222 protein-coding genes, 1 pseudogene and 1 riboswitch (2 of these 224 only partly in view) are annotated in these 225,055 nt (G+C 63.3%); of the genes and pseudogenes, 107 read left to right on the top strand and 116 right to left on the bottom strand.

The features are described 5' to 3' along the window. A protein-coding gene (locus OHD62_RS23005) for a cupin domain-containing protein (protein WP_263787449.1) crosses the window boundary here: on the bottom strand, positions 1 to 221 show its 5' portion. 133 nt of this gene lie to the left of the window's left edge; the window shows 221 of its 354 coding nt (coding positions 1–221); the start codon lies at positions 219 to 221; its stop codon lies beyond the left edge, outside the window. A 174-nt stretch (positions 222 to 395) separates the two neighbouring features. Between OHD62_RS23005 and OHD62_RS23000 the strand changes: the two genes are divergently transcribed. The 3 genes from OHD62_RS23000 to OHD62_RS22990 all read left to right on the top strand — a co-directional run bounded on the left by OHD62_RS23000 (position 396) and on the right by OHD62_RS22990 (position 3,395). Next, positions 396 to 617, top strand: coding sequence for an alkylphosphonate utilization protein (locus OHD62_RS23000; protein ID WP_263787447.1), 222 nt, complete (start codon positions 396 to 398; stop codon positions 615 to 617). A gap of 162 nt (positions 618 to 779) precedes the next feature. Next, positions 780 to 1,136 (top strand): SPW repeat protein, encoded by a 357-nt coding sequence (locus OHD62_RS22995; protein ID WP_008877017.1) that lies wholly within the window; start codon positions 780 to 782, stop codon positions 1,134 to 1,136. A gap of 291 nt (positions 1,137 to 1,427) precedes the next feature. Continuing rightward, positions 1,428 to 3,395, top strand: coding sequence for an acyltransferase family protein (locus tag OHD62_RS22990; RefSeq protein ID WP_263787444.1), 1,968 nt, complete (start codon positions 1,428 to 1,430; stop codon positions 3,393 to 3,395). Positions 3,396 to 3,412: 17 nt separating this feature from the next. On the opposite strand, the gene OHD62_RS22985 is transcribed toward OHD62_RS22990, so the two are convergent. Beyond that, positions 3,413 to 3,631, bottom strand: a complete 219-nt coding sequence (locus OHD62_RS22985) for a hypothetical protein (RefSeq protein WP_263787442.1) — start codon at positions 3,629 to 3,631, stop codon at positions 3,413 to 3,415. Between the two features lie 283 nt (positions 3,632 to 3,914). Here OHD62_RS22985 and OHD62_RS22980 point away from each other — a divergent pair, with 283 nt between their 5' ends. Next, complete coding sequence (locus OHD62_RS22980; RefSeq protein WP_263787440.1) at positions 3,915 to 4,532, top strand: DUF922 domain-containing Zn-dependent protease; 618 nt, start codon at positions 3,915 to 3,917, stop codon at positions 4,530 to 4,532. Between the two features lie 25 nt (positions 4,533 to 4,557). On the opposite strand, the gene epmA is transcribed toward OHD62_RS22980, so the two are convergent. Then, the gene (epmA, locus tag OHD62_RS22975) at positions 4,558 to 5,601 is read right to left on the bottom strand and encodes an EF-P lysine aminoacylase EpmA (protein ID WP_263787438.1); all 1,044 of its coding nucleotides are present in this window, start codon (positions 5,599 to 5,601) and stop codon (positions 4,558 to 4,560) included. Between the two features lie 132 nt (positions 5,602 to 5,733). On the opposite strand from epmA, the gene efp reads away from it, so the two are divergent. Beyond that, the gene (gene efp / locus OHD62_RS22970; protein WP_263787436.1) at positions 5,734 to 6,303 is read left to right on the top strand and encodes an elongation factor P; all 570 of its coding nucleotides are present in this window, start codon (positions 5,734 to 5,736) and stop codon (positions 6,301 to 6,303) included. A 4-nt stretch (positions 6,304 to 6,307) separates the two neighbouring features. Here efp and OHD62_RS22965 read toward each other — a convergent pair whose 3' ends face one another. The 3 genes from OHD62_RS22965 to OHD62_RS22955 all read right to left on the bottom strand — a co-directional run bounded on the left by OHD62_RS22965 (position 6,308) and on the right by OHD62_RS22955 (position 8,744). Beyond that, positions 6,308 to 7,294 (bottom strand): HNH endonuclease, encoded by a 987-nt coding sequence (locus OHD62_RS22965; RefSeq protein WP_263787434.1) that lies wholly within the window; start codon positions 7,292 to 7,294, stop codon positions 6,308 to 6,310. A 123-nt stretch (positions 7,295 to 7,417) separates the two neighbouring features. Further along, positions 7,418 to 8,023 carry a DUF6456 domain-containing protein gene (locus OHD62_RS22960; protein WP_263787432.1) on the bottom strand — a complete coding sequence of 202 codons (606 nt, stop codon included), beginning with the start codon at positions 8,021 to 8,023 and terminating at the stop codon, positions 7,418 to 7,420. Positions 8,024 to 8,048: 25 nt separating this feature from the next. Next, positions 8,049 to 8,744, bottom strand: coding sequence for a GcrA family cell cycle regulator (locus OHD62_RS22955; RefSeq protein WP_263787430.1), 696 nt, complete (start codon positions 8,742 to 8,744; stop codon positions 8,049 to 8,051). A 533-nt stretch (positions 8,745 to 9,277) separates the two neighbouring features. Between OHD62_RS22955 and OHD62_RS22950 the strand changes: the two genes are divergently transcribed. Further along, the gene (locus OHD62_RS22950) at positions 9,278 to 9,973 is read left to right on the top strand and encodes an XRE family transcriptional regulator (RefSeq protein ID WP_263787428.1); all 696 of its coding nucleotides are present in this window, start codon (positions 9,278 to 9,280) and stop codon (positions 9,971 to 9,973) included. Between the two features lie 46 nt (positions 9,974 to 10,019). Here the strand turns inward: OHD62_RS22950 and OHD62_RS22945 are convergent, their stop codons facing one another. Further along, entirely contained in the window at positions 10,020 to 10,322 is a 303-nt protein-coding gene (locus OHD62_RS22945; RefSeq protein ID WP_263787426.1) for a hypothetical protein, read from the bottom strand. A 195-nt stretch (positions 10,323 to 10,517) separates the two neighbouring features. Between OHD62_RS22945 and OHD62_RS22940 the strand changes: the two genes are divergently transcribed. From OHD62_RS22940 to OHD62_RS22925, 4 genes are all read left to right on the top strand, one after another. Further along, positions 10,518 to 10,880 (top strand): hypothetical protein, encoded by a 363-nt coding sequence (locus tag OHD62_RS22940; RefSeq protein WP_263787425.1) that lies wholly within the window; start codon positions 10,518 to 10,520, stop codon positions 10,878 to 10,880. 114 nt (positions 10,881 to 10,994) lie between these two features. Next, positions 10,995 to 11,543, top strand: a complete 549-nt coding sequence (locus tag OHD62_RS22935) for an NADAR family protein (protein ID WP_263787423.1) — start codon at positions 10,995 to 10,997, stop codon at positions 11,541 to 11,543. Between the two features lie 125 nt (positions 11,544 to 11,668). Further along, entirely contained in the window at positions 11,669 to 12,910 is a 1,242-nt protein-coding gene (gene dinB / locus OHD62_RS22930) for a DNA polymerase IV (protein ID WP_263787421.1), read from the top strand. Between the two features lie 122 nt (positions 12,911 to 13,032). Beyond that, positions 13,033 to 13,920 (top strand): dihydrodipicolinate synthase family protein, encoded by an 888-nt coding sequence (locus OHD62_RS22925; RefSeq protein WP_263787420.1) that lies wholly within the window; start codon positions 13,033 to 13,035, stop codon positions 13,918 to 13,920. Positions 13,921 to 13,954: 34 nt separating this feature from the next. On the opposite strand, the gene OHD62_RS22920 is transcribed toward OHD62_RS22925, so the two are convergent. Both OHD62_RS22920 and OHD62_RS22915 read right to left on the bottom strand, forming a co-directional pair. Beyond that, positions 13,955 to 14,848 (bottom strand): DUF2182 domain-containing protein, encoded by an 894-nt coding sequence (locus tag OHD62_RS22920; protein ID WP_263787418.1) that lies wholly within the window; start codon positions 14,846 to 14,848, stop codon positions 13,955 to 13,957. 8 nt (positions 14,849 to 14,856) lie between these two features. Further along, positions 14,857 to 15,489, bottom strand: a complete 633-nt coding sequence (locus OHD62_RS22915) for a DUF1326 domain-containing protein (protein WP_263787416.1) — start codon at positions 15,487 to 15,489, stop codon at positions 14,857 to 14,859. Positions 15,490 to 16,015: 526 nt separating this feature from the next. Between OHD62_RS22915 and OHD62_RS22910 the strand changes: the two genes are divergently transcribed. After that, on the top strand, positions 16,016 to 17,173 hold the full coding sequence (locus OHD62_RS22910; RefSeq protein ID WP_263787414.1) for a sulfite oxidase: 1,158 nt from the start codon (positions 16,016 to 16,018) through the stop codon (positions 17,171 to 17,173). 124 nt (positions 17,174 to 17,297) lie between these two features. Here OHD62_RS22910 and OHD62_RS22905 read toward each other — a convergent pair whose 3' ends face one another. Together OHD62_RS22905 and OHD62_RS22900 are read right to left on the bottom strand one after the other, a co-directional pair. Continuing rightward, a complete protein-coding gene (locus OHD62_RS22905; protein ID WP_263788523.1) occupies positions 17,298 to 18,197 on the bottom strand; it encodes a sigma-70 family RNA polymerase sigma factor in 900 nt (299 codons plus the stop codon). 19 nt (positions 18,198 to 18,216) lie between these two features. Further along, positions 18,217 to 18,546 (bottom strand): hypothetical protein, encoded by a 330-nt coding sequence (locus tag OHD62_RS22900; RefSeq protein ID WP_263787413.1) that lies wholly within the window; start codon positions 18,544 to 18,546, stop codon positions 18,217 to 18,219. A gap of 149 nt (positions 18,547 to 18,695) precedes the next feature. On the opposite strand from OHD62_RS22900, the gene OHD62_RS22895 reads away from it, so the two are divergent. Together OHD62_RS22895 and OHD62_RS22890 are read left to right on the top strand one after the other, a co-directional pair. Next, positions 18,696 to 19,061, top strand: coding sequence for a VOC family protein (locus OHD62_RS22895; RefSeq protein ID WP_263787411.1), 366 nt, complete (start codon positions 18,696 to 18,698; stop codon positions 19,059 to 19,061). A gap of 217 nt (positions 19,062 to 19,278) precedes the next feature. Further along, the gene (locus OHD62_RS22890; RefSeq protein WP_263787409.1) at positions 19,279 to 19,500 is read left to right on the top strand and encodes a hypothetical protein; all 222 of its coding nucleotides are present in this window, start codon (positions 19,279 to 19,281) and stop codon (positions 19,498 to 19,500) included. A gap of 100 nt (positions 19,501 to 19,600) precedes the next feature. On the opposite strand, the gene OHD62_RS22885 is transcribed toward OHD62_RS22890, so the two are convergent. The 8 genes from OHD62_RS22885 to OHD62_RS22850 all read right to left on the bottom strand — a co-directional run bounded on the left by OHD62_RS22885 (position 19,601) and on the right by OHD62_RS22850 (position 26,738). Continuing rightward, a complete protein-coding gene (locus OHD62_RS22885; protein WP_263787405.1) occupies positions 19,601 to 20,239 on the bottom strand; it encodes an NAD(P)H-dependent oxidoreductase in 639 nt (212 codons plus the stop codon). Positions 20,240 to 20,252: 13 nt separating this feature from the next. After that, positions 20,253 to 20,684, bottom strand: a complete 432-nt coding sequence (locus OHD62_RS22880) for a nuclear transport factor 2 family protein (protein ID WP_263787402.1) — start codon at positions 20,682 to 20,684, stop codon at positions 20,253 to 20,255. 11 nt (positions 20,685 to 20,695) lie between these two features. Next, positions 20,696 to 21,523 carry an energy-coupling factor transporter transmembrane component T family protein gene (locus tag OHD62_RS22875; protein WP_263787400.1) on the bottom strand — a complete coding sequence of 276 codons (828 nt, stop codon included), beginning with the start codon at positions 21,521 to 21,523 and terminating at the stop codon, positions 20,696 to 20,698. Beyond that, complete coding sequence (locus OHD62_RS22870; protein ID WP_263787398.1) at positions 21,524 to 23,329, bottom strand: ABC transporter ATP-binding protein; 1,806 nt, start codon at positions 23,327 to 23,329, stop codon at positions 21,524 to 21,526. It lies immediately after the preceding gene. Further along, entirely contained in the window at positions 23,329 to 24,105 is a 777-nt protein-coding gene (locus tag OHD62_RS22865) for an ECF transporter S component (RefSeq protein ID WP_263787396.1), read from the bottom strand. Before OHD62_RS22865 ends, OHD62_RS22870 begins: the two co-directional genes overlap by 1 nt. Before the next feature lie 141 nt (positions 24,106 to 24,246). Continuing rightward, entirely contained in the window at positions 24,247 to 25,152 is a 906-nt protein-coding gene (locus tag OHD62_RS22860; RefSeq protein ID WP_263787395.1) for a LysR family transcriptional regulator, read from the bottom strand. Positions 25,153 to 25,238: 86 nt separating this feature from the next. Continuing rightward, complete coding sequence (locus OHD62_RS22855) at positions 25,239 to 25,478, bottom strand: LysR substrate-binding domain-containing protein (protein ID WP_263787393.1); 240 nt, start codon at positions 25,476 to 25,478, stop codon at positions 25,239 to 25,241. A 27-nt stretch (positions 25,479 to 25,505) separates the two neighbouring features. Further along, positions 25,506 to 26,738 (bottom strand): NAD(P)/FAD-dependent oxidoreductase, encoded by a 1,233-nt coding sequence (locus OHD62_RS22850; protein WP_263787391.1) that lies wholly within the window; start codon positions 26,736 to 26,738, stop codon positions 25,506 to 25,508. Positions 26,739 to 26,867: 129 nt separating this feature from the next. On the opposite strand from OHD62_RS22850, the gene OHD62_RS22845 reads away from it, so the two are divergent. Together OHD62_RS22845 and OHD62_RS22840 are read left to right on the top strand one after the other, a co-directional pair. Further along, entirely contained in the window at positions 26,868 to 27,536 is a 669-nt protein-coding gene (locus tag OHD62_RS22845; protein ID WP_263787389.1) for a GntR family transcriptional regulator, read from the top strand. A gap of 27 nt (positions 27,537 to 27,563) precedes the next feature. Then, positions 27,564 to 28,343: a pseudouridine synthase gene (locus OHD62_RS22840; RefSeq protein ID WP_263787387.1), complete on the top strand. Its 780-nt coding sequence runs from the start codon at positions 27,564 to 27,566 to the stop codon at positions 28,341 to 28,343. 28 nt (positions 28,344 to 28,371) lie between these two features. Here OHD62_RS22840 and OHD62_RS22835 read toward each other — a convergent pair whose 3' ends face one another. Continuing rightward, entirely contained in the window at positions 28,372 to 29,115 is a 744-nt protein-coding gene (locus tag OHD62_RS22835; RefSeq protein WP_263787386.1) for a 2OG-Fe(II) oxygenase, read from the bottom strand. Positions 29,116 to 29,205: 90 nt separating this feature from the next. Next, positions 29,206 to 30,087, bottom strand: coding sequence for a DMT family transporter (locus tag OHD62_RS22830; protein WP_263787383.1), 882 nt, complete (start codon positions 30,085 to 30,087; stop codon positions 29,206 to 29,208). Between the two features lie 162 nt (positions 30,088 to 30,249). Between OHD62_RS22830 and OHD62_RS22825 the strand changes: the two genes are divergently transcribed. The 5 genes from OHD62_RS22825 to OHD62_RS22805 all read left to right on the top strand — a co-directional run bounded on the left by OHD62_RS22825 (position 30,250) and on the right by OHD62_RS22805 (position 35,516). Next, positions 30,250 to 31,005: a DUF4239 domain-containing protein gene (locus tag OHD62_RS22825; protein WP_263787381.1), complete on the top strand. Its 756-nt coding sequence runs from the start codon at positions 30,250 to 30,252 to the stop codon at positions 31,003 to 31,005. A 129-nt stretch (positions 31,006 to 31,134) separates the two neighbouring features. After that, positions 31,135 to 32,517, top strand: coding sequence for an NfeD family protein (locus OHD62_RS22820; RefSeq protein WP_263787379.1), 1,383 nt, complete (start codon positions 31,135 to 31,137; stop codon positions 32,515 to 32,517). A 78-nt stretch (positions 32,518 to 32,595) separates the two neighbouring features. Further along, positions 32,596 to 33,360: a slipin family protein gene (locus tag OHD62_RS22815; protein ID WP_263787377.1), complete on the top strand. Its 765-nt coding sequence runs from the start codon at positions 32,596 to 32,598 to the stop codon at positions 33,358 to 33,360. A 255-nt stretch (positions 33,361 to 33,615) separates the two neighbouring features. Next, a complete protein-coding gene (locus tag OHD62_RS22810; RefSeq protein WP_263787375.1) occupies positions 33,616 to 34,575 on the top strand; it encodes an AraC family transcriptional regulator in 960 nt (319 codons plus the stop codon). A 230-nt stretch (positions 34,576 to 34,805) separates the two neighbouring features. Next, positions 34,806 to 35,516 (top strand): outer membrane protein, encoded by a 711-nt coding sequence (locus OHD62_RS22805; RefSeq protein WP_263787374.1) that lies wholly within the window; start codon positions 34,806 to 34,808, stop codon positions 35,514 to 35,516. Between the two features lie 114 nt (positions 35,517 to 35,630). Here the strand turns inward: OHD62_RS22805 and OHD62_RS22800 are convergent, their stop codons facing one another. Genes OHD62_RS22800 through OHD62_RS22790 form a run of 3 tightly spaced genes read right to left on the bottom strand, consistent with a single transcriptional unit; the run spans position 35,631 to position 39,378 of the window. Further along, positions 35,631 to 37,922 (bottom strand): xanthine dehydrogenase family protein molybdopterin-binding subunit, encoded by a 2,292-nt coding sequence (locus OHD62_RS22800; RefSeq protein ID WP_263787372.1) that lies wholly within the window; start codon positions 37,920 to 37,922, stop codon positions 35,631 to 35,633. After that, entirely contained in the window at positions 37,919 to 38,902 is a 984-nt protein-coding gene (locus OHD62_RS22795) for an FAD binding domain-containing protein (protein ID WP_263787370.1), read from the bottom strand. Before OHD62_RS22795 ends, OHD62_RS22800 begins: the two co-directional genes overlap by 4 nt. Beyond that, positions 38,899 to 39,378, bottom strand: coding sequence for a (2Fe-2S)-binding protein (locus OHD62_RS22790; RefSeq protein WP_263787369.1), 480 nt, complete (start codon positions 39,376 to 39,378; stop codon positions 38,899 to 38,901). The genes OHD62_RS22795 and OHD62_RS22790 overlap by 4 nt, the downstream gene beginning before the upstream one ends. Before the next feature lie 325 nt (positions 39,379 to 39,703). Here OHD62_RS22790 and OHD62_RS22785 point away from each other — a divergent pair, with 325 nt between their 5' ends. Continuing rightward, on the top strand, positions 39,704 to 40,333 hold the full coding sequence (locus tag OHD62_RS22785; RefSeq protein WP_263787367.1) for a TetR/AcrR family transcriptional regulator: 630 nt from the start codon (positions 39,704 to 39,706) through the stop codon (positions 40,331 to 40,333). A gap of 55 nt (positions 40,334 to 40,388) precedes the next feature. Here OHD62_RS22785 and OHD62_RS22780 read toward each other — a convergent pair whose 3' ends face one another. Then, entirely contained in the window at positions 40,389 to 41,309 is a 921-nt protein-coding gene (locus tag OHD62_RS22780; RefSeq protein WP_263787365.1) for a LysR family transcriptional regulator, read from the bottom strand. Positions 41,310 to 41,410: 101 nt separating this feature from the next. Between OHD62_RS22780 and ampC the strand changes: the two genes are divergently transcribed. Both ampC and bla read left to right on the top strand, forming a co-directional pair. Further along, entirely contained in the window at positions 41,411 to 42,571 is a 1,161-nt protein-coding gene (ampC, locus tag OHD62_RS22775) for a class C beta-lactamase (RefSeq protein WP_263787363.1), read from the top strand. A gap of 116 nt (positions 42,572 to 42,687) precedes the next feature. After that, positions 42,688 to 43,584, top strand: coding sequence for a class A beta-lactamase (gene bla / locus OHD62_RS22770; RefSeq protein ID WP_263787360.1), 897 nt, complete (start codon positions 42,688 to 42,690; stop codon positions 43,582 to 43,584). Positions 43,585 to 43,663: 79 nt separating this feature from the next. Here the strand turns inward: bla and OHD62_RS22765 are convergent, their stop codons facing one another. Then, positions 43,664 to 43,984: a hypothetical protein gene (locus OHD62_RS22765; RefSeq protein WP_263787358.1), complete on the bottom strand. Its 321-nt coding sequence runs from the start codon at positions 43,982 to 43,984 to the stop codon at positions 43,664 to 43,666. Between OHD62_RS22765 and OHD62_RS22760 the strand changes: the two genes are divergently transcribed. Next, positions 43,984 to 45,513 carry a winged helix-turn-helix domain-containing tetratricopeptide repeat protein gene (locus OHD62_RS22760; RefSeq protein WP_263787356.1) on the top strand — a complete coding sequence of 510 codons (1,530 nt, stop codon included), beginning with the start codon at positions 43,984 to 43,986 and terminating at the stop codon, positions 45,511 to 45,513. The two genes, OHD62_RS22765 and OHD62_RS22760, sit on opposite strands and share 1 nt — an antisense overlap. Positions 45,514 to 45,559: 46 nt before the next feature. Here OHD62_RS22760 and OHD62_RS22755 read toward each other — a convergent pair whose 3' ends face one another. Next, on the bottom strand, positions 45,560 to 47,020 hold the full coding sequence (locus OHD62_RS22755) for a hypothetical protein (protein WP_263787354.1): 1,461 nt from the start codon (positions 47,018 to 47,020) through the stop codon (positions 45,560 to 45,562). Between the two features lie 412 nt (positions 47,021 to 47,432). Further along, positions 47,433 to 48,068, bottom strand: coding sequence for an ankyrin repeat domain-containing protein (locus OHD62_RS22750; protein ID WP_263787352.1), 636 nt, complete (start codon positions 48,066 to 48,068; stop codon positions 47,433 to 47,435). Between the two features lie 224 nt (positions 48,069 to 48,292). Between OHD62_RS22750 and OHD62_RS22745 the strand changes: the two genes are divergently transcribed. Continuing rightward, positions 48,293 to 49,147, top strand: coding sequence for an aldo/keto reductase (locus OHD62_RS22745; RefSeq protein WP_263787350.1), 855 nt, complete (start codon positions 48,293 to 48,295; stop codon positions 49,145 to 49,147). Between the two features lie 101 nt (positions 49,148 to 49,248). On the opposite strand, the gene OHD62_RS22740 is transcribed toward OHD62_RS22745, so the two are convergent. Then, a complete protein-coding gene (locus OHD62_RS22740; RefSeq protein WP_263787348.1) occupies positions 49,249 to 49,542 on the bottom strand; it encodes a hypothetical protein in 294 nt (97 codons plus the stop codon). Between the two features lie 107 nt (positions 49,543 to 49,649). Continuing rightward, complete coding sequence (locus tag OHD62_RS22735; protein ID WP_263787346.1) at positions 49,650 to 50,393, bottom strand: DUF899 domain-containing protein; 744 nt, start codon at positions 50,391 to 50,393, stop codon at positions 49,650 to 49,652. A 113-nt stretch (positions 50,394 to 50,506) separates the two neighbouring features. Between OHD62_RS22735 and OHD62_RS22730 the strand changes: the two genes are divergently transcribed. Continuing rightward, positions 50,507 to 51,727: a helix-turn-helix domain-containing protein gene (locus tag OHD62_RS22730; RefSeq protein WP_263787344.1), complete on the top strand. Its 1,221-nt coding sequence runs from the start codon at positions 50,507 to 50,509 to the stop codon at positions 51,725 to 51,727. Positions 51,728 to 51,764: 37 nt separating this feature from the next. Beyond that, on the top strand, positions 51,765 to 52,397 hold the full coding sequence (locus OHD62_RS22725) for a glutamine cyclotransferase (protein WP_263787342.1): 633 nt from the start codon (positions 51,765 to 51,767) through the stop codon (positions 52,395 to 52,397). Between the two features lie 43 nt (positions 52,398 to 52,440). On the opposite strand, the gene OHD62_RS22720 is transcribed toward OHD62_RS22725, so the two are convergent. From OHD62_RS22720 to OHD62_RS22710, 3 genes are all read right to left on the bottom strand, one after another. Continuing rightward, positions 52,441 to 52,746 carry a hypothetical protein gene (locus OHD62_RS22720; protein WP_107650992.1) on the bottom strand — a complete coding sequence of 102 codons (306 nt, stop codon included), beginning with the start codon at positions 52,744 to 52,746 and terminating at the stop codon, positions 52,441 to 52,443. Positions 52,747 to 52,879: 133 nt separating this feature from the next. Then, entirely contained in the window at positions 52,880 to 53,689 is an 810-nt protein-coding gene (locus OHD62_RS22715; RefSeq protein WP_263787337.1) for a class I SAM-dependent methyltransferase, read from the bottom strand. A 180-nt stretch (positions 53,690 to 53,869) separates the two neighbouring features. Beyond that, complete coding sequence (locus tag OHD62_RS22710) at positions 53,870 to 54,058, bottom strand: hypothetical protein (protein ID WP_263787336.1); 189 nt, start codon at positions 54,056 to 54,058, stop codon at positions 53,870 to 53,872. Positions 54,059 to 54,386: 328 nt separating this feature from the next. Here OHD62_RS22710 and OHD62_RS22705 point away from each other — a divergent pair, with 328 nt between their 5' ends. The 5 genes from OHD62_RS22705 to OHD62_RS22685 all read left to right on the top strand — a co-directional run bounded on the left by OHD62_RS22705 (position 54,387) and on the right by OHD62_RS22685 (position 59,682). Further along, positions 54,387 to 55,517: an ROK family transcriptional regulator gene (locus tag OHD62_RS22705; protein ID WP_263787333.1), complete on the top strand. Its 1,131-nt coding sequence runs from the start codon at positions 54,387 to 54,389 to the stop codon at positions 55,515 to 55,517. Positions 55,518 to 55,573: 56 nt separating this feature from the next. Beyond that, the gene (locus OHD62_RS22700) at positions 55,574 to 56,320 is read left to right on the top strand and encodes an ABC transporter permease (RefSeq protein WP_263788521.1); all 747 of its coding nucleotides are present in this window, start codon (positions 55,574 to 55,576) and stop codon (positions 56,318 to 56,320) included. Next, positions 56,317 to 57,096 (top strand): ABC transporter ATP-binding protein, encoded by a 780-nt coding sequence (locus OHD62_RS22695; RefSeq protein ID WP_263787331.1) that lies wholly within the window; start codon positions 56,317 to 56,319, stop codon positions 57,094 to 57,096. The genes OHD62_RS22700 and OHD62_RS22695 overlap by 4 nt, the downstream gene beginning before the upstream one ends. Before the next feature lie 35 nt (positions 57,097 to 57,131). Beyond that, positions 57,132 to 58,100 (top strand): aliphatic sulfonate ABC transporter substrate-binding protein, encoded by a 969-nt coding sequence (locus OHD62_RS22690; protein WP_412177419.1) that lies wholly within the window; start codon positions 57,132 to 57,134, stop codon positions 58,098 to 58,100. 85 nt (positions 58,101 to 58,185) lie between these two features. Beyond that, positions 58,186 to 59,682, top strand: coding sequence for a sulfatase (locus OHD62_RS22685; RefSeq protein WP_263788518.1), 1,497 nt, complete (start codon positions 58,186 to 58,188; stop codon positions 59,680 to 59,682). A 229-nt stretch (positions 59,683 to 59,911) separates the two neighbouring features. Here OHD62_RS22685 and OHD62_RS22680 read toward each other — a convergent pair whose 3' ends face one another. The 4 genes from OHD62_RS22680 to OHD62_RS22665 are packed head-to-tail and all read right to left on the bottom strand — an operon-like array spanning position 59,912 to position 65,058. Further along, a complete protein-coding gene (locus OHD62_RS22680) occupies positions 59,912 to 61,711 on the bottom strand; it encodes an ABC transporter ATP-binding protein (RefSeq protein ID WP_412177412.1) in 1,800 nt (599 codons plus the stop codon). Beyond that, positions 61,711 to 62,754, bottom strand: coding sequence for a glycosyltransferase family 2 protein (locus OHD62_RS22675; protein ID WP_263787326.1), 1,044 nt, complete (start codon positions 62,752 to 62,754; stop codon positions 61,711 to 61,713). The genes OHD62_RS22680 and OHD62_RS22675 overlap by 1 nt, the downstream gene beginning before the upstream one ends. A gap of 1 nt (position 62,755) precedes the next feature. Beyond that, positions 62,756 to 63,859, bottom strand: a complete 1,104-nt coding sequence (locus tag OHD62_RS22670) for a glycosyltransferase family 2 protein (RefSeq protein ID WP_263787324.1) — start codon at positions 63,857 to 63,859, stop codon at positions 62,756 to 62,758. Positions 63,860 to 63,861: 2 nt separating this feature from the next. Continuing rightward, positions 63,862 to 65,058: an acyltransferase family protein gene (locus tag OHD62_RS22665; RefSeq protein WP_263787322.1), complete on the bottom strand. Its 1,197-nt coding sequence runs from the start codon at positions 65,056 to 65,058 to the stop codon at positions 63,862 to 63,864. 564 nt (positions 65,059 to 65,622) lie between these two features. On the opposite strand from OHD62_RS22665, the gene OHD62_RS22660 reads away from it, so the two are divergent. Beyond that, on the top strand, positions 65,623 to 65,925 hold the full coding sequence (locus OHD62_RS22660) for a DUF1330 domain-containing protein (protein WP_263787321.1): 303 nt from the start codon (positions 65,623 to 65,625) through the stop codon (positions 65,923 to 65,925). A 72-nt stretch (positions 65,926 to 65,997) separates the two neighbouring features. Here OHD62_RS22660 and OHD62_RS22655 read toward each other — a convergent pair whose 3' ends face one another. Beyond that, positions 65,998 to 67,200 carry an MFS transporter gene (locus OHD62_RS22655; protein WP_263787320.1) on the bottom strand — a complete coding sequence of 401 codons (1,203 nt, stop codon included), beginning with the start codon at positions 67,198 to 67,200 and terminating at the stop codon, positions 65,998 to 66,000. A 213-nt stretch (positions 67,201 to 67,413) separates the two neighbouring features. On the opposite strand from OHD62_RS22655, the gene OHD62_RS22650 reads away from it, so the two are divergent. Continuing rightward, positions 67,414 to 67,833, top strand: a complete 420-nt coding sequence (locus OHD62_RS22650; RefSeq protein WP_263787318.1) for a VOC family protein — start codon at positions 67,414 to 67,416, stop codon at positions 67,831 to 67,833. A gap of 47 nt (positions 67,834 to 67,880) precedes the next feature. On the opposite strand, the gene OHD62_RS22645 is transcribed toward OHD62_RS22650, so the two are convergent. After that, positions 67,881 to 68,789 carry a LysR family transcriptional regulator gene (locus OHD62_RS22645; RefSeq protein ID WP_263787317.1) on the bottom strand — a complete coding sequence of 303 codons (909 nt, stop codon included), beginning with the start codon at positions 68,787 to 68,789 and terminating at the stop codon, positions 67,881 to 67,883. Between the two features lie 97 nt (positions 68,790 to 68,886). Here OHD62_RS22645 and OHD62_RS22640 point away from each other — a divergent pair, with 97 nt between their 5' ends. Together OHD62_RS22640 and OHD62_RS22635 are read left to right on the top strand one after the other, a co-directional pair. Beyond that, on the top strand, positions 68,887 to 69,636 hold the full coding sequence (locus OHD62_RS22640; protein ID WP_263787315.1) for an SDR family NAD(P)-dependent oxidoreductase: 750 nt from the start codon (positions 68,887 to 68,889) through the stop codon (positions 69,634 to 69,636). 202 nt (positions 69,637 to 69,838) lie between these two features. Then, positions 69,839 to 70,177 carry a YybH family protein gene (locus OHD62_RS22635; protein WP_412177411.1) on the top strand — a complete coding sequence of 113 codons (339 nt, stop codon included), beginning with the start codon at positions 69,839 to 69,841 and terminating at the stop codon, positions 70,175 to 70,177. A gap of 104 nt (positions 70,178 to 70,281) precedes the next feature. Here the strand turns inward: OHD62_RS22635 and OHD62_RS22630 are convergent, their stop codons facing one another. Beyond that, complete coding sequence (locus OHD62_RS22630) at positions 70,282 to 70,743, bottom strand: Lrp/AsnC family transcriptional regulator (protein ID WP_095489198.1); 462 nt, start codon at positions 70,741 to 70,743, stop codon at positions 70,282 to 70,284. A gap of 158 nt (positions 70,744 to 70,901) precedes the next feature. On the opposite strand from OHD62_RS22630, the gene OHD62_RS22625 reads away from it, so the two are divergent. Next, positions 70,902 to 71,909 carry an ornithine cyclodeaminase family protein gene (locus OHD62_RS22625; RefSeq protein ID WP_263787284.1) on the top strand — a complete coding sequence of 336 codons (1,008 nt, stop codon included), beginning with the start codon at positions 70,902 to 70,904 and terminating at the stop codon, positions 71,907 to 71,909. Positions 71,910 to 71,972: 63 nt separating this feature from the next. Here OHD62_RS22625 and OHD62_RS22620 read toward each other — a convergent pair whose 3' ends face one another. After that, complete coding sequence (locus OHD62_RS22620; RefSeq protein ID WP_263787283.1) at positions 71,973 to 72,905, bottom strand: dimethylarginine dimethylaminohydrolase family protein; 933 nt, start codon at positions 72,903 to 72,905, stop codon at positions 71,973 to 71,975. Beyond that, a complete protein-coding gene (locus OHD62_RS22615) occupies positions 72,892 to 74,502 on the bottom strand; it encodes an amidohydrolase (RefSeq protein ID WP_263787281.1) in 1,611 nt (536 codons plus the stop codon). Before OHD62_RS22615 ends, OHD62_RS22620 begins: the two co-directional genes overlap by 14 nt. A gap of 94 nt (positions 74,503 to 74,596) precedes the next feature. On the opposite strand from OHD62_RS22615, the gene OHD62_RS22610 reads away from it, so the two are divergent. From OHD62_RS22610 to OHD62_RS22585, 6 genes are all read left to right on the top strand, one after another. After that, positions 74,597 to 75,493, top strand: coding sequence for a LysR substrate-binding domain-containing protein (locus OHD62_RS22610; protein WP_263787279.1), 897 nt, complete (start codon positions 74,597 to 74,599; stop codon positions 75,491 to 75,493). A 286-nt stretch (positions 75,494 to 75,779) separates the two neighbouring features. After that, the gene (locus OHD62_RS22605) at positions 75,780 to 76,874 is read left to right on the top strand and encodes an ABC transporter ATP-binding protein (RefSeq protein WP_263787277.1); all 1,095 of its coding nucleotides are present in this window, start codon (positions 75,780 to 75,782) and stop codon (positions 76,872 to 76,874) included. Between the two features lie 79 nt (positions 76,875 to 76,953). Continuing rightward, a complete protein-coding gene (locus tag OHD62_RS22600) occupies positions 76,954 to 78,066 on the top strand; it encodes an ABC transporter substrate-binding protein (protein ID WP_263787275.1) in 1,113 nt (370 codons plus the stop codon). Between the two features lie 24 nt (positions 78,067 to 78,090). After that, a complete protein-coding gene (locus tag OHD62_RS22595; protein WP_263787273.1) occupies positions 78,091 to 78,924 on the top strand; it encodes an ABC transporter permease in 834 nt (277 codons plus the stop codon). Further along, positions 78,924 to 79,727 carry an ABC transporter permease gene (locus OHD62_RS22590; RefSeq protein ID WP_263787271.1) on the top strand — a complete coding sequence of 268 codons (804 nt, stop codon included), beginning with the start codon at positions 78,924 to 78,926 and terminating at the stop codon, positions 79,725 to 79,727. The genes OHD62_RS22595 and OHD62_RS22590 overlap by 1 nt, the downstream gene beginning before the upstream one ends. Before the next feature lie 78 nt (positions 79,728 to 79,805). After that, positions 79,806 to 80,078 carry a DUF982 domain-containing protein gene (locus OHD62_RS22585; protein WP_263787269.1) on the top strand — a complete coding sequence of 91 codons (273 nt, stop codon included), beginning with the start codon at positions 79,806 to 79,808 and terminating at the stop codon, positions 80,076 to 80,078. Between the two features lie 66 nt (positions 80,079 to 80,144). Here the strand turns inward: OHD62_RS22585 and OHD62_RS22580 are convergent, their stop codons facing one another. From OHD62_RS22580 to OHD62_RS22545, 8 genes are all read right to left on the bottom strand, one after another. Then, positions 80,145 to 80,933: a 2-keto-4-pentenoate hydratase gene (locus OHD62_RS22580; RefSeq protein ID WP_263787267.1), complete on the bottom strand. Its 789-nt coding sequence runs from the start codon at positions 80,931 to 80,933 to the stop codon at positions 80,145 to 80,147. 161 nt (positions 80,934 to 81,094) lie between these two features. Beyond that, a complete protein-coding gene (locus OHD62_RS22575) occupies positions 81,095 to 81,994 on the bottom strand; it encodes an alpha/beta fold hydrolase (protein ID WP_263787265.1) in 900 nt (299 codons plus the stop codon). Continuing rightward, entirely contained in the window at positions 81,994 to 82,353 is a 360-nt protein-coding gene (locus OHD62_RS22570; protein ID WP_263787262.1) for an antibiotic biosynthesis monooxygenase family protein, read from the bottom strand. The genes OHD62_RS22575 and OHD62_RS22570 overlap by 1 nt, the downstream gene beginning before the upstream one ends. 103 nt (positions 82,354 to 82,456) lie before the next feature. Continuing rightward, entirely contained in the window at positions 82,457 to 82,813 is a 357-nt protein-coding gene (locus tag OHD62_RS22565) for a hypothetical protein (protein ID WP_263787260.1), read from the bottom strand. 68 nt (positions 82,814 to 82,881) lie between these two features. Next, positions 82,882 to 83,043 (bottom strand): hypothetical protein, encoded by a 162-nt coding sequence (locus OHD62_RS22560; protein ID WP_006336973.1) that lies wholly within the window; start codon positions 83,041 to 83,043, stop codon positions 82,882 to 82,884. A 52-nt stretch (positions 83,044 to 83,095) separates the two neighbouring features. Beyond that, positions 83,096 to 83,593: a ferritin-like domain-containing protein gene (locus tag OHD62_RS22555; protein ID WP_263787255.1), complete on the bottom strand. Its 498-nt coding sequence runs from the start codon at positions 83,591 to 83,593 to the stop codon at positions 83,096 to 83,098. A gap of 81 nt (positions 83,594 to 83,674) precedes the next feature. Beyond that, on the bottom strand, positions 83,675 to 84,733 hold the full coding sequence (locus OHD62_RS22550) for a glycosyltransferase (protein WP_263787252.1): 1,059 nt from the start codon (positions 84,731 to 84,733) through the stop codon (positions 83,675 to 83,677). Positions 84,734 to 85,218: 485 nt separating this feature from the next. Next, on the bottom strand, positions 85,219 to 86,550 hold the full coding sequence (locus OHD62_RS22545; protein ID WP_263787249.1) for a dicarboxylate/amino acid:cation symporter: 1,332 nt from the start codon (positions 86,548 to 86,550) through the stop codon (positions 85,219 to 85,221). Between the two features lie 241 nt (positions 86,551 to 86,791). Here OHD62_RS22545 and OHD62_RS22540 point away from each other — a divergent pair, with 241 nt between their 5' ends. The 4 genes from OHD62_RS22540 (at position 86,792) to OHD62_RS22525 (ending at position 91,710) form a co-directional block, all read left to right on the top strand. Beyond that, positions 86,792 to 88,651 carry a sensor histidine kinase gene (locus OHD62_RS22540; RefSeq protein ID WP_263788514.1) on the top strand — a complete coding sequence of 620 codons (1,860 nt, stop codon included), beginning with the start codon at positions 86,792 to 86,794 and terminating at the stop codon, positions 88,649 to 88,651. A 6-nt stretch (positions 88,652 to 88,657) separates the two neighbouring features. Continuing rightward, positions 88,658 to 90,013 (top strand): sigma-54-dependent transcriptional regulator, encoded by a 1,356-nt coding sequence (locus OHD62_RS22535; protein WP_263787247.1) that lies wholly within the window; start codon positions 88,658 to 88,660, stop codon positions 90,011 to 90,013. A gap of 131 nt (positions 90,014 to 90,144) precedes the next feature. Then, entirely contained in the window at positions 90,145 to 90,807 is a 663-nt protein-coding gene (locus OHD62_RS22530; RefSeq protein ID WP_263787246.1) for a phytochelatin synthase family protein, read from the top strand. 177 nt (positions 90,808 to 90,984) lie between these two features. Continuing rightward, positions 90,985 to 91,710, top strand: a complete 726-nt coding sequence (locus OHD62_RS22525; RefSeq protein ID WP_263787244.1) for a 3-keto-5-aminohexanoate cleavage protein — start codon at positions 90,985 to 90,987, stop codon at positions 91,708 to 91,710. Between the two features lie 56 nt (positions 91,711 to 91,766). Here the strand turns inward: OHD62_RS22525 and OHD62_RS22520 are convergent, their stop codons facing one another. Further along, complete coding sequence (locus OHD62_RS22520; protein WP_263787242.1) at positions 91,767 to 92,597, bottom strand: NAD(P)H-dependent oxidoreductase; 831 nt, start codon at positions 92,595 to 92,597, stop codon at positions 91,767 to 91,769. Between the two features lie 96 nt (positions 92,598 to 92,693). On the opposite strand from OHD62_RS22520, the gene OHD62_RS22515 reads away from it, so the two are divergent. Further along, positions 92,694 to 93,626 carry a LysR family transcriptional regulator gene (locus OHD62_RS22515; protein WP_263787240.1) on the top strand — a complete coding sequence of 311 codons (933 nt, stop codon included), beginning with the start codon at positions 92,694 to 92,696 and terminating at the stop codon, positions 93,624 to 93,626. A gap of 52 nt (positions 93,627 to 93,678) precedes the next feature. On the opposite strand, the gene OHD62_RS22510 is transcribed toward OHD62_RS22515, so the two are convergent. From OHD62_RS22510 to OHD62_RS22495, 4 genes are all read right to left on the bottom strand, one after another. After that, a complete protein-coding gene (locus OHD62_RS22510; protein WP_263787238.1) occupies positions 93,679 to 94,059 on the bottom strand; it encodes a cupin in 381 nt (126 codons plus the stop codon). Positions 94,060 to 94,066: 7 nt separating this feature from the next. Then, complete coding sequence (locus OHD62_RS22505) at positions 94,067 to 95,554, bottom strand: 4-hydroxyphenylacetate 3-hydroxylase family protein (RefSeq protein ID WP_263787236.1); 1,488 nt, start codon at positions 95,552 to 95,554, stop codon at positions 94,067 to 94,069. A gap of 65 nt (positions 95,555 to 95,619) precedes the next feature. After that, complete coding sequence (locus OHD62_RS22500) at positions 95,620 to 96,156, bottom strand: flavin reductase family protein (protein ID WP_263787235.1); 537 nt, start codon at positions 96,154 to 96,156, stop codon at positions 95,620 to 95,622. An 80-nt stretch (positions 96,157 to 96,236) separates the two neighbouring features. After that, positions 96,237 to 96,959, bottom strand: a complete 723-nt coding sequence (locus tag OHD62_RS22495) for a GntR family transcriptional regulator (protein ID WP_263787233.1) — start codon at positions 96,957 to 96,959, stop codon at positions 96,237 to 96,239. 251 nt (positions 96,960 to 97,210) lie between these two features. On the opposite strand from OHD62_RS22495, the gene OHD62_RS22490 reads away from it, so the two are divergent. From OHD62_RS22490 to OHD62_RS22465, 6 genes are all read left to right on the top strand, one after another. Continuing rightward, positions 97,211 to 97,720 (top strand): Lrp/AsnC family transcriptional regulator, encoded by a 510-nt coding sequence (locus OHD62_RS22490; protein WP_263787231.1) that lies wholly within the window; start codon positions 97,211 to 97,213, stop codon positions 97,718 to 97,720. Then, complete coding sequence (locus tag OHD62_RS22485) at positions 97,717 to 98,880, top strand: saccharopine dehydrogenase family protein (RefSeq protein WP_263787229.1); 1,164 nt, start codon at positions 97,717 to 97,719, stop codon at positions 98,878 to 98,880. The genes OHD62_RS22490 and OHD62_RS22485 overlap by 4 nt, the downstream gene beginning before the upstream one ends. 113 nt (positions 98,881 to 98,993) lie before the next feature. Beyond that, entirely contained in the window at positions 98,994 to 99,782 is a 789-nt protein-coding gene (locus OHD62_RS22480; protein ID WP_263787226.1) for an ABC transporter substrate-binding protein, read from the top strand. A gap of 92 nt (positions 99,783 to 99,874) precedes the next feature. After that, a complete protein-coding gene (locus tag OHD62_RS22475; RefSeq protein ID WP_263787225.1) occupies positions 99,875 to 100,552 on the top strand; it encodes an amino acid ABC transporter permease in 678 nt (225 codons plus the stop codon). After that, a complete protein-coding gene (locus OHD62_RS22470; RefSeq protein WP_263787223.1) occupies positions 100,549 to 101,223 on the top strand; it encodes an amino acid ABC transporter permease in 675 nt (224 codons plus the stop codon). Before OHD62_RS22475 ends, OHD62_RS22470 begins: the two co-directional genes overlap by 4 nt. A gap of 26 nt (positions 101,224 to 101,249) precedes the next feature. After that, positions 101,250 to 101,993, top strand: coding sequence for an amino acid ABC transporter ATP-binding protein (locus OHD62_RS22465; protein WP_318528654.1), 744 nt, complete (start codon positions 101,250 to 101,252; stop codon positions 101,991 to 101,993). 111 nt (positions 101,994 to 102,104) lie between these two features. Here OHD62_RS22465 and OHD62_RS22460 read toward each other — a convergent pair whose 3' ends face one another. Both OHD62_RS22460 and OHD62_RS22455 read right to left on the bottom strand, forming a co-directional pair. Further along, complete coding sequence (locus tag OHD62_RS22460; RefSeq protein WP_263787221.1) at positions 102,105 to 102,617, bottom strand: OmpA family protein; 513 nt, start codon at positions 102,615 to 102,617, stop codon at positions 102,105 to 102,107. A 10-nt stretch (positions 102,618 to 102,627) separates the two neighbouring features. Next, positions 102,628 to 103,287 (bottom strand): L,D-transpeptidase, encoded by a 660-nt coding sequence (locus tag OHD62_RS22455; protein WP_263787219.1) that lies wholly within the window; start codon positions 103,285 to 103,287, stop codon positions 102,628 to 102,630. Positions 103,288 to 103,537: 250 nt separating this feature from the next. Between OHD62_RS22455 and OHD62_RS22450 the strand changes: the two genes are divergently transcribed. After that, complete coding sequence (locus tag OHD62_RS22450; RefSeq protein WP_263787218.1) at positions 103,538 to 104,122, top strand: GNAT family N-acetyltransferase; 585 nt, start codon at positions 103,538 to 103,540, stop codon at positions 104,120 to 104,122. A 288-nt stretch (positions 104,123 to 104,410) separates the two neighbouring features. Here OHD62_RS22450 and OHD62_RS22445 read toward each other — a convergent pair whose 3' ends face one another. The 3 genes from OHD62_RS22445 to OHD62_RS22435 form a co-directional block, all read right to left on the bottom strand. Continuing rightward, positions 104,411 to 105,598, bottom strand: a complete 1,188-nt coding sequence (locus tag OHD62_RS22445; protein WP_263787216.1) for a magnesium transporter — start codon at positions 105,596 to 105,598, stop codon at positions 104,411 to 104,413. A 513-nt stretch (positions 105,599 to 106,111) separates the two neighbouring features. Continuing rightward, positions 106,112 to 108,244, bottom strand: a complete 2,133-nt coding sequence (locus tag OHD62_RS22440) for an adenylate/guanylate cyclase domain-containing protein (protein WP_263787214.1) — start codon at positions 108,242 to 108,244, stop codon at positions 106,112 to 106,114. A gap of 307 nt (positions 108,245 to 108,551) precedes the next feature. Continuing rightward, on the bottom strand, positions 108,552 to 110,327 hold the full coding sequence (locus OHD62_RS22435) for an SLC13 family permease (protein WP_263787211.1): 1,776 nt from the start codon (positions 110,325 to 110,327) through the stop codon (positions 108,552 to 108,554). A 118-nt stretch (positions 110,328 to 110,445) separates the two neighbouring features. Here OHD62_RS22435 and OHD62_RS22430 point away from each other — a divergent pair. Then, positions 110,446 to 110,562: pseudogene (locus OHD62_RS22430) on the top strand (polar amino acid ABC transporter ATP-binding protein); the annotation flags it as partial. A 63-nt stretch (positions 110,563 to 110,625) separates the two neighbouring features. Here OHD62_RS22430 and OHD62_RS22425 read toward each other — a convergent pair. The 12 genes from OHD62_RS22425 to OHD62_RS22370 all read right to left on the bottom strand — a co-directional run bounded on the left by OHD62_RS22425 (position 110,626) and on the right by OHD62_RS22370 (position 124,906). Then, positions 110,626 to 111,699, bottom strand: coding sequence for a serine hydrolase domain-containing protein (locus OHD62_RS22425; protein WP_263787210.1), 1,074 nt, complete (start codon positions 111,697 to 111,699; stop codon positions 110,626 to 110,628). Positions 111,700 to 111,910: 211 nt separating this feature from the next. Continuing rightward, positions 111,911 to 112,957: a glutathione synthetase gene (locus tag OHD62_RS22420; protein WP_263787208.1), complete on the bottom strand. Its 1,047-nt coding sequence runs from the start codon at positions 112,955 to 112,957 to the stop codon at positions 111,911 to 111,913. A gap of 14 nt (positions 112,958 to 112,971) precedes the next feature. Beyond that, positions 112,972 to 114,837 carry a flavohemoglobin expression-modulating QEGLA motif protein gene (locus OHD62_RS22415; RefSeq protein WP_263787206.1) on the bottom strand — a complete coding sequence of 622 codons (1,866 nt, stop codon included), beginning with the start codon at positions 114,835 to 114,837 and terminating at the stop codon, positions 112,972 to 112,974. Further along, complete coding sequence (locus OHD62_RS22410) at positions 114,834 to 115,646, bottom strand: N-formylglutamate amidohydrolase (protein ID WP_263787204.1); 813 nt, start codon at positions 115,644 to 115,646, stop codon at positions 114,834 to 114,836. The genes OHD62_RS22415 and OHD62_RS22410 overlap by 4 nt, the downstream gene beginning before the upstream one ends. 109 nt (positions 115,647 to 115,755) lie before the next feature. Beyond that, positions 115,756 to 116,157, bottom strand: coding sequence for a GFA family protein (locus OHD62_RS22405; protein WP_263787203.1), 402 nt, complete (start codon positions 116,155 to 116,157; stop codon positions 115,756 to 115,758). A gap of 23 nt (positions 116,158 to 116,180) precedes the next feature. Then, positions 116,181 to 117,239 carry a Gfo/Idh/MocA family protein gene (locus OHD62_RS22400; RefSeq protein WP_263787201.1) on the bottom strand — a complete coding sequence of 353 codons (1,059 nt, stop codon included), beginning with the start codon at positions 117,237 to 117,239 and terminating at the stop codon, positions 116,181 to 116,183. Positions 117,240 to 117,315: 76 nt separating this feature from the next. After that, positions 117,316 to 118,101, bottom strand: a complete 786-nt coding sequence (locus OHD62_RS22395; protein WP_263787200.1) for a ThuA domain-containing protein — start codon at positions 118,099 to 118,101, stop codon at positions 117,316 to 117,318. Positions 118,102 to 118,278: 177 nt separating this feature from the next. Continuing rightward, positions 118,279 to 119,856, bottom strand: coding sequence for a tlde1 domain-containing protein (locus OHD62_RS22390; RefSeq protein WP_263787197.1), 1,578 nt, complete (start codon positions 119,854 to 119,856; stop codon positions 118,279 to 118,281). Between the two features lie 419 nt (positions 119,857 to 120,275). After that, complete coding sequence (locus OHD62_RS22385) at positions 120,276 to 121,715, bottom strand: FAD-binding oxidoreductase (protein WP_263787196.1); 1,440 nt, start codon at positions 121,713 to 121,715, stop codon at positions 120,276 to 120,278. A gap of 165 nt (positions 121,716 to 121,880) precedes the next feature. Continuing rightward, positions 121,881 to 123,104 carry an NAD(P)/FAD-dependent oxidoreductase gene (locus OHD62_RS22380; protein ID WP_263787195.1) on the bottom strand — a complete coding sequence of 408 codons (1,224 nt, stop codon included), beginning with the start codon at positions 123,102 to 123,104 and terminating at the stop codon, positions 121,881 to 121,883. 24 nt (positions 123,105 to 123,128) lie between these two features. Continuing rightward, positions 123,129 to 123,842: a methyltransferase domain-containing protein gene (locus tag OHD62_RS22375; RefSeq protein WP_263787193.1), complete on the bottom strand. Its 714-nt coding sequence runs from the start codon at positions 123,840 to 123,842 to the stop codon at positions 123,129 to 123,131. Next, positions 123,839 to 124,906: a type III polyketide synthase gene (locus OHD62_RS22370; RefSeq protein WP_263787190.1), complete on the bottom strand. Its 1,068-nt coding sequence runs from the start codon at positions 124,904 to 124,906 to the stop codon at positions 123,839 to 123,841. Before OHD62_RS22370 ends, OHD62_RS22375 begins: the two co-directional genes overlap by 4 nt. A gap of 269 nt (positions 124,907 to 125,175) precedes the next feature. Between OHD62_RS22370 and OHD62_RS22365 the strand changes: the two genes are divergently transcribed. Next, positions 125,176 to 126,678, top strand: coding sequence for a multicopper oxidase family protein (locus OHD62_RS22365; RefSeq protein WP_263787188.1), 1,503 nt, complete (start codon positions 125,176 to 125,178; stop codon positions 126,676 to 126,678). 44 nt (positions 126,679 to 126,722) lie between these two features. Continuing rightward, on the top strand, positions 126,723 to 127,388 hold the full coding sequence (locus tag OHD62_RS22360; protein ID WP_263787186.1) for a DUF1007 family protein: 666 nt from the start codon (positions 126,723 to 126,725) through the stop codon (positions 127,386 to 127,388). Positions 127,389 to 127,395: 7 nt separating this feature from the next. Here the strand turns inward: OHD62_RS22360 and OHD62_RS22355 are convergent, their stop codons facing one another. Further along, a complete protein-coding gene (locus OHD62_RS22355; protein ID WP_263787184.1) occupies positions 127,396 to 127,833 on the bottom strand; it encodes a YqaA family protein in 438 nt (145 codons plus the stop codon). A gap of 244 nt (positions 127,834 to 128,077) precedes the next feature. On the opposite strand from OHD62_RS22355, the gene cueR reads away from it, so the two are divergent. Both cueR and OHD62_RS22345 read left to right on the top strand, forming a co-directional pair. After that, positions 128,078 to 128,476, top strand: coding sequence for a Cu(I)-responsive transcriptional regulator (gene cueR / locus OHD62_RS22350; RefSeq protein ID WP_263787183.1), 399 nt, complete (start codon positions 128,078 to 128,080; stop codon positions 128,474 to 128,476). Beyond that, positions 128,473 to 129,021, top strand: coding sequence for a cytochrome c (locus OHD62_RS22345; RefSeq protein WP_263787181.1), 549 nt, complete (start codon positions 128,473 to 128,475; stop codon positions 129,019 to 129,021). Before cueR ends, OHD62_RS22345 begins: the two co-directional genes overlap by 4 nt. A gap of 40 nt (positions 129,022 to 129,061) precedes the next feature. Here the strand turns inward: OHD62_RS22345 and OHD62_RS22340 are convergent, their stop codons facing one another. Further along, complete coding sequence (locus OHD62_RS22340; protein ID WP_263787180.1) at positions 129,062 to 129,916, bottom strand: helix-turn-helix domain-containing protein; 855 nt, start codon at positions 129,914 to 129,916, stop codon at positions 129,062 to 129,064. 178 nt (positions 129,917 to 130,094) lie between these two features. Between OHD62_RS22340 and OHD62_RS22335 the strand changes: the two genes are divergently transcribed. The 12 genes from OHD62_RS22335 to OHD62_RS22280 all read left to right on the top strand — a co-directional run bounded on the left by OHD62_RS22335 (position 130,095) and on the right by OHD62_RS22280 (position 144,479). After that, entirely contained in the window at positions 130,095 to 130,859 is a 765-nt protein-coding gene (locus OHD62_RS22335) for a phytanoyl-CoA dioxygenase family protein (protein WP_263787178.1), read from the top strand. Positions 130,860 to 131,098: 239 nt separating this feature from the next. Continuing rightward, positions 131,099 to 132,121 carry an ABC transporter permease gene (locus OHD62_RS22330; protein ID WP_263787176.1) on the top strand — a complete coding sequence of 341 codons (1,023 nt, stop codon included), beginning with the start codon at positions 131,099 to 131,101 and terminating at the stop codon, positions 132,119 to 132,121. A 52-nt stretch (positions 132,122 to 132,173) separates the two neighbouring features. Continuing rightward, positions 132,174 to 133,142 carry a sugar ABC transporter substrate-binding protein gene (locus tag OHD62_RS22325; protein ID WP_263787174.1) on the top strand — a complete coding sequence of 323 codons (969 nt, stop codon included), beginning with the start codon at positions 132,174 to 132,176 and terminating at the stop codon, positions 133,140 to 133,142. A gap of 61 nt (positions 133,143 to 133,203) precedes the next feature. Further along, positions 133,204 to 134,721, top strand: coding sequence for a sugar ABC transporter ATP-binding protein (locus tag OHD62_RS22320; RefSeq protein ID WP_263787172.1), 1,518 nt, complete (start codon positions 133,204 to 133,206; stop codon positions 134,719 to 134,721). Between the two features lie 22 nt (positions 134,722 to 134,743). Beyond that, positions 134,744 to 135,709 carry a ribokinase gene (locus OHD62_RS22315; protein WP_263787170.1) on the top strand — a complete coding sequence of 322 codons (966 nt, stop codon included), beginning with the start codon at positions 134,744 to 134,746 and terminating at the stop codon, positions 135,707 to 135,709. Beyond that, positions 135,706 to 136,167 (top strand): D-ribose pyranase, encoded by a 462-nt coding sequence (gene rbsD, locus OHD62_RS22310; protein ID WP_263787168.1) that lies wholly within the window; start codon positions 135,706 to 135,708, stop codon positions 136,165 to 136,167. Before OHD62_RS22315 ends, rbsD begins: the two co-directional genes overlap by 4 nt. A 1-nt stretch (position 136,168) precedes the next feature. Then, the gene (locus tag OHD62_RS22305; protein ID WP_263787167.1) at positions 136,169 to 136,999 is read left to right on the top strand and encodes a 3-methyl-2-oxobutanoate hydroxymethyltransferase; all 831 of its coding nucleotides are present in this window, start codon (positions 136,169 to 136,171) and stop codon (positions 136,997 to 136,999) included. A gap of 296 nt (positions 137,000 to 137,295) precedes the next feature. Continuing rightward, positions 137,296 to 138,180: a helix-turn-helix domain-containing protein gene (locus OHD62_RS22300; RefSeq protein WP_263787164.1), complete on the top strand. Its 885-nt coding sequence runs from the start codon at positions 137,296 to 137,298 to the stop codon at positions 138,178 to 138,180. A gap of 137 nt (positions 138,181 to 138,317) precedes the next feature. Beyond that, positions 138,318 to 140,498 carry a TonB-dependent siderophore receptor gene (locus tag OHD62_RS22295; protein ID WP_263787162.1) on the top strand — a complete coding sequence of 727 codons (2,181 nt, stop codon included), beginning with the start codon at positions 138,318 to 138,320 and terminating at the stop codon, positions 140,496 to 140,498. Positions 140,499 to 140,514: 16 nt separating this feature from the next. Next, entirely contained in the window at positions 140,515 to 141,396 is an 882-nt protein-coding gene (locus tag OHD62_RS22290; RefSeq protein WP_263787160.1) for an iron-siderophore ABC transporter substrate-binding protein, read from the top strand. Then, on the top strand, positions 141,389 to 143,395 hold the full coding sequence (fhuB, locus tag OHD62_RS22285; protein WP_263787158.1) for a Fe(3+)-hydroxamate ABC transporter permease FhuB: 2,007 nt from the start codon (positions 141,389 to 141,391) through the stop codon (positions 143,393 to 143,395). The genes OHD62_RS22290 and fhuB overlap by 8 nt, the downstream gene beginning before the upstream one ends. After that, positions 143,388 to 144,479, top strand: coding sequence for a siderophore-interacting protein (locus tag OHD62_RS22280; RefSeq protein WP_263787155.1), 1,092 nt, complete (start codon positions 143,388 to 143,390; stop codon positions 144,477 to 144,479). The genes fhuB and OHD62_RS22280 overlap by 8 nt, the downstream gene beginning before the upstream one ends. Positions 144,480 to 144,497: 18 nt before the next feature. Here OHD62_RS22280 and OHD62_RS22275 read toward each other — a convergent pair whose 3' ends face one another. From OHD62_RS22275 to OHD62_RS22235, 9 genes are all read right to left on the bottom strand, one after another. Beyond that, positions 144,498 to 145,106: a Ykof family thiamine-binding protein gene (locus OHD62_RS22275; RefSeq protein ID WP_263787153.1), complete on the bottom strand. Its 609-nt coding sequence runs from the start codon at positions 145,104 to 145,106 to the stop codon at positions 144,498 to 144,500. Further along, a riboswitch (TPP riboswitch) is annotated at positions 145,097 to 145,208 on the bottom strand. Its footprint overlaps the gene before it by 10 nt. Before the next feature lie 78 nt (positions 145,209 to 145,286). Continuing rightward, positions 145,287 to 146,207 (bottom strand): DMT family transporter, encoded by a 921-nt coding sequence (locus OHD62_RS22270; RefSeq protein WP_263787151.1) that lies wholly within the window; start codon positions 146,205 to 146,207, stop codon positions 145,287 to 145,289. Positions 146,208 to 146,285: 78 nt separating this feature from the next. Further along, the gene (locus OHD62_RS22265) at positions 146,286 to 148,085 is read right to left on the bottom strand and encodes a hydantoinase B/oxoprolinase family protein (RefSeq protein WP_263787149.1); all 1,800 of its coding nucleotides are present in this window, start codon (positions 148,083 to 148,085) and stop codon (positions 146,286 to 146,288) included. A 25-nt stretch (positions 148,086 to 148,110) separates the two neighbouring features. Next, positions 148,111 to 150,171 (bottom strand): hydantoinase/oxoprolinase family protein, encoded by a 2,061-nt coding sequence (locus OHD62_RS22260; protein ID WP_263787148.1) that lies wholly within the window; start codon positions 150,169 to 150,171, stop codon positions 148,111 to 148,113. Positions 150,172 to 150,195: 24 nt separating this feature from the next. Further along, entirely contained in the window at positions 150,196 to 151,191 is a 996-nt protein-coding gene (locus tag OHD62_RS22255) for an ABC transporter permease (protein WP_263787145.1), read from the bottom strand. Further along, a complete protein-coding gene (locus OHD62_RS22250) occupies positions 151,188 to 152,201 on the bottom strand; it encodes an ABC transporter permease (RefSeq protein WP_263787143.1) in 1,014 nt (337 codons plus the stop codon). Before OHD62_RS22250 ends, OHD62_RS22255 begins: the two co-directional genes overlap by 4 nt. Before the next feature lie 17 nt (positions 152,202 to 152,218). Continuing rightward, positions 152,219 to 153,706: a sugar ABC transporter ATP-binding protein gene (locus OHD62_RS22245; protein WP_263787140.1), complete on the bottom strand. Its 1,488-nt coding sequence runs from the start codon at positions 153,704 to 153,706 to the stop codon at positions 152,219 to 152,221. Between the two features lie 203 nt (positions 153,707 to 153,909). Beyond that, entirely contained in the window at positions 153,910 to 154,968 is a 1,059-nt protein-coding gene (gene torT / locus OHD62_RS22240; RefSeq protein ID WP_263787138.1) for a TMAO reductase system periplasmic protein TorT, read from the bottom strand. 215 nt (positions 154,969 to 155,183) lie between these two features. Then, positions 155,184 to 156,560 (bottom strand): aspartate aminotransferase family protein, encoded by a 1,377-nt coding sequence (locus OHD62_RS22235; RefSeq protein ID WP_263787136.1) that lies wholly within the window; start codon positions 156,558 to 156,560, stop codon positions 155,184 to 155,186. 160 nt (positions 156,561 to 156,720) lie between these two features. Here OHD62_RS22235 and OHD62_RS22230 point away from each other — a divergent pair, with 160 nt between their 5' ends. From OHD62_RS22230 to OHD62_RS22220, 3 genes are read left to right on the top strand one after another with little or no spacing between them, the layout of a single operon-like run. Next, the gene (locus OHD62_RS22230; RefSeq protein ID WP_263787134.1) at positions 156,721 to 157,407 is read left to right on the top strand and encodes a GntR family transcriptional regulator; all 687 of its coding nucleotides are present in this window, start codon (positions 156,721 to 156,723) and stop codon (positions 157,405 to 157,407) included. A gap of 2 nt (positions 157,408 to 157,409) precedes the next feature. Next, positions 157,410 to 158,567 (top strand): NAD(P)/FAD-dependent oxidoreductase, encoded by a 1,158-nt coding sequence (locus OHD62_RS22225; RefSeq protein ID WP_263787132.1) that lies wholly within the window; start codon positions 157,410 to 157,412, stop codon positions 158,565 to 158,567. 14 nt (positions 158,568 to 158,581) lie between these two features. After that, on the top strand, positions 158,582 to 158,965 hold the full coding sequence (locus OHD62_RS22220; RefSeq protein WP_263787130.1) for an ester cyclase: 384 nt from the start codon (positions 158,582 to 158,584) through the stop codon (positions 158,963 to 158,965). On the opposite strand, the gene OHD62_RS22215 is transcribed toward OHD62_RS22220, so the two are convergent. The 3 genes from OHD62_RS22215 to OHD62_RS22205 are packed head-to-tail and all read right to left on the bottom strand — an operon-like array spanning position 158,946 to position 162,045. Then, complete coding sequence (locus OHD62_RS22215; protein WP_263787128.1) at positions 158,946 to 159,713, bottom strand: SDR family NAD(P)-dependent oxidoreductase; 768 nt, start codon at positions 159,711 to 159,713, stop codon at positions 158,946 to 158,948. The genes OHD62_RS22220 and OHD62_RS22215 overlap by 20 nt on opposite strands. Continuing rightward, entirely contained in the window at positions 159,710 to 160,624 is a 915-nt protein-coding gene (locus OHD62_RS22210; protein WP_263787126.1) for an aminotransferase class IV, read from the bottom strand. The genes OHD62_RS22215 and OHD62_RS22210 overlap by 4 nt, the downstream gene beginning before the upstream one ends. A 53-nt stretch (positions 160,625 to 160,677) precedes the next feature. Next, entirely contained in the window at positions 160,678 to 162,045 is a 1,368-nt protein-coding gene (locus tag OHD62_RS22205; protein WP_263787124.1) for an aminotransferase, read from the bottom strand. A gap of 101 nt (positions 162,046 to 162,146) precedes the next feature. Here OHD62_RS22205 and OHD62_RS22200 point away from each other — a divergent pair, with 101 nt between their 5' ends. The 4 genes from OHD62_RS22200 to OHD62_RS22185 all read left to right on the top strand — a co-directional run bounded on the left by OHD62_RS22200 (position 162,147) and on the right by OHD62_RS22185 (position 165,299). Then, a complete protein-coding gene (locus OHD62_RS22200; RefSeq protein ID WP_263787122.1) occupies positions 162,147 to 163,034 on the top strand; it encodes a transketolase in 888 nt (295 codons plus the stop codon). Next, on the top strand, positions 163,031 to 164,008 hold the full coding sequence (locus OHD62_RS22195; RefSeq protein WP_263787120.1) for a transketolase family protein: 978 nt from the start codon (positions 163,031 to 163,033) through the stop codon (positions 164,006 to 164,008). Before OHD62_RS22200 ends, OHD62_RS22195 begins: the two co-directional genes overlap by 4 nt. A gap of 90 nt (positions 164,009 to 164,098) precedes the next feature. Beyond that, on the top strand, positions 164,099 to 164,776 hold the full coding sequence (locus tag OHD62_RS22190; protein ID WP_263787117.1) for a GntR family transcriptional regulator: 678 nt from the start codon (positions 164,099 to 164,101) through the stop codon (positions 164,774 to 164,776). Between the two features lie 163 nt (positions 164,777 to 164,939). After that, positions 164,940 to 165,299 (top strand): YybH family protein, encoded by a 360-nt coding sequence (locus OHD62_RS22185; RefSeq protein ID WP_263787115.1) that lies wholly within the window; start codon positions 164,940 to 164,942, stop codon positions 165,297 to 165,299. Between the two features lie 111 nt (positions 165,300 to 165,410). Here the strand turns inward: OHD62_RS22185 and OHD62_RS22180 are convergent, their stop codons facing one another. Further along, complete coding sequence (locus OHD62_RS22180) at positions 165,411 to 165,767, bottom strand: CBS domain-containing protein (protein WP_412177410.1); 357 nt, start codon at positions 165,765 to 165,767, stop codon at positions 165,411 to 165,413. Positions 165,768 to 166,025: 258 nt separating this feature from the next. Between OHD62_RS22180 and OHD62_RS22175 the strand changes: the two genes are divergently transcribed. The 3 genes from OHD62_RS22175 to OHD62_RS22165 all read left to right on the top strand — a co-directional run bounded on the left by OHD62_RS22175 (position 166,026) and on the right by OHD62_RS22165 (position 168,038). After that, entirely contained in the window at positions 166,026 to 166,430 is a 405-nt protein-coding gene (locus tag OHD62_RS22175) for a hypothetical protein (protein WP_263787113.1), read from the top strand. Positions 166,431 to 166,503: 73 nt separating this feature from the next. Further along, the gene (locus tag OHD62_RS22170) at positions 166,504 to 167,694 is read left to right on the top strand and encodes an NADH-quinone oxidoreductase subunit D (RefSeq protein ID WP_263787111.1); all 1,191 of its coding nucleotides are present in this window, start codon (positions 166,504 to 166,506) and stop codon (positions 167,692 to 167,694) included. A 59-nt stretch (positions 167,695 to 167,753) separates the two neighbouring features. Then, entirely contained in the window at positions 167,754 to 168,038 is a 285-nt protein-coding gene (locus tag OHD62_RS22165; RefSeq protein WP_263787110.1) for an acylphosphatase, read from the top strand. Between the two features lie 111 nt (positions 168,039 to 168,149). Here OHD62_RS22165 and OHD62_RS22160 read toward each other — a convergent pair whose 3' ends face one another. After that, complete coding sequence (locus tag OHD62_RS22160) at positions 168,150 to 168,584, bottom strand: hypothetical protein (protein ID WP_263787108.1); 435 nt, start codon at positions 168,582 to 168,584, stop codon at positions 168,150 to 168,152. Between the two features lie 301 nt (positions 168,585 to 168,885). On the opposite strand from OHD62_RS22160, the gene OHD62_RS22155 reads away from it, so the two are divergent. Then, positions 168,886 to 169,071: a hypothetical protein gene (locus OHD62_RS22155; protein ID WP_263787106.1), complete on the top strand. Its 186-nt coding sequence runs from the start codon at positions 168,886 to 168,888 to the stop codon at positions 169,069 to 169,071. Between the two features lie 21 nt (positions 169,072 to 169,092). On the opposite strand, the gene OHD62_RS22150 is transcribed toward OHD62_RS22155, so the two are convergent. Then, positions 169,093 to 170,301 carry an alpha/beta hydrolase gene (locus OHD62_RS22150; protein WP_263787104.1) on the bottom strand — a complete coding sequence of 403 codons (1,209 nt, stop codon included), beginning with the start codon at positions 170,299 to 170,301 and terminating at the stop codon, positions 169,093 to 169,095. A 151-nt stretch (positions 170,302 to 170,452) separates the two neighbouring features. Between OHD62_RS22150 and OHD62_RS22145 the strand changes: the two genes are divergently transcribed. Continuing rightward, complete coding sequence (locus OHD62_RS22145; protein WP_263787102.1) at positions 170,453 to 171,925, top strand: selenium-binding family protein; 1,473 nt, start codon at positions 170,453 to 170,455, stop codon at positions 171,923 to 171,925. Positions 171,926 to 171,953: 28 nt separating this feature from the next. Continuing rightward, positions 171,954 to 172,643: an SCO family protein gene (locus OHD62_RS22140; RefSeq protein ID WP_263787101.1), complete on the top strand. Its 690-nt coding sequence runs from the start codon at positions 171,954 to 171,956 to the stop codon at positions 172,641 to 172,643. Positions 172,644 to 172,652: 9 nt separating this feature from the next. On the opposite strand, the gene OHD62_RS22135 is transcribed toward OHD62_RS22140, so the two are convergent. Next, the gene (locus tag OHD62_RS22135; RefSeq protein ID WP_263787099.1) at positions 172,653 to 173,666 is read right to left on the bottom strand and encodes a LacI family DNA-binding transcriptional regulator; all 1,014 of its coding nucleotides are present in this window, start codon (positions 173,664 to 173,666) and stop codon (positions 172,653 to 172,655) included. A 158-nt stretch (positions 173,667 to 173,824) separates the two neighbouring features. Here OHD62_RS22135 and OHD62_RS22130 point away from each other — a divergent pair, with 158 nt between their 5' ends. The 4 genes from OHD62_RS22130 to OHD62_RS22115 are packed head-to-tail and all read left to right on the top strand — an operon-like array spanning position 173,825 to position 178,189. After that, the gene (locus OHD62_RS22130) at positions 173,825 to 174,766 is read left to right on the top strand and encodes a sugar ABC transporter substrate-binding protein (RefSeq protein ID WP_263787097.1); all 942 of its coding nucleotides are present in this window, start codon (positions 173,825 to 173,827) and stop codon (positions 174,764 to 174,766) included. 53 nt (positions 174,767 to 174,819) lie between these two features. Beyond that, positions 174,820 to 176,349: a sugar ABC transporter ATP-binding protein gene (locus tag OHD62_RS22125; protein WP_263787095.1), complete on the top strand. Its 1,530-nt coding sequence runs from the start codon at positions 174,820 to 174,822 to the stop codon at positions 176,347 to 176,349. After that, a complete protein-coding gene (locus OHD62_RS22120) occupies positions 176,346 to 177,341 on the top strand; it encodes an ABC transporter permease (RefSeq protein ID WP_008877171.1) in 996 nt (331 codons plus the stop codon). The genes OHD62_RS22125 and OHD62_RS22120 overlap by 4 nt, the downstream gene beginning before the upstream one ends. Positions 177,342 to 177,352: 11 nt before the next feature. Continuing rightward, on the top strand, positions 177,353 to 178,189 hold the full coding sequence (locus OHD62_RS22115; RefSeq protein WP_263787092.1) for an N-acyl homoserine lactonase family protein: 837 nt from the start codon (positions 177,353 to 177,355) through the stop codon (positions 178,187 to 178,189). Here OHD62_RS22115 and OHD62_RS22110 read toward each other — a convergent pair whose 3' ends face one another. The 7 genes from OHD62_RS22110 to OHD62_RS22080 all read right to left on the bottom strand — a co-directional run bounded on the left by OHD62_RS22110 (position 178,190) and on the right by OHD62_RS22080 (position 185,767). Then, complete coding sequence (locus OHD62_RS22110; protein ID WP_263787090.1) at positions 178,190 to 179,386, bottom strand: alpha-hydroxy acid oxidase; 1,197 nt, start codon at positions 179,384 to 179,386, stop codon at positions 178,190 to 178,192. Between the two features lie 8 nt (positions 179,387 to 179,394). Continuing rightward, on the bottom strand, positions 179,395 to 180,831 hold the full coding sequence (locus OHD62_RS22105) for an FAD-binding oxidoreductase (RefSeq protein ID WP_263787089.1): 1,437 nt from the start codon (positions 180,829 to 180,831) through the stop codon (positions 179,395 to 179,397). A gap of 81 nt (positions 180,832 to 180,912) precedes the next feature. Then, complete coding sequence (locus OHD62_RS22100; RefSeq protein ID WP_263787086.1) at positions 180,913 to 181,977, bottom strand: polyamine ABC transporter substrate-binding protein; 1,065 nt, start codon at positions 181,975 to 181,977, stop codon at positions 180,913 to 180,915. A gap of 54 nt (positions 181,978 to 182,031) precedes the next feature. After that, positions 182,032 to 183,159, bottom strand: a complete 1,128-nt coding sequence (locus OHD62_RS22095; protein ID WP_263787084.1) for an ABC transporter ATP-binding protein — start codon at positions 183,157 to 183,159, stop codon at positions 182,032 to 182,034. Between the two features lie 62 nt (positions 183,160 to 183,221). Further along, positions 183,222 to 184,019 (bottom strand): ABC transporter permease, encoded by a 798-nt coding sequence (locus OHD62_RS22090; RefSeq protein ID WP_263787082.1) that lies wholly within the window; start codon positions 184,017 to 184,019, stop codon positions 183,222 to 183,224. After that, entirely contained in the window at positions 184,019 to 184,873 is an 855-nt protein-coding gene (locus tag OHD62_RS22085) for an ABC transporter permease (protein WP_263787080.1), read from the bottom strand. Before OHD62_RS22085 ends, OHD62_RS22090 begins: the two co-directional genes overlap by 1 nt. 288 nt (positions 184,874 to 185,161) lie before the next feature. Continuing rightward, the gene (locus OHD62_RS22080; RefSeq protein WP_263787078.1) at positions 185,162 to 185,767 is read right to left on the bottom strand and encodes a helix-turn-helix domain-containing protein; all 606 of its coding nucleotides are present in this window, start codon (positions 185,765 to 185,767) and stop codon (positions 185,162 to 185,164) included. Positions 185,768 to 186,012: 245 nt separating this feature from the next. On the opposite strand from OHD62_RS22080, the gene OHD62_RS22075 reads away from it, so the two are divergent. Then, positions 186,013 to 186,966 (top strand): dihydrodipicolinate synthase family protein, encoded by a 954-nt coding sequence (locus OHD62_RS22075; RefSeq protein WP_263787077.1) that lies wholly within the window; start codon positions 186,013 to 186,015, stop codon positions 186,964 to 186,966. Positions 186,967 to 186,975: 9 nt separating this feature from the next. Beyond that, positions 186,976 to 188,259 (top strand): NAD(P)/FAD-dependent oxidoreductase, encoded by a 1,284-nt coding sequence (locus OHD62_RS22070; protein WP_263787075.1) that lies wholly within the window; start codon positions 186,976 to 186,978, stop codon positions 188,257 to 188,259. Positions 188,260 to 188,322: 63 nt separating this feature from the next. Here the strand turns inward: OHD62_RS22070 and OHD62_RS22065 are convergent, their stop codons facing one another. The 4 genes from OHD62_RS22065 to OHD62_RS22050 form a co-directional block, all read right to left on the bottom strand. Next, positions 188,323 to 189,963, bottom strand: a complete 1,641-nt coding sequence (locus tag OHD62_RS22065) for an ABC transporter ATP-binding protein (RefSeq protein WP_263787073.1) — start codon at positions 189,961 to 189,963, stop codon at positions 188,323 to 188,325. Beyond that, the gene (locus OHD62_RS22060; protein WP_263787071.1) at positions 189,953 to 190,831 is read right to left on the bottom strand and encodes an ABC transporter permease; all 879 of its coding nucleotides are present in this window, start codon (positions 190,829 to 190,831) and stop codon (positions 189,953 to 189,955) included. The genes OHD62_RS22065 and OHD62_RS22060 overlap by 11 nt, the downstream gene beginning before the upstream one ends. Before the next feature lie 8 nt (positions 190,832 to 190,839). After that, positions 190,840 to 191,805 (bottom strand): ABC transporter permease, encoded by a 966-nt coding sequence (locus tag OHD62_RS22055; RefSeq protein WP_263787070.1) that lies wholly within the window; start codon positions 191,803 to 191,805, stop codon positions 190,840 to 190,842. 196 nt (positions 191,806 to 192,001) lie between these two features. Further along, positions 192,002 to 193,612 (bottom strand): ABC transporter substrate-binding protein, encoded by a 1,611-nt coding sequence (locus OHD62_RS22050; protein ID WP_263787068.1) that lies wholly within the window; start codon positions 193,610 to 193,612, stop codon positions 192,002 to 192,004. 229 nt (positions 193,613 to 193,841) lie between these two features. Between OHD62_RS22050 and OHD62_RS22045 the strand changes: the two genes are divergently transcribed. Further along, positions 193,842 to 195,281 (top strand): amidase, encoded by a 1,440-nt coding sequence (locus OHD62_RS22045; RefSeq protein WP_263787066.1) that lies wholly within the window; start codon positions 193,842 to 193,844, stop codon positions 195,279 to 195,281. A 28-nt stretch (positions 195,282 to 195,309) separates the two neighbouring features. Continuing rightward, positions 195,310 to 196,347 (top strand): histone deacetylase family protein, encoded by a 1,038-nt coding sequence (locus tag OHD62_RS22040; protein WP_263787064.1) that lies wholly within the window; start codon positions 195,310 to 195,312, stop codon positions 196,345 to 196,347. Between the two features lie 145 nt (positions 196,348 to 196,492). Here OHD62_RS22040 and OHD62_RS22035 read toward each other — a convergent pair whose 3' ends face one another. From OHD62_RS22035 to OHD62_RS22010, 6 genes are all read right to left on the bottom strand, one after another. Continuing rightward, positions 196,493 to 197,146: a TetR family transcriptional regulator C-terminal domain-containing protein gene (locus OHD62_RS22035; RefSeq protein WP_263787062.1), complete on the bottom strand. Its 654-nt coding sequence runs from the start codon at positions 197,144 to 197,146 to the stop codon at positions 196,493 to 196,495. A 137-nt stretch (positions 197,147 to 197,283) separates the two neighbouring features. Continuing rightward, entirely contained in the window at positions 197,284 to 198,138 is an 855-nt protein-coding gene (locus tag OHD62_RS22030; protein ID WP_263787060.1) for an amidohydrolase family protein, read from the bottom strand. Between the two features lie 9 nt (positions 198,139 to 198,147). Further along, a complete protein-coding gene (locus OHD62_RS22025; protein ID WP_263787058.1) occupies positions 198,148 to 199,743 on the bottom strand; it encodes a phytoene desaturase family protein in 1,596 nt (531 codons plus the stop codon). Beyond that, positions 199,740 to 201,392 carry a class I adenylate-forming enzyme family protein gene (locus OHD62_RS22020; protein WP_263787055.1) on the bottom strand — a complete coding sequence of 551 codons (1,653 nt, stop codon included), beginning with the start codon at positions 201,390 to 201,392 and terminating at the stop codon, positions 199,740 to 199,742. Before OHD62_RS22020 ends, OHD62_RS22025 begins: the two co-directional genes overlap by 4 nt. A 32-nt stretch (positions 201,393 to 201,424) precedes the next feature. Then, complete coding sequence (locus OHD62_RS22015; RefSeq protein ID WP_263787053.1) at positions 201,425 to 202,918, bottom strand: aldehyde dehydrogenase; 1,494 nt, start codon at positions 202,916 to 202,918, stop codon at positions 201,425 to 201,427. Between the two features lie 61 nt (positions 202,919 to 202,979). Continuing rightward, entirely contained in the window at positions 202,980 to 204,371 is a 1,392-nt protein-coding gene (locus OHD62_RS22010) for an aminotransferase (RefSeq protein WP_263787051.1), read from the bottom strand. 326 nt (positions 204,372 to 204,697) lie between these two features. On the opposite strand from OHD62_RS22010, the gene OHD62_RS22005 reads away from it, so the two are divergent. The 7 genes from OHD62_RS22005 to OHD62_RS21975 all read left to right on the top strand — a co-directional run bounded on the left by OHD62_RS22005 (position 204,698) and on the right by OHD62_RS21975 (position 211,798). Next, positions 204,698 to 205,771, top strand: a complete 1,074-nt coding sequence (locus tag OHD62_RS22005) for an ABC transporter substrate-binding protein (RefSeq protein WP_263787049.1) — start codon at positions 204,698 to 204,700, stop codon at positions 205,769 to 205,771. Between the two features lie 90 nt (positions 205,772 to 205,861). After that, entirely contained in the window at positions 205,862 to 207,346 is a 1,485-nt protein-coding gene (locus OHD62_RS22000) for a sugar ABC transporter ATP-binding protein (RefSeq protein ID WP_263787046.1), read from the top strand. After that, a complete protein-coding gene (locus OHD62_RS21995; protein WP_263787044.1) occupies positions 207,336 to 208,280 on the top strand; it encodes an ABC transporter permease in 945 nt (314 codons plus the stop codon). Before OHD62_RS22000 ends, OHD62_RS21995 begins: the two co-directional genes overlap by 11 nt. Further along, positions 208,277 to 209,236 carry an ABC transporter permease gene (locus tag OHD62_RS21990; protein ID WP_263787043.1) on the top strand — a complete coding sequence of 320 codons (960 nt, stop codon included), beginning with the start codon at positions 208,277 to 208,279 and terminating at the stop codon, positions 209,234 to 209,236. The genes OHD62_RS21995 and OHD62_RS21990 overlap by 4 nt, the downstream gene beginning before the upstream one ends. Beyond that, positions 209,233 to 210,207, top strand: coding sequence for a phosphotriesterase (locus OHD62_RS21985; RefSeq protein ID WP_263787041.1), 975 nt, complete (start codon positions 209,233 to 209,235; stop codon positions 210,205 to 210,207). Before OHD62_RS21990 ends, OHD62_RS21985 begins: the two co-directional genes overlap by 4 nt. 8 nt (positions 210,208 to 210,215) lie before the next feature. Next, positions 210,216 to 210,998: a creatininase family protein gene (locus OHD62_RS21980; protein WP_263787040.1), complete on the top strand. Its 783-nt coding sequence runs from the start codon at positions 210,216 to 210,218 to the stop codon at positions 210,996 to 210,998. Beyond that, the gene (locus OHD62_RS21975) at positions 210,995 to 211,798 is read left to right on the top strand and encodes a GntR family transcriptional regulator (protein WP_263787039.1); all 804 of its coding nucleotides are present in this window, start codon (positions 210,995 to 210,997) and stop codon (positions 211,796 to 211,798) included. The genes OHD62_RS21980 and OHD62_RS21975 overlap by 4 nt, the downstream gene beginning before the upstream one ends. A 71-nt stretch (positions 211,799 to 211,869) precedes the next feature. Here the strand turns inward: OHD62_RS21975 and OHD62_RS21970 are convergent, their stop codons facing one another. Further along, complete coding sequence (locus OHD62_RS21970) at positions 211,870 to 213,387, bottom strand: FGGY-family carbohydrate kinase (RefSeq protein ID WP_263787038.1); 1,518 nt, start codon at positions 213,385 to 213,387, stop codon at positions 211,870 to 211,872. Between the two features lie 130 nt (positions 213,388 to 213,517). Beyond that, the gene (locus OHD62_RS21965) at positions 213,518 to 214,291 is read right to left on the bottom strand and encodes a glucose 1-dehydrogenase (protein ID WP_263787037.1); all 774 of its coding nucleotides are present in this window, start codon (positions 214,289 to 214,291) and stop codon (positions 213,518 to 213,520) included. 360 nt (positions 214,292 to 214,651) lie between these two features. Between OHD62_RS21965 and OHD62_RS21960 the strand changes: the two genes are divergently transcribed. From OHD62_RS21960 to OHD62_RS21950, 3 genes are all read left to right on the top strand, one after another. Continuing rightward, positions 214,652 to 214,816, top strand: coding sequence for a DUF3309 family protein (locus tag OHD62_RS21960; protein ID WP_023768317.1), 165 nt, complete (start codon positions 214,652 to 214,654; stop codon positions 214,814 to 214,816). A 71-nt stretch (positions 214,817 to 214,887) separates the two neighbouring features. Beyond that, positions 214,888 to 216,102, top strand: a complete 1,215-nt coding sequence (locus OHD62_RS21955) for an NAD(P)/FAD-dependent oxidoreductase (RefSeq protein ID WP_263787030.1) — start codon at positions 214,888 to 214,890, stop codon at positions 216,100 to 216,102. Between the two features lie 53 nt (positions 216,103 to 216,155). Further along, positions 216,156 to 216,347, top strand: coding sequence for a hypothetical protein (locus OHD62_RS21950; protein ID WP_263787027.1), 192 nt, complete (start codon positions 216,156 to 216,158; stop codon positions 216,345 to 216,347). Between the two features lie 20 nt (positions 216,348 to 216,367). Here the strand turns inward: OHD62_RS21950 and OHD62_RS21945 are convergent, their stop codons facing one another. Continuing rightward, a complete protein-coding gene (locus OHD62_RS21945) occupies positions 216,368 to 216,691 on the bottom strand; it encodes a hypothetical protein (RefSeq protein WP_263787025.1) in 324 nt (107 codons plus the stop codon). Positions 216,692 to 216,958: 267 nt separating this feature from the next. Between OHD62_RS21945 and OHD62_RS21940 the strand changes: the two genes are divergently transcribed. After that, complete coding sequence (locus OHD62_RS21940; protein ID WP_263787024.1) at positions 216,959 to 217,195, top strand: hypothetical protein; 237 nt, start codon at positions 216,959 to 216,961, stop codon at positions 217,193 to 217,195. 40 nt (positions 217,196 to 217,235) lie between these two features. Here the strand turns inward: OHD62_RS21940 and OHD62_RS21935 are convergent, their stop codons facing one another. Continuing rightward, positions 217,236 to 217,844 (bottom strand): cysteine hydrolase family protein, encoded by a 609-nt coding sequence (locus OHD62_RS21935; RefSeq protein ID WP_263787022.1) that lies wholly within the window; start codon positions 217,842 to 217,844, stop codon positions 217,236 to 217,238. A 256-nt stretch (positions 217,845 to 218,100) separates the two neighbouring features. On the opposite strand from OHD62_RS21935, the gene OHD62_RS21930 reads away from it, so the two are divergent. The 3 genes from OHD62_RS21930 (at position 218,101) to OHD62_RS21920 (ending at position 220,915) form a co-directional block, all read left to right on the top strand. Next, positions 218,101 to 218,511 (top strand): HD domain-containing protein, encoded by a 411-nt coding sequence (locus OHD62_RS21930; protein ID WP_263787021.1) that lies wholly within the window; start codon positions 218,101 to 218,103, stop codon positions 218,509 to 218,511. A gap of 170 nt (positions 218,512 to 218,681) precedes the next feature. After that, positions 218,682 to 220,394, top strand: a complete 1,713-nt coding sequence (locus OHD62_RS21925) for an HAD family hydrolase (protein ID WP_263787020.1) — start codon at positions 218,682 to 218,684, stop codon at positions 220,392 to 220,394. A 56-nt stretch (positions 220,395 to 220,450) separates the two neighbouring features. Continuing rightward, a complete protein-coding gene (locus tag OHD62_RS21920; protein ID WP_263787018.1) occupies positions 220,451 to 220,915 on the top strand; it encodes an NUDIX domain-containing protein in 465 nt (154 codons plus the stop codon). 39 nt (positions 220,916 to 220,954) lie between these two features. Here the strand turns inward: OHD62_RS21920 and OHD62_RS21915 are convergent, their stop codons facing one another. The 5 genes in view from OHD62_RS21915 to OHD62_RS21895 are tightly spaced (at most 59 nt apart) and all read right to left on the bottom strand, a layout consistent with a single transcriptional unit that may run on beyond the window. Further along, positions 220,955 to 221,887: a LysR substrate-binding domain-containing protein gene (locus OHD62_RS21915; RefSeq protein WP_263787017.1), complete on the bottom strand. Its 933-nt coding sequence runs from the start codon at positions 221,885 to 221,887 to the stop codon at positions 220,955 to 220,957. A gap of 59 nt (positions 221,888 to 221,946) precedes the next feature. Then, the gene (locus OHD62_RS21910) at positions 221,947 to 222,861 is read right to left on the bottom strand and encodes an SMP-30/gluconolactonase/LRE family protein (protein ID WP_263787016.1); all 915 of its coding nucleotides are present in this window, start codon (positions 222,859 to 222,861) and stop codon (positions 221,947 to 221,949) included. A 21-nt stretch (positions 222,862 to 222,882) separates the two neighbouring features. Next, positions 222,883 to 224,382: an aldehyde dehydrogenase gene (locus OHD62_RS21905; RefSeq protein ID WP_412177409.1), complete on the bottom strand. Its 1,500-nt coding sequence runs from the start codon at positions 224,380 to 224,382 to the stop codon at positions 222,883 to 222,885. Then, a complete protein-coding gene (gene pcaC / locus OHD62_RS21900) occupies positions 224,379 to 224,756 on the bottom strand; it encodes a 4-carboxymuconolactone decarboxylase (RefSeq protein ID WP_263787014.1) in 378 nt (125 codons plus the stop codon). The genes OHD62_RS21905 and pcaC overlap by 4 nt, the downstream gene beginning before the upstream one ends. Positions 224,757 to 224,787: 31 nt before the next feature. Next, positions 224,788 to 225,055, bottom strand: the 3' portion of a protein-coding gene (locus OHD62_RS21895; protein ID WP_263787013.1) for a hypothetical protein. It continues 140 nt past the right edge of the window; the window shows 268 of its 408 coding nt (coding positions 141–408); its start codon lies beyond the right edge, outside the window; it ends in the stop codon at positions 224,788 to 224,790.

Below are 225,055 nucleotides of genomic sequence, written 5' to 3'. Positions count from 1 at the left end.
ATACGGCCCGAGATCATGTGCACGAATTCGTAATCGGTATAGGTCGCGTGATAGGTGCCGGGGGTGGCCTGCCAGGTTCCCGACATGACCTTGCCGTCTTTGGTGGTGTGCTGGACGGCGGTCTTCATGGTCGGGTTGCCGTCGACCACGACCCAGCCCGCGAGGTCGCCGGCCTCGGCGTTTTCAACGGCGCCGAATTTGAGGATGGTCTGGTCTGTCATGATCGGGCTCCATTTGAACTGCGCCGGCATTGGCTGCCGGTCAATAGCCGATGCCCCGGACATCGGCAACGCGAATGCCCTGCCTTCGCACTGGCGGCGGTCCGCTTGACCTTGCGCCATCCGCGGGATAGGGCCGACCCCGGCACCACCCACCGGCCCGATGAGAGACCCGACATGACAGACGTGATCGTAAGAGACAGCAACGGCACTCCGTTGAACGAGGGCGATTCCGTGACCCTGATCAAGGATTTGAAGGTCAAGGGCACATCGGAGACGATCAAGCGCGGCACGCTGGTGAAGAACATCCGTCTCAACGGCAATCCTGACGAGATCGAGTGCAATACCAAGCAGGTGAAAGGCCTGGTGCTGAAAACCGAGTTCCTGAAAAAGGCGTGATCGCGTAAGTTTTTGGCCCATGAATCGCTTGGGCCTTGCGCCTTTGTCGACGCCGGGGGGCGCCTTCTTGAAGGCCGGTTGAAGCGTAATTACATCAATAGTTAAGCGTGCATTTGCACGCGAATATCGTGCTTTGGTCAAGCTTCATCTGTGGAGGTTGTCATGGCAAACCTGATGGAAGGAAAGAAGGCCCAGGATTGGATCAATCTGGTCCTTGCGATCTGCCTCTTCATCTCACCCTGGATCATCGGCTTCGTCACGGAAGCCAATCCTGCGTGGAACGCCTGGATTTCCGGCATTGTGCTCGGTGCCCTGGCGCTCGCCGCGCTCTCGGCATTCGCCGAGTGGGAAGAGTGGCTGAACCTTGTTGTAGGGCTCTGGCTGATCGTCTCGCCCTGGTTGCTCGGCTTTGCCGCGAGCGTCAACGCAATGGGGACCCATGTGGTCCTCGGCGTGCTGGTTGTCGCCGCTTCGGCCTGGGCAGTCTGGGACTACCGTCACCCGCACGCGCACGCGTGATGGTGCGAACCGAGGGGGAGCCCGGCGCGTGAGTGCCAGGCTCCTCTAAAAGGCTGGATGGACATACAAGCCCGCAAGTCGGGCTAGGTGGTGCTTGGCGCGCAAAAAACGGCCAGCAGCGGCACAAACCGGGCAGCAGCGCCGACCTCTGGCGCCACTTGCCGCTACCGCTTACCCGCGAATCTTCCCCTTATGTTGCACTGCGTTAGATTTGTTGCATTGCAATATCGACACATCGCGTCGAGGTTTCGCGTCGGGTGGGGGTGTCAACGACCAACACGGGGGTTCGTCGTGTCAGCATCGTTCCGGCCTGATATCGAAGGGCTGCGGGCGCTCGCGGTGTCGGGCGTCATCGCGTTCCATTTCGGCCTGTCGGACCTGCCGGGCGGCTTCACTGGCGTCGACATCTTCTTCGTCATCTCCGGCTATCTGATCACCGGCCAGTTGCTGCGGGAAATCGACGACACCGGCAGGCTGGACCTGTGGCGCTTCTACGCCCGGCGCGCCAGGCGCCTGCTGCCGGCCTCGCTGTTCGTCATCCTGGCCACGCTTGTCGCCGGCTATTTCATCCTGGCGCCGGAGGAACAGTCGCTCTATTCGAAAGGCGCCATGTTCGCGTCGGCCTATGCGATCAATTTCTGGCTGATCCGCTGGTCGTTCGACTATTTCGCCCCGGATGCGGCGAACAACCCCTTCATCCACTTCTGGTCACTCTCGGTCGAGGAGCAGTTCTATCTCGCATGGCCGGCGCTGCTGCTGCTTGCCGCCTGGCTGCGCCCGGGCAGGCGCGCGGCGATCCTGGTGATCGGCCTCGCCGGCGTGGTGTCGTTCGCCGTCTGCGCCTGGCTGACGGAAATATCGCAGCCCTGGGCCTTCTATTTCTCGCCGCTCAGGGCCTGGGAGTTCGCTGCCGGCGGCCTGGCGACGATGGCGCCGGCAGGATTCTGGCGGCAGCGCCCGCAACTTGGCGCGGCATGCGCATGGCTCGGCTTGGCGCTGATCGCCGGCGCCTATCTGACCTTCAGCGAGGACGCTCCCTTCCCCGGCGTGATGGCGCTGGTGCCGGTGGCCGGCGCCGTGCTGTTGCTCCTGACCGGCTCGGGCAATATGCAAAAAGGGCCGAGCGCCCTGCTGTCGCTGCCGCCTCTGCAATGGCTGGGAAAGCTTTCCTATTCGCTCTATCTCTGGCACTGGCCGGTCATTGTCTATGCCGCGATGATGGTTCCCGAGTTGTCGCTTGCCGATCGGCTCGGCTGCCTGGTGCTGACGCTGGCGCTGTCGATCTTCACCTATAATTTCATCGAGAACCCGATCCGTCGCAATGGCTGGCTAATGGCCAATGCGGCGCGGGCGCTGGTGCCGGCCGTCCTCCTGACCGGCACCGGCGTCGCAGCCGCTTACGCCAATGCGCGCCTCGCCGTGCACGATATCGACCCCGAACAGCGCATCATCGCCGAGAGCGCCGCACTGCCCTCCACCGCGCGCGCCGGGGGCTGCATTATCGACTTCGAGGATGTCACGCCAAAACACTGCGTGTTCGGCTCGAAAAACGCTGAAGGCTCGATCGCGCTGTTCGGCGATTCGCATGCCGACCATTGGTCGACGCCGCTGATCGAGGCGGCGCAAAAGCACAACTACCGGGTCCTCACCTGGCTCAAATCCTCCTGCCGGGCCTCTCAATTGACGATCTGGGTCACCAAGCTGAAGCGCGACTACACCGAGTGCGACCAATGGCGCGCGCAGTCGATCAAGGAGATCATCGCCGCGCGGCCGAGCCTGGTGGTGATTTCGGAGATCGCGCTGGCGAGCTCGCGCAAGATGTCGCCCAACGCCAAAGTGTCCGACAGCCAGGATGCGGAATGGCGCGCCGGCCTGCGCGCGACGATCGAGGCGTTCAGCCGGGCCGGGCTGAAGGTCGCCTTCATCCGCGACGTGCCCTTCAACGACGAGCAGGTCGACACCTGCGTGGCCCGCGCGCTGTGGCGGGGACAGACACCATCGCTGTGCGACCAGACGCGGGCCTACGCCGCCAACGATGCCGCCGCCGCGGTGGAGCGCGACATCGTCCGCTCGATACCGAACGCCACCTATGTCGACATGACCGACCAGTTCTGCGACGCCGAGACCTGTCATGTCTTCATCGGCGGCCAGCTGGCTTACCGCGACCGCCACCACATGGCGACACCCTTTGCGCAGACGCTGGAGCGGCCGGTCGAGCGCGCGCTGTTCTCCAACATGGTGACAGCTACCGTAAAGTGACGCAGGCGCCCGCTCCGCTACGGCAGCTCTTCCTCGTCCGGCGTCTCGAGCAACTCGATCAGTGCCGCCACCCTTGCCGACGGCAGTTGACGGCCTTCGTTCACCAGCGCCTCGTCGGCGCCGATCCAGGCGAAGGCCTCGCGCAATTCCTCGATCGTCGCGCCGGTCGAGACGATGTCGGCGATGACGGTCTCGTCGACTGGCCCCAGCACCGAAATGATGTCGTCGCGTGTCATGCTCACCTCCATTGGGAGAGTGCCGGGAGCCGGCATCCCGCAAGCTGGCAACACAGGGGAATCTGGGGCCTGACAGCGCGGCCGGCAATAAGCGGAGCGAAATTGCCGGGCGACGCCGGCCGAGCGGCCAGCCAGAGCCGTGGCGGGCTCGCGGGCACGATTATGGCGGCCAGGCTGAAACGGGCCGAAAGCCCGCCATTTTCCTGTGCCTCCCCTCAAGTAGCTTCACCCAGGTGACGATCCCTGCTACGGGCGGCTTCCCGCTCCAGGCTTGGAAATGCGCATGAAGCTTCTGAAATATTTGCTTGCGGCCTCGCTGCTGGCGCCGCCGGTCTCCCAGGCACAGACTGCGGAACAGTCGAAACCTGAATGGAAGCTGATCGAGAAGATCGAGACCTACGCCATTTCGGGGCAGACCGGGCCGGAGCTCTATGCCTCGATCGGCGAGCGGGGGCCGATGATCGGCAAGAGCAAGCACCGCGTCATCGCGCATACCAATTTCAAGCTGACCTGGGTCAGGGATTATCAGCCGCGCGGCGATGCCTGCGTGCTGGCTTCGGCACGGCCGAAGCTCATCATCACCTACACCTTGCCGAAACCCTCCAAACCGCTGCCGGCCACGGTCCAGAAGAGCTGGGAAATTTTCGCCGCCGGCATCGCCGCCCACGAAAAGGTGCATGGCGACGCAATCGCCGACATGGTGCGCCAAATCGAAGCCGTCAGCGTCGGCCTGACAGTGCCTGGCGACCCCGGCTGCAAGAAGATCAGGACCGAGCTGACCAACCGGCTCTCCGAACTCTCTCAGGCCCAGCGGCAGGCAAGCCGCGAGTTCGACCGCGTCGAATTTGGCAAGGCCGGCAACATGCAGCGGCTGATCGTCGGTTTGCTGATGGGACGGTAGGGAGGATGGCGCGAGGCCCCTCTTACTAACCCGCCACCGGCGTCCACATCACATCCTCGACCCTGCCCGCCCCTGTCGCCAGCATCACCAGCCGGTCGAAGCCGAGCGCCGAACCGCTCGCTTGCGGCATGATGGCCAACGCCGCGAGAAAATCCTCGTCGATCGGATAGCGCTCGCCATAGATGCGCTGCTTCTCGTCCATCTCGATCTGGAAACGCCGGCGCTGTTCGGCCGCGTCGGTCAGTTCGCCGAAGGCGTTGGCCAGTTCGACGCCGCAGCAATAGAGCTCGAAGCGCTCGGCAACCCTGGCATCATCAGCGCTCGGCCGGGCAAGGGCTGCCTCTGAGATCGGATAGCCGTAGAGGATGGTGGTCCGCCCCTGCCCCAGCATCGGCTCGACCTTCTCCACCATCACCCGGCTGAACAGATCCGCCCAATTGTCGTCGGGCGCGGTGCGCAAGCCGGCCTCGACCAGCGCCGCATGCAGCGCTTCGCGATCCGTATTCCCGTCCGCCCCCACCGTCGCCAGCAGGTCGATGCCGGCATGACGCGAAAAAGCATCAGCGACGCTCAACCGTTCCGGCGCGGCGAACGGGTCGGCCTCGCGGCCGCGAAAGACAAAACGCCTGGCGCCCGCCTGCTCCGCCGCCAGCGCGACGAGCCCGGCGCAATCCTGCATCAGGCTCTCATAGGCTTCATCGGCCCGGTACCATTCGAGCATGGTGAAGGACGGATGGTGCAAGGGGCCGCGCTCGCGGTTGCGGTAGACGGCGCCGAGGCTGAACAGCCGCTTCTCGCCGGCGGCCAGCAGCTTCTTGCAGGCGAATTCCGGCGAGGTGTGGAGATAGAGCGGCTGGCGAGTGCCATCCGGCCCGATCGCCTCGGTGGCGAAGGCCGACAGATGTGCCTCATTGCCGGGCGAGATTTGCAGGGCCGCAGCCTCGACCTCGACGAAATCGCGCCGCGCAAACCAGTCGCGAAAGGCGGCAGCGATCCGGTTGCGCAGGATCAGCCGCGGCCGGCGGTCGGCATGGACATCGGGCGTCCACCAGGGCGAGGCGCCGGTCATGCGGACCAGAATTGCACAGAAGGCTGGCGGTTCAAGCCAAGATGCGCTAGGGCGACGGCTCGCGCGGCCGATTTGCGCCGATCAACCATTTCAGGCCGACAAGGCCAACGAACCAATGCAGGATTGAAAATCGTGGTGAAGGTCATCGCCAGTTCCCTACGCAAAGGCAACGTCGTCGACAAGGACGGCAAACTCTATGTGATCCTCTTTGCCGAGAACATCCACCCCGGCAAGGGCACGCCGGTGACCCAGCTCGACATGCGCCGCATCGCCGACGGCGTGAAGGTTTCGGAGCGCTACCGCACCACCGAACAGGTCGAGCGCGCCTATGTCGAGGAGCGCGAGCACACCTTCCTCTACAGCGACGCCGAAGGCTTCCATTTCATGAACCCGGAAACCTACGACCAAGTGGCGGTGCCCGAAAGCGTGGTCGGCGACATGGCGCCCTATCTGCTCGAAGGCATGGCAGTGCAGATCTCGCAATTCAACGGCATCGCGATATCGCTGGTGCTGCCGCAACGCGCCACTTTCGAGGTGGTCGAGACTGAGCCGGTGACCAAGGGCCAGACGGCATCCTCCTCCTACAAGCCGGCCACGCTCTCCAACGGCGTGCGCACCGCAGTGCCCCCGCACATCTCAGCCGGCACCCGCGTGGTGGTGATGACGGCGGATGGGGCGTATGTGGAGCGGGCGAAGGATTGAGCTCCTAAGCCACAAACACATCCGCTCTGTGGTGGGCAAGGTAGCCTTGCTGCGCCGAGTTGAAGGCGCCCGTACGCCAGACGGCGGGGGCTTCGGAAAAGCCGAAACTCTGTATCACCAGCTGATCGAATCCGAGACGCTGCAAATCCGCTTTGTCGACGCGGGAGGATATCCGCACCTCGCCGCTACCTTCAAAACTGATGAACCCGCGGTCAAACAGGTGATCTGCGTCTGGCGTCAGCAGCAAGCCGTTCATGCCGTCGAGGCGCTCCTGTGCAGAAGCGCAGAGGCGCCAAGGTTTAATATGGCTTGCGATCAACAACGAGGGGTTAGTTACCCCGGTGAGACGGCATGAGCGCTCGACAGCTTCGACATTGGCACGAAATTTCCCCTGACCACGACGAGCTTGAATGACGCTCTTTCTTTCAGTGTCTTCAAGCTGAAGATCTTCTCGGATACGGCGCTCGACCGCGTCCTCCAACTTTTCGTTGACTGCTTCGAAGGTGAGGCTGTTGGTGCCGCCATGCATCAGACTTTCGCGATTGAAGGCTGCACCAGCAACAATAGTGTGAAACACATCCGGCGAGACGCTGGCAAGATAGACCTTCTGATAGCCAGATCCGGAGTTTGGGTCGATCGGTGAGTAACGGGCCGGTAGAAGTGGGCCCAACTCACCAATCAGAGCTTTGGGACTAACCGACGGTTCAAGCGGCGTCCAATAGACTGGTAGAAGCCATCCTTCCTGGTTCCAGTAGATGTTTTGGAATTCGGCTGGCTTCGGCGCGGTAAATGCGAACGCTGTCACCCGCCCCACATAGCGAATGGCCTGGCCGAAGAAAGACAGCACGAGGTCGCCAGGCGTTGCCCGGCGCATGTTGTTGTAGAACTCGCTTCGTTTCCCATTTTTTTCAGTCTTGGGCGACCAAAGGTATTGCCCCTCGATCTCTTGGCGAGCGGTCTGATTGTGATTGACCCACCAGAACTGCGACATCTTTTCTAAGCACTGAATTAATTGCCAGAGAGCTGAACAGGTTCTATTCGAGCGACGCGAGGTCTTCAAGGTTCAGCGTAAGACTTGGAAAGGATACCTTGAGGTATTTTCAGCCAACACCCCTCACCCCACCCGCCGCCCCAGCATCATCCCGTAATGCACCGCCAGCAAATCCAGCCCCACTTTGAGCAGCTTGGTCACCACATCGCGCCCCTCACCGGTTTGCTCGGCCACGCTCTTTACCGTTTCGCCCATGCAGCAGACCTTCTGCACCACGCCCGCCAATTCCCAATGCGCCAGCGCCCTGGTGGCGTTGGCGTGGGCGCGGCCGGCTGAGAGGATGCGGTCGGCGACGCCGCCGTCCCTGCGGCCGCCATCGACGCGCTCGGTCCAGGTCATCGGCCTGACGCCGTCCTGCTGCGAGACGCGGAAATCCTCGCGGTAGCGCAGGCCCGCCTCGCGCTGCTGGTGCGACAGCGAGGTGATGCCGGTGAGCGGATCGACATTGCGCACCCGCACGATGCCGCCGGTCGAGGTGTAGCCGTCATTGGACACCTCGTAGACGCGCCGCGCCTCGGCCGTGCCGGTGGCCAGCCGCTTGCGGCCGAACCTGTCGTCCTGCAGCGCGAAATCATGGCCGATCTCCTTGCGGATGCGCACCTGCTCGGCCTCGGCCCTGGGCAGCTTCGGTGGCTTGGCTTTGGCTTTCTGGGCGGTCTTCTTGCTCATGGGGTTCGTCCTCCTGGGTGTGGGGTCAAGCCTTGGCGGCCGCATCCGCCAGTGCCGTGCGGCGGTGGTCGTAAAAGCGCGCCGCGTGATGGGCGCAGTAGCTCTTCAGCGGCGGGGTAAGCAGACCGCAGCACAGCATGTCCGGCCCCGGCCGGGCTCCAGGCGCGTCGTTTTCCGGGTCTTCCTCCAGCGCCGGATCCAGCGGCGCGCGGCAGCGGTCGAACAGGCAATCGATGAAGCGCATGGCCGCGACATGCGGCTGACGCCCAGCAACGACGGGACGCGGCGTCGGTGCCTTAGGGCGCACCGGCGCCGGGACGCCGAAATCCAGCCCGACCTGCCGCGGCAGCAGCCAGACCGGCGGAGCCAGTCGCACAGACTTGACGGGATTTGCCGACTTCAAGGGCTTGGCCACTACAGCCCTGACCTGCCCAGGCAGCTTTGCTTGCCCCGGCAGTTCCGCTTGCCCCGATGATCCGGCCTGCCTTGCGCACGGCCTGGCCGCAGCTTTCCTCGGCCGCCCGCCGGACCTGCCACCACCGGGATTGGCAAAGCCGATGGCGCTCAAACCGGCATTGCGGTGGACGATGCCGATGACGGCATTGCGTGAAACCCCACTGCCGCGCAGCGCGCTCAGCCGGTCGGAGATCTTCGAGGCCGACAGCCCGTCCTTCAGCCAGCCGGCGATCGCTTCCAGTTCGGTCTCGGTATAGAAGGCCATTGTCTTGATCCGTTGATTGCGCGCGGCCGCGCCGAAAGACGCCCGGGAAGGCCAGTTTCAGGGGTTCGGTCCGAGCGCCGTTGGGCGCAGGTTCAGAGGCCGATCATCGTTCTGCCGGCGGCGCGGTGCTGGCTTGGCCCGCGATGAGGCCAAGCTTCGCCTCGGCCGCATCGCGGCTGGCGCCGGACCCCGCCCTGCCCGTCCGCCGGTCCAGGACGATGACGGTGCCGTCCTCGGTGCGGATGCACGATTTGCTTCCCGCATCGCGGATCGGCGAACCGGCCCGCCCGTCACGGAAATGCGTGGCCGGAGGCGCGAAGCCTCCGGCCGTTCCAGACGCCGGGGGAGACGACGCCGGATCCGAGGCATCAGCCTCGGGCTTCGCCCCGGCCGGGGAGGAGGACAGCCGGGACGGATGGGAAATCGAAAAAGGGCGATGCGGCTTGTGCATGACCAGATATAAGCATAACTCAAAAACTTATGCAAGCCATTCTTGCATGGACGAAACCGATTCTTATGTTTCAGATGGCGCCATGACGAAAACTCCATTGTCGATCAAGGTCGGGGCGGCGATCCGCAAGGCGCGCAAGCAGCGTGGCCTGGTGATGCGCCACATTGCCGAGCACAACGACACCGATGTCGCCGCCGTCGGCAATTGGGAAACCGGCCGCAACCTGCCCAAGACCGAGAACCTGTTGAAGACTGCCGCCTTCCTGCGCGTCGACCCGGTGGCGCTGGGCAAGGGCGAGGTGGTCTTCCTCGACGATGCCGACAATGTCGCCGACGCCGAGATCGTCACCGATCCCGCCCCCTTGCCCACCGGCCCGATGGACATCAAGATTTTCGGCGCCGCCGTCGGCGGCGACGACGGGGACTTCACCTTCAACGGCGAGACGGCCGGCTATGTCCAGCGCCCGCCGGGCATAAAGCATCTGCAAAATGTGTTTGCGCTGCATGTGCTCAGCGATTCGATGGTGCCGCGCTACGAGCCGGGCGACATGATCTATTGCGGCGGCCGCGACGCCGTGCCTGGCGATCATGTGGTGATCGAAACACTGCCCGAGGAGGGCGAACGCAATGGCAAGGCCTTCGTCAAGAAGCTGGTCAAGCGCACCGCTGGCGAGCTGGTCGTCGAGCAGTACAATCCGCCGAAGACGCTGACCTTCAACCGCTACGCGATCAAAAACGTCTTCCGTGTCATCCCGCTCAAGGAACTGCTGGGGTACTGAAGCGGTGGCGCCACCCCCCTTGCGGGGGAGATGGCAGATCTGACCATCAAGCCCGCCTGGATCTCTTCAGCGGCGCCTCGCGTTCGGCTCGCCTCTGCGCGTCGATGCGCCGCCGCTCATGTTCTTCGATGAATGCAGCCTGGATCGCAACCGCCCTGCCCGGCAGGCCGTCGGCCCGGCAGGACTTGCAGACCAGACGCTCCGAAAGCGTCACCAGCGGCGTCTGCCCACTCACCCCGTGACGTCTGAGCTCTGCCGGTTTCCACCATCTGTTGCGGCCGCAGTCGATACATTCGACCGCAATCGAAACGACATCGGCGATCGTCGCCTCCTTGCCCGGCAATGTCATCGTTATCAGCCCCTTTGTTCCTGTTTTGTTCACATCATTATTGGTTTTTCCGTAGGAGTCGAGTCGGTTCAGCTCAAGTCAGAACAAAAGTTTCACTTGTGCATATTTTTGAGTTATGCTTATATTTGTGAAAGCCACCGTCGCCACCCACGCCGATGGGCGGCAGGCGCGGCCGTCGGCATTGAGGAAGTGACGATGGACTCCACCCAATTCGCCCGCGACTGCGGCTATAGCGGCGACAGCCCGGCCATGCTGACCGCGTTGGCGGCCATCCGCCTGGATGGCATAGCCAGGGCCCGGCAAGGCCATGACCAGCGCAAGGCGGTGGTCGACCGGCTGAAGCAGAGCGAGGCACTGTTCCTGGCAGCGATCGGCCCGGCGCTGTCGGCGCAGGAGGCGATCGAGGATGCCGCCCGCTTCATCGCCTGCTATCGCAACATGCCGCGCTGGCGCCAGGAAAGGCGCCTGCCAGATCTCGCCCGCGCCAAACAGCAGCGTCTGCTGGCGCGCTTCTTCCGCCGCTACGGCCACCGCCTCTGGGCACGGGAAGCTGCCTGAGCCGATGCTCCCCTCATCCGTGCGGCTCGCGTTCAGCATCGGCTGGTCCGCTTGGCCGACCTCCTTTGAATCGAGCATTGACAAGCCAGTCTTTCGCTCCGATCCATCCGCATCATGATTTACGATCGAGCCTGGCTTGAAGAAGCCTTTCGCGCAAAGTCCCGGCAGAAGTTCCTGTTCTTCTGGGGCCACCAGCCGTCCAGGGACGGCCGCATCACCGCGTCCTGTTTCAGCCAGTGGTGGCATGCGCCGTTCACCGTCGACGGCCTGAGCTATCCGACCGCGGAACATTGGATGATGGCGCAGAAGGCACGCCTGTTCGGTGATGATCAGACGGCAACGCAAATTCTCAAGGCGGCGAGCCCCAAGCAGGCAAAGCAACTGGGCCGGCAGGTGAGCGGCTTCGATGGATTGAAATGGGACGCCAAAAAGTATCGCATCGTGATGGAAGGGAGTTTCCAGAAGTTCCGGCAAAATGCGGCGCTGCGCGACTATCTGCTGTCGACCCGTGACTTGGTTCTGGTCGAGGCCAGCCCCGTCGATCGGGTCTGGGGTATCGGCCTTGCAGCGGATGACGAGAAAGCGGCGAACCCTCTGCTGTGGCGCGGCGAGAACCTGCTTGGGTTTGCGCTGATGCAGGCCCGGGATAGGCTGCGCAGCTGAAAAGACTAAGCGACGCGCATGTAGCGTCTGCGCTGCTTGACAATCTGCCCATTTGTTCCCTTTATGTTCTCTTCAGAACCACCTCAACAATGCGGCGTTCCAACCGCCGCGGGCGAACGGCTCGGATGGAAGCCAACATCCTCCACGCGGATCTCGACGCCTTCTATGCCTCGGTCGAGCAATTGCTCGACCCATCGCTCCGCGGCAGGCCCATCGCCGTCGGTGGCGGCGTGGTGCTGGCCGCGTCCTACGAGGCCAAGGCTTTCGGCGTGCGTGGCGGCATGCCGGGGCGGCGCGCACGCGAACTCTGCCCGGGCTTGATCTTTGTCGGTGGCAATTTCAGGGAATACCAGCGGCTGGGCGACGCGGCTATTCAAGTGCTTGGCGATTTCACGCCGGTGGTCGAGCGCATTTCCATCGACGAGGCCTTTGCCGACGTTGCCGGCTGCACCCATCTGTTCGGCCCGCCGGCCGAAATCGCCGCTTCTATCCGCCGCCGCGTCAAGGCCGAGCTCGGCCTGCCGATCTCGGTCGGCGTGGCGCGCACCAAGCACCTGGCCAAGATCGCCTCGCAAGTGGCCAAGCCCGACGGGCTGGTGGTGGTCGATCCGCGCCATGAGCTTGAGTTCCTGCACGATCTTCCGGTCGAGCTGATGTGGGGCGTCGGCCCGGTCACCAGGCAGCGGCTGGCCGGCATCGGCGTCAACACCATCGGCGAGCTGGCGAAGACGCCGGGATGGTCGCTGGAGCGCCTGCTCGGCCCGGCGGCCGGCGAAAAGCTCAATGCGCTGGCGTGGAACCGCGATCCGCGCAAGCTCGAGACGCAGCGCCGCGCGCGCTCGGCCGGCGCGCAATCGGCGCTTGGCAGGAAACCCGCCGCTGAAAATGTGTTCGTGCCTGCGCTATTGCATCTGGCCGACAGGGTCGCCACCCGGCTGCGGGCGAAATCGCGGCCCGGCCGCACGGTGACCGTGCGCGTGCGCTTCGCCGACCTCAGCTCGGTGACGCGTTCGATCACGCTCGACCAGCCGATTTCGGCAACCGCCATGCTGGCCGAGATCGCCGAGGCGCTGGTGCGCAAGGTGCTTGTCGACCATCCGCACGAGACGACCATCTCGCTGCTGGCGATCGCCGTCTCGCATCTGGAGCAGCAGTCCGCCTTGCAACTGGAACTGCCGCTTGGCCTCGACGACGACCGCCGCCGCCCCGGTACCCGCAAGGGCGCGGCGCGCTGGACCGCCGACCGCGCCATCGACAAGATCCGCGACCGTTTCGGCTGGGAGGCGGTCGGCTATGCCTCGGTGGCGCTCGGGCCGCGGCGCTCGGTTCCCGACGCGTTTCGCGAACTGGCGGAAAAGGAACTGTGAGCCGGCGGCCGATCCCTGTTTCGCCAGCCACGCCCGGTTGACGAACCGCATCCGCCTGTGAATGATCCGCCGCGCCCGGGCCAGGCTGCTTTGCCAGACCTGGCTCGAACCAGGGATCAGTCATGACAAGCAAGCTGCGCGGCGTCATCGCCGCCATTCCAACCCCGTTCACCAGGACCCTCGAACCCGATATCGACCGTTTCGTCAGCCTGGCCGGCAGGCTGCTGGACGAAGGCTGCGACGCGCTCAATATGTGCGGCACCACCGGCGAGGCAACCTCGATGAGCCTTGCCCAGCGCAAGGCCCTGATGTCGGCCGCCGCAAAAGCCTTGCCGCGCGACCGGCTGATGGTCGGCACGGGCGCTGCGTCCGTGGCCGATGCGATCGAACTCACCCGCCACGCCGGCGAACTCGGCCTCGCCGGCGCTTTGCTGCTGCCGCCCTTCTATTACAAGAACGTTGGCGATGACGGGGTGATCGCCTATTTCGGCGCCGTCGCGCAGATGACCGCGGCGCAGGCGACGCCGCTCTACCTCTATCATTTCCCCGCTCTATCAGGCGTTCCCTTCCACCCAGCGCTGGTGGCGGCGTTGCGCGAGCGGATCGGACCGCGCCTCAGCGGCCTCAAGGATTCATCGGGAGACCTCGCCTATTCGCGCACGGTCGCGGCCGCGGACTTCGATGTTTTTCCAAGCGATGAGGGATCGCTGATGGAGGCCAGAAGCGGCACCTTCGCCGGCTGCATCTCGGCCACCGCCAATCTTTCGAGCAGGCTTTGCGCCGCCGCCTGGCGCGACGGCGATGCCGGCGCGCTCGCCACCGCCTCCGCCATTCGCAAGCGCGTGGCCTCGGGCCCGCTGATCCCCGGCATCAAGGCCATGGTTGCCGAAATGATGGCCGACCCAGCCTATGCCTCGCCATTGCCGCCGCTGACGGCACTGCCTGCCGCAGAGAGCGAAAAACTCAAGCACGATCTCAAGGGCATTCTCGGCCGCGATATCGGCTTCTGAGGTGCGGGGATCCGACTGGCTCTCAGCGATCAGGTCAGACCAGAAGTGTTGCGGTGCCCCAGGCGATCAGGGCGATGCCGGCCGCGCGACCGACCCACTGGCCGGCAGGAAACACCTTTTCAACCAGCACCAGAATGGCGAGCGCGGCAACCCACACCAGATTCATGATGCCGCCCACGAACAGCAACGCCATCAGCATCCAGCAGCATCCGACGCAGAAGGCTCCGTGCAGTGCGCCCAAACGCAGCGCGCCAAGTGCGCGGGGACGCCAGTGGCGGGATAGGAACGCCCACGGCGCCCGGCAATGCGACAGGCAGGCGTTCTTGAGCGGCGAAAGCTGGTAGAGGCCCGCGGCGATCAGGACGATGGCGGAAAGCCAGCGGCTTTGCGAACTCATCATCGTCGCGGAAACAAATCCCTGGCGCTCGAGCAGCCAATGCAGAGCGGCTGCCGCGACGGAGAATCCCAGCCAGACCAGGAGGTAGCCTGCCATGAATACGCCGGTAGGCGCGAGCCTGTCCTGGAGCTGACCCTGTGCGAGCGCATGGCGATGCACGCGCGCATAGAGCAGGATGGTCGGCGCAGCACTTGGGGACATCATGGCGACCATCATGACCCACCACATGGCGATGATCAGCGCCCAGGTCGCGGCCCCCCAGAGCCGCGGTTCCGTCGCCATGGACATTGCGCCCATATCCATACCCGGCATGTCCATGCCGCTCATGTCCATGCCGGGCATAGCGGAGGTCATGTCGGCGGTCTGCTGGTGGGGGAACAGCGCGAGCCGCGTCATCTCCCACGCATTCATGCCGAGCCCTGCTCCGGCGACGATATAGAGCCAGGCCAGCAGGCACAGCGCCACCACTCCCGCAATCGTGAGGGCGCGGTCGCGTCTGAGCAGGCGTTCCAGTGGCGAGGCGCCGTCCATGCGGCACGTCAGGTCCGCACCACCCCATGATTGTTGAGATGCAGCCGCGCAAACTGGCCGTAGCTGTCCGTCATCTTCACCTGAACCGGCCCGCTGGTTGTGCTCGAACCACTGCCGATCTCGGCGACCGCATATTCGAAGCCGTTCGGCAACACGATCTGAGCACGCGAGTCCGCGCCCGTCACCTTGTTGCGGATCGGTTCGCCAACCGTTTCGATATAGTCCTTGACAAAGATGCGGCCCTTGCGGCCGTCGATATCGAGGTCGAGATCGATCTTCGTGAAAACCGGCGCATTCATTTTTGTCACGGTTGAGGCGTAGACGGCGAACATCGTCGCGAACGGATCGGTGTCCTGGCCGGTCATGATGCGCAGCAGCGCTTCGCGCTGCTGGTCGGTTGCATTCTCATCGACGAAAGCGATGGCTTCGCCATTGCCTTCGTGGATCGCGCCAGGCCATTTGAAGATCGCAGCGATCCGCAGCCCATCGAGAGCGGTGTCGCCATGATGGCCTTCATCGATCTGGATGCCCGCCACCGCATGGCAATGGCCCTTGTCGGGCAGCGCATTGAATTGACAGTTGCAGCCATATTCGCAGGTGCAATTGACGAGTTCCCGTCCCCTGATCTCCCAAGATGTCATGACGACCTCCCTGATCCCGGAATATTAGAACATCATCATACACCAGCGCCTGCCGCGCCGCCACCCGTCATGCCGTGACGCGGCAGCTCAACGCTTTCTCGCCGAAATTTGGGGGAACGTCCGCCTTGGAGATGGCGAAGCCGATGTCGGAATGGTGGAAACGAAGTCGGAACGGGCCCGTCCGACCGCACTAGCGAACGTCCGGAAATGACCCAGAAGCGGGCGTTCGGCAGCGATCCGGGCAGCAACGATTTTGGCAGGACCGGAAAACGGTCTGGAATGCTGCAATCATCACCATGTCCCGCCCAAGTTGTGGACACTTCCGTCCCAAAGGCGCACTCTTGGCATGCGAAACGCGAGCCAGAGTTTCGTCCAATGCTTCACATTGCTTGACTTGCGTCGGTGATTGTCTGACCTATCCGGATACTTCCGGGTGGGCAGACCTCACATTGTGTCGCCTATCCGTGATCAGGCTACGACCCAAGGCACGTTGCAGCCCGTTCCGGATCAACTGGGAGGTAACAACATGCCTGATTTTCAGCGCAGAGAACTTCTTGTTCAAGGAAGCGCGGCTCTTGCCGCGATTGCTGCTCTCTATACCTCGCGTCGGGCTTACGCTTTTCCAAAGCAGGCGGGTGAGGAAGTTATTCCGTGGCTGGATCAGCCGACCGAAAATCCCAATCCGGAAGGTATCAAGACCCAGCTTGTCTGGGAGGATCTGGATAGCTGGATAACGCCAAACGACAAGTTTTTCAGCATCTCGCATTTCAACCGACCAACGATCGACGAGAAGACATGGTCCATGGAAATCGGAGGCCTGGTCAAGAAGCCCCTGAAGTTGACGCTCGCCGACATCCGGGCACGACCGCGGCAGGAGGTCGTTTTCACGGTGGAATGCTCGGGCAACCACGGGTTTCCCTTTTTCACCGGCGGCATCGGCAATGCTCGCTGGGCGGGGACGCCGCTCGCCCCGATCCTCGAGGAAGCCGGCGTTCTGGAGAAGGGCATCGAGGTCGTCTTTTTCGGTACTGACACAGGCGAGGTCGCAATACGCGACGTCAAGATGCAGCAGAACTTCGCGCGGAGCATGTCGCTCGCCGACGCGATGAACCCCGACAATCTCCTCTGCTATGAAATGAACGGAGCCGCCTTGCCGGCGCCCAATGGCTTCCCGTTACGGCTGATTGCTCCAGGCTGGTACGGGATCGCCAACGTCAAGTGGCTGGAGCGCATCGAGGTTCGCGATACGCGGTTCATGAGCCTTCTGATGGCCCGTGACTATGTCACCATCCGGGAGGAAGACCACAACGGCGAGACCGTATGGACCGAGACTTCAGTCGGGCGAGCGCTGATAAAGTCCGCGCCTGCAAAGGTCACTCGGAAAGGTTCGGACTATCGCATCATTGGGGCAGCCTGGGGGGCACCGATCGACCGGGTCGAAGTGCAACGCGATAAAGGGCCCTGGGTACGAGCGACCATTGATCACAGTGAGGAGGCCGAACACGCCTGGAAGATCTGGTCCCTCGATTGGCCAAATGCCGGCGCTGGAGAACACACGGTGACCTCGCGCGCGGTCAGCACCACAGGGCAAATTCAACCGGCAATGGACGATCCTTTGATTGCCGGGAAACACACATACTGGGAAAGCAATGGCCAGGTGACGCGCCGCGTGCGTATCGACTAGAGCATTTTGCAGCCAAATGGCATCATTTGGCGTCCGCATAAATGCGGCAAAACAGATAGTTGGAGCGAGTTCCGGTTCCAGGAGAACCGGAACCGCTCTAAGAACTTGCTGCCATTCCAGCCCCTCAGCCGTCCATGGCGCTGATCTGCGCGTCAGGCAGGCACCAGGGCGCGTAGCGGAAGTCGCGGATCTGGACGATCTGCTCGTCCCGCCATTCGACCAGCATGAAGCCGCGCACGGCACCGTCCGGTTCCCCCGGGTTGCGAATGAGGATCGCCGGCCTGCCGTCGACGAAGCCCAGCGACAGAGCCCAGTCGCTCACGCGGTCGTAATTGCCGAAATAGGTGGAAACCTGCGCCTTGCCGCGCATGCGGGTGCGGTTGACGACTTCGAGCTGGATATCCTCGGCGATCAGCGCCCTGACCGCGTCGAAGTCGCGCGCATTGAACAGGTCGACATAGCGGCGCAGGCGTCGCTCGTCATCGGCATCGAGCCTGGGTGTTGCGACCTGTTCCGGTGTTGCTGCCAGCAGGCGCAGTTGCGCCCGTCCGCGATGCAGCGCCGCCTTGGTCGCGGCCAGCGTAGCACCTGTCACCTCGCCGGTCTCGTGCAGCGAAAGGCCAAGCACGTCGACCAGGATCACGGCGCTGCGCTGCGCCAGCGAAAGCCGCATGAAGCTGCGCAGGCCGGTGGCGGCGGCAAGCCTTGCGTCGGCGCCGCCGGAGGGATCTTCGATTGTGGTCATGTCGACCTCGGTGATGCGCGACCGCTCCCGCTGGCGCCGGCGCAGATGGTCCTGCGCGGCATTGTGGGCGATGCGAAACAGCCATTGCTCGGGCCGCTCGACCGCAGCACTGCCATCGACCGCCTGCAGCGCCTTGAGCAGCGTCTCCTGCACGATGTCCTCGCCGTCGATCACCGAGCCGGCCATGCGGGCGCAATAGCGGTGCAGCTTCGGGCGCAGGCCGGAGAGCATCGCCTCCAGCGCCGGGCGGTCGAATTTCCCAGTGTTCATGGCATCCATTGGGCTCATGGCATCCATTCTATCCGGCTTTCCCGTCCTCGAGGACATGGTAGTTGCCGATGATCCTGACGGGCGATCGCTGGACCGGGGTCGAGCGCCGCGCCGCGTGGTTCTGCGTGAACGCCTCGAAGGCGGCAAGCCCGGTCAACCCGGACGCATCATTGCCCGCGCCGACGACATGCCCCTCGCCGACAATATGGATGAACTCGCCATCATCGAGTTCGAGCACGAGATAGCGCACGCCCTGCGGTGCTGTCTCGTCCAGCGCCTCGAACACTTTTGCCACCAGCGCGCGGTTCGCTTCCAGTTCGCTGTCCTTCACGCTGTAGCGGATGAATTTGTAGCCCATGGTTCGTCTCCTGAAATGGCGGACCTGAGCAGAAGACGACCGGAGTTGCCGAAAAGATTCTCGGGCACGGACGAATCTTTTTGGCCACCCGCATCGTCTTTTACCCGTGAGCGGCCCCGCGGCAGCCACCAGAGAGAGGAGATCCCACCATGCATATCCAGTTTGCCGAACTGCCGGTGTTCGACCAGGACCGCGCCAAGGCGTTTTACACCAGGCATCTCGCCTGCCAGGTCGCGGCCGACCAGCCAATGGGCGATAGTGGCTGGCGCTGGATCGAGTTGGCGTTTCCCGGCGCGGTGACGAACCTGCATTTGGTGAGGCGCGCCGACGACACGCCGGGCGCCGAGCCGGTGCTGGTGCTGGTCGACGAAAATGTCGAAGCGACGATCGCGGCTTTGAAATCCGGAGGCGTCGAGATCATCACCGAACCGCAGGAGGCGCCATGGGATCCAGGCCGCACAGTGGCCGAGTTTCGCGACAGCGAGGGCAACCGCATGGTGGTCGCCAGCCGCTAGGCGGGCATGGCCCGGCGCGGTCAGCGGCGACCACGAACCACTGTTTGGCCATCGTCCGCCCCCCTCGTATTATTTCGTGACCGTGTCGGACCGGAACCTTTCCCTTCAACCGCGCGTTCGGGCCGCTGTATTCGCAATGCCTTATATTTAGGCAGAAATGGGCTGACCCGAATACTGGCGGGCGGGCGAATGGGCAGGGGAGGAGGAGCATATCACTATGTCGAACCGTGAAATTGGAACGTCCCACACGCTGAACCTGCGCGTCGCCAATCTCAAAGCCAAAATGCGAAGCGCTGATATCACCGAACACGAGATGAAGACTTTTCAGAAGGTGGCGGCCATCATGGGAGGAGGTGAAGATTCGCTGCGGCTTAATGCCGACGACCTGATTGCCGCGTCTTTCGTCGTCGAGACGCTTAAAGATCCCACGCCGAATTGACTTCTTTCGCGCTTGTCCTGCCGATCAGCCGACTGCATGTCGGTGCCGCGATCGGGACATGCCATGCGCTAACAGACTGAAAAGCGCACCCGAAATCTCTTCAGACGCGATGCGCCTTCTGCACCGCGTCTGAAGGCACGGAAGCTGCATGCCCAAGACTGGCGACGGCTTTCCTGACACGCTGCAGATGCGCCTGGCGCTCTGCCGCCGAGACGGTGTCCATCCGGTAGAGCGCCAGGAATTTGGTCGAGCACAGCGGATGGCAGACGGAGCGGAAGCCGCGCAGCAGGGTTCGCCGGCCGGGCTGCCCCATAATCCAGCTCATCAGCGGCGTCGCGCCGCATGTGGTCATCACCATCACCCGGCGTATGTGGCGCAGCTTGGGCCGTGGGCCGCGCTGCGCCGTTGGCATCTCGAAGGCGAAGCCCGGCACCAGCACCCGCTCCAGCCAGCCCTTGAGCATGGCCGGCAGCCCGTACCACCAGGTCGGGTAGATGAAGATGACCGTCTCCGCCCACAGCAATTCCTGCGCCCGGTCGATGACAGGTTCGAGGTTCCCTGCCTTGTCGCCATAGCCACGCCACTCGTCGGCGTGCATAACCGGATCGAAGCCGGTCGCATAGAGGTCAAGGAGGTGAACCGCATGGCCCCGTTCGGCAAGCGTCTCCAGCACGGTGTCGCGCACGGCGCCGTTGAAGCTGTCGCTACAGGGATGGCAATAGACGACGAGGACTTTCATGCTGCGCCGACTTTCATGCTGAGCTCTGGGGCCTGTGGTGATCTTCCACGGCGCTCGCCGTGTCGAAATATTCGCGCCACGACAGGATGCGCCCGTCGCTGTCGAGATCGATGAGTATAGCGTCCTCGGTTGCGCTGCGGGCGCCGTCACGCCGCCGCGTCACCTCCCACAGCCATTCCAGTGCGATCCGCCTGCCATCGGCCGAGGCAAAGGCGGTGGTGACGGTGACGCTGAGATCGCCATAGTCGCGATGAAAATCGGCGATGGTGCCCGCCAGCCTATGATACGGAACCCGGTTGCCCGGCGCCGTCAGCACCCCGTCAGGATGCCAGTCGGCGGCTGCGGCGGAGAAGTCGCCGGATTTCCATGCATCCGCCTGCCGCTCGAGCATGGCAAGCGTGGCGGCATCGCAATCGATCCTGGCGTCGGGGGCCGTAATAGTCACCGCCACTATGCTCACAGCACCGAACCTCCAAATCCGAACAACAGCCGGCCGGCCAGCGCTGCGGCAAACACGGCGAAGCAGGCGCCGATCGCCAGGATTTCACCGGCCGACAGTTTTTCGCGCGACGGGTGCAGGCTGGTGCGGTCGGCCGAGCCGCTGAACGCCTTCGCCTGCAGCGCGATTTCCATGAGCTGCGCCTTGGTCAGCGAGATCATGATCAGCGGCACCAGCATGCGGCCGAGCGCGATCAGCTTGCGCAGCATGCCGATGCCGTCGATGTCGATGCCACGCAGGCGCTGCGCCTCCTTGATCCCTTCCAATTCCTGGAACAGCAGCGGCACGAAACGGAACGTCGTCGAAAACAGGAAGGCGATGCGGTAGGGCACGCCGATCCGCACCAGCCCGAGCACGATGTCGTTGGGCTGGCTGGTCATGAACACCAGCTGAAACGCCAGCATCGGGATCAGCACGCGGCAGCACACCACCAGACCGAACAGCAGGCCTTCGACATAGAAGATGTTCAGCGAGCCGAAGAGCGGCACGCCGGGCGGCACGGTGAAGACCGGCGTCTTGCCGAATGGGCTCCACAGGCCCTGGATCGCGATGATCAGCACCAGCGCCGGCAACACGATCAGAGTGAGCTTGCGAATGGTGACGGTGGTGACACCGGCGGAAAACATCAGCCCGACGATGACGGCGAGGAACGCCGCCTGCAGCACGATGCTGTTCCAGACGAAGATCAGCGAGCTTGCCAAGAGAAGCAGCGCGAACTTCACCCGCATGTCGGCCCGGGCGAAAATGGTCTCGGCCGGCAGCAGCTGGATGGCGTAGCTGACCATCTAGGCGACCTCCAGCCGGGCGCCAAGCATCGCCGCCAGATCGTCCGGCCCAAGCGGGCGGGCGACGCCAAGGGCCGGCACATGCCCGGCAAAGCGCACCGTCTGCGGCGGCACGAGGCCGGCAACGGCCATCGCTGAATTGTCGTAGAAAACGTCCCGCAGCGCGCCGTCGCCGACGATCCTGCCGCCATCCATGACGACAAGGCGGTCGACGTAGCCCGGCAGCAGGTAGAGATGATGGGTGATGAGCACCACCGTCTTGCCCATCCGGTTCAGCGCCTGCAGCATGTCGAGTATGGCCAGCGATCCGCGCCAGTCCTGGCCGGTTGTCGGTTCGTCGAAGATCAGGATTTGCGGTTCGAGCGCCAGCACGGCGGCGATGACGACGCGCAGCCGGTCGCCGCGGCTGAGCGACATCGGATGCTGGTCGGCGGCCCCGGCAAGATCCATCGCCGCGAGCGAGCGGCGGACGGCTGCATCGATATCGGCTTTCGGCCGCTTCATCATCGACAGCGCGAAGCCGACTTCCTTGGCGACCGTGTCGCAGAAGACCTGGGCATGCGCGTTCTGCGAGACATAGCCGATGCGCTGCGCGAGTTCGCTGACCTTGAGCGTCGAGACATCTTCGCCGGCAACGCGCACTGTACCCGAGGTCGGCGAAAGCAGATGCAGGAAATGCCGCACCAGTGTGGATTTGCCGCTGCCGTTGCGGCCGACAATGCCAAGGAATTCGCCGTTGGCGACCGTCAAATCGACGCCGCGCAGCGCCTGCGTGCCGTCGGGATAGATGTGGGTCAGCCCCTCGACCGCCAGCGCGACATCGGCCTTGGCGACATCGCGCTGCGCGTCCACCGGGGCGGCAGCGGACAGAGAGATGGTCAATGGCTTTGCCTTGATGGCCGCTTCGGCGGCGGCGAGCGTCACCGGCAACGTAGCAGTCGGTTTGCGGCCCGACGCGTTGGAGCCTGGCGCGTCACGGACGAGCACTTCGAAGCTACGCACGATGTCGGGCGGCCGCACGCGATGCTCAGCCAGCATCTCAGTCGCGGCAAACACCGTCTCGGGCGGCCCCTCGGCCGCCACCTTGCCGTCGGAGATGAGCAGGACGCGGTTGGCGATTTCGGCGAGCTCCTCGCTGGCGTGGCTGGCTATGACGACGGTCAGGCCGTTCTCGCGGTTCAATTTCAGCAGGATGGCAAAGACTTCCGCCGACGCGACGGGATCGAGCTGCGAGGTCGGTTCGTCGAGCACGATGATGTCGGAGGACAGCGCCAGCGCCGCGGCAATCGACAGCCGCTGCTTCTGGCCGCCCGACAAATTGGCCGGGTGCCTGGTTTCCTGTCCGGCGAGGCCGACCGCTTTCAGCGCCTCGCTGACGCGCCTCGCGATTTCCGGCGTCGGCACTTTGAGGTTCTCCAGCGCGAAGGCCACCTCGCCCTCCACCGTGGTCGCGGTGATCTGCGTTTCGGGATCCTCGAACACCATGCCGACGAATTGCGCCAGCCGGCTGGTCGGCGTCTCGATGGCGTCGAGGCCAGCAATATGGACGCTACCAAAGAATTCGCCGCCGAAGAATTGCGGCACGATGCCGTTCAGCGCCAGGCAGAATGTCGTCTTGCCGGCGCCGGTCGGGCCGATCACGCCGACGATCTCGCCGCGGCCGATTGTCAGACTGACCTTGTCCAGCGCCGGGCGATCGGCGCCGGGATAGCGGTAGCTGACATTGTCGAAGCGGATGAGCGGTGCTTCATCCCGGAGGATGGGCGGATGCCCATCCTCACCCGGCACCGTATTGGCCTGCCGCATCAGTAACCCGCCAGCTTCGCCTTTGCGATGGGAGACCGGCGGATGGCGGCGATGAGCGCGAAGGCGACCAGAGCACCGACGGCGGTGAAGACGACGCGCTCGGCGAAGATGATGAAGACCAGCGGCGGCCATACTTCGGCCGGCCACGGATTGGTGGCGAAGGACGGCACCCAGTTGAGCTGGATGCCCGCCGTCGAGCCGAAGAAGAACACGACGAAATAGGCGCCATAGAGCGACAGGCTTGCCGCGCCATTACGGATCTGGTCGATCGCCCAGTTCCTGATCTGCGGAATGGCAATGAGGATCAGCGCCACATCGACCGTGAAGACATTGCTCAGCCACAGCCAGAAGCCGATGCCGAAGGACAGCGACTGGTAGAGGTAGATCAAATTCGCCGCCAGCGTGATGATCCAGGGCACATACCAGAGCGAGCGCTTTGGATACATGACCATGCCGACGGCAAAGGCGCTCATGGCGCCCATCAGCGGGCTCCAGGGTCCAAGATTGGTATAGGGCGCGATGACATTGCCGATAACGATGCCGACGACCGAAGCAATCGGCCCGGCAATCGGGCCAAGCAGCAGGCCGAGCAGCGGATGGATAACGTCGTGCAGCGGCCACCCTCCCCCCATGCCGCCAACCACGATCGAGGCCGGGATGAAGGCAAGCACGGCGACAAGTGCCGCCAGAATGGCGGTGTAGGATACGGGCGCGCCTCCGATCGAGACGCCCCCTGTCGTTACCAGACTGCGAGGTTGCGGAGCATCGGCTGTCATTGTTGTTCCCCTTGTTTGAGCAGCGTTTTCGCTGGCTAAGTTCCCAAGGGGAATGTGACCGAAAATGCGCATGCCTCAAAGCATCAAAGAACGCGCACCCCGATGCCAAAAAGGCAACGGGCTCATGCGTTGGCCTTGCGTTCACGAATTGCTCTGGCTGGCGATCAGGCTGCTCAACCGTTCGAGCAGATGGCTGGGCAGCGGCGCCAGCCGGCCGCGGGCGCGGTGAACGACGCTGAGCCGCTGGGTGAAGCGGGAAAGCTCGGCGATCGGGATGAAGGAGACCGCTCCCGACAGATGGCTGTGCAGCACATCGATCCGGTTGAGGATGGCGACCCCCTGGTCGAGCAGCGCGAAATGCTTGAGCAGCTCGAAACTGTTGGATTCCAGCACCGGCTCCAGCGACAGCCCGGCGGTGGCGCAGGCGTGGTCGAAATGGTCGCGCAGCATCACGCCCGGCGGCGGCATGATCAGCGGAAACCGCCGGAGGTCGCCGAGGCGCAACACGGCCTTCGAGGCAAGCTCATGGTCGGGCAGGACGACGGCGCCGCAAGGGCTCAGCATCGAGGCCGCCACTGTCAGATTGGGTGTTTCGGGAAGATCGAAGGCAAAACCCAGATCGATCTCGCCGGCGGCGACCTGCACCGCTATGTCGTCGGCCGCCAGCACGCAGACGGAAAACCGCGTGAAGGGCCGTTCGCGGCGATATTCGGCCAGTGCATAGGACAGCATATCGTTGGAGAGCCCGCCCACGGTGGCGATCGAGGCGCTGGCGAAACGGCCATCCTTCAGCGTCTCGATCCGTTCGATCGCTTTCCGGTGATGCTTCAGCGTCTCCCTGGCGTGGGTAATCAGCACCTCGCCGGCCGCGGTCGGCCGCATCTGGCCGGGCAGACGTTCGAAAAGCGGCGTCCCCAGTTGCTGCTCCAGCGCGATGATCTGCCGGTTGATCGCCGACGCCGCGACATTGAGCGTCACCGCCGCCTTGCGGATCGAGCCGCAGCGGGCCACCTCATCGAGATAGCGAAGCAAACGAGAGTGTATCAAGCGATCTCCCGGCTGGTGTAGCGCTTGCGGTGCATCAAGACGGAACACCACCGGTCGCGTCAAGGCCTGCTCGCTGAGGCTGATGCTCAGTCCTCCCTCGCCCGCCGCAGGAAATCGACGAAGGCGCGCAGGCTGGCCGGCATGTGGCGCTTTCTGGGGTAGCAGAGATGCCAGCCCGGGAAGCTGCCGCACCAGTCTTCCAGCAGCGGCACCAGCCTGCCCGCCTCGATCAGCGGCCGCAGCAGCGCTTCGGCCCAGAAGGCTGGAACCATACGCCGGCAGACGTCGAAATCCTGTTTCTTCTCAAAGGGATGCGGGCCAGACATGAATCTGTTTGAGAGGCGAGCCGCCGCTCATTTCCCCCAGCCAGGAAAACGGTCCGGGCGCAGCCATTGCTGCGCCGGGTTGCCGTCGCCGGAAAGCACGGCTTCCACCAGCCAGCGCGCCGTGGCCGGTGCCGCGTGCATGCCGATCGAGCCCATGCCGCCATGTACGAACAGACCCTCGACGGCGGTCCTGCCAGCGACCGGAAGACCGTCCGAAAGCATCGGCCGGTTGCCGGGATAGACGTTGCCGACCCGCGGCGAACCGAGCCCGGGCAGCATGCGTAGCGTGCGGCCGGCGATCCGGCTCGCCATCTCCGTGTTGCGGACGAGATCGCGGAAGGCCGGCTGCACCGAAGCGCCGAGCCGCGCATCGCCGCCGCGCATCGGATTGAGGCAGATGGCCTCCACGGCCGGCTGGTCGTCGCGCTGTGCGGCGACATCGGCAAGGCCTTCGAGGCTCATCCGCCGTCCCAGCTCCTCCTGATCCGGCCAGGTCAGCTCCTCGATGATCCATGGCAGCTCGAAGTCGAGCTTGCCGAGCTGGATCAGCCAGCCGCGGCCGGCGGTGAATGGCAGGCCTGGCAGCGGCCCGTCGCCGACGGTTCGCCTGAGCAGGTCGCTCATCCACAGCCCGTTGGCGATGAAGACGAGATCGGCTGATATGATCCCCTGATCCGTCAGCACACCCTGCACCTTGCCGCCCTTCGAGAAGATCTGGGCGACGCGAAGCCCGGTCCGGATCGTTGCACCCGCCTCGCGGGCGGCGTGCGCGAAGGCATGCGTCGCGCCCATCGGCTCCAGCGTCCAGGCGCGGCCGACACGGTAGCCGCCGGCCACCTTGAAGCCGATGCGCGGATGGTCGCGCGCGAGCTCCGCGCCGGTGATCTTTTCCATGGTAATGCTGGCGGCCCGGTAGCGATCGGCGACAGCGCCGGCCGCCGCGAAACTGGCCTCGTCCTCCGAGATCAGAAGATGGCCGATCCTGCCGAATTCGAAAGGCACCGGCCCCTCGGCCAACTCCGCGTAGATCGCCGCGCAGGCATCGAGCATTTCGACGACTTCGCTTTGCGGGCCGCTAAGCAAGGTGCCGGTGTTGCGCCCCGACGATTCGGCGGCGATCATCGTCTGTTCGAGAATGACTGTTTTGATGCCCCTCGAAGCCAGTTCATAAGCCAGCGTGCAGCCCGCGATGCCGCCGCCGATAACGATCGCATCGACCGGTCTGGAGCCCAATTTTTTGCCACCCGATGTAAGCGCCATGGCGTTCCCTCGTGCATGCAACATGCAAGGCTATCGTATACTCGTATACGAGAATCCACATATCCGCACAAGCGGCTTTCTGCTAGGCAAGACCGCGTGACACAGGTTGACATGATATGGAGGCATCGATTGCGTGGTCTCGGCGAAGGCTTGGTGCAGAAACCGCTGACGGTGGCGGAACAGGTGGCGAATGTGCTGCGCGAATCGATCGCCGATGGCAGCCTGGCGGCGGGCACGCCACTGCGCCAGGACGACCTTGCCGAGCGTTTCGGCTTCAGCCGCATGCCTGTCCGCGACGCGCTTCGGCAGCTCGAAGCCGAAGGCATCGTTTCGATCCACCCGACCAAAGGCGCGCATGTCGCCAGGATGGACGCGACCGAAATCAGGGAGATCTTCGCCGTCCGCGAATTGCTGGAAAGCGAAGCGCTCCGGCTCTCTGTCCCGAACCTCACCCAGGAGAAACTCGACGAGGCTGGCCATGTGCTCAACCAGATCGACGCCGAGCCGAATGTCGGCCGCTGGGGCACGCTGAACCGCATCTTCCATCTGGCTCTCTACAGTGCCTGCGGCAATGCCCGGCTGCTCGGCCTGATCGAAGCCCACCACAATGCGGCCGACCGCTACGTCCGCATTCTCCTGTCGAACCTCAACTATCGCAGCCAATCGCAGGAGGAACACCGCGACCTGTTGACGACTTGCCGCCACCGTGATGCCGCGGCGGCCGTCCGCGTCTTGCGCAAGCATCTCGGCGAAGGCATGGAAACGCTCGCCCAGGCCGGGTCGGCGAGAAAGCCCTGATCTTTGCCGGAACGATCCCGCAAACCCATGACGCCGCGAGCGAACACCAGTCGGCAACGCCCTGCCCCCGAAACCAGGCTACCCGGAGCAAAGCCTCCGGGAGTGAGCCTTTGCCGCGCATTGTCGAAGCTTGGCCTGTGCTCGCGCAAACAGGCGGAGATTCTGGTCGCCGAAGGGCGCGTCCGCGTCGCGGGCAAGGTCGTGCGCAACGGCTCGATGCGCGTCGATCCCGGCCGCGACCGCATCGAGGTCGACGACAAGCGCGTCGTCGCCGAGCGCAAGGTCTATCTGATGCTCAACAAGCCGCGCGGCCTGGTCACCACCCGCGACGACCCGCAGGATCGCGGCACGGTCTACGACTGTCTCGTCGGGCTCGACCTGCCTTTCGTCTCGCCGGTCGGCCGCCTCGACAAGGCCAGCGAAGGCCTGCTGCTGATGACCAACGACACACGCTTTGCCCAGCGCCTGCTCGACCCTGCCTCGCACGTCGCCAAGGTCTATCACGTGCAGGTCGCCGCCCTGCCCGACGAGGCGCTGCTGACGCGGCTTCGCACCGGCATAACGGTCGAAGGCGAGCTGTTGACGGCGCGGTCGATCGATGTCCTGCGCAGCGGCACCAGCACCGCCTGGCTGGAAATCACCCTCGACGAGGGCCGCAACCGCCATATTCGCCGCATGCTGGACGCTTGTGATATCGAGGTGCTGCGCCTGGTGCGGGTGGCGATCGGCTCATTGCAGCTCGGCGACCTTGCCAAAGGCAAGGCACGCCATCTCACCGCAGAAGAACGGGCGCTGCTTCAGGCCTAGGCAGGCCATAGAGATTCGACAGCAGGCCCTACTTCGCGTCGTGGAAGATGATGCCTACGGTGTGGCGCATGCCGGAGCGAAGCCGGCTGACGCCGTGCCTGAGATTGACCCGATAGTTGCCCTTGCTGCCTTGCACCGGGCGGTTGTGGACCGCGAAGGCGACGGCATCGCCTTGCCTGAGCGGCACCACCTCGGCGCGGCTCTGCATGCGCGGCCGCTGTTCGGTCAGCACGAACTCGCCGCCGGTGAAATCCTTTCCCGGCTCCGAAAGCAGGATCGCCACCTGCAGCGGAAAGGCGAGATCGCCATAGAGATCCTGGTGCAGGCAGTTGAAGTCGCCGGGAACGTATTGCAGCAGCAGCGGCGTCGGCCGCGTCTGGCCCTGCTCGTGGCATTGTTTGAGGAACGCCGCGTGTTCGGCCGGGTAGCGCTGGGCGATGCCCATACGCTCGTTCCAGTCATTGGCGACGGCGGCAAGGCGCGGATAGAGCGCGCTGCGCAGGCCGCCGATCAGATCGGGCAGGGGATAGCGGAAATAGCGATACTCGCCCTTGCCAAAGCCATGCCGCGCCATGTGGACATGGCTGCGGAAATGCCCCTCCTGCGGGTAAAGGCCAGCGATCTCCCGGCACTCCTGCGGTGTCAGCAGCTTTTCCATCACCGCGCAACCATAGCCGCTCAGTTCGCCGGCCAGCATTTCCCAATCATGTCCGGCGACCCGCGCTTGCGCCGATTGAACCGCTGCTTTCGAACCGATCGAATGGATAGTCATGGCTTTGCCTCCAATGGCCTCTTCTTCCATCAAAGATGGGTGAAATGCCGCGTGCGAACCACCCGTTACCTGCGAAGGCAACAAGACTGTTCAGACGTCCTCGGGCGCCGGCCTGACCACTCCGCCACCGGAGAGAGCGAGATAAAGGATCGCCCCAAGCATGATCGTCGCCCCGAGCACGCCGATGGATGAAATCCGCTCGCCCAGGAAAAGTGCCGCCCCCAGCGCGCCGAACACGCTTTCGGCGCTGACGATCACGGCCGCGTGGCTGGCCGAGGTGAAGCGCTGGGCGACGGTCTGGATGCCGAAGCAGACGGCGGTCGAGAATACGCCCAGCACGAGCAATTGCGGCCAGGCATCGAACGCGCTTGCAGGCGACAAATTGCCGTGGAGGAGACCGAGCGGCAGGCTCACCACAGCGGCGCCAAGGAACTGCGCCGCCAAGGCGGTGAACGGGCGTCCATAGGCCTGCGCGTGGCGGCCGAGTTCGACCATCCAGAGCGCGTAGCATGCAGCCGACAGTATGACCGCCACGTCGCCGCTGCTGAAGCTGGCGATGCCACCTGACAGGAGCAGCGCGCCAAACAGCGTCAGCCCGGCGGCGAGCCCGACGGAAGCCGTCAGCCGCTCACCGATGATCAGCCACGCCGCGAATGGCGTCATCACCATCGCCGTGCTGACCAGGAAGCTGGCATTGGTGACCGACGTGCCGAGATAGCCGATCTGCTGCAACACGATCGCAATGGCAAACAGCGCGCTGACCCTTGCCAGGCTCGCGCGATAGCGGCCACCCACCGGTTGTCGAGGTTCGGTGGCGATCAGCGGCAGCACCAGAAGCCCGCCGATCATGCAGCGCATGCCGACCGCGCTCAACGGGTCGAGATGATCCAGGATGGTCTTCTGCGGAACATTGCCGAAGCCCCACAGCGCCGCGGCGATAAGGAGAAGAAGATTGGCGTGCAGCTTCGACATCGTCTTCCCCTCGCGTCTGACGCAAGGGAAGGTGACGGAAGGCAGCTTACGGATAGCCTACGTACGACCAGAAGCGATCAGCGCCGCTTGAGTGCGAGGGTCATCCGAGGTGGGCTCGCTGCCGCTGTTGGCAATTCATGTTTCTCGTGCACAATGCCGGCCATGCACGAGGCTCTTGTGGGAGTGGCTGTCTTCGTCTGCCTGGCCGGGGCTTCGCTGGTGAGCCTGGCGATCTGTGACAAATTGCCCTCCCACCATCGCCGGGACGATACCAACGACGTCGTCCGGCTGACCGCCAACCTGTTCGTGGTGATGACCTCGCTGGTGCTTGGCCTGATGATCAATTCGGCCAAGAACACCTTCGAATCCATCGACCACAATGTACACGCCTATGCGACCGAGCTGATCCTTCTGGACAGGGTGCTCAAGCAGTATGGGCCTGAGACGGAGCCGGTCCGCCAGCCGCTCATCGCCTATGTGCAACGGGTTGTCGACGCCTCCTCGCCCAGCCAGCCAACGCCGATCGTCGCCAATCGGCTGTCCGAGCTTCTCTTGACCGAAATCGGCAACAGGTTGAGCGCCATCGTCCCTCCGGATGCCGCGCACGTGTCCTTGCTGCAGGATATCCGCGAGCGGCTGGAGAAAGTGCTGGAGATGCGCTGGGTGCTGGTCGAACAATCGGAGGGGCAGATACCCAGGCCGCTGATCATCATGCTGGTGGCATGGCTGATGCTGATCTTCGGCAGCTTCGGCTTCAGGGCACCGCGCAACGCCATCGTGATAGGCTCCTTCGTGCTGGCGGCAGCCCTCATTGCCTGTGCGCTGTACCTGATCCTGGACATGGACGTGCCTTTTTCAGGACCGATCCAGATCTCGCCAGCGCCACTGCAACGAGCGCTGGCGGAGATGAAGCAATGAATGGGGTCGGCTCCAGTTTCAGCATTTGACAGATTGGAGGCACAGCGCCGCCCTCGCAGCTTCACTCGCCGCGACGCATCATGGATTTCGGCAAAAACGAGCCCATATCTTGTATATGGAGCTTTGAGCGTGAAACTCGCGCGTGTGGCCCTGCTTGCCGCGGCTTTTGTGGCCGCCGTGGTCGTCTGTCCCTCTTGCGCAACCGGAGAGGCGAGCGGCCGGGAGAGGGTTGCGTTGCGCGTCGAGATAGACGGCGCCATCGGTCCGGCGAGCGCCCGGCAGTTCAAGGAAGCGCTGGCGGTTGCCGCGGAGCGAAGCGCCGAGGTCCTCATCCTGCAGATCGACACGCCCGGCGGGCTGGTCACCAGCATGCGCGAGATGATCGCCGACATCCTCGCCTCGCCGGTTCCCGTCATCGGCTATGTCGCGCCAGCCGGCGGGCATGCGGCGAGCGCCGGAACCTACATCCTCTACGCGACCCATGTGGCGGCGATGGCGCCCGGCACCAATCTAGGTGCTGCGACGCCCGTCGAGCTTGGCGGGCCGCTGCCATCCTTTCCCAGCGGCGACAAAAACGATGGCACGGGCCCAGAAGCGCGCAAGGACCTGAAGAACGCCACCGGACCGCCGGGCGATGCGATGACGGCCAAGGTGACGAATGACGCGGTTGCCTTGATCCGCAGTCTGGCTGAACTGCGCGGGCGCAATGCCGATTGGGGTGAAAAGGCCGTGCGCGAGGCAGCCAGCCTGTCGGCCAACGCAGCGCTGCGGGAGCATGTCGTCGACTTCGTCGCCCGCGACACGACCGAGCTGCTACAACTGGCCGACGGCCGGACGGTCGAGGTGGCCGGCGGCAAGAAAGCGTTGGCGACGAAAGGACTGCCGGTTGAAACGCTGGAGCCTGGCTGGCTCATCCAGCTTCTCGCCGTCATCACCGATCCGAACATCGCCGTCATCCTGATGCTGATTGGCGTCTATGGTCTCGTCTTCGAGTTCACGAGCCCGGGCGCGGTCGCGCCCGGCGTGATCGGCACGATCTGCCTGCTGCTCGGGCTCTATGCGCTCAATCTCTTGCCGATCAACTATGCCGGCCTTGCCTTGATGCTGCTTGGCATCACCTTCCTCGTCGTCGAGATCTTCAACCCCACCGTGGTCCTTGGGCTGGGCGGCGTGTCTGCCTTTCTGCTGGGCGCAGCCATGCTGCTCAGGATCGAGGGGCCCGGTTTCGAGATCTCGTGGGTCGTCATCGGCGCCGCCGCCGCCCTGACGCTTGGCCTGGCGCTGCTGACCGGGAGCTATCTCTGGGCGGCGCGCAAGAGGCCATCGCCGGTCGGCGCGCAGGCCATGCACGGACTGCCGGCCGAAATCCTCGACTGGGAGGGCCGCGAGGGACATGTGCTTGCCCGGGGCGAGCGCTGGCGGGCGAAGGCTGACGAAACCATGGCACCGGGCGACAGTGTCGAGGTGGCTAATGTCAGGGATCTCGTGCTGATGGTCCGGCGCCGGAGGTGAGTCTTTGTATTGAGGATGTCGTTTTCCCAAAACCGCTGCACACTTTTGGGCGACATGCTCTGATGATGGAGCAAGGCAATGATCATCGGTTATGTGGCCTATCTGGCGCTCGCCCTCGTCGTGCTTGCGTTCCTGTCAGCGGCCATTCGCATATTGAGGGAATATCAGCGCGGCGTGGTCTTCACACTGGGCCGCTTCACCGGGGTAAAGGGACCTGGCCTCATCATCCTCATCCCCTTCGTGCAGCAGATGGTGAAGGTCGATCTGCGAGTGGTGGTCCAGGACGTGCCGCCACAGGACGTGATCTCGCGCGACAACGTCTCGGTGAAGGTGAATGCGGTGCTGTATTTTCGGATCGTCGACCCCGAGCGAGCGGTCATCCAGGTCGAGGACTTCATGGCCGCGACCAACCAGCTGGCCCAGACCACGCTGCGCTCGGTGCTCGGCAAGCATGAGCTCGATGAAATGCTGGCCGAACGTGACCGGCTCAACAGCGATATCCAGGAGATCCTCGACCAGCGGACCGATGCCTGGGGTATCAAGGTCTCCGATGTCGAGATCAAGCATGTCGATCTCAACGAGAGCATGATCCGCGCTATCGCCAAGCAGGCCGAGGCCGAACGGCTGCGGCGTGCGAAGGTAATCAATGCCGACGGCGAACAGCAGGCGGCGGCAAAACTAGTCGAGGCCGGCAAGATGCTGTCCCAGGAACCGCAGGCCATGCAGCTGCGCTATTTCGAGGCTCTGCATGACATCGCCGGCGAGCGCTCGTCGACGGTGGTGTTTCCGGTGCCGATGGATCTGCTCGGTCATTTCATCAAGCAAGCCGGCGAGCAGAAGTGAGCGGAAATGAGAGCGTAATCTCGCCCACAAGGGACCCTCAAGGGGAGAGATTGGCAGCGCTGCCGGCGCAGCCCCGGACATCTCTCAGTATTTTGGGAATTCCGCCAGCCAAACCGATGAAGTTCAAAGGAATTCTTGTTCAAAACCGCAATGAAATTGTCGTATAGGGCATAAGTATTGCCACAGGACGCGAGCCGGTCCAATAGGTGCACTTCCAGGTGAAGACGCGCATGCAGAAAAGGCCCGGTTGCTCCTTTGAAAAAGAACGTCTTCTCCTCGCTCGACCTGCCGCCGCATCTCGACCACCACGCACGGTTCGCGCTCTGGCAGGACATCCACGTCGCGGAGATATGGTCGGTCGAATATGCCATTTCCGGCAACCTGCCGTTCGAAGCCACCATCGAAGCCACGGCCGTCGGGCCGCTGGTGCTCGGGCAGATGGCCGGGACGATCAGGCATGCCAGTCGCAAGGCGGGCAATATCGCCGCCGACGGCCGTGATGGTTATCTTCTGCTGGTCAACAATGGCGACACGATACTCAGCGGCGCCCAGGTCGGCCGCGATTATCATGTCGGCAAAGGCGAAGCAGCACTGGTCTCGGCTTCCGAAGCGCTGCAAATGACCGGCGGCGACAAGAATGTCTGGGCCAATGTGGTGGTTCCCCGCGCCGTGCTGGAGAACGCCTTCGCCCATGTCGACGACCGGCTGGCGCTGTCCATCGGCGCCGACAACGAGGCCCTCGATATGCTCAAGCGCTATTGCAGCTTTCTGGAACGTGGCCCGGCGCTGGTCTCGCCCGATCTCGTCGCCCACGCCACCGAAACGGTCGTCGATCTGATCGGCCTGGCGACAGGCGCGAAGGGCGAGGCCGCCGAACTGGCAGGCCTGCGCGGCCTGCGCGCCGCAAGGCTCCAGGCCATCCTGCAAAAGATGCGGGACAATTTCGCCGATCCCGCCATTTCGGCGCAGGGTGTTGCCCGGCAGTTGCGGCTCTCCGTGCGGTACGTGCACGATCTCCTGCAGGAAACCGGGATGAGCTTTGCCGAACGCATCCTCGAACTGCGCTTGCAGAGGGCACATCGCATGCTCTCCGACAGGCGCAACGACCGGATGCGGATCAGCGAAATCGCCCTGCTCAGCGGCTTCTCGGACGTGTCCTACTTCAATCGCTGTTTCCGCCGGCGCTTCGGCTCGACGCCGAGCGGCGCCAGGTAGCTCGCCGAGCGAGACGCCGAACGCGCTTCGCCGTGGCGCACGACGATCAGCTGACGCTGCCAGGCCACGTCGACCAAGAAAAATGCCGCGGCGCGTTCCAGGACAATTCGGGTGCGGCTCAGCCCAAGACGCGGCCGGCGGACAATGCAACACCGGACTCTCGACCTGGATCTCCGCGGAGCATTTCCGCGGCGGGGAACGCAACACCTTCTTGGGGCAGCAAACAGACAATGAAAACGATTCTTCTCGCTACAGCCTTGATTCTCGCGCCTGTCAGCATGGCGTCCGCGGCGGACATCAATGAAACTCTGCCCGTTGCCGCCACCTACACCTGGTCCGGCCTTTACGCTGGCGTCCACGTCGGTTACGCAGCCGGAAAATCCAATCTTTTCATCGCCGGCGGCGGCATCGGTGGGGCCACCGACCTTGACAGTCCCATCGATCCGGACGGTTTCATGGGTGGCATCCATATCGGCTTCAATCACGAAATGGCAAACCGCTTCGTGCTCGGCGCCGAGGCTGACATCACCTACAACAAGGTGGATGGACTGACTGGCCTCGACGGCGGCGGCGGTGGCATCACCACTTTGGTCAGGAGCGAACTCGAGTGGTCGGGGTCGGCGCGGCTGCGGGCCGGCTATGCTTTCGATCGGACTTTGCCCTACATCACTGCCGGCGTCGCCGCAGCCAAATATGAAGTGACGGCGGTCAGCGCTGGTGGCCCGGCCGGTGAAATACCCCTCCACAGCGACACCCATATCGGCTGGACGGTTGGAGCCGGCGTCGAGCACGCCTTCACCGACAAGTGGCTCGCTCGGGTCGAATATCGCTACTCCGATTTCGGCAGCCAGGATCTCTCGATAGCAGCTCTTTCCCCCACGGCGACGAGCGTCGATCTCCAGACGCACGACATCCGGGTCGGCCTCAGCTACAAGTTCTGACCTTCCGAACGCTGGAGATCGGCGGAAGCCGATGAGGGCACAATCTCCCCCTTGTGGGGAGATTGGCAGCTTCGCCGTCGGCTTCTCCACTTCGACAGGTTCCGCCGACGCAGTCTAAATCAGCTTCTCCAGCGTGATCGGCAGATCCCTGATCCGCTTGCCGGTGGCGTGGAACACCGCGTTGGCGATCGCCGGCGCGACGCCGACGATGGCGAGTTCCCCCACGCCCTTGCCGCCCAGCACCGAGGAATGCGGGTCGGGAATGCCCACCGAGATCACCTCGATGTCGGGAATGTCGGCATTGGTCGGCACTAGGTAGTCGGCGAGGTTGTTGTTGACGATGCGGCCATGGCGGCGGTCGACGATGCCTTCCTCCAGCAGCGCCTGGCCGATGCCCATGATGATGCCGCCCTTCCACTGGCTTTCGGCAAGCTTGGGATTGTAGAGCCGCCCCGAATCCAGCGCCGACACCACACGCGACACCCTGACCGTGCCGAAATCCTCGTCGACGCGCACCTCGATGAAATGCGCGCACCAGCTATACCTGGAATAATCGCCCTCGGTGTGCGGCAGCGCCATGGCGATGGTGGTGTAGTTCTTGTAGCGCTCCTCGGCCGTCGAATTGGCCGGCATGGTGTCGCCCTTGGCCTCGATCCGGTCGCGCCCGACGCTGGCGAGCAGCTCGGCGATCGAGACCTCCGGGCCTTCGCCGCGCGGCGAGGTGATGCGACCATTGGTGACGACCAGCGTGTTGGCCTGCAGCGCATGGAACGGCGAGCGCGGATCCGAGATCGCCAGCCCGACCAGCTCGTCGAGCGCGGCACTCGCCGCCTTGTGCACGGCGCCCGTCATCACCCCGGCCAGCCGCGAGCCACCGGTGACGCCGGCGCGGGCAAAGCGGGAGTCGCCGAGCTTGACCACGACATTGTCCGCCGGCACGCCCAGCGTTTCGGCGGCGGTCTGCGCCAGGATCGTGTAGGTGCCCTGCCCCATGTCGATCGACGAGCTTTCGACCTCGACCGAGCCATCGGCGAGAATGCGCACCATGGCTTCGCCATAGGCGCGCCGCACCGGATAGGTGCCGGCGGCGACGCCCCAGCCTATCAGCTGGTTGCCGTCGCGCATCGAGCGTGGCTTGGGGCTCCGCTTCGACCATCCGAAGCGTTCGGCGCCGGCAGCGTAGGCCTCGCGCAACTGCCTTGTCGACCACGCCTTCTTCGCGTGCGGGTCCTGCTCGGCATAGTTCCGGAGCCGGATCTCCAGCGGATCGACGCCGACCTCATAGGCCAGTTCGTCGATGGCGCTCTCAATGCCGAAGGCGCTCGGATTCTCGCCCGGTGCGCGCATGGCGCCTGGCACTACCGAATTCACTCGCACGACATTCTGCCGCGAGGAAAAATTCGGCGTCGCGTACATGATCGAGGTGGTTGAGCCCAATGGCTCGACCCACATGCCGTCGATGGATGTTTCATTGACGCCGCGATGCACGATCGACTGGATTATTCCATCGGCGTCGGCGCCGATCGTCACCGTCTGCCGCGTCGCGGCGCGCCCGCCATAACCGGTGAAGGTCTGCGGCCGCGTCATCACCAGTCTCACTGGCCGGTCGAGCATCCTTGCGGCAATCGCCGCCACCGCGCCATGGCCGAGCGCCAGTGCCTTGGAGCCGAAGCCGCCGCCAATATAGGGCGAGACCAGCCGCACATTCTCGAACGGCACGCCGAACCATTCGGCATAGGTGCGCGCCATGCCGTCGAGCCATTGGCTCGGCTCCCACACCGTCAGTTGGTCGCCCTGCCAGCGCGCGATCAGCCCATGCGGCTCCATCGGCGCCTGGTATTCGCGCGGTGTGTTGTAGGCGGCGCAGATCCTGACCGGGGCCGCGGCGAACGCCGCCTCGGCATCACCCCATGCCTTGGTCATCGCGTCGATAGGGATGCCGTCGCCGGCGTTGCCGTCGCTGAGGTCGACGATGGCCGGCACCTCGTCATAGCTGACCTGGGCGAGTGCGGCGGCCGCGACAGCCTGCTCGAAGGTTTCGGCCACCACCGCCGCGACATGCTGGCCGCTGAAGGTGATCTCGCGCGCCAGCGGGCAATAGGGCGCGTCCGGCGGCGGCGTGCCCAACCAGTCCGAGGCGGTTTTCAGCGGCGGGATGTTGTCCGGCGTCAGCACCGTGAGAACGCCAGGTGCGGCTTCCGCAGCTTCCGTGTCGATCGAGCGCACCTTGCCGGCGGCAATCGTGCTTTCGATCAGCACGGCGTAAGCGAGGCCGTCGAGTTGCTGCTCGACCGCATATTTGGCGGCACCGGTGATCTTGGCCGGGCCGTCGACGCGCGACAGCCGGCTGCCGACAGCTTCCGTGCCGTCGGAAGCATCACCATGTCTTGTTATGTGAACGGTCATGCCGTTTCTCCCATTTTGAGGATGGCGCGGGCGACGACGCGCGGCGCCAGTTCAATCTTGTAATGGTTGGCACCATGGTCGACAGCGCCCTCCATGGCGAGCAGGCTGGCGCGCCTGACTACGTCAGCCTCCAGCACCTTGCCCTTCAGCGCCGCTTCCACGGCACGCGCCCGCCATGGTTTGGTGGCGACGCCGCCGAGCGCTACGCGCAAGTCGCGGATCGTCCTTCCGTCCGCCTCGAACTCGATGCCGACGGCGGCACTTGCGGCGGCAAATTCGTAGGATTGCCGGTCGCGAACTTTGAGATAGGTCGAGCGCCGGGCAGCAGGTGTGCCAGGAATGCTGATCGCGGTGATCACCTCGCCCTGTTGGATCGCATGTTCCTTGTCGGGCGTGGTGCCCGGCAGCAGGAAGAAGTCTTCGACCTGAACCTGGCGATCGCCGAGATGAACGATCGCGTCGAAGGCTACCAGCGCAACGGCGAGATCGCCGGGATAGGTGGCGATGCAGGCTTCGCTGGTGCCGAGCACGGCATGGCCGCGCGTGACGCCGCCGATCGCCGAACAACCGCTGCCGGGTGTGCGCTTGTTGCAGGCAGGGAAGTTTTCCCTATCGCGAAAATAGGGGCAGCGCGTGCGCTGCATCAGATTGCCGCCAATGGTCGCCATGTTGCGGATCTGCGCCGAGGCAGCTTGCCACAGCGCCTCCGAGACGGCTGGAAACCGGCTCTTGATGTCGGCATGGTCGGCGATGCTGCTCATCTTCGCCAGCGCGCCGATCGTGGCGCCACGATCGTCGACCGTGATCGCGTCGAGCCCCTTGAGATGGGTGATGTCGACCAGCGTATCGGGCTCGGCGACGCCGCATTTGGCGAGGTCGATGAGCGTGGTGCCGCCGGCAAGCAGCATCGCGCCCGGCAGCGCCGAGGCCTGGCGTGCCGCGTCGACCGAACCGGCGCGCAGATAGGAAAAGTCCCTCATGACGCGACCTCCGTGGCTGCCTGGCGCACGGCGGCGACGATGTGTGGATAGGCGCCGCAGCGGCACAGATTCCCGGCCATATATTCGCGGATCTCGTCATCCGAGCCGGCATGGCCCTCACGGATGCAGGCGACCGCCGACATGATCTGTCCCGGCGTGCAATAGCCGCACTGGAAGGCATCCTGTTCGAGGAAGGCTGCCTGCACCGCGTGCAGCGTGCCATCTGCCTCGGCCAGCCCTTCGATGGTGGTCACCGCCCTGCCCTCGACCTGGGCGGCAAGCGTGAGGCAGGCCAGCACGCGCTGGCCGTCGACATGCACAGTGCAGGCGCCGCATTGGCCCTGGTCGCAGCCCTTCTTGGTTCCGGTCAGGCCGAGATGGTCGCGCAAGGCATCAAGCAGCGTGACGCGCGGCTCGATCTCCAGTTCGTGTTGATGTCCGTTTATGGTGAGATGGATTGTGGTCTGGTTTGTCATGGGGCGTCTGGCTCCAGTTGCTTGACGCTGCGGGGGAATGATCTGGTGCCTGGTCGGGAGGCGGCAAGGTCACCAGATGGCTAGGTGTGAAGGGGCTGCGCGGGAGATGGCGTCCTTGGCAACTGGCGAAAGCGGCGGAGCGCATAGTCTCCCCCCTCGAGGGGGAGACTATGCGCTCCGCCGTCTTGCAAGCTTTGAGCACGTGACATACCGGGCTCCCTGATTATATGATAAGGGTGCTCCACTAAAACGGAGGCGCCTCCGTTTATTACGTGGGGGCTGACCCGCATGGGTTCAAGCCCCATATTCGAGAGTGGAGAAAAAATTGGCTTCGCAGCCGCCCGTTACCGTTGAAGACAAACTCGACGCCGCAGCGACAAAAAAGCTGCGCGCCGATGCGCAGCGTAATCGTGACACGCTGGTGGAGGCCGCGGCAAAGGCCTTTGCCACGCATGGCGTCGATGCCTCGCTGGAGGAGATAGCTCGCCAGGCCGGCGTCGGCATCGGCACGCTCTACCGGCATTTTCCGACACGCGAACATCTGGTCGAGGTGGTCTACCGGCGCGAAGTGGAAGGCCTGTGCGCTGCCGCCGACGAACTCGCTTTGCATCATCCGCCCGACGTCGCGCTGGAACAATGGATGCAGCGCTTCGTCGACTACATCGCCACCAAGCGTGGCCTGGCGACGAGCCTGCGCATCCTGTTCACGACCAACTCCACCCTGTTCTCCGACGTTTCGGGCAGGGTGACACTTGCCTTGCGCCGGCTGGTCGAGGCCGCGATCGCCGACGGCTCGATCCGCGGCGACGTCGACGCCTCCGACGTCCTGCACGCGCTCGGCGGCATCTATTCGGCGCCCGACACCAAGGACTGGCGCGACCGCTCGCGCCGGTTGGTCAAGCTGCTGATGGATGGTTTGAGGTTCGGAGCCGGGAAATCTGCGAAGGATAGGTGAACGCGCCCGCCCCGCTCATTGCGGCCGGATGCTCTGGCCACGGCGAAACTTCGCTTCAGGATTGAGAAAGCGAAGGCGCATCGGCATGCAGCCTATCGAGGGGCTCCGGCTCCTGCGCGGCAATCCAGTCGGCGAACGCCAGCATCGCGGCTGTCGGCGTCTTCGACTTGAGTTTGGTCAGCCAATAGCTGCCGAGCGAAATGGCAGCCGGGAACGGGCGTCGTATGGAACCATTGCGCAATTGCCGTGAGAACATCAGCGCTGGAGCGAGGGCGACACCTACCCCTTGTTCTGCAGCCTCCATCATGGCGAGCGATGAATCGAATACGATCGCACCTGCAATGTTCGGCGGAACGTCCGTGCCGGCGGCCCCGAACCAGCGGCTCCATTCGTCCATGCGATAGCTGCGCAAGAGCGTAAGCTCGCTCAGATCCTGTGGCGTATGCAGCGTCGCCGCCAGTTCGGGCGTGCATAACGGCGTCAGCGGTGCTTGGAAAAGCTCTGTCGCATCAAGGCCATGCCAGGCGCCGTTGCCAAAACGGATGGAGAAATCCAAACCTTCGGCCGCCATATCGACGCGATTGTTGTTGGTGGAAAGCCTGAGCTCGACGAATGGATGGGCACGCCGGAAATCCTCCAGCCGAGGCAGCAGCCAGCCGACCGCGAAGGTCCCGACGGCTCCAACGACGAGCGGCTCGCGCACCTTCGCCGATCCAACGCGGCCGAGCGTTCTTGCCAGGCGATCGAAGGCATCGCTGACGATCGGCAGCAAGGCTTCGCCCTCCGCCGTTATCTTGAGGCCGCGCGGAAGTCTGCGGAACAGCTGAATGCCCAACCTCTGTTCAAGCGATCGGACCTGCTGGCTCACCGCAGCCTGCGTCACCGCGAGTTCGATCCCGGCTCGTGTGAAGCTGAGATGCCGGGCCGAGGCCTCAAACGCCCGCAGCGCATTCAGTGGCAGATAAGGTCGAACCATCGATGCCCAAGATAATCTAATAGCTGATCCGATTTATCATTGTTTGCCCTCGGTTCGAAGGGGTCATAAACCACGACCGTCCAAACCGAAGGAACCGCCCAATGCCCAGCCGACTGTATACAAGGATTGCGTCCAACCTCGTCGCCACTGTGCTGATGGGGCTGTCCGGCGCCCATGGCGCGGACCAGGCCGACAGGGTGCGGCAGGCTGTCGACGAGGCGATGAAGCCGGTGATCGCGCAATACGGCATTCCGGGGTTGGCCGTCGCCGTGACGATGAACGGCGAGCGCTATTTCATCGATTACGGCGTAGCCTCGAAGGATTCCAGGGCCGCCGTCACGCGCGACACGCTGTTTGAACTGGGTTCGGTCAGCAAAACCTTCACGGCGACCCTGACCGCCTATGCCGAGGTCGAGGGCAAGCTGTCGCTCGGCGACAGCGTCAGCAAGCACATGCCCGAGCTGAAAGGCAGCGCGCTGGACGATGTGCGACTGCTGGACCTCGGCACGCATACGGCCGGCGGATTCCCGCTCCAACTGCCCGATGCGGTGAAGAACCAGAAGCAGCTCATTGCCTACTATCGCCAATGGAGACCGCAATTTGCTCCCGGCATGTATCGCACCTATGCCAATCCCAGTGTGGGCCTGCTCGGCATGGTCACCGCCAAGGCCATGGGTGCGAGCTTCCGGACGTTGATGGAAAAGCGGTTGTTCCCGGAGCTCGGCTTGCAGCGGACATACATCGATGTGCCAAAGGCGGAGATGAAGTCTTACGCATGGGGCTACAATCGCGCCGACAAGCCTGCCCGGGTCACCCCTGCCCTGCTCGCGACCGAGGCTTATGGGGTCAAGTCGAACACGGTCGACATGATCCGCTTCCTTGAAGTGAACATGGGCATCGGCAAGGTGCCGGATAATGTCGCGCGTGCGATCGATGCCACGCACACCGGGTACTTCCGCTCTGGTGAGCTCATCCAGGATCTGATCTGGGAGCAATACCCCTATCCGGTCGAGCTGGCGAAGATTGTCGCCGGCAACTCGTCGAAAATGCTGGCCTCCATCCCGGCGGCCGCGATCGATCCGCCTATGGCTCCACGAGGAGATGTGATCCTCAACAAGACCGGGTCCACCAACGGCTTCGGCACCTATGTCGCCTACGTCCCGGCAAAAAAGATCGGCATCGTGATGCTCGCCAACAAGAACTATCCGAACGATGCGCGGGTCAAGGCTGCCTACCTCGTGCTGTCACGGCTTGCTGAATAGGCTGGCTATCTGATCGCAGCGACGCTGCGTCCCCCGAACCCCTCAACACAAACGCAAATTTTCACGGGCGAGCCCGCCCCGTGGCCGCGCATCTATGCCCAAAAATGGAGAACCAAATGACCCTCTCGATCACTCGGCGTGCAACGCTTTTCGGTGCATTCGCACTCTTGCCGATCGCCCGGCTTCAGGCGACGGAGCGGCCTGGCGAGAACAGCATTCTTGCCGCGGCCAAGGCGGTCGCGGCGCTCGAAGCCAAGAATGGCGGGCGCCTTGGCGTGATGGTTCTCGACACCGAGACCGACACCAGGCTCGAGTACCGGGCGGACGAACTGTTTCCGATCACCAGCACCTTCAAATTCCTGGCCGCGGCCGGGGTGCTCAAGCAGGTCGATGACGACAAGGCGAAGCTCGACGACAGGATCGCCTATACCGAGGCCGATATCGAACCCGGATACTCTCCGATCACCAAGCAGCACCTTCAGGACGGCATGAAGCTGGAGGATGTCTGCGCCGCAGCGGTGGCGTGGAGCGACAACACCGCCGGGAACCTCTTGCTCAGGGTGCTTGGCGGCCCGGGCGGCCTCACCCGGTTCGCACGCTCGCTCGGTGACGACGTCACTCGGCTTGATCGTACGGAGCCCACTTTGAACACGTCCATCCCTGGTGACAAACGCGACACAACCAGCCCAAGGGCGATGCTTGGGCTGGCCAGGCGCATTCTGCTGGGCGACGTGCTGTCTCCGGCATCGCGCAAGCGCATCGAGGCCTGGCTGATCGAGGACAAGGTCGGGGCGGCTCGAATTCGCGCCGGTCTGCCTGCCAATTGGGGCATCGGCGATAAGACCGGCAGCGGCGACAACGGGTCGACGAACACAGTTGCGATCCTGTGGCCACCGGCAGGCGCCCCCATTCTTGCCGCCGTCTATTACACCGGGTCTACCGCTCCTCGCGCAGAACGCGAGGCGGTACATGCAGATGTGGCACGCATCATCGTCGAGACGTTTGCGCGATGACTTGACCGCGAAGCGGCGCCGGCCGTGGGGCGGCGCCGTCATTTTGGGTGCGGACCGAGCCGCAAGATTCAGCAGAATTTCAGAAATCTTCCGGTACGCGCTCGATCTCCGGCTTCATTGTTCTCAAGAACGAACGGAGGTCGAACATGTCACCGAATGAGAACACGCGCCAAGCCGCTCGGCAGGAACTCCTGGAATTTGCGTCCACCGTCATGGCTGCGTCGCCTTGTGCACCCATGCCTGGAACAATGTTCGAAATGCTGGAGATCATCGCCATGGAGAGGCGCATGACTTCCAGCCAAAGTAAAGGCGAACCAAATTCTCCTGATCCCTTGACGTTCGCGCCGATTGAGACCCCAATCAGGCAGCGTTTGGTCGAGCTGGTCAGATCGGCATTCAATGTCGCAAGAAAACCCAGGGAACGTACTACTGGCACTTGGCAGTTGCGAGCTTGATCTTGCCCGCGGGTTGCTGCTGCGCGACGGGAAACCGGTTGCACTGCGCTCCAAGGCGTTTGATCTGTTGACCTATCTCAGCAGAAATGTCGGGCGTGTCGCGACCAAGTCGGAACTGATGTCAGCGGTGTGGCCCGATGTCTTCGTGACCGAAGACTCACTGACGCAGGCTGTGAGGGAGTTGCGAAAGGCGCTGCAGGACGAAAGCCAAACCATTATCCGTACGGTTGCCAAACGGGGCTACGTCCTTTCTTGTCTCGAGGCGCCAAAGCAAGAGCACGCTGGACAGCCGAGCGTTGCGGTGCTGCGTTTCACCAATGAAGGTGCGCCGGAGGACACCCCTCTGGTGGACGGCTTTGCCGAAGACATCGTCAACGCGTTGGCGCGCTTCGGAACGGTCGTCGTGCTGGCGCGCAATTCCGGATTTGCATTCGTCTCGGATGCGGCTTCCGATTGGCGTGCCGTTGGCGACAGCCTTGGCGCAACCTATCTGGTTCGCGGCAGGGCGACAACTCGCGCAGACGGCATGCGGGTTACCCTCAGTCTCATTGCCGCCTCGACGGGTGGAGTCCTGTGGAGCGATACCTTTTCTGCGTCTGGCGGTCAGATCTTCGACATACAGGAAGAAATCGCCCGCCGTGTGGTGAACCGGCTGGTCGCTCGGCTCGACGACGCAGGTGTCAAGCAGGCATCCCCAAAACCTCCTGACAGCTTGGCTGCATACGAGCTTCTGCTGCGCGGACTGGCCCGTCTGCGCGGTTATGGTGATGATGACAACCAGGCTGCGCGCGGTCTTTTCCAGGCGGCGGTCGAAAAGGATCCGACCTATGCACTGGCGCATTCTTACATCGCGCTCGCCGATCTCATTATCGGTGGCTATGCCGAGGCATCCCCGGAAGCGCTTGGTTCGGTGATCGACCGCGCGGAGTGTGCGGTGACCCTGGCGCCGGAAGAGCCACGCTGCCATCGGGTACTCGCCCAGGCTTTAATCTATTCCCGTCGGTTCGATGCGGCTGAATATCACCTTCAACGCGCGCTCGACCTCAATCCATATGACGCCGATACGATTACGCAAATGGGGTTCTTGCTGACGATGAGAGGCAGGCCTCTTGAAGCGCTCGTGGCGCTTGACAATGCGATACGGATCAACCCGATCCATCCAGACTGGTACCACTATGATCGCGCCATCGCGCTATACTCGGCTGGAGATTACAAGGCTGCGCTTGTCAGCATGTCCAAGGTCCCCTCGAAGACCCCCTGGCGACTGACAAGGCTGGCGGGGTGCCACGCGCAACTCGGCGACCTGGAGGAAGCTCAGCGCATCATGGCAGAGGTCAAGCGGATAGCGCCTGACTATTCGCCACTGGAGTTTGCGCAAACCGGGATCGCCTTCGAACATGCGAGCGATGTTGAACACCTCGTTGCCGGCGTCGCCAAAGCACTTGCAGCCTATGAGGCCGGAACCCATGAGTAGACCGACGCCACTGGTTCCTGGCGCCGGCTCGTGACGGCCGCGCCTTTTATGATGCCGCGCGCAGGCTTGGACGGACGCGCCGCCTGCTGGTGGCGCGCGCCTTCTCCGCCACCACGCCGGCGATCTCGACCACGGTGTCTTCGCGCGACCTGGCGTTTGTCACCTTGTGGAGCCGCTCATAGGGCAACAGCTCCTTGACCCGGGCATTGAGCGCTGCCACTTCGGCGCGCAGATCCTCACACTCCTGTCTCTGGACATCGTGCTGGATCTGTTCGGATGCCTGCTGCAGGGAAAGCTGTGAAAGGTTCGCGCTCACCGTCGAAAGGTTCATCTTGTCGTGCTCATTCTCCTTGATGAGCGCGGACAATTTCTGCTCCGCGATCTGCTTTTCGGCAACAGCATCGCTCCATTGGGCCTTGAGCCTGGCGATCTCGCTGGCGGCTTCGCTATTCTCGTGCGAGGCAAGCTCCAATCGCGATTGCAGGCCCTGAATTTCAGACCGCAGGCCGCTCATCTCGGCCAGGCTGCGTTGCAGCTCGGCTTCCTTGTCGCCTTCCCTGATACGCGCCGCTTCGGTCATTTCCGAGAGCTTGGCTTGCGCGCTATCGAGCGATTTCTGCAGCCGCATCTCCTCTTTTTCGCTTTTGCCGAGCGCAGCCAGCAGGTCGGCAAGCCGCGCCGCGTCATTGGCGTGGATCGTCGACAGTTCATCCAGCCTGTGACGCGCCTCGGCTTCCCGCTTCAGCGCCTTGTCGAGGTCGATCGAAAGGCTGACATGCTTTTCCCGCAGCATCTCGTTCTCGCGCGAGCGCCTGTCGACCTCGACCGTCTTGGCCGAAATCGTTTTGACGAGGTCGCCGAACTCCGCCTCGCGTTTCGCGCTCGCATTGCCTGCCACGACCAGTTCAAGCCTTGCCGCGGCCAGCGCACCGCGAAGCGCCTCCTTGTCCTCGATCAGGCTTGTTTCACGCTGCTGCAGGGCTTCGATGGCGCTGTCGCGCTCACGCTGTTTTTTGGTCGCATCGTGAAGCTGGTCCGACAGCGCTCTTTGCTGCGTGGTCAGGCTGGCATTTGCCAGTTCCAATTCATTGGCGCGGAGAATGTCTCCGTGAAGAAGCTTCAAATATTCGCCTGTCAGGTGATGCGAGGTCGCGATCTCCGACAGCTTCGCATTGATCTCCCCCATATAGTCCTGCGCATCGTGGAAGAGCTCATCGACGGCATTCAATGCAGCCAGTCGGGTTTGGGTGTGGGAAGTCAGCCGCCGCGCGGTTTCGCCCGAATTGTCCTCAGGCGGCGCATTGTCCTCAGACTGCGGATTGTACTCAAGCAGCGCGTTGTCATTCCTTGCCGCGAGATTTTCGTCCGAGATACCGACCTCGCCCTCCGGCGGCCATTCATCGTCCAGGTTGATACATTCATCGAACGCATTCGCCAGATCGGATTCGAGCTGCTCGAACGCTCCATCCACAACCTCGGCACGCTTTATCAGAGCTTTGAACTTCATAACCGGACTCCCTCTCGTACAACGCCACCAGGAAGGGAGCTTTCAAGGCTTGATCCTCGCCTCCCCTACAGGCCGGATACAAACTCATCCTCTCTCCCGATGTGAGCGCATGAGGCCGCATGAGGCCAAGTCCACGCTAGGCACAGGCTTGGCTAATGTCCTCGTCCGTTCGAATGACACAAACCGCGATGCGGCCGTCATCCTCGCAGATGAAGGTGGAAATGAAAAACGTAAATACTCGGCGCACTTACAGTGAAGCCGGCTAAGCATTGCGCCTCCATTACAACTTAATCGCGTAGGGCCGCTTGGCTTCTAGCTGAGAGAGGTCGACATTCTCGTCACGGTTGGAGGCTCGGCCTGCCGGAGCGGGCAAGCGGCAATCATCGGGCCAGGTCTTTCTGCGGCGAGGCGGCTACTTGCCCTCGAAGAAAGTATGGATCGCGGCTTCCAGCTTTTCGATAAGGTGACGGTTACGGCTGCTGCCAGCCCAGATCAGGGCGTTCAACCTCATCTCCTTGTTGAGAAAGTTCACTTTCCCGGAACTCAGCAGATATTCCGCGATCTCGTAATGCCGCCCCTTGATAGCCTCGATGAGCGCGTTGTTTCGTCCTGTCTTGTCCGTCAGGTTTACGTCGGCACCATTCTCCAGAAGTAACTTGACGACATCCAGATGCCCGTTCTTTGCTGCTTCAATCAGCGCCGTTCTGCCGTAGTAGTCAGCCCGTGCATCGAGCTCTATCTCAGGATGTTTGACGAGGGCCGAAACACAGTCGTGGTGGCCCCTGGCCGAAGCCAGGCTCAAAGGCGTGCTCTTCCATTTGTTCCTAGAATTCACATCGATTGCCGGGTGTTCGATCAACGCTTCGACCGCCGCGATGCGGGCATTGAGGGCTGCAAGATGAAGGGCCGACCAGCCGCCTTCGTCTATTTCGTTGATATCGGCGCCGGCCGCCAGTTCCGATCGGACGGCCTGCGCATCGCCTTTTTCCGCAGCGACCAGCAGGTCAGACCAACCACTTGCCTCTTCGGTTTCCACGCTATTGGTCAATGCAGCCGCCTCCAGGATATTCCCGCAGACTACCATACAATCCGCGACTGCAGGGAGAACCCCCAAAATCCATTGTGGCTTGAAGCGATGACAGCTCGAAGGGGGCCTCGAGATCGGGCGCCTCATGTCCGTTTCGTCACATTCTCCTGATATCGACTGGCTTTGGCGGTCGCCGGGACTAGATAAGACGTGCGCCGGGCGGAATTATGCAGAAGGATTTGAACATGCCTGAACAATCTACCCTGAACAGACCCGAACAGATTGCCTTGAACGACGGCTCCGTCATTCCCCAGATTGGCCTTGGCGTGTGGCAGGTCGATCCGGCCATCACGGCGCAAGTCGTGGGCTGGGGCATCGAGGCCGGCTACAGGTTGATCGACACCGCCGAGGGCTACCAGAACGAGGAAGGGGTCGGACGGGCAATCCGCGCGGCCAGCGTTCCGAGACGCGAGCTGTTCATCACCTCGAAGCTGCGCAATGGCGCGCATCAGCGTGACGCCGCCCTGCGGGCTTTCGACGAGACGATGAGCAAGCTCGGGATCGACCAGATCGACCTGTTCCTGATCCACTGGCCTGTGCCCAGTCAGGGCAAATATGTCGAGGCATGGAAGACGCTGATCGAACTCAGGCAGGCAGGCCGCATCAAGTCGATCGGCGTCTCGAATTTCAACCAGGACCATTTGGAGCGGATCATCGGCGAGACCGGCGTCACGCCCACGGTCAACCAGATCGAACTGCATCCCCGGTTTCAGCAGCGCGACATCAGGGACTTTCATGCCCGGCACGATATCCGCATCGAAAGCTGGAGCCCGCTGGGCAGCGGCCGGCTGCTGAGCGACCCGACCCTTGCAGGCATCGCCAGGAAGCACGGCAAGTCGGTGGCCCAGATCATCATCCGCTGGCACCTCCAGGAGGGGCTGATCGTCATTCCGAAGTCGATCCGTCAGGAGCGCATCGCCGACAACTTCGATGTCTTCGATTTCGAGCTGGGACCGAACGACCTCGAGGCCATCCGGGGCATGGATTCGCCCGACGGCCGCACCGGACCGAACCCCGCCACGGCCGCTTTCCTGTTCTGAAAGACCTGCTCGAAGAGCCGACAGCGAAGCTGCCGATCTCCCGCAAGTGAGGAGACTGGTGGCCTCGCCTGCAGCGCCAAGGCGAGAGCTGGAACAGGCTCCTATTGGGCCTGCCGGCCGGAAATCACCCTCAGCCAGGGCGCCAGATGAAAGGCGCTCATCAACAGGTACATCGCCGGCATTCCGGTTAGAGGCAGGCCGGTGAGCGGCGAAGCATTGGCGCCCATGCACAGCATCGCTGCATCGCCGCTGACAATGGTGAGCAGCGCCATCAGGGCGAAGGTCGGTGCCGCGGCAAGGCACAGCCAGTCGGCAATGCCGGGGGCCGCCGCGCCGGCCGCGTTTGCGTTTTCGCTGGGAAGCGCGCTGCCGGCCTCTGTATGAATCAAGCTCATCATCCGTCTCCTGCAATTGCGGCTGCGCAACTGGGCGCGAGCCAACGGGAGCGGGGCTCCGGCGCCGCTGGTGAACGGCGCCGGGCGCTCCCGCCAAATCCACCGCCCTAGTCGTCCTTGTCTCGGAACGCTGCCTCGCCGGCATCGGACACCTCGGCCCATTTCTTGTCGGGCGCGGCGTCGTAATTGTCGTGCCAGTTCCACCATTTGTAGGTCGGGGTCTGGGGATAGCCTTCGGGCGAGTCCTCCCACACCTCCTGGCGGCCGAGCGGCGTCGCGTCGAGATAGCTCCAGACCGTGCCCATCGCCTCGTCGCCGCGGCTGTTGATGAGATAGGTGCGGAAGATGCGGTCGCCGTCGCGGATGAACACATTGTGGCCGTGCCACTCATCGACACCGAAGTCGGCGTCAAAACTGTCGGTGATGGTGTACCAGGGCATATCCCAGCCCATCCGCTTCTTCAGCCGCGCAATGTCGGCCTGCGGCGCACGCGAGGCGTAGACGAGCGTGGTGTCGCGGGCGTTCAGATGGGCGAGATTGCCGACCTGATCGGCCCCCAGCGAACAGCCTCGGCAAGCGTGATCGGGCCAGCCATAGACCCCCGGCTCGAAGAAGGCGCGGTAGACGATCAGCTGACGGCGGCCCTCGAACAGGTCGAGCAGGCTCGCTTTCCCGTCAGGCCCCTCGAACGTATACGCCTTCTCCACCGCCATCCACGGCATGCGCCGCCGCTCGGCGGCAAGCGCGTCCTTGGCGCGGAGCGTGGCCTTTTCCTTCACCAGCAGCTCTTCGCGCGCGGCCTCCCACGCTTGCTGCGAAACAACAGGTGGTGTCTTCATTGCGATGGTCATTGGTCTTCTCCTTTGCCAGTCTGTCGTCGCGCCGTGGCGACGTGTTGTTGCTGGTGAGGTAGGGTAAGGCCGTGACGTGGAAAGGTGGGAGTTACAAGTGTGACGGGATTTGAATGGACTCCCTGATCACGGCCGCGGCACTGGCTTTGGCGGCGGGTGATCCGCTTGGCGCGCTCGACCGCGTCGCCTTGCGCGAGGACGCGCCGGCACTCGCCCTGCGCGGTATCGCCATGGCCCAGCTCGGCGACCTCGATCGCGCCAAGGTGCTGTTGCGGCGGGCCGTCCGCGCCTTCGGCCCGAAGGAAGCGGTGGCGCGCGCCAGATGCATCGTCGCCGAGGCCGAGATCGCGCTGGTCTCGCGTGACCTCGGCTGGCCGGCCAAGGCGCTCGACACGGCACGGGCAACGCTGGAAAAGCATGGCGACCGGCTGAACGCCGCGCATGCCGGACACCTCGAAGTGCGGCGCCTGCTGCTGATCGGCCGGCTCGACGAGGCCGAGCATGTGCTGGCCGGGCTCGATCCGGCGCCACTTCCGCCGGCCTCAAGAGCCGCGCACGAACTGGCTGTCGCCGGCATCGCAATGCGGCGCCTCAAGACGAGAAAAGCGCGCACTGCGCTGGAGTGGGCACGCCACGCCGCCCGCCAGGCCGGCATCCCGGGCCTTATGGCGGAGGTCGACAGCGCATTCCTGGCGCTGGACACGCCGGCGGCCCGGCTGATCGCACAGGGTGAGGAACGTCCGCTGCTGCTCGAAGAAGTCGAGGCATTGCAGGCGTCGCCGGCGCTGATCGTCGATAGCTTCCGTTATGTCGCGCGCAAGCAGGAAACCACGGTCTCGCTGGCAACGCGCCCGGTGCTGTTTGCGCTGGCGCGCGCATTGGCCGAGGCCTGGCCTGGGGATGTGTCGAGAGCGACGCTTATCGCGCGGGCCTTTGGCGGCAGGCACGCCGATGAATCGCATCGCGCGCGGCTGCGGGTCGAGATCGGCAGGCTGCGCGCGGAACTGCGGATGCTGGCCGATATTGGCGCGACAAGCCGAGGTTTTGCGATGACGCCGCGCCATGCCGGCGAAGTGGTGGTGCTGGCGCGGCCGATCGAAGAGCGGCACGCGGCGGTGCTTGCCTTCCTTGCCGACGGCGAATCCTGGGCGAGCTCGGCGCTGGCGCTGGCGCTTGGCGCGGGACAGCGCAGCGTGCAGCGGGCGCTTGAGCAACTCGCCGAGGCCGGCAAGGTTCAGTCGTTCGGGCACGGGCGGGCGCGCCGCTGGATGACGCCGCCAGTGGCCGGATTCACGACCACCTTGTTACTCCCGGCGCCGCTGCCGAATGGTTAAACAAGGCATCACCGATTATCTTGGCGAGGACAAAGACATGAAACATTCAGCGGCCGAAATCCTGCGCGAATACGGGCCCTTTCCGGGGGTGGAGAGAGTGCATGGAGTGAGCTTTGACGGAAACAATGTCTGGTTTGCCTCGGGCGACAAGCTGATCGCCTTCGATCCCGCGAGTGGCGAGACGCTGCGCTCGATCGATGTCGCAGCACACGCCGGCACCGCCTATGACGGACGGCACCTGTTCCAGCTCGCCAAGGACCGGATCCAGAAGATCGACCCGGACACCGGTCAGGTGCTGGCCACCATACCGGCGCCTGGCGGCGGCGGCGATTCCGGGCTGACCTGGGCCGAAGGCACGCTCTGGGTGGGGCAGAACCGCGACCGCAAGATCCACCAGATCGACCCCGAGACAGGGGCGATCCTTCGCACCATCGAATCCAACCGCTTCGTCACCGGGGTGACATGGGTTGACGGCGAGCTGTGGCATGGCACATGGGAGGGCGACCACAGCGATGTGCGGCGGGTCGACCCGCAGACCGGCGAGGTTCTTCAGCGGCTGGACATGCCGGCCGGCACTGGCGTGTCCGGGCTCGAATCCGATGGCGGCGACTGTTTCTTCTGCGGCAGCGGACCCGGCGGCATGGTGAGAGCGGTACGCCGGCCCAAATGAGCCGCGGCGGCTCGCGCCTATAGCGTGAGCTTGCCCGTTCGCCTCAAATCCCGGAGCCATCGAGCAGTGGCACGTCCTCGCCTTCCCAGGGTGAAGGCATCGACCCCCTGCTCAGATTGGCTGACGGCAGCGGCATCCAGCATTTCAGCTCCGGCTCGGCATATTCGACCACGCGTCCGGGCGAGGAGTCGGAGGCGCGCCAGCCCTCGGCGCCGAACTGGTCGGCGCGCGACCAGTAGGCCAGGTCGACTTCCGCCGGCCCCTGCTCGGACGGCCTGACCGTGACCAGGATCCGGCTGCCATCCCTTGGCGCGCTCGCCATGTGACGCCAACGATCGGGCTCGTCCATTGCATTCTCCTGCATCCTGCGCGTCCATCAAGGTGGAGTGTCGCTTTGCGCCCCGGAGCGGTCAACCCGAACTTTGCAAGGAAGCGCGGATATCGTCGCCGGCCTGCATGCCCAGCGCGACGAGGTCTCGCGGTCAGAGGGCAACCCTGGCCCTGACCGCCCAGGCCCTCGTTTTCATGGGAATGGACCCGTCCTCGCCGCGCGGCAGGCTGTCGCGGAGGCTCTCCATCAATCTCCGGCGCGCTTGCGGTGCAAGGCTCATGCAGTAGCCGGGTGCTGGTCCCGCGCCCAGGGTGAAGGGGTGCCAATAGTCCTCGAAATCCCTGAACACGGCCGGCACCTCGATCTTGGTGCAGTCGACGGAAACGAGGCCGGCCTTGCCTGCGAGATCGGTCAGCCCGTCGGGCGTGCAGAATGGAAAGCGCCGATCCTCGGTGAGGTCGGCGGCAGCGGGGTCAAGGGCCTTCGCTGCGGTCCAGAAGGCGCGCATGAATTCCACGCCACCGCCGGGATAATCCCATACATAGAAGCCAACCGTCGCTCCGCTGCGGGCGACCCGCCGCATTTCGGCGAGCGCCTTCTCCTTGCCCGGGATGAAGTTGAGGACCAGTGCCGACACGACCATGTCCTGGCTGCCCGATTCCACGGACAGGGCCTGCGCGTCGCCTGCGAGAAATGCGACACGTTCATCCGCCACGTTTTTACGCGCCTTGGCGAGAAAGCCCTCCGACGGATCCAGCGACACCAGGCTCCTGGGGTTGCAACGCGCCAGAATGGCTGCCGAAAGCGCCCCGGTCCCGCAACCCACCTCCAGCCAGTCCAGACCTTCCGCCGGATCGAGCCAATCGAGGAACAGGGGAGCGATCTGACGGCTCCACCGCCCCATATAGAGGTCGTAGCTGTCCCCCGCCTGCCAGGCGTCGTGACGCGCTGCCTCAACCATCGCCATCTCCTCCCCAGACAATCCCAAACATTGAATCCGGCAAGGATACGCCCGCCCGCCTCCCTGGACCAGAGGACCAGGAAGTGGGAGCCAAATGGCGTTCGATATCAGGGACTGCGACGAACTGAAACGTATGACTGATCGGCTGACTTCGCGCCGCCGCAGCGGGACGATCGCGGGCTATCGCAACCTTGCCGATCTGGGAAACTCGACCACGTCGGCGACCGGCCGCATATACTGAGCCGCGACAATTGCCTCGATCAGAAGATCCAAAGCAGTACGAACCTCGCTGCTCGTCTCGTCGTCGCCGCGCAGGTAGTGACAGGCTCGTTCAAGATGAAGGTGCGCGGCGGCAAAGTCGCTTTTCATGGCTTCTCCTTATTGCCCACCGTCTGGCAAGGATGGCCGAGTCGCTTTACCCGAAAGCAAATATCCACAGCCGGACTTGAATCAAATTGTCGGTTATCCCGATCTTCACCGGCTCGCGGCGACCATCATTGTAGCGGGCCATGTGTCGAGTTCCGCCTCAGGCAACAGACCCGCTCCGGAGAACTGGGGCGGGTTTTTGCTTGAATGGCCCGGACCCTGACATGGCTCGCCGGACGGAAGCCCGCCTTTGCGCCAGCATCCGCCACCCCAGGCAGCACTTGACAGCGCTATTTAATTTATAAAGATTAGAAAGTAATAGGGAGGAAAAATGGGTATCCATCATGGAGCGATCCTGCGCATCCTGAGGGATGACGGTCCGCAGTCGAGGGCGGAGCTGGCGCGTCGCACGGCGCTGTCGCCGACGGCGCTCACCCATCTGACGGCGCAGCTTCTCAAGGACGGCATCGTCACCGAGCTCGCCCAGATAGCTGCGGGCGGCGCGCCAATAGGACGGCCCGCGGTAGACCTGGCGCTGGTGCCGGATGCCCACCATGTGGTCGGCGTGCACATTGGCGCTGGCACCATCCACGCCGCGATCACCGACCTGAAGGCATCGGCGAAAAGGCTTTCATCCTTTCACTTCGATACGGCCACAATCGAGCCGGCGACCGTAATCTCCAAAGTCGCCAGGATGGTCGACGACCTCATCAGGAAGACAGGTGCGGACCGATCGAAGATCCTCGGCATGGGCCTGGGTGTTCCCGGGCCTGTCGATGTCAAGCGGCGCCGCAATCTCCTGTCGATCAACTACGATTGGAAGAACGTGGCGTTCGCCGATGAACTGGAAGCGGCATTGCGGATGCCGGTTGTCGTCGAGCACAATGTCAGCGCGATGGCGCTGGCGGAATCGCGCTACGGCATCGGCCGCGAAGCATCCGCCCTGCTCTACATCTACTTGCGCACTGGCCTTGGCGCCGGCCTCGTGGTCGACGGCAGGCCGTTTCGGCCAGGCGGGTACGGCGCGGTGGAACTCGGCCATATCCAGGTGGTCGAGCATGGCGCACGCTGCGCCTGCGGCAGCACCGGTTGCCTGGAGACCTTCCTGTCCGAACGCGCGCTGTCGCGCGCGGCCGGCATCGAGACCCCTCATCCGAAGCGGCTGCTGGCCGCCGTGGAAAAGCATCCGGAGGCGTGGAACGCGGCCGTTCGTCATCTGACGACGGCAATCGCCAGCGCCGCCAATCTGCTCAACCCGGATCTGATTGTCTTTGGCGGCCATCTCGCCGAAGCGCCAGAGAGCTTTATCGACAGTATCCGCGCAGGCGTGCCGCCGCGCGTCTTGCCGCCCATGCGCGACATGCTGCGCTTCGAGCGCTCGAGCATGGGGCCGGGCGCCGGCGCCATCGGCGGCGCCGCGGTCGCGCTCGACCATCTGTTCTATTCCGGAGCGCCGCGATGAGCGCCGTCTCGGTAAAGCCGCGCACCGCATCGTCGGGCAAGGCCGACCGGCGGACGATGGATTTCGCCAGCCTCGGGCTGAACGTTGCCGGCGTGGTGGCCGGCGTGGCGATCTGGTGGTCGCTCACCGGCAGCGGCGTCGTCGGCCTGCCGAGGCCGCCCGAAGTCCTGTCGCGCTTCATCGAATTGCTCGGCAACGGCCAGCTCCTGCGTGACACGGCGGCCAGCCTTGCGCGTGTGCTGACCGGCTTCCTGCTCGGTGTGCTGCTTGCCATCCCGGTTGGCTTCGCCATGGGCTGGTACAAAGTCGCACGCGCTTTGGTCGAGCCTTATCTGCAATTCTTCCGCATGATCCCACCGCTGGCCATCATTCCCCTCGCCATCGTCACCATGGGCATCGAGGAGACGCCGAAGATCTTCGTCATCTTCCTGGCCTCCTTCCTGGCCAGTGTCGTCGCCACCTATCAGGGTGTGATTAGCGTCGACCGCACCATGATCAACGCCGCGCGGGTGCTCGGCGCGAAGGACTTCACCATCTTCCGGCGCGTCGTCGTGCCGGCCTCGACGCCCTTCATCCTGGTGGGCGTGCGCATCGGGCTGGGATCGGCCTGGGCCACCGTGGTCGCCGCCGAACTGATCGCCGCCCAGTCCGGCCTCGGCTACCGCATGCAACAGGCGCAGCTCTACTACGACCTGCCGACGATCTTCGTCAGCCTGTTCGCAATAGGCATTCTCGGCCTCACCATGGACCGCATGCTGCAGGCGGTGGAGCGGCGCCTGACCATCTGGCAGGAGCGGATATGACGCCGAAGATCGTTTTCGACAATGTCACACGCCGCTTCGATCTCAAGGACGGCTCGTTCCTCGCGCTCGACCGTTTCTCGCTCGATGTCGCCGACGGCGAGTTCGTCACCGTGGTCGGCCCTTCGGGCTGCGGCAAGTCCACCGCGCTCAACATCGCCGCAGGCCTGCTCAAGGCAAGCGGCGGCGAGGTTACCGTCGACGGCAAGCCGGTCGAAGGCCCAGGCCCGGAACGCGGCATGATCTTCCAGCAATACGCGCTGTTTCCGTGGCTCAGCGTGCGCGACAATGTCGAGTTCGGCCTCCGCGTCAAGGGCGAGCCGCCGGCGCGGCGGCGCGAGATCGCCGAGCGCTTCATCGATCTGGTCGGCCTCGGCCAATTCGCCGACGCCCTTCCCAAGACCTTGTCGGGCGGCATGAAGCAGCGCTGCGCGATAGCCCGCGCCTATGCCGTCGACCCCGTCATCCTTTTGATGGACGAGCCGTTCGGCGCGCTCGATGCGTTGACCCGCGTCCAACTCCAGGACCAGTTGCTCGAAACTTGGAGCCGCGAGCGTCGCACGGTGATGTTCATCACCCACGATGTCGACGAAGCCGTCTATCTGGCGAACAGGGTCGTCGTCATGGCGGCCGGACCAGGGCGGCTGCAGGAGATCATCGAGGTCGACCTGCCCTATCCGCGCACCGAGGAAATCAGGCTGTCCCCCGAATTCACGGCCATCCGCAACCGCGTCTGGCATGCCGTCTACCACCAGCAGCCCGCGCAGTCGCACGGGTAACGACAAGGTTAGCAACAGGGAGAGAAGACATGACATTGAACAGACGTGACTTCGTCGTTTTGTCCGCCTCGGCCGCCGTCCTGACGGCAGGCGCCGTCCCGGCCGGCGCGGCTGGGGATCCGGCCCGCATCGGCTACAATGGCGATTTCTGGGGCGCCAGCGTGGCCAGCATCGCCAACGCCAAGGAGCTCTGGGCAAAGCACGGCGTCGAGGCCGATACCAAGGTCTTCACCAACGGTCCGATCCAGGTCCAGGCGCTTGGCGCCAACAGCCTCGAATTCGGCTATCTCGGACCGGGCGCGCTGTGGCTGCCTGCCACCGGCAAGGCCAAGATCATCGCCGTCAACGACGTCGGCTTTTCCGACCGGGTCATCGCCCAGGCGGGCATCGCTTCCATCGCTGACCTCAAGGGCAAGAAAGTTGCAGTTCCAGCCGGCACTTCGGGCGACATGCTGCTGCGCCTTGCGCTGCGCAAGGCCGGAATGACGGTGGACGACATCGAAGTGGTGCCGATGGATCCGAGCACCGTGGTCGCTGCCTTTTCATCCAAGCAGGTCGACGCTGCCGGCATCTGGTACCCGTTTGTCGGCATCATCCGCAAGACCGTGCCCGATCTCGTCGAAATCGCCAAGAATGACGATTTCTATCCGGCCACGACCTTCCCCAGCGTGTTCATTGCCCGCAACGACCTGGTCGAGAGCAATCCTGATCTGGTCAAGAAGGTGATCGGCGTCATCAAGGAGGCGCAGGACTATCGCGCCGCGCATCTTGACGAGGCGGTCGACATAACCGCCAAGCAGCTTGGCATCCCGGCCGAGCAGCTCAAGACCGAAGCCGGCTATGGCAAGCTGATGACGTCGACCGAGCTTACCAAGCTGACCAGTGACGGCACCGTCGCCGGCTGGTTCAGTACCATGAACGAGCTGTTCAAGACCTTCGGCAAGTTCGACACCGCACTCGATCCCAAGGATTACTACATGGCCGACCTCTATCTGGCGGCCTGAGCCCACCCGACCGCCCCGGTATTCGGCCGGGGTGGCACGTCTCCAAGTTCATTCCCCAAAAGAGTACCCAATGACCGCCTCCCCCATGAACGTCCTTTACATCGACATCGACAGCCTGAGGCGCGACCATCTCGGCTGCTACGGCTACCACCGCAACACCTCGCCAATCATCGACAGCCTGGCCAGGGACGGCATCCGCTTTGAAAATGTCTATGTGTCGGACGTTCCGTGCCATCCCTCGCGCACGGCGCTGTGGAGCGGCCGCCACGGCATGAGGACCGGCGTTGTCGGCCATGGCGGCACCGCCTGCGAGCCGTTTCGCGAAGGACCGGAGCGGGCCTGGGCCGGAACCTTTTACGAGGAAGGCTGGATGCGCGCGCTGCGCGACCTCGGTTACCACACCACCACCATCTCCAGCTTCGGCGAGCGGCACGGCTGCTGGCACTGGTATGCCGGCTTCAATGAGATCATCAATCCGGGCAAGGCCGGCATGGAGAACGCCGACGAGGTGTCGGCGCTGGCGCTGGACTGGCTGAAGCGCAACGGCTCCGCAAAGAAGTGGTTCCTGCACGTCAACGTCTGGGATCCGCACACGCCCTACCGCGCGCCTGACGCGTTCGGCGACCCCTTCGCCGGCGACCCGATGCCAGACTGGATGACTGAGGCGGTATTCGAGAAATCCCACGCCGGCTACGGCCCGCACAGCCCGCAGGAGCCGTCCGGATTCGATGTCGCCGCCAGCGGATCGAAATGGCGCCGCATGCCGGCGCCGATTGCCGACATGGCCGACGTCAAGGCCTGGTTCGACGGCTATGACACCGGCATCCTCTATGCCGACCATCACCTTGGCCTGATCGTCGAGGAATTGAAGCGGCAGGACCTGTTCGACAAGACGATCATCGTCATCGGCGCCGACCACGGCGAGAACCTCGGCGAACTCAACATCTGGGGCGACCACCAGACCGCCGACGAATTCACCTGCAACGTACCGCTCGTCATCCGCTGGCCCGGCGCCGAGAATCTTCGCGGCGTCAACAATGGCCTGCACTATCATTTCGACTGGGCGGCGACGCTGATCGACCGTCTCGGCGGCACGGTGCCAGCGCTGTGGGACGGTCGCTCCTTCGCCGCGGCGCTTGCCGACGGCCAGGATGGCGGACGCGAATTCCTGGTGCTCAGTCAGGGGGCCTGGGCCGTGCAGCGCGGCGTGCGCTTTCGCCTGGATGGCGCCGACTGGCTGATGCTGCGCACCTATCACGACGGCTACAAGGATTTCGGCCCGGTCACCCTCTTCAACCTGAGCGAGGATCCGCACGAGCAGAACGACCTGTCCGCATCGCGTCCCGATATTGTCGCCCATGCGAACCATTTTCTGGAGGACTGGCGCACGGAGATGGCCATCAAGAGCGATACCGATGTCGATCCGCTGGTGACGGTCATGCGCGAAGGTGGACCGTTCCATTGCCGCGGTGAGCTTCCTGGATACCTGAAGCGGTTGCGGGCAACCGGTCGCGAAGCGGCGGCGGCAGCGCTTGAGCAGCGTCACCCCGCGCCTTTGCCGCGCCGCAAATCCTCGAACTGATGCATGTCGCGCAAAAAGTGCGCAGTGGTTCTGCGACAACGACATGCATAAAAAAACAAGAGCCTAAAGCGCGGCGCGTGAATTCGTTCAACGCCACGCGCTTCAGGGGAATTCGTCCGTCTTCGCATGGGGCATGGCGTTGCGGGCGATGGCGATGATGCGCGATCCGAAAATGCTCGCGCGCCAGCACCGCATGGGGCGGCATAAGCCGTCATGGCTGGCGAGGTCCTTATCGGTCGACCGGCTCGTGCTGGTAAAGCTCGTCCATGCTCAGCGTCGCCAGCGCGGCGAAAGGTGCCTGCTTCTTCACTCGGCCGCCGCCGAGGATCACCACGTCGTCGCAGAACGAGATGGTGCTGTGATGATGACTGATGACGATGGTCGTGCGGCGGCCGGCCCTCGACTTCAGCGTCTCGACGATTGCCGCTTCCGACAGTCCGTCCACCGCATTGGTGGCTTCGTCCAGGATGAGGATAGCGGGATCGCGCACCAGTGCTCTCGCCAGCGCGATCCGCTGCCGCTGGCCCGCTGACAGATTGACGCCCCTGTAGCCAACCACCGTCTCGTAGCCTTGCGGCAGATGTTCTATGAATTCATGCGCTTCGGCCAGTCTTGCGGCACGCTCGGCGTCGGCGGCCGAGGCCGTCTCCTGCCCATAGACTATGTTTTCAAAAATGCTGCCATCCACCAGCTCCAGCTCCTGACTGGCAAGCGCGATGTGTCTTCGCCACTGGCTGGGATCGATCTGGTTCAACGGCGACCCATCCACGAGAATTTTGCCGGCGTCTGGCTCCACAAATCGGCACAGGAGATTGACGATCGTCGTCTTGCCGGCACCCGAGCGACCGATCAGCGCCGTCGAGCGGCCGCTGCGAATGTTGAACGTCGCCGCGTGCAGCACCGCCGTGCGCTGGTCCGCGCCAGAATGGGTGCCGGAATAGGTGAACGTCACATCGTCGAAGCTGATCCCCTGACGCAGGCCGTGGAACGGTTCGCTCCCTTGCGGAGGCACGGGCTTGTCGGACGGATCCAGCATCCACTGAACCTCTTCAAGCGATCCACTCAAGCCCTGCAACTGGCTCCAGGACATCTGCAAAGCCCGCATATGCGGCTGCAGCCTGTAGAGCAGGATGACAAACGCAACGATCAGCGGGAAGCTCACACCAACGAACCAGGCGCCGATCACCACCGCCAGAAACAGCATCGCGTGCAGCACCTCGGTCATCGGCGGCAACGCGCCCTGGCGGGTGAGCAGGACGAAGGCAGCGCGGCGGACCGCGTCCGATGCCTGGTCGAACACCGCTTTCTCGCGCGCCTCCTGTCCGAAAATGCGGATCAGACGCCCGGCATGCACGAGATGGAGCATTTGCGAGGCGAGATCGCTGTTGCGGGAGGCGACGCTGCGGCTGGGCGCTTTCAGATTGGCCGACAGCATGGCGTGCGCAATCTGGACCAGCGCCAGTCCCAGCGTGACCAGCAGTGTCATCTGCCACGAAAGCAGCAGCAGAAAAACAAGCAGGATGATTGCCGCCGATGCGCTGACGATCGCCGCCAGCATGATCTGGATCGCATCCGATGCCCGCCAGGATTCGTTGGAGATGATGTTGAGCAGCCGGCCAGGACTCTGCTGCAGGAAGAAGGGGTAACCGACCCGCAGCAGCCGTTCCGAAAGCGCGCTGCGGATCGCATGACTGGCCTTGCCGTAGATGAAGGTCGTCAGCAGCGTGTTGGCGAAGGCGAAGACGTTCTTCAGCACGATCGAGCCGAGGATGGCGACCGAAATGACGATCAGCCGGTCGCGCTCGCTCAGATCGGATCCGACGTGCTGGAAGACGGCGGAGAAGCCGGCCATTCCGGCTTGATCCCCCTGCCCCATGATGATGCCCAGCAAGGGGATGATCAGGCCTATGCCGAACCCCTCGAGAGCCGCGCTGACAAGACCAAGCACGACCACGGCGGGAAGCAGGCGCAACTGCTTGCTTCCAAGCGCGCGGCGCAGCATCGGCAGGCTTGGCGGCATCAATCGCATTATGGCGTATTCACCCTCGCCTCGGCATTTGCTTGTTGATCCTGCCGCACTTGCGGCGCCTCCGGCCATCGCGCCGCCAAAAGCACCGCGAATTTGGCCGCGCCGAGCATGTTCATGAAGACGATCGGCCAGTGCGACAGCTTGAGTTCGTGGTCGAACCAGGGACCATTGGCCAACTCCCGGAAAGCCGCCCGCGCGGCCCAGTAGAAATGGCGAAGCAGCCAGGGCGCCGCGCGGACATGTTTCAGGCAAAGCCCGCCATTGCCCAGGCTGTAGTCCCGGTGGAGCTTTTCGATGGCTTTGCGATCGCGCCGGCCGTGATGATGGAAAATTGTCATGTCGGGCACATATTCGACCGGGATACCGAGCAGGACCGCTCGTACAAGGTAGTCCGTATCCTCAGCGGAGCGCAGCGGGCCGCCCGCGCCGAACCGTTCGTCGAAATACCCGATACGAGCCGCAACATCGCGATGCATGGTCATGTTGCAGCCCAGGACAAAGCCGCCGGGATGGACATCGGGGGTCAGTCGCTCGCGGACCAGCGACCGCTTGATCGTGAACGGCAGATCCCTGGCATCGCCGATCTCGACGCGACCGCCGCGTATGACCCGCTCCCCGGTCGCATAGTGTCGCTGCAGATCGCGCAGATAGTCCCTATGCACCGCGCAATCGTCATCGACGAACACCAGCACACGGCCGCGCGCTCGCTTCAGTCCGGCGTTACGGGCAGCCGCCAATCCGCGTCGCGGCTCGCAAACAGCCGTGAATGGGATGTCCGACATGTCGGCGATGCTGGCCAGTCGTTCCGCCGTGCGGTCGGTCGAGCCGTTGTCGACAACCACCAGTTCTGCCACGAAGGCAGGATGGGCGCGGCACGCAGCTTGGATCGACTTGATACAAGGCTCGAGTACGGCGACGCGGTCGCGTGTACAGACGATGAAGCTGACCTCTGGGGCCGGTCCGTGCGACCGGGGATCGGCCGAAATGGGCGCAAGCATCGTCGAGCGATTGTGCGGCAGAAGTTGCGGGGATTTGATAGTCATTCTAGGTCAACCCAAGGGAAGGCAGAACCGCGGCGGCCGGCACCGACTGCAAATATCGTGACAAGGCGTCCACCTGCCTGGTGGCCGACATCGAGACGAGACTGAACCACGGCGCGTAGGCGCCGGCACGCAATCCGTAGCGCTCGCGGCGCCGAATGAGGTCCCATTTTGCGGTCCGCGTCAGGAATTCGTGCGTCAACAGCGGTTGCATCTCGTCGCCTATGAGTTGGTAAAGGAAATAGAACAGGTTCAATGTGCCGGCCTCGAAGCTTGGCCGCGTTTGCGCCGGCAGTCGGGAAATCCTCTCTTCCAGCGCCAGAAGCCATTCGGCGGCCCGGCGCACCGTGTCCATAGTGACGGCCTGGCCGATGTCGCGGAGGGCTTGCGTGCTTTGCGCCAGACCTTCCCGTTCGAGATTCTCCGCCACGATCTTCAAATGCGTCCTGCGCATTTCCTGCTTGTGCCGGTTGGTCACACTGTCGCGGTGGATGCGATAGGCGATCAGGTTTTCGGGGATCATCGCCGCCGGGTACTGGTCGGCAAGCCGCCTGAAGAGATCGAAATCTTCGGCATGCCTGTAGTTTTCGTCATAATATAGAATGCTTTCATCTATAATATTCCTATTATAGACCACAGTAGGATGCATGAATATCGTAAAGAACATTGATAATATACGCAGCAGATTATCCTTGAATACCGGGTCGGGCAGGCCCCTGATGATGCGGCTGCCAAGCAGGAAATCGACGCCCGCGCCACACAAAGCGAGGTCGCGCTGCTGCATGAAGACGTCCACCTGGCGCAACAGGCGCCAGGGATAGGCGACATCGTCGGCGTCCATCCGCGCAACCAATTCGCCCCGCGCCACAGCCAACCCTTCATTCAGGGTTGCGATGAGGCCGCGGTTTTCTCGTGAGATGATGGAGATGCGATTGTCAGATTTGCGGTAATTCTGCAGGATCTGCAGCGAATTGTCCGTCGAGCCGTCATCGATCGCGATGATCTCCAGGCGATCGTAGTCCTGCCGCAGGATACTGCTGAGCGAGGCCGCCAGATAGGGTCCGGCATTGTAGATCGGCAGCAGAACGGACACCAGGGGAGCAACCATGGTCAGCTCCGATCCGTGCGTTGGAGATCGCGTGCCAGGGACGGTTTGCGGCCGTCAAGCGATCCATGGGGATACGCTCCTGCAGTCCTCCCGAGCCAGCCGCCGTCGATGGTGCCGACGCCGGCCCGAATGGCGGCGCCGGTGCCCGGAGCGACATAGGGAAAATGGCGCTTGAGACTGTTGAGCGGCCTTTCAAAAAGCAGCCACGAGACTGAAGCGACAATGAGGGTCGCCGTTCCTGCCACCAAAAACCGCCCCGGCCCTTGCTCCGAGACGTTGACGGGAATCCAGGGCTGGGACTTGACGGCAAGCGACAAGACGATGGGATGGTAGAGATAAATGCCATAGCTGACGCGGCCAAGGGCCAGCAGCGGCGGTAGATCGAGAAGCCTCCCGCGGTAACCGCCGAGACTCGGCGAACAGCTGGCGACGACCACCACAAGCGGCGCGAGCGGGAGGACCTCCAACAGCAGCCAGCGGCCCCATTCCTGCACGGAATCTGCCGGCGTCGGGACAAACCACTGCAAAACAAAAAACGCGGCCGCAAACGCCGGCCAGCCAAGTCGCAGCCACTGCGGCAATTGAGCGGTTCCGGTTCGGTGGACGGCAAGCAACGCCCCCACCGCCAGCGCGTCCATCGATGCTGGCGGCAGCAGGTCGCGCGCGAGGCTGGGAGCGCCGGTGATCGGCCAATAGAAGCGATAGGACAGCGACAACAGGATGACGCCGATGCAGATCGCCCCGAGGCGACGGCGTGGCGCCAGCAGGACAATCAACGGCCAGACGATATAGAACTGCTCCTCGATGCTCAGGCTCCAAAGGTGGGCAAGCACCCAGGGCGTCCATTCATTGCGCAGTGCGAACCAGAAATTCGACAGATAAAGCGCGTGCCAGGCCAGCGATCCTCTGGACTGCTCCAGATCAACCAGCCAGACGAAACCCAGCACGGCGAAATAGGGAGGGAATATCCGCAGCGCCCGCCTGACATAGAAGGACTTCAGGGCGGGCACGGCTTCGAATTCAGCGGCCGCGCGAGCCTCCAGAAGAAGGCGCGTGATCAAAAATCCGCTCAGCACGAAGAACAGTCGCACGCCGATGTGGCCCCAGAAGGAAGACCCTCCCGCCGCGAAGAAATGGGAATACATGACCATCGTCACGGCGATGGCCCGCAGCGCGTCCAGTTGCGTGTCGCGTCTCATCAGCCGCGCCCGCCGGTGGGATATCTCCGATGAAATCGCCAATTGGAGGCTTGCGCGGAGCGATCAAACAGCTCTCCGCCGCCCCCTTCCAGGGTGCCCGCCAAATGGCGGGCCAAATTGCAGACTGCGTCAACACAACGCTTCACCACACCTCCAGGCGACCAGACCTCCAGGCGAGAGGAAAGCCCTCTTCCTGTATGTCATGCCCCCAAGGCGAGAATAGGAGAACAATGGTGCACCGCAACACAAAATGTTAACGCTGTTGAAACAGTCGCGTGAGGTGCAGTCTGCGAAAGGCGCAAAAACGGCCAAATTTGCGCGGTTTTTGACAGTTTGCGTCCAGGCTCGCTTGTCCGCCATTGACCGAACTTGCTGCGGTGCAGCACGCCAGTCGACGGTCAGGATGGAAGCCTGGGGATCGGAGTACAGGTCTGGTAGTATTGTTGGCGGCCGCCAGCGGCCAGGAAGGAACGCTTCTCCGACCGCGGTGGCCCGGTGCCGATCCTACAACGTGGAAGAGGATTTCAGGACGGTGCACAGCTTGCCAAGAGGGAGGAGACACCGATGGCAGCGTATCTTATCGCCGATGTCGATATCACCGACGCGGCCGTATTCGAACAATACAGGCGCGAGGTCCCGGCCACCGAGGAGCGCCATGGCGGCCGCTATCTCGCGCGTGGCGGCACAACCAGGGTGTTTGAAGGCGACTGGGAGCCGCACCGCCTCGTCATTCTCGAATTTCCCGACATGGCGTCGCTCGCCGCCTGGTACGACTCGCCGGAATATGAGCGCCTCAAGGCAATCCGCTTTCGCAGCGCCAAGACGCGTATCCTGGCTGTCGAAGGGATTGCTCCGCCGCCGATGTAGGCCCTGTCGTTCGTGGCGATGAACGCCGCGCGGCCGCTTGCCATCCAAGCGGCCGCATTTTTCCGCTCACTCCTACACCGGTTGCAACTGCCGGCGCGGCAGCGGCGGGAAGGCGATCGCTATCCCCACCGCACCAAGCCCGACAAGGGCCGAGCCGATGAACAGCCAAGAATAGCTGGCGTAGGCGTCGAACACCATGCCGCCGGCGAGCGGCCCGAAGGCCATGCCGATACTGGACAGCATGGTTGCAGCGCCAAACACCGTGCCGAGAATGCGCTGGCCGAAATACTCGCGTGCCAGCACGGCATAGAGCGGCATCACGCCGCCATAGGTGGCGCCGAAGATGACGGCGAGCGTGTAGAATTGCCCAAGCTGGCTGACCGCGAGATAGGCCGCGATCACCACGGCCTGAATCGCCAGCCCCGCGATCAGCACCGGCTTGACGCCCAGCCGGTCGGCAAGCACGCCGTACAACAGCCTGCCGCCCAGGCCGGCAAGGCCCTCGACGCTGTAGATCGAGACCGCCGCCATCGGCGCTATGCCGCACAGCATGGCATAGCTCACCATGTGGAAGATCGGCCCTGAATGCGCCGCGCAGCAGGCAAAGAAGGTCAGTGCCAGAATGATGAATTGCGGCGACAGCAGCGCCTGGCGCACCGACATGCCGGCGCCCTCGGCGACCGGCCCCGAGGCGTCGGTATCAGCCGCAGGCACGGGCGGCTGGCGCACCAGAAGGACCGCCGGCAAAAGCAGCACCCACGCCATCACGCCGATGTCGAACATGGCGGTGCGCCAATCATAGACCGTGATCAGCCATTGCGCGAAGGGCGAGATCGTCATCGGCGCGACGCCCATGCCCGCCGAGACCAACGAAACCGCAAGGCTGCGGTTGGTGTCGAACCAGGCAGTGGTCAGCGCGATCATCGGCGTGAAGAAGGCGCTGGCTGCGAGGCCGACAAGCACGCCATAGGTCGCCTGGAAGACAAGCAGCGAGTTGGTGCGGCTCGCCACCACCAGCGCCAGCCCGAGCAGCACAGCACCGATCATCACCACGATGCGGGCGCCGAAGCGGTCGTAGATGGCGCCCCAGGCGAAACCGCCGAGACCCATCACCAGGAAATTCAGCGTCATCGCGCTCGATATGCCGGCGCGCGACCAGCCTGTGTCGAGCGCCATCGGTTCGAGGAAGATCGCCAGCGAAAACATCGCGCCGAGCGCGACACAGGTCATCACAGCACCTGCCGCGACGATGACCCAACGATAGGAAAGGCTCATGCTTTTTCTCCCGAGATCGTTTGGACACGGCGTGACCTCTTTCGAGCTTCGTCACACCGCTTGCGTCCGAAGGACGATGTCGCTGCGTGAAATCCGACAATCCGGTTGCATTTTTTATCCAGTCAGGAAATCGCGCCACTCAATTGCTCCCTTGCATTGACGGTGCATCGTCCGAAGCTAGATTCCAACCTTTGCGACCAGGAGGCATCAGGCATGGAACTTCATCGCGGCCGTCTCATCGACCATCTCCAGCTGGTGGTCAGGGATCTCAAGGCCAGCCGTCGCTTCTACGAGGCGGTTCTCAAGGTGCTCGATATTCCGATCGGCGGCAGTGCCGAGGATTATTTCTGGGCCGACGAACTGTTCGTCTCGAGCCCCGACAGCCGGGCGGCCGTGGGCAAGCTGACCGGGCGTCATCACCTCGCCTTCCAGGCGCGGGACCGCGCCATGGTCGATGCCTTCTACAGGGCCGGCCTCGATGCCGGTGGCACGGACAATGGCGCGCCGGGCGAGCGGCCCTACCACCCCGGCTATTATGCCGCCTTCCTGCTCGATCCCGACGGTAACAACATCGAGGCCGTCTATCACGGGGCGGCCGAGCGCAGCGCTGCTTCGGTGAAGATTACGTTCTGATGACCCGGTGACGAGGGCAAGCCTTGCTTGCGATGGCATCGGATCGACTACGGACGCCTGCCCTCTCGCGTCAGCGCCGCCATCTGGCTCGCCAGGAAGTCGACGAACAGCCGTGCGCGGACCGGTAGTTGTCGCCCGAACGCATGGACGACGTGCACCGGCATGGTCGGCATCGCCACCTCGGGCAGGATGCGGACCAGCCGGCTGGCGTCGAGATCGTCCTGCACCGCAAACTGCATCAGATGCGCGATACCGGCCCCGGCAAGCGCCGCTTGCCGGATGGCGCCGCCGTCATCGGTATCGAGCCGCCCGTTCGGCACGATCACCCTGCCGTCGGCCAAGGTGACGGGATAAGGTCGGCCGGCCATCTGGTAGCGGACGAAGTCGTGGCTCTGCAACGCCTCGACCGATTCCGGCTGGCCGCGCTGTTCGACATAAGCCGGCGAGGCCACCAGCACGATCGGCAGGTTTGCGATCTTGCGCGCGACGAGTCCGGTGTCCGACAGCGCTCCCATGCGCACCGCGACGTCATAGCCTTCGCGGATCAGGTCGGCGTGGCGGTCGGTGACGCTGAGCTCGAGCTTCACCTCGCTGTGCCGAGCCAAGAAAGCTTGCGCCCATGAGGCGATCAGGCTCCGCCCGAGTTCGACGGATGCCGTGACGCGCAGCAGGCCGCGCGCCGTATCCGCCATCTGGACGATGTCCTCGGCATCATCGAGCGCTCTCAGCAAAGGCGCGACCCGCTCGTAATAGGCGAGACCTTCGCTGGTCAGTCCCAGCCGGCGCGTCGAGCGCTGGATCAGCCTGACGCCCAGCCGCCGCTCGAGGCGCGCCACGCTCTTCGACACCGCCGACGGGCTGGAGCCGACCAGCCGGCTGGCGGCATGGAACGAGCCGGCATCGACCGTGCGCACGAAAGCGACGAGACCGGCCGTCTTTTCGAGGATGGTGGTCATTTAAGAATTCCAGGCACGAAAGAACTGATCGAAGCGACCCTAATACGCTATCCGATCGTCATTAAATACCGCTCATCATCGACAAAGGAGAGATTTGATGAGCAAGCTGAACGGCAAGGTCGCCATCGTCACCGGCGCCTCCAAGGGCATCGGTGCGGGCATCGCCAAGGGTCTTGCGGCGGCCGGTGCCGCCGTGGTCGTCAACTATGCCTCGTCGCAGGAGGGCGCCGACCGCGTCGTCGCCGAGATCGAGGACGCAGGCGGCCGAGCCGTCGCCGTCCACGGTGATGTGTCGCAAGCGGCCGATGTGCGCCGCCTGTTCGAGGCGGCCAAATCCTCGTTCGGCGGGGTCGACATCCTGGTCAACAATGCCGGTGTCTTCGCGTTCGAGCCGCTGGAAGCAGTGACCGAGGCCGAGTTCCACCGCGAGTTCGACACCAATGTGCTGGGCACCATCCTGGCCATCCGGGAAGCGGTGAACCATTTCGGCACCAGAGGCGGCAGCGTCATCAACATCAGCTCGGTCGCCAGCCTCAACCCGCAGCCGAACTCGCTGATTTATGCCGCCACCAAGGGCGCGGTGGATTCGATCACGCTGTCCATGTCGAGAGAACTGGGCGCCCGCAACATCCGCGTCAACGCCATTGCCCCAGGTGGCGTCGACACCGAAGGCCTGCAACGTATCGGCATCGTCGGCAGCGTGTTCGAGAAGCAGGTTATCGCTATGACCCCGCTCGGCCGCTTCGGCCAGCCCGACGATATCGCCCGCATCGCGGTGTTCCTCGCCTCCGACGACGCGTCCTGGCTGACCGGTGAGCGCATCACCGCCTCGGGCGGTTGGAGATAACTGTAGAGGATGCGGGCCGGACCGGCCGCTTCACCCCCCGCAGCGCGACGTCGATAAAACACCGCAATCGGTGACGAGAGCGATCAGTGCCCTATCTTGCGGCGAGGGACGAGCGCCGTGCGGTACCGACGACAGCGAGAAGCCAGGGAGGTCAGGGATGACGGACGACGAAAAAGCAATCCGAAAACTGGTCGAGACGTGGATGGATGCGAGCAAGCGTGGAGACACCGCAACCGTCCTCAACTTGATGACGGACGACGCGATCTTCATGGTTCCCGGCCGGGAGCCCTTCGACAAGGAGATCTTCGCGGCGGCCGCGCGGGAGATGGCCGGCGTTCGCATCGACGGCACGAACGAGATCGTCGAACTGCAGCTTCTCGGCAACTGGGCCTTCATGCGCGGTCGCATCGATATGACCGCGACGCCGCCGAACGGAAAGCCGGTGCGTCAATCGGGATATACGCTGACGCTCCTGCGCAAGGGGGCGGATGGCGAGTGGCGGCTCGCGCGCGACGCAAACCTTTTGACCCCGCAGGGCTAGACCGGTCTCCGGCATCCCTGCACCGGAAGGCGCGCCAGAGGGAACGGTACATGGCGAAGATGCGATGCCGGTTGCCCTGAACAGCGTTCCCCTCCTCCACTTGGTCACACCGGCAAGAGGGCGTTCGGCTTGACATCGGCGATGGAGGCGAAAGTGTGTGTTTCGCGCACGCCGGGCAGTGGCAGGATCACCCGCTGCAGGAAATCCTGGAACACCGCCATATCGGCGATCCGCGCCTTGACCAGATAATCGAAACCGCCAACCACCATATGGCACTCCAGAACCTCCGGAGCTTTCGCCACGGCTTCGGCGAAGCGGTCAAAGACATGCGGCGCCGTGTGGTCAAGCCGGACCTCGATGAACACCAGCGTTCCCCGGCCGACCTTGCGCGGATCGAGCACGGCCCTGACCGCGGTGATGAACCCGTCGCGGAACAGGCGCTTCACCCGCTGGCTGGTCCCGGTCGGCGACAGCCCGACACGGCCGGCCAGATCGAGCGTCGTGCGACGCCCGTCCTCCTGCAGCAGTCGGAGCAGGCTGCGGTCTATCTGGTCGAGATCGCCCATTTCACAATCCACGCTATATCCGAGATTTTTGTGCTGATTTCACGCAGAGATACCAAAATCAACGTATTTCATCACATTAAACCTCACAATAGCCTGCGCTTCCCTCACCCGCTCAAAGCAACATGGTGAGCCGATTTCGACGAACACAGGAGTGCAGGATGACCAGGGAAGCGTTCAGCCCAGCCGGCAAGAGTGCGGCGGAAATCAGCAAGGGAGCGACCGAGATCCTGTTGCTGAGCGAAGCCGACGTGATGGCGTGCATCGACCTCAGCCAGCTTCTCGATGTTCTGGAAGACGGCTTCAAGGCGCTGTCACAAGGCAAGGTCGTCAATCCACCCCGACCGCAACTCGACATCCCCGGCGCCGGCTACAGCCTCGCCATGCCGGCCTGGATGGAGGGCATGAACCTGACCGTCAAGATCGTCAATGTCTTCGAAGGCAACCTGGCAATCGGCCTGCCCAGCCACCTCGCCACCATCAGCCTGTTTGATCCGCTGTCCGGCCTGCCGGTCTGCATCATGGACGGCACCTTCATAACCGCGGTGCGAACCTCTGGCTCCGCAGTGCTGTCGGTGCGCGCGCTTGCCCGCCGGGATGCCAGGATCGCGACAGTGGTCGGCGCCGGCGTGCAGGCCAATCAGCATCTGCATCTGCTGCCGCTGGTGCGCGACTTTGCCGAAATCCGTATCGCCTCGAAGAGCTTCGACGATGCAGCCGCACTTGCCCGGCTGCATCCGTCGGTGGTGGCGGTCGCCGACCTCGAAGCGGCAGTGCGCGGTTCCGACGTGGTGTGCCTGGCGACCCATTCCTATGAGCCTGTGATCGACGCAGGCTGGGTCCAGCCGGGCACGCATGTGTCGTCGGTCGGGGTGGCGCCGCCCGACGGTGAAATGCCGATCGACCTCATCGGCAAATCCAGTCTTTTTGTCGAGACCAGGGATGCATTCAAGCCGACCCCGGTCGGTTCTTGCGAGCTTGCTGGCTTCGACCCGGATTTCGGCACCGAGCTTGGCGCCATGCTGCTCGACCGCGCACCGGGCCGCGTTTCGGATCAACAGATCACCACCTACAAGGCGATGGGCATTGCGATGGAAGACATGGTCGCCGCCGACCTCGCCTATCGTTGCGCCCGGCGTCTGCGCAAGGGAAAGCTCATCGTGCTTTAGGCGCGTGCCGCGAGCCACGCGGGATCGACGTTGCTGACAATGGCGCTTCGCGGAAGCGGCCCCTCAGGCCGGTTCGCGCTTCAGCGCCTGCGCCATGCAATGGATGCCGCCGCCGGTCTTGGAGATCTCGCTCATGTCGACCGCCGCCACCTCGAAACCTCGCGCCTTGAGCTGGCCGATCAGTGTCTGGCTCGAGGTCGGCGCGATCACCCGGTCCTTGCCGAGCGACATGAAGTTACAGCCGAGCGCCATCGTGTCCTGGAACGGCACGTCGATGATCTCGTGACCCTTGCCCTTCAGCCAGTCGACGATGCCCGGCTCGGTGCAGGCGAGGCAGACGGCCGTCAGCTTTTCGGCGATCGGCACCACCATCAGGTCAATATGGACGTAATATTCGTCGATGAAGGCGATGCGGGTTTCCCAGCCCTCCTTGTCGAACCAGGCCTGCACCTGGCGGGCGCCCTCCTCCTGCGTGCGGGCGCCGCCGCAGCCGATCAGCACCACGCCGTCCTCGATGACGTTGAAGTCGCCGCCCTCGAACGTGCCCGCCGTGACCATATCGTAGATCGGGATGCCGAGTTTTTCGTAGGTGCGGATCGCCGCGTAGTTCTCGCCGCGCCGCCACCAATTGGCCATGGCGGTGATGAACGCGCCGTAAGGCGTCATGACGCTGGAATCGCGGGAATAGACCTGCATCGGCAGTTCCGGCGTCGGCTCATGCCAGTGGATGTTGACGCCGAAATGTTCGTAGGCGGCGACCAGGTCCTTGTGCTGCGCCTGCGCGATCTGGACGTTGCAGGGCGCCTCGCGCAGATGTTTTCGCGACAGCGAGCTGGTCGAGAGATGACGCAGGAAATTGGGCGAGCCGAGCAGCACGTCGGTAAGCACATCGGTCTCGTTGGCGAAGCCCCAGTTAGTCAACGGCTTGGTGCCGCCAGCCGGGTTGCGGCGCTGCAGCGAAAACGGTTCGGCGACAATGCGGTCATGAACGGTCATGGGTTTCTCCTCGTGAGGCAGCATGTGATTGGTTGCTTGGGATCCACCAGTCGCGTCCGCGCGGGGTGGTGACATATTCCGGCCAGCGAAATCCGATTGGCGGCTCGTAGTCGCAGAGCGGCGCGATCCAGTTCGACCCGCCGACGCCGCCGCCGGTGCGGCTGACGAATTCATCCATCGCCGCCTCGCGGGCGGCTTCATCTTCCAGAAGGCGCAATGCCGCGAGCGCGACGGTCTTCGCCGCGCAAGTGACCATCGGATCGATGGTCTCGGGAATGCCGCCCAGCGCGTTCATCGCCCAGGACGGATAGACGTGGCCGTTCTCCGAGCGCAGCGCCGGGCGGGCGACATAAAACCTTGCCGTCGGCGTATGCCACGACATGTCGGTGTAGTCGTCGGACGTCGAATTCACCTGCGACGGCGCCAGGTCGCGGCGCAGGATCGCTTCTGCCTCCCTAGGCTCGATCAGCCGCTCCAGTTCTTCGATAAAAGGCTCCTCGCTGGCCAACCCGCCGGCATTGATCTGGATTTCGCGGGCAATGGTCTTCGCGGTCTCGTCCCAGTGCGGCGGACCGACCGCCGACAGCGCCCCGTAGGCGATCGTTGCCATGGCATGGTTGGCAAGCCCCGGCCGCGACTTCGACACCCAGTGCCGCTCGTGGCGGCAGCCGCTCATCCTGGCGGCCGCCTCGGCGTTGCGGTCGAGCACGGCGGTCACCTGTTCGGCCATGGCCAGCGTCGGCACGCGGATCATGTACTGGATCTCGGCGAGCCCCGCCGGCAGATTGTCGGCCGTCGCCTGCCCAGTCGTCAGGATCGCTTCGCTGATCGACCAGCCGCCCTGATGCGGCAGCATGGAATCGCGCAGCGCTTTCGACGCCATATACATCGTGAACAGCGCGTCGTTGGCGCCAGGCGCCCGCACTGCCGAATGCGCTTGCGGGATCGGTGCGCCATCGCTTGCGCGAACCCAGTTTTCGGGTTCGTCGCAGATGAAGCGATAGATCATCGCATAGGCCGCGCCGCAATGCGTGTCCCAGCGCGCCGTATTGCAGAGCGGCAGCATGTAGAAAGGGTGGAAGGAGATCATGCCGGCAAGGCCATTATAATAGCCCTTCGCCGCATGGATCGGCTTCGATCCCCGCACCTTTTCGGCCGGCTCGCCGGTGAAACGCAGCGTGCCTGATATGTCGTGGCGCTGCATCGCGGCCTTCACCGCCAGCAGGCCGCCAAGACTGGCGATGCCGAGGCCCGAATGCGGGTCGGTGTGGCCGCCGGCCTCGCCGCCGAGGCCGGGCCGCGGCCGTTTCACGGTCGTCGCATCCTGGCAATTGCCCGGCACCGCGTCATATTCGGCGTACATGCCGATGGTCGGGCCGGCTCCATTGGTCCAGTGGGCGCAGAAAGCGGTCGGCATGCCGCCCGAGCCTTCCTCGACGGAGAAGCCCTCATATTTCAGCCGCTCGACATACCAGGCGGCGGACTGGTATTCGCGCCAGGCGGTCTCGCCGAAGTCGAAGATGATCCGCGTCCATGCCGACAGCAGCGGCTGGATGTCGTCCAGACAGGCAAGCGCGGTCGCCTGAGCAGGGGTCATCGGTTTCTCCATCCGTCAAAGAAAGCAGTGAAGCGCCTCGCAAGAAAGTGATATGTTTTTCCGGCTCATGCAAATTCGGTTCACCTGAGGCCTCTTGCGAATACCTTCCACCCAGGCGCTGCGCGCTCTCGACAGCTTTGCTCGCCACGGCAGTGTCTGGCGCGCCGCCGATGAACTGCACCTCACCCGCAGTGCCGTCAGCCACCAGCTTCGCCTGCTCGAACGCGACCTCGGCTTCGATCTCCTGCAGCGCATCGGCAAGGGTGTGGCGCTGACGCCGCGCGGCCAGCGCTACGCAGACGATGTCCGCAAGGCGCTGACCGTGCTTGGCGACGCGGTGACCCAGAACAGCGGCGCCGGCGTCGGCGGTTCCTTCGCAATCTCCTGCCCGCCAGGCTTCGCCTCGATGTTCCTGTGCACCCATATCGGTGAGTTCCAGCAGATGTATCCGGATGTGGCGCTCTCCATCCTGACGCCCCGACGCCTGGACGACGTCAGCAATCCCGACGCCGACGCCTTCATCGCCTTCGGCGTCGGCAACTGGCCGAACCGGGCGGTGGAACTGCTTTGCGAAGTCTTCTTCACGCCGCTCTGCAGTCCGACGCTGCTCAACAAGGTCGGCGGATTTTCCAAGCCAGCCGACGTACTGCGCGCCAATCTGCTCCATCTCGGCGACACCGAGGACTGGGCGCGCTGGCTGGCGCTCTCCAAGGTCGAAAATCCCGATACCGAAGGCGGCATCTTCTTTTCCGACATGAACCTGGTCTTTTCGGCGGCGATCGCCGGCCAGGGCATCGCCATGGGCGACGAGTTGACCGGCCGCCGGGCGCTGAGCGAGGGCCGGTTGGTCAAGCCCTTCGAAGCGTCGGTCCCCTCGCCACGGTCCTATTTCCTGGTCTTCGAGCATGCCAAGGCCAGCCATCCGGTGCTGAATGCCTTCAGCGATTGGCTAAGGGCGAAGCTCTCGGAGAACAGGCTGGCGACGTATTGAGGGGCGCTGATCTCCCCCCTCGAGGGGGAGATGGCCGCAAAGCGGCCAGAGGGGGTCGGTCCGACTGGGCTCGGCCAATCTGGCTTTTCCTTAAAGAAAGAGAACGTCGCCGCTTCACGCGCAACGACCCCCTCTGTCGCCTTTGGCGACATCTCCCCCTCGAGGGGGGAGATCAGCAGCGCTACCCCATAGATGAATCAAATTTGCCGATCAGGCGAAAACTATTCGGTTGCGGTGAATGCGCGCCGTGCCTACGATTTGCACCAACCGTGAGGAACAAGGCAGGATGCAGCAACCCGGCCGGGCCGCAGAAATCAAGGCAATCGGGATCGGCAAGAGCTTCGGCTCGTTCCGAGCGCTGGACAATCTGACGCTCGATATTGGCCGCGGCGAATTCCTGACCCTGCTTGGGCCGTCCGGCTCGGGCAAGACCACCTTCCTGATGATCCTTGCCGGTTTCGTGCAGCCGAGCGACGGCCGCCTGTTCAGCGACGGCGTCGACATCACCGAGCGGCCGGCCGAGCAGCGCGCCGCCGGCATGGTGTTCCAGGGCTATGCGCTGTTCCCGCATATGTCGGTCGAGGCCAACATCGCTTTCCCGCTCAAGGTACGCAAGAAATCGGCCACCGAGATCAAGCGCCGCGTTGGCGAGATGATCGAGCGCGTCGGGCTGAAAGGCCATGAAAAAAAGCTGCCATCGCAGCTTTCCGGCGGCCAGCAGCAGCGCGTGGCGCTGGCGCGCGCTTTGGTGTTCGAGCCGGGCGTGCTGTTGCTCGACGAGCCGTTCTCGGCGCTCGACAAGGGCCTGCGCGGCCAGATGCAGGCCGAGATGAAGCGCCTCCACCAGGAGACTGGCACCACCTTCGTCTTCGTCACCCATGATCAGAGCGAAGCGCTGGCGCTGTCGTCGCGCGTCGCCATCTTCAACCACGGCAAATTGCTGCAGGTCGGTGCGCCTGACGAGGTCTATGACCGGCCGGACAACCGCTTCGTCGCCGAATTCCTCGGCGAGATCAACATGCTGCCGCTGAAGGGCGTGCGTCCGGCCGACAATGGCTCGACGGGCCTCTGCGAAGACCGAGCGGTCAACATGCACTGCAAGGCCGAGAAGGTCCGTGGCGACGCCATCCTGGCGATCCGGCCCGAATACATGTCGATCGCGCGCGAGGCGGCAGCGGGCGAGAACGGCATCGCCGCAACGGCTGTAGCCTCGACCTATCTTGGTGCTGCGACGCGGCTCGATCTCACGACTCGCCAGGGCGCCAAGGTGACGGTCTCGGTGCCGAACGAGGTAGCGGCCTCCGCACTCAGCAAGGGCAACTCCGTCTGGCTGACCTGGCCGGCCGAAAAAGGTTTCCTCCTTCCGCACGGAGGACAATGACGATTTGCGAATCTTCAAGTGATGAACCAGGGATTCGCGCTAACTACCGGAAACACCAACGACAAAAAGGGGAACTGACATGAACGACACCAAGAAACACTCCATCGAGGCCCTGTCCGCCAGGGCGGCGCGCGGCGAGATCTCGCGCCGGCAGTTCACGCAGCTTGCAGCATTTGTGCTGGCCGGCACGCCAATGCTGCTGCGCTCGACCGGCGCGTTCGCACAAGCGAAGGAACTGGTGCTGGTCAACTGGGGCGGCGACGCCATCACTGCCTATGACGCCGCCTATGGCCAGCCCTTCACCAAGGACACCGGCATCACCGTCAAGATGGACGGCTCCGGTCCGACCGAGGGCGCGATCGCGGCGCAGTTCAAGAGCGGCGCGCCGACCTGGGACCTCGTCGACGTCGATCCGTTCTCGGCCATCACGCTCGGCGCCCAAGGCGCGCTGGAGCCGATCGACTACGCGGTCGTCGACAAGAAGAAGATGCGCGAGGGCTTCGGTTGGGAATACGCCGCCTCGACCTATTTCTTCTCCTATGTCATCGCCTACGACTCGGAGAAATACGGCAGCAATGCACCGACCGGCATGGCCGATTTCTTCGACGTGGCAAAATTCCCCGGCAAGCGATCGCTCTACAAATGGGGCGTGTCGAGCTGGGAGGCAGCACTTCTGGCCGACGGCGTCGCGCCGGCCTCGCTCTATCCGCTCGACCTCAAGCGCGCGCACGACAAGATCGCCGCCTTCAAGGAAAATGTCGTGGCCTATTGGGGCGGCGGCGCCGAGAGCCAGAGCGTGCTGCTCAATGGCGAGGCCTCGATGGCGATTGTGTGGTCCACCCGCGCGTCGCTGATCGAACAGGATTCCGGCGGCAAGATCAAGTTCATCTGGGACCAGGGCCTGATCTCGCCTGGAGCGCTCGCCGTGCTCAAGAATAATCCCGGCGGCAAGGACGCCGCGATGAAGTTCATCGCCAGCGCCCAGGATCCGGAAAAGCAGCTCATCATGTTCGACAAGCTCGGCCAGGGTCCGGCCAATCCGGCGGCGGATGCGCTGATCCCCGCCGACAAGAAGCGCATCAATCCCGTCGATCCCGAAAACATGAAGAAGCAGATCGCGCTCGACATGGAGTGGTACGCCAAGAACTACGGCCCGGCGCTCGACGAGTACACGAAGATCATCTCCGCCTGATCAGGGCGGGATAATCGGACCAAGATGAGAGCATATTTCTCCGACAGGATGGGCGCGGCGCTTTTGATGGCGCCGCTGCTCCTGTTTCTCGTCCTTGCCTATGCCTGGCCATTCCTCGGCGTCGTCAAATGGAGTTTTACCCTGCCGACGCCAGGGCTCGGGCAATACAACGCGCTGCTCACCGACGATCTGGTACAGTCGGTGTTCATTCGCACATTGCGCATCGCCGCCATCGTCACCGTCGTTTCGGTCGCCGCCGCCTATGCCATCACCGTGGTGTGGGTGCGCGGCACGCCGGTGCAGCGCGTGATCGCCGAATTCTGCATTCTCGTCCCGTTCTGGATCTCGGTGCTGACGCGCGCCTTCGGCTGGGTGGCGCTTCTGTCCAATCGCGGCCTGATCAACACCTGGCTGCAATCGATCGGCTTCATCTCGGAACCGCTGACGCTGGTGCGCAACGAATTCGGCGTCATCGTCGGCATGACGCATTTCCTCATTCCCTTCGCCGTCTTCCCGCTGGCGTCCTCCATGCGCAGCCTCGACGACCGCGTGCTGCTCGCGGCGCGCGGACTAGGCTCCAGCCGCATGCGCACCTTCTGGTCGGTGTTCGTGCCGATGACACGCTCCGGCATCATCGGCTCGGCGCTGATCGTCTTCGTCTTTTCGCTGGGCTTCTTCGTCACGCCGGCGATCCTCGGTGGCGGCCGCAGCGTGATGGTCGCCGAGCTGATTTACCTCCGCATCTTCCAGAGCCCGGACTGGGGCCTGGGTGCGGCGATCAGCGTGGTACTGGTGCTGTTCGTCGGCGCGCTGATGGCGCTGCTGTTCCGCTATGTCAGGCCGAGGCAGCTGGTCTGATGCCCACCTATCGCCCCGGTCCCGTCTCACTGATCCTTGCCGCCCTGGTGGCGCTGTTCCTGCTGTTGCCGCTGCTGGCGGTCATCCCCGTATCGCTGACACCGAGCCGCATGCTGGCTATGCCTTCCGGCGAATTGTCGCTACGCCACTATCGGGCGCTGATCGAGGATCCACGCTGGATCAACTCGATCCTGCTCTCGATCCGGATCGGCATCGTCAGCAGCGCCTTTTCCACTGTGCTGGCACTCTGCTTCAGTCTCGGCGTCTGGATGTTCCAGCCGCGCTTCACCGCGGCCCTGGTCGGTTTCGTGCTGTTGCCGATGGTGGTGCCGCCGGTGGTGTCGGCGATCACGCTCTACTTCCTGCTGACCTCGATCTCGGGTTTCAGCGCGTTCTTCGGCTATGACACCTGGCTCGGCGTCGCCATGGCGCATGCGGTGATGACGGTGCCCTTCGCCACGGTGCTGATCCTGGTCTCGCTCAGCCAGCTCGACCGGCGCATCGACCTTGCCGCGCGCGGTCTCGGGGCCACGGTATGGGAGCGCGCCACGCGCATCATCATGCCCAACATCAAGTTCGGCATCGTCACCGCCGCGTTGTTGTCCTTCGTGCTCTCCTGGGAAGAGATCGGTGTCACTCTGTTCATCACCTCGGTCAACGCCATCACCCTGCCCCGGCTGATGTGGATGGGCCTGCGCGACAATATCGACCCGGCGATCGCAGCGCTGTCGGTGATCCTGATCATCATCACCGTGCTGGTGCTGGCGGTGCGCAGCGTCGTGGTCAGGCTGCGCCAGGAATAGCGGGCGGCGTCTCCATCACCGGGTTCACGCCGTGATGATCGGCGACAAGGAAACCTTGAGCCATCGGATGCGTTTAGAGTGTTCGACAGCAGCAGGGGCTACGCCATGAACCAAGGATGGTTTTCCAGGCCGGTGCCAGTTTCGATCGGCATTGCCGGCGCGACCCGAAACATCTTGAGCGCACAGCAAGCGGTGGAGTTACTGTCGGGCGATTGGCGGGATGCGGGCAGTCTGCAACACAGCTCAGCGCTGCGCGCCTGCCGCCGGGCCATGAGCGGCGACGTTCCGGCCGAAGCCGCAAGGGAAGCCTTTGTCGGCGCCGCGCGGGAGGCGCATATTCTGGTCGAGTGAACGCGGACAGAACCGATCGTTGGCGGTCCATATGCGCAGCGCCGCGGTCAGGCTGCGCGGGGCACCCTAGACAAAGCTGACCGAGACGCGCCCAAACCTGCCTAAATCGCCGGTGATTTCGTCACCGGCCTCGACGCTTATCGGCGTCACGCAGGTGCCGGTCATCACCACCTCTCCCGGCTGGAGTGCAATGCCCAGGCCCGACAATTCATTGACGAGCCATGCAAGCGCAATACGAGGGTCGCCCAACACAGCTGCCCCCGTCCCGTTATGCTGTGGCTTTCCAGAAACGAAAGCGACCACCGGGTGCTTCGCGAGATCCACGTCGCGCCAATCGTCTTCTACAGCCTGGCCGATGACGAACAGATTGGCGCAGGCGTTGTCCGCGATGAGCTGCGGTGCGCCGACTGCACAGAAATCGTCATAACGTGAGTCCGGTATTTCGATCGCCGGGTGCAAGCTCGCAACGGCATCCATCACTTCAGCGATTTCATAGGGTGCTGAACGAGCCCGCAGTTGGCGGCCGAAACGAAAAGCGAACTCGATCTCGGCCACGCGCATATTGCTGGTCGCCAGGGAAATGGCCCCGCCGACCTCAACCTCTTTTTCGGCCAGCAGACGCCCGGCCATCGGGCCGTCGACGTTGATGTGCCTTTGTCCGGCCAGACTGGTTGCGGCAATCTTCCAGCCGAAAAGCGGAGCCGCCGAACGAGCCATCACATGCGACTGGATCGCGTAACCTTCGATTCGCGTTTGTGGCCGCAACGCCTCGGGGATGGCGTCCAGACGGGTGCCCTTGTCCCAATGGCCAACCAACAGCTGCGACGCGGCCCTGGCCTTTTTTGGATCGAGCATCGTTAGCTCCGGAATGAGGGAATCCGCCCACTACCCGTGGCTTCGTGGATCAGGAGCCGGCAAGGAGCATTCCACTATGTGGAGCCGTCCACACAGCGGGCAAGATAGGTGACCGGGAATCGAGAGTCCATATTGCGCGAACGGGTCCGGCGGCACTGTGATCAACCGGGGACGTCATGCGAAAACCGCGACAGGGCCATCGCTGTCTCGCCAGGGTTTTCCTCCGGGAAAAAGTGCCCGCCTTTGACCGCGCTGCCCTCGACGCGGTCGGCCCATTGCCGCCAGATCGCCAGCGGCCCACCTTCATCCGCATACCAGTTTTCCAGTCCGCCTTCGCTGCTCCACAGCGCAAGCAGCGGGCAAGCGATGCGCCGGCTCTCTGCCTGGTCCAGCGCGTCATGGTCGCGGTCGATGCCAGCGGCGGCGCGATACTCCTCGCAGATGGCGTGGATATGGTCGGGGTCGCGCAGCGCATCGATATAGGCCGCCCTGATTTCAGCCGGGAAGGCGTCGGCAGCCGAACCCCATTGCGCGATGGCGTTGTCGACAATCACATCGGGCGCGGCCGCCAGCAGGCGTTCCGGCAACGGCTCCGGCTGCGCAAGCAGGCTCCACGGCCAGAAGCTGATCGCCAGCCTGGCATCGGCGCGGTCCCAGGCGGCGGCAGTGGGGATGACATCGAGGACGGCGATCTTCGACACCTGACCGGGATGGTCGAGCGCCAGCCGATAGGCGACACGGCCGCCGCGATCATGGCCGGCAATCATGAAGCGCTCGAAGCCGAGCACGCGCATGACTTCAACCATGTCGCCAGCCATGGTCCGTTTCGAATAGGGAGCATGATCGGCTGAGGATGCCGGACAACCGCTTTGCCCATAGCCTCGGAGATCGGCGGCAACCACGGTAAAGCGCGGCGCCAGCGCCGTGGCGATATCCCGCCACATCAGATGGGTTTCGGGAAAACCATGGAGAAGCAGCAGCGGTGGACCGGTTCCACCGACCCTGACGAAGATCGATGTGCCCGCCACCTGTAGGGTCTTCGCCTCAAAGCCCGAAAACATCACGCGTCTCTGCTATCGCCTGCGTCCCGCGGACCCAGCGCGCCGTGGCTGGAGCGGATGCTGAGCACTTGCACACCTGCCGGCAGTTCGATCAGGAACTCCTTGTCCCGATCCAGATGGTGGATGCTTTTCGGGTCACCGCCAGTGAACGCGGCCATCGCCTCGACGCTCTCCCAATAGGAGATCGTCATGAATTCCGAATAAGTGGGCGTGTCCTCGCGAAATGTCTGCACTCCAAGCGCCTTGTCGATCAGCGGCTTGATACCGGCTTCAAAATTGTAGATCTCGTAGGCGTCGGCATTCTCGGGCAAGGTTCTGCCGCGCCAGATGCGGGCGATGGTCGGTTTTATCGGTGCCATCACCGATAAACATCTGACAGCAAGTTTCTGTTCCGTCGGCCAACCACCACCGCGATAGCCCCGTACCGATCGCCGGCGAGGACTTGAACGGTCTGGAAAGCAGCTAGCCGGTTTTCAGAAAATAATCCTGCTGTCGCAACCGCAATTCAGCCAGCAACATCGCTTCGTCGGCCGTGCCGTTCTGGAAGAGATTGAACAGCGTGCCGGCAATCAGCTCGGCTTCGGCCGAATTGGTGGCATGGCAACCGTCGGCGCAGACTTCGCCGAACACGCGTTGAAGCATGGCAAGGTCGTCCGGATACAAGATCGAATTGCTGAGATAAAGACTGATCATACCGAGCCTCCCTATGGGCAAGAGTACGATCTTCACTCTCAAGCGCCGGCTGCCTACCAGTTGACCGGCGATGGTCTCACAGTACGCCATCATACGGGCTTGGCAATTCACTTTGACATAGGTCATCGTGAATCACCGGACAGTCAAGCTGGCGGCCTGAGCCTGGCAGTTGTCATGTCCGGACGTGTCGAGGGTCAGCCCTCGTCCTTGGTCTTTCGGGCTTCCTGCTCGCCCTTGGCTTTGCCGTGCTCCTTGGCAAGGTCCTTGGCCTGCTGCGGCGAAACATCCGTTTGCTCGGCAATGCGCAAGGCTTCCTTGTCGGAAATGCGATGGTCTTTGGACGGGGTGTTGGTCATCGTAAACCTCCAAAAAGAAAGGCCCACCGAACAACGGTGGGCCTTTATTGTATCAGGCTGCTTCTGCTTGCTGATTGACGGCTGTGGTGGCGATCCCGGTCAGGGCCTCGTCGGTTGCCTTTTCTTCCTTCAGCGTCGCTTCAAGAAGCGCAACCGCATCCTTCAGGCCAAGCTCGCCGGCCCATGTCCGCATCGTTCCGTAGCGCGAAATCTCATAGTGTTCGACCGACTGCGCTGCAGCCAGGAGCCCGGCATCAAGCGCCGGTGAGCCCTTGTATTCTTCCATGATTTCAGCGCCCTCATCGGTGATGCCGACGATTGCCGGGCAGGTCTTGCCCTGCGGCTTCTTGTCGATGATTGCGAACACCTGCTCGAGGCGGGCGACATGGCCTTCGGTTTCGCTGCGATGCTTCTCGAAAGCCGCCTTCAGATCCGCACTCTGGGCTGCCTTTGCCATCTTGGGCAGGGTTGTGAGGATTTTCTTCTCGGCAAAATAGATGTCCTTCAGCGTGTCGTGAAACAGATCCTCTAGCATTTTTTGTTTGGCCATTGTTGTTCTCCTGTGGGTTTTCCCTCGCACACACAATGGGCAGTTGGTTGAATTGTTCCGCTCTGTGATTCCGAATCCAAACTACCCCATCGCGTGGCGGATGGTCTTGGACAGGCGGGTCAGGAATGCCGGCCTCGACGAGGCGTCGAGCTTCCACGACAGCACAGCCATGGCCATTTTCCGCGGCAGCAAGCCGACCGACAGGAACCAGGCGGCAAGCACCGCACGCCGACGCAGAGACGCCGTCATTTCCAGGCTGGCGACGGCGCCGGCCGCTCCGAGCGCCAATCGGGAATCGCCGGCCACCGGGTGCCGGCTCTGGTCCGCGCAGAGCGATGCCAGCCGCTCCTCAAGGTGCACCGGATCGTGGCGGACCGTATCCGACGGCACGATGGTCACGCCGATCTCGGACGCTTGCCCCGACAGTGCCTCCATGCGGCGAAAGTCGTGACTTACCCGCCAGCGCGCGCGCTCGGCGAGCTTCTCGCCGAAGACCGAATGATTGGCGCCGTGGATCCGATAGGCGCCGACGCATTCGTCGATGGATTGGACGTGCCCGTAAAGCGGCGCCAGCGTTGCAAGATAGCCATCGGCGCCCTGGCGGAATTCCGGCTCCGGTATAGGCATGATCGATTCCAGGGTGGCGCGGTCAAAGGCCAGCCCGCTGGTCACCGTCGTTTGGTAGCGGCCCTTGTGCAGGAGTTTCGGCATCACGTCGCCACTGTCGAAAGGCAGTTCGGGCAGTGGAAAGACGTCCTTGATGCGTTGCCGTTCATCGACGATATGCAGCCTGGATTGCACCTGGGCGGTTGCCGCATCCCAGATGTCCACGATCGTCGAGACGGCGGTCGGATAGAGATAGTCGTCGGCATCGAGGAAGAGGACGATCTTGCCCGAGCTTGCGGCAAAGCCGGTGTTGAAGGCCGCGGCATGCCCGCCATTCTTCTCCCGCGGGCAGGCGAGGATCCTGTCGCCATAGGATTTCATGATTGTCGTGGAATTATCCTGTGAGGCGTCGTCGACAACGATGACTTCGACATCCGCGTGGTCCTGCTCCAGGGCGCTGTCGATGCTGCGCTCGAGGAAACGCGCGTAATTGTAGTTCGGGATGATGATGGATACCGGAATGATAGGCTGCATCGCATTTGACCTCGCATCTTGCTTTGGTTTCGGCAAACCCGCGCGCGGGCCTGCTTCCTCTTCAAGCGCGTCCCACGAATTCCTGAGGGAAAGCCTTCGCCTTCCGTCAGGACGGGTCACGTCTCTTGCTTTGCGACTTCATGCTGAGGCCGCCGTCGCCTTCGAAGACTGCCGCCGGTCATGGTTGGCGGCAGCAAGGGCTCCGACGGTTCGGCTGGGATGACACGACAACCGAGCCTGACGGAAAAGCGTCGGTCGCGATCAGGCCGGGACCGAAGCAGACAGGCACCTTGAAGGCATGGCGAATACTGGCCCCCAAATACGGCCGGAGCAAGCCCTTCGCCGAAAACAGGCTCACAAGCCTGTTACGTTTCATGCTGCAGCGACCGACGAAGGCATCGCGGCGGCCTGTGGTGGAGATTGGCGCTCTCTCCCGGAGCCGGCGGCGAGCCGGCCCCGAGCCTATGATCATAGAGCCTGAACGCTCAGGCGGGCTGCAGCCCGGGCAGCGACAGGTCAACTTCCTCGGGCAGGTCGCCGGCCATGGCGGCGGCGAACTTGGTTTGGTCGAGTTCCCCTTCCCAGCGCGCCACGACCACGGTCGCCACCGCATTGCCGACGAAGTTGGTCAGTGCCCGGCACTCCGACATGAAGCGGTCGACACCGAGGATCAGCGCCATGCCGGCAACCGGCACCGTGGGCACCACCGACAGCGTCGCGGCCAGCGTGATGAAGCCGGCGCCGGTGATGCCGGCGGCACCCTTGGAGCTCAGCATGGCAACGGCGAGCAATAGGATCTGGTCGCCGAAGGTGAGCGGCGTGTCGGTCGCTTGCGCGATGAACAGGGCGGCCAGCGTCATGTAGATGTTGGTGCCGTCGAGGTTGAAGGAATAACCGGTCGGGATGACCAGCCCGACCACCGAGCGGTTGCAGCCGGCGCGCTCCATCTTGGCCATCAGGCCGGGCAGTGCCGCTTCCGAGGACGAGGTGCCGAGCACCAGCAGCAGTTCTTCCTTGATGTAGCGGATCAGCGCCAGGATCGAGAAGCCGTTGTAGCGGGCGACGGCGCCAAGCACCACCAGCACGAAAAACAGTGCGGTCAGGTAGAACGTGCCGATCAGCAGGGCCAGGTTGGCGATCGAGCCGATGCCATATTTGCCGATGGTGAAGGCCATGGCGCCGAAAGCGCCGATGGGTGCGGCCTTCATCAGGATGGCGACGAGGCGGAAGATCGGCGTGGTCAGCGCCTGCAGGAAATCGACGACCGGACGGCCGCGATCGCCGACCATGGCCAAGGCAACACCGAACAGCACCGAAAAGAACAGCACCTGCAGGATGTCGCCCTTCGCGAAAGCGCCGGTGATGGTGTCGGGGATGATGTTCATCAGGAAGCCGACGATGGTCGTGTCATGCGCCTTCTCGGCAAAGGTCGCCACCTTGGTGGGATCGAGCGTGGCCGGATTGATATGCATGCCGGCGCCCGGCTGGACGACGTTCGAGACGACAAGACCGACGACCAGCGCCAGCGTCGAGAACACCAGGAAGTAGATCATGGCCTTGCCGGCGACGCGGCCGACCTTGTGCAGGTCGGAAACGCCGGCAATGCCGGTCGCCACCGTCAGGAAGATGACCGGTGCGATCACCATCTTGACCAGCTTGATGAAGGCGTCGCCGAGCGGCTTCAGCGCCTCACCGGTTTCGGGATAGAAGTGACCAAGCAGCACGCCGGCGGCGATCGCCGCCAGCACCTGCACGTAAAGATGCCGGTAGAAGGGAAGTTTGCCGCGCGGCTCGGCGGCAGCGAATGCTGTCTGCATAACGTCCTCCATGGCGCCCCGATCGAAAAGCTCGACTCCCCGGGGCAATTGCATTTGACCTCCAGCAGCCTCGCGACTGCTGAATTGGTGTTTGCAACTGCCGTGCCAAGTGTGCGGAAGAGAGCCTGTCATTTGATTTTGTTGAATATTCCAGACTTCAAGGGTTCGCTTCGCACATAGAAAGTGCGGCTATCCGCATAGTTCGAATTGCACTTTGTGCGAAATCATGCACAGATGAATGATGCTGCAACGTCCCGCCGCTGCCTTGTCTTCGACGCCCGGAGAACTCCGCAGGCGGGCGCGCCGTGCCTGGCTGCTGTTTGCGGCCATCGCCATTGCGATCGCCGGAGCAGCGTTGTACGGCGCCGGCCTTTACGGTCGCACCGCCGAGATCGGCACATTGTCGGTGCAGGGGCGCACCGACGCCAATCTGAAGGTCGCGCTGCTGCGCGCCGTGCTGGAAAGTCCGCGCGCGCTCCCCCTGCTTTTGTCCGAAGACCAGCAGGTGCGTGATGCGCTGTCGCAGAAAAACGCCGCTGCCAGCGATGTCCTGAACCGCAAGCTCGAAGGGCTGGTCTCCGGCACCAAGGCCGCGGTGCTCTATGTCATCGGCACCGACGGTTTCGCGATCGCCTCCAGCAACTGGCGCGAGCCGACCAGCTTCGTCGGCAACGACTACCGTTTCCGTGATTATTTCTCAGGCGCGATGCAGGCCGGAACCGCCGAATATTTCGCACTGGGCAATGTCAGCAAGCGCCCGGGCCTCTACATCTCGCGCCGCGTCGGCGATACCGCCACACCGCTCGGCGTTGTCGTGGTCAAGGCGGAGTTCGACCAACTCGAGGCCGACTGGCACGAGGCGAACCGCCCGGCCTATGTCAGCGACGAGCATGGCGTCGTGCTGATCACCAGCGTGCCGTCCTGGCGCTTCATGACGACGGCGCCGCTTGCCGGCGCCACACTTGCCGCCATCCGTGACAGCCAGCAATTCGGCGACGCGCCGCTGGTGCCGTTGCCGATCACGCGCCCCGAGGCGCTCCGCCCTGACGTGTCGATCGTTCATGCCGTGACGCCCGGCGGCAGCGATGCGGAGTATCTGCGTCTCTCTACGCCGGTCCCTTCGACCCCCTGGCGGCTGGACTATCTCGTCCCGGCCGAAGCGCCGGTCGCGGCCGCGATCCGCGAAATGCGGCTTCTGGCGCTGGGTGTCGTCATTCCGCTGCTTGGTCTCGCCGCCTATCTCCTGTGGCGCCGGCAGTCGGCGCAAATGCGCATCGCCGCCGAGCAGGCGGCACGCGTTGAGCTCGAACGCCGCGTCATCGAACGGACAGAGGATCTGAGCCAGGCCCGCGATCGGCTGCAGGCCGAGATTACTGACCACCGCGGCACCGAAGCAAAACTCCAGGTGGTGCAGCAGGAGCTGGTCCAGGCCAACCGTCTCGCCATCCTCGGTCAGGTCGCCGCCGGCGTCGCCCATGAGATCAACCAGCCGGTTGCCACCATACGTGCCTATGCCGACAATGCCCGCACCTTCCTCGACCGCAAGCAGACGGCGCCCGCCGAGGAAAACCTCGGCGCCATCGCCGCACTGACCGAACGCATCGGCACCATCACCGAGGAATTGAAGGCTTTTGCCCGCAAGGGCCGCACCGCTGCCGAACCGGTCGAACTCAGCGCCGTTATCGAGGGCGCCGTCATGCTCCTGAAGAGCCGCTTTGCCGGCCGGCTCGACGCATTGGCCATCGACCTGCCGCCGCCGAGCCTTAGGGTTATGGGCAACCGGGTCCGGCTCGAACAAGTGCTGATCAATCTCTTCCAGAACGCGCTGGAAGCGCTGGACGGCCGCGACGACGCTCATGTGCAGGTTTCGGTCGAGGAGACGGCGGATGGCGTGAGCATCAGTGTGTCCGACAACGGACCCGGCATCCCGCCGGCGATCCTTAAATCGCTGTTCACGCCGTTCAACACCTCCAAGGAAAAAGGCCTTGGCCTCGGCCTCGTCATCTCCAAGGACATCGTCGCCGACTATGGCGGCCGCATCGAGGTTTCGAGCGGCGACAGCGGCACACGCTTCGCCATCCATCTCTTGAAAGCAGCGTAAGACAGCATGACGGACCACGACGCCGCACCGGTCATCCTGATCGATGACGACAGCGATCTTCTGAAGGCCACCGCGCAGACGCTGGAGCTGGCCGGTTTTTCGGTCTCGGCCTTTCCTGTCGCGGCCGAGGCGCTGGCCAGGCTCGACGCCGGTTTCGCCGGCGTCGTGGTGTCCGACATCCGCATGCCTGAGATCGACGGCCTGCAGTTGTTCGATCGCGTGCTGCGGCTGGATGCCGACATTCCCGTCATCCTTGTCACCGGGCACGGCGACATCGCGGTTGCCGTCAAGGCGATCAAGGACGGCGCCTACGACTTCATCACCAAACCCTTTGCCGCCGACCGGCTGGTGCAGAGCGTGCGGCGGGCGGCGGAAAAGCGCCGTCTGGTGATGGAGAACCGGGCCTTGCGCGAGGCGGCCGGAGAGGCGCAGGACGGCCTGCCCTTGATCGGCCAGACGCCGGCCATGGAGCGGCTGCGCCGCATGCTGCGGCAGATCGCCGACACCGATGTCGACGTTCTGGTGACCGGCGAGACCGGTTCCGGCAAGGAAGTGGTGGCGAGCCTGCTGCATCGCTGGAGCCGCCGCGCCAGGGGCAATTTCGTCGCGCTGAATTGCGGCACACTGCCGGAAACCGTCATCGAGAGCGAATTGTTCGGCCATGAGGCGGGCGCCTTCACCGGCGCGCAGAAGAAGCGCATCGGCCGCATCGAGCATGCCAGCGGCGGCACGCTGTTCCTCGACGAGATCGAAAGCATGCCGGTCTCGACGCAGGTGCAGATGCTGCGCGTGCTGGAAATGCGCGAGGTAACGCCGCTCGGCACCAACGAAGTGCGGCCGGTGGATCTGCGCGTCGTTGCCGCCGCCAAGGTCGATCTTAGCGATCCGCGCCAGCGCGGCGCTTTCCGCGAGGATCTCTATTACAGGCTGAACGTGGTGACGATTTCGATCCCGCCGCTGCGCGAACGCCGCGACGACGTCGCCTTGCTGTTCTTCTACTTCGCCGAGCGCGCCGCCGCCCGTTTCCGGCGCCCGGTGCCTTCTGTTCCCGCCTCGGTGCATCGCCATCTCAGGGAGCATGACTGGCCGGGCAATGTGCGCGAGCTCGCGCATTTTGCCGAGCGTTTCGTGCTTGGGCTGGAAGAAGCAACGCAGGCGCAATCCCCTGCCCCGGCCCAGCCGGATGCCGCCATGAAGCTGCCGGAGCGGCTGGAGCGCTACGAGGCCGACATCATCCGCGAGACGCTCGGCCGCAATGAAGGCGACGTTCGGCGCACGATTGAAGCGCTGGGTATCCCGCGCAAGACCTTCTACGACAAGCTCCAGCGCCATGGCATCGTGCGCAGCGAATTTTCCAGATAGCAATACCGATCGCTTGGCGCCGCTTTGAGGTCCGGGCTGTAGTGCTTGCCCCTCGGGCTTGTTGCAGCCGATTGACGTTACGACCGCGTTTCTGCAATGTCCTTCCGCTGCACTGCTTCGAGGTTCAGCCCATGAAGCGCGGTCTTGCTTTCGGTGCGATTGCCGGCGTTGCCCTGCTTTGCGGCGCTGCATTCCTGCTTGCCGGTCAGTCGGCCGTCTCGCCGGAGGCAATCCAGTCATCCGTGACCCGTACTCCTGAATTGATAAACACCGCCTGGAAGCTGCCTGTGGCCGCCACCTTCAATGCCGACATCCAATGGCAATCGAACGGGTCACGGTGCGGTCCGGCAAGCGTCGCCAATACATTCCGCTCGATCGGCGAAGAGGAAACAACCGAAGCGGAAGTCCTCGAGGGGACGGGAAAGTGCTGGACCGGCTTTTGCATCATCGGCCTGACGCTCGACGAGGTTGCCGAAGTCGCCCGAACGAAGACCGGGCGGAAAGTCTCCGTGCTGCGGAACCTGACCGCCGGGGAATTCCGCGAGCATATGAAACGCGCCAACGATCCCGGTCGCCGCTACATCATCAACTTTACCCGTAAGAAGATCTTCGGCGCCGGCGTCGGCCATTTTTCGCCGATCGGCGGATATCTGGAGGCCGAGGACATGGTTTTCGTTCTCGATGTCAATGAACGCTACAAGCCATGGCTGATCGAGCGCGAACGCCTGTTCTCTGCCATGGACACAATCGATAGCGATGGCGACCAAAAGCGCGGCTTGCTGCTGATCGAATGAAACGGGCCTGATGCGGGACGCGCCATCGCTTGCGCACGGACTGAACCATTCGGCCGGGACAGGTCAGGGCCAAACAAGGGAAAAGCGGCCCATCTGTCAGGATGATAGCGCGTGCCGATTCCGGTTTTCGCGACCCTGCGCTAGACTGTGGCAACCGCAACTAGGCTGCCCAACCCCATGATCGTCCAGACCTGCATCAATGGCGCGCGCAGCGCCGATTTCCATCCGCAACTGCCGCTCGATCCCGAAGCCATGGCGCGCGACGGCGTGGCCTGCGTGGCCGCTGGTGCGGCCGAGCTTCATGTCCATGCGCGCGGGACGGACGGCCGCGAAAGCCTGGCGCCAGCGGCGATGGACCCGACTATGCTCGCGCTCCGCCGCGCTTGCCCGGGAACGCTGATCGGCGTCTCCACCGGCGCCTGGATCGAGAACGACGATGAGCGCACGCTTACGACCATCGCCGGCTGGCGTGAATTGCCGGACTACGCCTCGGTCAATCTCAGCGAGGCGGCGGCGCCGCTCGTTATGGAGAGCCTGCGCCAGCGCGGCGTCGGCGTCGAGGCCGGGCTCGCGTCGATCGCCGACGCCGAGCGTCTGGTCAGCCTCGACCATGGCGGGCGTGTGCTGCGCATTCTGATCGAGATTTCGGAGCAGACGCTGGACGAGGCCTTTGCCGTGTCGGACGGCATCGAAGCGGTGCTGGAACGCACCGGGATACGACGGGCCATCCTGCTGCATGGCGCCGATGCCACGGTCTGGCCGTTCGTGCATAGAGCCGCCGAGCGCAACTGGTCGACGCGTGTCGGGCTGGAGGACGGCAAGGCGCTGCCGGACGGAACGGTAGCGTCCGGCAATGCCGCGCTGACGGCGGCGGCGGCGGCGATATTTCGGGCCGGTCGCTGATTCACCCCATGGGTTTTAGGCGCCTTGCCTGACCATGATCTTTTCGGGATCCGGTGTCAGGCCACATCCCGCAAAGTCGAACGCGGCGTCGCCGATTTGGCGCCGGCGCGATCCTCGTGAAGCGCGAAGCCTGCGGCGCCGGGGTCGCCCAGTTCGGGGCGGAGCTGCATGCTCGGGATGTGGTAATCCCCGCCATTCTGCTGCCGATAGGGAATCGGCCGGATCGTCTCGAGCGTGCGCATCCTTTCGCGCAGGCGCTCCGCGACAGGCTCGAAATCGGCCTCCCCGAAACGGTCCACTCTGTAGACCACGAACGGCGGGAGCACGTCGTAGCCCGGATAATAGAGGATCCCGTGATTGATCGGGAACAGCAGGTCGTCGATCGGGCCGTTGACGCCGCGGGCGGAATAATGCTCTTCCCAGCCGCCGGTGGTCACGATCAGCATCGCGCGCTTGCCAGCGAGCGTTCCCTCACCAAAGCGGTCCCCCCACCGCTGGTCGCTGTGCTCGCCGACGCCATAGGCGAAGCCGTAGGCGTACACCCGATCGACCCAGCCCTTGAGGATCGCCGGCATGGCGTACCACCAGAGCGGGAACTGGAGGATCAGGGTGTCGGCCCACAACAGCTTGTCGATCTCCGCTTTGACGTCTTCGGTCAGAGTGCTGGTCGCAAAAGCTTTTTTGGATGCCCCAGCCGGCAGGAAGCGTGCTTCGGGCGGCCACGACGGAAAGTCGGCACGGTCCACCTCAGATTTCCAGCCATCGGCATAGAGGTCGGACACCCGCACCTCATGGCCCTGGGCCTCGAGTTCCCTGATGGCGACGTCACGCAGTGCGCCGTTGAGCGAACGCGGCTCGGGATGAGCAAAAACAAGCAGGACTTTCATGGGTCAACTCCGAAGAAGAAGAACGATAGACGCTAAAGGTAGCCAGCCCTAGGATGATCCGCTACATGTAGGCAATGCATAAGATTATGCCGAATAATGGATAGATCTGACGTCACGCTCGACCGCATGCGCACCTTCGTTCGCGTCGCCGAGCGCGGCAGCTTGTCGGCGGTGGCGCGCGAATTCGGCGTTGGGCAGTCGACGGTCACACGGCATTTGCGGGAGCTCGAGGAGGCCATCGGTGTGCCCTTGCTCAGCAGGACCACCCGGCGTGTCACAATGACTGATGAGGGCAGTCGTTACTATGCCGACAGTGTCCAGATCCTGCGCCTCGTTGAGCAGGCCGGCGATGAAGCGCGGGGCACGCGTGGTGCGTCGGCCGGCACGATCCGGATATCCTGCACGGCGGCACTCGGAGTCTTGCACGTCAGCCGGCTGATCTTCGCCTTTCAGGACCGATATCCCGACATCGGGGTTGATCTCAGCCTCACGGACGAGCGCATCGACCTTGTGCGGGAGGGTATCGACATCGCGCTTCGCCTCGGTCCGCTCACCGACAGTTCTATGAAACTGCGGGCACTCGGCCAGTCCCGGCGTCTGCTGGTGGCGGCGCCGGCCTATCTGGCGGCGCGGGGCAGACCAGCTATCCCCCAGGATCTGCCTGACCACGAAGGCATCCGGATGTCGAACATCGCGGGAAGCGACACGCTCGCCCTGCAGGGGCCGGGCGGCGAACGCCACGCAGTGCCTTTTGGCGGCCGATTTCGTGTCGACCATGGACTTGCCGCGCGCGAGGCCCTTGTCGCCGGACGTGGTATCGCACCTGCCCATCACTGGCTTGTAGACGATCTTCTCGCCGCCGGCCGGCTGGAAGTGATCCTGCCAGACTACGCCCCGCCTCCCATACCGCTGAGTATGCTGATTGTCCCGGAGCGCGCGGGCGTTGCCCGGGTCCGGCTGCTGGTCGATTTTCTCGCCGAGCGGATTGGCGGAATTCCGGGTATCGAGAAGCCGCGGCTGGAGCGATAGCCGAACACCCCTCGCCGGCGCCTTCTCGTTGCTAGCGCGACCGCGCCGGCTACTAGGTCTCGTAGTAGTGCAACTCGAGCAACAGACATCCGGTCTGCGACCTGAACGGACCATGGTAGACGCCGGGTGGTCGGCAGGCGTAGGTGTTTGGGGCAAAACTCAGCGGCGGTTCTTCAGACGTGGCGGCGCCGACAATGAGATTGCCCGATATCAGATAAACCTCTTCCCAGTAATCGTGCACGAACGGCACCGTGGTGTAGGCGCCCGGCCGGAACCGCAGCAGCCGCGTGCGGTTTCCCGTTTTGCCGGCCTCGTCGAGCCGGCCGGCAAGAATCTTCTGCTCGATGCCAGGCGGATAGCCGGGCGGCACATGCCAGCCCTCGCCGGCCATGTCGACGGCGTGGAATTCCTTGTGCTCCTTGGCGATCGGCATGAAAACCTCACGCGGCAACCGGAGCATCGCGGTCCATCTCGTCCTCCAGCGAATAGCTGTCCAGCATGTGGTCGACGAGTTGCGTACAGCGGTCCCAGTCGAAAGTGCGGAAGCTGTGCCCCTTGGTGACGAAAGTGGCGCCGGCATAGAACATCTCGTACTGTGTGTGGCGGGAGGCGAATTCCGAGCCGACCGCATCCCATGCCAGCTTGAAGAATTTTACGCGACCCTCCGATGAGGCGACTGGCGACTGTTGCGTCTTTTCGATCAGGTCGCGCAGTTCCGGGTTGGCGAAATCCTGGACGCCGGACGGCAGCATGATCAGCCCACCGCCGGCGAGTTCGCGCAGTGACAAGATAACCTGCGCGTAAAGCTGTTGCGTCAGCACCTGCGCGGAATACAGCGTGTGACCATCGGGTACGAAATAGGCGCCATGCATGCGGCCCTTCACCTCCATCGCGAGCACCAGCGCGTCGACCATGGTGTTCTGCGCGGCGAGCGCGCCTAGCGCCTCACGCACCTGCGGAAAGCCGATGACGCCGTTGGTCTCGGCGATGCGTCGGGCGATGCCGACGAGAAAACGCATCTTCACCATCAGGCGGATCTGCGCCTGGTAATTCTGAAAGACATGCGCCGGCGTGGCATGAAACTGCCGCTGGCACATGGTGATGTCCTGGTTGACGAAGACGCGGTCCCAGGGAACTTTCACGTCATCGAAGTAAAGCACCGCGTCGTTCTCGTCGAAGCGGCTGGCGAGCGGATTGTCGAAGACGCTGGTTGTACTTTCCTCGTAGGATTTGCGAGACAGGATCTTGAGTCCCTTGGCGTTCATCGGCACCGCGAAGGAGACCGCATAAGGCTCGTCGCCCTCGCGCAGCGGCTGGATGCAGGTGACGAAAACCTCGTTTGCCATGATGCCGCCGGTGGCCAGCATCTTGGCTCCGCGGATCGTCAGACCTCCGGCGTCCTGGTCAACCACGCCGGCGGTGAGGAAGCGGTCCTGCTGCTCGCCCGCCGACTTCGAGCGGTCGGCCTGCGGATTGATGATGACGTAGGTGAGGTAGAGTTCGTTATCCCGGGCGTAGCGGTAGTAATCGGCAAGTGCTGCGGCGCGGGCTTTGTCATAGGTCTCGAACACCTCGATACCCATGAACATGCCGGAAATGCATGAGGCGACATGGTCCGGGGCGCGGCCGAGAAAGCCATAGTGAAGCTCTGTCCAGGCTTCCAATGCCTTGCGCCGCTCGACGAGGTCGGCATGGCTGCGCGGCAACTGCCAGATGCGGTTGGCGCGCTGCCCGCCGCTTTCAGGCACCTCGAAGGTCATTAGCTCACGGTTGTCGGGCCGCGCCTGGAAATCGTAGAGCGCGCCGACCGATCGGATCGTCTGGCGGAAGGCGGAATGCACCGTGACGTCGCCGGCCGTCTGGCCGTTGATATAGACCTGCCTGCCGTCCCTCAGCGTCTCGATATGCTGTGCACCGGTCTTGATCATCTTCCCCTCCTGGATCAGTAGTGCCAAGAAATCAGTAGTGCCAAGAAATCAGTAGTGCCAAGAAATTAGTAGTGAATGTCGAGTGGCCAGAGTGGCGCCGTGAACTCCGTTGGCTGCAGCGCCGCATATCGCCCTTTGTTGAAAACCAGCGGCTGCCGGTCGGCGAAGGACCGGAAATGCTTCACCCTGGCAATGAACAGAACATGATCGCCGGCTTCGTGCCTGGTCCACGGCTCACAGTCGAACAGCGCCGCCGCGCCGGGCAGCACCGGGGCACCCGACCGGCTAGGCTCGAACCGCACACCCTCCCATTTGTTGGAGAGCGGTCGTGCGAAACGATTGGAGATATCCTTCTGGTTTTCGGAAAGAACATTGACCGCGTAGCTGGCGGCGTTCTCCCATAGCGACAGGCTCGCTGAACGACGGTCGATGCTGAACAGGACAAGCGGCGGGTCGAGAGACAGCGAGTTGAACGAACTCATCGTCATGCCGAGCTGCTCGCCATCGGCCAGACAGGTGACGACGCAGACGCCGGTCGGAAACTGTCCCAGCGCCTGCCGGAACGCACGCACGTCGAAAGCCGTTTCCCGCTCCATGATCATGCCCCACCCTTCGGCACCGATCTGTTAAGTCATCAAATCTCACCCAAGTCCGTTGCCGTGCCTGTTCGCCCAAGCCATTTTTATAACCTTTGGGCGCCTGGCTGCACGCGGTTGCCGAAGCCGCCGGCCCAACCCGCCGCTATTGGCCGCAAGGCGACTAGCGTCCGCGCAAGATGCTCAGCGACTGCGGCGGCCGCCTGTTCAGGCTGTCCGCGGCGTATCCCCTCGACGATCGCGGCATGTTCGGCGATCACACTGTCGGCGCGACCGCCAGAGATCGTGATGGCATGCACGCCCATCCGTAACTGTCGGTCTCGCAAGCTCTCGTAGAAGCTGGCGAGCATCGGATTGCCTGCTGCGCGCACGATGGTGCCATGAAATTCCCGGTCGCATTCGATGAATGCGACCGAGTCGTCATGCAAGTCCACCTGCATGGCCACCAGTCGGTCGAGTTCCGTCGCAAGCACCTCTCCGAAACCAGCTGCTTGCCGCGCACACCACTCCTCCACCAAGCCGCGAGCCTGCATAACCGCTTCAATTTCAGCCTCGGTTATAGGAGGGACATAGGCACCCTTCTTCGGCACGATCTGCAGGAGGCCGTCGGCTTCGAGCCGTAAAAGTGCTTCGCGCACTGGCGTCCGCGACGTGCCCGTCTCGCGGCAAACCTCCGCCTCGGTAAGGAACGTGCCTTCATGCCTGGGCAATGTAAGCACATGCTGCTTCAGCCAGCGGTAGACGATGTCCTGCGCAGCATCGGTGCGATGGCTTGCAGCAAAGGTCCTAGCATCGTGCCGTTGGCTCATAAACAAGATGCATACATCTTGTTTATGAGAAATTCAAGCAGTCCTTTTGATTTGCGACGTCGCAACACGCGTCGGCGGCTTCGAGAGATCCTATGAGGTGCCCGACCTTGCCTCTCTCATAGGCGACGAGGAGGCGGTCGCCGTCCTTCGAGATAACGTGGCTCTTGCGATTTCAAAAAATCGTCCGTAGAATGTTTTCATATCAGAAAGAAAAATCCATCAATTTTTTCTATTTATGAAAGCTTTGGCCTTTGCGGGAACATCTCGATCAGACCGACCGGCGACTGGTCAAACTGCTGTCGCAGGACGCGCAGCCCGGCATAAACCGCCTCGCCGAGACGATGGCGATCTCCGTGCCGACGGTGCGTACGCGGCTGCGCAACCTGCTCGACCGCAACCTGATCAAGATCGTCGGGCTGCTCAACCTGACCGAGCGCCCCGAGCTGATCTCGGCAATCGTCGGCATCAACGCGCAGGGGCGCGGCCGTGCCAGGGAACTGGCGCGACGCATTTCCGAACTGCCCTTCGTCAACTCTGCCGCCGTGGTCACCGGGCGCTTCGACATCATCGTCGATGTGACCGTGGCCGGCGATGTCGCCGACCTCTACCGCGTCACCAGCGAGCTGATCCCCGGCGCCGGCGAGCCGGGTGAAGTCGTGCGCAGCGAGACCTTCGTCGTCATGGCCTCCTGCAACAAATGGGTCAGCCTGCCGGAAGGCTGCTGGTCGGAAGAAACGCCGGCACGCAAGGAGCCGGCATGAAGATCGCGGTTCTCGGCGGCCTCGGCCTGCAAGGCCGGGCGGCAATCGCCGATCTCGTCGCCAGCGACGGCGTCGAGGAAGTCGTCTGCGTCGATACCGCGCCGGATGGGGCGGCCCGGCTTGGCGGCCTGACCGACCTCGCCCATGTACGTTTCGTCGTGCCCGAGGGCGCGATCGGCCCGGCACTGGCCAATGTGCTGGCCGATGTCGACGCCGTCATCGACCTGCTGCCGCAGCCGCTGATGCGCGAGGCGGTGTCAGCCGCGATCGCGACGCGCACGCCGCTGGTCACCACCAATTACGGCAAGGCGATCGCCGACCTCGCTCCTGCCGCCGAACAGGCCGGCGTTTCGATCATGACCGAATGCGGACTCGACCCCGGCATCGACCTTGTCCTCTACACTCATGCGGCCCGGCAGTTCGACACCATCACCGCCATCGATTCCTATTGCGGCGGCATCCCCGAGCCGAAGGCGATGGCCAAGCCGCTGTGCTACAAGGTGAGCTGGAACTTCGACATGGTTCTGGTCAGCCAGAACCGCGACAGCGTGCTCATCGAAGACGGCAAGCGGGTCGAGGTGTCGGCCAGCCGTCAACACGACAACCGCTTCATCCATGAGATCGAGGTCGCGGGGCTCGGTCAGCTCGAAGCCTTCCCCAATGGCGACGCGCCGCACTATGTCGAGATGCTGGCCGCCGCCAGAGGGCTGCAGCGCTCGGGCCGCTATTCGCTGCGCTGGCCGGGTTGGTCGGCCTTCTGGGCGCCGCTGAAGGAGCTCGGCTTCCTCTCCGAGGACAAGGTGCCCGGCCTAGGTGCGAGCCCGCGCGAATTTCTCGGCCGCCTGCTCGGCCCGCAACTGCAATATGGCGCCGACGAGAAGGACCTGTGCGTCATGCGCAATGTCTTTGCCGGCACACAGGGTGGCCGCCCCAAGACGGTGACCTCGGACCTGATCATCGAACGCGACCTCGCCTCCGGCCTGTTCGGCATGAGCCTTGGCGTCGGCTATCCCGCCAGCATCGTGGCGCAGATGCTGGCGCGCGGCGAAATCGCCACGCCCGGCCTGCTCAACCCGCTGCTGCATGTGCCCGACGGCCGCTTCCTCGACGAACTGGTCAGCCGCGGTATACGGGTATCCGAAACGGTCGGCTGGGACTGAGGAGACAGATTTTCGAACGGTGTCGCCGCCGGCAACGGCGCCGCCGCTCAAAAAGCACCCCCAAAGGGTGAAACAACAAAGTGGAACAACAACGACAACAGGAGGAATGCCCAATGAAGATTGCCAAGCTTTTCATCGCAGGACTTGCGCTTGCCGGCCCCACCACTGCTGCCAGCGCCGGAACGCTCGACGACATCACCAAGCGCGGCGAATTGCGCGTCGCCGTGCAGACGCAGGGACCGCCCTTCTCGCTGGTTGGTGCGGCCGGCGAACGCACCGGCAGTTCTGTCGAACTCGCCGAACTGATGGCCAAGGAAATGGGCGTCAAGATCACCTTCCTCGATTTCGACTGGGATGGGCTGATCCCGGCGCTTTTGTCGGGCAAGGCCGATCTGCTGGTTGCCGACATGACGCCGACGCTGGCGCGTGGCATGAAGGTCGCCTTCACCAAACCTTATATGTATACGGGCAGCACCGTCTTCACCAAGGCCGACAGCAAGTTCAAGACCACCGAGGACTGCAAGGCCAAGGGCACCAAGATTGCCGTGCTGCTCGGCGCGACCGGCGAGAAGGAGGCCAAGACCGCCTTCCCCGACGCCGACATCAAGAGCTACAAGGGCGGCGGTCCGCTGCTGCTCGACGCCGTCAACAACGGCCAGGCCGATTGCGGCGTCAATGACGTCTCGGCGGTGAAGGGACAGTCGACCGCCTATCCGGCCGGCAGCTTCACCATCATGCCGGAGCTGCTGTCGAAGGAGCCGCTGGCCTTCGCCACCCGCTATGACGAGCCGGACCTGCTGGTCTGGATGAACCTGTTCCTCGACCAGGTCAGCATCGACGGCCGCCTGCAGAAGAACCTCGACTACTGGGTCAATTCCGACGCCTGGAAGAAAGACCACTAAGCAGAGACAAATCCGGACAGTTTCGCGCGCGCCTCGGTGCGCCACAAAGCTGTCCGGAATTCGCCTCGTCCGTCTCGGGATTCCACCCAGCGATGCTTGAAAATTTCAGCTTCCGCACCATCGTCGAATATCTGCCTTTGTTCGGGCAGGGCCTCGTCACGACCGTGTGGCTGTCCCTCATCTCCTTTGCCGGCGCACTCGCCGTCGGCATCCTGCTCGCCGCCATGAACCTGCAACGTGGCTGGCTGTTTCGCGTCCCGGCCAAGGCCTATATCGACGCGGTGCGCGCCACGCCGTTGCTGGCGCAGCTCTATTTCCTCTATTTTGGCCTGCCTCGCCTCGGCTTCGTGCTGCCCGAGCTGGTCGTCGGCATCCTCGCTCTGTCGCTGAACAGCGGCGCCTATGTCGCCGAGATCATCCGCGCCGGCATCCTGTCGATCCCGCGCGGCCAGGTTGAAGCCGGCGTCGCCTCGGGGATGACCTATGTCCAGCGCATGCGACTGGTCATCCTGCCGCAGGCGTTCAAGGTGACGATCCCGCCGCTGCTCGGCCAGGCCATCGTGCTGGTCAAGGATTCCGCCCTTTTGTCGCTGATCTCGGTCGCCGAGCTGACGCGCGCCGGCCAGTTGCTCGCCTCCGACCGCTTCATGCCGGCGGAAGGTTTTATCACCATCGCCGCCTTCTATCTCCTGCTCTACTACTGCCTGAAGGGCCTGGCGGCGCTGTCCGGCCGCTGGCTCGGCTTACAGCCGGCAAGGAGCAGCACATGATCTGGCAGCAGTTGCAGAGCCTCGCCGGCAGCTATCCCCTGGCGCTACGCGGCCTCGGCATGACCGTGGCGCTGTCGCTGATCAGCCTGGTGCTGGGCACGCTGCTCGGCTTTGGCCTCGGCATATTGCGAACCGGCGGCAACCGGCTGATCAGCGCGGCGATCGGCGCCTGGGTCGACCTGATCCGCGGCACGCCGTTCCTGGTGCAGATCTTCCTGATCTTCTTCATCCTGCCGGAACTCGGCATCGAGCTCGATGCCTTCACCGCCGGCATCATCGCGCTGACCAATCTGGCCGCCTGCTTCATCTGCGAGATCGTCGCCGCCGGCATCCGCTCGGTGCCGACCGGCCAGGTCGAGGCAGCGCTGGCGTCCGGCCTGTCGCGCTGGCAGCGCATGCGCCAGGTGGTGCTGCCGCAGGCGATGCGCATCGTGCTGCCGCCGCTGGTCGGGCAATATGTGCTGCTGATCAAGGATTCCTCCGTAGTCTCGGCCATCGGGCTGACCGACCTCACCCGCGTCGGCTGGCTGGTGGTGCAGCGCGTGCCGAACGGGCTGCTGGTCTTCTTCCTCGTCGGCCTCGGCTATTTCATCGTCTGCTATCCGCTGATCATGCTGGCCCGCCGGCTGGAGCAGCGCATCGGTGCGGCCCATGGCGAGGTGCAGTTGTGACGTCGAACCCGAAGGGTCAGGCAAATATGACCAAAACCGGCATGATCGATTTTCGCGGTGTCAACAAATGGTTCGGCGCACTCAACGTGCTGAAGGACATCACGCTGAGCGTCGAGCCGCGCGAAGTGGTTGTCGTGTGCGGCCCGAGCGGCTCGGGCAAGAGCACGCTGATCCGCTGCATCAACGGCCTTGAGGCGATCAAGGACGGCGATCTCATCGTCGACGGCCAGCGGCTCGGCGACCCCGCCACCAACATGACCCGGCTGCGCACCGAGATCGGCTTCGTCTTCCAGTCGTTCAACCTCTATCCGCACAAGACAGCCCTCGAGAACGTGACGCTCGCTCCCATCCATGTGCGCAGGATCCCGCGCGCCGAGGCCGAAAAGGACGGGCGCGAACTGCTCGCCAAGGTCGGCCTTGGCGACAAGGTCGACGCCTATCCCGGGCAACTGTCCGGCGGCCAGCAGCAGCGCGTGGCGATCGCGCGCTGCCTCGGCATGCGCCCCAAGATCATGCTGTTCGACGAGCCGACCTCGGCGCTCGACCCCGAGATGATCTCGGAAGTGCTCGACGTCATGGTCGCGGTTGCCGAGGAAGGCATGACCATGATGGTGGTGACCCACGAAATGGGCTTCGCCCGCAAGGTGGCGCAGCGCGTGGTGTTCATGGACGCCGGCGCCATCGTCGAGAGCGGCACGCCGGAGGAGTTTTTCTCACATCCGAAAACCGACCGCAGCCGGGCTTTTCTGAGCAAGATCCTGCGGCATTAGGGTTGAGAGGCCGAGATGGGCGGAAAGAGGTCCCCGACGATCAGACTGCAAGCGCAGCGGGCAGCGCGCACCGACGCAGGATGACTTCTCCGGGAACCGATTGCAGCCCCCCTAAGACTCGTCCCTCTCATCGCGCAAATTAGACACAACGCGGCGGTTCTGCGACCTGCAGGCGGCGTCGGGGCAGTCGCGGACGAGCCTGTCCTTGCCGTAGCCCTTGGCCCACATGCGGTTGCGGTCTATGCCGCCGGCGGCGAGGTAGTCCATCACCGCGTCGGCGCGCTGCTGCGACAGCGCCGTTTCGCTTGCGCCGGGATCGTCGGCGAAACCCTGCAGCTTGAGCAGCCAGCGCGGATGCTTTGCTAACCAGGCGATCTGGGTGTCGAGGGTGGCCTTGGCGACAGAATCGAGCGCGGCCGAACCTTTCGTGAAATAGGTGCGGCGGCCGACATTGAGGATAAAATCCTCCTCGCTGCCCGGCTGCACGTTCTGGAAGCCGGCAATCTCGGCGTTGGTGATGTCGGGCGTGGAAGGGGCCAGCGTGTTACTGGTCGAGCAGGATGCGGCCAGCACCAGCAGGCTGGCGGCGAGCAGCCGGCGCGTGTTTTCAATCATGCGGTTCATGATGCGCCAATCATTCGACAGTGGTGGAAGCGGGCGCCTGGTCGGCGATGTGCGGCAGGACCTCCACCGCGGTGCCGATCGGGCACCGCTGGTAGAGGTCGATGATGTCTTCCGGGAACATGCGGATGCAGCCGCTGGAAGCGTCGGTGCCGATACTCCATGGCTCCAGCGTGCCATGCAGGCGGTAGCCGATGTCGGCGCCGTCGCGGTACAGATAGAGCGCGCGCGGCCCGAGCGGATTGTTGGACGCGCCGCCTGCGATCATGGGCGGTAGGTCCGGCCTGCGCTTACGCATTTCGGGGGGCGGGACCCATTGCGGCCACAGCGCGCGGCGGTCGATCGTCGCGCGGCCGTACCATTTGAAGCCGTCCTTGCCTACGCCGACGCCGTAGCGGATAGCGGTCTTGTTTTCCATGATGAGGTAGAGGAAGTGGTGGCGGGTATCGACCACGACGGTGCCGACCGGCTCGCTGCTGAAATACTTGACGATCTGGCGATGCCATCTCTTGTCGATCTTGGCGAAGTTGGTCTTGCGATAGACAAAATTGTTGTCGCTGGCGGTACCGGCGAAAAAGGATTTTGCCGTCGCGGCTTGAATAATATTGCCGGTTGCACCGACGGCGACCAGCGCCAGGCCACCGATCACGACACCCCTGCGTGATAAAACCATCGGCAATCCCCCATGCCTTAAGCCTGGCGAACCATAATTGAGAATTATTTCGCCTCAAAGTGGAAAATGCTGCAGTTAGCCGCATCCGGACCGGCAGCTAACTAGACCGACTGTGCGGTAGCTGCCGTTCCGCTCCTAGCCGGATATCAGGCCAGCGGGACCGCGATCGCTCACGAGGCTTAGACAGATTGCGAGATCGCGCTACTTAATGCGTCAGACCTCGTCGGACTGTCTGCGTCAGGAGGATAGCGTGAAGTCAGAGACAGTAAGAGTTGCGTCCGCTGCCGATGAAAATCCGGTGGTCGATACGGTCGTGCTGGCGTTTGCGGCGGACCCTATGGCGCGATGGACTTGGCCTCATTCGCACCAGTTCCTTGCGGCCCTGCCGCGGATGGTTCGTGCGCTCGGAGGCGCGGCATTCTCTTGCGGAAGCGCCTTTTGCACCGCGGACTACGCTGGTGCGGCGCTGTGGCTGCCGCCTGGGGTGCACCCTGACGAGAAAGAGCTTGGTGCGCTCATCCAGAGCACAGTTGCGCCCTCTCTGGCCGGCGAAACCGCGGCTGTATTTGAGAAAATGGCCACCTACCATCCGACCGAACCGCATTGGTTCCTGCCCCTGATCGGTGTCGACCCCGCGCACCAAGGCGAAGGTCACGGCAAAGCCCTGATGGCGTACGCACTCGCACGGTGCGATCGCGATCACGCGCCTGCTTATCTGGAATCCTCGAATCCGCGCAACATTCCGTTTTACCGCCGGCACGGCTTCGAACCGCTCGGCGCCATCCAGGTCGGTTCGTCGCCGACAGTCGTCCCGATGCTGCGAGGACCGCGTTGAGTCGTGGAAGGTCCGCGGAAGCGGATCTATCTCGGCGCGATCGATCGTTATTCGCACGGCATCCGCTACGGGCATACGCCCGGTACGTCTGGGCAATTGGCGTGTGATAGGCGGTGGTCCACCGTGCCGGTTGGTCTTCCGTCGCGTTGCGCAAGGGGGCCGAGAGCTGCCGGAAGGTGCTTCTCACGATGCGTGCGCGATGCGACCTGGCTCTCGTAATTTCGCTGAACGCGACGAGGTCAGCTTATTGCCTCCAATTCCCTGGGACGCGTCGCTGGACGCGCCTCGCTACAGCACGAGTATGGTGGCGAGCCCCAGCATCAGGCCCATGCCTACAATATCGGTCAAGGTGGTGAGGAAGATCGCCGAAGCGACCGCCGGGTCAGCGCCGACCCGGCGCAGGCCCAACGGGATCAGCACGCCGGAGATTCCGGACATGAGGCACGATCCGGACATGGCAAGCAGGATCACAAGTGCCAGCATGGGCGCTTGGGCCGCCGACTCCGGTTGCCTCGAGGCGTAGAACCACATCGCCGCAGCCGCAAGAAGGCCGACGAGCAAGCCGTTGGCGATCCCGAGCGCGCCCTCTCTCATCACCAAGTGCAGCTTCGGTCGTTTGTCCACATCCCCCAGGGCAAGGCCACGCAGGGTCATCGCCAATGCTTGGCAGCCGGTGTTTCCGCTCTGCCCGGCCAAGACCGGGAGGAACGCCGCCAGGGCAACGATCTTCTCGATCGTCCCTGTGAACGAACTGACGACGAATGCGGCCATGAAGGCCGTCAGGAGGTTCAACTGCAGCCACGGATGACGCTTCAAGAAGGCTGAAAACAGCGGCGTAAAAGAGCGCTCCTCCTTCTGGACACCTACCATCTGGCCAGACTGGGCGGAAATCTCGATGATTTGCTGCTCGAACAAGCGCCAACCGCGAACCTGCCCAAGCAGCCGGTTCTCCGCGTCCACCACCGGGTAGACAGGGTAGTGACGCCGTACCGCTGCCTCGCATGCGTTGCTCAAAGAGAGACCGACATTAAGAGCGAACGGCCTGGGCAGCATGATCTGATCGACAATTGCGTCCGGTTCGCTCAGCATTAGATCGCGCAGGACCACCAGGCCAACCAGTTTATTGCCCTCGTCCGTGACATAGAGATAAGTGAGCTCGGTCGGCACCTGGGCGCGTCTGACAGCTTCAACCGCGGCAGCAACTGTCGTCCCGACAGGAACGCTGGCGGCAATCGGGTCCATCAGCTCGATGAGCGACTCGGGCATCGCGACATCCTCGCCACCGCCATGAGACCCGATGGGCCGCATATGCAGTGGCAAATGCTCGGCCACCTTACGGGCGTGCCCGTCCGGCAACAGCTTTAGTGTGTCGCGGATGAACTCGGGAGACTCTCTGGCGAGCAATTCAGCTGCGTCATCAGGTGCTCGGGCACGCAGCGTGCGCACCAACTTCTGAACGCCGGTCTCTTCTTTCATTTGCTATAGCCCCCAATTGAAGGTCACATAGTATGTAAAGTATCGGATCGCACCAGTGTGGAAATACCCCAGCTTCTTCCGGCCCCAGCAGTCCGCCTTGTGGTTCTCGAAGTTATTGCGGCCTAATATGAGTTGATGCACGTCGACTGACGCCAGCGTCGACCCAGCAGACGCCATCTCGCCTGGGGTTATCCGGACCGGCCCGGAATTCCTTGCTGAGCGATCAATGGCCGTCCTGGGAAATGCATGTGGGCAACATCCTTGCAGCCGGCTTCAATTCAATCTCTGCCAATGGCGGGTTGGAGAGTCCGACATCGTGCGCATCGAGAGCTACGGCGCGGTCACTGTGATGTCTGCTTTTTGGAAGCGGCTGCTAATATCTCAATGACCGAGATGAGGCGCGAAGCGGACATTCGGGTCCGCTCCCCTCAGGGCGCGCCAGTCGCGCCCGCGGCGAAAGCCATTGACGGCGAACAGGCGGAGGGCAAGTCGGCATCGGAGCTGCCTCCGCGACTAAAATCTCAATACCCAGGCTTCCACTTTTCCCTTGCCTTTGACTTCGATAGCGCCGCGCGGCTCGAAGACGAATTGGTTCTTGAGCTGTTCGTAGACGGGGCGCGTCACCTGAACAGAGTCGGGAACTCCGCCAGACTCCATGCGGCTCGCCAGGTTCACTGTGTCCCCCCATAAATCATAGATGTACTTACTCTTCCCAATGACGCCGGCGACCACTGGCCCGCTGTTGACGCCAACCCTGAGCTTCATCGAGACGTTGTGTTCCATCGCGTGCTCGCGGGTAATGTGGACCATGCGGATGGCCATGCGGACCATGCGCTCGGCGTGGTTGGCCACCGGCACGGGTAGGCCGCACACCGCCATATAGGCGTCGCCCACCGTCTTGATCTTCTCTATGCCGAGATCATTGGCGGCAACGTCGAAGCGCGTGAAGAGTCCGTTGAGAAGCATCACGACATCGTGCGGCGGCATTTCCGATGTCAGTGCCGTGAACCCGACCAGGTCTGCGAAGGCGACCGTGACCTCGGCGAAGCCGTCGGCGATCCTCTCCTCGCCAGCGCGCAGCCGATTGGCGATCGGTGCCGGCAGGACGTTGAGCAGCAGCTGCTCGTTCTCGCGGTTCTTGTTCTCGATCACGACATTCTTTTGGTGCAGATTCTCAACCATGCCATTGAAGGCCGAGCAGAGCTCGCCAATCTCGTCGCGCGTGCGGACCGGCACGCTGGTTGCATAGTCGCCAGCAGAGAAGCGTTTCACCCCGGCAGTGAGCTCGCGGAGTGGTCCGAGCAGCGCGCGCGAAAGCCAGGCGGCGGTTGCGGCGACCACGAGCATCGCCAGTCCTCCGACGAGCAACAAATCCCGGCGGAGTTCGGCGATCGGTGCGAAGGCCTCGGCGCTGTCGATCTTGGCGACGAGAGCCCACTTGACATCGGAAATCGCGAGCGGTCCCCATGAAGCGAGCGTCGGGACGCCACGGTATCCGATGATCTCGCCCGTGCCCTCGACACCGGCGAGCGCGGCACGGGAGGCCTTGGTGTCGATGCGCTGATGCAGCACTGGTGTCCCGTAACGCTGAATGGCGGCGATCTCTTCGTCCGAAGCGCCGACGGATTTGAGGTCGGCGAAGAAGTTATCCCGGTTCTCGTAGAACGCACGCGGGCCGGAGCGCGCCAGATAATCGGGTCCGACGAGGTAGGCCTCACCCGTGTCGCCGAACCCTTCCTGCCGCCAGCGGCGATTGCCGGTGACAACGTTGTCGATCTCATCATTCGACAGTTGCGCGACCAGCGCGCCGATGACGACGCCTTGGGCAATCACCGGTGCTGCCATGAAGGCGATCGGTGCGCCGCCTGATGGCGCATAAGAGGCGAAATCTACGAGGCAGATGGCTGACGGGTCTGCGATCTGCGAGCAGCGGGCGACGGCGGCCGCGACGTTGGTGCGACGGTACGGACCCAACTGAAGGGACGTGGTGAAATCCACCTCCTTCTCGACCGTATAGATCAGGCGACCTGATTTGGGATCGGCAATCATGAGATCGAAAAACCCAACCGTGGTAGCCGCAGCGCGCATCAATGGATGATATATGGCATGCAGCCTGGTGTATTCGCTTCCGTCGCCGGCGTCGTCGAGAAGCTTGCGCCGCTCCGCCGGGTTGGGATTTTCCACAATGTAGTGATACTGCAGATAGTAGGGGGCACCACCGACCGGCAGGTAGTCCGACAGGGCTGGTTCCCTGCCCAAGGTGCGTGTCATTTTGGGGATGAAGTTCTCAGCGTACCAATCGCCGACCTTCCGCTGCAGGTCAGGCGGCGCGCCTGCCCGGTCGAGTTGGTCGACCGCGATCCGGAACTCGCGTGTCGCATCGACCACCATCTTGGAAGTAGCAAGCAGGCTCAGCTCCTCCTGGATCGTGCGGAAGTAGGTTTCGACCTGGCGCGTCTTGGTCTGACGGGCGGCCGTGAGTTGGTCGAAGACTGCTTTTTCGAGGGCGTCGCGGGCACGGAAGTAACCGAGCACCCCGGTCACCAAGACCGCGGTCGCGCCAAGAAGGACGAGGGTTGTAAACAGCTTTGCGGCCAAGCCCCAGCCCGCGGGGCTGGATGAGCCGGTCACATCTGGAGAAGACATGAGATCTTACTTTGCTTTTGCATCAGGTCTTCGGAAACAGGAGCGTCGGCGTCACGTCGGACGGCAAGCCAAGATTGTGTTTCATCTGTTACCCTCTTCCTCGCATATGCATACCAAATTTACTGCGAGACGTGTGCGGGAATGCGTTGTCGATTTGCTGCCCGTGGGACCGCACGGCAAAAGCGTTGCCCTTGGCTGGAATGCGGCGAAAGGCTGCGTAATTGCCGTTGCGCGTCACATGCCGACGCTCAGCGCCAGACAATAAGCGCCCTGTTTGGGCCGAAAGCGGACTTGCTGCATTAGTGTGCTACCGCAATGGCCAGACCAGCATCAGCATCGGAACGGCGACCAGGATGACCAGGATCGACAGCGGCAGGCCGAGCCGCGGATAGTCGCTGAAACGGTAGCCGCCGGGGCCCATGACCAGCGTGTTGCACTGATGGCCGATCGGGGTGAGGAAATCGCAGCCGGCACCGATCGCCACCGCCATCAGGAAGGCTTCAGGCCGATAGCCCAGCGTTGCGGCGAAGCTGGCGGCGATCGGCGCGACGACCAGAACCGTCGCTGCGTTGTTGAGGAACGGCGTCACGGCCATGGCGACGACCACGATCAGCGCAAGTGCTCCGGCCGGCGGCAACGCGGCGCCGATATCGGCGAGCCATATGGCGATGACGTCGGTCGCACCGCTGCGGCGCAGCGAATCCGAGACCGGGATCAGCGTGGCGAGCATGACCAGGATCGGCCCGTCGATGGCGCTGTAGATATCGCGTGGCGGAATGACGCGGAACAGCACCATGGCGACGGCGGCGGTGAAGAAGGCGATCGGCACCGGCAGCAGGTTGCCGGCAGTGGAGCCCATCGCCGCCGCCAGGATGAGGATCGGGACGACGCCGTGCCGCACGCTGCCGAGCAGGATCGAGCGCTCAGCGAGCGGCAGCATTCCGAGTTCGCGCAGAATTTCCGGCAAACGCAGCGGATTGCCTTGCAGCACGACCACGTCGCCCATCCGCAGCGTCACTGCGCCAAGGCGTTCGCTGATGCGCTCGCCTTTGCGGCTAACGGCCAGCAGATTGACGTTGAAACGGTCGTAGAGCGCCAGCTGTTGCGCGGACCAGCCGATGAGCGGGGAATGTTCGCCCACGACGGCTTCGATGGCGGTGGACGTTTCGTTGCCGCCTCCCCCGGCCGCCTCGCGGCTGCCGGTGACGCTGAGCTTCGCCTGGGCGACGACGCGGTCGAGCGCCTCCGGCAGGCCTTCGACCAGCATGATGTCGCCCTCACGCAGGACTGCGTCGGGCAGCGGCATGATACGCTGAGCGCGAGCGCGCAGGATCGACGTTACCACCACTTCTCCTCCGGCATATTTCAGGAGGTCGGCCACGCTCTTGCCGTTGACCACCGAGTCTGCAACGACGCGCGCCTCGGTGACATAGCTGTGGCTGTCGAGCGCCTCGTGGATGGAACTGGACTCGCGGGTTCGCACCGGCACCAGCCAATAGAACAGCGCCAGGAAGACGATACCGGCCGCCGCCAGTGCCGCACCGACCGGCGTGAAATCGAACATGGTGAAGGCGGTGCCCGTGATTTCCTGGCGGATGCGCGAGACGACGATGTTGGGCGAAGTGCCGATCTGCGTCATCAGCCCGCCGAGCAGCGAGCCGAACGCCATCGGCATCAGGAACACCGAGGGCGAGGTGTTGGACTTGCGGGCGAACTGGAAGGCGATCGGGATCATGATCGCCAGCGCGCCGATATTCTTGACGAAGGCCGAGAGTATGGTGACGACGGCGACCAGCAAGACGAGCTGGGCCCGGATACCGGTCACGTTTGGTGCGTAGCGCTGGAGGGCGAATTCCATGATGCCGGAGCGCGCGACGCCAGCGCTGACCAGCAGCGCGCTGCCGACGATGATGACGATGTCGTCGCTGAAGCCGGAAAACGCCTCATCATATGGGACGACCCCGGTGGCGAGCGCCGCGATCAGCGCGGCGCATGCAACGAGATCATAGCGGAAGCGGCCCCAGACGAACGCCGCCATCATGAGCGCGATGATGGCAAAGGCGAGAACCTGATTGATCAGCATCGACCGGATGCTCCCTCGCTGCGGCTCAGCCTGTCAACACCTCCTGAAGCGCTTGGTTGCAAGTGTAAAGCGCAAGGACGAATGACTTGCGCCGCCCCGCGCTACTTCAGTCAGTGACCCGGTGTTGTTCATGGATGCCGGCGCCATCGTCGAGAGCGGCACGCCCGACGAGTTCTTCTTGCACCCCAAGACCGACCGCAGCCGCGCTTTTCTGAGCAAGATCCTGTGGCATTAGGGTTCAGACTCATCAGTTGGCTACCGCCGGTGGCCGAGATGGGGTGGAAAACGGTCCCGACGGTCAGGCTGCAAGCGCAGCCGGCAGCGCGTACCGGCGCAGGATGACTTCTCCGGGAACCGATTGGAGAACAGGGTTGTCGTAAAGCCCGGCCATGACCACGACGACCAGATCCAGTTCCGGCACGATGAACAACCTTTGACCCCCGTACCCTACGCCGGAGATCCATCTGATCTCGCGCCGACGGACGAGGGACCGACCGAGCCACCATTGGAAACCATAGAAGAATAGGCCTTCGCCGTTCACATGCGGACTGGTCGACTCGTCGACCCATGCCTCGGAAACAATCCGCCTGCCGTTCCACATCCCGCGCCCCAAGATCGCTTGGCCGATCTTGGCAAGGTCGCGGGGCCGCATGCGGAGCCCCGAGACCGCGTTTGGCGTGCCGTCCGCATAGCGAACCCATTCGACATCCTGGATCCCGAGGGGATCGAACAACATCTCTGCCGCGAGCACGTCGACCGGTCGTCCCGATGTCTTTTGCAGGATTGTGGCGAGGAGAGCAGTTAGGCCGCCATTGTAGACGTACGCTACGCCGGGCGGCCGCGCAATCGGTTGCTCGAGCACATAGCGGCACTGGTCGGGCGCATCGATCATCCGTCGTTCGCTGTTGGCCGGGTCGCTGTAGGGAAGATATTCGTTCCACGCCAAGCCCGCCGACATCGTGAGAAGGTGACGGAGATTGATCCGGCCCTTTTCCGGGGTCCGGAGATCGATGTGTTCGGGAAAGTAAGAGAAGACGGACTCGTCCAGGTCTTTAATCCAGCCGCGATCGACGGCCATGCCGAAGAGCAGCGATGTGGTACTCTTCGTGATCGAGCGCAGGTCGTGCCTGAGTTTGGAGTGATATGAAACGCGACCGAGAGGTGTTGCCCAGGCATTGTCTTCGCCGGTGAAGTAGTGCTCGTAGACAAGCTTGCCATGGTGGACAATTAACGCTGCGTGAACGTTGGCATCAGTCCAGCTTTCGAACTGCGGCGCGAGACCGCCAAGCAGGATCGCATCCATGTCTTCATCTTCAGGGCGAGAAACCACCCAGCCATCGTTCTGATCTTGTGGGTGAGTCAGTTCTTCCAAAGCCAACCTGCCAATTGGATGTTTCGTAGATGTGTCAGGTTGCTTTGTTCCGGCAACGTCTGCAAGGGCCGAACTCGGTCGTTCAGAGTGATTAGGTTTGACCCCTAAAACGCCAGCCAGACCCGGCCGGCGTCTTCAGCCGACCGTCGCTGGAGGCTGAGTGCGAACCTCACCCCATTTGCTGGTCCGCTAGCCGACTTGCCTGCGTCCCTCAGAGTGTCGCCAGCCGCGAATTTGTCAGGGTCTTTCCATAGGCTAGCCGCAGCCTCCGCTTCTCCTCCAGCGCAATGATGACGGGTGCGGCAAAATCCGTCTTGTACATCGCGGCGAGCCGTGTCAGCCCGCCTGGCGTGAACACGTTGATCTCCAGAAGTTTGTCCCCGACGATGTCGAGCCCAACCAGAAACATGCCGTCGCTGATCAATTTGGGGCGCACCATCTCGGCAATGCCTAACATCGTGCTCGTTACCTTGACCCTGCGGGCTGTTCCAGCGGCATGGATATTGGACCGGACGTCGCCCTTGGCTGGAACGCGGCGAAAGGCTGCGTAATTGCCGTCGCGCACCAGCGGCAGGCCGTTCATCAGGAACAGACGTACGTCACCAGCCTTGGCCTCCGGAATGTAGACCTGCGCGATGAGATAGCCGGCGCCGCTGGCCGCTTCGAAAATCTGGTTGAGGTTGGAATCGGTGGGCGTCGCAATATGGAAGACATTCTTGCCACCCGACCCCTGCAGCGGTTTGACAATGCAGCCCTTCGAGTTTTTGTCGATGAAGGCGCGGATCTCGGTGATGCTGCGCGATATCAGGGTCGCCGGCCTGACCGCCTCGGGAAAAGACTGAAGATAGAGCTTGCTCTGCGCCTGCCCCAGGCCGTCCGGATCGTTGACGACTATCGTGCCGCGTTCCGCCGCGAGCCGCCCGAACATAACGCCTGCATTGGCGGCCCATGGTCGATCGGTGGCGTCCAGCGACGGGTCGTTGCGCAGAAAGACAATGTCGATATCGCTGATCGCGAAGGTCTTTTTCTGCTTCGCGGCGTCCTTCAGGGCGGCATGCAGCCTGTCGGACGTCTTATAGGGAGCGTCCGGCAGAACCGCGACGCTAACAGCCAGACTGTCGTCCGGCCGCAATATAAAGTCGCCGGGTTCAACATAGACAACGGAATGGCCGCGCTGGACTGCAGCCAGCGCCAACGCTGTCGTCGTGTAGGCAGGCGTCTCGCTCTCAATGGAATTGACAAAGAACGCAATGCGCATCGAGGAGACTCCGCTCAGGTTTCAACCATATCGATCGGATCGATTCCCGCCATCGCTTTCTTGAGGCGCGAACGCGCCGCGTCGGAAGAGAGGAATGCAGGCTCAAGGCGCGGCGCCCGCAGCAAGCCGCGCGCGTTGAGTTCCTGGATCGCTCCAAAATGCGCGGCGGAGATCTTGCCGATCCAGAACGGCGTGAGGCTGCCGCCGTGCTTCAGGTGATCGAGGACCTGCACAATGCCACGCAGATAGATGGCGTCTTTTGCCAGGCCCCCGCCTCGATAGACACGCAGTACGACATTGAAAGTGCTCCGCTCGTCGAGGCCGAAATCCCTGTGGAGAATGCGGAAGGTTTCCTCGAATGTTGCGCCGTTGAGCATCGCCTGACAGGCGACAACCCTGGCCGCGATCAGCCTCAGCCGCGCCGCGGTCATGCCGCCGACCAGATATTCCGCCAGCACGGCCAGTCCCTCCTGCATGCCCTCATAGCCGGCCAGCCCGCTGCGGAAAATGGCGAGCCCCTGCGCATCGCCGTTGAAGTAGGTCAGCAGATGCACACCGATCTCGTGGCTAAGCAGCGCGGTAAGACGCTCCGGTGGAAGGTTGGTATCGCGCGAAACCAGCAGCCGGTTTCGCGAGACGAGGAGGCCGGCCGGCAGGTCGCCGCGGATCTCCACGGAAGCATCGAATTCGGGATAGGCTGCCCGGTAGCCGGCGATCATGTCGCGTGCGGCAGCGGCGACAGCGTCGGCGCCCAGGCCCTCCTGCCGGGACGTCGCAACGCTGGGCGCCTTTTCGAGAATGGCGCGTGCGCGCGCCGCCAGCCCCGGCTCGACGCTGCCATAGAGTGCTCTTCCGAGTTCGGCGAAGCGCGGCGTTTCGCGTGCCGCGAGCATCGACAGTTGGAGATCGAGTTCCTGCTGCTTTTCGGAGAGCAGCTTGGTCAGCAGCGGATCTTCCAGATGATCGAGCGAGACCGAATAGAGCTTCCGTTTCTGGGCGGCGGCCTCGAACTCGAGCGGCCTGTAGAGCAATGTGGGCACCCTCTCGAAGGCGCCGGCCTGGAATTCCAGCCAGGCTGGTTCGGCATTGATCGGTGTGACGGCAAGCAGAAAATCGAATGTCGACGCGACGTTGTCGATCGCCCGATCGGCGCGCACGACCGCGTCGATATAGGCGCGCCGCCCCAGCGAACGATGGGTTGCCGGCTGTTCCAGCCTTGATGCCTTCAGGAAGGCGCTGACGGCCTGAAGCGCCGAATCGACCATGTTGGCGACGACAAGGTCGTGGAGATCAGGGTAGACGCGCTTGGTGCCAGGCACCCGGTAGATCGGTGCGAAGCGCACCGTCAGGCACGCCTCGTCACCGAGATCATCCCAGAGCCGTGCTTCGGCGCGTGTCGTTGGATTGAGTTCGTCCACGCGAGGCGTGCGGTACTTTGCTTCACGTGCGGACGCAGCCGTAGTGAAGCGCTTGAGCGCCGCCTTCTCCGCCGCCGTGTCGCCGCAGGCCAACGCAATCTCGAAAGGTGGCAGGAACGGAACATCCTCCGTCAGGAACCGGTCTTCGGCCAACTCGCCGATGTCCAGCATGAGGAAGGCACCGCAGTGATCGCGCATTCTTCGCGCCACCAGCCGCGCGACCTCGCCGGCAAGGCCGATGTCGGCCGCGATCAGATAGGAGGCGTTGGCGGAGACGGCGTGGAATGCCGCATCCTGATGCGAGCCAACATGGACACACAGAAACGGCAGCGGCCGATCCATATGCAAACGGTTGCCATTGCCGAAGTCGCGGCGGATTGGCTTGCCGTCCCGCAAAAGCGCGTCCAGGTCCGCTTCGATTTGCGCCAACGGAGGCGCGGGCTCGGCGAGCTTGGGCTTCATCGCATGGCCCGCAGCGCCGACTCCAGGACGGGCACCGTAGAGGCCAGCATGGCGCGCAGCCGCTCGATTGTTCCCCAGTCGGGCTCACCGCTCCATTCGTCCATGAAGATCTTCTTGAACTCTACCGCGATGGCGCAGCCGTTTTCCAAGAAATTGGCATGGACGAAACGGGTCTGTTCGCCCTTGCCCTGGAAAGACACATTCTCGCGCACGTCGATCGGTTCGCCGTTGAGACGCTGGCCGCGGAGCGTCTCGATGAAAGCGTCGACGACCGGTGCCCAGCGCGCGCGGTCCATGGAAGACGTACCAATGTTGATGTCGGGCGCGACGTCGCGAGACGTAGGCATGGCCTCCGGCCCGTCGCGCCGGTGATTATAGCTGTGGACGTCGACGAGAACGAACCTGCCATGGCGCCCCTCGATACCGGCAAGGACACGGTTCAGCTCACTGTAGAAGGCGTCGTGAAAGGCGAGAGACTCCTTGACGATGTCCTCGGCCGGCTGCTCTCGCCAGACTTTCAGACCCCAGGACTGGTCCGGCGACCGGTAGACCGCGGCGTCGCGCGCGCGGTTCAGGTCGACCTGGAAGCGCGATCGATGAACGATGATCTGGGTGGGAAAATCGGCAATGAAACGCTCGGTGAACGGGTCCTCTTCTCGACGCCGGTCGGGTTCGGAAAGGCACATAAGCGATCGACAAGCCCTGCCAACGTCGGTGCCGCTGTGAATGGCTGTACCGACTATCGGAGACTCTCCGAGCTTGATCGTCCAGCCTGCCCCGCCCGGATCGTTGTCGGAAGTCTTGTTCATGCTTCATCCAAATGCGGGGAGAGTGCGGACGGTTCCGCCTGGGGTCGAATTCGGTCGTTCCGCATGATTGGGTTTTGACCCTAACATCGGTCGGGTCTGCCCAGCGTTTTCAGCCGAACGTCGCCAGCGGCTCGGCGTTGACCTCAACCCACTGGTAGCGCCGGCTGTCGTGATAGAAGGATTGGAAGGGCTGCGGGAACGAAGGATCGGCGAAGGCGCCTACCGGGATGGCGATCAGGCCGGGCTGGACGTCAATCCGGTAATGGACGTTGGTCCCGCAATCCGGGCAGAAGCTGTAGGTGACGCGGCCACCTGCTTCGCCGATGCGGGTGAACTGCGCCGCTCGTCCCTCGATCGACACCTTGTCCTCGGGAAACCGCGCGTTGAAGCTGAACGCACTGCCGGTACGCCGCTTGCAGGCCAGGCAATGGCATACCGAAACCCGTACCGGCTCACCCGAACAGGTGGCTGAAAGCTGACCGCAGGAACATTCGGCGCGGCGCGTGACCATGGCTGGCTCCTCCTCGAAAGATATCACTGCGTGTCGGCATGTGCCCTCAGCTCGGCCCTCTTCTCGTCGGACACGACGGCAAGGTCGAGCACCTTCTGCAGCTCGGCTGCATGCCGGAACGACGGCTCGGCTTGAACACCGCTCAGCACCGCATCGACAAAGCGCTGGTAGTTGGTCGGCACCGAGCCGGGATCGAGGGGCTGCCATTTGGCGTTCTCAATGTCCTCGCCCATGCACGCTTTCAGCTCCGAGCCGTTCAAATTGTGCACGACTTCGATACCGCCCTTGTCGCCATATATGCGCAGCCGCAATTCATTGAGATGGCCGGTCGCCCAGCGGCTGGCGTGCACCATGCCGAACGCGCCGTTGGAGAAATCCAGCGCCATGGCGAAGCTGTCATTGGCGTCGAGGTCGTATTCGCCGATCCGGTTGCCGGGCGCCTTGTCGAAGGTTCTCAGCCGGCAGAACACATGGTCGATGTCGAGCGCCGCGCCATAGCTGGCGAAATCGAGGATGTGGATGCCGACGTCGCCCAGCACGCCATTGGAGCCGTGGCCGCGCGACAGGCGCCACAGCCATTTCGGGTCCGTGCGCCAGTCGCCCCAGAACTTGGACACCAGCCAGCTCTGCAGATAGGACGCCTCGACATGCCGGACCTCGCCGATCTCGCCGGCCAGCACCATGGCGCGCGCCTTCTGCAGCGCCGCCACATTGCGATAGGTCAGGTTGACCATGTTGATGATGCCGGCCCGCTCGGCGGCATCGGCCATCTCGCTGGCCTTCTCAAAGTTTTCGGCCAGCGGCTTTTCGCACAGCACCGGCTTGCCCACCGCGACCAGCATCATCGTGGTCGGATGGTGAATGCGATCCGGCGTCACGTTTGCCGCGGCATCGAACTCACCCCATGCCAGCGCATCCTCCAGCGAGGTGAACCGGTTGGGAATGCCGTGGCTGTCAGAAAATTCATCGACACGTTTGCGGTCGACATCGACGGCGCCGACCAGTTCGACGCCATCGATCTTGCCGAACTGCCGGGCGTGCTCCTGCGCCATCCAGCCGGTGCCGAGTATCAAAAGGCGCATGATTCTTATCCTTAGAATGGAGCTTTATCTTCTTGTTTGATCATGGATTTTCCGAACCAGGATTCGGGATCATGGTCTAGCGATAGCCGCGTTCACCCGCGGCATGAAGTTTTCCGCCGCGCTCGACGATCGGCTCCAGCGCCTTTTCCACCGGCACGTTCGGCGCCTCGAGGACGGCAGGATTTGCCCCTTGCGGGTTATGCGCCCATTTCACCGCGTTGCGCAGCACCTTCTGCACGGTGGCGTCGTGATAAGTCGGGTAGGTCTCATGCCCCGGCCTGAAATAGAAGATGTTGCCGGCCCCTCGGCGATAAGTCAGCCCCGACCGGAACACTTCGCCGCCCTGGAACCAGGAGATGAAGACCGTCTCCAGCGGCTCCGGCACGGCGAACTGCTCGCCATACATTTCTTCGTTTTCGAGCTCGAAATACTCGCCGATCCCGGCAGTGATCGGATGATTGGGGCTGGTCACCCAGAGCCGCTCGCGCTCGCCTGCCTCGCGCCATTTCAGCGTGCACGGCGTGCCCATCAGCCTCTTGAAGATTTTCGAGAAATGGCCGGAATGGAGGATGATCAACCCCATGCCTTCCCAGACACGGCGCGCCACGCGCTCGACGATTTCGTCGGCGACCGCGCCATGGTCCTTGTGCCCCCACCACACGAGTACGTCGGTTTCAGCCAGGCGGTCGGCCGGCAAGCCATGCTCAGGCTGCTCGAGCGTCGCGGTCGAGGCGGAAATGCCCTTATCGGTGTTCAGCGCGTTGGCGATCGTCGCGTGCATGCCCTCGGGGTAAATGCCCGCGACCACCTCATTGGTCCGCTCATGGATATTCTCGCCCCAGACGACAGCGCGTATTGTCATGACATCCTCTTGGTGAACCGGAGCCGACCCGCCCCGGCCAGTCATAGTCTGCCCGGCCGGGAATGAAAACGGTTTCGGTGGCGGCTGCTGACAATCGGGTGGCTGTGGCGGCTTTCATTCTCGCCGCTGCGGGTCTACGCGCCGAGCTCCTTCGACGCGATCCGCGTCAGCGGCTGGTTAGCCGCGCACGACGAGGCGCTTGATCTTGCCTTTCTTGTAGGCGGCTAGGAAGCGCGCATAGTCCTTGAAGGCCACGCAGCCATGGGATTCCGCACGGCCGCCGCGCAGCAGATAGCTGTGGGCGAGCAGACCGTCGCGGCCATATTTGTTGTTGCCGCTGGTGGGGGTGAGACGTATCGCCTCGACGCCGTGGAAGCGCGATTCGCGCAGCTTCAAGTCATAGGTGCCGGGCGGTGTCGGGCCGACATTTTTGCGGTTGGCGTAGCGCGGCTGATCGGCCATCGAGCCAATTCCCGAATGTGCCTCGAGTCGCGAACCGTCCGGCATATAGACGGTTTTCGCCGAGATATCGTAGACGGCGACGCCGCTGCCCAGGGATGGCCTGGTGAAAAGGTTCCTGAAGGCTCCGCCAACGCCGCGCTCAGGATTGTCCGGCTTGGCAAAGGCCAGCATGTCGCCGGCCTGAGCTTTCGATCGCTTGGCCGGCTTGCCCTGGCCGCTTTGCGTGCCCTGGCCGCTTTGCGTGCCCTGGCCGCTTTGCGTGCCCTGGCCGTTTTGCGTGCCCTGGCTGGCTCGCGTGCTCCGGCTGGTTGGGCTGACTTGCATACCCTGGCTGCCTTCCACGCCTGGCGGCGCGGCGAGTGACGAATTCCGTGGCGACAAGGCTCTTGGAGATTGTGGCGTTTCGACTTGCGGCGCATCGGCCGTCCTGCTCGCCTTGGCTTTGGGTGCCTGGGCAGCCTTGGAAGGCTTGGCCGGCTGGGTGCTCGGTGCCTTGGGCGCCTCGACCTCCGGCGCCTCGTCCGACTGCTCGATTTTCGCCTGCGGACGCAAGCTTGGCACCGGAATGCTGTCGGGCATCTCGTCCTGTGGCGGCAGCGAGGCCACCTGCACTTCACCCTGCTGCGGCTCTTGCGCGGCTGCAGTATCATTTGCCATTGCCGCCGGCGGCAGCACATCGATCATCTGTTCCGGCAATACGTTCGCCAACGCCAGCGCCAGGCGTGAGGATCGTTCTATCTCCGCGACCTCAGGCCCGAATCGCTCAGATGCGGGACCACGCGGGTCCGGCACGCGCGCGGCGCCTGCAAAGCGAGCCCCCATCGGCAGGCTGGCAAGCGCCGATGGTGCGCCAGGAACGTGAGAAGAGGCATTGGCAAAGGCAGCGGCAAGCTTTTGCGGCGACAACGCGGCTTTCGCCACCACGCTGTCGAAGCGGTCGCGGACAGGAGCGACCTCGTTCGACCGCGCCAAAGGCTCGATGCGCGCCGCCTTGCCATCATGCGAGAAGCTGCCGGCGGCGTGCATGCAGCCGGCGTCGCATCGATTGAGCAGCGACCCCTGCCGGCTGGTGGAGAGCGGCGGCGCCCATGAATTGGCCCATGAATTTGCGAGCGTGCGGCGCGGATCGGCAAACGCAATGGTGCGCGGCGCCAGCAGGCTTTGCGGCAGGCTGTTGGAAGCGGCGGTGAGCGATGTACCCACCGAGTAGAGGCCGGCCATGGTCGCCACCGACCACAAAACGACCGCCGCGCCGACGGCTGGAACCGCGACCCAACGCAGGCTGGGCCTCATCGAAGTCAATCCAGAAGGATTGTCACCCCGGGTTTTCAAAAACACAAACGCCATACAACACTCTCAATCGGCTTGCCGGCTTGCGCCCTCGCATCCGTTACGATCACAGTTCGCCTGATGCCCCCCGGCACCCTTCGCTGCTGTTGCCGATTGATTCAAAAGATGGACAAAGTTGGTTAACCAATCCCTCCACCGGTCGCCGATTTGGCGGCGGTCACTCCGAAAAAAGTATCCTCATGACTATGAAAGTGGCAAAATTGCCCTCCATATCAGGCTTTGCTGCCCGTTTTCGCCGGTCGAGTCAAGCAAAGGGGTGGGTGTTAGACCTTTAGGGCTAGCAGCAATTGCCTTTGCGACAATCCCTGACTGGCCCGCCCCCTACGCCAGGACGCGGGCCACAATCGTGTAGTTGACAGATACTATGCAGCCTGCAGATTTTCCTTCGGCCGCAGATTCTGGTTCATGCGGAACAGGTTCAGCGGGTCGTAGCGCTGCTTGATTTCCAGAAGGCGCTGATAGTTGCCGCCATAGGCCACTTCGACCCTCTCCGCCTCGTCCTCGGGCATGAAATTGACATAGGCTGTGCCAGCGGCATAGGGCTTGGTCGCCTCATAGATACCACGCGCCCAGTCGATGCAGGCCTTGTCCATTCCCGGTTCGCGCCAGCGCGCGTGGACGTTCATGACGAAATGCGTGCTGCGCTGCGGAAACGCCGTTTCGTCGGCTTTCACCCGGCCCGCCGCACCGCCGACATGGCCAAGGAATATTTCGCATTCAGGTCCCGGAAGCCTTGGTATCGCTGCCGTGATGACCTCGATCGCGCTGTCGGAAAGTCCGGTGAAATCATGGCTCTTCCAATAGTTGCGGGCGCCGGGTGTAAGCAACGGATCGAATGCCTGCTGCCAGCCGGCGAGCGGGTTGGGACCGACGACATCGACGATCGGCGTGCCGATGGCGCGAAGCCTTTTCGTCGCCCTCGCTCCCTCCTTAAGATCGCCGCAATAGCACATGGCCAGAACCAGAACTTCCTTGCCGTGCCATTCTGCCGGCAGGAAGGGTAGTGGCGGCGCCTGCCGCATGACCACCCAGCAGGTCAGTTCGTCGGGCGCCAGTTCAAGCGCCGCGCGATATTCCCGCAGCACCTCTTGGGCATCGGCGAAGGGATGAATGACAAGTCCCGACAGAACCTGGGGACCGACACGGTGAAGCTTGAATTCGAAAGCCGTGACGACACCGAAATTGCCGCCGCCGCCGCGCAGCGCCCAGAACAGGTCCGGATTCTCGGTCTGGCTGGCGCGCAGCAGCTTGCCGTCGGCGGTCACCACATCGGCGCTGAGAAGATTGTCGATGGTCAGGCCGAATTTCCGCGTGAGCCAGCCGAAGCCGCCGCCCAGCGTCAGGCCGGATATGCCGGTGGTCGAGTTGATGCCGGTCGGTATCGCCAATTCGAAAGCCTGCGTTTCCTGGTCGACATCGGCAAGCGTCGCCCCAGGCTCCACCCATACCCGCCGCGTCGGCGGATCGACCCGCACCGATTTCATCGGCGAAAGATCGATCATCAGGCCGCCGTCGCAGACGGCGCTGCCGGCGATGTTGTGACCGCCGCCGCGAACCGCGACCAGAATCCGGTTTTCCCTGGCGAAGTTCACCGCGGCAATGACGTCGGCGGCGCCGGCGCAGCGCACGATCAGTCCTGGCCGCCGGTCGATCATGGCATTCCAGATGCTGCGTGCCTCGTCATAGGCGCCATCACCTTCCCTCAGCACCGTGCCGCGCAATCGCGCCGAAAGCGCCTCCAGGGCCGCGGCATCGATCGTCGTCTTGCCGCGTTCAAGTGTAGTGAGGCTCATGCTGTCCATGGTTTCCTCCCGCTTTGCTTATGAGCCGTTTTCTCCCCGTCCAACTTGGAAGTGTGCGCTTATATTAGGGATCGCGCAAGTTTCTAGGCTGCCCGCTGGGCGGCGAGTTAGCTGCCTGCAAGCCAGATGATTCCGCTGAAAGCCGGCGACAGAAAAGGCGATGCGTCAGACAAAGCCGGGAACCGGCTTTATCTTGCCGCTCAGTTGAGCACCCAAGGTCAGTGCCTTCGGGAAATTCCGGACGGTCGCCTCCATCAGGGCGGCGCTGCCGGGGCGAAGGGCAATTCGGGCAATAGCGGCAGCGGCGTAGACCCGCGTCGAAAACAGTCCTTTCCAGGCCGCCGCATAGTGCCTGCCGGCGGCCTCGCGCCCTGCCCGGCCAGCTGGCGCGCATGCGAGTTCCGAAGCCAGCAGCCAGCCGGACTGAAGCGCCATCGAGATGCCCTCGGCGACGATCGGATGAGACTCTCCGGCTGCATTGCCGACGCGGAAGATGTCACCTTCGTAGCAGCTGCGAAGTCCCGGCCGGATCGGACCCGCGGCAAGCCATGGACCGTCGAGATGCGCTGTTTCCAGGGCATCCCTGATACCGCGGCACGAGTCCATCAGATGACGGAAGACCGCATCGGAGGCTGACACATGGCCCTGGTGTTCGGGGCCATGGTGTTTGTGCTTGCGCAACTGCGCCAGCATGTCACGCCGAATGCAGCATGAGATCGACAACCGGCCATGATCCGCCCAGACCATGCCGCCATAACCGCCCGGAAACGCCAGCAGAGGCATCAAATCAGGCGCCAGGGATGAGCCGGTGAAATGCGCCTTGAAGCCGAGCAGGTCCGACGGGCGGTTGGCCTTTTCAAGCTGGCTGGGCAGCGGTCCTGGTTCCCAGGAACCGTGCGCGGCGACAATCACCGGCGCACGCAACATCGTCGTTTCGTCTCCGGCTTGAATTTGCACTGTTTGCATGTCGCCATCCCGCTCTATGGCGACGGCACGGTAAGGTTGGAAGATTTCGACACCCGCCGATCGCGCCGCCTGCAAAAGCAGAAAGTCGAGAATGTCCCGGCCGAGTGCCCGGCCGAAGCCATTTGCAGAGGGCTCATCTTTTGCATGGGGCATTGGCGCCTCGACACAAGTCTCGCCCGAAAAGAGACCGACACGACGGATTTCGGGGCCGGCATTGGCGCGCCAGGCTTCGCCGATTCCGAGTCGGTCCAGAAGCGCAAGATTGCTTGCCGACATGTATTCGCCGCAGACCTTGCGGCGCGGGAACGCGCTCTTTTCCACAAGCGCCACGGCCCATCCGTGCCGGGCCAGCGTCAGCGCCACGGATGTGCCCGCCGGGCCGGCGCCGATGATGATCGCGTCATGGGTCGACAATCGCGTCATGGGCCATCTCGATACATGGTCATCTCAAATCGTGGGGTCGGCACCGGCACCGACGAAGATATGCGAAAAAAGGCCGGCACGCCGTTCCTCGATCGGCTTGCCCCTAGCCGCAAGCCAGAGACCGGAAAGCTCGCTGCCGCGAAAGCCGGCACGCACGCTTTGCGCCGCGTCGTTTCGCGTGACGTCATTGGCGCCGATTGCGGGAAGAAGACGGGTTGCTGCCAGTGCCAGTTTCGCCCTCAATGGCTCCGTCGCCAGGAGCAATGGGGCTTTCGGCGCCATCAGCGAAAACAGACGCACGAGCTCCGCGTCGTCGAAGTGATGCAGGAACAGATTGACGGTGATCGCGTCGAATGGCTTGCGCTCGACCGTTCCCGCCCAGTCGAAGACGTCGGCGGTGATCCCGTCTATCTTCCATCCCAGCCTGTCAAAATCAGCGCGCAGTTGCGCGGTGACGAGCTCGACGCGGTCGAGCATCACCAGTTCGACTTCAGGCCAATGCCTGGCCATGCGCCGTGCTACCGCCAGCATGAACCTGCCATCGCCGGCGCCGATCTCCAGAATGCGGCGCGGCGGCTTTGCCACGAACTTCCTGAGCAACGACGCCATGATCGGCGCCTGAAACATCAGCATGTTGATGCGACGAAGGTCGCGGCGCGAGGCAAGTGCTCGCGGATCGTCGGCCGCAAGTCCGTCAAGGATTTCCGGCGCAAGCCGACGGTGATCCAGGCCGCTCATGACACCGTTCGAAAAAGCATGGTTTCGGCTGTCAGTCCGGGTCCGAACGACATGCCGCAGCCGAGCAGGCCCGGCGGCGCCTTGAACATCTCTTTCATCACGAACATGACAGTCGCGGACGACATGTTTCCGTATTTGCGCAACACCTCGCGCGATGGCGCAAGCGCGGCGGGCGCGAGCTTCAAGGCCCTGTCGACGGCGTCGAGCACCGAACGTCCGCCCGGATGCACGGCCCAAAGGTCGATCGCCTCGACCGGCCGGCCACCGAGGATGGCGGCATGGTTGTCCCGCAACGCTTCATGAATCGCCGCCGGGACATGGCCGGAAAGAAACATTTCAAAACCATGGTCGCGAATGCTCCAGCGCATCAGATCCCGCCGCTCCTGCGCCACCATGCCGTGAAAGCTATCGAGCTCGATGCCGTGCGGCTCGGCGGTGATGAGCGCGGCCGCGCAGCCGTCGCCCCAGAGGCAGAACGACAGCAGCTTTTCCAGCTCGGCGGTTTCACGCAGATGCATGGTGCAGAGTTCGATATCGACCAGGAGGACCCTGGCGTCCGGGTCGGAGCGGACGATGTGGCGGGCAAGCTTGAGACCGTTGATCGCCGCGTAGCACCCCATGAAACCAATCATCGTGCGTTCGACCCCGTTCGGCAGCCCGCATCGCGCAACCAGATCCAGATCGATGCCCGGCGCCGAAAAACCGGTGCAGGTGGTGACGATGAGATGGGTGACGCGCGAAGCGTCATCGCCAAGCTGCAATCCGTCCACGCCTTTTTGCGCCAGGACAGGTGCGGCATCGTCAAACATGGCCATTCTCACGGCCGTTCCGGGAAACGCACCCCTGATGAAAGTCCCGGCCAGATCGGCGGACGGTCCTTCGGGGTCGGAAGCAGGCGCAAAGCAGGAATAGCGGTGCTCGATGCCGGCAAGATCGGCCATGCGCTCGAAGATTCTGCGACGATCGGGCGCAACCATGGAGGCCGCGAAACGCAGGTAGAATTGATGAACCTCGTGCTCCGGCACCGCTGTTGCGATCCGGTTGATATAGGCTTTGGCAGGCATATTCCGTCTCCTGGGCGTCGTGCACGATGTAGCGTGGGCCACCGCCGGAGGGTTTCTTGCTCATCGGCACCCGGTGCTGGACACCAGGCTGTGAGCGTTGGCTGTTCGATAAACGCTTCGGAAACCGATTTCATCCCGAAGGTTTGGCATGTGCCGTGCCAGGCAGACGGCTCGAACCTGTCGGACGGCTGTGGCGCGTTAGCAACAAAACGGCTTGACCTTCCTGTAGCTGGAACCCTTAGCGTTGCTGCGCAAGGTAGGAGACGACAATGCATCGACGCGGCTTTCTGGCGGCAGGTCTGGCGACGGTTCTTGCGAGCCCGCGCGCCCTCGCCCAGATGAAGATGGACGACATGCCCGGCATGGGCGCTCACGCAGGCCACGACATGGCGGTGCCGCCACAGAGCGCCGTCGTGCTGCCCGAAGGAGAGACGCTGCGCGACTTGCCTCTGCTGGCCAACGAGGCCGCTACCTCAGGCCTGTTCAAGGCGAAGCTGACGGCCGAACCCGCCAAGGCTCGTTTTGCCGAAGGGCTCGACACGCCGATCCTCGCCTATAACGGCACTAGCCCCGGGCCGTTGATCGAGGTGGTCGAGGGCAGCCGCGTCGAGATCACCTTCGCGAACCGGATTCCGGATGAGGCAAGCACCATCCACTGGCACGGTATGCCGGTGCCGGCCGATCAGGACGGCAACCCGATGGACCCGGTCGCGACGGACACCGAGCGCACCTACAGCTTCGAGCTGCCGGAAGGCAGCGCGGGTTCATACTGGTACCATCCGCACCCGCACGGCAAGACGGCCGAGCAGGTCTATCGCGGCCTTGCCGGGGCGTTCGTGGTCAAGCCGAAGGTTGATCCAATTCCGCTCGAATATGGCGATACCGTGCTGGTGTTCACCGACCTTCGCCTTGCCGCCGATGGCACCATGCCGGACAGCACGACGGTCGACCTGATGAATGGCCGCGTCGGCGACCATGTGCTCGTCAATGGACAGAAGAACCCGGCGCTGGCGGTGCCGGTGGGCGCGAAACGGCGCTTCCGGCTCTACAATGCGACCAACGCGCGCTTTTTGCGGCTCTCCTTCGATGACGCGCCCATGACGATCATCGGAACCGACGGCGGCCTGCTGGAAGCGCCGGTCGCCGCCGACGACATCCTGCTCAGCCCGGCGGAGCGTCTCGAACTGATCGTGTCTTTCGACAAGCCCGGCCCCACCACGCTGTATACGCTCGATTACGATCGCGGCTGGATGGGCGCAGGCCGACCGGCCGATGCAGGCCTGACGCTCTTTACGGTCAATGTTTCGGAGACGCCGGCCGAGGCCATCCCGCCACTGCCCGACAGGCTGCGGCCGATTGCGCAACTCGGTGCGCCTGCCGTCAACCGTCGCTTCGTCTTCACCGAAACCATGGCCATGAACGCGAACGGCATGGAGATGGGGTTCCTGATCAACGGCGCCGCCTTTGACATGGGCCGCATCGATGTCGTCTCGAAAGCAGGCGAGGTCGAGCTCTGGGAAATCGCCAACAAGGCGGACATGGACCATCCCTTCCATGTGCACGGCACGCAGTTCCAGGTGGTAGAGCACGAACGCGACGGCCAGGTCTCGAAATCGGCCTACCTGGCCTGGAAGGACACCGTCAACGTTGCGCGCGGCGAGACGGTGCGGCTGCTGCTGCGGCAGGACCGGCCGGGGTTGCGCATGTATCACTGCCACATACTGGAGCATGAGCAGCTCGGCATGATGGGGATCGTCGACGTGCAGGCATAATCTGCCGCTGAGCGGCTTGGCGATTCTGCGAAAGAGGGACAAAAATGAAGCTGAGGACCCGGCCGACGGAGTTAGCTGGGGTTGTTGCTACGCTGCTGGCTTCGACCTGCACCGCAGGTGCTCACCCTCACGTATTTGCGGAGGCACAACTTAACGTCAGTCTGTCATCGGACAAGACGACCGTAAAAACCTTGCGGCATCTTTGGCGCTTTGACGAGCTGTTCTCGAGTACCGTGACGATGGAGTTCGACAAGAACTCAGATCTTCAGCTCGACGTTGCCGAGATGCGGGCGGTGTCGGAAACCATCTACGCGTCGCTCGCGGACTACAACTATTTCCAGATCGTCACGGTGGATGGCAAAGACGTAGCCATGAAAGCCCCGGCATCGCTAAGCGTGCAGTTCGATAACGGCCAGTTGGTCGTGTCCTTTGAATCCGAGCCCAAAACCCCGCTTGCGCTGTCCGGGAAAGTGGATTTCGGGGTCTACGATCCGACGTTCTACACGGCGATCGATTTTGTCACGGACGACAAAATCGCCGTTGACGGTTTGCCGTCTAGCTGCGAGCGCACAGTTCTTCGCCCCAGCGCCGAGGATGCGATCGCGCAGAACCAAAGCAAATTGACGGACGCGTTTTTTAACGATCCGACGGGTACGAACATGGCCAAGATCTTCGCCACCAAGCTTGAGCTCAACTGCAAAGCGGGCTGATGACCGTTCACAACCACTTCAGCAGAACCATCATCAAAATGAGGTAGCGGCCGACTTTTGCTATCGTGACGATGGCCAGAAAGCTCCAGAACGGCTCTTTCAACACTCCGGCAGCGAGCGTCAACGGATCGCCTATCACGGGCATCCAGCTGGCCAGCAATGACCACCGCCCGAAACGCCGGTACCAGTTGGCGGCTGAACTAAGGCGGGCGGGTGTAACAGGGAACCAGGGATAAGACTGGAATCGGAGCAGGCCTCGGCCCAACGCCCAATTGATCACCGACCCCAGGACGTTGCCTGCCGAGGCAACGGCCAAGAGCGCCCAAGGCTCATAGGTGCCGCGCAGCGACAGAGCCACCAGCACCCCTTCAGACTGGGCAGGCAGAATGGTTGCTGCGATCAACCCGCTCAGAAACAATCCTGCATAAGCAGCAAATCCGTCCAAGTGCTGGTTATCGCGGCTCACCTGGCGCTGGTTTCGGCGAATCAGCGGCGCTGGCGACGAGCAAGCGAGCCGAGTCTTTCATTTCAAATTCCCCTCTGGATGCGCACGGCACTTACCTTGATGGTTCCTGTCGCTGGAAGGTCAAGTGCAAAACGCCTACATCCGCTCGATCCGAAATTGCCACGGCATGTTGACCTTCCAGTAGCCGGAAGGTCTATGTCCTCCGACAAAGGAGATTTTCACCATGAACATCGGCATCGCTTCCGAAAAATCAGGCTTGCCGTCCAAGACCATACGCTACTACGAGGACATCGGCCTTCTAAGCCCGGCCCGGACGGACAACGGCTATCGCGATTATTCGCCGGCCGATATCCACCGCCTGCGATTCCTGCAGCGCTCGCGCAGCCTGGGGTTTTCGGTCGACGAGTGCCGCCAATTGCTGTCGCTCTATCGCGACAAGGATCGCGAGAGCGCCGACGTAAAGGCCATCGCGCAAGCCAAGCTGGTGGAGATCGACCGGAAGATCGCCGAGCTCATTGGATTGCGCGGCCTGCTGCATCATCTGGTCGAACACTGCCATGGCGATGAGCGGCCGGATTGCCCGATCATCGACGAATTGGCAGGACAGGACACGGCCCAGTGAGGCTGGCTTTTGCAGCGGCAGGGCTGTCGCTTGCCTGCGTCTCCGCAGTGGTGGCCGCGGCCGGCTTTGACCCAATCGTCGCGACGCGCCAGTCCTCGATGAAGGAGATGGCCGCCGCCGCGAAAACGATCGCCGGGATGTTCGACGGCAGGCTGGCCTACGACGCCGCGGCCTTCAAGGCGGCGGCCAAGACCATCCGCGACCGCACCGGCCCTGCCCTGATCGCGGAATTCCCCAGCGCGACATTGGGTGCGCCTTCGGGTGCCCGGCTGGAAATTGACCAGGCCCGTCCGGAATTCGAGGCGCTGGCCCGTCACATGGGGACGCTGGCAAGCGCCCTGGCCGCCAAGGCCGAGCGGGCGCCCGCCAACATCACCGACGACATGAGGATGGGTTCCGGCCCGGCGATGGACGGCGGCAGCCTGCTTGGCAAGCGGCCGGCGGCGGAAGCCGATCCTGCCAGGCTTCCCGCCGAACATCTCTTGCACCTCATCTTGCAGGATTGCTCAAACTGTCATTCGAAGTTTCGGCAAAAAGTCCTGTGATCGCCGAGCCGAGCACATTTTGATCATTCGCAGTTCCAAGCTAATGCCCCGGCCCGATGCCCAATTCGCTGCGGCGCCAGGCGGCCGGCGAGATCCCCACCGAGCGCTTGAACTCTCGCCCGAAATGATAGACGTCGCAGAAGCCACAGGCCTCGGCGATCTCGGCCAGGGGCTGGTCGCTTTGCACCAGTAGCGACTGCGCCTGCATCAGCCGCTCGCGCATCAGCCACTGGTGCGGACTTGTGCGTAGATGCTTCTGGAACAGCCGCCGGATTTGCGACGGGCCAAGGCCGGTAACAGTAGACAGGTCCGGCGCGCTCCAGGCGAATCCGGGTTCGCCGCGCATGGCGTCCACCGCTGCGGCCAGTGCCTTCGGCAGATCGTCGGTGCCCGTGCCGGCCAGCGCGCGGTCGACCAAAAGCACGAATTCGGCGACCAGCTGGTTGAGCCGCAGGTCGAGACTGGCGTCGCGCCGCCGCAACGCGGCGAACAGCCGCTCGAACCACGGCACTGGGCTAATGGCTTCCGTGAACACGGCCCGCAAGGTCCCCTCGCCGAACAGCTTGCGGCGCAGGATCGCCGGGTCCGGCCCGTCGAGCCTGAACCAGAGCAGGCTCCACGGATCGTGCTCGTCGGCGGCATGAATATGCGGTGCCTCGTTCGCCATCCATACCAATTGACCCGGGCGTACCTCCAGCCGCTGCCCCAGCGTCTCAACCACGCCGCGGCCGGACAGGCAATAGAGTATGTCCTGGCCAGGATAGGCCGCGCGTTCTATCCGGTAATCCGGCGCCGCTGCGACTTTGCCGGCACGCAGCACGCTGAACGCCGTGCGGGTCCATCCTGCGGCTGGCACATAGTGGAAACTCTCGATAACAGACGTTCTTGCCCTCATGCGCGTTTTATACAAAAACTGCGCTATGCTGTCCATTTTGTTCCCGGTCTGGCGCCGCTATGGTCGCTCTCAAGAGGCAGGCGAGGTCGGCATTCATCGGCTGGAAATCTCGCCTTCCGGGCTTCAAGGCGCACCGCGCCAGTGACGGCCCGTTCGCGAAGACCAGGGAGGCAAGACGATGCTCGCGATGACCAAGGCTGAAAAGGAACGCTACGCCAGCGACGGATACATCATTCGCCAGGGGCTGCTGGCCACGGCGGAGGTGGACGACTTCCGCGACCACGCCCGCAGGCAGTTGGAGGCGGAGAGCAGGATCGGCGCGGTCATGGCCAAGGGCGACAAGGAGGGCAAGACCACGCTTCTGAAGATGTGGACCAAGGCCGAGGACGACAAATACGGGCTGCTCGCACGCGATGAGCGCATGGTCGACCTCGCCGAGGACGCCGTCGGCAAGCCGATCTACCTCTACAGCCACAAGATGACGATGAAGCAGCCCAACGAGGGCGGCGCCTGGGAATGGCATCAGGATTTCGGCTACTGGTACAATTACGGCTGCCTCGCACCGGAGATGATGAGCATCTATGTCGCGCTCGACAAGGCGACCCGCGAGAATGGCTGCCTGCAGGTGCTCAAGGGTTCGCACAAGCTCGGTCGCCTCAACCATATCCGCGAGAACGACCAGACCAATGTCGAGCAGGAGCATCTGGAAGCCGCGCTGAAGCGCTACGAGCATATCTATGTCGAGATGGAAGCCGGCGACGCGCTGATCTTCGATGGCAATCTGCTGCATCGCTCCGACGCCAACCGCTCCGATACCTATCGCTGGGGCTATATCTGCTCCTACAACGCCATCGAGAACGCGCCGTTCAAGAAGGTGCGCGAATACGGAAACTACGACGAATTGCGCAAGGTGCCGGCCGGTTCCTTCCGCAAGGCGTCCTGAGACCAAAGAAAGGCGCGGGCGATCACGCCCCGCACCTGACCGTGATCCCTGACCTTCGGGACGGAAAAAGATCAGGTCGAACAAAGAGATAGGGCCGCATCCTGAATCTGTTCGGGATGATCAGGCTCTCATGCATCGACCCGTGCGCGAGCTCAGCCCAGGTCGATGAGGGAAGAATGGGAGAAGCGTGGCGGAGCCGGTCGCGACCGGCATCTCGCCGCACGCAGGGAGGATGCTGTATGGCCGATGCGGTCAGGACCGGCGCGCGCGCGCCAGCCACGGACCGATTGACGTTGGCGCGGCTGTTGCGGGCGCGCGAGGCGGGCGTGTTCATCGCGCTGCTCGCGCTGTGCCTGTTTTTGTCGTTCGCCACTGACGGGTTCCTGACATCGCTCAACCTGCTCAATGTCGGTCGCCAGATCTCCCTGCTCGGGATCATGGCGGTCGGCATGACATTCGTGCTGATCGCCGGAGAGGTCGACCTGTCGGTCGGCTCGTCCTATGCTTTCTCTGGCCTCGCCACCGGCATGCTGATCATCGCCGGCTGGGCGCTGCTGCCGGCGATCGGCGTGGGCCTCGCCACTGGCGTCGCTATTGGCCTTATCAACGGCGTGCTCTCCACCTATGGCCGCTTGCCCTCGCTGATCGCGACGCTCGGCATGCTCTCCATCGTACGCGGTGCCGCCCTCATCCTGACCAACGGCCAGCCGGTGACAGTGAACGCCCGCAACGGCGCCCTGCCAGAGGTCCTGCAGTCGTTCGACTACATGGGTCAGGGCTATCTGTTCACCATCATCCCGATGCAGCTCGTCTTTTTCGTCATCATCGCCGCACTTGCCTGGGTGGTGCTGTCCTTCTCCAATTTCGGCTTCCGCGTTTACGCCGTCGGCGGCAGCGCCAAGGCGGCGCGCGTTTCCGGCATCTCTGTCAACTCCGTCAAGATCTGCGCTTTCGTGCTGATGGGGTTGCTGGCGGCCTTCGCCGGCATTTTGAGCATGGCCTTCCTGCCGAGCGGCCAGGCCGGACGCACCGGGGTCGGGCTGGAGCTCGACGTCATCGCTGCCACCATCGTCGGCGGCGCTTCGCTGTCGGGCGGCGAAGGCACGATCCTCGGCACCATCTTCGGCGTGCTGATCATCGGCGTCATGCGCAACGGCCTGGTGCTGATGGGCGTGTCGCCCTTCGTCCAGGAACTGATGATCGGTCTGGTCATCATCATAGCGGTCGGCATCGACAAATGGAGCACGCGCCGCACGAGCTGAAAGCAGAGCAACCAACAGGTCAAATCAAGGGCCAAACAAGGGAGGACTATCCATGAAATTCAGACACGTCATTCTCGCAGCCGCACTCAGCCTGCTGCCGCTGTCGGCCCATGCCGACGCCAAACTCGCCGATTTCGCGCTGGCCGATCGCATCAAGGCCAAGATCGCCGCCGGCCAGCCGCTCGACATCTATGTCTCCTACCACGACGTCTCCAACGAATTCGCGCCGTTCATGAAGACCGGCGTCGAGCGCGCCGCCAAGGAGGACAAGGTCAGTGCCCAGTTCATCGGTCCCGTCGGCGCCGATGCCGACGGCCAGATCAGCGAGATCGAAACGCTGATGGGCAAGATGGACGGCCTGGCGATCTCCTCGGTCTCGACCGATGCGCTGGCGCCGCTGATCGACCGCGTCATCGCCGCCGGCATCCCGGTCGTAACCTTCAACACCGACAATCCAGAGAGCAAGCGCCTCGCCTTCGCCGGCCAGGATCTCGTCCAATCCGGCCGCGAGGCCGGCAAGCTGATGGCCAAGGTGCTGGGCGGCAAGGGCAAGGTGATGATCACCACGATCGACGCCGCCGCCCAATGGTCGCTCGATCGTGAAAAGGGCGCGCGCGAAGCGCTCAAGGCCGAGCCCGGCATCGAGGTGGTCTCCACGCTCAACACCGGCACCGACCCGCAGAAGATCTATTCGGCGATCGAAAACGCCATGCTGGCCAATCCGGCGATATCGGGCGTGCTGTCGCTCGAATGCTGCTCGACGCCGGCCGCTGGCACCTGGGTCGAACGCAACAAGGCGGCCGACAAGGTCAAGGTGGTCGGCTTCGATCTGCTCGACCAGACGGTGCAGCTCGTCCAGGACGGCAATGTCCAGGCGACGATCGACCAGGCACCCGAGAAGCAGGGCTTTGCCGCGGTCGACCTGATCGTCCAGTTCCTGAAGGGTCAGCCGATCGAAAATCTCGACACCGGCGTCGGCGTCTACACCAAGGAAAACATCGCCGAGGTCGCCAAGAAGTAACATGCCAGCGTAACGGGGCTGCCGGCCACCGAGGCCGGCAGCTCTTCGTTCAGCCAGCCCCATGACCAAGCAACAGACGCCTGCCCCCATCGTCGAAATCTCCGGCCTGACCAAGCGGTTTCCCGGCGTCCTGGCGCTCGACCGTATTTCCGTCGACTTCCGTCCCGGCGAAGTGCATGCCGTCATCGGCGAGAACGGCGCCGGCAAATCGACCTTGATGAACATCCTTGCCGGCGATCTGCAGCCGGACGGCGGTGATATCCGCATCGACGGCAGGCAAGCCACCATCCCCTCGCCGCTGGCCAGCCGGGCCGCCGGCATCACCGTCGTCTATCAGGAACTGGCGCTCTGCCCGACGCTGACCATCGCCGACAACATCATGATGTCGGACATGGCGGCGCGCTCGGCCGTGTCGATGGTGCCTCGCGAGGCGATGCGACGCGAGGCGCGCGCCGCCTTGTCCCGCCTCGGCATGGGCAAGCTCGATCCCGACACCAGGGTCGGCCGGCTTTCCGTCGCCGAGATGCAGCTGGTCGAAATCGCCGGCGCCATCCGCCAGCGCGCCCGCGTGCTCGTGCTAGACGAACCCAATTCCGCGCTTTCCAAACGTGAGAGCGAGCGGCTGTTCGACATTATCCGGCAATTGCGCAGCGAGGGTGTCACCGTCATCTATGTCTCGCATCATCTGAAGGAAGTGCTCGACCTTGCCGACCGCATCACGGTGATGCGCGACGGGCGTACCATCGAGACGCTGGACAATGACGGCCTGTCGGAAGACCGGCTGATCCGCGCCATGGTCGGTCGCGATCTCAACACGGCGGCGCAGTGGTCGCTACAGCCTGAGGCGCGGTCGGATGGCGCACCGATAGTGCTGTCCGTCGAGACGCTGACCGCACCGGGCCTCGATGGCTTGACCTTTCACGCACGGGCCGGCGAAATCCTCGGCATTGGTGGTCTGCCGGATTCCGGCAAGGACACGCTTGGCGAGGCCCTGTTCGGCCTGTGCGGCCGTAGCGGCCGCATCACCATCGACGACAAGGAATTGCGCGCCGCCGATCCGCACGCCTCCATCCGCAACGGCATGGCCCTGGTGCCGGCGGACCGGCGCGGCGCCGGCGCGCTGTTGGCGATGAGCGTCGCCAACAATGTCGTCTCGGCCTCGCTGCCGCGCTTTTCGCTTGCCGGCTTCATGCGGCGCGGCGCGGTCCGCAGCGAAGCCCGCGCACAGGTCGCTCGGCTCGACGCGCGCATTTCACATCTTGGCCAGAAACTGGCGACATTGTCCGGCGGCAACCAGCAGAAGATCATCCTCGGGCGCAGCCTCGTCACCAGTCCGCGCGTGCTAATCCTGCACGAGCCGACGCGCGGCGTCGATGTCGGCGCCAAGGCCGAGATATACGCCATCCTGCGCGGCATTGCCGGCGAAGGCGTGGCGGTGGTCATGATCTCATCGGAGATTCCGGAATTGATCATGAACGCCGAACGCGTTCTGGTGCTGCGCAACGGCCGGATCTCGGGTGAACTGACCGGCTCCGGCATCAACGAAGAAGCGATCCTGGCGCGCGCCATGGCGTCCTAACGAGGCCCTGAACGAGGCATTGATGACCACCAGACCCCAGATCACCCCCAAGATCACAATCGTCGGCAGTTTCGCGGTAGGGCTGACCATGCGGGCACCCAAGCTGCCGATCTTCGGCGAGACGATGCTCGGCACCGATTTCGACATGGGACCGGGCGGCAAGGGCTCCAACCAGGCCGTCGCCACGGCAAGGCTGGGCGCCGCCTCTTCGCTGGTCGCCATCATCGGCACCGACAAGCTGGCCGGCATCGCCACCGACCTTTATGCCGCCGAGGGCGTGGATTCGAGCCTGGTCACGACGCGTGCGGAGCGCGCCACCGGCGTCGGCTTCATCATCCTCAACGACAAGGGCGAGAACTTCATCATCCTCGACATGGGCGCCAACGAGTTGATGGACGCTGCCACCGTCGACACTGCGGACCGGCGCATTGCTGAAAGCGATGTCGTTATGACCGTGCTCGAAGTGCCGATCGCTGCCGCCGCCCGCGCCATGGAGCTCGGCCGCAAGCATGGCGCCCGCACCATCCTCAATCCAGCACCGGCACGCCAGCTTCCCAACACGATTTTCGCCTCGGTCGACTATCTGACCCCAAACGAGAGCGAATTGCGCATCCTGCTCGGCCTGCCGGCCGACGATCCGCGCTCCTCGCGCGAGCTCGCCGGTGAGTTGCGCCGCCGCGGCGTCCGCAATGTCGTGGTGACGCTCGGCCGCAGCGGCGCGCTGATCCTGACCGACGAACTCGATGTGATGGTGCCGGCGGTGCCGGTGAGCGTAGTCGACACGACCGGCGCCGGCGACGCGTTCAATTCGGGCTTCGCGGTGGCGCTCGCCGAAGGCCGCGACATCGTCGAGGCGGTCCGCTTCGGCGTCGTCTGCGGCGCGATCGCATGCACCGAGCTCGGCGTCATTCCCGGCCTGCCCCAGCGGGCCAAGGCCGACGCGCTCTACGCCCAGGCAATGAAGACAACATGGAAGGAAACGACATGAACCGAAACCGGCTGCTCAATGCCGAACTGGCGCACGCCATCGCCTCGATGGGCCATGGCGACCTGATGATCGTCTGCGATGCCGGCTTTCCGATCCCCTCGACCGCCTGGCGCATCGACCTCGCCATCTCGCCCGACGTGCCGGACCTGGAGACCGTGCTGGCGCCGATCGCCGCCAGTTTCATCGCCGAGCGCGTCGGCTATGCCGACACGCTGCCGGTGCACAATGCGCCGTTGTTGGCCAAGCTGAAGCGGCTGTTCCCCGACGCCGATTTCGAGACGACCAAGCACGAGACCATCCTCGGCGAGATGGCGGCGAAGGCCAAGGTCATCGTGCGCACCGGCGCCTTCGATCCGTGGGGCAACATCCTGCTTTATTCGGGCGTTGACGTGCCAGCCTGGTTCTCCAAGCCGGGTGTCGTGGCGCCGGATTACTACGCCAGGAAGCTGAAAGGCTGAGATGCCGCGGATCTTCGATTTCGGCGGCCGCGAGGTCGAGCGCAGCGTAACCGTCGCAGGTCTGCGCGCACTCAAGGGAACCGGTCGGCATGCCGCCCAGGTGACGGCGGAGACGGCGGACGAGGCGGCGGCCGCGGAGGCAGCCGGCGTCGAGATGGTCGTCTGCCGCGCCGCCAATGTCTTGCGCGTGCGCGAGGGTTCGCGCCGCGTTTTCGTCACCGCTGCCCTCGGCTTCGCCGACGCCGTCACCGGCGACGAGATCCTGCGCACCGCCTTCAGCGCCATCACCTCGGGTGCCGATGCGGTGATCACCGGGCGCGGCCATGACAGCGTGCGGCTCCTCGCCAATGAACAGATTCCAGTGATGGGGCATCTCGGCTTCGTGCCGCGAAAATCCACCTGGGTCGGCGGCATCAGGGCGGTCGGCAAGACCTCGGCCGAGGCGCTTGAATTGTGGGACCGCTTCCGACGGCTCGAGGATGCCGGCGCCTTCGCCGTCGAATGCGAGATCATCGCGGCCGAGGTGATGGCCGAGATCAACCGCCGCACGTCGCTCGTCACCGTCTCGCTCGGCTCGGGCACTGAGGCGGACGTCATCTTCCTGTTCACCTCCGACATTTGCGGCGAGAGCGCCCGCCTGCCACGTCACGCGCGGACCTGGGGCAATCTGGCCGCCTTGCACCAAGCCGTCAGGGACGCGCGGGTCGAGGCGCTGTCGGGCTTTCGCAAGGAGGTCGCCGGCGGCAGTTATCCCAACGACGCCGAAGTCGCCGGCATTACTGAGGCGGAGCTCGAGGAGTTTCGCAAAGCAATCGCTTCAGTCAAAAGCTAACGCTCGACTGACCAATCTCCGACGTTGGCGCTGCCCCTCATTGCCCTGCCGGGCATTTCTCCCCGTAAACGGGGAGAAAGAAGCTGGCCGCAACCTTGGCACCCTTTCTGCAATGCTGGAGATTGGCGAAAGCCTTAGCGACAGCGCACTTCTCCCCGTCACTATACGGGGAGAAGTGCCCGGCAGGGCGATGAGGGGCAGCGCAAATCTGAATCGGTTGCGCTCAGTAAAACTTGATAATTTCTATCATGAAATATATCAAGGCCGGGAGATCATGCCATTACAGGGAAACGGAAGTGGCCTTTGCTCCACGCATGGAAAGTCGCATTCAGGGTTTTTCAGTCATAGGCGGCCTGAAAGGGCATGTCTGGGACGGCGTCGTCGCCGACCTCTGGGACGTCTCGTGCGGGGACAAAGCGGAGGGCTATTATGTGTCTCCCGACCCCCGCCTCTTTGTCACGCTGAAGGTCGACGGCGACGGCGCCTTTTTCGTCGAGGGAGCGCGGGGTGAACGGCGCCGTCACGATCGGGCATTTTCCATGGCCTACATACCGGCAGGCGTGCCGATCAAGGGTCGGGTCGAGGGGTTGCGCCGTATCAAGCATCTCGATCTGCATTTCGACGAGGCGGCGCTGACACGCCGTTTCGGCGGCAGCCTGGATCGCGAGGCCTTGCATGTGTCGCGCTTCCAGTTTTGCGACGACCGGATCGCAGCACTCGCCGGCCTGATCGCGATCGAATGCGACAGCGGCCTGCCGATGCACGATCTCTATGGCGAAGGCCTGCTGAACGCATTGTTCGCCGGGCTTTTTGAGATCGGTCGACCGGACGGACAACGGCGCCGCGCCCCGCTCTCCCGCCGCAAGTTGCGCCTTGTCACCGACTATATCGACGCGCATTGCCTAGGCAAGATTCGCCTCGCCGATCTCGCAGGGCTGACCGGCCTATCGGAAACCGCCACAAGCCACGCCTTCAAGGCGGCCACCGGCGTGCCGCCGCACCGTTGGCAAATGCAGGCGCGGGTCAGGAAAATCCAGGCCATGATGGCGCACGACCACGCTTCGCTCAGTGATATCGCCGAAGCCGCCGGCTTTTTCGATCAGGCGCATCTGACGCGGGTGTTCAAATCCATCGTTGGATTGACGCCGGGCGCGTGGATGGCCGCCCACCGGCGCCAATGACATTCCCCGCAGCATGAAGTCGCGATGTCCGCCTTTTGGACAAAAACCGACAAACCGCGCAAATCCATCCAATGATCCGCTAATAAGTTGAGGTAAACAGTCAGGTATATGCGTTTCGAGAACCTGGGGTTTGCCTTATGAACAGAATCTGCCGGATGAAGCTGCTTTTGGCAGGCGCGGCCATCGCCATGATCCCGCCCGCGACCGCGTTCGCGCAGGATGCGCAGAACACCACCCAGCTCGAACCCGTGGTGGTCGAGGGCGATGCCGGCGACAGCGCGACCGGACCGGTCGACGGCGTCGTCGCCAAGAAGACCAGAACCGGCTCCAAGACCGCGACCGAGCTCAAGGAAATCCCGCAATCCGTCTCGGTGATCGGTCGGCAGGAGATTGACGATCAGGGCGCCCAGAAGGCCGACGAGGCGCTGCGATACACCGCCGGCGTCTTCACCCAGCCCTTCGGTCCCGACAGCGACACCAACTGGATGTTCATCCGCGGCTTCCAGGCGACGGCCACCGGCATCTACATGGATGGGCTGCAACTGTTCAGCTACGGCTTCGGCGGCTTCTATGTCGATTCCTTCGGGCTCGAACGCATCGAAGTGCTGAAGGGCCCGGCCTCCGTGCTTTATGGCGGCAGCAATCCGGGCGGCATCATCAACTATGTCAGCAAGCGTCCCGACGGCAGGCAGCGCTATGTCGAGACCGGCGTCAATGACGCCGGCAATGTCTATCTCGGCTTCGATATTGGCGACGTCGCCAGCGACGGCGTGGTCAGCTATCGCGTCAACGGCCGCGTCGCCGGTGGCGATACCTACAGCGACCTGCAGGATGGCTGGCGCGGCATCATCTCGCCCAGCATCACCTGGCAGCCCGACGATCAGACCAGGCTGACGGTGCTCGCCAATTTCAGCCACATTGACGAGAACCACAATGGCGGCAGCTTCCTGCCCTACGAAGGGACCGTCGTCGACAGGATTGTCGGCGGCGTGAATTATGGCCGCATCGACCGCGACGCCAATTTCACCGAACCGTCCATCGACCTCTACGAGCGCGAGCAGGGATCCCTCGGTTATGAGTTCGAGCACACCTTCGACAATGACTGGACCGTTCGTTCCAACGCCCGCTTCACCACCGCCGATATCAAGGAGGTCAGCGTCTACCCGAACGGCTGGTCGACCATCGGAGGTCCCACCGACCTGGCCCGTATAAATTTCGACCACGACACCCAGGCGAAAACCTTCCTCCTGGACAACCAGATCGAGGGCAAGGTGGTGACCGGCCCGATCGAACATACGATCCTCGCCGGCCTGGACTTCAAATATTACAATATCGACCAGGTGCAGTCGTCCGGCCTCTACGATCCAAACTATGACAATCCAATCGATGCCTTCCACCCCGTCTACGGCTCGCCGTTGACGCCGCGTGTCAGCTACCTCAACCAGGACCTGACGCAAAAACAACTCGGCTTTTACGCCCAGGACCAGCTCCGTTTCGGCGATGGCTGGCTGGTGACGCTAAACGGCCGCTACGACCGGGGCTGGCTCAGCGCCGACAACGGCCCGACCTACTACTCGGCGAACTCCAGTTCGCAGAGCAGCACCGTTGGCGATTTCTCCGGCCGCGCCGGCCTGGCCTATGAATTCGCCAACGGCGTCGTCCCCTACGCCAGCATCGCCACCTTCTTCAATCCAATCATCGGAACCGACGCCAATGGCGACCTGTTCAAGCCGGAGGAAGGCGTGCAGTACGAGGTTGGCGTCAAATATGTGCCGACCTTCATCGATGGCCTGTTCACCTTGTCGCTCTTCGACCTGACGCGTCAGAACGTGCCCTCGAACGTCACTCTCTTCACGCAGATGCAGACCGGCGAGGTGCGCTCGCGCGGCGTCGAGCTCGAAGGCAAGGTCAACGTCACCGAGGACTTCCGGGTGACAGGCGCTTTCACCGCTTACGATATCGATATCACCAAGGACGAGGACCGCGACCTGATCGGCAAGACGCCCTTCATCGTGCCCGAAGTGATGGCCTCGGCGTCGGTCGACTACACGTTCCGTGGCGATTGGTATGACGGCATATCGATCGGCGCCGGCGTGCGCTACATCGGCTCCTCATGGGCCGACAACGAGAACACATCGAGGGTGCCGGCCGTCACCTTGGCCGATCTGAAGCTCGGCTATGAGAAGGAGAATTGGGGCGTCGACCTGAACATCACCAATCTCTTCGACAAGACCTATGTGGCGAGTTGCCAGACACTTTTAACCTGCTCCTACGGAGAAGGCCGGTCATTCAAGCTGAAGGCCCATACGACTTGGTAGTTATGTGCCGCAACCGATGGCGATAGTCCGCTTCCACAACAGAAGGCAGTTGCTTGCGCTGGCGGCCATAGCCCTGCTGCCGCCGATCGCCGCCTCAGCAGCGCCGCTGCGCGTCGCGGCGATCGACTGGGGCATGCTGGAAACCTTGCTGGCGCTCGGCATCGAGCCGGTCGCGGCGACCGAACTCATCCAGTTCCGCAAGATCGCGGTAGAGCCGACCGTCCCTCAATCGGTGACCGATCTCGGCCTGCGCGGCACGCCCAGTTACGAGCTGCTGCGCATCGTCGCGCCCGATCTCATCGTCATCTCCAACTTCTACGAGTACCAGCGTCCCATGCTCGAGCGCATCGCGCCGGTGCTTGCACAAACGGTCTATGCGCCCAGCGAGCCGCCCTATCCGCTCGCAGAGGCAACGGCGCTGATGCTCGGCGAAAGGCTCGGGCGACAGGCCGAGGCGAAACGCTGTGTCGAGGAGACATCGGTCGAGATCACCCGATTGCGCGCCGCGCTGCCAGCCGCCGGGCGGCCTGTCTTCGTCATCAGCCTTGGCGATTCACGCCATTTCCGCGCCTTCGGCCGGGATTCGATGTTTGGCGACGTGCTCCAGCGTCTCGGCATGAAGAACGCCTGGACCGACGAGACAAACTACAGCGCCGCCGCTCCGGTCGGACTGGAAGCGCTGGCCCGCGTTCCCGAGGCATCGATCCTCGTCGTCTCGCCACTGCCGGCTGATGTCGGCCGCTCGCTTCCAGAAAATGCCTTGTGGAACGCATTGCCGGCTGTCCAAGAAGGGCGTGTCGCGGTGCTGGAGCCGATCAATCATTTTGGCGGCCTGCCCTCGGCGCGCCGCTTCGCACGCCTGGCCACGGCGGCACTTGCCGGGCAGAGCCATGGCTGACCGTGCCATGACCGAGCGCGCCACGACGGGCCACGCGCTACCGCCGACCGCGCTCTGGAGCCTCCTCGCGCTGGTGGCGGCGATGCTGTTCGCATGGCGCGTCGGCATGCAGTGGCCGACCGCGCTGCCGGGCGACGGTGTCGATCTCGACCGCGTCATCCTTTTTTACAGCATCCTACCGCGCGCGGCGGTGGCGATGCTGGCCGGCGCCGTCCTCGGCTTGTCCGGCCTATTGCTGCAGCGCGTGCTGCGCAACCCGCTGGCCGAACCGTCGACGCTCGGCATTTCGGCGGGCGCGCAGCTCGCCATGACGGCCGCCTCCATCTACGCGCCGTTTCTGATGGAGCGGTCGCAAGGGCCGGTCGCCTTTGCCGGCGGCATTGCCGCGGTATTGCTGGTTCTGTTGCTGACCTGGCGGCGCGGGCTGGAACCCGTCTCCGTCGTGCTTGCCGGCATGATGGTGGCGCTGACCGCCAGCTCCATCAGCGCCGCCCTGATCCTCGCCAATGGCGATTATCTGTTCTCGCTGTTCATCTGGGGCGGCGGATCGCTGGTCCAGCAGGACTGGGGGCCGGCCATTGCATTGTCGGTCAGGCTTGCGGTCGGCGCCGTCGCCGCCCTGCTGCTGCTCAGGCCCCTGACGATCCTTGGCCTTGACGACGCCTCGGCGCGCAGTCTCGGCATCGCGCGTCACAGCAGCCGCTTTCTCGTCATAGCGATTGCCGTATGGATGGCGACCACCGTGACCGCCGAAGTCGGCGTCATCGGCTTCGTCGGCCTTGCGGCGCCCGCGCTGGCCACGCTTTCGGGCGCGCGAACGCTGCGGCAAAAGCTGCTGGCCGCGCCGCTGATCGGCGCCATCCTGCTGTGGCTGACGGATGGGCTGGTGCAACTGGCGGCCGGCACCGGTGGCGAGCGCATCCCGACTGGCGCCGGCACCGCTCTTCTGGGCGGCCCGGCCCTGCTCTGGCTGCTGCCAAGGCTGCGCATGCTCGAATGGCCGAACCTCGGCGCGCATGGCGCTTCTCCGCGCAAGGCCGGCCGTCCGTGGCTGATCATCCTGCTGTTGTTGCTGGTTATGCTTCTCGCGGCAGGAATAGTACTCGTTCTCGGACGCGGTCCGGCGGGCTGGTCGGTCGCCGGCGGCGACATGCTTTTTGATCTCGCCGCCTGGCGCGCGCCGCGGATTGGCGTGGCGGCGGCCGCCGGCGCCATGCTTGCGGCGGCGGGCGTCGTCATTCAGCGCATCACCGGCAATCCATTGGCAAGCCCCGAAGTGCTGGGTGTCGGCACCGGCGCCGGGGCCGGCCTGACCGCGGTGCTGGCGCTCAGCGCGGCGGCCGTGCCCGGCTGGCAACTCGCCGGCTCCATTCTCGGCGCGCTGGTGGTGCTGATCGCCATGCTGGCAATTGGTGCGCGGGCGAAATTCGGCGCCGAGCGGCTGCTGCTTGCCGGCGTCGCCATGAGTGCGCTGTGCAGCGCAATCATCACCGCAACGATCGCGATGGGAAATGCCCAGTCCTACGTCCTGCTGCGCTGGCTCAGCGGCTCGACCAGCCAGGCGACCAGCGTCGATGCCTGGCTCATGATCGCTTGCCTGGTGCTGCTGATATTGCCGCTGTTTCTCGCCACCCGCTGGCTCGATATCCTGCCGCTCGGCGAAAACACCGCGCGCGGGCTGGGCCTGCCTGTCGCCAACGGCCGGCTGACGCTGATCGTTCTCGCCGCGATCCTGACCGCGCTTGCCGCGATGTTCGTCGGACCGCTGAGCTTCGTTGGCCTCATTGCCCCGCATCTGGCACGGCTGGTCGGCTTTGCCCGCGCCCGCACTCACCTCGCCGGCGCGGTGCTGGTTGGTGCGTTGCTGATGATCGTGTCGGACTGGCTGTCGCGCATCGCGGCCTTTCCATACGAACTGCCCGCCGGCCTGTTCGCCTCGCTGCTCGGCGGACCATACCTCGTCCATCTGCTTGCAAAAGGAGTGCCGCGTCATGGCTGACATGCCGAGAAGCCTCAAGGCTTCCGCCGAGATCGCGCTGTCTTGTCCGCAAGACATCATGCAGCGGCTCTGCGCGCATTTTGCCGACCACGGCGACGTCGCCATTGACGGCGCCTGGGGCCGCATCGACACGGCTTTCGGCTCGGCCAGCATGGAAGCCTGCCAGCGCTGCCTGAGAGTTTTCGCAGAGGGCAATGACGAGACATCCCTGGCCTATGTAAAACTCTCCATCGCCGAGCATCTTTTCCATTTCGCAGCGGCGGAGAACCCCACCATCGTGTGGCGGGGCGATGGTGCGGCCGGCCAGCCCCTGCCCTATTTCCGTGAGATGCGTGTGGTGCGGACCGCCAGCGTGACGCCGCATATGCGGCGGCTGACCCTGGCCGGAAACGACCTTGGGCGCTTCGCGACCGGCGGGCTTCATGTGCGTCTGCTGCTGCCAAGGGATGGCGTCGTACCGGCCTGGCCCGTCACTGGCGAGGATGGCCGCCCGGCATGGCCCGAAGTGGAACGACGGCCGGACGTGCGCATCTATACGATCCGCCGCATCGACGTCGACAAGGGAGAGGTCGATATCGACTTCGTCCTGCACGACGGCGACGGCATGCCCGGCGCACGCTTCGCGGCCAATGCGCGGATCGGCGACATCGTCGGCATGACCGGGCCGGGTGGCGGCGACGTCGCCGTGGCGGACTGGTGCCTGCTTGCCGGCGACGAGACCGCCCTGCCCGCGATCGGCCGCATCGTGGAGGCGCTGCCGGCAGGCGTGCACGCTGTCGTGCGCATCGAAGTCGCCGATGGCGGCGAGGAACAGAAGCTGGTTTCGCGGGCGACGCTGGACGTGAAATGGCTGCACAGGAACGGCGTGGCCCCAGGCAAATCGACCTTGCTTCAGGATGCGGTCCGCAAGGTCAATTGGCCCGAAGACGGGCGCAGCGTGTTCGCCTGGGCCGGCTGCGAGCACAAGAGCTTCCGCGCCATCCGCTCCTACCTCAGGCAAGACCGGAAGCTGGCGCGCGACGCGCATCTCGTCGTCGCTTACTGGCGCTGCGGCTTCGAGGGCGACACCGCACGAACAGACTGACCGACCGGTTCGACTGGCTTACCGCAAGCTCGGACTGTTCGCCGACACGGTCAGGTCGAGCGCAACATGGCCCTGCGGCGCGCCGAAGCGAAGGAAAGCTTCCGAGAGCGTCGCGAACACCGGTCCGGCATCGCCCCTCAGCTTGGTGCAGAAATTCTTCGATTTGTCGAAGACGCCGGATGTCTTGAGGAAATCGATGCAGCCATAGATCTCGTCCATGTGGTGGCCTTCGCCGAGCGGATAGAGCGAGAACTGCGCGGCAACCTCTTGCCCAAGCTTTTCCGCAGCGTCGACATGCGCGCGCGCCGCGCCGATGCGCGCCGCCAGCGGCAGCTCGTGGCTGCCGCCGGAAATCGGCGTGCAGATCGGATCGTCGGGCTCGCCTGGACAGCCGCGCGACACCGTTGCCGACAACACGCAATGCACGCCGCTTGCCGCCGCCAATGCGAAGAGATCGCGCATGGCCGGGAAAAGCTGTTCGGGGGGACCGACGATCAGAGTCGAGATATCGTCGGTCTCGATGCGGAAATTCGCCCGGTATGGATCGAACGCCGAAAGCGCCCCGAGGATGACGCCGACGAAATCGTCGCACATCGGATAGAGGGAAATCTGTGCACCTGAAAACATGGTCGCCTCGCTCCGCTGGCATTACCCAGATCAGCTTGAGGGACCGAAGGCTTGGCGCCTTTATCTCAGCCCCGGCAATACGGAGCGCCCCTGTCGATAGGGCAGATCTAACACCGGGGTTCGACATGTGCAAGCAACGGGCACTCGCATGAACGCGCCGCGATGTCGCAGGCGCAGGGATCATTCCGCAGCGACTGGCTCAGCCTTGCGCGACAGCGCCAGATACATCCCGGCCATCATCAGCAGCAGCGCCAGCCAGAACAGCGCGCCCGGCTGCTCGCCGAAGAAAACCAGGCTCCAGAGAATTCCTGCCGCCACCGCCAGATAGTTGAACAGCGAAAAGCGCGCCGGACCAATGCGCGCGACAAGCGTGAAGAACAGCCAGAAGAAGACGGTGTTGATCGCCGCGGCGATGACGAGCGGCAGCAGCCCCGACATAATGCCATCGGATGGCAGCACCGGGCTGCCGAGCACCAGCATCACCACGCCTGCCACGGCCGCCGCACCCAGCAACGTTCCGGCAGCCATGGCGGCTGATGTGGCGTCCGCCGGCCGCAGCCATTTGGCGCAATTGTTGGCGGCGGCAAACATCAGCGGCGCCGAAAGGGCGACCAGGAACCAGAACACGCCGCCGGCGCCGATGACGCCGGCTCCCGGCGCCATGATCACCGCCACGCCGGCTATCCCGAGAAGCATGCCGAGCAAGGTACGCTGGTCGAAACGCTCGAGCCCGGCCAGCACGCCGATGAGCAAAGTGAGAATGGGCGAAAGGCAGAGCACCAGCGTGAGCACCGAGGCATCGAGATGCTCCGCCGCCTTGACCAATATGCCGATCGGCAGGCCGACGACCAAAGCGCCCATGACGACGTAAGCGCGCAGATGCGCTCCCGACAGGGCGAACCGTCCGCCGAGCACCACCAACAGTGCCAGGGCAAGGCCCGCCAGCAGCGATTGCAGAAAGGCAAAGCCCATTGGCGGCCAGAGTGCTTCAGCGGCGAGGCGATTCACCGCAAAGATGCCGCCATAGATCGCGGCGGCAAGCAGCAAGAGCGCGGCATCCGCAAGGCGGAATCGTCGCGAGGACGTTCGATCTTCATGCATGGCCGCATCATGCACCCGGCCTTAGCCAGGCGCCCTCCCTTTCCGGTCTCAGTGCAGAAGGCCGGCATACCTCTCCAGTCAGCGCCGGCTGGCGCGAAGCTCCGCAGTCCGTGCCTCGTCGACCGTCAGCAGGCCGGGCTCGGCCGCATCCTGCAACGCCACGCCGTAGACTTTTTCGGCGTCCTCCCGGCTCAGCCAGCCGCGATTGACGGTTGCCACGACGCGCCTGGGCTCGCGTTTCAGCGGATCGCCATAACCGCCGCCGCCACAAGCGGTGAACTCGATCCTCGCGCCATCCTCGATCGTCTCCTCGCTGAAGGCAGGAAGCACGATCCTGTCGCCGCCGCGGACCTTGATGGACTCGCTCTCCTTGCCATCGCCGCCGCCCAGCACGCCGCGCGGCGGGAAGGACGTGCCGTCGGCGGCGTAGACGATCGTCATATCGTGATCGAGCGGATAGAAGACGCCGCCGGTGGCAGGCGCGCCCTCGAATTCGCCGAAACCTTGCGAGCCGGGCAGCACGCCGCGACGTTCGATGACGATCGGATACATCGATTCATCGACCTCGACCGAGTCGAGCTGGATGAGCCCGGCATTGGCCGGGCCGCAATAGGTCAGCCAGCCATCATAGCCGTGCCGGGCGCCGCCGCCGGCATAGCCGACGAAGACCTGGTTGACATAGGATTTGCCGTTCTTGAACGGGTCCTCGCCGGAGATGACGCCGACGCCGGCCGGAAGATGCGAGCCGCTCTCGGCCTGCCCGTATGGTGCGCCCATGCGCGAGAAGACACAATTGCCGGCGATCATCAGCCGGTCGTTGACATTGGTGGTGGCGACCGAGGTGCCGACCGGATATTTCGGCTTGCCGACGACGCTTCCCTCGCGCAGCAGCACCTTGATCTGCGACTTGGCGCCCTCATTGTGCGGGATGCTTTCATCCAGATTGTTGAAGACGCCGATGCGGCAGGAGCCGGTGGCGGTATTCTCCGAAAGGTTCAGGCCGCCCGGCACATTGTCGATATTGTCGCGCGCATCGACGACGATCTCGCCCTTGACCGGATCAACATGGATGGTGAGCCGCACCGGGATGCCCTCGTCGGCCACGCCAGGCACCGGGTCGTGCCGCGTCTCATAGCTGTAGCTGCCGGCGGGCAATTTGGCGATCGCCGCCTTGGCGCAGCGCGCGCCATAGTCGAACCAGTCCTCGACGAAGCCCATGATCGTGTCGCGGCCGTAGCGCGTGAACAATTCGCCGATGCGGCGCTCGCCGGTGCGGCAGGCGCCGATCTGCGCGCGCACATCGCCCAGCCACATATCAGGCACGCGGTTGCGCATGGTGCCGATGCGCAGGATGTCCTTCTTCTCCTGGTAGTTCTGCGCCACCCGCACGCAGGGAAAATGCATTCCCTCCTCGAAGATGTTCTTGGCGAAAGGCAGATAGGTCGACGGCACCGGCGCGCCGGTATCGGCGTGGTGCGACAGCGCGACAACCCAGAACAGCGGCTCGCCCTCGTAAAACACCGGCATCGTCATGATCAGGTCGGCGTGATGGGTGCCGCCCGTATAGGGGCAGTTGTTGAGGAAGATGTCGCCTTGCGTGATGTCGTCGAAAAGCTCGGTCAGCGGCCGCGTCGCCATGTCCATCGACATGACGTGGATCGGCAATGCATCCTCGACCGAAACCAGTCTGTGGTCGTAGGTCAGGATGGCGCAGGAGAAGTCGCGCGCGTTCTTGATCACCGCCGAGCGGCTTGCCCGCATGACGACCAGCGTCATCTCGCGAACGATCGCCTCGAAGCGGCTCTTCAGCACCGACATCAGGAAGGGATCCACCCGCCGCTCCGCGACATCGAGCTCAGCTTTGTTGATGGCGTCCATAGCGTTACCTCACGCGGTTGCGGGGTTAGATGATGTTGACGACGAGATTGCCATAGCGGTCTATCTCGCCCTGGTGCTGGTTTTTCAGATAGGCGGTGAAAGTCTCGGCCTCGACCAGGCAAGGCCCGGCGAGACGGGCGCCGGCGCCGAGCTCGGCCATTTCGTAGACCGGCACGGTTTCGACGCGTCCGCTTTCCTGCTGGTAGATGCCGCGCCGGGCCTTGGGTTTGATGTCGCCGGATTGGCCCGCAAGCGTGTTCTTCTGCCAGAGATCCTGGCCGGAGCGCTTGCCGATGGCGCGCAGCTTCCATGCCGTGAACTCGACCACATCATTGTCGGCGCGGATCGAATAGATGCGCTCATGCATCTTGTGGAAGGCCTCGACCAGTCCGGGCAGGTCGTCGGCCGACAGCGTGCCGTTCTTGCTTTCGAACGGCACCTCGATCTCGAAGGACTGGTATTCGTAGCGGCCGAGGAAGGAGAATTCGAACTGGCGGTTTTCCGCCGCCACGCCGGCTTCGGCGAGGAAACCGTCTCCGGCCTGCCTTAGCCGCTTCAGCGCCTGGTTGACGCCGTCGACATTGAAATTGGCGTCCGAGGTCAAGAGCACCGCGCTTTCCTCGCTGCGGATATCGCAGATCAGGCCGCCGAAGGCGCTCAAGCCAGCCATGAAGCGCGGAACCATATAGCGCTTGAGGCCGAGGATGTCGGCCATCTCGGCGATGTGGATGGCGGTGGCGCCGCCGCCGCAGACAAAGAAGCTGTCGCGTGGATTGATGCCTTCGCGCACGGTGATTTCCTCGATCGCCGCGACCATGTTGTGGTTGCTGGTCGTGTAGATGGCGTAGGCCGCCTGCTCGCGCGTAACGCCGAGCCGCTCGGCGACCTTGTCGACTGCCGCTTCCGCGAGTTCCCGCTCCAGCTTCATCTTGCCGCCGAGGAAATAGTCCGGGTCGACAATGCCGAGCACGACATTGGCGTCGGTGACGGTCGGCTCGGTGCCACCCTTGCCGTAGCAGGCCGGGCCCGGCCGCGCACCGGCACTGCGCGGGCCGACGCGGAGCAGGCCGCCCTCGTCGACAAAGGCGATCGAGCCGCCACCGGCGCCGACCGAACGCACGTCGACTTTCGGGATGCCGAGCGAGTCATTGTGGATCATGCTGTCGGGCGTGACGATGATCTGGTGATCGCGCAGCGCCGAGACGTCGAAGGTCGTGCCACCCATGTCGCCGACGATGATGTCGGGTTCGTCGGACAGCGCCAGTGCCGCCATCGGCGCCAGCGTCGGTCCCGACATGACGCTGTAGATCGGTTTGCGGATCATGTCGGCGAGCGGCATCATGCCGCCGACGCAATTGGCGAGCAGCAGTTCGCCCTCGAAGTCTTCCTCGTCGAGCGCCGTCTTCAGCTTCTCGATATAGGTGCGCACGATCGGGTTGATCGAAGCATCGATGGCGGCGGCGATGATGCGCTTGTATTCGCGTGGCATCGGGTTGATCTCATGGCTGAGTGTGATCGGAATGCCGGGTAATTCCTGTTCCAGGATGGCGCGCACTGCAAGTTCATGCACAGGATTGACCACCGACCACAGCAGGCCGACCGCGACCGCCTCGACGCCGAGGCCGCGGAACTCGGCCGCCGCCTTGCGGACATCGTCCAGCGACAGCGGCGTGAGCTCGCGGCCACGCGCGTCGATGCGCCCGGCCACCGTCTTGGTCAGGTGGCGCGGCACATAGGGATCGGGATAGTCGAGGCGCCACTGGAAGGCGCCCTTGCGCGGCCCTTCGCGCAGCACGAGGATGTCCTGGTGACCCTCGGTCAGCACCAAGCCGACCTTGACCGTCTTGCGCTCGACCAGCGCATTGGTCGACACCGTCGAGCCATGCACGACGAGCTCTATCTTCTTCATGAAATCAGCGGGCTGCAGACCGTAGCCCTCGGCCGCGACATGCAGGACGTCGATGAAGCCCCTTTCGAATTCGCCGGGCGTGGTCGGCGACTTGAAAATGGCGATCTCACCCTTGCTGTTCGAGACAAGGCAGTCGGTGAAGGTGCCGCCAATGTCGATGCAAACTTGATAGGTCATGCATGTCCTCAATAAGAAGAGTTTTCAGCGCCTGGCGACGTCGCGATTGACGATCAGGCTGACGATGATGATGACGCCGAGGCAGATCTGCTGGAGATAGCCGTCGATCTGGACGAGATTCATGCCGTTGGAGAGCACGGTGATGAACAGCGCGCCGAGCAGGGCCGCGCCGACGCCGCCCTCGCCGCCGGACAGCCGCACCCCGCCGACGACGGCGGCGGCGATCGCTTCCAGTGTAAGATTGCCGCCGAGATTGGGTTCGCCCGAGCCGGTACGGGCGGTGAGCAGCAACGCGCCGAGTGCGGCCAGAACGGCGCACAGCGTATAGGCAAGCACCAGCACCGGCAGCGTGCGGATGCCGGCCGCCACGGCTGCCCGGGGATTGGCGCCGATGATGTAGAGGCTGCGTCCGAATTTTGTTGCCTTGAGCGTCAGGAACAGCAGCGCGTAAACCAGACCGGCGAACCAGATCGGGATCGGTATCGACAGCAGCGAGCCTTGCGCGAACTCCGCCGTCAGGCCACGCGGCAGGCCGGTGACCGGAAAGCCGCCGCTGATGGTCGAGGCAAGAGCCATCACCATGTTGGCCATGCCGAGCGTCGTCACCAGCGGGTTGATGCCGATGCCGGCGATCAGCAGCCCGTTGGCGAGACCGATCACGGCCGCGATCAGGATACCGATGCCGATGCCGTAGAGAATCGATGCGTCGCCGCCGCCCATCGCCACCATAGCCATCGAAGCGGCGACGCTGACCAGCGACACGGTGTAGCCCAGCGACAGGTCGAAGCCGCGCGTCAGGATGACCATGGTCTGCGCCATGGCGAAGATCGCCAAATAGCTCGCCTGGATGGCGATGTTGCGGAAATTGCCCAGCGACAGCACCCGCGGCTCGACCAATCCGAACAGCACCAGCGTGACGACAATGGCGATCGGCAGGCGAGCGGCGAGCAGCATGTCCTTGATGGCGGCGCCGGAGAGCGGGCCGACCGACTGGGCCTTGGTGCCTGAGGGTGTGCTCATGCCTGCCGCTTTCTGAGCAGAAGCCGGTCGATGGCGAGTGCCACGATCAGCACGGCGCCGAGCACAAGCGTCTGATATTTGCTGTCGACCTGGACCAGGTTCATCGCATTGGCGATGACGGCGAGGAAAAGAGCGGCAAGCGCCACATGCTCGGCGCGGCCGACGCCGCCGCGCAGCGACACCCCGCCGATGACGGCGGCGGCGATGGTCTCGAGCGCCAGCGTGCCGCCGATGGTCGACTGGCCGGAACCGAGCCGGGATGTCATCAGGAACCCCGTCAACGCGGCAAGGATGCCGGCAAGCACATAAGCGATCGTGATCGTCCGGCCGGTCGCCACGCCGGAAAGCCGCGCCGAACGCAGATCGCTGCCGACCGCATAGATATGCCGGCCGAGCGCGGTGAAGCGCTGCATGACGATGCAGACGACGAGCACGACGAGCGCGACATGGAGCACGATCGGCAGGCCGAGAAACTGTCCGCGCCCGACGCCGGTGATGAAGGAGTCGGCGACGCCATAGATCGGGATGCCTTGCGTGAAATAGAGGGCGATGCCCATCAGCACCGACATCATGGCGAGCGTCACCATGAAGGGCGACAGCGAAAGGCTCGCCACCAGCCCGGCATTGGTCAACCCGACAAGGACGCCGACACCGATGGCGGCAACCAGCGAAAGCAGGATGATGGCGATCTCCATGCCCGGGAAGTAGCCGCTGCCGACGAGCATCACGGCGGCCGTAACCACGGACGAGATCGCCACTACCGCACCGACCGACAGGTCGAAGCCGCCAGCGGTCATCACCAGCATCTGCGCCAGCGATGGGATGAGCAGGAGCGCGAAATTTCGCATGACGTTGGTGAGATTGAGCCGGTTGAGGAAGCGCGGCTCGACCAGCGCCGTCGCTACCACCGCCACGATGAGAAAGGTGATGACGATGCCGCCCTGCATGAGAAAGCGGTCGAGCAGGCTCGACCGGTGCTCCGTGGGTTTGGCCACGCTCAAAGGGGCCATCGTTGCCTGCTCCGAACTCACGCCCGCCCTCCGAAATAATGGGACAGGATCTGCGCCTCCGTCAGCTCGGCCTGGCCAAGCTCGGCGACGACCTTGCCTTCATGCATGACATAGACACGCGAGGCGAGGTTGATGAGCTCCGGCAATTCGGAGGTCGAGACGACGACCGAGGCGCCGGCTTCCACCAGCGACTTGATGAGATTGTAGACATCGACCTTGGCGCCGACATCGATACCGACCGTCGGTTCGTCGAAGAGATAGACATCGAAGGGCCGCATCAGCCCGCGCGCCAACATCAGCTTCTGCTGGTTGCCGCCGGAAAAGGCCGAGACCTTGCGCTCGGGCGCCATCGGCCGCAGCGCAAGGTCGGCAAGCGGCGCCTTGATCACCTCGCGCTCGCGCCAGAACTTCAGCACCGGCCCGGCCGACAAGGCCGGCAGGTCGAGCGAGCTCATCGTCGCGTTTTCGCGCGCCGACCGGGCCATGGCCAGTCCTTCAGAACCACGGTCGGCCGGGAAATAGCAGACCTTGTTGGCAAGCATGGACGCTGGCGAGGGACGCGCAATGGTCTTGTCACCAACGGTGATCGTTCCCGCCTCGATCGTCTCCAGACCGAAGACGGCGCGGCAAAGCTCGCTGCGCCCGCAGCCGACGAGACCGGCGAGACCGACCACCTCGCCTGCCCGAGCCACGAAAGAGGCGCCGATGACGGAATGGTCCTGCGTGGTGAGGTTCTGCACCTCGAGCCTGGCCGCGCCCGGCCTGTGCTCGATGCTGGGGAAGAGCTGTTCGACCGGGCGGCCGACCATCATCTCGATCAGGCCCTCGTCCGAAATCTCCGATGTCACCACGGTGCCGATCCTCTTGCCGCCGCGCAACACGGTGACGCGGTCGGACAGGTTGCGGATCTCGCTCATTCGGTGCGAGACATAGATGATGCCGACGCCCCTGGCCTTGAGCAGCGCCACCGCATGGAAGAGCTTGTCGGCCTCGCCGTCGGTGAGCGACGCGGTGGGCTCGTCGAGAATGAGCACCTTGGGCCGCATGCGCAGCGCCTTGGCGATCTCCACCATCTGTTTCTGGGCGCGCGACAGGAATGCAACCTTCTCGTCGAGCGGCAAGTGGAAGCCGAGCCCATCGAGCAGTTCGGTGCCCGCCTGGCGCATCTGCCGTCGCTTGAGGAAGAAGCTGCCGGATTGCTCACGGCCGAGGAAGATGTTCTCCAGCACGGTAAGGTCGGGCACCAGGCTGAACTCCTGGAAGACAGCGGCAATGCCGATCTCCTGCGCGACCTGCGGGGTGAGGCTCGTGATCGTGCGGCCATTGATCCGGTAGACGCCTTCGGCCCAGGGGAATGTGCCGGCAATGAGATTGATCAGCGTCGACTTGCCGGCGCCGTTCTCACCAAGCAGCGCGTGGACCTCACCCTCGTTGAGGGAGAAGTCGACATTGTCGAGCGCGGCGATGCCGCGAAATCTCTTGGTGAATCCGGTTACTTCCAGCATCTCGTCATAAGGCCCAGAGCATCTCACCAAAAACTGAGCATCTCGCCCAAAACGGAGCGGCGGTTTGGGCCGATATGCTCAAAAACAAGGACTTAAGCGCATCAGCTGAATCATTTTGGCAGCGATGGCTTCAAGCCGGCGGCGCCTGGCCGCTTCCCAGGGAAGCGGCCAGGCTGGGAGGAAGGCCATCGCGGCCCAGGCCACTACTCGACCGAGAATTCCGGGCGCCAGCCGTCCGGCGCGAAGATCTGGGTCGTATCGATCTTATCGATATTCTCCTTGGTGACGATACCGGGAGCAACCAGAAGCACCTTTTCGTGCTCTTTCTTTTCGAGGGCGCGGACCGCGAGGTCGACGCCGATGCGCCCCATGATGACAGGATACTCGGTGGCAAAGCCGAGCACCGAGCCGTCTTTGACCGCTTTCAGCATCGTCTGGTTCTCATAGGACGACATGATCGTCACATTGCTGAGGCCGGCATCCGCCACCGCGCCGATCGCTGCTTCGGCCGTGGGCGCGCCACCCCAGATGACATTGACGTCCGGATGCGTCTGCAGCGCATCCTCGACCAGCTTGAGCTGTGCCGGGACGCTCGCCTCGCCGAACATCTCGGCCAAGAGCTTGACGTTGCCGGTCTTGGTGCTTTCGCGGAAACCGTCCATGTAGGTTTCGGCCCAGCCGCTGCCCTGCGGCCCGGGGAAGGCCACCGCCGAGCCCTGCTTGTCGCCCAGATACTTCTTCACATATTCGCCGGTCTGGAAGCCTTTCTGGAAGAAGTCGGGTGTGATCCGGGCGGTGATCGGCGTCTCCAGGATCGGGTTGGCGACAGCGATGTTGACGATGCCCTTGCCCATGCCCTCGCCGATCTTCGCGGCAACGCCTGCCTCCGAGATCGCCGAGATCAGGATCGCGTCGGCGCCGGAAGCGACGCAGTCGTCATATTGCGAAATCTGCTTCGGCAGCGCGGTGTAGCCGCCGGCCTGCAGCACCGTCACCTTGACGCCCAGTCGCTTGGCTTCCTCGACGATGCCGTAATCCACCGAGACCCAGTAGCTGTCCTGCAGATGCGGAAAAAGCACGCACAGCTTCCAAGGCTTCTCGGCCTTTTCAAGCGGCTTGTATTCGATTTCCTCGACCTTCTTCAGATCGCCATCCTTGGCCGAGGCGATCTTGAAGGGCCACCAGTCCGCGGCTTGCGCCATTCCGGCCGACAGCACCGTGGCCGACACGGCCAGAGCCAATGTTTTCTTCAGTCCGTTCATCTGAAAATCTCCCATTTGCTTAACCGCCCCTGCGGTCGTTCCTTTGCGTCCGTCGACTGAAGCGTCGCCGGCGCTCACCTGTCTTTTTGTACTCAGTCGCGCCACTTCTTCGTTGGCTTCTCGGGTCTTTCAAACAACTTACATCTTATATCTTATGTGTCAACGCAACGACGAGCCTTGCCGATAGAGGTTGCGGCCCGCCCTCGAAAGTCTGGTCAGGCCGGCGATCCGACCTGCTTGGCGGCGGCTTCGAGCGATCTTTCAAATGCGTCGACCATGCTATCGACCTGCGGCTCGGTGATGATCAGCGGCGGGCAGAAGGCCAGTGCATCGCCCATATTTCGCGAGATCACTCCGTTCTGTTGCAGGAACCCGTTGACCAGCGCGCCCAGCGCACCGACGGTGCCCCACGGTGTCTTGTTTGCCTTGTCGCCGACGACTTCGACAGCCGCGATCAGGCCGACGCCGCGCACCTCGCCGACGAGCGGGTGCGAGGCCAGCTTGCGCAGCCGCTTCTGCATATGCGCACCGACCGTGCGCGCATTGCCGACGAGATCGCGCTCCTCGATCAGGTTGAGATTCTCGAACGCGACCGCCGCCGCGACGGGGTGGCCGCCGCCGGTGAAGCCGTGCCCGAACGTGCCGATGCGATTGCTTTCGTCGGCAATCGGCTCGAACACCTTCTCATTGATCAGCAGGGCCGAGATCGGCAGGTAGGACGAAGAGATCTGCTTCGACAGCACCATGATGTCGGGCCTGATGCCGAAGGTCTGCGAGCCGAACATTTCACCTGTCCGGCCAAAGCCGCAGATGACTTCGTCGGCGACGAGCAGGATGTCGTATTTCGACAGCACCGCCTGGATCTTCGCCCAGTAGCCGGCCGGCGGGACGATGACGCCGCCGGCACCCATGATCGGCTCGCCGAAGAAGGCCGCGATGGTTTCCGGCCCCTCGGCCAGGATCAGTTCTTCCAGGTCGTTGGCGAGCCGGGTCGAAAATTGCTCTTCGCTCTCGCTCGGCTGCGCCTCGCGCCAATAATGCGGCGAAGAGGTGTGCAGCACATTGGGGATCGGCAGGTCGAACGAGATATGGTTGTTGGGCAGACCGGTCAGGCTCGCCGCGGCAATGGTGACGCCGTGATAGCCCCGCTTGCGGCTGATGATCTTCTTGCGCGCCGGCTGGCCGAGCGCGTTCGACCGGTACCAGATCATCTTCATGGCCGTATCGTTGGCCTCGGAGCCGGAATTGGTGAAATAGGCTTTGCTCATCGGCACCGGCGCCATCTGCACCAGTTTCTCGGCCAGATCGATCAGCGGCGAATGCGATTTCGAGCCGAAGTCGTGATAGAAAGGCAGCTTGGCCATTTGCCGTGTCGCCGCCTCGACCAGCCGCTTCTCCGAAAAGCCGACCGCCACGCTCCAGAGGCCAGCCATCGCCTCGATATAGCGGTTGCCGGCCAGGTCCTCGACATAGATGCCGTCGCCCTTCTCGATGACGAGCGGCCCGGTTTCCTGATGCTTGCGGGCATTGGTGTAGGCATGCATGTGGTAGCTGATGTCGCGGGCTTCGGGGGAATTCGGTCGTGCGTCCATGAGGTCCTGTCCTGCCTGCTTCCAGGGATATTTTCGCGCTTGCCCGCCATTCAGCGCGCATTGGCGTTCCCTCTTGCATTATGCTGTTTGATGCATCATGTTTCTTATAAGATATAGTGTCAAGCCCTTTCCTGGGGTTGGCAGGAGTGGGCGAAGACGCATGCAGACTTTCAGCTTCGAGACCCTCGAACGCGAGAATTTGGGCGAAACGGTCTATTCTCGGATCGCCGAAGCGCTGATCAAGGGACGGTTCGCGCCGGATGCCAGGCTGACCATCCGCGACCTCGCACAATCGCTCGGAACCAGCGTGACGCCGGTCCGGGACGCGATCCTGCGGCTGATCCAGGACGAGGCGCTGGTGCAGAAATCGGCGCGCGAGGTGCGTGTTCCCATCATCACCCTGGCGCGCTATCGCGAAATCCGCCAGATCCGGCTGAAGCTCGAAGGGCTGGCCGCGCGGGAAGCGGCGCTCAAGGCGGCCGCCAAGGACGTCGAACATCTGCGCGGCCTTATTGCGTTGAACGAGCGCGCGATCGCCGATAAAAACTGGACGGAAGCGCTCGCGCTCAACCAGACCTTTCACTTCGCGCTCGCCGATATCGCCGACATGGTGGTGTTGCGCGGCATACTGAACCGGCTATGGCTGCAGATGGGGCCGCTGATCGCGGAATCATATCATGAGGGCGGCCGTGCCATGATCGAGAACCACTATGCGGTGCTTGCGGCCGTCGAGAAACAAGATGCCGATGCCGCCGAGCGGGCGATTGTCGCCGACATAACGGAAGGTGGAAGAGTGATCCTCGAACGGCTCATCAGTCGCAACACCGCCAAGGCCGGGGCCGCCTGAGCATGGACCATGTCGACTGCATCGTCGCCGGCGCCGGCGTTGTTGGCCTTGCGATCGCGCGAGACATGGCGCGTCGCGGCATGGACACGCTGATCCTCGAAGCCGCTAACGCCATCGGCACCGGCACCAGCTCGCGCAATTCCGAGGTCATCCATGCCGGCATCTATTATCCGATCAACTCCCTGAAGGCCCGCTTCTGCGTCGCCGGTCGGAACATGCTCTATCGTTACTGCGAGGAGCACGCGGTCCCGCATGCGCGCTGCGGCAAGCTCATCGTCGCCGCGAATGCCGACCAGGAGCCGGTGCTCGCGACCATCCGGGCCAATGCATCGGCTTGCGGCGTGGACGACCTGGTGCCTTTGACCGCCGCCGAGGCGCTCGCATTGGAGCCCAGGCTGCGCTGCACGGCGGCGCTGTTGTCGCCCTCCACCGGCATCATTGACAGCCATGCCTTGATGCTCGCCTTGCTGGGCGATGCAGAGGAACATGGCGCGGCGCTCAGCCTCAATACCCGCATTGTCTCCGGTCGCATCGAGGATGGGCTTATCGTGCTCGACACGATCGACAGCACAAGCGGCGAGCGCTTTGAAATCGCGACCAAATTCCTTGTCAATGCCGCCGGTCTTGATGCGACGGCGCTTGCCCGATCGATCGACGGGGTCGATCCGCAATTCGTGCCAGAACTTCGCTACGCCAAAGGCAATTATTTCTCAGTCGCCGGCCGCGCTCCTTTCTCGCGTCTCATCTATCCCGTGCCCGAACCCGGCGGGCTCGGCGTGCATCTGACGCTCGACCTCGACGGTGTCGCCCGCTTCGGGCCTGACGTCGAATGGACGGATACGCTTGACTACCGCGTCGATCCGGGGCGCGGCGAACGTTTCTACAACGAGATCCGCAAATACTGGCCGGACCTTGCCGAGGGCGCCCTGCAGCCGGCCTATAGCGGCATCCGCCCAAAACTGTCCGGTCCCGGCGAGGCCAATGCCGATTTCGTCATCCAGGACGCTTCGGTCCATGGCGTTGACGGCCTGGTCAATCTGTTCGGCATCGAAAGCCCCGGCCTGACCTCCAGCCTGGCGATCGCCGACCATGTCGCGCAACGCCTCGCGCCAAGCCAGGTTCAAACTGGCCGGGATGCCACCTTTGCTGCTGGACATTGAGAGAGGTAATTGCCGTGACTGGAACCCTCCCCGACATCTACCGGGACTATATTGCCTGCCTGAACGGCCAGGACTGGCCGAGGCTGGGCCAATTCGTTCATGACGAAGCGATCCACAATGGTCGGCGGCTGGGCCTGTCGGGTTATCTCCAAATGCTGGAGAAAGACTTCGATGAAATTCCGGACCTCTATTTCAACGTCCGGCTGCTGGTTGCCGATCCGCCTTACATAGCGAGCCGGATAGATTTCGACTGTTCGCCAAAGGCAAATTTCCTCGGCCTCCCCTTGAATGGCAAGAGAGTGTCCTTCTCGGAGAACGTGATCTACGAATTTCGCGACGGGAAGATCGTGCAAGTGTGGTCTGTTGTAGACAAGGCGGCTATCGAAGCTCAGCTTTAGCTGCAACGAGACCGGCGGTTTCTCCGCCATCGACGCTGATCACCGCGCCATTGATGAAACTTGCGGCCGGCGACATCAGCCAGGCCACCGTCTCAGCCACGTCTTCGGGCGTGCCGAGGCGGCCGACCGGAATACGGCTTTCCAACGCTTGCCGGCGGCCGGGAATGGCGAGCGTGTTCGCCATCATCTGCGTGGCGATCTGGCCGGGACACAGCGTGTTGAACCTCACCTGCGAGCCGTATTCCAGCGCCAGCGCCTGCGCCAGGCCGATAAGTGCTGCCTTGGACGCTGTGTAGATCGCCAGGCCTTCCTCGCCGACGAGACCGGCGACGGAGGATATCATGACCACCGAACCACGGCCGGCGCGCAATCCCGCCAGCGCATGGCGGGTGAACAGATAGGCCGAGGTCGTGTTGGCGGTCATTGTCCGCTCCCAGTCGGCAAGCGTGGTCTGGTCGAAGGCCAGCCTCGCGCCGGTTCCGGCATTGTTGACCAACCCGGCGATGCTACCCTTGCCAATCTCCAGAGCCATGGCAACCGCGCGTTGGCAGTCGGCTTCGCTGGTGGCGTCGCCGGCCGCGAACACCGCCTGCGGAACGGCGTCGATCACCGCTTGAGCGGCGTCAGGGTCGCGCCCGGTAAAGACGACGCGCGACCCGTCCGCAGCGAGGCGGCTGACGCAGGCAGCGCCGATGCCGCGCGTACCGCCCGTCACCAGGAAGACGCGTTCTGCCGCGTCCGCGCTCACGGCGTATAATCGACTGGTGTGGAGAGCCAACCGGCATCGTGCTTGGCCCAATAGAGGTCGTGGATGCGGCTGGTCACCGGCCCGGGCTTGCCATTGCCGTAGATGCGGCCGTCGAGCACCGTCACCGGCATGATGCCGCCGGCCGAGCTGGTGATGAAGATCTCGTCGGCATCGCGCAGCTCCTCGATGGCGAGCGGACGCAATTCGCAATTGACGCCGACCTCTGGAGCCAGCTCGATGACGCTGCGGCGCGTCATGCCTTCGAACACGCCGCGATCGGGCGTGGTGATGACATTGCCCTTGACGGCGAAGACGTTGAAGCCGGCGCCCTCGGTCACATGCCCCTGCCCGTCGGGGAGCACGGCAACAATGGCGTCTTTGTCGTAGGCCTCGAAGATGCCCATGGTGAGGTCGAGCCAGTGAAAGTTCTTGAGGCGCGGATCGATCGATTCCGGCGGGATCCGCTGCACGGAACTCACCACCATCTTCAGCCCGTCGCGGCGCTGTTCGTCATTGGCGATCCAGACGAAGGGCTGGGCGAAGGCATAGAAGCGATTCTCGCAGAGCCTGGGGTCGCGGGTGCCGCGTGGCGGCACGCCACGCGTGCAGGTCATCTGCACATAGGCGTCGCGCAACCCGCTGCGGCGTACGCATTCGACCAGGATTTCGGCGATCTCGGCCGAGGCGTAAGGCAGGCTCATGCGCAGGCCGCGCATCGAAGCCTGGAAGCGTTCGATATGGTCGTCAAGCCGGAAGAAGCGCCCCTTCCACACATGGGTGACATCATAGGTCGCGTCGGACCGCACGAAGCCGCGGTCGGTGAGCGGAATGGTGGCTTCGGCGAGTGGGACATAGGCTCCATCGACGAAGGCAATTCCATCAGCTGGATCGTGGGATATCCTGTCGTTCATGCAAACCTCCGCTGATGCATTTTTATGAAATACACGACTCTCCCTCTTGCGTCTTAGAGATCGAGACTGGTTCGCGTGTCCTCGATCGCCAGGGTGAGCGCGCGGACAAGTTCGTCCAGTTGTTCGGGTTCGATGATATAGGGCGGGCATAGCGCAAGCACGTCGCCCATATTGCGCAGGATGATGCCGCGCGCGCGGCAGGCGCGCTCCACCTGTGCGCCCACCTTCGCCTCGGCCGGAAAGCTTGCCCTGGTCCGCCGGTCGGCGACAAGCTCGACGCCGGCGATCAAGCCGACGCCGCGGATCTCGCCCACCATGGGATGACCCGCAAGTGCCTCGCGCAACGCCGCATGCATTTGCGCGCCGAGAGTCCGGGCACGTCCGACGACATCGATCTCCTGGTAGATCCGCAGCGCCTCTGCCGCCACCGCCGAGGTCACCGGATGGCCCGAATAGGTAAAGCCATGGCCGAAACCGCTATTGCGATGCCCCTCATCGGCAATCGCCTGGTAGAGCCTGTCCGAGACAACCACCGCCGCGATCGGCAGATAGCCCGACGACAGGCCCTTGGCGACCGAGAACATGTCGGGCACGAAGTCGAAGGTCTGGCTGCCAAACCAGTTGCCGGTGCGGCCGAAGCCGCACACCACTTCGTCGGCGAGCAGCAGGATGTCGTATCGGTCGAGCAGCTTGCGCAGCTTGGCAAAATAGCCACGCGGCGGCACGATGACGCCGCCCGCCGCCATGACCGGCTCGGCGATCATCGCCGCTATGGTGTCGGGACCGGCCTTAAGGATCATCGCCTCCAACTCGTGGAGGAGGCGATCGGCAAAGTCGTCCTCGCTCTCGCCTTCATGCCCTTCGCGGTAGAGATGCGGTTTGGTGGCGTAAAGGATGTCGTCGCTGTTCATGCCGAATGAACGGTGCATATGCGGCAGGCCGCTGAGCAGCGCGCCCATCACGGTGCTGCCATGGAACGCGCCCTGGCGGCTGATGATGCGGCGCTTCCCGGGTTTGCCGCGCGCCGCCTGATAGTACCAGGCCAGCCTGACCATGGAATCGTTGGCTTCCGAACCGGAATTGGCAAGGAAGATCTTGCAGGGCGACAGCAGCGAAAGCGCCGCGATCTGCTCCATCAGGTCGATGCAGGCCTCGTTCGAGCGATGGTTGAAGGTGTGATAATTTGCGAGCTTGGCGAACTGAGCACCGGCGGCCGCCGCAAGCCTGGCGTCGTTGAAGCCGAGCGATGCCGTCCACAGGCCCGCCATGCCTTCGATGTAGCGCTTGCCGGTATCGTCATGGACATACACGCCATCGCCGCTCGATATGACGAATGGCCCCTCTTGTTCATGCCACCGCGGATCGGTCTGCGAATGCAGATGCAGGCTCATGTCGATGGCACGGGCCGAATTGTGGAGCATGTCATCAGTCCTGCTGCAGACGAATTAGGTTGCGGGCCTACTCAGTATCTTATAACTTATAAGTTGTCGAGTATCGGATTCAAATCAGGAGGAGACAAAGCATGGCGTCCTCAGGCGCAAACCGGTGGCCGAGCAACGGTCCGGGCGATCAGATATCAGACGAACAGGCGACGCATCTGCGCGAGCGGGCGCGCTTCGTCCGGCTCGAGACGATCCGTCTGATCTCGATCGCCAAAGTCGGACACTATTCGTCGGTGTTCTCCTGCGCCGAGATTTTCTCGGTCCTCTACTACGACACGATGAAGCTCCGGCAGGGCGAACCGGCCTGGCCCGAGCGCGACCGTTTCCTGATGGGCAAGGGCCACGCCGCCGTCGGCCAGTTTCCGATCCTTGCCGATCTCGGCTTCTTCGATAAATCCTGGCTCGACGATTACACGCGACTCGGTAGCCCGCTCGGCGATCATCCCGACATGCGCAAGGTGCCGGGCGTCGACTTCAGTTCGGGCTCGATCGGCCATGCGCTGTCCAACGGCGTCGGCATGGCCCTGGGCGGCCGCTTCCAGAACCAGGATTTCAATGTCTTCGTCCTGCTCGGTGACGGCGAGATGCAGGAAGGACAAGTCTGGGAAGCGGCGCTGAGTGCCGCCAGCCATCGTCTGAGCAAGCTCATCGCCATCATCGACCGCAACGGCTACCAGCTCGACGGCAAGGTCGACGATGTGGTGGCGATCGAGCCGCTCGACGAGAAATGGCGCGCCTTCGGCTGGGAGGTGCATGAGGTCGACGGCCACGACGTGGTCGCACTCGCCAACCTGCTGCGCGCCGTCAAGGCCGACAGCGCACGCGAAAAGCCGTGCTGCATCATCGCCAGAACGGTCAAGGGCAAGGGCATCGACTACATGGAGACCGAACCCGGCTGGCATCTCGGCTATCTCGCGCCCGAGGACGAGGCACGCGCCCGCGAAGCGATCCTTGCAGGTGCACAATGAACCGCGTCCTCAACCCGGAGTCCTGGCAGTATCGCGAGCTCAACAAACGGGCGCCCTCGCTCGCCACGCTTGCCAACACACTGATCGAGCTCGCCGAGGCCGGCCATCCCGTGGTCGCCGGCACCGCCGACCTGCAGCACTCCAACGGCCTGATCGGCTTTGCCCGGCGCTTTCCCGAACGCTTCACCCAGTTCGGCATTTCCGAGCAGAACATGGTCTCGGCCGCGGCCGGCATGGCCACCATCGGCGTCATGCCCTATGTCGCGACCTTCGCCTCCTTCCTGGCGCTGCTCTGCTGCGAACAGATCCGCATGGATGTCGCCTATTGCGCGCAGCCGGTCCGCCTCATCGGCCACCACACCGGCATCTCGCTCGGCTTCTACGGCACCTCGCATCACGCCACCGAGGATATCGCCATCATGCGCTCGATCGCCGATCTGACCGTGGTGTCGCCCGCCGACGGGCCGCAATTCGCCGCCGCGCTGCGCGCGTCGGTGCATCATCCGCAGCCGATCTATTTCCGCATCGCTCGCGGCCACGATCCGATCGTCTACGCCAACGATGCGCCGTTCGAGTTCGGCAAGGCCGTCATTCACGGCATCGGCTCCGATCTCACCATCATCGCCTGCGGCATGCCGGTCCATCCGGCCAAGGCGGCGATGGAAGCCTTGAATGGAAAGGGCCATTCCGTCGGTCTGATCGACATGCACACGATCAAGCCGCTCGACCGCGCGGCGGTCGTAGCGGCGGCGCGCAAATCGCGCATCGTGCTGACGGTCGAGGAACACAATGTGCTGGGCGGTCTCGGCGGCGCGGTCGCCGAAGTGATGGCTGAGGAAGGCGGCGGCGCACGCCTTGTGCGCCATGGCATCAAGGACGAGTTCAGCCTGATCGCGCCGCCAACGCATCTCTATCGTCACTATCAACTCGACGCCGCGGGCATCGAAAGCGTCGCACAGTCATTACTCGCATAGAAGAAAACAAAGGGAAAAACGCGTCTATTGGCTGTATCTTGTAGAATCAGTGCGGATGCATGAAACAAAGATGTCGAGGAGAACGACGCCGTGAACATTCAGCCGCTCGAGCAGGGCAATCTTTCGGCGCGCGCCTATGTCGCGCTCCGGGAAGGATTGATCGCGGGCCAGTTCCGGCCCGGCCAGAGATTGGTGATGCAGGATCTGGCCGACCGGCTCGGCACCAGCGTCACCCCTGCCCGCGAGGCTTGCCTGCGGCTGGTCAGCGAACGTGGCCTCGAACTGCGCTCCGGCCGCTTCGTCACCGTTCCCGCCTTGACGCTGGCGCGTTACATGGAAGTGCGCACCATCCGGCTCTCGCTGGAGGGCCTGGCGGCCGGCTTGGCCGCTGAGCACGCCACGCCTGAAGACATCGACAGGCTGACCGGCATCCAGAAGCTCTTCGAGAAGGCCGACCGGGCCGGCGACCCCGACCAGTCCTTCCGCTACAACAGGGACTTCCATTTCACCGTCTACCGGCTTTCCCAGATGGAAATGCTGGTCGCCCACATTGAGAGCCTGTGGGTCTCGATGGGGCCGATGCTTACCGTCTTTTTCAAAGAAGGCGAGCACAAATATGTCGGCGCGGCCGAGCATGAGCGGGTGATCGAGGGCCTGCGCGACAAGGATTCCGCCAAGGCCCGCACCGCCATGGAGCGCGACCTCATCCTCGGCGGCGAGGATTTTCTGCGCTTTCTGCGCGCCCACGAGGAATTCGTCGTAGCCTAGCGTCGTGAATTTCTGCATCATCGTTGCAGCCAAAATCACATACGATTTCAATGGACTGCGTCGCTACCTTGAATCAGGAATTCATGCGCCGCGCTGCTCCGCCGATACCATCGGCTGGCCGGATTGCCGTGAGAAGCCGGTTTCCCGTGAGAGGAAATGTGTCATGACCGATGAGCCGAACCGCGAGCCGGCCCATGATCCCCAGGATCTGGAGCGCCTGCTGATTGCCCGGCAGTGGGCGGGAGACATAGACGGAATGGCGGCCCTGTTCGAGCCGAATGCCGTCGTCGATAGCGGTGAAGGCCAGTTGACGCATGGCCGCGAAGCGATCCGGGCGCTCTTTGCCGACATCACCGCAACGGGCCGGAAATTTGCCGCCGGCGATCAGGCACCGGCTATTGTCAACGGAGACCTGGCACTCACCTCAACCCGCCTGCCCGACGGCACCGTCACCGCCGAGGTCGCCCGCCGCCAATCCGACGGGACATGGCTGTGGGTCATCGACCGGTTCTCCATCGCGTAGCGTCGGCCTGAAGCCTTGCCAGTCTGGAGTGAAATTAAGGATCGTTTGGATTTGAAGTTCCCGGCCCCGATGCCGTCAAAGCAGGAACTTCAAATCGGTCACATGCAATTGTCAGTGCGCGATCTGCGAATGATCACCGCCTGGCTGCGAAATATCGCCCAACGCTTCGCCAGCCGAAGCTGCCTCGCCATTGGTGGCGAGATCGCCGATCGAGACAATGCCAACCAATCGCCGGTCGCGGCTGATCACCGGCATTCGCCGCAATTTAAGATCGCCCATACTCTGAAGCACGTCGCCGGCTTCCTGGTCGTCGAAGCAGAATTTCACCTCCGCGCTCATCACGTCCCTGATCTTGGCATCGGGACCCTTGCCCTCCGCGACGCCGCGGATGGCGATATCGCGGTCCGTGATCATTCCGACCAGCCGGTCGTTTTCGCCGACAGGCAGAACACCGGCGTCGTCATGCAATCGCTAATTCTCATGATCTTCTCCTTGAGTTGCAGCGCCCCGCCGGTCCTGTGATCAAGGGAGGAATGAACGCCTGTCGGAAACGTTCCATCTTTCGACCACCCGATGACAGGGTTGAGCGGCAATCATGACCCGATGCCCGTCGTGGCAGGGCTCTCACCAATGGCCTTTTCCGCGACTGAGGGGGAACCATAATCCGGCACGGTGGTTGTGTGGTCACCAAGGTGGTCCTCCTCGAGCAAAACGGAAGGAAAGATCATGCGCATGTTGATGACGATCGCCGCCCTTTCGGGGCTGGCCTTGGCGCAACCGATTCACGCCCAATCCCTCGACCCGCAGCTCCCCCAGATCGACCCCCCGGCCCAAGGAATCCTGCCCGACCAAACGCCGCCTGATCAAACTGACCAAGGTTTTTCCGATCAGAATTTTACCGGTGTGACGATCATCGCTCTCGAGGATCTGCCGCCGGATCTCAAGACCCAAGCAGAGGCGGTGATTACCCAGACCAGCGCCGAGGATCTGCATGTCCTGCAAAGCTCGATCGATGCATCGCCTCAGGCAACATCGGCGCTGGCGGCGAACGGGCTCAACTCCTCGCAGGTTATCGCTGCCAACATCGATGGCGACGGCACCCTGACGCTGATCATTCAGACAACGACCTGACAGGCAGTCCCGGGCGCGGCTGACCGGACCGCTCGGCTTCGGCCGTGAAAACGCAGCATCGCGGAGGACCGCCATGGTCGAGGCCGCAGTTCGCAACTTCACCATCAACTTCGGACCGCAGCACCCTTCCGCCCACGGCGTGCTGCGGCTGGTGCTCGAACTGGACGGCGAGATCGTCGACCGCGCCGATCCCCATATCGGCCTGCTCCACCGCGGCACGGAAAAACTCATTGAGCACAAGAACTATCTGCAGGCCCTCCCCTATTTCGACCGGCTCGATTATGTCGCGCCGATGAACCAGGAGCATGCGTTCTGCCTTGCCGCCGAAAAGCTGCTCGAAATATCGGTTCCCCGGCGAGGGCAGCTTATCCGTGTCCTGTTCTGCGAGATCGGCCGACTTCTGTCGCATCTCCTCAACGTCACGACCCAGGCCATGGATATCGGCGCGCTGACCCCGCCGCTGTGGGGCTTCGCCGAACGCGAGAAACTGATGGTCTTCTACGAGCGTGCCTCCGGCGCTCGCATGCATGCCAATTATTTCAGGGTCGGCGGCGTTCACCAGGACCTGCCTCCGCAGCTCCTCGACGACATCTGGGATTTCTGCGACCCGTTCCTCAAGGTTTGCGACAACCTCGAGGGCCTGCTCACCGGCAACCGCATTTTCAAGCAGCGCAATGTCGATGTCGGCGTCATTGCTCTCGACGATGCCTGGGCCTGGGGCTTCTCCGGCGTGATGGTGCGCGGATCGGGCGCGCAGTGGGATTTGCGCAAGGCGCAGCCATATGAATGCTATCCCGAGATGGATTTCGACATTCCCATTGGCAAGAACGGCGACTGCTACGACCGCTATCTCATCCGCATGGAGGAAATGCGCCAGTCGGTCCGCATCATGAAGCAATGCCTGGAAAAATTGCGCTCGCCGCAAGGCAGCGGACCGGTCGCGATTCCGAACCAGAAGATCACGCCACCGCCGCGCGCGACGATGAAACGCTCGATGGAGGCGACCATCCATCATTTCAAACTCTATACGGAGGGTATTCGTGTGCCCGCCGGAGAGGTCTACGCGGCGGTGGAGGCGCCGAAGGGAGAATTCGGCGTCTATCTGGTTTCGAACGGAAGCAATACTCCCTATCGATGCAAGATACGCGCGCCGTCCTTTGCCCATCTGCAGGCGATGGATTTTCTATCGCGCGGGCATATGATCGCCGATGTCGCGGCGATCATCGGATCGCTTGATATCGTGTTCGGCGAGATCGACCGCTAACCGCTCGCCGGCCTGCCGAAGGCGTGGGGCAAACCCGGCCTGACCATACGGAGGCGACCATGGGCGAAGAGAGCAAGGCAATCCGAGTCAGGATCAGCGGAAGGGTGCAAGGCGTCTCCTTTCGCGTATGGACACGCACCGAGGCCGAAAGGCTCGGCCTTTCCGGATGGGTCCGCAACGAAGACGACGGATCCGTAACGGCACTGATCGTCGGAACCGAGGGCGCGGTTTCGACGATGATGAACCGGTTCAGGAAAGGGCCGAGCGGGGCGTCGGTTTCCAGCGTGACATCCCAGGACGTCGATCCCGGCCGTGAGCCTGACGGATTCAGGATCATCGGCTAGCAGGGCACACAGCACGCTCAAGAGGCGGTGAAATCATCTCGCCGCCTCTATCGTCCGACAAATCAACCCGCCACACACAGCGTCAATGTCCGCTGCGTGCGCACCCCAGCCTCAATACGCGAACGTTCCCCGCAGCCAGGCGAGGAAGCCATGCCTCTCGGACATCGCCGCCCGCACGCGAGACGCCGCCCATCGAGCTCTTATCGTGGCACCGACATGGCAATGACAGACGATGTCGTGCAACTGCCAGTCGGTCAGCTCGAAGAAGCGCCTGGCTTCACCGTAGGTGTCATCCTTCAAGCCTTGTGCGCGAAGAATCGGATCCTCGAAGGCAACCGTGATCGGCGAGCCGTCGTATCGCATCATTTCGCGTATTTCTGGAGGTTTGTGTTCGGTGCCCGCTAGCGCTTCGAGGCGCCGATCGGGATTCTGCTCCAGAAGCTTCGCCCAGCGTTCGAGACGTTGGCTCCTGGTTTCTACGAGATATGTTGCTTCAGCGTGAACGTCGGCAACGGCATGCAGTTGGTCAAGTGTCTGGTGCTTCACGGCCGCCTCCTATTCAGCAGGTGAATTTGCCCCAACCCTCGATGGAAATTATGGCGCTGCGTGAGGTCGGCAAGGCCCTCATGCACGCACTGTTCGATCACACTTTTCTGAGGTCGCCGTCTTGCCACCAGCGCGCCCAATCCCTGCAGGATGATCAGAGGCTCAGATCGGAACCATAGGCAGGCGTGGTCGTTCTGCCTGCATCAGCCGCAGAGCGAAACCTGGTGTGGCGAATCCGAAGATTCTGCCGATGTCGATGACGCGTCAAGGCAGAGAGCGCCGAGTGGAAGGAAATCACCCCATGGCCATTCTTCCTACTCCCGAACCAACGCCCACGCCTGTGCCCACACCACCGCCACTTCCCGAGCCAAAGCCGATGCGTGAGCCGGACCCGGAGAGGCTCCCGGACGAAGACCCCGTGCCCAATCCGGACGAGAACGACGCGCCGCCCAAACACACGGCCTTTGGCTGTTTCTGGCCGTCGTGATCATCCTCGAGGCACCGATGCTCATGTCCTGTCGCCGGTCGACCCGACAAATCGCATCATTGTGTCGAACAGGACGCCCCACGCAGGTTCATGGGGGAGAACCACGTGATTGGCGCTTTCCAGCATGACGAACTCGGCACCGCCAATGCCCGCGGCAAGCTTTCGGCCCTGATCCATCGGATGGACGCCGTCGTCGCGTGAGTGCAGGACGAGCGTCGGGCACGTCACATCTTGCAGCAGACCGCTGACGTCGAAGCGGTCGACCGCCTCCCTGAGACGAGCGGCATTTTCAGGCGACGTGGTCAGCTTCTGCAGTTCCGCCAGCGAATCGATCTCCTGGCGTGTGCCGTCCGGAATGAACATCGACGAAAACGCCTTGATGAAAGGGCTGCCGGGCCTGCCCCAGCCGTAACGGATAAGGGTCAATATCGCTTCACCCTCGGCGCGTTCGCTGGCTGAAGTCCTGACAAGCCGTCCCTTCTGGTAGCCGCCATGCAAGATGAGATGGCTCACCCGGTGCGGATGCCGGCAAGCGTAGGCTATGGCGATCGCAGCCCCCTGCGAAGTGCCGTAGAGCGCGAACCTCTCCAGTCCGGCCGCATCGACAACGGCTTCGATATCCTCGACAAAGCTCTCCAGCGAGAAGTCCTTGACGTTCCAGTCGGAGAGCCCGTTGCCGCGCTGGTCGTACCGCGTGACCCTCATATGCCGGTTCAGTTCGTTGAGGAACGGCCGCCAGATCGGGCTTCGCCAGTCATAGTCGAGATGGGTGAGCCAATGTCCGGCCTTGACGAGAGCTTGGCCGGAGCCCGTGGTCGCATACGCGATGCGAGTGCCGTCGCGTGAATTGCAGAATTTCACATGCTGATAGTCCACGTCGGTTTTTTCGCTGCGAGAATGGTCCGGCTTCGGCACCTTCCCGACGGCTTCCACGCTGCCGACAAAACGAACGCCGCGCCGCGCTATCGTCTTGATAAATTCCTGCCGCGAGCCATTGTCTCCGATAGCAGCCCGAGCAGCGCTGATGCGGGCGCTGATCGCCGAATCCGAGACGATGCGGCCACTCCAGATCTCCGCAATCAGCTCGTCATAGGTCACGAGCTGCTCCGACTTCCTGATCAGAAGATGCAGCAGGTCGAACACCTGGGGCTCGACCGGCCGCGACTGGCCATCCACGACGAGTTCGTGGCTGTCCGGGGCGAGTTCGCAGGTTCCGAAACGGTAGCGCATGGCCGCAACTCACAATGTGGCCGCGAACGGCTCACGCTTGGCCACGAAGATACAGGAATAAGACAAGGGTTTGGTAGGGCTTTGCTCAAGCGCCGTCCGCTCTGGTCGGGCATCTTGCCGGCCCAGACTATTGTTCAGGGAGGCTGCCGCGATGACAAGTCCGGGTCCGATCGACATTCGCCGCCGCAAGGACGGCTCGCTCGACATATCCTTTTATGCCGACAAGGCACGTTCGCTGAGGCGCGCTTCAATCCGCGCGACACCTTGCGCGATCGGCCGCTTCCTTGCCCGCCTGGCTGCACCGGTGCTCCGCCGCCGGCCAGGCCGCGGTTTGTGGACCTCCCGTGGACTTGCTGCCTTGCTGGCTGCCACGGTAGCCCTGCCCGCCGCAGCCGACGAGACATGCCTGTCGCCCTACATGCCGAAGATCACCGGTCACGAGGACTATGTCTATGTCTGGACGCTCGGGGTCGAGGGTCTGGGCGACGGCTCCGACAAGCTCGTCACCGTCGATGCGCGAGACAACTCGCCAACCTTCGGCAAGGTCATCGATACCGATTCCGTCGGCAGCCGCAACGAGGCACACCATGGCGGTTTCACCGATGACCGCCGCCAATTCTGGGCGGCGGGGCTCGACAGCGACACCATCTTCGTCTTCGATGTCGCGAGCGACCCGGCCAACCCGAAGCTCATCAAGACGATTGCCGATTTCGTGGAGAAGACCGGGGGCGTGGTCGGTCCGCACGGCGCCTATGCGCTGCCCGGACGCATGATGATCCCGGCGCTCTCCAACAAGGACGGCACCGGCCGCACCGCGCTCGTCGAATTCTCCAACGAAGGCGAGTTCATCGCCACCCACTGGCTGCCGACGGCCAAGGAGGCGAAGGATATTCCCGGCGCCGAATTCGCGGACGGTTACGGCTACGATGCGCGCGTCCTGCCACGCAAGAACGTCATGCTGACCTCCTCCTTCGCCGGACGGGAGAACTACATGCGTCCCTTCGGCGAGGTTGCAGGCGACGCCGAGGCGATGAAGAAGTTCGGCAATTCCATGATCATGTGGGATTTCCATGCCCGCACGCCGAAGAAAGTGTTCCAGGTACCGGGTGTGCCGCTCGAAATACGCTGGGCCCAGGGCAAGAACCATGCCTATGCCTTCACCTCAACCGCGCTCACCGCGAAACTCTGGCTGGTCCACGAGGACGAGAAGGGCGAATGGCAGGCCAAGGCGGTGGCCGACATCGGCGATCCCGCCAAGCTGCCAATCCCAGTCGACATCAGCCTGAGCGCCGACGACAAGACGCTGTTCGCCGACACTTTCATGGACGGTATGACCAGGGTCTTCGACGTCTCCGATCCGCACCATCCCAGACAGATCTATGAGAAGAAGATCGGCGAGCAGCTCAATATGGTCTCGCAGAGCTGGGACGGCGAGCGCATCTATTATACGAGCTCGCTTCTCGCCAACTGGGACAAAACCGGCGATGCCAACGAGCAGTTCCTGAAGGCCTATGCCTGGAACGGCAAGGAATTGACGCCGCGCTTCGAAATCGACTTCACCCGGGAGGAACTCGGCCGGCCGCATATGATGGCCTTCGGCGCCGCCAGCCTCTACGCCAAGTGACGACAGGCCTCGGAGGGATAAGAGCCAGATGCGCCGCCTGCCATTCGTCTTCGCCATCCTCGCCGGCATCGGCCTCGGCGGCTCCGCCCTGGCCCATGGCAACAATCATGGCGCCGAGCCCGCGCCGCAGGGTCCGGCATCGGCCTACGCCTTCGCGCTGCCGCAGCCGGGCTCCTACCATCTGCCACCGATCCGAGTGGCGGCAGGCGGCCCGGTGCTGACGGAAGAAGGCGGGGACGCCGACCTCGCAACGCTGCTGCGCGGCCGCATCACCGTGTTCTCCTTCATCTACACGCGCTGCGCCGACATCTGTCCGGTCGCCACGGCGCAGCTCGCGCAATTGCGCGAACTTGTCCGCCATTATCCCGAACTCAATCGCCGGGTGCGCCTCGTATCGATGAGCTTCGATCCGGGCCACGACACGCCTTCCGTCATGGCCGACTATGGCGCGCTCTGGCGCAAACCCGGCGATGGCGGATCGCAATGGCTCTTCGTGACGGCTCCTGGCCATGCAGCACTTCGCCCGATCCTTGCGGCCTACGACCAGGCGGTCGCGCCGGATCCCGATCCGCAGGATCCGGCCGGCGGCCTCAGCCATATCCTTCGCGTCTTCCTGATCGACGAGGCCGGTCTGGTCCGCAACATCTACAGCATGGATTTCCTCGATCCCGACCTCGTGCTGACGGATATTCGCACACTGGCCGCTGAGGCCGATTGAGCCTGCCGCTCAGCCCACATTCGCGCGCAGCGGCATGCAGCTTTCACCGACGATCAGCGCCGGCTGAAAAACGATATTGCGCACCGGCTCGGATCCCCTCTCCTCGATGCGATCCACAAGAAGGCGCAGCGCCTCATTGGTCATGTCGGCAATGGGGTGTTCCGTTCTCGTCAGCCGTGGCTTCAGGCCGCCGGCGCCCGCGACCGTGTCCGTCGAGGCGATCGAGACGTCCTGCGGACAGCGCAGGCCAAGATCGGCGATGGCGCGCATCACGCCGATCGCCATGACGCCGTTGGCGACATAGATCGCGGTCGGGCGATCGGGCGAACCCATCATGTCACGGGCTACCGAATAGGCGGCTTCCTCGCGAAATTCGCCGGACCTGACATGGCCGGGCTGCGGCGCAAGCCCGCGCGCCGCCATCGCGTCGATCATGCCGTCATGCCTGCCCTTGCTGGTCGACAATTGCATCGGACCGGTGATCGAGCCGATGCGCCGATGCCCGAGATCGAGCAGATAGTCGACCGCCTGCCGGCCGGCCGCCCAATTGTCTATGGTCACCGTATCGGCGCTGTTGCCTTCGATCGAGCGGCCGAGAAGCACGGTCGCGATGCCCTCGAACTCATGCGGCTGATATTGATTGGCCGCGCCCACGGGAACCAGAACCATGCCGTCGCAGCCAAGGGTGCGAATCCGCGACAGGATGCGCCGTTCGGTGTCGGGCTTTTCATCGCTGTTGAAGAGAACCAGCGAATAGCCCCAGGCCGCGACCGCCGCCTCCGCCGACCAGACGATGCGTGCGTAGAACGGGTTCGAGAGATCGGCCACCGCAAGGGCGATCAGCTGGCTGCGGCTGCGGCGCAGATTGCGGGCAGCCAGCGACGGTTCATAGCGCAGTTCGCGGATGGCGGTGACGACGCGGGCCCGGAGTTCCGGGCTGACAAAGGCAGTATCGTTCATCACCGCCGAGACCGTCGCAGTCGACACTCCCGCCTTTCTGGCAACGTCTTTGATGGTGGCCATTTTGCTCCGATAGCTAATCGTTTCGCTGAAGTCTGGTGCAGATTTATGGCTGTGTCCAGCGGATTTCTGCTTGCATTGGGTCGCATTTTGCAGGACGTTAGCGAAACGGTTTGCTGTCAATGAGGCTCTGACGGCAGATAGGTGAAGGGAGGAAAACCATGAAAAAATTTGGCTATATCATCGCGCTTGGAGCGCTCTCGCTGGCGACTTCTGGCGCTGCCGCGCAGGACAAGCCGCTTCTCGGCATCGTATCGATCAGTGCCACCGAAGCGAACAATGTCCGCTACATCCAGGGCGCCACGAAGGCCGCCGATGAGCTTGGCTGGCAGACCAATGTCGTCGATGCCGCCGGCAGCGCCGACCAGGCCAACTCGGCGATCCAGAATTTCGCGCAGCTCAAGGCGCATGCGATCATCGACATGGTGTTTCCCTATTCGTCGGTCGGCGCCGGCCTGGCCGCCGCCGGCGACGCTGGAATACCCGTCGTGACCTGGGGCGGCGGGCTTGGTTCGACCGTTGCCGCCACCAATGGCTCGGGCGGCCCGATGGCGATCCCGGTCGTCGATCTGATGGTCAAGAAAATGGATGGCAAGGGTTCGATACTGGCCCTCACCTACCGGACCGGCGAGGTTTGCCGGAACCGTGAAGTCGTCATGGACGAGATCGTCGCCAAAAATCCCGGCATCACCGTCACCAAGAACGAAGTGCGCATTCCCGGCTATTTCGAGGACGGCGCCCAATACGCCAATGCCTGGCTGGCCTCGCATCCGGCCGGCCAGGAAAACCTGGCGATCTGGGGATGCTGGGACGACCCGGCGATCGGCGCCATCGGTTCGCTGCGCGCGCAAGGCCGCGACGATGTCCTCGTCTACGGCATCAATGGCAATGCCCAGGCGCTGGAGAACATCAAGAACGGCTTCATGACCGCAACGGCCTGGCAGGACAGCTTCACCGAGGGCTACAACATGGTCAAGATGCTGAAGGACATCAAGGACGCCGGCAGCGCTTGGCAAGCCAAGGCTGCCGAAGTTCCGGCCGTGCTGGTGACCAAGGAAACCGTCGACGCCTTTCTCAAGGACCATCCGGAAGCCATAAAGTAGGACTTGGTTTGCAGACGGCGTTCACAAGGGGTGCGCCGCAGCAGGCGGCGCCAATGACAACTCCGTTCCTGGTCGCACACGATATCGCAAAGGCCTTTGGCGGCGCGCAGGCGCTGAAGGGCGTGTCGCTCGACATTGCGCCGGGTGAAATCCATGGTCTTGTCGGCGCCAATGGCGCCGGCAAGTCGACCTTCATCCGCATCCTCGCCGGACTGAACCATCCCGACGCCGGCCGTATCGAAATCGACGGCCACAGCCAGCAGATCGCCACGCCGCAGCGTGCGACCGAACTTGGCATGAGCTTCATTCACCAGGAACTGGCATTCGTGCCGGGCATGACCGTGCTGCAGAACATCATGCTGGGCGTACCGAAGAAATCGCGCTTCGGGCTGACCGACTGGCGCGCGATCGCGCGCGACGTAGCACCGATCGCCAGGCGTGTCGGCATATCGGCGCCGCTCAATGCGAGCGTGAAGGGCCTTTCAACGGCCGAGATATGGCTGATCAACATTTGCCGCGCCCTGGTGCGCAAGGCGCGGCTGATCGTCATGGACGAGCCGACGGCGTCGCTGGCCGCGAGCGAGGCGGAACGGCTTTTTGCGATCGTGCGCGATCTCTCCGCCTCGGGCGTGGCGGTGCTCTACATTTCGCACCGGCTGGATGAAATCCTCAATCTGTGCTCGCGCGTGTCGGTGTTTCGCGACGGCCGTTCCGTGGCCGAGCTCGCCGGAAAAGGGCTCAACCGGCCAGCACTTGTCGAGGCGATTGTCGGCGGCACAATCCGGGACCTGCAAAGGACGGCCACGGCAAGACCGCGCGGCGATGTCGTGATGGAAGCCAGCAATCTGACGCGGGCGCCGAAAGTCCGCGGCGTCAGCCTCAAGCTTCACGCCGGCGAAGTGCTGGGCATTGGCGGCCTTGTCGGCGCCGGGCGAACCGAACTCGCCCGGCTGCTCTTCGGGGCGGACCGGCCGGATAGCGGCGAGATGAGGCTGGCGGACCGGCCCTATCAGCCCGCTTCGCCCGCGGGGGCAGTCCGGGCCGGGCTTGGATTGATCCCTGAGGAGCGCCGGGCCGAAGCGCTGTTCCTGTCCAAGAGCATCGCCTTCAATCTCGGCATCGCCAATCTCGACAAGATTGTGCACAGCCGATACCTGCCGCTGCTGAACCGAAGCGCCCGCACGGCCATGGCCGGCGAGATGATCCGCTCGCTCTCGATAAAGGCGCGCAACGCCAGCACGCCCGTTGGCCGCCTCAGCGGCGGCAATCAGCAGAAGGTTGCGATCGGCCGCTGGCTCCAGCGCACGCCGAAAGTACTGATCCTCGACGAGCCGACGCGAGGGGTCGATATCGGCGCGCGCGGAGAGATTCATCGGCTGATCCGCCAGCAAGCCGAATCCGGAATGGCGGTTCTGGTGATCTCGTCGGAACCGGACGAACTGCCCGATCTGTGCGACCGCGTGCTGGTGATGGCGGAAGGCCGCATCGTTCGCGAGCTGACCGGCCAGGCGGTGTCGCGAAAGGCAATCGTCGAGGCAAGTTACGTCGACCCGCAAGCACTGATGGAGGATCATCCCGCATGAGCGATGTTGCGATTAGCGCCCGGCGTCTGTCGCCCGGAACCAAGGCGGTGCTCGGCATCTTTGCCCGCTACGGGACAATCATCGGACTTCTGGCGATGATCGTCACCTTCTCGATCCTGTCGCCGCACGCCTTTCCCACCGTCAACAATTTCACCAATGTGCTGAACCAGGCCTCGCTGGCCATGATCATTGCCGGCGGGCTGACGCTTGCCGTGGTCGTCGGCGAACTCGACCTGTCCATCGGCTTCGCCGCCAGCCTGCACGGCATCCTGATCACCGGGCTTGTCGTCCACGACAAGCTGCCGATCCCGCTTGCCGTGGTCATCGTCATCGCGTTGGGCGCGGTGATCGGCCTCGTCAACGGCTTCATCGTCACCAAGGTCAAGGTCAATTCCGTCATCGCGACGCTGGGCGTCGGCACGATCCTGACCGGTCTCGCCTTCGCCTATTCCGCCGGCGTTCCCATTGTCGCCGGCGTGCCGGAGGCGTTTCTCCAGCTCTCGCTTGGCCGCTGGCTGTTCGGCATCCCCAACAACATCATCGTCATGATCCTCGTCCTCGGCGGGCTTTGGCTCCTGGTCGAACGGACACCGCTCGGCCAGGAGATCCAGGCCGTCGGCGGCAATGCCGTGGCGGCTCGCCTTGCCGGGGTGAATGTCGACCGCATCAAGATCCTCGGCTTCGTCATTTCGGGAATGTGCGCCGCACTCACCGGGATACTGCTCGCCTCGCGGCTGGGCAGCGGCACGGCGAGTGCGGCAGACTCCTATCTGCTCACCGCCTTTGCCGCCGTGTTCCTTGGCTCGGCAACGCTGCGCGATGGCGAATTCCACGTGCTTGGCACCCTGGTCGGCGCGCTGATCATCGCTTTCGGCTTCAACGGCCTCAATATTTTCGGCGCCCCGACCTTTTCGCAATATGTGCTGCAGGGCGCCATTCTGATCATTGCCGTGGGCATGGCCAGCCTCGGCCGCTCGCTGGCGGAACGCTGAAGGAGGAAACGATGACAAGCGATAACGAGCCATGGGAGGTCTATGTCATCGAGTTCGCCCGATCTAAGCAGCAGCCCTGGGTGGATCTGGTTGCCGGCATGTATGACGACGGCAAGGTCGACCTGCCCTTTTCCTTCGTCCTGCTGCGGCGTGGCGACCGCAACGTGCTGGTCGACACCGGCTTCATCCAGGAATCGAGCGACGCCTTCTCGCTGAAATTCGGCATCCCCTACTGGGTCTCGCCGGTCCGCATGCTGGCCGAGCTTGGCATTGGACCCGGCGGCATCACCGACATCTTTGTCACCCATGCGCATTTCGACCACATGGGATCGATCGCCGAGTTCCCGAACGCCAATCTCCACATCCAGAAAAGCGAGTTGCTTTCCTGGTACGAGGCAATCGCATTGCCTCCCCGCTTCGGCCACCTCACCGCCATCATCGATCCCGATACGCTGCGCGCCGCCCTCGATGCATCGGTCGAACACCGCGTCTCGCTGATCGACGGCGACAAGGACGATGTGCTGCCGGGCATCCATGTCCGGCTGGGAAGCGGCCACACGATCGGACAGCAATTCGTCATCGTCCAGTCCGCGCGCGGCAGGCTGGTCATCTCCGGCGACTGCGTCTATTCGAGCCGGCAGATCACCGGACACAAGCACGACGGCGTCTACGCACCGCTGAACAATGCCGTCGGCAGCGTCTGGGAGCAGCTGAAGACCATCGACCGCATCAACACCGAGATCGGCGGCGATCTCGGGCAACTGATCATCCTGCACGACATAGAGCGATGGAAAGGCCTGCCCATTGTTGCCGAGCTCGAAGGATTTCGCATCGTCCGGGCCGGATAGTCACGTGGCGCAAGAAGTCCGGGCTTGTCGATGAACGCGATCATCCATCACGCGCAACAGGAGATCTCCGGTGATTTCGGCTATGGTCTTGCAGCCGGACAGGCCCATCGTCCGGTCGAGCTCATCCTCCAGAATCCTAAAAGCCTGAAGCGCTCCCTGCCGGCCGTTCATCGCCATGCCATAGAGGAATGCCCGTCCGACCATGACGGCCTTGGCGCCCAGCGCCAGCGACTTGAACAGATCGCTGCCGCGCTGGACGCCGCTGTCGGAAAGGATCACCAGACGGTCGCCGCTGGCATCGACGATCCGCCCGAGAACATCGAGCGGAGCGACCGCGCTGTCAAGATTGCGGCCGCCATGATTGGAAACGACGATCCCATCGACCCCATGCTCGGCGGCAAGAATGGCGTCGTCCGGCCGCAGGATGCCCTTGAGGACGAGATTGCCCTTCCAGAACGCCCGCAATTCCCGGATATGGTTCCAGTTCAGGTCCTGCTCGTGCAGGATCTTCTTCGCCGAGTTCCTGTTGAGGATGTCCTGTCTGTATTCGGGCGGATAGTTCGCAAATGTCGGCAGGCCGTCCTTCAGCATATAGCGGCCGAAGACGTTCAGGAGCCAGCCCGGCCGCATCGCCGCGTCGCGGACGCTTGGATAGGAAAATCTGAACGGCACGGTGAAGCCATTCCGCACATTGAACTCGCGCTTTGCGAAGACGGGCGTATCGACCGTTACCACCAGCGTCCTGACGCCGTTGCTCCAGGCCTTTTCCATCAAGGCCTGTGAGAGAGCGCTATCCTGCCAGAGGTAGAGCTGGAACCAGATATTGCCGCCCGCCTCGCCGCAGATTTCGTCAATCGAGGTGATCGCTTCGGTGGCGGCGCAAAAGCCTATTCCGGCGTCTTTTGCCGCGCGAGCCAGTTCGCTCTCGCCCTTGTACCAGACAAGTCCGGCAAAGGCTGTCGGCGCGACAATCATCGGGGATGAGAATTCCTGACCGAATATCTCGACGCCTTGCGAGCGTGGCGCGCCGCCGCGCATCATGCGCGGCGCGATCTTCAAGGCGTCGAAGGCGGCACGGTTGTGATCCAGCGCCTTTTCGTCCTCCGATCCGCGATCGATATATTCGAACACGCCCCGTGGCAGCCTGGCCTTTGCCGCGGCCCGCATCTCCCTGAAATTCTGCGGCGCGGCGCGCATCGCGGCGGCTAGCGCGAAGATGGAAGAAGTATCTTGCCGGGGTTCATGATCCCTCTGGGATCGAAGGCGTTCTTGATCGCGCGCATCAGCTCAATCTCAGCCGGCTCGGTCGTTCTGTCGAGCCTGTGGCGGTAGCTAAGACCGACGCCGTGTTCGGCCGTGATGCTCCCCTTAAGCTCGACGACGACCTCGTCAATGATCAGGTCGATGGTCTCGGAAGCCGCCATGTAGTCCTCCCGGCCGGCGAAGCGGTCCGGCTTGAAAAGCACGACGATATGCATGTTGCCGTCGCCGAGATGGCCGACCATCAGGACTTCGGACTCTGGAAACCGCGCGCTGATCCGCGCGCCGGTCAAGTCGGCGAATATACCTTGCTTGTCGAGCGGAACGGAACTGTCGTGCGACATGTTCGGCCCGGCATAGCGGATTGCATCTGAAACTGCGTGACGCAGATGCCAGAGTGAGGCGGCCTGCGCTTCGCTCTGCGCGATCACAGCATCGGCGATCAGCTCGCGCTCAAGCGCCTTTTTCAGGACGGCTTCCATTGGAGTGGCGAGGTCTGCATCGCCATTCGAATCCGCGATCTCGACCAGCAGGTTCCAGGCCGGCATATCCGCGAAGGGCGATCGCGTGCCGGCCACATTGCGCAGCACCACGTCCATATAGTCGGCGGAGATGATCTCGAAGCTCGTCAGCCTTTCTCCGAAGGCGGACCGGACGAGGCCGAGCACCTCCATGGCCAGATCGACGGAGGAGACGGAGAGCATCGCGGTGGCGGTCGCCTTGGGTGCGGGAAAGAGTTTCAGCACGGCGGCCGTGATGACGCCGAGCGTGCCCTCCGCGCCGATGAAGAGCTGGCGCAGATCGTAGCCGGTATTGTCCTTGCGCAGTTTCAGCAGCCCGTTGAGGACGGTGCCGTTCGGCAGAACGACCTCGAGCCCCAGCACCAATTGCCGCATCGTGCCGTAGCGAACGGCCGTGACGCCGCCGGCATTCGTCGCGATGTTGCCGCCGATCTGGCAGCTCCCCTCCGAACTGAGGCTGAGCGGGAACAGGCGGTCGGCGTCCGCTGCAATGCGCTGGATATCGGCGAGAACGCAGCCGGCATCCACAGTGATGGTGTCGTCGACGAGCGAGAGTTCGCGCACACGGTTCATCCGCTTCAGCGACAAGATGATGCCGGGTGCCTCAGTCCTGGCGATGGCGCCACCGACGAGACCAGTATTGCCGCCCATCGGGGTAACGGCGATCCCACGCTCGTGGCAGAGCTTCATGACATCAGAGACTTCGTTCGTGTCGGCAGGCAGGACCACGCACAAAGCCTCGGCCCGGTAGCTGCGGCGGACGTCGGTCAGAAAGCCTTCCATCTCGCTGGGCTGGCTCACGACATTGCGGGCTCCGACAATGTCGGAGAACAGCGAGATGATATCAGTCTGATCGGTCACTGTGCGTCACTTCTAGAGGAAATGTGGAGCGGCGCCCCGCCGGCCATGAGCCGGCGAGGCGCTGGGATCAAAGACCGCGCCTCAGGAAATCATCCATTCCGAATAGCGCTTCTGCACGGTGGTGTAATTGTCGCCCCACCACTCGGCATTGATGACGACATTCTTGCCGCTGGCGAGATCCGGCAGGAAGCCGCCATTCGGCGATGCCTTGATCTCCTCGACGGACTTCAGCGTGTTGGGCAGATAATAGCCCCGCAGCGCCCAGGCGGTCTGGCGGTCCTGCCGCAGGCAGAACGCGATGAACTGCATCGCCGCTTCCTTGTTCTTCGAGCCCTTCGGAATGGCAAAGAAGTCGAGCGAGTTGTTCGTCTGCGCGAAGGAGAAATCGAGCGGCGTGCCGCTCTTCTGGGCGCTCTTGACGCGGTTGTAGTAGCTGTAGGAAAAATCGGCCTCGTTCTGGCTGACCGACGTCACCTGCTCGGGCGTCGTGGCGGCGAATTTCGAAATATTGTCCTTCAGGCGATCGAGCACGGCAAAGGCCCGCTCCACGTCGAGGGGGTAGAGATCCTTCGGCTGGACCCCGTCACCGACAAGTGCGGCCTCGAGCGTTTCAGGCGCAAGCGAGCGCATGCAGCGGCGCCCGGGGAATTTTTCCGTGTCGAAAAAGCCGGCGAAATCGACCGGATGCTTGCCGTCGGGATGGCGTTCCGTGTTCCATAAAATGCCGCCGCTGTAGAGATAGAGCGGCATGTAGAGGGCGTTCGGCTTCTCCAGCAGGCCTTCTGTCGCCACCAGCGTGCTGTCGAGCGGCTCCCAGAGGTTCTCCTTGGCACCGGAGGTGGCGAACGCGGCTGGCGCGTCGATGATGTCCCAGGTGACGCTGTTGCTGAGCACCTGCGCCTTGACCTTGGCCATGTCGCCATTGTCGACCAGTTGCACCGCGATGCCGGTTTCCGCCGTGAACGGCGCGGCAAACACCTCCTCGACGCTCTTGTGATAGTCGCCGCCCCAGGAGGTGACGGTGATGGACTTGTCCGCCGCCCTGGCGCGACCGGTGATGACGGACGGCGCTGCAAGGCCGATCGCGGCAACGGCAGCACCTTTTGTGAAGCTGCGGCGAGATATGCGGAATGTATCTTTTGTCATTGTCTGGCCTTCCGTTGGTCAAGCTTCGAGGTGAAGGGGAGAAAATTCTGCGGACTAGGCGCGCTCCGCCGGCAGCAGCCTGCCGTCGTCGACCCGCCAGGACACTTTCACGGCATCGCCGCGCATCAATCGCGCCCGGTTCGGTTGATTGAGTTCCTGCGCGATGATCTGCTCGCCGGCCGGCGTCTCGAGGAAATGCCGCACGATGCCGCCAAGCACCACGGTGTCCTTGAGAGTGGCCGCGATCTGCTGGCGGCCGGAGGCATCGGCCGGTGTCTCGACCATGATGTTTTCCGGACGCACGAGCAGCACGGCAGCGGAGCCGGCCACGAACGCGCCGTCGGCCGCGGGAACGTCAAACGCGCCGGCCGCGCAGCGGAGCATCAGGCCGCCCTTGTCCTTGGACAGCTTGCCGGGGAAAAGATTGGAGCTGCCGATGAAATCGGCGCTGAAGACGGTTTGTGGTTTGAAGTAGAGCGCTTCCGGCGTTCCCTGCTGCTCGATCTTGCCGCCACGCATCAGGACGATGCGGTCGGACATGGTCAGCGCCTCGTCCTGATCGTGGGTGACGTAGAGCATCGTGACGCCAAGATCGGCATGCAGCCGCTTGATCTCCAGTTGCATGCCCTCGCGCAGCTTCTTGTCCAACGCGCCGAGCGGCTCGTCCATCAGGATGAGCGGTGGATTGTAGACGATGCAGCGTGCCAGCGAGATGCGCTGCTGCTGCCCGCCGGAGAGTTCGCGCGGTCGGCGGTCGGCGACATGTTCGAGCTGGATGAGTTTCAGCACGTCCATCACACGCTGGCGTATCTCGTCCTTGCCGATCTTGCGGACCTGCAGCGGGAAGGCGATGTTCTGAAACACCGTCATATGCGGCATCAGCGCATAATTCTGAAAGACCATGCCCAGCCCGCGCTGGTTGGTCGGCAAGGTCGTGGCATCCGTCCCGTTGATCAGGATCTTGCCCGCGGTCGGCGTCGTCATTCCCGAGATCAGGTTGAGGAGGGTCGACTTGCCCGATCCGCTCGGGCCGAGCAGCGTGACGAATTCGCCCTTGCCGACGCTGAGGGTGACATCCGACAAGGCTGCCACGCCGTTGTAGAGCTTCGACAGACCGCGCACTTCGATCATGGCGTCGCTGGCTGCAGCGTTTGGTGTGGAGGGTTCCGCAAGATGCGCCAAGGCTGGTTCCTTATCCAATGGAGACGATGCGGATGGAGCGACCGGGGGCTTCATCTGCGCGTTCATTGCTGCTTCTCCTTGCGCTGAAGCATCATGATGCCGATCGCCAGAAGAATTGAAAAAACGGTGACCAGGGTCGAAGCGGCGGCAATGACCGGCGACAGCTCCCAGCGCATGGCGCTGTACATTTTCACCGGCAATGTCTGCGTTTCCGGACCAGTCACGAAATAGGCGACGATCACCTCGTCAAACGAGATCAGGAAAGCGAAAAGAGCGCCTGCCGCGATACCGGCCTTCAACTGGGGGAGCACGACCTTGAAGAAGATGGCGGGCTTGGAAGCGCCCATGATCAACGCCGCGTTCTCGAGCGTCGGATCAAGATGCCTGAGCGACGCGCCAACCGAGATCATCATGAAGGGCACCGCCAGCATGGTGTGGGAGAGGAACAGCGAGACATCGCGGTTCAAGAGGTTCCAGGGCGCGAACTGCAGATAGAGCCCAAGGCCGAGAACGATCACCGGAACCAGCAGCGGCCCCATGATGAAGCCGTTGATCAGGCCGGCACCAGGCAGGCTCGCCCGCTGCAACGCATAGGCTGCGGGCAGGCCTAGAACCGTCGTGGCGAGCGCCGTCATCAAGGCGATCATCAGGCTTTGCGTCATGGCGCCCCACCAGGCGGCGTCCGTGAAGAACTGCCGGTAGAGTTCAAGCGAAAACGCGCGCGGCGGAAATTCGAACTCGCCCCCCGTGCCGAACGAGATCGGAAAGACGATCACGCTGGGCAGCAGGAGGAAGAGGTAGCAGGCCCAGGCGACCACGGGCACGAAGAAGACGGCGGCCGTTCGCAACGGTCTTGTCATCATGCCACTCCCATGACGCCGGCCCCGCCGCGGACACGCCCGAGAATGGTCACCAGAGCGCCTGAGATCAGCAGCAGGACGACGGAGATGGCCGAGGCCATCGGCCAGTCGAGTGTCTGCCTTGTGTAGAAATCGATCAGATTGGCGATCATCATGTCCTGCCGTCCGCCAAGCAGCGCCGGTGTGATGTACATGCCGATCGACAAGGTGAAATTGATGATGATGCCGGCGATGACGCCCGGCATGCTGAGCGGCAGCGTCACCTTCCGGAAAATGCGGAACGGTCCGGCGCCCATCACTTCGGCCGCCCGCGCCAGATTGCCGTCCTGCGCGAGCAGGCTGCCGAGGATCGACAGGATCATGAACGGCAAGAGATAGTTGATCATGCCGACAATGGCGCCAAAGCGGTTGAAGACCATCGGGAACTGGATGGTTCCGCCGCTGATGAAGCCCAGCGCCTGGTTGACGATGCCGCTGTGGCCGAGAAGCACGGTGAGCGCGAAACTCTTGACCAGGATGCTGGTCCAGAATGGCAGCATCACCAGCATGAGGTAGAATGTGCGCTTGCGGGGCGACTGCCGCGACAGATGCAGCGCGACCGGATAGCCGATCAACAGGCTGACCAGCGTCGCGGTGAAGCTGATGACGAAGGTGGTGCGAAGAACCTTGTAGAACAGCGTCGACGTGGCAAGCTCGGCATAGGCCCGCAGCGTGAAGCCGCCCTCGTAGAAGCTCTGCCAGACAGTCAGGATCAGCGGATAGGCGAAAAACAGGATCAGCAGCGCACCGAGCGGCGCGACGAGAAGCGTCGCCGACCTCGGGCTGAGAAATGAAACGTCACTCGCACTCGACATTTGAAAAGTTCCCAGTCATGTCGCGATGCGTCGTGAGGTCATGCCCCCGGCTGGCCCCTGGATGAGGTCCGCCTCCCGTCTTTCGCATACACGATTTTCATAAAACTGGCATATCAGTAGCGACATAACAAGCAGTTTTCTGAAAAATGAAAATTGTTGCCGACGCTGGAGCGCGTCACTCGCCTTGAGCAGGTCGCGCGCCAGGAATCATGCGACGTGCTTTGGCTCTCTGAGCATTTTGATTTTTGCGCATGACCCGAAATCGATTCCGGTTTTCGGGGCTATGCACTAGATGTTTGCATTGACCCAGAAGACGGTCGCCTGGTTGGCGCCGACATTGGAAAAACTGTGCGGATGGTCGCTCGGAAACGAGAAGCAGTCGCCTTCCCGCAGGACGAAGACGCGATCGTCGATTCTCAATTCCAGCACGCCGGACATGACGAGGCCCATCTCCTCGCCGGCATGCACATAGGGCGCATTTCCGGAGCCGCTGCCGGGCTCGATGACGACGTAGAAACCCTTCAGCCGCTTGCTGGCCACCGGCGAAATAAGATCCTTTTTCAGGCCGTCCGCGTTGAGGAAAGGCTGGCGCTTGTTGGCCCGGACCACGAAAGGCGCATCCACGTCTCCGCTATTTTCAGGGTCGATCAGCCATGCGGGCGACACGCCAAGCGCGCTGCCCAGGGTGAAAAGCGTGCGCACCGTCGGCGAAACGAGATCCCGCTCCAGCTGCGAAAGCGTTCCGATCGAGAGTCCCGTGCTGGCGGCAAGGTCGGCCAGCGTCAGCTTTCTTGCCTGCCGCAACTCGCGCAGGCGCGCCCCCAGCCTGGGATCACTGTCCTGCCCGGCATCCGCTTTCTGCAATGTCATCACACGAGACTTTATGTTTTCCATGCTGGACTTTCACGTCTTGCTGCCCACCGAGCAATCGTTTTTTGCAGCGCGCCGAAGACGCGCGCCGGCGGCAACGATGGCCGCTCCGGAAGCTAGCGAAACTTCGCTGCCGAAACAATCGTTTTTCAGAAAATTAAAAATCGTTGTTGTGATTCCGGGAAAGCCGTGCAGAATTGCCTGGCGCGACCCCGGCACGATGCCCGTTGGGTCTGTCTTCCAGTTCAGCCTGCACGGAGTTCCCGCACGTGGCGCATCCCCTTTCGCTCAAAGGCATCATTCCGGCCTTTCCGACCTCCGTTCGCGCAGACCATAGCGTCGACATCGAAGGCGTGCGCAAGCTCGTGCGCTACATGATCGACAATGGCGCCTCCGGTGTGGTGCCGCTCGGCGGAACGGGAGAATTCACGGCGCTTTCGGCAAAGGCGCGCATCGAGACGGTCGAAGCGAGCGTTGCCGCGGCTGGGGGAGAGGCGCCAGTTATCGCTGGCGTGCTGTCGCCCGGGCTGGGCGATGCGGTCGATACTGGCAAATCCTTCAAGGCGGCGGGAGCCGACGCGCTCATGCTGATCGTCCCGTTCTACACCCGCAACAGCCAGGAAGGCGTGCTGCGCTACTTCGCCGAGGTCAAGGAGGCGGTCGATCTGCCGATCGTCCTCTACGACAATCCGGCCCGGACCCACTTCGTCATCGCTCCCGAAACCATCGCCGCCATGGCGAAGCGCGACATCATCATCGGCATGAAGGCGTCGAATACGGACCTCTACCATTTCGATCACGTCATGCAGAAGGTTCCCGCTGGCTTCCAGATGCTGAGCGGCCAGGACACGCTGTTCACCCAGCAGGTCAGCATGGGCGCCCGCGGCGGGATCCTCACTTCGGCGGTACTCGTTCCGTCGTTCTGGAACGAGGTGCAAGCTCTTGCCGAAGGCGGACGTTTTGGCGACGCCCTCGCTTTGCAACGCCGGCTCTGCCCCTTGATGGACGCGCTGTTCAGCGAGGAAAATCCTGGTCCGACGCGGCTGGCCCTCGGCATGATCGGGCTTGATCCCGGCGGCTCGCTGCCGCCGCTTGGAGCGGTGTCCGAGGGTCTGAGAACCAGGCTGCTGGATATTCTGCGGGAGCTGCATTCGGCAGGCACCCTCCTCGTCAAACCTGTCGCCTCTCCGCCGGCCACTCTCTCGCCAGCGGCTGCTTCGTAGAGCATCACTATGCTCGAAAGCGAACCGCCCAGAAGTCTCTATCGCGAAACCGCCGGCGGCGTCGGCAACTACCCGGCTTTGAAGGATGCGCAGCGGGCAAGGATCGCCATTATCGGCGGCGGCTTCACTGGCCTTTCGACGGCCCTGCATCTGGCGGAAGCCGGCGAAGACGTCGCCGTGCTCGAGGCCCGCCAGCCGGGCTGGGGCGCCTCGGGTCGGAACGGCGGCCAGGTCAATCCCGGCCTCAAATACGATCCCGACACGATAGAAGCGCTGTTCGGCCCGGATCTCGGGCCGCGCATGGTCGACTTCTCCTATGGCGCGCCTGACTTCACCTTCGATCTCATCAAGCGCCTGTCGATCGCCTGCGATATCAGGCGGAACGGCACCATACGTGCCGCCGTCCGCCCGAAGCCGGCGGGGGCGGTGCGGACCACGGCCGAGCAGTGCGAGCGGCGGGGCATGCCGGTCAGCATGCTGGACGCAAAGGCGATGGCGGCACGCACCGGCACGGACCGATATATGTCGGGCATGCTCGACGCCCGCGGCGGCGATCTCCATCCGTTGAAATATGCCCTTGGTCTGGCGGCCGCGGCGCAAAATGCCGGCGCGCGGATCTTTGGCGACAGCGAGGTCCTTTCGCTGAGCAGGGAGGCCGGACAGTGGCTCCTCAAAACCGGCAACGGTTCTCTCAGCGCCGAGAAGGTTCTCATCGCGACCAATGGCTATACCGGCACGCTCTGGCCGGGCCTGGAGCAATCCCTCGTTCCGGTGTTCAGCGCCATCGCCGCGACCGAGTCGCTCCCGCCCCCGGTTGCCGCGGCAATCCTTCCTGAAAGACCGGTCGTCTATGAGGCCGGCAACATCACGGTCTACTACCGGATCGACGCGCAGAACCGCCTCCTGATGGGCGGCCGGGGGCCGATGCGGCCCGTCGCGGATGCCTCCGCCATCGGCTATCTCAGCGACTATGCGCGGCAGCTCTGGCCAGCGCTTGCCAAAACACGCTGGACACATGGCTGGAACGGTCGGGTAGCGATCACCAAGGATCACCTATTGCATGTGCACGAGCCGGAAGACGGCATCCTGATCTGCCTTGGCTACAATGGTCGTGGCGTCGCCATGGCCTCGGCGATGGGCAGCGTCCTGGCAAAGCGTCTTCGCGGCGATGAGACCGCCCCCTTCCCCATGCCGATATCGCAGGTGAAGACCATCCGGTTCCACCGGTTCTGGCCGCTGGGCGTCAGGGCAGCGATCCTTTCGGGGCGGCTGAAGGACCGGTTCGGCCTTTGACACGGTGAGCGCCGATTCAGCCGGTCGCCGGAAGCTTCATCGCATCGGCGATCTAGCCTCTGGTCACTGCTTCGCTGCAATTGCGGCGCGGGTAGAGATCAGCCGGTCGAGCCAATCGGACGACATCTCGGGAACGGAATCGAGCAGCAGGCGCGTATAGTCCTCATAGGGCGGCGACAGCACCTCGCCGCGCTTCCCATGCTCGACGATCCGGCCCTTGTTCATGACGACGACCTGGTCGGCGATGGCGCGCACGATTTCCAGATCGTGGGTGATGAACAGATAGGACACGCCCAGACGGTTCTGCAGGTCGAGCAACATTTTCAGAATGTCGGCCTGGACGATCTGGTCGAGCGCCGACGTCACCTCGTCGCAGATGATCAGTTCCGGATCGGCGGCGAGCGCCCGGGCTATCGCCACCCTTTGGCGCTGGCCGCCGGAAAGCTGCGACGGCATGCGGTCGATATAGCTGCCGTCGAGCTCGACCATGCGCAGAAGTTCGACAATGCGCGCCTCGCGCTTCTTGCCCGAAAGACCATGAAAAAAAGACACCGGCCGGCCGATGATCTTTCGAACGGCATGGCGCGGATTGAGCGATGTGTCGGCCGACTGATAGATAATCTGGACGCGGCGCAACTGGTCCTTGGTGCGCGAGGAGACGACAGGCCCCAGCCTGCTTTGCTCGAACATCACCGCGCCGCCGTCCGGTTTCATAAGACCGGCGATCACGCGTCCAAGCGTCGACTTGCCTGAACCGGACTCTCCGACAAGCGCAACCGTCTGGCCTTTGCCGACCGACAGGTCGACGCTCTCCAGCACCTTGAAGGTGCCGTAGGACGCCGAGATGTTCCTGACTTGCAGCAGGTCGCCCGACGGCGGCCGCTCGGGCTCCTCGATGCTGCGCAAGGCCCACAGTGTCTTGGTATAGGGGTGCTTCGGCGCCGACAGGATTTCGGCGATCGGCGCCTCCTCGACCACCTCGCCGTAGCGCAGCACCATGACCCGATGCGCAAGCTGCGCCACGATTGCCAGATCATGAGAGATGTAGAGCGCGGCGACGCCATATTCGGCGATCGCCTTGCGGATCGAGATCAGGACCTCGACCTGGGTCGTCACGTCGAGCGCGGTGGTCGGCTCGTCGAAGACGATCAGGTCCGGCCGGCAGATCATGGCCATGGCGGTCATTGCCCGCTGCAACTGGCCGCCGGACACCTGATGCGGATAGCGCCTGCCGAAGGTTTCGGGCTCGGGCAGTTGCAGCGAGCGGAACATGGCGACCGCATTGGCCTCGGCCTCTTCGCGTAACTGGCCGCCGCGTTCGACCGCCGCTTCCACCACCTGGTCCATCAGCCGCTTGGCTGGGTTGAACGAAGCCGCGGCGCTCTGGGCGACATAGGCGATGCGCGTGCCCCGGAGCTTGCGCCGCTGATGGTCGGCAAGCGACAGCATATCGGTTCCGTCGAAGACGATCTTGCCGCCGGTGACGCGGCAGCCCGGCCTGAAATGCCCGAGCGCAGCAAGGCCGATCGTCGATTTTCCCGCGCCGGATTCTCCGACGATGCCGAGGACCTCGCCACGCCGCAGGGTGAAGCTCACGCCTTTGACGATCTCGGTCCAGCCGCTGCTGGTGCGCGCCTCGATGCGCAGGTCTGAGACGGCAATGGCAGCCGCTCTGCTCAGTGTGCTGGTGTTCTCATGCTTCATCGGAGAGGCCACTCGACATGTTCAGCAGCCAGTCGGCAACGAAATTGACGCCGATCGTCAGCAGCGCGATCGCACCGGCCGGGATCAGCGGCGTGATGTCGCCCATGTTGATGAGCGTGGCGTTGTCGCGCACCATCGACCCCCATTCGGCCATAGGCGGCTGCAGCCCTATGCCCAGGAAGGACAGGGCGGCGATCGACAGAAAGACGAAGCAGAACCGCATGCCGAATTCCGAGATGAGGATCGGCAGGATGTTGGGCAGGATCTCGTGGACGATCCGCCAAACCAGCCCCTCGCCGCGCGCAGCGGCCGCCTCGACAAAATCGAGCGTGACCACGTTCATCGCGGCGGCCCGCGAAATCCGGAAGATCCGGGTCGAATCCAGGATGGCGATGATGAGGATCAGGTTGAGGACAGAGGTCCCGAAGATCGCCAGCAGCATCAGCGTGAAAATCAGGTCGGGGATCGACATGACGGAATCGACGAAGCGGCTGAGCACCTGATCCGCCACCCCACGCAATGCCGCCGCCATGATGCCGAAGAACCCGCCGATGGCGAAGGCCAGAAGCGTCGTGACGAAAGCAATGCCGATCGAATTGCGCGCGCCAAAGATCATCCGGCTCAGGAAATCGCGGCCCAATTGATCCGTACCCAGCAGGTTCACCTCGTCCCAGGGCGCGTAGGGCACGGACGACACGACCTGGAACTCTCCGTAAGGCGCAATGAAGGGCGCGAAGATCGCCGTGAAGACATAGGCGAACAGGACCACCATGCCGAAGATCGCCGTCGGCGGCGCCTGCCTCACAGCCCTCAGGCCGCGGGCAAGAGCGGTTTGCGATGGGGCGGAGCGTGTCGCAGTGTTCGTCATGCGGAACCTCAACGCGGATGCAGGAGACGGGGATTGCTGACGATCGAGATGATGTCGGCCAGCAGGTTGAGCAGAATGTAGGCCGTCGAGAAGATCAGCGCACAGGCCTGGATGACCGGCACGTCGCGATTTCGAACGGCATCCACCATGGTCTGCCCGATGCCGGGATAGACGAACACCACCTCGACCACGACAACCCCGGCAATCAGATAGGCAAGGTTTATGGCCACGACGCTGGCGATCGACCCGATGGCGTTGGGCAGTGCATGCCGCATGATCACCCGCATCTCCGGCTCGCCTTTGAGCTGTGCCATTTCGATGAAAGGCCGCGACATGACGTTGAGGATGGCGGCGCGGGTATTCCTCATCATATGGGCGAGCACGACGAAGAGCAGCGTCATGATCGGCAGCGCCATGCGATAGAGTTGCTCGTCGAAATGCATGCTGGAGCGGATGCTCGATAGCGATGGAAAAATGTGCAGCCTGGTCGCCAGAAAGAGCATCAGCACATAGGCGATGAAGAATTCCGGCACCGATATCGCGGCCAGTGTCACGGCGCTCAAGAACCGGTCCGGCAATCTGTTGCGATAGCGTGCGCAGACAATGCCGAGCAGAATTGCCAGAGGCACGGCGATGGCTGCCGTGATGCCGGCCAGCCGCAACGTGCTCAGCAGGCGTGGACCGATGATGGTGCCGACCGGACGCTTGGAGAAAGAGTTGCCGAAATCGCCCTGCAGCGCGCTGGAGAGCCAGGTGAAATAACGGTCCACCATCGGCCGGTCGAGGCCCAGCTGGTGCTGGAAGGCTGCCACTGCATCGGGAGTTGCGGACCTCCCGAGCACGGCGCTCGCAAAGCTGCCGGGCAACAGGTTCACGGCAAGGAAGATGACCAGTGAGACGATGACGAGGCTGAGCAAGCCAAGCCCGATCCGTTGCAGGATCATCTTCGCGATAGGGTTGGAAACAAGACCCATACGAACTTTCCCGTCTTTACATAGACGCAACGCATGCTGATGGCATCCCACGCATTTGGCCTGCCATCAGGGATAACCGGCAGCGTTTGTCAGGCACCTGCGGACATCGTTTCGCTCCAAGGCGAATGCGCTTGGCAGAACCATCAGCCTATCGTGGTGCAGGGGGTGCCGGGAAGGTCCGGCACCGGGTCCTGTCTCAGACCATCCACCAGCGCTCGGACATACGCAGATTGTCGCATGGGAAGATGCCGCCGACCTGGCCGTGCCCGATCTTGGCCGATACGCCGACAATCCAGTTGACAAAGGCAACCGTCAGGACGCCGCCGTCGTCGTGCAGTATCTGCTGCATCTCGGCATATTGCGTGGCGCGCTTGGCCTGATCCGTCTCGGAGCGCGCCTCGACGAGCAATTCGTTGAAGCGCTGGTTCTTCCAATGCGTGTTGTTCCACGAAGCATCCTTGGAATAGCTCGTGGAAAACAGCCAGTCGCAGGTCGGGCGGCCATACCAGTCGCAACCGTTGAACGGCTTCTTGAGGAAGACGTTTTCCCAGTAACCGTCGTCGGCCTCGCGCACGATATTGATGTTGATGCCGGCCTTGGCGGCATGCTGCTGGAAGAGAACAGCCGCATCGATCGCACCGGGAAATGCTGCTTCGGCAACGGAGAGATCGACGTCGAGCGAGGTCAATCCGGCCTTTGCCAGATGTGCCTTGGCCTTGTCGATATCGTAGTTGAAGACCGGCTTCGGTTCGATGTGGAACGGCATGGTGCTCGCCACCGGTGAATCATTGCCCTTGATGGCTTCGCCAAGGAAGACCTTGCGCACGATGTCGTCGCGGTCGATTGCGTATTTCAGCGCCAGGCGGACGTCGGGATTGTCGAAGGGGGCGGTCGAAGTATCCATGTCGAAGGTGAAATGGCGAAGGCTTGGCACGCGCAGAACGCTAAGAGCGGGATTGCGCTCCATCAGGCCGATGCTCTTCACGTCGAGATCGCCGATGAACTCGACTTCGCCGGTCATGAACGCGTTCATGCGGGCCGTCGCATCCATGATGGCGACATATTCTATCTCGTCGAAATAGGGTTTGTTGTTCTTGTGGTAGTTGGGGTTACGTTTCATCTTGATCGAAACGCCCGGCTCGAAATTCTCCAGGGTGAAGCTGCCCGTGCCTACGCCACGCTGCCAGTCGATGCCGCCGCCTTCCTTGGCGGGTATGATCGAGAGGTGATAGTCGGCGACGAGATAGGGGAAGTCGGCCGTTCCCGATTTCAGGTTGAAGACGATCGTGTCGGGGCCGTCGGGAGTGATTGTGTCGATCTGCGACAGCAGCGACTTGGCCGCGGACGTCGAACCGTCGCCCATATGATGGCGGAACGATTCCTGGATATCGGCCATCGTCAGGCTCTTGCCGTCGTGGAAAGTGATGCCCTTCTTGATCTTGAAGGTCCACTTCCTGGCGCCATCGGCGGGTTCGAAACTTTCCGCCAGATCGCCGATGATGCTGCCGTCGGCGGCGATTTCGGTCAAATTGTTGCACAGCGATCCGCTGAAGGCCGCCTGCACGAAACTCGCCGGCCAGGTGCCCGGATCAAGCGTATCCTGCTGTGAGGCATCCGACATGCCGAAGCGGGCAAAGCCGCCCTGTTTGGGCTCTTGCGCCTGAGCGCCGGACGCAAAAAACGACGTGCCCGCTCCGGCCACAGCGGCAAGCGCGGCTGCACGGCCAAGAAATTCGCGACGCGAGATACCGCCTTTTCGCGCCTGCTCGGCCCAGAATTTCATTTCCAAAAATGCTGAATCGGACATTGCTTGGTTCCCCTTGTTCTTGATGTACGCATTTTTTGTGCGCATGCGATCAGACGTGTCTGCCTGGCGGCCGCCCTTGTCGTCGCGTTCTTCGCGCGCTTTCCAGCCATCGAGGGAAGGCTAGCACGACACCGGTCGATGTCAATAATTTCTGATTGACTGATCGATCATTTTTTTGCCTACTGCCGTACGCTCTGTACCGCTCCGCCCTCCCGATCAGGATCAACCGATGTCCGACCTTGAGCTTTGCTATTTGTCCGCAACCGAGGCACTGAAGCGGTTTCGTGACCACTCCCTCTCGCCGGTCGAACTTCTCCAGGCACAGCTTTCGCGCATCGAGGAGACACGCTCGACGGTCAACGCCTTCAGTTTTGTCTATGCGCAAGAAGCTCTCGAGGCCGCGAGGAAGGCGGAGGCCCGCTACATGGCGAACACAGACGGCATGCTGCCGCTCGAAGGGCTTGCGCTGGCGAGCAAGGACGAGAACGCGATCGAGGGCAAGATCACGACGTTCGGGTCGCTGATCTACAAGGACTATGTGGCCACGTCGACGACGCCGGTCGTGCAACGGCTGATGGACGCGGGCGCGATCGTCCACGGGCGGACCACAACGCCGGAGTTTTCATCCGAGGGCTTCACCTATTCCCGCATCTGGGGCGTGACGCGCAATCCATGGAACCTCGACTATACGCCGGGCGGTTCTTCCGGCGGATCGGGCGCGGCACTGGCCAGCGGCATGACAACCTTTGCGACGGGATCGGATATTGGCGGATCGATCCGCATTCCAGCCTCCGCCTGTGGCGTTGTCGGCTACAAGCCGCCCTATGGCCGCAACCCAGCGACACCGCCCTTCAACCTCGATTTTTACAATCATCCCGGCCCGATGGCGCGAACGGTCGAGGACTGCCTGATGATGCAGAACATCATGTGCGGTCCGCACCCCAACGACATAGCGTCCCTGAAACCGAAACTGCACGTCCCCGTCGACCGCAGCGGCATCAAGGGCTGGAAGATCGCCTATTCCCTTGATCTCAGCTATTTCGAACTGGATGAGGATGTCCGGCGCAACACTTTGAAAGCGCTGGAAGTCTTCAAATCGCTCGGCGCCGAGGTGACCGAAGTAGACCTCGGCTGGACCAAAAAGTCCGAGAAAGCCGCGAGCGACTATCTCCAGACCATCTTCGGCGCCTGGGTCGCGGAATATCTCGACGAACGCGCCGAGCTTCTGACGCAATACAGCCGCACCTTCGCCGAATCCTCCCAGGTCGCAACGCCGAAGGATTTTCTGGATTCGCTCTATACTGCTGGCGAGATGTATTCCACCTTCGGCCCATTGATGGAGCGCTACAATGTGTTCGTCTGCCCGACACTGGCGCTGCCCGCCGTCGGCGCCGAACACGATCCGCTCAAGGGCCTGACGATCAATGGCAAGCCGGTGGATCCGCGTTATGGCTGGATCATGACCTACCCTTTCAACATGCTGAGCCGCTGCCCGGTTTTGAGCGTGCCTTCCGGCCATGCGGCCAGCGGCGTTCCGACCGGCATCCAGATCGTTGGCGGCAGCTATTGCGATCAGGACGTCTTCCGTGCAGGGCTTGCCTATGAGCAGGCGCTCGGCGGATGGTTCACCAGGAGCACCGCCCGCCCGGTCATTCCTTCAAGCCGATAGGCGTTTCAAAGCGGCCGGAGCCAACAGCATGAAAACCGTCTACTCGCCTCGGCATGCGCTCCAGGATGCGCAAATCGAGTTCATCCGCGGCAAGAGCGTGCCGAGCTTCGAAATGCCACAGCGGGCTGAACTCGTGCTGGAACGGATCAAGGCAGTAGCCCTCGGCCCGGTCGTGGAGCCCGGCAGCTTCGGGCTCGAGCCGCTGCTGGCCGTTCACGATCCCGACTTCGTCGAATTTCTTTCGACGATCTGGGAAACATGGTCCGCCGAAAGCGGGCAGATCGACGCCTTCCCCAACGCCTGGCCGCCACCGCGCTCCAGGCGCATCCGCACGAAGCGGCCGGGCGCCGAACTCGGACGCTACTGCATCGACATGAGCAGCCCGATCATGGCCGGAACCTGGACGGCCGTCACCTCGGCCGCCGACGCCGCCTTGACCGCCACGGAAATTGCCGCGGGTCCGGAGCGGATGGCGTTCGCCCTTTGCCGTCCGCCCGGGCATCATGCCGGGCGCGACTATTTTGGCGGCTATTGCTTCATCAACAATGCAGCCGTTGCCGCACAGAACCTTGTCGACCGGGGCGCAAGGCGCGTTGCCGTGCTCGATGTAGACTACCACCATGGCAACGGAACGCAGGACATCTTCTACGAGCGTGCCGACGTGCTGGTGGCGTCGATCCATGCCGATCCCGAGACTGAATATCCCTATTACAGCGGCTATGCCGACGAGACCGGCGACGGGCCGGGTGAAGGCTTCAATCTGAACGTGCCGCTCGCCTGGGGCAGCGCGTACGGCGAATACAAACCGGCGCTCGATACGGCCCTCGCCCGCATTGCCGCCCATGGCACTGAGGCGCTGGTCGTTTCGCTCGGCGTCGATACGTTCGATGGCGACCCGATTTCCAGGTTCAAGCTGCAGAACGCCGATTTCCTCAGCATGGGCCGAGCGATCGCATCGCTTGGAGTTCCCACGGTCTTCGTGATGGAAGGCGGCTATGCCGTCGCGGATATCGGCGTCAACACCGTCAATGTACTGACGGGTTTCGAGGACGTGATCGGATCATGAACTGAACGGGCAACGACAACATCAGGGGATAGACCACGATCCCGAACCGAAGATCAGCTCGCCAAGAAATGGGAGCCGGCTTAAGGAAAAGTTCCCGCTTAAACAAGAAGATGGAGCGGCGCCTTGATTCAATCAGTCAAGGCGATCAGAAGTCGTCGGGAAATACCGAGCGCAGATAGGCCAGGCAGGCTTCTTTCGATGCCAGCTGCCCGGCCTGCCCGGTATTGTCGCCGACGAGGTTGGCGATCCAGAAACCGTCGATCATGGCGTTCAGCGAGTGAGCCACCTGCGCCGCATCGACTGTCAGCCCGCGCTCTTTGGCAAGGGCTGCGACATCGGCCTCTGCGGATGCGTTGTAGCGGGCCTTGAGCTCGGCGCAGCGTTTGCGATAGCTGCGCACCCGGACCGTTTCCGCCCAGAATGAAACCCAGACGGCAATTCGCTTGGCATTTGCCACCCGCCCGTCGAAATCGCTTTCGATCATCGTCTTCAATCGCCGCGCCGGCGAAACGCCGGTGCGGTTGCCGCGGGCCAGAAGCTGCTCGTATTCGTCCGAGAGATAATCGAGCGCGGCGATGATGATCCCGTCCTTGGATTTGAAATGGAAGGAGACGACGCCATAGCTGCACTTTGCCTCGGCCGCGATCCTGCGGATGGTGACGCCGATCAGCCCTTTCTTGGCGATCACCGCGACGGCGGCGTCGAGCAGGCTTTGGCGCCTCTCGGCGACCTGATCCTCACGGGAAAGCGGCGTCGCATCGCGGGTCTTTTTCTTCTCTCTGGTTGCTGTCTGGCTCATCGAACACCCGGGGAATATTGCTGCAGTAACGTGAGGCAAGTTGTTTTGCCGGATTCCTGAGACCTGCGCAAACTGGAACATCGACCTCCGTGGCGGCAGGTCAAAACTGCCGGCAACCAGGCCGTCGTCCGGTTCGGCTATGGCAGCTTCAGGAAGGCGGCGGCATTGTCATGCATCCATTTCTGTCGGACGCCGGCCTCCAGCGGCAGTGCGTCGATCTCGGCGATGGCCCCGGCCGGCGCCATCATCGGAAAGCTGGAGCCGAAAATCATCTTGTCCTGCAGGATGGTCCGTCCGTATTGCAGCAGGGGCTCATAGCCGGAATGGGCCTTGGCAAGCAGCTTTGGCCGCACGGCCAGGAGGCCGATATAGAGGTTCGGATGCCGCCATGCGACACCGATCAGTTCATTGACCCAAGGCCATCCGGGCGGCGATGCGCAGACCCGCAGGTCCGGGAAATCGACCATCACCTCGTCGAGATATTCCGGCTTGCCGAACGACATCGGTGTCGAGGTCGAGAAATTGATGCCGCAATGGATGTTGACCGGGATCGAAAGCTCCAGCGCTTTTTCGTAGAGCGGCCGCAGCAGGGCATCGTTGGGCTTCAGCTTCAGCTCAAAACACTGGATGTTAAGCCCGCGCAGGCCAAGATTGCGTATCGCATGGTCGAGCTCCTCGACCGCTGTCTTTCCCCTATGCGGATCGACGCCCGCAAAGCCGATGAAGCGGGGACCGTGTTCGCGACAGAACGCGGCGACGGTTTCATTGGCGATCTTGAAGCCGAAAGTGGTGGTGAGGTCACGCGCCTTCAGCACGACATGCCGGGCGCCCAGTTGCTCGTAGGTCTGGAGATAGGCTGTCAGGTCCCTTGCCGTGTCTGACGATGCCGAGCGCTTCTCGCTTGCTTCATAGACGCGGCGATAGTTCTGCAGGTGCGGCGCCGGCGGATTGAAGGCCTCGATCGGCGGACGGCTGGAAAAATCGATCAGCAACGGCTTTCCTCACTGCCAGCGTTTACGATCGGCAAGAATGACCCGGGCCGCGTTATGGCCCGGCATTCCCGTTACCCCACCGCCCGGATGGGTGGAAGCACCGCACTGATAGAGACCCTCGATGGGGCTGCGGTAATCGGCATAGTGCGCCGCCGGCCGCCGGAAGAACATCTGGTCGGCGCTGATCTCACCGTGATGAACATGGCCGTTCGGCAAGTCGAAGATGCGTTCGAGATCGAGCGGCGTCAGGATCTGGCTGTGCACGATGTGCTTCTCGATGTCGGGAAAATACTCCGTCAGCACGCGCATGACGTTTGCATGGAGTTCGTCGCGGCGCTCGTCCCAATGACCCTCCTTCAGCGTATAGGGCGCGTGGCCGCCAAAGATGCTGAGGATGTGGTGTCCCGGCGGAGCGATTGACGGATCGCTGACGGTCGGGAACTTGAGGATGAGGAACGGCGACGACGACATCTCCCCATTGCGCGACTGGTGGTAGGCGTCCTCCATGTAGCGGACGCTTTTTGCGATGTTGAACTGCGCCGGAAAATCGAAGCCGATGCCGGCAGCAGCGAAGGACGGGCATTGCGGCAGGCCGTCGAGGGCCAGGCTGATGCGGAAGACAGTCGATTCCGTTCGCATTGATCGGATATCGCGCACGAAGCTTTCGGGCAGCCTGGCCGGATCGACGAGTTTCAGGAACGTTGTCTTGGCGCTGGCATTGCCAATGACGATGCGCGAGCCGATCACCTCGCCGGAGGCCAGCCTGACACCCATGGCCTTGCCGTTCTCGGTGATAATTTCGGCAACTTCCGCATCGGTCCTGACCGCGAGACCGTGGCTTTCGCCGGAGCGGCGGATGGAGTCCGAAATCATGCCCATGCCGCCTTTCATGAAGCCCGACGGACCTGCGGCGGTGGTCTGGTCGCGCACGATGGAGCGCACCAGCATATAGGCCGAGGCCGGTGTCCTGATGCTGGAATTGGCGCCACCACCGCCAGCGAAGAAGCCAAGCACCAGCTTCACCTCGTCGGATTCGAACCAGCGGCCGAGATAGTCGTAGGCGCTGAGCGTCAACAGATTGTAGATGTCGTAGAAGACGCTGCCGATCTTGCGAAAGCGCCAGGCGAAGGCCGCGAGATTCCTGAGATTGGCGAACCTGCCGCTGCCGGGATCGACGGGCGTTTCGAAGATCAGCTGCTTCATGAACGGCGCGATCTTCAGGAGGTGGGCGCGATAGGCGGGATAGGCGGCTGCGTCCTTTTCGGAAAACCGGGCGATCTCCCGCCGGAATTCCTCGGGATCGTCCCACATGGTGAAAAAGCGCCCGTCTTCCAGCGGGAAGACAGTCGGCACCGGCACGACAACCTCGAAACCGTGTTTCTTGAGCTCGAGATCGAGAATGACCTTCGGCTGCAGCAGCCCCATATAGTAGGAAGCCGTGGATACCCTATACCCGGGCCAGATCTCTTCGGTGACCGCGGCGCCGCCGGTCAACGGTCGGCGTTCGAGCACACAGGCCTTGACCCCGGCCTTCGCCAGATAGGCGCCGCAGACGAGGCCATTGTGCCCGCCACCGACGATGATGGCATCATACTGCGTGCTCATTGCGGCGATCCTATCCAGCGGTTTTCGACGCGGTCGTAGCTGCCGGTCCGCAAGTCCGCGGTCTCCGCCGCCAGTTGCGGCTTGGCGATCTTCAGGGAAGCTGTCCGGGGGAAATCCGCCAGGAAGGCATAGAAGCGCGGCACCTTGAACGGGGCGAGTTCCCGGCCTGCCTTGTCGATGATCGAGGCAATGATTTCCTCGGAGGGTTCGAACCCGTCCTTGAGCTTGATATAGGCCTTGACCTCTTCGCCGCGCAGCGGGTCCGGGACGCCGATGACCGCGGCTTCGGCGACGACAGGTACGGCATTGAGAACGGATTCGACTTCGCGCGCGGCGATGTTCTCGGCGCTGCGCCGGATCATGTCCTTCTTGCGCCCGACGATGTAGAAATGGCCCTGTTCGTCCACGCGGAAGAGATCGCCTGTCTTGAACCATCCGTCGGCAAAGACCGACGCCGTCGCCTCGGGATTGTTGTAGTAGCCCAGCATGATGCCCGGGCCGCGCACGAGCAGTTCGCCGACCTCGCCCGCGCCGACCTCACGACCTTCCTCATCGACGATCTTGCATTCGCGAAACGGGCACGGCACGCCGCAGGAGCCGGAGCCGACCATGTCGCTGCGCTCCACCGGCATGAACATGGCCGGGCCGAGTTCGGTCATGCCGAAGGCTTCGCGGGCATTGAGATCGTAGCGCGCCTCGAGCTTGGCATGCAGGTCGCGCGGCACGCCATAGACATTGGCGCGGACGATTTCATTCTTGGCATCGAGAGGATTGTCCGGCTGGCTGTGCAGGACCCAGGGCAACAGGCAGAACTGAATGCGATAGCGCCGTATCCACTCCATGAAGCGGCTGGTGCTCTGACGCGCTGCCACGAAGAGGGTGCCGCGCTGATAGATCGTCATCAACAGCAGCCATTGCGGATCCATGTAGAAGAACGGCGTGGAGGCTAGGATGCGCTCGTAGCGGCGGCCGTCCCGGAACGCGTTGACCTTGCCGCTGCTGATCCAGTAGCGCTGGGTCAGCATGCAGCCCTTCGGAAAACCGCTGGTGCCCGAAGTGAACTGGATGTTGAGCAGATCATCGTGGCCGACCGGCTGGGGTGCCTCGAATTGGTCGCGCGGTTCGGCTGCCAGGGTCTCCCATGACAGCATCGGTGCTGCCGCGCCGCCGACCACGATGATGCGCTTTTGCGCAATGGCGATCAGGCCGCGCGCATTCGCTTCCGCGACGATCGGCAGGCAGTCCTTATGCACGACCATCCAGTCGACCCCGGCGCTTTTGACGACATGCGCCAGTTCCCGCTCGCGATAGCTGACATTGACCGGCGCCATGATGGCGCCGATGCAGCCGAGCGCCAGCCAGGTCAGCGGCATCGCGGCAATATTGGGCAGCATGACGCCGACATGCGTGCCCTTGACAATGCCGGCATCGAGAAGCTTTCCGGCGAGCCCGTTCACCGTCCTGCGCATACGCGCATAGGTGATCGTCTCTCCGGATTCGAAGAAGTCCCAGAGCAGCCTGTCGCCTGCTTCGAGAGCAGCCTCGTCGATCAGCGCCTGAAGATTGACGGGCAGCGGCTCGGCTTCAATGCGGCGGCGGCGTTCCGCATAGTCCGGCACCGGCTCCGCCAACACGTCTGTTCTTCCCATTGCGCGCATCCATTCCTGCAGCAGGACGGTCTTCAGTGAGCGAACCAGATGGCTTTCAGGTCCGAATATTTGTCCATGGCATGAAGCGACTTGTCGCGGCCGAAACCGGACTGCTTGAAGCCACCGAACGGAACCGAGTAGAGACCGCGATCAAAGCAGTTGACCCAGACGACGCCGGCCCGGATCGCTTTTGCCGCCCGATGCGCGTTCTTGACACCACCGGTCCAGACGCCCGCGGCGAGGCCGTAGATGGTGTCGTTGGCAACGCTCATGGCTTCATCGAAATCGCGCACGGTAATCGTCGACAGGACCGGTCCGAAAATTTCCTCGCGGGCAATCTTCATGTCGTTGGCGACGGCATCGAAAACCGTCGGCTCGACGAAGAAGCCGCCGCTGTCCTGACGGACCTGGCTACCACCGGCAACGACCTTGGCCCCATCGGCGCGGCCGGCGTCGATATAGCCGAGCACCCTGCCCATCTGCTCTGCGTTGACGATCGAGCCCAGGCGCGTGGCAGGATCGAGCGGATCGCCTGGCCTAAGCGCCGTGGCATGGGCGGTGATCTTTTCCAGCAGTCTGTCCTTGATCTTCTCCTCAACGATCAGGCGCGAGCCTGCGTTGCAGACCTGGCCGGAATTGCCGAAGATGCCGGCCGCGATGGTCTGGGCGGCAAAATCGAGATCATCGCAATCGGCCAGCACCACCTGAGGCGACTTGCCGCCAAGCTCCAGCCCGATCCGCTTGATGTTCGACTGTCCGGAATACTGCATGAAGTATCCGCCGACCTCGGTCGAGCCGGTAAAGCCGACGCAATCGACATCTATATGGAGTCCGAGCGCCTTGCCGGCGATGTGGCCGAGGCCGGGAACGACGTTGAGCACACCCTTGGGAAGGCCGGCCTCGATCGCCAGCTCGGCAATCTTCAACGCCGAGAACGGCGACTGTTCGGCGGGCTTCAAAACCACGGAATTGCCGGTGGCCAGCGCCGGCCCGAGCTTCCATGCCGCCATCGACAAGGGGTAATTCCACGGCACCACGGCCGCCACCACGCCCAGCGCCTCGCGCACCACCAGCGTCGTCATGTCGGATGCGGTGACGGCAACCTCGCCGTAGACCTTGTCGATCGCCTCGGCATACCAGGCGATGCAGTTTGCGGCGCTCGGAATGTCGCCGTTCAGGCTGTTGGTGATCGGCTTGCCAACGTTGAGCGTCTCCAGCAACGCCAGTTCCTCGCGGTTGTGCAGGATCAGCTCGGAAAAGCGCATGAGGATCTTCTTGCGCTCCAGCGGCGGCATGCGCGACCAGACGCCGGCCTCGAAAGCCTTGCGCCCGGATTTGACGGCGGCGTCGACGTCGGCCTCGCCGCAGGAGGCGACCTTGGCGACGAGCCGCCCATCGCCGGGGAAAATACAGTCGAACGTCTCGCCCGAGCGGGCATCGACATAGGCTCCGTCGATGAACGGCTTGGTCGGCAACGAGATGATCTGCGATTTCTGGTGCCAGTCGCTTGTCGTCAAGATCGTCATTTCATATCCCTTCGGCATATTGATGATGTTCGAGCGCCCTCGATGGCCGCTCTCGGTTGCGTCAAGAAATCTCGCCGCGCTCGAATTCGGCGGCGGCCTGCAGAATCCCCTGCCTGAGGATTCCGCACATTTCGTCGATCTGTTCGCGTTCGATGATCAGCGGCGGTGACAGCACGCACATATTGCCGATCGGACGCACGATCAGGCCGAGATCGAAGCAGATCGCATCGATCCGCGCGCCGATCTTTCGGTCGAGATCGGTGGCGATGCTGCGGGACGTATCCGCCATGCACTCGACGCAACCGACAAGGCCGCTGGCGCGGGTGTCGGCGACCAGAGGCAGGCCTTCAAGGCTGCGAAGCGCAGCGGCGAAATAGCCGGAGATGTCACGAACATGCTGGAGCAGGCCGTCATTTTCGATGACATCGATATTGGCGAGGGCCGCCGCGCAACTGACGGGATGGCCGGTATAGGTGTAGCCGTTGCTGAAGAAGCTGCCCTTGGCATTCTCACCGCTGACCCGGGCAAGCACCCGTTCGGAAATCGCCAGGCCGCCCAGCGGCACATAGCCGGAGGTAACCCCCTTGGCGAAGGTGATGATGTCGGGCGTGACGCCGAAGACCTTTTCCGACGCGAACCATTCACCGCAGCGCCCGAAGGCCGTCACCACCTCGTCCGAAATGTAGAGGATGTCATGGCTTTCGCAGATCGCCTTGATGCGGGCGTGATAGCCGGCCGGCGGAATGATGACGCCACCCGAGGCGAGCAGAGGCTCCGCCAGGAAAGCGGCCACCGTCGAGGGACCGAGCTCGTTCAGCCTTGCCTCGAATTCGGCAACGAGGACGTCGAGGAACACTGCCTCCGTACGGCCTTCGGCATGGCGCATGTTCGGGCTGGAAATGAAGGCGATACGGTCCTGGCGGATGTCGAAGTTCGGCCAGTTGCCTTCGCGCCCCGAGCAAGCGGCGGTCAGGCTGGTGCTGCCATGATAGCCGTCCTTACGCACGATGATGCGTTTCTTGTCGGTCCGCCCGAGCACGTTGTTGTAGAACTCGCTGAAACGCAGCGCGGTATCCACCGCCGTCGAACCGCCGGTGGTGAAGAACACCCGGTTGAGATCGCCCGGCGTCATGCCGGCGATGCGCGCGGCCAGTTCCGCCGCGGGCGAGTTCACCGTGTACCAGGGTGAGTTATAGGAAAGCCGCAATGCCTGGGCCGACAAGGCATCGGCGATTTCGCGGCGCTGGTAGCCGATCTGGGTGCACCACATGCCGGCCGGCCCGTCGATAAGGCGACGGCCATGTGTATCGACGACGTGAATGCCCTCGCCATAGGCCAGCAGCGGCCGGCTTGCGGTGCCGAGCTTGGACATGTCCTCTGCCGGCAGAAGCAGGTGCTGGCGCGCGTCTTCCTCGCGCTCCAGCGCGTTCCATTGAGATCCGACCAGATTCACCCTGCCCCTCCAACTTCAAGTCGCAGAAAATTCCAACAAACCGACAGCTCGCGATTCAGACAGCGCTGCATGGGCGCCCCGCCAAACGCGTTGCCAGACTTAGAAACCGTTGTTCTCATATTGCTCAGGCTCGTCGCATCTGTCAACAAATTGATTGCTTGATCAATCAAAACTCTATGGTCCAGCAACGCATTGCGACGTCCTCCAAAGAGCCATCTCACGCCGCTCCGACCCGCAGCATTCGAACCCGAAAGCCGGTCGGGCCGCCCTCACCGCGCATCCTGAATTGTCGAATGAAAGCGTCATGCACCAACTTGACTCCTTGTATGGACAAGGTACCATTTGTCGCCGCTCTGGCCGTGACGCGCGAGGCGCTAACCAACAAGGGGGTTCTGATGCAAATGGGATTGAAGACTCTACTGACCGCCGCCGTCGTCACGGCGGGGTTGATCACCTCGGCATTCGCCGCCGACAAGAAATACACCATCGGCTACGACAATTATTTCATGGGCAACAGCTGGTCGGTCCAGCTCGCCGCCGAATTCAAGGCCGAGGCCGAAAAGGACAAGGACCGCGTCAACGTCGTCTATGTGGAATCCGCTGGCGACACGCAAAAGCAGATCACCAACATCGAGGACCTGATCACCAAGAAGGTCGACGCCATCATCACCACGCCGACCTCGCCGACCGCGCTCATTCCAACCCTGAAGAAGGCACGCGCCGCAGGCATCAAGGTCGTGCTGCTCGCCTCGACCATCAAATCGCAGGATTACGACGCCCTGGTCACCGTCGATGATATCGCCTTCGGCAAGGCCGGCGCCGAATGGCTGGTCAAACAGATGGGCGGCAAGGGCAACATCATCGCCCTTAACGGCATCGCCGGCATTTCGGTGAGCGACGACCGCTACAAGGGCGCCAAGGAGGTGTTCGACGCCAATCCGGGCATCAAGATCCTGGGCGCGGTCGATGCCTCGTGGGACTACGCGCAGGGCAAGCAGGCGGTCTCCAACCTGCTCGCGGCCAATCCGCAGATCGATGGTGTGTGGTCGCAGGGCGGCGCCATGACGCTCGGCGCCATCGATGCGTTCGAGGCCGCGCAGCGCCCGCTGGTACCGATGACCGGCGAGGACAACAATGGCTATCTGAAGCGCTGGCAGGCGCTGAAGGACAAGGGCTTCGTGTCGATCGCCACCTCCAAGCCCACCTGGCTCGCTTCGGAAGCGCTGCGCATCACGCTCGATCTGCTGGACGGCAAGAGCGCGACCAGGGACACCGTGCTGCCGGTGCCGACGATCACGGCCGACGACCTCGGCAAATATATGAAGGCGGATCTGTCCGACTCGTTCTGGGCTAATACCCGCCTCACCGACGAGCAGGTCAAGGCGATCTTCGCAAACTGAAGGTTATCCCCAAGGTCATCGATGTCGCAAACCGCGTCCCCAGCACTGAAGCCAATACCGGCCGGGCTCCCGCGGCTGGCAGTGGCGCAGGTGTCAAAAGCCTTCGGCGCCAACAAGGTGCTGCGGGACGTGTCCTTCTCCGTTCGCGCCGGCGAGATCGTTTCGCTCGTCGGCGAGAACGGGGCGGGCAAGTCGACGCTGATGCACATTTGCGCCGGCAGTTTTTCCGCCGACGGCGGCACGATGGCTCTCGACGGTGCCGCTTTCCGCCCCGCCTCGCCCAAGGCCGCACGCCGGGCGGGAGTGGCTTTGGCCCTGCAGGAGACGTCGATCCTGCCGGACCTGTCGGTCGGCGAGAACCTGTTCTTCGGCGATGAGCCGCGCAATGGTCTGGGGTTCATCCGGCAAAAACGCCTGCACGAGGCGGCGGACGCGCTGTTCGCCGAGATGGGCTTTGCCCTGAAACCCACCCGCATGGGCAGCGAGCTCAGCGCCGCCGAGCGGCAGATGGTCGAGATCGCCAAGGCGATTCGGCTGAAACCGCGCTTGCTCATCCTTGACGAGCCGACGGCCTCGCTGTCGTCGCACGAAACCGAACTGGTGCTGGCAGCCATGGCGCGGCTCAAGGCGCAAGGCAGCGCCGTGATCTTCATTTCCCACCGGCTCGACGAGGTGATGGAAGCCGCCGACCATGCGGTCGTGCTCAAGGATGGCGCGCTGACGCTGGACGCCGCGCGCGGCGCCTTCAGCCGCGACGACCTGATCCGCGCCATGGTTGGCCGCACGCTCGCCGATATCTTTCCGGCCCGGCCCACTGATCTGGCGGCCGCCCCAATGCGTTTGTCGGTGGCCAATGCCGCCGCTGCCGGGCTGAAGCCGCTCAGCTTCTCGCTGCGCGCCGGAGAAGTCGTCGGTTTCGCCGGGCTCGAGGGCCAGGGCCAGCGGCCGCTGGCGCGAGCGCTGTCGGGCATCACGCCGTTCCATGGCGGCGAGATCGCCATCGACGGCGTGCCGATCCGGCTGACCAGCGTGGCAAGGGGCATTGCCGCCGGCATCGCCTCCATTCCCGACGACCGCAAGCATGAGGGCCTCGCGCTCGACCTGCCGATCCGCATGAATGTCAGCCTCTTTGCCCTGTCACGGCGCAGCAGCTGGGGCTGGCTTGCCCATGCGCTCGAGCGGCGCTTCGCCGAGCAAGCCCGCCAGCGCTTCGCCATCCGCTCGACCGGCATCGACCAGCCGGTCCGGCAGCTCTCGGGTGGCAATCAGCAGAAAGTGGTGTTTGCCCGCTGGCTTGCCGAAACGCCGAAAGTGCTGGTGCTCTACGAACCGACCAAGGGGGTCGATGTCGGCGCCAAGACCGAAATCTATCGGCTGATCGGCGACCTCACCAAGGCAGGTGTTGCCGTGGTGCTGATCAGTGCCGACATGCTTGAGCTGATCGGCCTCAGCGACCGCATCCATGTGCTGTTCGAAGGCGCCGTCACCGGCACGCTGGCGCGGCCGGAGTTTTCGGAAGAGGCAATCATGCGGCTCGCCGCCGGTCCGGAGGGCGTATTGAACCATGCAGCCTAGAGGATCGGGCCGCCCCAATTTGATGCTCGGCCTGCCGGCGCTGCTGCTGGCCGCGGCCATCGGCGCGATCGCAACCATCTGGTCGGGCGATTTCGTCTCCGCCGGCAATCTCGGCAATCTCGTCAACCGCGTACTGCCGCTCGCCATCGCAGCCCTTGGTGAGGCGGTGGTGCTGTTCGCCGGCCGCATCGATTTGTCGGTCGGCTCGGTCATCAGCCTTTCGACCGCGATCCTCGGCGTCACCTCGGCGCAGCTCGGCTGGCTCAGCATCCCGCTGGTCATCCTTGCGGGGCTTGCCTGCGGTGCCTTCAACGCCGCCGGCGTCATCCTGCTGCGCATCAATCCGCTGATCATGACGCTCGCGACTTCGGCGGTTGTGAAGGGGATCGCCCTGCTGCTGCTTCCCTCGCCAGGCGGCGAGGTCGACTATGGCTTCTACGATACCTTCTACGGCCAGGACCAGTTCTTTGGCTGGCCGCTGCTTTTGATCGCGGCTGCGTTCGCCGCCACCTTCGCGATCTTCGGCTTCACCCGCTTCGGGCGGTCGATCTATGCTCTGGGCTCCGATGGCCGTGCCGCCTTCGCCAACGGCGTCAACGTGCCCGGCATCGATCTCTCGGTATTCCTGATTTCGGGTGGCCTCGCCGCTGTCGCCGGTCTCGCTGTCGGGATCAAGATCCTCTCCGGCGACCCGTTGATCGGCGATTCCTTCACGCTCGACGCCATCGCGGCGGCGGTGCTGGGTGGCGTGGCGCTGCAAGGCGGACGCGGCAGCGTGTTCGGCGTCCTTGCCGGGGCCATCGCGCTGGTGCTGATCGGCAACGCCTTCAACCTTCTGGAACTCAACACCAATCTGCAGCAGATCGCCAAGGGGCTGATCTTCGTGGCGGCGCTGATGCTTTTCATGCGCGGCAGATCCCGGAGCCTGGCATGACGGCCGCAACCTATCTGGATCGCCTCCGGCCGGCCGGCGCCAGCCTGCGCGCCATGGCGTTGCTGCTGCTGCTGCTCGCCGCATTCTTCATCTCGGCGCGCGGCTTCTCGTCCATCCTGCTGCTCGACAACATCCGGCAGGCAGCACCGCTTGGGGTGGTTGTCGCGGGACAGGCATTGGTCCTGATGATGGGCCGGCTCGACCTTTCGGTCGGGGCAACCGCCTCGATGGCCAACATTGTCCTGTGCTCGATCTTCAATAGCGACATGGCCAATCTGGTGCCGGCGGTGACCGCGACCCTTGCCGCTGGCGCGCTCGTCGGCCTCGCCAACGGCATCATGTCGACCAAGCTTCGTATCCCGGCGTTTCTGGCGACGCTTGCCAGCTCGCTGATCATCGCCGGGCTGGTGGTGTTCTTCACCAGTGGCTCGCCGCGCGGCGCGGTGCCGCCGGCCTTCCGGGTCATCACCGAGGGCTGGCTCTTCGGCGTCGCCCCCTACTCCGCCCTGATCTGGCTGGTGTTGCTGGTCGCTCTGCTGCTGCTGGTTCACTTCACCATGCTCGGCCGCAAGATGATCCTTTCGGGCGCCAATGTGGTCGCCGCGCGCCACAGCGGCATCCCTTCGGATGGGTTGATCATCCTGTCTTTCGTGCTGTGCAGTGTGCTGGCCTCGATCGGCGGGATTCTGCTGTCGGCGATCACCGGCATGGCCAGCATCGGCGTCGGCAACAACTTCACCCTGGATTCAATTGCGGCCGCTGTCATCGGCGGCGCGCTGTTCGCGGGCGGCGTCTTCCTGCCGCTCGGCGCCATGGCCGGCGCGCTAATCCTGTTCTTCGTGCAAAGCCTGCTCTATGTGCTGGCCTTGCCGCCCGCCGCCAAATTCATCGTCCAGGGTCTCATCATCATCCTGGCGCTCGCGCTTGCGAACCTCAAACAGGAGCGATCCCAATGAGCTTCATCCGCACGCTTACCGGCGACATCGATCCCGACCAGCTCGGCGTGACCTATGCGCACGACCATCTCTTCTGCGTGCCGCCGCTGTGGAAGGAGAAGAAGATCGACGATTTCATGATCGACGACGTCGAAGCCTCGATCAAGGACGTCGAACTGTTCGTCAAGGCCGGCGGCCAGGCTGTCTATGACGCCACCGCCATCGACTACGGACGCGATCCCGTGGCGCTGAAGACCATCTCCGAGCGGACCGGCATCAAGATCATCGCCACCGCCGGGTTCAACAAGGCGGTGATGTGGCCCGGACAGATGCAGGGCCAGAACATGACCTTCCAGATGTGGATCGATGCCCGCAGCCGCGCCCAGATCCGCGACCACATCGCCAGCGAGATCACCACCGGCCTCGACGGCACCGAGATCCGCGGCGGCGTGGTGAAGTTCGGCACCGGCTACAACACCATCAGCGATGCCGAGGACAAGGTGCTGCGCGCCACGCTTGACGCGCATAAAGAAACCAACGCCCCGATCCATTCGCATACCGAGCTTGGTACGCTGATCCTGGAGCAGTTGGCCATCGTCAGGGCCGAGGGCGTTGACCCCAGCCGCCTCACCATTGCCCATGTCGACCGCAATCCCGATCCGTGGGTGCACGCCAAGGCAGCCGAGACCGGCGTCTACATGTGTTTCGACGGCATTTCCCGGATCAAATACCACCCCGAGAGCGTGCTCATCGATTGCATCCTCAAGCTCGTCAAACGTGGCTACGAGAAGCAGTTGATGATCGGCGGCGACATCGCCCGCCGCACCATGTATCGCAACTATGGCGAGGGCGGGCTCGGCCTCGGCTATATCCTCGAAAGCTGGGTGCCGCGCTTCATCGAGGAGGCCGGCGAAGCCGGCTTCGACGGCAAGGCGCTCATCCACACCTTCATGGTCGAAAATCCCAAGCGGGCTTTCGCCTTCAGAACCTGAGGCCCGAATTGTACCTCGAACACGCCGAACTCGAACGCCTCAACGATGCACAAGCGCGCGCGCTGCTGCTGAAGAAGCCCGTGGTGCTGCTGCCGATCGGCGCGGTCGAGGCGCATGGCGACCATCTGCCGGCGGGCACCGACAACTATCTGGCGCGCCGGCTGGCGGCGGCCCTCGTCGAGCGCATCGCCGGCGCGACGCCTGTGATGCTGTTGCCGCTCTTGCCGTTCGGCCAGGTCTGGTCGCTATCGGACTCGCCCGGCTCGTTTTCAATCTCCAATGAAACAGTGTCGCGCACGGTCACGGAAATCGGCCTGTCGATGCTGGAAAAAGGACTGTCGAGCCTTGCCGTGATCAACGCGCATTACGGCAACGTGACCGCGCTGCGCGAGGCGCAGCGCCAGCTCAAGGACAAGGGCCTGACCGTCGCCATCCTCAACTATCCGGGTGCGGCCGAGCCCACCAAAACAGTCCGCGAAAGACCGGCCGCCCATCCCTCCTACATGCATGCCTGCGAGATCGAGACCTCCTACATGCTGCATCTGGCGCCGGAACTGGTGCAGATGGACAAGGCGATCGTCAATTATCCCACGTTTCCCGCCGACTTTGGCGAGGTGGCCTATCGCTGGAGCGAATTCTCAGCGAGCCCCGTGCTCGGCGACGCCACCGCCGCCACTGTCGAAAAAGGCAGGATAATCCTCGAAGCGGTCATTAACCGGATGGCTGAACTGGTCGCCGACCTCTATTCTCGGCAGTCAGGATCCCGATCGATTGGGGAAGCATCATCTTGAAAGCCGACGCCAGCGCGGTCCGCGATCATCGCCCGATTTACATTCAGGTGGCCGAAAGCCTGCGTGCGCGCATTCTGTCGGGCTATTATGAGGATCGCCTCGACGGCGAGTTGAAGCTCGTCGAGGAATGGCAGGTGAGCCGCCGCACGATCCAGCAGGCGATCGACATCCTCGTGCGCGAGGGCCTGCTGCGACGCCAGCAGGGCACAGGCACCTTCATCAACAAAAGCGGCGTCGCCAGGCACTATCGGGCGATCACGTCGATCACCGACGGTGTGCGAGCACAAGGGCTTGCGGCCGACTACCGCATTCTGGCAAGTGCGCCCGAACCGGCCTCGCAAGTCGCCAAGGCGTTTTTCGCCCTTGCCGACGGCGCTTCGGTCTACCGCCACACACGCTTGGTGCTTGCCGACCGCAAGCCGGTCGCGGTCGCCGACACGCTGCTCAATCTGGAACGGCTTAAGGGTCTCGAACTCTCTCACCTCGCTCAAGGGCTCTATGAGGCGCTGCGGCAGGGCTTCGGCCGCACCATCGTCCACGCTGAGGACCGCTACCGGCCCGCAATCGCCGACGCGCAAACGGCAAAGCTCCTGGAACTTGGCGAGCCGGCAGCCATCTACATCGCCGAACGCCGCGCCTTCGACCAGTCCGGCGCGCCGATCGAACTGTCGACGATTTTTCTCCTGCCGGTCGCGCTGGAGATCTCTATTTCCCAGGTGGGCGCCGATTGGCCGGGTGCGGCGCAGCCCGCTGGAGAGCCCTGGAATTACCGGGTGGGCTTCGGCAATTTCGCCGGTTGAGCTGTCGGCTCTATCTCTTTGTTTGAGCATCGGATTGTCCCAAATCCGGTTCCACTTTGGGTCCCGATGCCTTACCCCCGATAGACCGGCGCAAGGCGATCCAGCATCGCCTCGCAAGCGATCTGATAGCGTCGGCATCCGGCGTCATAGGCGGCGCTCAGCGCAGGATCGGGATCATGTCGCCGCGACAGGCTGAAGGTCTCGCGGCAGGCTTGCCTGATGTCGCCGTACCAGCCGATCGCCACCGCGGCCAGCAGCGCCGCACCCTTGGCGCCGAACTCGCTTCCTTCAGGCACTTCCACCGGCACGCCGGTCACATCGGCGATCATCTGCGTCCAGAAGGGACTGCGTGCCGCACCGCCGACGAGGCGGATCGCCGAGATCGGCTGTTCGATACGGTCATAGCAATCGCGGATCGCATAGGCGAGCCCTTCATAGACGGCGCGGATCAGGTCCCCTCGCCCGTGGCTGGGATTGAGGCCGACAAAGCCGGCGCGGGCACCGGCCTCGAGCCGCGGCGCGATAATGCCGATATGGCTGAGATACGGCACATAGCATACCCCTCCGGCTCCCGCCGGGCTGCCAGCCGCCAGCGAAGCCAGTTGCTCATAGGCATCGGGCCGCCCCAGCAGATCCGGACAGAGCGCGCTGAGGCTCCAGTCCAGATTTGTAGTTCCGGCGACATTGACCATGGTCTTGATCCAGAGGTCGCCGGGGACGGTGAAGAGTATGCCCATGTCGCGGGGATTGAACACCGGAGCATCGGAAACCACGCCGTTAAGACAGGTCGTTCCAACGACCGAGCAGGCAATGCCGGGCGCCGCAGCACCTGCGCCCAGCACGCATGCGGGCAGGTCGCCAGCGCCTATGGCCACCGGCGTTCCGGGCGCGAGCCCGGTGGCATGGGCAGCCTCCACGCTGAGAACGCCCGCGAGCTCGCTCGAACGCCGCACGGGTGGCAGGAGATGCGCGTGACGCTCAATGCCGAAGAGTTGGAGGAGTTCCGGATTGAAGGCGCGTCGTGCGGCACTTCCCGGTGCGATTGCGGCGTCGGTCTCGTCGGTGGCGACAGTGCCGGTCAGCCTCATGCGGATAAAATCCTTGGCTGTCAGGATCACCGAAGCCCGCGCCACCGACAGCGGCTCATTTTCGGCAAGCCATGCCAGGACCGGCAAGGTGCAGCCAAGCTGCATGACTTGCCCGGAACTGTCGAAGAGCTGCGACATCAGCGACGGATTCGCTGCGACCAGCTGATCGACCAGTTCCTGTGCCCTGCCATCATTCCACAAGATGCCGGGGCGCACGACCTGCTGATCGGCGCTTACCAGCCAGCCGCCGATCATGACGCCCGAAATGGCGAGTGCGGCGACCGCCTCCGGGGCAATCCCGACCTTTGACATCAACTCGCGGCAGGCCGCGCAAGCCGCGTCGAAAAGCTCGTCGGGCTCCATCTCGTACCAGCCGGCATGCGGTGAGAGGACGGCCGTGCGCCGCGAGGTCGCCGCCAATTCGCGACCGGCCCGGTCGAACAGCGCGGCCTTCGTCACCGACGTTCCGACATCCAGTCCAATGATGTATTGATTGTCCATGGAAGGTTACTTGTCTCTTTGAGTCAACAAGTAGACATGCCGCTCGCTGCGACCGCCGTCAAGCAAGTTCGCCGGGGCGGTTTCTACCCGGCAAATGCTCGCATCGACAATGAGACATGCGTTCCCGAACTCAAACGGAGCCGGTCATGCCGCCATCGACATAGATGATCTGGCCGGTCACGAAGCTCGAGGCATTGGACGCCAGGAAGATCGCCGCGCCGCCCAATTCGTCGACTTCGCCCCATCGGGCCAGCGGCGTCCGGCCGACGAGCCAGCGCGAGAACTCGGCATCTTTCGCCAACGCCTCGTTCAGATCCGTCCGGAAATAGCCGGGCGCCAAACCGTTGACCCGGATGCCGTGCGGGCCAAGTTCCGCTGCAAGGCCCTTGGTCAGCATTTTCATTGCGCCCTTCGATGCGGTGTACGGCACGATCGAGGGCCGCCCGAGTTCGCTCTGCACCGAGCAGATATTGATGATCGAACCCTGCTTGCGGCCCATCATCGACCGGACGACCGGTTGGGTGAGGTAGAACGCGCTGTAGAGATTTGTTCGCATCAATTTGTCGAACATCTCTGCCGGGAAGTCGGCGAAGGGCGCCCGGTGCTGCATGCCGGCATTGTTGACGAGGACGTCGATCGGCCTGAACTCCAGTTCGAGCCTGGCGATTTCACGCTCGACATCCTCAGCCACGGTGACGTCGAAAGTGGAACCGATCGCCTCGATTCCCGACGCAGTCAATGATCCCAAGGCCTTTTGAACCTGACCTTCATCGCGCCCGTTGATGATAACAGCAGCACCCGCCTTGCCGAGGGCCTTGGCAAGCGCCAGGCCGATGCCCCGGCTCGATCCCGAAATGAAGGCTGTTTTTCCGGCGAGGCCGAACAGGTCTGATAGAGCGGTCAAAGCGTCATTCCCAAAAATGGCGACCAGCCGTCAAGGCGGCCAGAATTGCAATCGAACCTTCATGCTTCGGCTCTTGCCGGCAGCCAGATCGAAGGCCTGTCGCACATCGTACGCGCTGACGACCGTCATCAGCAATGGCGAGCCGGATAAGTAGGCCACTGAGGGCCTGGACCGTTACGCGCCGGCACCGCGAATAGCCAGCGCTGATCGAGGATCGATATTTGCGGCGCAGGAGGGACTGGAAAAAACTCAGCTCGTCGTCTCTGTCGGCTTCGCTTCGGGAACAGGACGGCTTGCTTGCGAGTTTCAGCTTGAGAAACCCGCGCAACAACATGGCGCGGCGGCAAAGGATAAGAACATATGGGCCTTGGAACCATTCTCATCATCATTTTGATACTTGCCCTGCTGGGCGGTTTTTCCGGCTTGGGCGGTGGGCCATTTTATGGGACCGGCTATTATGGCGGAGGCGGTCTGGGGCTCGTGCTGCTCATCGTCATCATTCTGGTTGTCCTCGGGCGCATCTAGCCTGCCGGCAGAGACTGGCTTGCCCGCCGCTTCGCAGAAGCGGCGGGCATTTGCTGAAAACGGAGGCGTTGTTGAAGCGCAAACTCGACCTGAGGGGCGGACGGCCCGTCTGGTTCTCTTATCGCGCACCATCGGTGCCGGCGGGAAAACTCACGCGGGATGTAAAGACAGACGTGCTGGTCGCCGGCATGGGCATCAGCGGCGCCATGGCGGCGGAGGCGCTGACACGCGCCGGCCATTCCGTGATCTGCATAGACCGGCGCGGACCGTTGAAGGGATCGACCTCGGCGACGACGGCCCTGGTGCAGTTCGAGCTTGACCAACCCCTGACGAAACTTTCGGCGAGCAAGGGAAAGGCCGATGCCGAGCAGGCATGGCGGCGCTCGCGCCTGGCGGTGCTTAACCTGAGCGGACGGGTTGCCGAACTCGGCATCGATTGCAGCCTGAGCTGTTTGCCTTCGCTTTATCTTGCCGGCAACCTGCTCCGTCCGGCCGAGTTGCAGGCGGAGGCAGAGGCCCGCCGGCAAGCCGGAATCGCCGCAACCTACCTGACGCGCCAAGCTCTGGCTGACAGGTTCGGCATCGATCGTGCCGGCGCCATTCTCAGCCACGGCAATCTTGCGCTCGACCCGCGCAAGCTCACCGCGGGTCTGCTGCTCAAATCGCTGGCGCGCAAAGCGCGGTTCTATGCGCCGGTCGAGGCGACGACCATCGAACACGGCCGTGACCACGTCACCGTTGGCACCAGCCTCGGCCCAATCATCACGGCACAGCATCTGGTGTTGGCAACGGGCTACGAACTGACTGACCTGATACCGGCGACCAGGCACCGCATAGTTTCGACCTGGGCAATCGCCACGGGGCGGCAACCAAAAGCGATCTGGCCGGACGCGGCTCTGATCTGGGAGGCATCGGACCCCTACCTCTATGTCAGGACAACCGCCGATGGCCGGGTCATCTGCGGCGGCGAGGACGAGGAGTTCACCGACGAGGCACATCGCGATGCGCTGATCGCCGACAAGGCCGAGCGGCTGGCGGCAAAACTGGGCAGCCTGTTCCCGAGGCTCGACGCCAGCCCCGAATTTGCCTGGGCCGGCTCCTTCGGCACCACGACATCGGGGCTGCCTTATATCGGTGCGCTGCCCCGCCATCCGCGCATTCAAGCCGTCATGGGCTATGGCGGCAACGGCATTACCTTCTCGCAGATTGCTTCGGAGATCGTATTGTCGACGATCGATGGCGCCGACGATTCGGACGCAAGACTATTTGCGTTCAGCCGCTCCTGATCAAGGAACCACTCGTCCCACTGGCGGTTCCTGCCTATCAGAGGAGTACAGCGATGGACGACGATACCCAGGATCATGCCCGGAAAATGCGCGAAAAGACTTCGCTGGCACGCGCTTTGGCTGCGGAGACCGGCATCACCGTTGATCAGGCAGTGGACCTGATCGCCATGATCGGTACCGACCGCAACTCATTGCTGCGCGAGGCACGAATATTAAAAACGCGATCCGGTCAGTCGCTTTCTTGAATCCGTCGCGCGAGCATCTCCTATTGTATGTGCATCTGGTGAGGATCGAGTTGAGCGGCCTCCTCTTCGAGACTGCCGTTGCCATGCAGTAGACCGACATCGGACAGTGCCCCGCTCGTCTCCATGACGACGGTCAAGCCGTCGAATTCCATGGGTGCCGCGTAGAATTGAGCCGTCTGCATGACGAGATGCTCGATATCTTCAAGGGCGATATTTTCGGCGAGATTGCGCCGACGCACTTCCTCCGCGACCACGGCAACATTGACGATCCCTTGCGAGTGCAGGGCAGTCAAAACCTGGACATTCAGATCCTCCCGCAACTGAGCCGAATATTCATGGCGCATGGAAAACGTCCTTCCGGGAATTGTTCTCCCTCATAATTCAGCATGCATCATAAGCGCGCGTTTGACAAGAAAAAATTCAGATATTTGTGTATAAAATCAATAAGTTAGCATAGTTTGCCAATTGCGCAGTCCACGTCTGTCGCTCATCGTTTGCCTTAGGCGCCAATCACTTCACATTCGCTCTTGACGTATTTTGAGACGAATACTAACTCTACTCCTATCGAGGTACTTACTAACTCGTCTTGTTTGATGTGGCTGGAGGCTGTCATGGCAGACTTGGAGCGACCCGAACGATTGCAGATCATGCTGACGGCCGAGGAACTCGCCGCTGTTGAGAACTGGCGTTTCGAAAAGCGCATGCCAAGCAGGTCTGCGGCGGTGAGAGAACTGTTGCGTCGCGGTCTTGCGGCGGACGGATTCTTGACGGCGGCGCAAGGCTCCAAGTCTCAGGACTTTGGAATTCTCCCCGATCCCGAAATATCTCACGGAACTGGCGGCGATTAGGCGCCGCAAGGCAACCCGCCACGAAAGCCGGCCTCTTGAGCTACGTCCAGCCTGACAGGACCGTCTCCATCTCCACCGTCTCGACCTGCTGCGCAAACCGTTGATGATAGACCGTCAACAACGCATCATGCGTGGCGTCCGACGAGCTGCAGAGGGCGTCCGTGACGAGCACCACGCGGTAACCGAAATCGATGGCCCCGAGCACGGTGGCCAGTACGCACACGTCGGTCTCGCCGCCGGTGATCACCAAAGTGTCGACCCGCCATTGCGAGAGAAGGCGCCTGAGCCCGCCTTCGAACCAGGGGGAATAGATGTGCTTGTCGATGACGGTTGCGGGAGGACAATGCCGGGCGAGCGAAGGCAGGAGACCGGTCATTTCCGGGTCGAGCGCGTCCAGAGTCATCGATGCCCAGCGTTCATAATAACGCTTCCACGTGCCTACACCCTGGCCAGGCCTTTGTGCGGGCAGGAAGCGGGTAAAGACGGTCTGGGCGGCGCGTCGTTCGACAAGGCTCTCGATTAGCGGCAGAACACGGGTGATCCAGGGTGTCGCCCAAGGCGAAGGTTCCGCGAACAAGCATTGCATGTCGACGCAAAGGTGCGCGCAGTTGTCGCCCAGCGGGCCATATGCCAGCCCCGGTGTCGACATCAAGACGTCGACGATCGCAATGTCATTTCACGGCGGGAATGGGTCTGACGCGGTCGATCGATATCGATCTCGTTGTTCATGAGTTCAACCTGCGGAACGTTTGCCACCTAACGCAGAGCACGACACCTCGTTCCCCACGGTCTGGACGCGAAATAGTCATCGCGTATCGCCCTTGTGGCGGGTTCGTCGAATGGAACCCTGGGACGAATTGCCGGTTTAGACAAGGACTTCATCGGACAAGGTGAGGATTGAAGCCATGAGCGTGCTTTACCGCGCGGCAAAGATCGCCGAACAGGCTCATGCCGGCCAGACCGACAAGACCGGAAGCCCGTATATCGAGCATTGCCGTCGGATCGTTGATGCCGTGGACACGCTTGATGGCAAGGCTATTGCCTACCTTCACGACGTTCTCGAGAAAGGCGATGGATGGAGCCGCGATCGATTGGAGGCGGCCGGCTTTGGGCCGTCCATCGTCTCGGCGGTCGATGCCATGACCCGCCGGCCCGACGAAGATGAGCTTACTTTCGTACGCAGAGCGGCAGCCAATCCCCTGGCGCTGCCTGTCAAGCGCGCGGATCTCGCCGACAATATCTGGCAGGCACGACAGATCGGCGCCTCGACATCAAAATACGAGGAAGGGCTCCGGATCCTGGATGACGAGTTCTAATGCGTCGTGAGCGGCGCCGGTCTCCCAGCGTTTGGGTGGCGCCGAAGGAATGACGCACTCCCGCGTAAACCTTTTCGGCTGACATGCGTTGTGCTCAGGCAACTCCAGGGGCGGTGTGATTTTCTGTAGGTTGGCCACAACGGTGATGCCGGACATGAAAGGTCCTGAATATGTATTTCATAGCCTTGGCGACGGACTATGACGGGACGCTGGCGCATAACGGGATCGTATCGAAAAAGACGCTCTCGGCGCTCGAACAGTTGAAGAAAACGGGTCGCAAGCTCATCCTGGTCACCGGGCGCGAGCTGCCCGATCTCCAGCAGGTTTTTCCGGAGATCGGCCTGTTCGACAAGGTCGTCGCCGAAAATGGCGCCTTGATCTATACGCCAGCCAGCGAGGAGGAACGCACGATTTCGCCAGCGCCCGCGCCCGATCTCGTCGCCAGGCTGAAGAAGCGCGGGGTGAAGCCGCTTTCGGTCGGGCGCTCGATCGTGGCGACTTGGGAACCTCATCAAGCGACTGTGCTCGATGTCATCAAGAAACTGGGACTGGAGTTGGAGATCATCTTCAACAAGGGCGCGGTGATGATCCTGCCGAGCGGCATCAACAAGGCGGCGGGGCTGGCCGCCGCACTCCAGGATCTTCGCCTGTCGCCGCGCAATGTGGTCGGCATAGGCGATGCGGAAAACGATCATGCCTTCTTGCGGGCCTGCGGCTGCAGCGTCGCCGTCGACAACGCGCTGCCGGCAGTAAAGGACACCGCCGATTTCGTCACGCGCGGCGCCCGCGGCAAAGGGGTGGAGGAACTGATCGGCAAGCTGATCAAGCATGATCGCGAGCTTGTCCGGAAGTCGCGCGACGGCATCCTGCTTGGCACTGCGGCCGGAAAGGAAACATATCTGTCGCCGACCGACACCGTTCTGATCGCCGGAAGCTCCGGCATCGGCAAATCCACCCTGGCCACCGCGCTGACGGAACGCTTCGTCGAGACCGGCTTTCAGTTCTGCATCTTCGACCCTGAGGGAGACTACGATGGCCTGCAAAGTGCCGTGCGGCTGGGCGATGGTGCGAGTGCGCCGACCAAGGAACAATTGCTCGACCTGATCGAGAAACCCGACACCAATGTTGTCGTCAATGGACTGTCCCTGGGGGTCAACGAGCGCCCCGATTTCTTTGCCGAACTGCTGCCAGGCCTTGGCAATTTTCGTTACCGTACGGCGAGACCGCATTGGCTGGTCATCGACGAAGCGCATCACCTTCTGCCCAAACGGCGCGACGACACCCGTGCGATCCTGTCATTGGAATTGCCGGGCACGATCCTGATCACGGTGCATCCGGAAGCGATCTCGACGGACGTCTTGCGCCTGGTGACGGCTGTCATCGCGCTTGGCCCCAAGGCTACGAGTGTCATCAAGTCATTCTGCCAGGAAACCAGAACGAAAGCGCCAAAGCAGATGGCGTCGCCAAAGGGCGAGCGCGTGCTGTTCTGGCGCCCGCACGGGAACAAGACCCCTGCGTCGATCAAGGCAATCGAGCCGCGCCAGTCGCTGAAGCGGCACAGCCGCAAATATGCCGAAGGCCAGCTCGACGAGGCCGGCAGCTTCTATTTCAAAGGCCCCGAAAATGCGATGAATCTGAGGGCACACAATTTGATGATTTTCGCGCAGATGGCGGAAGGCATCGACGACAAGACCTGGGAACACCATTTGCGGGCTGGCGATTATTCCGAATGGTTTCGCCATCAGATCAGGGACAAGGAACTGGCCCGCGAAACCGCGGCCGCCGAAAAGGACAAGAAATTATCGGCGCAGGAGAGCCGCCAGCTCGTTCTTGATGCGGTGCGCCGCCGCTACACTGCTCCCGCCACGGCCCCTACGGAGTAGGCCGAGCTCAACCCTGGATCGAGGATAAAGCGGCAAGCGCCGGGAGAGGCCAGCGGATGGCTGTCACAAGTGCCGGATTGTTGATCTATCGCCGTAGCTCGGGCCTGCTGCAGGTTCTGCTGGTGCACCCGGGTGGGCCATTCTGGGCAAAGAAGGACGAAGCCGCGTGGTCGATCCCGAAGGGCCTCGTCGAGGCGGACGAAGACGAGTTGGCGGCGGCGCGGCGCGAGACCGAAGAGGAACTGGGCGTGCGCATCGACGGACGCTTCCAGCCTCTCGGTCGCTATAAACAGCCGGGAGGCAAGATCGTGCTGGCATGGTGCGTGGAAGCCGATGTCGATGCGGCCGCCGCGAGGAGCAACTATTTCCTGATGGAATGGCCACCAAGGTCCGGCTCGATGCGGGAGTTTCCCGAGGTGGACAAGGTGGGATGGTTCAGCCTGCCTGAGGCCGAAACCAAGATCCTCAAAGGCCAGCGCGCCATGCTGAAGGATTTTACCGACCGGCATGACGCGGGTTGACCGCGTCCAAGACGCAGACGCCCGGCAGCCATCGCATGGTCACTCCAAATGCGCCGCCGGCGGTTTCCAGATATGGGTCGACATGATGTCCCTCAGCTCCGTGCGAACCGTTCGGAAGAGCGGACGGAAAGTCGACGACATCGGCCGTTGCGAGGAGGTCGCGAGAATGAGCTTGCGGGTAATCGGCGGATTGAACGGCCAGACTTCGATGCGTCCGGCCTCGACCAGCAGATGCACCGAGGCATAGGGCAAGACGGTATAGCCCGTGCCCTCCTCGACCAGGAGCAATGTCGAAGGCATCGCTTCAAGTTCCATCTCGACGCGCGGATAGACGCCGTGCTCGGCCAGGATGTTGTCAAGCAGGCGCCTGAGCCCATGCGGCCGGCTCGGCAGGATCATCGGCAGTTCGGCAAAGACGTTGAGGCCGACCGGCCCAGGCGGCAGCACACGTTCGCGCGAGGCCGGTCCGATCAGGAAGAGCTCGTCGTCGGCAAGCGGCTCGGTAAGGACGGACGGATGGTTCGGCGAATTATAGAGCACGGCGGCATCGATGCGGCCGGCGATCAGCCATTCCAGTATGTGGCCGCTGAAACCTTCGATCACCTGCAGCACGACATTGGGGAATTCATTCTTGATCTTCTTGACCAGAGGCACCGTCAGCACGGTGCCGACCGAGGGCGGCACGCCAAGCACCAGCCGGCCCTTTGGCGAGGATTTGAGGTTGGACACGGCATTTTGCGCCAACCGCAGCCGCTCGACGATCTCGTCGGCGTGCGCCTTCAACAGCACGCCGGCCTCGGTCAGCACCACCCCGCGACCATTCCGGTAAAAGAGCTCGACGCCGAGTTCCTCCTCCAGCCCGCGAATATGGCGGGTAACCATCGGCTGCGTCACATTCAGGTCAAGTGCCGCCTTCGAGAAGCTCCCTGCCGAGCCAACGGCGATGAAAACCTGTAGCTGCTTCGTGTCCAACTCTCACCCATCTGGCCATCCGCTGCGGCAGAGCTTCCAGGTATTTCCGTGGTGTCTTCTCACGTCCAGAATGGATATTTCAGGCCTCGGACATTCAGAAAGACTGCATAGACCGACGTCGTCGCCGTGATGAACAGCCGGTTGTTGCGCGGCCCGCCGAACACCACATTCGCCACCATTTCAGGCACTTCGATCTTTCCGATCAGCTCGCCATCCGGTGTATGGCACTGCACGCCGTCCCAGGCGCTGATCCAGAGATTGCCCATGGCATCGACGCGGAAGCCATCCGGAATGCCCGGAGAAATCTCGGCGAACACACGGGAATTTATCAGTTTTTCGCCCTCCACGTCAAACAACCTGACGTGGTGAGGCGCACTGCGGTCGGTCAGGAATCCGGAGTCCGAAATATAGAGCTGTTTTTCGTCAGCCGAGAAAGCGAGCCCGTTCGGCATGGAGAAATCATCGGCGACGACGGTGATCTTTCCCGATAGCGGCTCGACGCGGTAGACGCGGCAGCCCGGCTGTTCCTGGGGGCTCCTGCGGCCGACATAGTCGGAGATGATCCCGTAGTTCGGATCGGTGAACCAGATGCTGCCGTCCGACTTCACCACCACGTCGTTGGGCGAGTTCAGCCGCTTGCCGTCGAAGCGATCGGCCAGCACCGTGATCGAGCCGTCCCATTCCGTGCGCACCACCCGGCGCTCGCCCTGCATGCAGGTGACCAGCCGCCCTTCCCTGTCGCGCGTGTTGCCGTTCGGGTTGGCGACGTTGCCGCGAAACAGCGAAACCGCGCCGGTCTCTTCGTCCCAGCGCAGCATGCGGTCATTGGGAATATCGCTCCACACCAGCGAGCGAAGGTCGGCGAAATAGACCGGCCCCTCCGCCCAGCGATTTCCCGTATGCAGGGTCTCGAGGAAAGCGACAGGATCGATCAGATCGCCGAACCGCGCATCGATGATCTCATAGCAGGACATCGACGCCTCGCTTACGGCCGGTCAGCGCTGGACGAACGGCGCGGGAATGGAATTCCCGCCATCGATCCAGACGCTTTTTTCCTGAAGGTATTCGTAGATGGCGGTCTGGCCGTTCTCCCGGCCGAAGCCCGACTGCTTGTAGCCGCCGAAGGGCGACAGATAGCTGGTGGCGCGATACATGTTGACCCAGATAATGCCGGCCTCGAGCCGCTCTGGCAGGCGGATCGCGCGGCCGAGATCCTGCGTCCATAGACCGGCGGCCAGCCCGTAGATGCTGTCATTGGCGATCGCCACCGCCTCCTCCTCATCCTCGAATGGAATGATCGAGAGCACCGGCCCGAAAACCTCCTCCTGCGCGATGCGCATGGACTGCTTGACATTGCCGAAGATCGTCGGCTCGACGAACCAGCCATCGGCGATCGACTTGTCCTCGGGCACCTTGCCGCCCAGCAACTGCGCGGCGCCCTCGCCATTGGCGATGCCGATGTAGTCGAGCACCTTCTTGCGCTGCGGCAGCGTCGTGATCGGGCCGACCTGGGTCTCGGGATCGAGCGGATCGCCGATCTTCGCTGTCCTGGCGAAACCGACCAGTTTCTCCGTCACTTCATCGTAGACCGAGCGCTGCACCAGCGCGCGCGAGCCCGCGATGCAGGTCTGGCCAGTCGCCGCGAAGATGCCGGAAACAAGGCCGGGAATGGCCGCTTCCATCTTGGCGTCGGCAAACACGATGTTGGCGGATTTGCCGCCGAGTTCGAGCGTCACCTTCTTCAGCCCGCCCGCGGCCGATTGATAGACGCGGCGGCCGGTCGCGTCGCCGCCGGTGAAGGCCACCTTGGCAACATCGGGATGCGTGACCAGCCGGTCGCCGATCTCGTTGCCAAAGCCGGTGATGATGTTGACGACGCCCTTCGGAAAGCCGGCTTTTTCGAAGAGCCGGCCGAAGAACAGCGCCGAAACCGAAGAGAACTCGGACGGCTTCCACACGATCGTGTTGCCGGTGGCAAGCGCCGGCGCCAGCTTCCACGTCGCCAGCATCAGCGGCGAATTCCAGGGCGTGATCGCGGCCACCACCCCCAGCGGCTCCTGGCGCGTGTAGTTGAACACGCCCGGCTTGTCGATCGGGATGACCCGGCCTTCGATCTTGTCGGCGAGACCGCCAAAGAAGCGGAACCATTGCGGAATGTATTTGCACTGCATCCGCATTTCATTGATCAGCTTACCATTGTCGCGGGTTTCGAGAACGGCAAGGCTCTCGGCCTCCTCGGCGACCAGGTCGGCAAAACGCGTCATGATCTGCCCGCGCGCGCTCGGGCTCAGTGTCCGCCACTCGCCGCGGAAGGCCTCGACGGCGGCCTGGACGGCGGCGTCGACATCGGCAACGCCTGCGCGCGGAACCAGCGCCCAGGCCTTGCCGGTGAAGGGGTCGAAGGATTCGAAATAGTCCCCCGATACCGAGGCGATCCAGCGGCCGCCGACCAGCATCGAAAGCTTTTCCGCGGCAAGCGGCGGCCGCGCGATCATGCCTGCGCTTCCTGGATGGCCTCGCGGGCAAGCCGGAAGGCGTCGACGCCTGCCGGCACGCCGGCATAGATCGCCACCTGCAGCAGCACTTCGCGGATCTCGTCCTGGGTGACGCCGTTGCGAAGCGCGCCCTTCACATGCATTTTCAGCTCGTGCGGACGGTTGAGCGCCGAAAGCATGGCAAGGTTCAGCATGCTGCGGGTCTTCTTGTCGAGCGTATCGCGGCCCCATACGGCGCCCCAGCAATACTCCGTCACCAGTTCCTGCATCGGGCGATTGAAATCATCGGCGCTGGCAAAGGATTTCTCGACGAACTCCGCGCCCAGAACCGATTTGCGGATCTCAAAACCCTTGTCGAATACGTCCTTGCCCATTTGGGTAGTCCTTTCCTGTTTGCTTGGGAGGTCAGAGGCCGGGGGTTGGCCGGTATTTGCGGCCGCGCGCGACCACATGACCGAGCGAACCGTTGGTCAGGTAGATCTGCGTTGCCTTGGAATCATATTGGACATTTTCCTGGCCGGGATAACCGATCAGCGCGCGCACGCGCGGGTTCATGTAGTAGGTGGCGATGACGACGGTGGTGATCGCGGAAAAGGCCTCGCCATCTTGCTTGTTGATCTTTTCCAGATGCGCCTCCACGCCGGTGGACGCATCGGTGGCGATGGCACGGGCA

Origin of the sequence: Mesorhizobium sp. YC-39, assembly GCF_025753795.1 — a bacterium.
Lineage (GTDB): Bacteria > Pseudomonadota > Alphaproteobacteria > Rhizobiales > Rhizobiaceae > Mesorhizobium.
This window is presented reverse-complemented; position numbering and strand designations above follow the sequence as displayed.

Bases quoted from the DNA above. Each gene is read 5' to 3' on its own strand.
- OHD62_RS22905 (WP_263788523.1), bottom strand. From the start codon at position 18,197: ATGGATGCCATGAACACTGGGAAATTCGACCGCCCGGCGCTGGAGGCG.
- OHD62_RS22630 (WP_095489198.1), bottom strand. From the start codon at position 70,743: ATGGGCGATCTCGACCAGATAGACCGCAGCCTGCTCCGACTGCTGCAG.
- OHD62_RS22060 (WP_263787071.1), bottom strand. From the start codon at position 190,831: ATGACGAACACTGCGACACGCTCCGCCCCATCGCAAACCGCTCTTGCC.
- OHD62_RS22605 (WP_263787277.1), top strand. From the start codon at position 75,780: ATGCAGCAACCCGGCCGGGCCGCAGAAATCAAGGCAATCGGGATCGGC.
- OHD62_RS22530 (WP_263787246.1), top strand. From the start codon at position 90,145: ATGAAGCGCGGTCTTGCTTTCGGTGCGATTGCCGGCGTTGCCCTGCTT.
- OHD62_RS22955 (WP_263787430.1), bottom strand. From the start codon at position 8,744: ATGGCCTTCTATACCGAGACCGAACTGGAAGCGATCGCCGGCTGGCTG.
- OHD62_RS22575 (WP_263787265.1), bottom strand. From the start codon at position 81,994: ATGTTTTCGGGCTTTGAGGCGAAGACCCTACAGGTGGCGGGCACATCG.
- OHD62_RS22650 (WP_263787318.1), top strand. From the start codon at position 67,414: ATGGAACTTCATCGCGGCCGTCTCATCGACCATCTCCAGCTGGTGGTC.
- OHD62_RS22945 (WP_263787426.1), bottom strand. From the start codon at position 10,322: ATGACATTGCCGGGCAAGGAGGCGACGATCGCCGATGTCGTTTCGATT.
- OHD62_RS22270 (WP_263787151.1), bottom strand. From the start codon at position 146,207: ATGCATGAAGATCGAACGTCCTCGCGACGATTCCGCCTTGCGGATGCC.
- OHD62_RS22780 (WP_263787365.1), bottom strand. From the start codon at position 41,309: ATGGTTCGACCTTATCTGCCACTGAATGCGCTGCGGGCGTTTGAGGCC.
- OHD62_RS22885 (WP_263787405.1), bottom strand. From the start codon at position 20,239: ATGAAAGTCCTCGTCGTCTATTGCCATCCCTGTAGCGACAGCTTCAAC.
- OHD62_RS22655 (WP_263787320.1), bottom strand. From the start codon at position 67,200: ATGAGCCTTTCCTATCGTTGGGTCATCGTCGCGGCAGGTGCTGTGATG.
- OHD62_RS22665 (WP_263787322.1), bottom strand. From the start codon at position 65,058: ATGAGACGCGACACGCAACTGGACGCGCTGCGGGCCATCGCCGTGACG.
- OHD62_RS22695 (WP_263787331.1), top strand. From the start codon at position 56,317: ATGACGCCGAAGATCGTTTTCGACAATGTCACACGCCGCTTCGATCTC.
- OHD62_RS22440 (WP_263787214.1), bottom strand. From the start codon at position 108,244: ATGTCTTCTCCAGATGTGACCGGCTCATCCAGCCCCGCGGGCTGGGGC.
- OHD62_RS22420 (WP_263787208.1), bottom strand. From the start codon at position 112,957: ATGCGCATTGCGTTCTTTGTCAATTCCATTGAGAGCGAGACGCCTGCC.
- OHD62_RS22080 (WP_263787078.1), bottom strand. From the start codon at position 185,767: ATGGAAAACATAAAGTCTCGTGTGATGACATTGCAGAAAGCGGATGCC.
- OHD62_RS22590 (WP_263787271.1), top strand. From the start codon at position 78,924: ATGCCCACCTATCGCCCCGGTCCCGTCTCACTGATCCTTGCCGCCCTG.
- OHD62_RS22560 (WP_006336973.1), bottom strand. From the start codon at position 83,043: ATGACCAACACCCCGTCCAAAGACCATCGCATTTCCGACAAGGAAGCC.
- OHD62_RS22835 (WP_263787386.1), bottom strand. From the start codon at position 29,115: ATGACTATCCATTCGATCGGTTCGAAAGCAGCGGTTCAATCGGCGCAA.
- OHD62_RS22175 (WP_263787113.1), top strand. From the start codon at position 166,026: ATGCGCATGTTGATGACGATCGCCGCCCTTTCGGGGCTGGCCTTGGCG.
- OHD62_RS22700 (WP_263788521.1), top strand. From the start codon at position 55,574: ATGGATTTCGCCAGCCTCGGGCTGAACGTTGCCGGCGTGGTGGCCGGC.
- OHD62_RS22550 (WP_263787252.1), bottom strand. From the start codon at position 84,733: ATGCAGCCTATCATTCCGGTATCCATCATCATCCCGAACTACAATTAC.
- OHD62_RS22025 (WP_263787058.1), bottom strand. From the start codon at position 199,743: ATGAGCACGCAGTATGATGCCATCATCGTCGGTGGCGGGCACAATGGC.
- OHD62_RS22660 (WP_263787321.1), top strand. From the start codon at position 65,623: ATGGCAGCGTATCTTATCGCCGATGTCGATATCACCGACGCGGCCGTA.
- OHD62_RS22920 (WP_263787418.1), bottom strand. From the start codon at position 14,848: ATGGACGGCGCCTCGCCACTGGAACGCCTGCTCAGACGCGACCGCGCC.
- OHD62_RS22070 (WP_263787075.1), top strand. From the start codon at position 186,976: ATGCTCGAAAGCGAACCGCCCAGAAGTCTCTATCGCGAAACCGCCGGC.
- OHD62_RS23000 (WP_263787447.1), top strand. From the start codon at position 396: ATGACAGACGTGATCGTAAGAGACAGCAACGGCACTCCGTTGAACGAG.
- OHD62_RS22480 (WP_263787226.1), top strand. From the start codon at position 98,994: ATGAAGATTGCCAAGCTTTTCATCGCAGGACTTGCGCTTGCCGGCCCC.
- OHD62_RS22555 (WP_263787255.1), bottom strand. From the start codon at position 83,593: ATGGCCAAACAAAAAATGCTAGAGGATCTGTTTCACGACACGCTGAAG.
- OHD62_RS22120 (WP_008877171.1), top strand. From the start codon at position 176,346: ATGAGCGATGTTGCGATTAGCGCCCGGCGTCTGTCGCCCGGAACCAAG.
- OHD62_RS22460 (WP_263787221.1), bottom strand. From the start codon at position 102,617: ATGAACCGCATGATTGAAAACACGCGCCGGCTGCTCGCCGCCAGCCTG.
- OHD62_RS22465 (WP_318528654.1), top strand. From the start codon at position 101,250: ATGACCAAAACCGGCATGATCGATTTTCGCGGTGTCAACAAATGGTTC.
- OHD62_RS21905 (WP_412177409.1), bottom strand. From the start codon at position 224,382: ATGATCGCGCGGCCGCCGCTTGCCGCGGAAAAGCTTTCGATGCTGGTC.
- OHD62_RS22620 (WP_263787283.1), bottom strand. From the start codon at position 72,905: ATGACCGTTCATGACCGCATTGTCGCCGAACCGTTTTCGCTGCAGCGC.
- OHD62_RS22720 (WP_107650992.1), bottom strand. From the start codon at position 52,746: ATGGACGAGCCCGATCGTTGGCGTCACATGGCGAGCGCGCCAAGGGAT.
- OHD62_RS22895 (WP_263787411.1), top strand. From the start codon at position 18,696: ATGCATATCCAGTTTGCCGAACTGCCGGTGTTCGACCAGGACCGCGCC.
- OHD62_RS22840 (WP_263787387.1), top strand. From the start codon at position 27,564: ATGACGCCGCGAGCGAACACCAGTCGGCAACGCCCTGCCCCCGAAACC.
- OHD62_RS22340 (WP_263787180.1), bottom strand. From the start codon at position 129,916: ATGAGGGCAAGAACGTCTGTTATCGAGAGTTTCCACTATGTGCCAGCC.
- OHD62_RS22865 (WP_263787396.1), bottom strand. From the start codon at position 24,105: ATGACAGCCGATGCTCCGCAACCTCGCAGTCTGGTAACGACAGGGGGC.
- torT (WP_263787138.1), bottom strand. From the start codon at position 154,968: ATGAACGGACTGAAGAAAACATTGGCTCTGGCCGTGTCGGCCACGGTG.
- OHD62_RS22360 (WP_263787186.1), top strand. From the start codon at position 126,723: ATGAAGCTGAGGACCCGGCCGACGGAGTTAGCTGGGGTTGTTGCTACG.
- cueR (WP_263787183.1), top strand. From the start codon at position 128,078: ATGAACATCGGCATCGCTTCCGAAAAATCAGGCTTGCCGTCCAAGACC.
- OHD62_RS22040 (WP_263787064.1), top strand. From the start codon at position 195,310: ATGAAAACCGTCTACTCGCCTCGGCATGCGCTCCAGGATGCGCAAATC.
- OHD62_RS22625 (WP_263787284.1), top strand. From the start codon at position 70,902: ATGACCAGGGAAGCGTTCAGCCCAGCCGGCAAGAGTGCGGCGGAAATC.
- OHD62_RS21935 (WP_263787022.1), bottom strand. From the start codon at position 217,844: ATGTCGACACCGGGGCTGGCATATGGCCCGCTGGGCGACAACTGCGCG.
- OHD62_RS22145 (WP_263787102.1), top strand. From the start codon at position 170,453: ATGACAAGTCCGGGTCCGATCGACATTCGCCGCCGCAAGGACGGCTCG.
- OHD62_RS22375 (WP_263787193.1), bottom strand. From the start codon at position 123,842: ATGAGCGGCCTGGATCACCGTCGGCTTGCGCCGGAAATCCTTGACGGA.
- OHD62_RS22800 (WP_263787372.1), bottom strand. From the start codon at position 37,922: ATGACCGTTCACATAACAAGACATGGTGATGCTTCCGACGGCACGGAA.
- OHD62_RS22900 (WP_263787413.1), bottom strand. From the start codon at position 18,546: ATGGGCTACAAATTCATCCGCTACAGCGTGAAGGACAGCGAACTGGAA.
- OHD62_RS22135 (WP_263787099.1), bottom strand. From the start codon at position 173,666: ATGGCCACCATCAAAGACGTTGCCAGAAAGGCGGGAGTGTCGACTGCG.
- OHD62_RS22265 (WP_263787149.1), bottom strand. From the start codon at position 148,085: ATGGACGCCATCAACAAAGCTGAGCTCGATGTCGCGGAGCGGCGGGTG.
- OHD62_RS22985 (WP_263787442.1), bottom strand. From the start codon at position 3,631: ATGACACGCGACGACATCATTTCGGTGCTGGGGCCAGTCGACGAGACC.
- OHD62_RS22325 (WP_263787174.1), top strand. From the start codon at position 132,174: ATGAAATTCAGACACGTCATTCTCGCAGCCGCACTCAGCCTGCTGCCG.
- OHD62_RS22055 (WP_263787070.1), bottom strand. From the start codon at position 191,805: ATGGGTCTTGTTTCCAACCCTATCGCGAAGATGATCCTGCAACGGATC.
- OHD62_RS22140 (WP_263787101.1), top strand. From the start codon at position 171,954: ATGCGCCGCCTGCCATTCGTCTTCGCCATCCTCGCCGGCATCGGCCTC.
- OHD62_RS22210 (WP_263787126.1), bottom strand. From the start codon at position 160,624: ATGAACGACAGGATATCCCACGATCCAGCTGATGGAATTGCCTTCGTC.
- OHD62_RS22760 (WP_263787356.1), top strand. From the start codon at position 43,984: ATGTCGCAAGAAAACCCAGGGAACGTACTACTGGCACTTGGCAGTTGC.
- OHD62_RS22745 (WP_263787350.1), top strand. From the start codon at position 48,293: ATGCCTGAACAATCTACCCTGAACAGACCCGAACAGATTGCCTTGAAC.
- OHD62_RS22185 (WP_263787115.1), top strand. From the start codon at position 164,940: ATGACCGATGAGCCGAACCGCGAGCCGGCCCATGATCCCCAGGATCTG.
- OHD62_RS22635 (WP_412177411.1), top strand. From the start codon at position 69,839: ATGGATGCGAGCAAGCGTGGAGACACCGCAACCGTCCTCAACTTGATG.
- OHD62_RS22965 (WP_263787434.1), bottom strand. From the start codon at position 7,294: ATGTCGCAGTTCTGGTGGGTCAATCACAATCAGACCGCTCGCCAAGAG.
- OHD62_RS22235 (WP_263787136.1), bottom strand. From the start codon at position 156,560: ATGGACGCACGACCGAATTCCCCCGAAGCCCGCGACATCAGCTACCAC.
- pcaC (WP_263787014.1), bottom strand. From the start codon at position 224,756: ATGGGCAAGGACGTATTCGACAAGGGTTTTGAGATCCGCAAATCGGTT.
- OHD62_RS22320 (WP_263787172.1), top strand. From the start codon at position 133,204: ATGACCAAGCAACAGACGCCTGCCCCCATCGTCGAAATCTCCGGCCTG.
- OHD62_RS22395 (WP_263787200.1), bottom strand. From the start codon at position 118,101: ATGACAATACGCGCTGTCGTCTGGGGCGAGAATATCCATGAGCGGACC.
- OHD62_RS22680 (WP_412177412.1), bottom strand. From the start codon at position 61,711: ATGCGATTGATGCCGCCAAGCCTGCCGATGCTGCGCCGCGCGCTTGGA.
- OHD62_RS21985 (WP_263787041.1), top strand. From the start codon at position 209,233: ATGAGCTTCATCCGCACGCTTACCGGCGACATCGATCCCGACCAGCTC.
- OHD62_RS21940 (WP_263787024.1), top strand. From the start codon at position 216,959: ATGGCAGACTTGGAGCGACCCGAACGATTGCAGATCATGCTGACGGCC.
- OHD62_RS22150 (WP_263787104.1), bottom strand. From the start codon at position 170,301: ATGCGCTACCGTTTCGGAACCTGCGAACTCGCCCCGGACAGCCACGAA.
- OHD62_RS22280 (WP_263787155.1), top strand. From the start codon at position 143,388: ATGGCTGACATGCCGAGAAGCCTCAAGGCTTCCGCCGAGATCGCGCTG.
- OHD62_RS22580 (WP_263787267.1), bottom strand. From the start codon at position 80,933: ATGCTCGATCCAAAAAAGGCCAGGGCCGCGTCGCAGCTGTTGGTTGGC.
- OHD62_RS22870 (WP_263787398.1), bottom strand. From the start codon at position 23,329: ATGCGGCAGGCCAATACGGTGCCGGGTGAGGATGGGCATCCGCCCATC.
- OHD62_RS22315 (WP_263787170.1), top strand. From the start codon at position 134,744: ATGACCACCAGACCCCAGATCACCCCCAAGATCACAATCGTCGGCAGT.
- OHD62_RS22915 (WP_263787416.1), bottom strand. From the start codon at position 15,489: ATGACATCTTGGGAGATCAGGGGACGGGAACTCGTCAATTGCACCTGC.
- OHD62_RS22565 (WP_263787260.1), bottom strand. From the start codon at position 82,813: ATGACCTATGTCAAAGTGAATTGCCAAGCCCGTATGATGGCGTACTGT.
- OHD62_RS21910 (WP_263787016.1), bottom strand. From the start codon at position 222,861: ATGTCCTGCTATGAGATCATCGATGCGCGGTTCGGCGATCTGATCGAT.
- OHD62_RS22645 (WP_263787317.1), bottom strand. From the start codon at position 68,789: ATGACCACCATCCTCGAAAAGACGGCCGGTCTCGTCGCTTTCGTGCGC.
- OHD62_RS22595 (WP_263787273.1), top strand. From the start codon at position 78,091: ATGAGAGCATATTTCTCCGACAGGATGGGCGCGGCGCTTTTGATGGCG.
- OHD62_RS22090 (WP_263787082.1), bottom strand. From the start codon at position 184,019: ATGACAAGACCGTTGCGAACGGCCGCCGTCTTCTTCGTGCCCGTGGTC.
- OHD62_RS22125 (WP_263787095.1), top strand. From the start codon at position 174,820: ATGACAACTCCGTTCCTGGTCGCACACGATATCGCAAAGGCCTTTGGC.
- OHD62_RS22155 (WP_263787106.1), top strand. From the start codon at position 168,886: ATGGCCATTCTTCCTACTCCCGAACCAACGCCCACGCCTGTGCCCACA.
- OHD62_RS22515 (WP_263787240.1), top strand. From the start codon at position 92,694: ATGGATAGATCTGACGTCACGCTCGACCGCATGCGCACCTTCGTTCGC.
- OHD62_RS22545 (WP_263787249.1), bottom strand. From the start codon at position 86,550: ATGCAGACAGCATTCGCTGCCGCCGAGCCGCGCGGCAAACTTCCCTTC.
- OHD62_RS22100 (WP_263787086.1), bottom strand. From the start codon at position 181,977: ATGACAAAAGATACATTCCGCATATCTCGCCGCAGCTTCACAAAAGGT.
- OHD62_RS22065 (WP_263787073.1), bottom strand. From the start codon at position 189,963: ATGAAGCATGAGAACACCAGCACACTGAGCAGAGCGGCTGCCATTGCC.
- OHD62_RS22925 (WP_263787420.1), top strand. From the start codon at position 13,033: ATGACAAGCAAGCTGCGCGGCGTCATCGCCGCCATTCCAACCCCGTTC.
- OHD62_RS22205 (WP_263787124.1), bottom strand. From the start codon at position 162,045: ATGCTCCACAATTCGGCCCGTGCCATCGACATGAGCCTGCATCTGCAT.
- OHD62_RS22995 (WP_008877017.1), top strand. From the start codon at position 780: ATGGCAAACCTGATGGAAGGAAAGAAGGCCCAGGATTGGATCAATCTG.
- OHD62_RS22245 (WP_263787140.1), bottom strand. From the start codon at position 153,706: ATGCTGGAAGTAACCGGATTCACCAAGAGATTTCGCGGCATCGCCGCG.
- OHD62_RS22935 (WP_263787423.1), top strand. From the start codon at position 10,995: ATGATTTACGATCGAGCCTGGCTTGAAGAAGCCTTTCGCGCAAAGTCC.
- bla (WP_263787360.1), top strand. From the start codon at position 42,688: ATGACCCTCTCGATCACTCGGCGTGCAACGCTTTTCGGTGCATTCGCA.
- OHD62_RS22050 (WP_263787068.1), bottom strand. From the start codon at position 193,612: ATGTCCGATTCAGCATTTTTGGAAATGAAATTCTGGGCCGAGCAGGCG.
- OHD62_RS22250 (WP_263787143.1), bottom strand. From the start codon at position 152,201: ATGGCCCCTTTGAGCGTGGCCAAACCCACGGAGCACCGGTCGAGCCTG.
- OHD62_RS22170 (WP_263787111.1), top strand. From the start codon at position 166,504: ATGGTCGAGGCCGCAGTTCGCAACTTCACCATCAACTTCGGACCGCAG.
- OHD62_RS22370 (WP_263787190.1), bottom strand. From the start codon at position 124,906: ATGCCTGCCAAAGCCTATATCAACCGGATCGCAACAGCGGTGCCGGAG.
- OHD62_RS22795 (WP_263787370.1), bottom strand. From the start codon at position 38,902: ATGAGGGACTTTTCCTATCTGCGCGCCGGTTCGGTCGACGCGGCACGC.
- OHD62_RS22110 (WP_263787090.1), bottom strand. From the start codon at position 179,386: ATGCGCGCCGCGCCGCAGAATTTCAGGGAGATGCGGGCCGCGGCAAAG.
- OHD62_RS22230 (WP_263787134.1), top strand. From the start codon at position 156,721: ATGCAGACTTTCAGCTTCGAGACCCTCGAACGCGAGAATTTGGGCGAA.
- OHD62_RS22380 (WP_263787195.1), bottom strand. From the start codon at position 123,104: ATGACGCGATTGTCGACCCATGACGCGATCATCATCGGCGCCGGCCCG.
- OHD62_RS22225 (WP_263787132.1), top strand. From the start codon at position 157,410: ATGGACCATGTCGACTGCATCGTCGCCGGCGCCGGCGTTGTTGGCCTT.
- dinB (WP_263787421.1), top strand. From the start codon at position 11,669: ATGGAAGCCAACATCCTCCACGCGGATCTCGACGCCTTCTATGCCTCG.
- OHD62_RS22410 (WP_263787204.1), bottom strand. From the start codon at position 115,646: ATGAACAAGACTTCCGACAACGATCCGGGCGGGGCAGGCTGGACGATC.
- OHD62_RS22275 (WP_263787153.1), bottom strand. From the start codon at position 145,106: ATGTTTTCAGGTGCACAGATTTCCCTCTATCCGATGTGCGACGATTTC.
- OHD62_RS22485 (WP_263787229.1), top strand. From the start codon at position 97,717: ATGAAGATCGCGGTTCTCGGCGGCCTCGGCCTGCAAGGCCGGGCGGCA.
- OHD62_RS22570 (WP_263787262.1), bottom strand. From the start codon at position 82,353: ATGGCACCGATAAAACCGACCATCGCCCGCATCTGGCGCGGCAGAACC.
- OHD62_RS22910 (WP_263787414.1), top strand. From the start codon at position 16,016: ATGCCTGATTTTCAGCGCAGAGAACTTCTTGTTCAAGGAAGCGCGGCT.
- OHD62_RS22520 (WP_263787242.1), bottom strand. From the start codon at position 92,597: ATGAAAGTCCTGCTTGTTTTTGCTCATCCCGAGCCGCGTTCGCTCAAC.
- OHD62_RS22005 (WP_263787049.1), top strand. From the start codon at position 204,698: ATGGACAAGGTACCATTTGTCGCCGCTCTGGCCGTGACGCGCGAGGCG.
- OHD62_RS22365 (WP_263787188.1), top strand. From the start codon at position 125,176: ATGCATCGACGCGGCTTTCTGGCGGCAGGTCTGGCGACGGTTCTTGCG.
- OHD62_RS22505 (WP_263787236.1), bottom strand. From the start codon at position 95,554: ATGATCAAGACCGGTGCACAGCATATCGAGACGCTGAGGGACGGCAGG.
- OHD62_RS22715 (WP_263787337.1), bottom strand. From the start codon at position 53,689: ATGGTTGAGGCAGCGCGTCACGACGCCTGGCAGGCGGGGGACAGCTAC.
- OHD62_RS22115 (WP_263787092.1), top strand. From the start codon at position 177,353: ATGACAAGCGATAACGAGCCATGGGAGGTCTATGTCATCGAGTTCGCC.
- OHD62_RS22980 (WP_263787440.1), top strand. From the start codon at position 3,915: ATGAAGCTTCTGAAATATTTGCTTGCGGCCTCGCTGCTGGCGCCGCCG.
- OHD62_RS22735 (WP_263787346.1), bottom strand. From the start codon at position 50,393: ATGACCATCGCAATGAAGACACCACCTGTTGTTTCGCAGCAAGCGTGG.
- OHD62_RS22305 (WP_263787167.1), top strand. From the start codon at position 136,169: ATGCCGCGGATCTTCGATTTCGGCGGCCGCGAGGTCGAGCGCAGCGTA.
- OHD62_RS22940 (WP_263787425.1), top strand. From the start codon at position 10,518: ATGGACTCCACCCAATTCGCCCGCGACTGCGGCTATAGCGGCGACAGC.
- OHD62_RS22730 (WP_263787344.1), top strand. From the start codon at position 50,507: ATGGACTCCCTGATCACGGCCGCGGCACTGGCTTTGGCGGCGGGTGAT.
- OHD62_RS22640 (WP_263787315.1), top strand. From the start codon at position 68,887: ATGAGCAAGCTGAACGGCAAGGTCGCCATCGTCACCGGCGCCTCCAAG.
- OHD62_RS22455 (WP_263787219.1), bottom strand. From the start codon at position 103,287: ATGGTTTTATCACGCAGGGGTGTCGTGATCGGTGGCCTGGCGCTGGTC.
- OHD62_RS22890 (WP_263787409.1), top strand. From the start codon at position 19,279: ATGTCGAACCGTGAAATTGGAACGTCCCACACGCTGAACCTGCGCGTC.
- OHD62_RS21960 (WP_023768317.1), top strand. From the start codon at position 214,652: ATGGGCCTTGGAACCATTCTCATCATCATTTTGATACTTGCCCTGCTG.
- OHD62_RS22600 (WP_263787275.1), top strand. From the start codon at position 76,954: ATGAACGACACCAAGAAACACTCCATCGAGGCCCTGTCCGCCAGGGCG.
- OHD62_RS21990 (WP_263787043.1), top strand. From the start codon at position 208,277: ATGACGGCCGCAACCTATCTGGATCGCCTCCGGCCGGCCGGCGCCAGC.
- OHD62_RS22330 (WP_263787176.1), top strand. From the start codon at position 131,099: ATGGCCGATGCGGTCAGGACCGGCGCGCGCGCGCCAGCCACGGACCGA.
- OHD62_RS22470 (WP_263787223.1), top strand. From the start codon at position 100,549: ATGATCTGGCAGCAGTTGCAGAGCCTCGCCGGCAGCTATCCCCTGGCG.
- OHD62_RS22960 (WP_263787432.1), bottom strand. From the start codon at position 8,023: ATGAGCAAGAAGACCGCCCAGAAAGCCAAAGCCAAGCCACCGAAGCTG.
- OHD62_RS22535 (WP_263787247.1), top strand. From the start codon at position 88,658: ATGACGGACCACGACGCCGCACCGGTCATCCTGATCGATGACGACAGC.
- rbsD (WP_263787168.1), top strand. From the start codon at position 135,706: ATGAACCGAAACCGGCTGCTCAATGCCGAACTGGCGCACGCCATCGCC.
- OHD62_RS22445 (WP_263787216.1), bottom strand. From the start codon at position 105,598: ATGAAAGAAGAGACCGGCGTTCAGAAGTTGGTGCGCACGCTGCGTGCC.
- OHD62_RS22525 (WP_263787244.1), top strand. From the start codon at position 90,985: ATGATCGTCCAGACCTGCATCAATGGCGCGCGCAGCGCCGATTTCCAT.
- OHD62_RS22675 (WP_263787326.1), bottom strand. From the start codon at position 62,754: ATGACTATCAAATCCCCGCAACTTCTGCCGCACAATCGCTCGACGATG.
- OHD62_RS22685 (WP_263788518.1), top strand. From the start codon at position 58,186: ATGAACGTCCTTTACATCGACATCGACAGCCTGAGGCGCGACCATCTC.
- fhuB (WP_263787158.1), top strand. From the start codon at position 141,389: ATGGCTGACCGTGCCATGACCGAGCGCGCCACGACGGGCCACGCGCTA.
- OHD62_RS22335 (WP_263787178.1), top strand. From the start codon at position 130,095: ATGCTCGCGATGACCAAGGCTGAAAAGGAACGCTACGCCAGCGACGGA.
- OHD62_RS22540 (WP_263788514.1), top strand. From the start codon at position 86,792: ATGCTGCAACGTCCCGCCGCTGCCTTGTCTTCGACGCCCGGAGAACTC.
- OHD62_RS22290 (WP_263787160.1), top strand. From the start codon at position 140,515: ATGGCGATAGTCCGCTTCCACAACAGAAGGCAGTTGCTTGCGCTGGCG.
- OHD62_RS22790 (WP_263787369.1), bottom strand. From the start codon at position 39,378: ATGACAAACCAGACCACAATCCATCTCACCATAAACGGACATCAACAC.
- OHD62_RS22020 (WP_263787055.1), bottom strand. From the start codon at position 201,392: ATGGGAAGAACAGACGTGTTGGCGGAGCCGGTGCCGGACTATGCGGAA.
- OHD62_RS21950 (WP_263787027.1), top strand. From the start codon at position 216,156: ATGGACGACGATACCCAGGATCATGCCCGGAAAATGCGCGAAAAGACT.
- OHD62_RS22740 (WP_263787348.1), bottom strand. From the start codon at position 49,542: ATGAGCTTGATTCATACAGAGGCCGGCAGCGCGCTTCCCAGCGAAAAC.
- OHD62_RS22255 (WP_263787145.1), bottom strand. From the start codon at position 151,191: ATGAGCACACCCTCAGGCACCAAGGCCCAGTCGGTCGGCCCGCTCTCC.
- OHD62_RS22510 (WP_263787238.1), bottom strand. From the start codon at position 94,059: ATGCCGATCGCCAAGGAGCACAAGGAATTCCACGCCGTCGACATGGCC.
- OHD62_RS22805 (WP_263787374.1), top strand. From the start codon at position 34,806: ATGAAAACGATTCTTCTCGCTACAGCCTTGATTCTCGCGCCTGTCAGC.
- OHD62_RS22405 (WP_263787203.1), bottom strand. From the start codon at position 116,157: ATGGTCACGCGCCGCGCCGAATGTTCCTGCGGTCAGCTTTCAGCCACC.
- OHD62_RS22950 (WP_263787428.1), top strand. From the start codon at position 9,278: ATGACGAAAACTCCATTGTCGATCAAGGTCGGGGCGGCGATCCGCAAG.
- OHD62_RS21945 (WP_263787025.1), bottom strand. From the start codon at position 216,691: ATGCGCCATGAATATTCGGCTCAGTTGCGGGAGGATCTGAATGTCCAG.
- ampC (WP_263787363.1), top strand. From the start codon at position 41,411: ATGCCCAGCCGACTGTATACAAGGATTGCGTCCAACCTCGTCGCCACT.
- OHD62_RS22500 (WP_263787235.1), bottom strand. From the start codon at position 96,156: ATGATCATGGAGCGGGAAACGGCTTTCGACGTGCGTGCGTTCCGGCAG.
- OHD62_RS22830 (WP_263787383.1), bottom strand. From the start codon at position 30,087: ATGTCGAAGCTGCACGCCAATCTTCTTCTCCTTATCGCCGCGGCGCTG.
- OHD62_RS21970 (WP_263787038.1), bottom strand. From the start codon at position 213,387: ATGGACAATCAATACATCATTGGACTGGATGTCGGAACGTCGGTGACG.
- OHD62_RS22195 (WP_263787120.1), top strand. From the start codon at position 163,031: ATGAACCGCGTCCTCAACCCGGAGTCCTGGCAGTATCGCGAGCTCAAC.
- OHD62_RS21995 (WP_263787044.1), top strand. From the start codon at position 207,336: ATGCAGCCTAGAGGATCGGGCCGCCCCAATTTGATGCTCGGCCTGCCG.
- OHD62_RS22825 (WP_263787381.1), top strand. From the start codon at position 30,250: ATGCACGAGGCTCTTGTGGGAGTGGCTGTCTTCGTCTGCCTGGCCGGG.
- OHD62_RS22850 (WP_263787391.1), bottom strand. From the start codon at position 26,738: ATGGCGCTTACATCGGGTGGCAAAAAATTGGGCTCCAGACCGGTCGAT.
- OHD62_RS22475 (WP_263787225.1), top strand. From the start codon at position 99,875: ATGCTTGAAAATTTCAGCTTCCGCACCATCGTCGAATATCTGCCTTTG.
- OHD62_RS22875 (WP_263787400.1), bottom strand. From the start codon at position 21,523: ATGGTCAGCTACGCCATCCAGCTGCTGCCGGCCGAGACCATTTTCGCC.
- epmA (WP_263787438.1), bottom strand. From the start codon at position 5,601: ATGACCGGCGCCTCGCCCTGGTGGACGCCCGATGTCCATGCCGACCGC.
- OHD62_RS22855 (WP_263787393.1), bottom strand. From the start codon at position 25,478: ATGTCTGGCCCGCATCCCTTTGAGAAGAAACAGGATTTCGACGTCTGC.
- OHD62_RS22390 (WP_263787197.1), bottom strand. From the start codon at position 119,856: ATGAGGCCCAGCCTGCGTTGGGTCGCGGTTCCAGCCGTCGGCGCGGCG.
- OHD62_RS22710 (WP_263787336.1), bottom strand. From the start codon at position 54,058: ATGAAAAGCGACTTTGCCGCCGCGCACCTTCATCTTGAACGAGCCTGT.
- OHD62_RS22295 (WP_263787162.1), top strand. From the start codon at position 138,318: ATGAACAGAATCTGCCGGATGAAGCTGCTTTTGGCAGGCGCGGCCATC.
- OHD62_RS22815 (WP_263787377.1), top strand. From the start codon at position 32,596: ATGATCATCGGTTATGTGGCCTATCTGGCGCTCGCCCTCGTCGTGCTT.
- OHD62_RS22165 (WP_263787110.1), top strand. From the start codon at position 167,754: ATGGGCGAAGAGAGCAAGGCAATCCGAGTCAGGATCAGCGGAAGGGTG.
- OHD62_RS22670 (WP_263787324.1), bottom strand. From the start codon at position 63,859: ATGGTTGCTCCCCTGGTGTCCGTTCTGCTGCCGATCTACAATGCCGGA.
- OHD62_RS22260 (WP_263787148.1), bottom strand. From the start codon at position 150,171: ATGACCTATCAAGTTTGCATCGACATTGGCGGCACCTTCACCGACTGC.
- OHD62_RS22615 (WP_263787281.1), bottom strand. From the start codon at position 74,502: ATGACCCCTGCTCAGGCGACCGCGCTTGCCTGTCTGGACGACATCCAG.
- OHD62_RS21925 (WP_263787020.1), top strand. From the start codon at position 218,682: ATGTATTTCATAGCCTTGGCGACGGACTATGACGGGACGCTGGCGCAT.
- OHD62_RS22385 (WP_263787196.1), bottom strand. From the start codon at position 121,715: ATGGACAGCATGAGCCTCACTACACTTGAACGCGGCAAGACGACGATC.
- OHD62_RS22035 (WP_263787062.1), bottom strand. From the start codon at position 197,146: ATGAGCCAGACAGCAACCAGAGAGAAGAAAAAGACCCGCGATGCGACG.
- OHD62_RS22725 (WP_263787342.1), top strand. From the start codon at position 51,765: ATGAAACATTCAGCGGCCGAAATCCTGCGCGAATACGGGCCCTTTCCG.
- OHD62_RS22435 (WP_263787211.1), bottom strand. From the start codon at position 110,327: ATGCTGATCAATCAGGTTCTCGCCTTTGCCATCATCGCGCTCATGATG.
- OHD62_RS22130 (WP_263787097.1), top strand. From the start codon at position 173,825: ATGAAAAAATTTGGCTATATCATCGCGCTTGGAGCGCTCTCGCTGGCG.
- OHD62_RS22705 (WP_263787333.1), top strand. From the start codon at position 54,387: ATGGGTATCCATCATGGAGCGATCCTGCGCATCCTGAGGGATGACGGT.
- OHD62_RS22495 (WP_263787233.1), bottom strand. From the start codon at position 96,959: ATGAGCCAACGGCACGATGCTAGGACCTTTGCTGCAAGCCATCGCACC.
- OHD62_RS21920 (WP_263787018.1), top strand. From the start codon at position 220,451: ATGGCTGTCACAAGTGCCGGATTGTTGATCTATCGCCGTAGCTCGGGC.
- OHD62_RS22045 (WP_263787066.1), top strand. From the start codon at position 193,842: ATGTCCGACCTTGAGCTTTGCTATTTGTCCGCAACCGAGGCACTGAAG.
- OHD62_RS22400 (WP_263787201.1), bottom strand. From the start codon at position 117,239: ATGCGCCTTTTGATACTCGGCACCGGCTGGATGGCGCAGGAGCACGCC.
- OHD62_RS22085 (WP_263787080.1), bottom strand. From the start codon at position 184,873: ATGTCGAGTGCGAGTGACGTTTCATTTCTCAGCCCGAGGTCGGCGACG.
- OHD62_RS22755 (WP_263787354.1), bottom strand. From the start codon at position 47,020: ATGAAGTTCAAAGCTCTGATAAAGCGTGCCGAGGTTGTGGATGGAGCG.
- OHD62_RS22200 (WP_263787122.1), top strand. From the start codon at position 162,147: ATGGCGTCCTCAGGCGCAAACCGGTGGCCGAGCAACGGTCCGGGCGAT.
- OHD62_RS22015 (WP_263787053.1), bottom strand. From the start codon at position 202,918: ATGACGATCTTGACGACAAGCGACTGGCACCAGAAATCGCAGATCATC.
- OHD62_RS21930 (WP_263787021.1), top strand. From the start codon at position 218,101: ATGAGCGTGCTTTACCGCGCGGCAAAGATCGCCGAACAGGCTCATGCC.
- OHD62_RS22415 (WP_263787206.1), bottom strand. From the start codon at position 114,837: ATGAAGCCCAAGCTCGCCGAGCCCGCGCCTCCGTTGGCGCAAATCGAA.